At 70.5% G+C, this 225,097-nt stretch carries 221 protein-coding genes, 4 tRNA genes and 2 pseudogenes (2 of these 227 running past the window's edge); 128 read left to right on the top strand and 99 right to left on the bottom strand.

The annotated features are described in order from the left end of the window. The 11 genes from ACZ7OH_RS17575 to dnaB all read left to right on the top strand — a co-directional run. A protein-coding gene (locus ACZ7OH_RS17575) for a hypothetical protein (RefSeq protein WP_470281711.1) crosses the window boundary here: on the top strand, window positions 1-712 show its 3' portion. Its footprint begins 191 nt before the window's first position; 712 of the gene's 903 nt are visible here — the last part of the coding sequence; its start codon lies beyond the left edge, outside the window; it ends in the stop codon at window positions 710-712. A 114-nt stretch (window positions 713-826) separates the two neighbouring features. Next, complete coding sequence (locus ACZ7OH_RS17570; protein WP_470281864.1) at window positions 827-1,672, top strand: hypothetical protein; 846 nt, start codon at window positions 827-829, stop codon at window positions 1,670-1,672. A 102-nt stretch (window positions 1,673-1,774) separates the two neighbouring features. Then, window positions 1,775-2,101, top strand: a complete 327-nt coding sequence (gene rpsF / locus ACZ7OH_RS17565) for a 30S ribosomal protein S6 (protein WP_176173898.1) — start codon at window positions 1,775-1,777, stop codon at window positions 2,099-2,101. A 17-nt stretch (window positions 2,102-2,118) separates the two neighbouring features. After that, entirely contained in the window at window positions 2,119-2,631 is a 513-nt protein-coding gene (locus ACZ7OH_RS17560; protein WP_470281710.1) for a single-stranded DNA-binding protein, read from the top strand. 43 nt (window positions 2,632-2,674) lie between these two features. After that, the gene (rpsR, locus tag ACZ7OH_RS17555) at window positions 2,675-2,923 is read left to right on the top strand and encodes a 30S ribosomal protein S18 (RefSeq protein ID WP_003098744.1); all 249 of its coding nucleotides are present in this window, start codon (window positions 2,675-2,677) and stop codon (window positions 2,921-2,923) included. Window positions 2,924-2,937: 14 nt separating this feature from the next. After that, window positions 2,938-3,396 carry a 50S ribosomal protein L9 gene (gene rplI / locus ACZ7OH_RS17550; protein WP_257926071.1) on the top strand — a complete coding sequence of 153 codons (459 nt, stop codon included), beginning with the start codon at window positions 2,938-2,940 and terminating at the stop codon, window positions 3,394-3,396. Between the two features lie 128 nt (window positions 3,397-3,524). Continuing rightward, on the top strand, window positions 3,525-3,878 hold the full coding sequence (locus tag ACZ7OH_RS17545) for a hypothetical protein (RefSeq protein WP_400897252.1): 354 nt from the start codon (window positions 3,525-3,527) through the stop codon (window positions 3,876-3,878). Then, window positions 3,875-4,477, top strand: coding sequence for a DUF3558 domain-containing protein (locus tag ACZ7OH_RS17540; protein WP_470281709.1), 603 nt, complete (start codon window positions 3,875-3,877; stop codon window positions 4,475-4,477). The genes ACZ7OH_RS17545 and ACZ7OH_RS17540 overlap by 4 nt, the downstream gene beginning before the upstream one ends. A 1-nt stretch (window position 4,478) precedes the next feature. Then, window positions 4,479-5,840 (top strand): PPE domain-containing protein, encoded by a 1,362-nt coding sequence (locus ACZ7OH_RS17535; protein ID WP_470281708.1) that lies wholly within the window; start codon window positions 4,479-4,481, stop codon window positions 5,838-5,840. 86 nt (window positions 5,841-5,926) lie between these two features. Next, window positions 5,927-6,718, top strand: coding sequence for an ESX secretion-associated protein EspG (locus ACZ7OH_RS17530; protein WP_470281707.1), 792 nt, complete (start codon window positions 5,927-5,929; stop codon window positions 6,716-6,718). Window positions 6,719-7,220: 502 nt separating this feature from the next. After that, entirely contained in the window at window positions 7,221-8,636 is a 1,416-nt protein-coding gene (dnaB, locus tag ACZ7OH_RS17525) for a replicative DNA helicase (RefSeq protein ID WP_436385367.1), read from the top strand. Here dnaB and ACZ7OH_RS17520 read toward each other — a convergent pair. Then, entirely contained in the window at window positions 8,633-9,085 is a 453-nt protein-coding gene (locus ACZ7OH_RS17520; protein ID WP_470281706.1) for a MarR family winged helix-turn-helix transcriptional regulator, read from the bottom strand. The genes dnaB and ACZ7OH_RS17520 overlap by 4 nt on opposite strands. A gap of 67 nt (window positions 9,086-9,152) precedes the next feature. On the opposite strand from ACZ7OH_RS17520, the gene ACZ7OH_RS17515 reads away from it, so the two are divergent. Together ACZ7OH_RS17515 and ACZ7OH_RS17510 are read left to right on the top strand one after the other, a co-directional pair. Beyond that, window positions 9,153-9,533, top strand: coding sequence for a helix-turn-helix domain-containing protein (locus ACZ7OH_RS17515; RefSeq protein WP_470281705.1), 381 nt, complete (start codon window positions 9,153-9,155; stop codon window positions 9,531-9,533). A 68-nt stretch (window positions 9,534-9,601) separates the two neighbouring features. Continuing rightward, window positions 9,602-10,372: a dioxygenase family protein gene (locus ACZ7OH_RS17510; RefSeq protein ID WP_470281704.1), complete on the top strand. Its 771-nt coding sequence runs from the start codon at window positions 9,602-9,604 to the stop codon at window positions 10,370-10,372. Window positions 10,373-10,556: 184 nt separating this feature from the next. Here ACZ7OH_RS17510 and ACZ7OH_RS17505 read toward each other — a convergent pair whose 3' ends face one another. Next, window positions 10,557-13,820 (bottom strand): beta strand repeat-containing protein, encoded by a 3,264-nt coding sequence (locus ACZ7OH_RS17505; RefSeq protein ID WP_470281703.1) that lies wholly within the window; start codon window positions 13,818-13,820, stop codon window positions 10,557-10,559. A 206-nt stretch (window positions 13,821-14,026) separates the two neighbouring features. Next, entirely contained in the window at window positions 14,027-14,953 is a 927-nt protein-coding gene (locus tag ACZ7OH_RS17500) for a hypothetical protein (RefSeq protein ID WP_470281702.1), read from the bottom strand. Between the two features lie 232 nt (window positions 14,954-15,185). On the opposite strand from ACZ7OH_RS17500, the gene ACZ7OH_RS17495 reads away from it, so the two are divergent. The 3 genes from ACZ7OH_RS17495 to ACZ7OH_RS17485 are packed head-to-tail and all read left to right on the top strand — an operon-like array spanning window position 15,186 to window position 18,216. Next, window positions 15,186-16,427, top strand: a complete 1,242-nt coding sequence (locus ACZ7OH_RS17495) for an AI-2E family transporter (protein WP_470281701.1) — start codon at window positions 15,186-15,188, stop codon at window positions 16,425-16,427. After that, window positions 16,424-17,560, top strand: coding sequence for a MacS family sensor histidine kinase (gene macS, locus ACZ7OH_RS17490; protein ID WP_470281700.1), 1,137 nt, complete (start codon window positions 16,424-16,426; stop codon window positions 17,558-17,560). Before ACZ7OH_RS17495 ends, macS begins: the two co-directional genes overlap by 4 nt. Next, window positions 17,557-18,216, top strand: a complete 660-nt coding sequence (locus ACZ7OH_RS17485) for a response regulator (RefSeq protein WP_400897270.1) — start codon at window positions 17,557-17,559, stop codon at window positions 18,214-18,216. Before macS ends, ACZ7OH_RS17485 begins: the two co-directional genes overlap by 4 nt. On the opposite strand, the gene ACZ7OH_RS17480 is transcribed toward ACZ7OH_RS17485, so the two are convergent. After that, a complete protein-coding gene (locus ACZ7OH_RS17480; protein WP_470281699.1) occupies window positions 18,217-19,251 on the bottom strand; it encodes a hypothetical protein in 1,035 nt (344 codons plus the stop codon). A gap of 84 nt (window positions 19,252-19,335) precedes the next feature. Here ACZ7OH_RS17480 and ACZ7OH_RS17475 point away from each other — a divergent pair, with 84 nt between their 5' ends. Then, entirely contained in the window at window positions 19,336-19,998 is a 663-nt protein-coding gene (locus ACZ7OH_RS17475; protein WP_470281698.1) for a DUF1707 SHOCT-like domain-containing protein, read from the top strand. 73 nt (window positions 19,999-20,071) lie between these two features. Here the strand turns inward: ACZ7OH_RS17475 and ACZ7OH_RS17470 are convergent, their stop codons facing one another. From ACZ7OH_RS17470 to ACZ7OH_RS17420, 11 genes are all read right to left on the bottom strand, one after another. Next, entirely contained in the window at window positions 20,072-21,484 is a 1,413-nt protein-coding gene (locus tag ACZ7OH_RS17470) for an MFS transporter (RefSeq protein ID WP_470281697.1), read from the bottom strand. Window positions 21,485-21,748: 264 nt separating this feature from the next. Then, on the bottom strand, window positions 21,749-23,377 hold the full coding sequence (gene ptsP, locus ACZ7OH_RS17465) for a phosphoenolpyruvate--protein phosphotransferase (RefSeq protein WP_470281696.1): 1,629 nt from the start codon (window positions 23,375-23,377) through the stop codon (window positions 21,749-21,751). Further along, window positions 23,370-24,107: a hypothetical protein gene (locus ACZ7OH_RS17460; protein WP_470281695.1), complete on the bottom strand. Its 738-nt coding sequence runs from the start codon at window positions 24,105-24,107 to the stop codon at window positions 23,370-23,372. Before ACZ7OH_RS17460 ends, ptsP begins: the two co-directional genes overlap by 8 nt. A 28-nt stretch (window positions 24,108-24,135) precedes the next feature. After that, window positions 24,136-25,005: a ribokinase gene (locus ACZ7OH_RS17455; protein ID WP_470281694.1), complete on the bottom strand. Its 870-nt coding sequence runs from the start codon at window positions 25,003-25,005 to the stop codon at window positions 24,136-24,138. A 258-nt stretch (window positions 25,006-25,263) separates the two neighbouring features. Next, window positions 25,264-26,355: a hypothetical protein gene (locus tag ACZ7OH_RS17450; protein WP_470281693.1), complete on the bottom strand. Its 1,092-nt coding sequence runs from the start codon at window positions 26,353-26,355 to the stop codon at window positions 25,264-25,266. Continuing rightward, complete coding sequence (locus ACZ7OH_RS17445) at window positions 26,352-26,567, bottom strand: hypothetical protein (RefSeq protein WP_470281692.1); 216 nt, start codon at window positions 26,565-26,567, stop codon at window positions 26,352-26,354. Before ACZ7OH_RS17445 ends, ACZ7OH_RS17450 begins: the two co-directional genes overlap by 4 nt. A gap of 1 nt (window position 26,568) precedes the next feature. Then, on the bottom strand, window positions 26,569-27,630 hold the full coding sequence (locus ACZ7OH_RS17440) for a hypothetical protein (protein ID WP_470281691.1): 1,062 nt from the start codon (window positions 27,628-27,630) through the stop codon (window positions 26,569-26,571). Continuing rightward, on the bottom strand, window positions 27,627-27,812 hold the full coding sequence (locus tag ACZ7OH_RS17435; protein ID WP_470281690.1) for a hypothetical protein: 186 nt from the start codon (window positions 27,810-27,812) through the stop codon (window positions 27,627-27,629). The genes ACZ7OH_RS17440 and ACZ7OH_RS17435 overlap by 4 nt, the downstream gene beginning before the upstream one ends. 13 nt (window positions 27,813-27,825) lie before the next feature. Then, the gene (locus ACZ7OH_RS17430) at window positions 27,826-28,809 is read right to left on the bottom strand and encodes a WXG100 family type VII secretion target (protein WP_470281689.1); all 984 of its coding nucleotides are present in this window, start codon (window positions 28,807-28,809) and stop codon (window positions 27,826-27,828) included. Then, entirely contained in the window at window positions 28,802-29,125 is a 324-nt protein-coding gene (locus ACZ7OH_RS17425) for a hypothetical protein (protein WP_354908845.1), read from the bottom strand. Before ACZ7OH_RS17425 ends, ACZ7OH_RS17430 begins: the two co-directional genes overlap by 8 nt. Window positions 29,126-29,151: 26 nt before the next feature. Then, on the bottom strand, window positions 29,152-29,667 hold the full coding sequence (locus tag ACZ7OH_RS17420) for a YbaB/EbfC family nucleoid-associated protein (protein ID WP_470281688.1): 516 nt from the start codon (window positions 29,665-29,667) through the stop codon (window positions 29,152-29,154). A gap of 274 nt (window positions 29,668-29,941) precedes the next feature. On the opposite strand from ACZ7OH_RS17420, the gene ACZ7OH_RS17415 reads away from it, so the two are divergent. The 5 genes from ACZ7OH_RS17415 to ACZ7OH_RS17395 all read left to right on the top strand — a co-directional run bounded on the left by ACZ7OH_RS17415 (window position 29,942) and on the right by ACZ7OH_RS17395 (window position 33,907). Next, entirely contained in the window at window positions 29,942-31,342 is a 1,401-nt protein-coding gene (locus ACZ7OH_RS17415; protein ID WP_470281687.1) for a hypothetical protein, read from the top strand. Beyond that, the gene (locus tag ACZ7OH_RS17410) at window positions 31,339-32,082 is read left to right on the top strand and encodes an ESX secretion-associated protein EspG (RefSeq protein WP_470281686.1); all 744 of its coding nucleotides are present in this window, start codon (window positions 31,339-31,341) and stop codon (window positions 32,080-32,082) included. Before ACZ7OH_RS17415 ends, ACZ7OH_RS17410 begins: the two co-directional genes overlap by 4 nt. After that, a complete protein-coding gene (locus ACZ7OH_RS17405) occupies window positions 32,079-32,480 on the top strand; it encodes a hypothetical protein (protein ID WP_470281685.1) in 402 nt (133 codons plus the stop codon). The genes ACZ7OH_RS17410 and ACZ7OH_RS17405 overlap by 4 nt, the downstream gene beginning before the upstream one ends. Next, entirely contained in the window at window positions 32,477-33,097 is a 621-nt protein-coding gene (locus ACZ7OH_RS17400) for a DUF3558 domain-containing protein (protein WP_470281684.1), read from the top strand. Before ACZ7OH_RS17405 ends, ACZ7OH_RS17400 begins: the two co-directional genes overlap by 4 nt. Before the next feature lie 72 nt (window positions 33,098-33,169). Then, entirely contained in the window at window positions 33,170-33,907 is a 738-nt protein-coding gene (locus ACZ7OH_RS17395) for a TetR/AcrR family transcriptional regulator (protein WP_400897291.1), read from the top strand. Here ACZ7OH_RS17395 and ACZ7OH_RS17390 read toward each other — a convergent pair. From ACZ7OH_RS17390 to ACZ7OH_RS17375, 4 genes and pseudogenes are all read right to left on the bottom strand, one after another. Next, window positions 33,904-34,641 (bottom strand): SDR family oxidoreductase, encoded by a 738-nt coding sequence (locus ACZ7OH_RS17390; protein ID WP_470281683.1) that lies wholly within the window; start codon window positions 34,639-34,641, stop codon window positions 33,904-33,906. The genes ACZ7OH_RS17395 and ACZ7OH_RS17390 overlap by 4 nt on opposite strands. Window positions 34,642-34,765: 124 nt before the next feature. Beyond that, window positions 34,766-35,393: pseudogene (locus ACZ7OH_RS17385) on the bottom strand (leucine zipper domain-containing protein); the annotation flags it as partial. A gap of 74 nt (window positions 35,394-35,467) precedes the next feature. Continuing rightward, a complete protein-coding gene (gene leuS, locus ACZ7OH_RS17380; protein ID WP_470281682.1) occupies window positions 35,468-38,308 on the bottom strand; it encodes a leucine--tRNA ligase in 2,841 nt (946 codons plus the stop codon). A 193-nt stretch (window positions 38,309-38,501) separates the two neighbouring features. Beyond that, window positions 38,502-39,662 (bottom strand): esterase-like activity of phytase family protein, encoded by a 1,161-nt coding sequence (locus ACZ7OH_RS17375; protein ID WP_470281681.1) that lies wholly within the window; start codon window positions 39,660-39,662, stop codon window positions 38,502-38,504. A 65-nt stretch (window positions 39,663-39,727) separates the two neighbouring features. On the opposite strand from ACZ7OH_RS17375, the gene ACZ7OH_RS17370 reads away from it, so the two are divergent. Next, window positions 39,728-40,147 (top strand): SdpI family protein, encoded by a 420-nt coding sequence (locus tag ACZ7OH_RS17370; protein ID WP_470281680.1) that lies wholly within the window; start codon window positions 39,728-39,730, stop codon window positions 40,145-40,147. Here the strand turns inward: ACZ7OH_RS17370 and ACZ7OH_RS17365 are convergent. Beyond that, a complete protein-coding gene (locus ACZ7OH_RS17365; protein WP_470281679.1) occupies window positions 40,144-40,725 on the bottom strand; it encodes a YqgE/AlgH family protein in 582 nt (193 codons plus the stop codon). The two genes, ACZ7OH_RS17370 and ACZ7OH_RS17365, sit on opposite strands and share 4 nt — an antisense overlap. Before the next feature lie 203 nt (window positions 40,726-40,928). Between ACZ7OH_RS17365 and ACZ7OH_RS17360 the strand changes: the two genes are divergently transcribed. The 4 genes and pseudogenes from ACZ7OH_RS17360 to ACZ7OH_RS17345 all read left to right on the top strand — a co-directional run. Continuing rightward, window positions 40,929-42,221 carry an MFS transporter gene (locus ACZ7OH_RS17360; RefSeq protein ID WP_470281678.1) on the top strand — a complete coding sequence of 431 codons (1,293 nt, stop codon included), beginning with the start codon at window positions 40,929-40,931 and terminating at the stop codon, window positions 42,219-42,221. Window positions 42,222-42,363: 142 nt separating this feature from the next. Next, window positions 42,364-42,891, top strand: a complete 528-nt coding sequence (locus ACZ7OH_RS17355) for a YbaB/EbfC family nucleoid-associated protein (protein WP_470281677.1) — start codon at window positions 42,364-42,366, stop codon at window positions 42,889-42,891. Further along, window positions 42,891-43,214 carry a WXG100 family type VII secretion target gene (locus ACZ7OH_RS17350; protein WP_400866117.1) on the top strand — a complete coding sequence of 108 codons (324 nt, stop codon included), beginning with the start codon at window positions 42,891-42,893 and terminating at the stop codon, window positions 43,212-43,214. Before ACZ7OH_RS17355 ends, ACZ7OH_RS17350 begins: the two co-directional genes overlap by 1 nt. 9 nt (window positions 43,215-43,223) lie before the next feature. Further along, window positions 43,224-43,607: pseudogene (locus ACZ7OH_RS17345) on the top strand (WXG100 family type VII secretion target); the annotation flags it as partial. 1,425 nt (window positions 43,608-45,032) lie between these two features. On the opposite strand, the gene ACZ7OH_RS17340 reads toward ACZ7OH_RS17345, so the two are convergent. Further along, window positions 45,033-45,821, bottom strand: coding sequence for a hypothetical protein (locus ACZ7OH_RS17340; RefSeq protein WP_470281879.1), 789 nt, complete (start codon window positions 45,819-45,821; stop codon window positions 45,033-45,035). A gap of 504 nt (window positions 45,822-46,325) precedes the next feature. Beyond that, window positions 46,326-46,943, bottom strand: a complete 618-nt coding sequence (locus ACZ7OH_RS17335; RefSeq protein WP_470281878.1) for a hypothetical protein — start codon at window positions 46,941-46,943, stop codon at window positions 46,326-46,328. A gap of 30 nt (window positions 46,944-46,973) precedes the next feature. Between ACZ7OH_RS17335 and ACZ7OH_RS17330 the strand changes: the two genes are divergently transcribed. Genes ACZ7OH_RS17330 through ACZ7OH_RS17305 form a run of 6 tightly spaced genes read left to right on the top strand, consistent with a single transcriptional unit; the run spans window position 46,974 to window position 59,320 of the window. After that, window positions 46,974-50,435: a toxin glutamine deamidase domain-containing protein gene (locus ACZ7OH_RS17330; RefSeq protein WP_470281863.1), complete on the top strand. Its 3,462-nt coding sequence runs from the start codon at window positions 46,974-46,976 to the stop codon at window positions 50,433-50,435. Further along, on the top strand, window positions 50,435-50,869 hold the full coding sequence (locus ACZ7OH_RS17325; RefSeq protein ID WP_470281676.1) for a hypothetical protein: 435 nt from the start codon (window positions 50,435-50,437) through the stop codon (window positions 50,867-50,869). Before ACZ7OH_RS17330 ends, ACZ7OH_RS17325 begins: the two co-directional genes overlap by 1 nt. Then, window positions 50,866-52,281, top strand: a complete 1,416-nt coding sequence (locus tag ACZ7OH_RS17320; protein WP_470281675.1) for a TNT domain-containing protein — start codon at window positions 50,866-50,868, stop codon at window positions 52,279-52,281. Before ACZ7OH_RS17325 ends, ACZ7OH_RS17320 begins: the two co-directional genes overlap by 4 nt. Beyond that, window positions 52,282-54,525, top strand: a complete 2,244-nt coding sequence (locus ACZ7OH_RS17315) for an ADP-ribosylglycohydrolase family protein (RefSeq protein WP_470281674.1) — start codon at window positions 52,282-52,284, stop codon at window positions 54,523-54,525. Between the two features lie 16 nt (window positions 54,526-54,541). Then, complete coding sequence (locus ACZ7OH_RS17310; protein ID WP_470281673.1) at window positions 54,542-57,376, top strand: ADP-ribosylglycohydrolase family protein; 2,835 nt, start codon at window positions 54,542-54,544, stop codon at window positions 57,374-57,376. Window positions 57,377-57,430: 54 nt separating this feature from the next. Beyond that, entirely contained in the window at window positions 57,431-59,320 is a 1,890-nt protein-coding gene (locus tag ACZ7OH_RS17305) for a TNT domain-containing protein (protein WP_470281672.1), read from the top strand. Here ACZ7OH_RS17305 and ACZ7OH_RS17300 read toward each other — a convergent pair. From ACZ7OH_RS17300 to ACZ7OH_RS17290, 3 genes are all read right to left on the bottom strand, one after another. Beyond that, window positions 59,307-60,149 (bottom strand): class I SAM-dependent methyltransferase, encoded by an 843-nt coding sequence (locus ACZ7OH_RS17300; protein WP_470281671.1) that lies wholly within the window; start codon window positions 60,147-60,149, stop codon window positions 59,307-59,309. The genes ACZ7OH_RS17305 and ACZ7OH_RS17300 overlap by 14 nt on opposite strands. A 12-nt stretch (window positions 60,150-60,161) precedes the next feature. Next, a complete protein-coding gene (locus ACZ7OH_RS17295; protein WP_470281670.1) occupies window positions 60,162-61,490 on the bottom strand; it encodes a sensor histidine kinase in 1,329 nt (442 codons plus the stop codon). Between the two features lie 102 nt (window positions 61,491-61,592). Then, window positions 61,593-63,035, bottom strand: coding sequence for a CCA tRNA nucleotidyltransferase (locus ACZ7OH_RS17290; RefSeq protein WP_470281669.1), 1,443 nt, complete (start codon window positions 63,033-63,035; stop codon window positions 61,593-61,595). A 99-nt stretch (window positions 63,036-63,134) separates the two neighbouring features. Here ACZ7OH_RS17290 and ACZ7OH_RS17285 point away from each other — a divergent pair, with 99 nt between their 5' ends. Together ACZ7OH_RS17285 and ACZ7OH_RS17280 are read left to right on the top strand one after the other, a co-directional pair. Beyond that, a complete protein-coding gene (locus ACZ7OH_RS17285; protein ID WP_196425812.1) occupies window positions 63,135-63,689 on the top strand; it encodes an NUDIX hydrolase in 555 nt (184 codons plus the stop codon). After that, on the top strand, window positions 63,686-65,842 hold the full coding sequence (locus ACZ7OH_RS17280) for a DUF6049 family protein (protein ID WP_470281668.1): 2,157 nt from the start codon (window positions 63,686-63,688) through the stop codon (window positions 65,840-65,842). The genes ACZ7OH_RS17285 and ACZ7OH_RS17280 overlap by 4 nt, the downstream gene beginning before the upstream one ends. A 123-nt stretch (window positions 65,843-65,965) precedes the next feature. Here ACZ7OH_RS17280 and ACZ7OH_RS17275 read toward each other — a convergent pair whose 3' ends face one another. Next, window positions 65,966-66,397 carry a hypothetical protein gene (locus tag ACZ7OH_RS17275; RefSeq protein ID WP_470281667.1) on the bottom strand — a complete coding sequence of 144 codons (432 nt, stop codon included), beginning with the start codon at window positions 66,395-66,397 and terminating at the stop codon, window positions 65,966-65,968. Window positions 66,398-66,877: 480 nt separating this feature from the next. Here ACZ7OH_RS17275 and murJ point away from each other — a divergent pair, with 480 nt between their 5' ends. The 7 genes from murJ (at window position 66,878) to ACZ7OH_RS17240 (ending at window position 74,573) form a co-directional block, all read left to right on the top strand. Further along, complete coding sequence (gene murJ, locus ACZ7OH_RS17270; protein WP_470281862.1) at window positions 66,878-68,599, top strand: murein biosynthesis integral membrane protein MurJ; 1,722 nt, start codon at window positions 66,878-66,880, stop codon at window positions 68,597-68,599. A gap of 81 nt (window positions 68,600-68,680) precedes the next feature. Next, window positions 68,681-70,273, top strand: coding sequence for a protein kinase family protein (locus tag ACZ7OH_RS17265; RefSeq protein WP_470281666.1), 1,593 nt, complete (start codon window positions 68,681-68,683; stop codon window positions 70,271-70,273). Between the two features lie 31 nt (window positions 70,274-70,304). Next, on the top strand, window positions 70,305-70,928 hold the full coding sequence (sigM, locus tag ACZ7OH_RS17260) for an RNA polymerase sigma factor SigM (RefSeq protein ID WP_400897335.1): 624 nt from the start codon (window positions 70,305-70,307) through the stop codon (window positions 70,926-70,928). Further along, entirely contained in the window at window positions 70,925-71,719 is a 795-nt protein-coding gene (locus ACZ7OH_RS17255) for a hypothetical protein (RefSeq protein ID WP_470281665.1), read from the top strand. Before sigM ends, ACZ7OH_RS17255 begins: the two co-directional genes overlap by 4 nt. Window positions 71,720-71,797: 78 nt before the next feature. Further along, entirely contained in the window at window positions 71,798-72,790 is a 993-nt protein-coding gene (gene trxB, locus ACZ7OH_RS17250; RefSeq protein WP_470281664.1) for a thioredoxin-disulfide reductase, read from the top strand. A gap of 35 nt (window positions 72,791-72,825) precedes the next feature. After that, the gene (gene trxA / locus ACZ7OH_RS17245) at window positions 72,826-73,149 is read left to right on the top strand and encodes a thioredoxin (RefSeq protein ID WP_003082899.1); all 324 of its coding nucleotides are present in this window, start codon (window positions 72,826-72,828) and stop codon (window positions 73,147-73,149) included. A 275-nt stretch (window positions 73,150-73,424) separates the two neighbouring features. Beyond that, window positions 73,425-74,573: an N-acetylmuramoyl-L-alanine amidase gene (locus ACZ7OH_RS17240; protein WP_400866069.1), complete on the top strand. Its 1,149-nt coding sequence runs from the start codon at window positions 73,425-73,427 to the stop codon at window positions 74,571-74,573. 209 nt (window positions 74,574-74,782) lie between these two features. Here the strand turns inward: ACZ7OH_RS17240 and ACZ7OH_RS17235 are convergent, their stop codons facing one another. Next, a complete protein-coding gene (locus ACZ7OH_RS17235; RefSeq protein ID WP_284743442.1) occupies window positions 74,783-75,427 on the bottom strand; it encodes a GNAT family N-acetyltransferase in 645 nt (214 codons plus the stop codon). A 211-nt stretch (window positions 75,428-75,638) separates the two neighbouring features. On the opposite strand from ACZ7OH_RS17235, the gene ACZ7OH_RS17230 reads away from it, so the two are divergent. Then, the gene (locus tag ACZ7OH_RS17230) at window positions 75,639-76,958 is read left to right on the top strand and encodes an aminotransferase-like domain-containing protein (protein WP_470281663.1); all 1,320 of its coding nucleotides are present in this window, start codon (window positions 75,639-75,641) and stop codon (window positions 76,956-76,958) included. Between the two features lie 26 nt (window positions 76,959-76,984). Further along, window positions 76,985-77,929 (top strand): D-alanine--D-alanine ligase family protein, encoded by a 945-nt coding sequence (locus ACZ7OH_RS17225; RefSeq protein ID WP_400897344.1) that lies wholly within the window; start codon window positions 76,985-76,987, stop codon window positions 77,927-77,929. 133 nt (window positions 77,930-78,062) lie between these two features. Here the strand turns inward: ACZ7OH_RS17225 and ACZ7OH_RS17220 are convergent, their stop codons facing one another. From ACZ7OH_RS17220 to rpmH, 9 genes are all read right to left on the bottom strand, one after another. Next, window positions 78,063-79,061, bottom strand: a complete 999-nt coding sequence (locus ACZ7OH_RS17220) for a ParB/RepB/Spo0J family partition protein (RefSeq protein WP_470281662.1) — start codon at window positions 79,059-79,061, stop codon at window positions 78,063-78,065. Then, window positions 79,058-79,984: a ParA family protein gene (locus tag ACZ7OH_RS17215; protein ID WP_470281661.1), complete on the bottom strand. Its 927-nt coding sequence runs from the start codon at window positions 79,982-79,984 to the stop codon at window positions 79,058-79,060. Before ACZ7OH_RS17215 ends, ACZ7OH_RS17220 begins: the two co-directional genes overlap by 4 nt. A gap of 77 nt (window positions 79,985-80,061) precedes the next feature. Continuing rightward, complete coding sequence (gene rsmG / locus ACZ7OH_RS17210) at window positions 80,062-80,745, bottom strand: 16S rRNA (guanine(527)-N(7))-methyltransferase RsmG (protein WP_470281660.1); 684 nt, start codon at window positions 80,743-80,745, stop codon at window positions 80,062-80,064. A 25-nt stretch (window positions 80,746-80,770) separates the two neighbouring features. Beyond that, window positions 80,771-81,109 carry a hypothetical protein gene (locus tag ACZ7OH_RS17205; protein ID WP_470281861.1) on the bottom strand — a complete coding sequence of 113 codons (339 nt, stop codon included), beginning with the start codon at window positions 81,107-81,109 and terminating at the stop codon, window positions 80,771-80,773. Window positions 81,110-81,243: 134 nt separating this feature from the next. After that, entirely contained in the window at window positions 81,244-81,807 is a 564-nt protein-coding gene (locus ACZ7OH_RS17200) for a Jag family protein (RefSeq protein ID WP_400897354.1), read from the bottom strand. Window positions 81,808-81,834: 27 nt separating this feature from the next. Next, a complete protein-coding gene (gene yidC / locus ACZ7OH_RS17195; RefSeq protein WP_470281659.1) occupies window positions 81,835-82,959 on the bottom strand; it encodes a membrane protein insertase YidC in 1,125 nt (374 codons plus the stop codon). A gap of 5 nt (window positions 82,960-82,964) precedes the next feature. Beyond that, on the bottom strand, window positions 82,965-83,300 hold the full coding sequence (yidD, locus tag ACZ7OH_RS17190; protein WP_470281860.1) for a membrane protein insertion efficiency factor YidD: 336 nt from the start codon (window positions 83,298-83,300) through the stop codon (window positions 82,965-82,967). 5 nt (window positions 83,301-83,305) lie between these two features. After that, complete coding sequence (rnpA, locus tag ACZ7OH_RS17185) at window positions 83,306-83,740, bottom strand: ribonuclease P protein component (RefSeq protein WP_400897360.1); 435 nt, start codon at window positions 83,738-83,740, stop codon at window positions 83,306-83,308. Window positions 83,741-83,761: 21 nt separating this feature from the next. Next, window positions 83,762-83,905, bottom strand: a complete 144-nt coding sequence (gene rpmH, locus ACZ7OH_RS17180) for a 50S ribosomal protein L34 (RefSeq protein WP_003082934.1) — start codon at window positions 83,903-83,905, stop codon at window positions 83,762-83,764. Window positions 83,906-84,481: 576 nt separating this feature from the next. On the opposite strand from rpmH, the gene dnaA reads away from it, so the two are divergent. The 9 genes from dnaA (at window position 84,482) to ACZ7OH_RS17135 (ending at window position 96,513) form a co-directional block, all read left to right on the top strand. Continuing rightward, the gene (gene dnaA, locus ACZ7OH_RS17175; protein ID WP_470281658.1) at window positions 84,482-86,092 is read left to right on the top strand and encodes a chromosomal replication initiator protein DnaA; all 1,611 of its coding nucleotides are present in this window, start codon (window positions 84,482-84,484) and stop codon (window positions 86,090-86,092) included. Between the two features lie 846 nt (window positions 86,093-86,938). After that, entirely contained in the window at window positions 86,939-88,072 is a 1,134-nt protein-coding gene (gene dnaN, locus ACZ7OH_RS17170; protein ID WP_400897364.1) for a DNA polymerase III subunit beta, read from the top strand. A gap of 28 nt (window positions 88,073-88,100) precedes the next feature. Continuing rightward, window positions 88,101-88,997: a phosphogluconate dehydrogenase (NAD(+)-dependent, decarboxylating) gene (gnd, locus tag ACZ7OH_RS17165; protein WP_470281859.1), complete on the top strand. Its 897-nt coding sequence runs from the start codon at window positions 88,101-88,103 to the stop codon at window positions 88,995-88,997. Between the two features lie 10 nt (window positions 88,998-89,007). After that, window positions 89,008-90,162, top strand: a complete 1,155-nt coding sequence (gene recF / locus ACZ7OH_RS17160; RefSeq protein ID WP_470281657.1) for a DNA replication/repair protein RecF — start codon at window positions 89,008-89,010, stop codon at window positions 90,160-90,162. Window positions 90,163-90,292: 130 nt separating this feature from the next. Continuing rightward, window positions 90,293-90,910, top strand: coding sequence for a DciA family protein (locus tag ACZ7OH_RS17155; RefSeq protein WP_470281858.1), 618 nt, complete (start codon window positions 90,293-90,295; stop codon window positions 90,908-90,910). Between the two features lie 197 nt (window positions 90,911-91,107). Continuing rightward, window positions 91,108-93,075: a DNA topoisomerase (ATP-hydrolyzing) subunit B gene (gene gyrB / locus ACZ7OH_RS17150; RefSeq protein WP_470281656.1), complete on the top strand. Its 1,968-nt coding sequence runs from the start codon at window positions 91,108-91,110 to the stop codon at window positions 93,073-93,075. Window positions 93,076-93,125: 50 nt separating this feature from the next. After that, on the top strand, window positions 93,126-95,684 hold the full coding sequence (gene gyrA, locus ACZ7OH_RS17145) for a DNA gyrase subunit A (RefSeq protein ID WP_400897372.1): 2,559 nt from the start codon (window positions 93,126-93,128) through the stop codon (window positions 95,682-95,684). A 49-nt stretch (window positions 95,685-95,733) separates the two neighbouring features. Beyond that, window positions 95,734-96,390 carry a DUF3566 domain-containing protein gene (locus ACZ7OH_RS17140; protein ID WP_470281655.1) on the top strand — a complete coding sequence of 219 codons (657 nt, stop codon included), beginning with the start codon at window positions 95,734-95,736 and terminating at the stop codon, window positions 96,388-96,390. Window positions 96,391-96,439: 49 nt separating this feature from the next. After that, window positions 96,440-96,513, top strand: a tRNA-Ile gene (locus ACZ7OH_RS17135). A gap of 72 nt (window positions 96,514-96,585) precedes the next feature. On the opposite strand, the gene ACZ7OH_RS17130 is transcribed toward ACZ7OH_RS17135, so the two are convergent. The 9 genes from ACZ7OH_RS17130 to ACZ7OH_RS17090 all read right to left on the bottom strand — a co-directional run bounded on the left by ACZ7OH_RS17130 (window position 96,586) and on the right by ACZ7OH_RS17090 (window position 105,626). Next, on the bottom strand, window positions 96,586-98,184 hold the full coding sequence (locus tag ACZ7OH_RS17130; RefSeq protein WP_470281654.1) for a pentapeptide repeat-containing protein: 1,599 nt from the start codon (window positions 98,182-98,184) through the stop codon (window positions 96,586-96,588). Window positions 98,185-98,400: 216 nt separating this feature from the next. Then, entirely contained in the window at window positions 98,401-99,588 is a 1,188-nt protein-coding gene (locus ACZ7OH_RS17125) for a site-specific integrase (protein ID WP_470281653.1), read from the bottom strand. Further along, the gene (locus ACZ7OH_RS17120) at window positions 99,572-99,802 is read right to left on the bottom strand and encodes a helix-turn-helix domain-containing protein (protein WP_247059664.1); all 231 of its coding nucleotides are present in this window, start codon (window positions 99,800-99,802) and stop codon (window positions 99,572-99,574) included. The genes ACZ7OH_RS17125 and ACZ7OH_RS17120 overlap by 17 nt, the downstream gene beginning before the upstream one ends. Beyond that, entirely contained in the window at window positions 99,799-101,355 is a 1,557-nt protein-coding gene (locus tag ACZ7OH_RS17115) for a DUF3631 domain-containing protein (protein ID WP_470281652.1), read from the bottom strand. The genes ACZ7OH_RS17120 and ACZ7OH_RS17115 overlap by 4 nt, the downstream gene beginning before the upstream one ends. Beyond that, the gene (locus ACZ7OH_RS17110) at window positions 101,355-101,885 is read right to left on the bottom strand and encodes a hypothetical protein (protein ID WP_470281651.1); all 531 of its coding nucleotides are present in this window, start codon (window positions 101,883-101,885) and stop codon (window positions 101,355-101,357) included. Before ACZ7OH_RS17110 ends, ACZ7OH_RS17115 begins: the two co-directional genes overlap by 1 nt. Window positions 101,886-101,912: 27 nt before the next feature. Then, a complete protein-coding gene (locus tag ACZ7OH_RS17105; protein WP_470281650.1) occupies window positions 101,913-102,203 on the bottom strand; it encodes a hypothetical protein in 291 nt (96 codons plus the stop codon). Between the two features lie 138 nt (window positions 102,204-102,341). Then, complete coding sequence (locus ACZ7OH_RS17100) at window positions 102,342-104,513, bottom strand: P-loop NTPase family protein (RefSeq protein WP_470281649.1); 2,172 nt, start codon at window positions 104,511-104,513, stop codon at window positions 102,342-102,344. Then, on the bottom strand, window positions 104,513-105,301 hold the full coding sequence (locus tag ACZ7OH_RS17095) for an ABC transporter permease (RefSeq protein ID WP_470281648.1): 789 nt from the start codon (window positions 105,299-105,301) through the stop codon (window positions 104,513-104,515). Before ACZ7OH_RS17095 ends, ACZ7OH_RS17100 begins: the two co-directional genes overlap by 1 nt. Before the next feature lie 91 nt (window positions 105,302-105,392). Beyond that, the gene (locus ACZ7OH_RS17090) at window positions 105,393-105,626 is read right to left on the bottom strand and encodes a hypothetical protein (RefSeq protein WP_470281647.1); all 234 of its coding nucleotides are present in this window, start codon (window positions 105,624-105,626) and stop codon (window positions 105,393-105,395) included. Window positions 105,627-105,769: 143 nt separating this feature from the next. Between ACZ7OH_RS17090 and ACZ7OH_RS17085 the strand changes: the two genes are divergently transcribed. After that, complete coding sequence (locus tag ACZ7OH_RS17085; RefSeq protein ID WP_013230497.1) at window positions 105,770-106,123, top strand: GntR family transcriptional regulator; 354 nt, start codon at window positions 105,770-105,772, stop codon at window positions 106,121-106,123. On the opposite strand, the gene ACZ7OH_RS17080 is transcribed toward ACZ7OH_RS17085, so the two are convergent. After that, complete coding sequence (locus ACZ7OH_RS17080) at window positions 106,120-106,320, bottom strand: hypothetical protein (RefSeq protein ID WP_470281646.1); 201 nt, start codon at window positions 106,318-106,320, stop codon at window positions 106,120-106,122. The two genes, ACZ7OH_RS17085 and ACZ7OH_RS17080, sit on opposite strands and share 4 nt — an antisense overlap. Window positions 106,321-106,506: 186 nt before the next feature. On the opposite strand from ACZ7OH_RS17080, the gene ACZ7OH_RS17075 reads away from it, so the two are divergent. Continuing rightward, window positions 106,507-107,922, top strand: a complete 1,416-nt coding sequence (locus tag ACZ7OH_RS17075; protein WP_470281645.1) for a hypothetical protein — start codon at window positions 106,507-106,509, stop codon at window positions 107,920-107,922. Here the strand turns inward: ACZ7OH_RS17075 and ACZ7OH_RS17070 are convergent. The 5 genes from ACZ7OH_RS17070 to ACZ7OH_RS17050 form a co-directional block, all read right to left on the bottom strand. Then, window positions 107,881-108,777, bottom strand: coding sequence for a phosphotransferase family protein (locus ACZ7OH_RS17070; protein WP_470281644.1), 897 nt, complete (start codon window positions 108,775-108,777; stop codon window positions 107,881-107,883). The genes ACZ7OH_RS17075 and ACZ7OH_RS17070 overlap by 42 nt on opposite strands. Before the next feature lie 127 nt (window positions 108,778-108,904). Then, the gene (locus ACZ7OH_RS17065; RefSeq protein WP_470281643.1) at window positions 108,905-109,207 is read right to left on the bottom strand and encodes a helix-turn-helix domain-containing protein; all 303 of its coding nucleotides are present in this window, start codon (window positions 109,205-109,207) and stop codon (window positions 108,905-108,907) included. Continuing rightward, window positions 109,204-109,455: a hypothetical protein gene (locus tag ACZ7OH_RS17060; RefSeq protein ID WP_470281642.1), complete on the bottom strand. Its 252-nt coding sequence runs from the start codon at window positions 109,453-109,455 to the stop codon at window positions 109,204-109,206. The genes ACZ7OH_RS17065 and ACZ7OH_RS17060 overlap by 4 nt, the downstream gene beginning before the upstream one ends. Further along, window positions 109,442-109,867: a hypothetical protein gene (locus ACZ7OH_RS17055; RefSeq protein ID WP_470281641.1), complete on the bottom strand. Its 426-nt coding sequence runs from the start codon at window positions 109,865-109,867 to the stop codon at window positions 109,442-109,444. Before ACZ7OH_RS17055 ends, ACZ7OH_RS17060 begins: the two co-directional genes overlap by 14 nt. Beyond that, window positions 109,864-110,079, bottom strand: a complete 216-nt coding sequence (locus ACZ7OH_RS17050) for a hypothetical protein (protein WP_470281640.1) — start codon at window positions 110,077-110,079, stop codon at window positions 109,864-109,866. Before ACZ7OH_RS17050 ends, ACZ7OH_RS17055 begins: the two co-directional genes overlap by 4 nt. Window positions 110,080-110,212: 133 nt before the next feature. Between ACZ7OH_RS17050 and ACZ7OH_RS17045 the strand changes: the two genes are divergently transcribed. After that, a complete protein-coding gene (locus ACZ7OH_RS17045; protein WP_470281639.1) occupies window positions 110,213-110,701 on the top strand; it encodes an NUDIX domain-containing protein in 489 nt (162 codons plus the stop codon). Window positions 110,702-110,735: 34 nt separating this feature from the next. Continuing rightward, on the top strand, window positions 110,736-111,950 hold the full coding sequence (locus ACZ7OH_RS17040) for a helix-turn-helix domain-containing protein (protein ID WP_470281638.1): 1,215 nt from the start codon (window positions 110,736-110,738) through the stop codon (window positions 111,948-111,950). Between the two features lie 44 nt (window positions 111,951-111,994). On the opposite strand, the gene ACZ7OH_RS17035 is transcribed toward ACZ7OH_RS17040, so the two are convergent. After that, window positions 111,995-113,344, bottom strand: a complete 1,350-nt coding sequence (locus ACZ7OH_RS17035; RefSeq protein WP_470281637.1) for a pentapeptide repeat-containing protein — start codon at window positions 113,342-113,344, stop codon at window positions 111,995-111,997. A 526-nt stretch (window positions 113,345-113,870) separates the two neighbouring features. Here ACZ7OH_RS17035 and ACZ7OH_RS17030 point away from each other — a divergent pair. The 9 genes from ACZ7OH_RS17030 (at window position 113,871) to ACZ7OH_RS16990 (ending at window position 121,592) form a co-directional block, all read left to right on the top strand. After that, complete coding sequence (locus tag ACZ7OH_RS17030; RefSeq protein WP_470281636.1) at window positions 113,871-114,050, top strand: hypothetical protein; 180 nt, start codon at window positions 113,871-113,873, stop codon at window positions 114,048-114,050. Between the two features lie 328 nt (window positions 114,051-114,378). Beyond that, window positions 114,379-114,546, top strand: a complete 168-nt coding sequence (locus ACZ7OH_RS17025; protein WP_086679331.1) for a DLW-39 family protein — start codon at window positions 114,379-114,381, stop codon at window positions 114,544-114,546. A 27-nt stretch (window positions 114,547-114,573) separates the two neighbouring features. Then, window positions 114,574-114,646: transfer RNA gene (locus ACZ7OH_RS17020), tRNA-Ala, on the top strand. A gap of 50 nt (window positions 114,647-114,696) precedes the next feature. Then, window positions 114,697-115,455: a Crp/Fnr family transcriptional regulator gene (locus ACZ7OH_RS17015; RefSeq protein ID WP_470281635.1), complete on the top strand. Its 759-nt coding sequence runs from the start codon at window positions 114,697-114,699 to the stop codon at window positions 115,453-115,455. A gap of 148 nt (window positions 115,456-115,603) precedes the next feature. Further along, window positions 115,604-116,329, top strand: coding sequence for a Crp/Fnr family transcriptional regulator (locus ACZ7OH_RS17010; RefSeq protein WP_470281634.1), 726 nt, complete (start codon window positions 115,604-115,606; stop codon window positions 116,327-116,329). A 53-nt stretch (window positions 116,330-116,382) separates the two neighbouring features. After that, a complete protein-coding gene (locus tag ACZ7OH_RS17005; protein WP_470281633.1) occupies window positions 116,383-117,096 on the top strand; it encodes a hypothetical protein in 714 nt (237 codons plus the stop codon). 5 nt (window positions 117,097-117,101) lie between these two features. Then, window positions 117,102-119,261, top strand: a complete 2,160-nt coding sequence (locus ACZ7OH_RS17000) for a hypothetical protein (RefSeq protein WP_470281632.1) — start codon at window positions 117,102-117,104, stop codon at window positions 119,259-119,261. Beyond that, window positions 119,261-120,223, top strand: a complete 963-nt coding sequence (locus tag ACZ7OH_RS16995) for a hypothetical protein (protein ID WP_470281631.1) — start codon at window positions 119,261-119,263, stop codon at window positions 120,221-120,223. Before ACZ7OH_RS17000 ends, ACZ7OH_RS16995 begins: the two co-directional genes overlap by 1 nt. Further along, window positions 120,216-121,592, top strand: a complete 1,377-nt coding sequence (locus ACZ7OH_RS16990; protein ID WP_470281630.1) for a DUF4407 domain-containing protein — start codon at window positions 120,216-120,218, stop codon at window positions 121,590-121,592. The genes ACZ7OH_RS16995 and ACZ7OH_RS16990 overlap by 8 nt, the downstream gene beginning before the upstream one ends. A gap of 47 nt (window positions 121,593-121,639) precedes the next feature. Here ACZ7OH_RS16990 and ACZ7OH_RS16985 read toward each other — a convergent pair whose 3' ends face one another. From ACZ7OH_RS16985 to ACZ7OH_RS16975, 3 genes are read right to left on the bottom strand one after another with little or no spacing between them, the layout of a single operon-like run. Beyond that, window positions 121,640-123,028 (bottom strand): alpha/beta fold hydrolase, encoded by a 1,389-nt coding sequence (locus ACZ7OH_RS16985; RefSeq protein ID WP_470281629.1) that lies wholly within the window; start codon window positions 123,026-123,028, stop codon window positions 121,640-121,642. Window positions 123,029-123,071: 43 nt separating this feature from the next. Continuing rightward, a complete protein-coding gene (locus ACZ7OH_RS16980; RefSeq protein ID WP_470281628.1) occupies window positions 123,072-123,710 on the bottom strand; it encodes a pyridoxine/pyridoxamine 5'-phosphate oxidase in 639 nt (212 codons plus the stop codon). A gap of 1 nt (window position 123,711) precedes the next feature. Then, window positions 123,712-124,323, bottom strand: a complete 612-nt coding sequence (locus ACZ7OH_RS16975) for a hypothetical protein (protein ID WP_470281627.1) — start codon at window positions 124,321-124,323, stop codon at window positions 123,712-123,714. A gap of 82 nt (window positions 124,324-124,405) precedes the next feature. On the opposite strand from ACZ7OH_RS16975, the gene ACZ7OH_RS16970 reads away from it, so the two are divergent. Both ACZ7OH_RS16970 and ACZ7OH_RS16965 read left to right on the top strand, forming a co-directional pair. After that, window positions 124,406-124,939, top strand: coding sequence for a DUF2020 domain-containing protein (locus ACZ7OH_RS16970; protein WP_470281626.1), 534 nt, complete (start codon window positions 124,406-124,408; stop codon window positions 124,937-124,939). 146 nt (window positions 124,940-125,085) lie between these two features. Further along, window positions 125,086-125,538 carry a DUF6918 family protein gene (locus tag ACZ7OH_RS16965; RefSeq protein WP_400901857.1) on the top strand — a complete coding sequence of 151 codons (453 nt, stop codon included), beginning with the start codon at window positions 125,086-125,088 and terminating at the stop codon, window positions 125,536-125,538. 61 nt (window positions 125,539-125,599) lie between these two features. On the opposite strand, the gene ACZ7OH_RS16960 is transcribed toward ACZ7OH_RS16965, so the two are convergent. Next, entirely contained in the window at window positions 125,600-126,136 is a 537-nt protein-coding gene (locus ACZ7OH_RS16960; protein ID WP_400865955.1) for a hypothetical protein, read from the bottom strand. Window positions 126,137-126,234: 98 nt separating this feature from the next. On the opposite strand from ACZ7OH_RS16960, the gene ACZ7OH_RS16955 reads away from it, so the two are divergent. Both ACZ7OH_RS16955 and ACZ7OH_RS16950 read left to right on the top strand, forming a co-directional pair. Continuing rightward, on the top strand, window positions 126,235-126,744 hold the full coding sequence (locus ACZ7OH_RS16955; protein ID WP_372667583.1) for a peptidylprolyl isomerase: 510 nt from the start codon (window positions 126,235-126,237) through the stop codon (window positions 126,742-126,744). Between the two features lie 39 nt (window positions 126,745-126,783). Next, window positions 126,784-127,737 (top strand): rhomboid family intramembrane serine protease, encoded by a 954-nt coding sequence (locus tag ACZ7OH_RS16950; RefSeq protein ID WP_400901853.1) that lies wholly within the window; start codon window positions 126,784-126,786, stop codon window positions 127,735-127,737. Here the strand turns inward: ACZ7OH_RS16950 and ACZ7OH_RS16945 are convergent. Next, window positions 127,734-128,111: a PH domain-containing protein gene (locus ACZ7OH_RS16945; RefSeq protein ID WP_470281625.1), complete on the bottom strand. Its 378-nt coding sequence runs from the start codon at window positions 128,109-128,111 to the stop codon at window positions 127,734-127,736. The genes ACZ7OH_RS16950 and ACZ7OH_RS16945 overlap by 4 nt on opposite strands. 112 nt (window positions 128,112-128,223) lie before the next feature. After that, on the bottom strand, window positions 128,224-128,490 hold the full coding sequence (gene crgA / locus ACZ7OH_RS16940) for a cell division protein CrgA (RefSeq protein WP_033261030.1): 267 nt from the start codon (window positions 128,488-128,490) through the stop codon (window positions 128,224-128,226). Window positions 128,491-128,770: 280 nt separating this feature from the next. Here crgA and ACZ7OH_RS16935 point away from each other — a divergent pair, with 280 nt between their 5' ends. Beyond that, on the top strand, window positions 128,771-129,742 hold the full coding sequence (locus ACZ7OH_RS16935) for a class E sortase (protein WP_470281624.1): 972 nt from the start codon (window positions 128,771-128,773) through the stop codon (window positions 129,740-129,742). Beyond that, window positions 129,742-129,897: a hypothetical protein gene (locus ACZ7OH_RS16930; RefSeq protein WP_086675995.1), complete on the top strand. Its 156-nt coding sequence runs from the start codon at window positions 129,742-129,744 to the stop codon at window positions 129,895-129,897. Before ACZ7OH_RS16935 ends, ACZ7OH_RS16930 begins: the two co-directional genes overlap by 1 nt. A gap of 37 nt (window positions 129,898-129,934) precedes the next feature. Here the strand turns inward: ACZ7OH_RS16930 and ACZ7OH_RS16925 are convergent, their stop codons facing one another. From ACZ7OH_RS16925 to ACZ7OH_RS16915, 3 genes are all read right to left on the bottom strand, one after another. Continuing rightward, a complete protein-coding gene (locus tag ACZ7OH_RS16925; RefSeq protein WP_400901845.1) occupies window positions 129,935-130,327 on the bottom strand; it encodes an SCO5389 family protein in 393 nt (130 codons plus the stop codon). 92 nt (window positions 130,328-130,419) lie between these two features. Continuing rightward, on the bottom strand, window positions 130,420-131,154 hold the full coding sequence (locus ACZ7OH_RS16920; RefSeq protein ID WP_470281623.1) for an ABC transporter permease: 735 nt from the start codon (window positions 131,152-131,154) through the stop codon (window positions 130,420-130,422). Beyond that, a complete protein-coding gene (locus tag ACZ7OH_RS16915) occupies window positions 131,151-131,864 on the bottom strand; it encodes an ABC transporter ATP-binding protein (RefSeq protein WP_470281622.1) in 714 nt (237 codons plus the stop codon). The genes ACZ7OH_RS16920 and ACZ7OH_RS16915 overlap by 4 nt, the downstream gene beginning before the upstream one ends. 169 nt (window positions 131,865-132,033) lie before the next feature. Here ACZ7OH_RS16915 and ACZ7OH_RS16910 point away from each other — a divergent pair, with 169 nt between their 5' ends. Both ACZ7OH_RS16910 and ACZ7OH_RS16905 read left to right on the top strand, forming a co-directional pair. Next, window positions 132,034-133,854 carry a sensor histidine kinase gene (locus tag ACZ7OH_RS16910; protein ID WP_470281621.1) on the top strand — a complete coding sequence of 607 codons (1,821 nt, stop codon included), beginning with the start codon at window positions 132,034-132,036 and terminating at the stop codon, window positions 133,852-133,854. Further along, on the top strand, window positions 133,794-134,450 hold the full coding sequence (locus tag ACZ7OH_RS16905; RefSeq protein WP_470281620.1) for a response regulator: 657 nt from the start codon (window positions 133,794-133,796) through the stop codon (window positions 134,448-134,450). Before ACZ7OH_RS16910 ends, ACZ7OH_RS16905 begins: the two co-directional genes overlap by 61 nt. Here ACZ7OH_RS16905 and ACZ7OH_RS16900 read toward each other — a convergent pair. Continuing rightward, window positions 134,447-135,766 carry an FAD-dependent oxidoreductase gene (locus ACZ7OH_RS16900; protein ID WP_470281857.1) on the bottom strand — a complete coding sequence of 440 codons (1,320 nt, stop codon included), beginning with the start codon at window positions 135,764-135,766 and terminating at the stop codon, window positions 134,447-134,449. The genes ACZ7OH_RS16905 and ACZ7OH_RS16900 overlap by 4 nt on opposite strands. Before the next feature lie 112 nt (window positions 135,767-135,878). Here ACZ7OH_RS16900 and ACZ7OH_RS16895 point away from each other — a divergent pair, with 112 nt between their 5' ends. The 4 genes from ACZ7OH_RS16895 to ACZ7OH_RS16880 all read left to right on the top strand — a co-directional run bounded on the left by ACZ7OH_RS16895 (window position 135,879) and on the right by ACZ7OH_RS16880 (window position 138,358). Then, window positions 135,879-136,523 (top strand): aminodeoxychorismate/anthranilate synthase component II, encoded by a 645-nt coding sequence (locus ACZ7OH_RS16895; RefSeq protein ID WP_470281619.1) that lies wholly within the window; start codon window positions 135,879-135,881, stop codon window positions 136,521-136,523. Then, on the top strand, window positions 136,520-137,311 hold the full coding sequence (locus ACZ7OH_RS16890; RefSeq protein WP_470281618.1) for an ABC transporter ATP-binding protein: 792 nt from the start codon (window positions 136,520-136,522) through the stop codon (window positions 137,309-137,311). Before ACZ7OH_RS16895 ends, ACZ7OH_RS16890 begins: the two co-directional genes overlap by 4 nt. Further along, window positions 137,299-137,940 (top strand): hypothetical protein, encoded by a 642-nt coding sequence (locus ACZ7OH_RS16885; protein ID WP_470281617.1) that lies wholly within the window; start codon window positions 137,299-137,301, stop codon window positions 137,938-137,940. Before ACZ7OH_RS16890 ends, ACZ7OH_RS16885 begins: the two co-directional genes overlap by 13 nt. 100 nt (window positions 137,941-138,040) lie before the next feature. Beyond that, window positions 138,041-138,358: an effector-associated constant component EACC1 gene (locus tag ACZ7OH_RS16880; protein WP_470281616.1), complete on the top strand. Its 318-nt coding sequence runs from the start codon at window positions 138,041-138,043 to the stop codon at window positions 138,356-138,358. A 52-nt stretch (window positions 138,359-138,410) separates the two neighbouring features. Here the strand turns inward: ACZ7OH_RS16880 and pknB are convergent, their stop codons facing one another. From pknB to ACZ7OH_RS16845, 7 genes are all read right to left on the bottom strand, one after another. After that, window positions 138,411-140,378 carry a Stk1 family PASTA domain-containing Ser/Thr kinase gene (gene pknB / locus ACZ7OH_RS16875; protein WP_470281615.1) on the bottom strand — a complete coding sequence of 656 codons (1,968 nt, stop codon included), beginning with the start codon at window positions 140,376-140,378 and terminating at the stop codon, window positions 138,411-138,413. Beyond that, window positions 140,375-141,700, bottom strand: a complete 1,326-nt coding sequence (locus ACZ7OH_RS16870; RefSeq protein ID WP_470281614.1) for a serine/threonine-protein kinase — start codon at window positions 141,698-141,700, stop codon at window positions 140,375-140,377. The genes pknB and ACZ7OH_RS16870 overlap by 4 nt, the downstream gene beginning before the upstream one ends. Window positions 141,701-141,703: 3 nt before the next feature. Further along, the gene (locus tag ACZ7OH_RS16865; RefSeq protein ID WP_470281613.1) at window positions 141,704-143,173 is read right to left on the bottom strand and encodes a peptidoglycan D,D-transpeptidase FtsI family protein; all 1,470 of its coding nucleotides are present in this window, start codon (window positions 143,171-143,173) and stop codon (window positions 141,704-141,706) included. Then, a complete protein-coding gene (locus tag ACZ7OH_RS16860; RefSeq protein WP_470281612.1) occupies window positions 143,170-144,657 on the bottom strand; it encodes an FtsW/RodA/SpoVE family cell cycle protein in 1,488 nt (495 codons plus the stop codon). The genes ACZ7OH_RS16865 and ACZ7OH_RS16860 overlap by 4 nt, the downstream gene beginning before the upstream one ends. Then, window positions 144,657-146,054, bottom strand: coding sequence for a PP2C family protein-serine/threonine phosphatase (locus ACZ7OH_RS16855; protein ID WP_470281611.1), 1,398 nt, complete (start codon window positions 146,052-146,054; stop codon window positions 144,657-144,659). The genes ACZ7OH_RS16860 and ACZ7OH_RS16855 overlap by 1 nt, the downstream gene beginning before the upstream one ends. Beyond that, on the bottom strand, window positions 146,051-146,512 hold the full coding sequence (locus tag ACZ7OH_RS16850; protein ID WP_003079002.1) for an FHA domain-containing protein FhaB/FipA: 462 nt from the start codon (window positions 146,510-146,512) through the stop codon (window positions 146,051-146,053). The genes ACZ7OH_RS16855 and ACZ7OH_RS16850 overlap by 4 nt, the downstream gene beginning before the upstream one ends. A gap of 100 nt (window positions 146,513-146,612) precedes the next feature. Further along, window positions 146,613-147,857: a DUF3662 and FHA domain-containing protein gene (locus tag ACZ7OH_RS16845; protein ID WP_470281610.1), complete on the bottom strand. Its 1,245-nt coding sequence runs from the start codon at window positions 147,855-147,857 to the stop codon at window positions 146,613-146,615. A 130-nt stretch (window positions 147,858-147,987) separates the two neighbouring features. Between ACZ7OH_RS16845 and ACZ7OH_RS16840 the strand changes: the two genes are divergently transcribed. Next, window positions 147,988-148,070, top strand: a tRNA-Leu gene (locus ACZ7OH_RS16840). A 124-nt stretch (window positions 148,071-148,194) separates the two neighbouring features. Here the strand turns inward: ACZ7OH_RS16840 and ACZ7OH_RS16835 are convergent. The 3 genes from ACZ7OH_RS16835 to ACZ7OH_RS16825 all read right to left on the bottom strand — a co-directional run bounded on the left by ACZ7OH_RS16835 (window position 148,195) and on the right by ACZ7OH_RS16825 (window position 150,299). Further along, window positions 148,195-148,947 (bottom strand): S1 family peptidase, encoded by a 753-nt coding sequence (locus ACZ7OH_RS16835; protein WP_470281609.1) that lies wholly within the window; start codon window positions 148,945-148,947, stop codon window positions 148,195-148,197. 115 nt (window positions 148,948-149,062) lie between these two features. Then, a complete protein-coding gene (locus ACZ7OH_RS16830; RefSeq protein ID WP_470281608.1) occupies window positions 149,063-149,815 on the bottom strand; it encodes a S1 family peptidase in 753 nt (250 codons plus the stop codon). Window positions 149,816-149,924: 109 nt separating this feature from the next. Further along, window positions 149,925-150,299, bottom strand: a complete 375-nt coding sequence (locus ACZ7OH_RS16825) for an FKBP-type peptidyl-prolyl cis-trans isomerase (RefSeq protein WP_372667605.1) — start codon at window positions 150,297-150,299, stop codon at window positions 149,925-149,927. A gap of 139 nt (window positions 150,300-150,438) precedes the next feature. Between ACZ7OH_RS16825 and ACZ7OH_RS16820 the strand changes: the two genes are divergently transcribed. The 4 genes from ACZ7OH_RS16820 (at window position 150,439) to ACZ7OH_RS16805 (ending at window position 156,168) form a co-directional block, all read left to right on the top strand. Then, window positions 150,439-153,657 carry a penicillin acylase family protein gene (locus ACZ7OH_RS16820; protein WP_470281607.1) on the top strand — a complete coding sequence of 1,073 codons (3,219 nt, stop codon included), beginning with the start codon at window positions 150,439-150,441 and terminating at the stop codon, window positions 153,655-153,657. A 71-nt stretch (window positions 153,658-153,728) separates the two neighbouring features. Further along, on the top strand, window positions 153,729-154,769 hold the full coding sequence (locus tag ACZ7OH_RS16815; protein ID WP_470281606.1) for a trans-sulfuration enzyme family protein: 1,041 nt from the start codon (window positions 153,729-153,731) through the stop codon (window positions 154,767-154,769). 62 nt (window positions 154,770-154,831) lie between these two features. Beyond that, complete coding sequence (locus ACZ7OH_RS16810) at window positions 154,832-155,593, top strand: hypothetical protein (RefSeq protein WP_470281605.1); 762 nt, start codon at window positions 154,832-154,834, stop codon at window positions 155,591-155,593. Continuing rightward, window positions 155,590-156,168, top strand: coding sequence for a class F sortase (locus ACZ7OH_RS16805; protein ID WP_470281604.1), 579 nt, complete (start codon window positions 155,590-155,592; stop codon window positions 156,166-156,168). Before ACZ7OH_RS16810 ends, ACZ7OH_RS16805 begins: the two co-directional genes overlap by 4 nt. Here ACZ7OH_RS16805 and ACZ7OH_RS16800 read toward each other — a convergent pair. Continuing rightward, window positions 156,154-157,194 carry a patatin-like phospholipase family protein gene (locus ACZ7OH_RS16800; RefSeq protein WP_470281603.1) on the bottom strand — a complete coding sequence of 347 codons (1,041 nt, stop codon included), beginning with the start codon at window positions 157,192-157,194 and terminating at the stop codon, window positions 156,154-156,156. The two genes, ACZ7OH_RS16805 and ACZ7OH_RS16800, sit on opposite strands and share 15 nt — an antisense overlap. A gap of 10 nt (window positions 157,195-157,204) precedes the next feature. Next, window positions 157,205-157,951 (bottom strand): FadR/GntR family transcriptional regulator, encoded by a 747-nt coding sequence (locus tag ACZ7OH_RS16795; RefSeq protein WP_470281602.1) that lies wholly within the window; start codon window positions 157,949-157,951, stop codon window positions 157,205-157,207. A 65-nt stretch (window positions 157,952-158,016) separates the two neighbouring features. Here ACZ7OH_RS16795 and ACZ7OH_RS16790 point away from each other — a divergent pair, with 65 nt between their 5' ends. From ACZ7OH_RS16790 to ACZ7OH_RS16745, 10 genes are all read left to right on the top strand, one after another. Next, the gene (locus ACZ7OH_RS16790) at window positions 158,017-159,507 is read left to right on the top strand and encodes an ABC transporter substrate-binding protein (RefSeq protein WP_470281601.1); all 1,491 of its coding nucleotides are present in this window, start codon (window positions 158,017-158,019) and stop codon (window positions 159,505-159,507) included. Next, window positions 159,504-160,448 (top strand): ABC transporter permease, encoded by a 945-nt coding sequence (locus ACZ7OH_RS16785; RefSeq protein WP_470281600.1) that lies wholly within the window; start codon window positions 159,504-159,506, stop codon window positions 160,446-160,448. The genes ACZ7OH_RS16790 and ACZ7OH_RS16785 overlap by 4 nt, the downstream gene beginning before the upstream one ends. Next, complete coding sequence (locus ACZ7OH_RS16780; RefSeq protein ID WP_470281599.1) at window positions 160,448-161,254, top strand: ABC transporter permease; 807 nt, start codon at window positions 160,448-160,450, stop codon at window positions 161,252-161,254. Before ACZ7OH_RS16785 ends, ACZ7OH_RS16780 begins: the two co-directional genes overlap by 1 nt. Beyond that, window positions 161,251-161,982, top strand: a complete 732-nt coding sequence (locus tag ACZ7OH_RS16775; RefSeq protein ID WP_470281598.1) for an ATP-binding cassette domain-containing protein — start codon at window positions 161,251-161,253, stop codon at window positions 161,980-161,982. The genes ACZ7OH_RS16780 and ACZ7OH_RS16775 overlap by 4 nt, the downstream gene beginning before the upstream one ends. Next, complete coding sequence (locus tag ACZ7OH_RS16770) at window positions 161,979-162,749, top strand: ABC transporter ATP-binding protein (protein WP_470281597.1); 771 nt, start codon at window positions 161,979-161,981, stop codon at window positions 162,747-162,749. Before ACZ7OH_RS16775 ends, ACZ7OH_RS16770 begins: the two co-directional genes overlap by 4 nt. Further along, complete coding sequence (locus ACZ7OH_RS16765) at window positions 162,742-164,154, top strand: aldehyde dehydrogenase family protein (RefSeq protein ID WP_470281596.1); 1,413 nt, start codon at window positions 162,742-162,744, stop codon at window positions 164,152-164,154. The genes ACZ7OH_RS16770 and ACZ7OH_RS16765 overlap by 8 nt, the downstream gene beginning before the upstream one ends. Next, window positions 164,151-164,906, top strand: a complete 756-nt coding sequence (locus tag ACZ7OH_RS16760; RefSeq protein WP_470281595.1) for an SDR family NAD(P)-dependent oxidoreductase — start codon at window positions 164,151-164,153, stop codon at window positions 164,904-164,906. The genes ACZ7OH_RS16765 and ACZ7OH_RS16760 overlap by 4 nt, the downstream gene beginning before the upstream one ends. A gap of 9 nt (window positions 164,907-164,915) precedes the next feature. Beyond that, window positions 164,916-166,301: an amidase gene (locus ACZ7OH_RS16755; protein ID WP_470281594.1), complete on the top strand. Its 1,386-nt coding sequence runs from the start codon at window positions 164,916-164,918 to the stop codon at window positions 166,299-166,301. 62 nt (window positions 166,302-166,363) lie between these two features. Then, window positions 166,364-166,741 carry an RNA polymerase sigma factor gene (locus ACZ7OH_RS16750; RefSeq protein ID WP_470281593.1) on the top strand — a complete coding sequence of 126 codons (378 nt, stop codon included), beginning with the start codon at window positions 166,364-166,366 and terminating at the stop codon, window positions 166,739-166,741. Window positions 166,742-166,861: 120 nt separating this feature from the next. After that, on the top strand, window positions 166,862-167,692 hold the full coding sequence (locus tag ACZ7OH_RS16745) for a CU044_5270 family protein (RefSeq protein WP_470281856.1): 831 nt from the start codon (window positions 166,862-166,864) through the stop codon (window positions 167,690-167,692). 15 nt (window positions 167,693-167,707) lie between these two features. Here the strand turns inward: ACZ7OH_RS16745 and ACZ7OH_RS16740 are convergent, their stop codons facing one another. Together ACZ7OH_RS16740 and ACZ7OH_RS16735 are read right to left on the bottom strand one after the other, a co-directional pair. Further along, the gene (locus ACZ7OH_RS16740; RefSeq protein ID WP_470281592.1) at window positions 167,708-168,559 is read right to left on the bottom strand and encodes an HpcH/HpaI aldolase/citrate lyase family protein; all 852 of its coding nucleotides are present in this window, start codon (window positions 168,557-168,559) and stop codon (window positions 167,708-167,710) included. Then, complete coding sequence (locus ACZ7OH_RS16735; protein ID WP_400901779.1) at window positions 168,556-169,626, bottom strand: HpcH/HpaI aldolase/citrate lyase family protein; 1,071 nt, start codon at window positions 169,624-169,626, stop codon at window positions 168,556-168,558. Before ACZ7OH_RS16735 ends, ACZ7OH_RS16740 begins: the two co-directional genes overlap by 4 nt. A 422-nt stretch (window positions 169,627-170,048) precedes the next feature. Between ACZ7OH_RS16735 and ACZ7OH_RS16730 the strand changes: the two genes are divergently transcribed. From ACZ7OH_RS16730 to ACZ7OH_RS16720, 3 genes are read left to right on the top strand one after another with little or no spacing between them, the layout of a single operon-like run. Further along, on the top strand, window positions 170,049-170,699 hold the full coding sequence (locus tag ACZ7OH_RS16730) for a hypothetical protein (RefSeq protein WP_310968275.1): 651 nt from the start codon (window positions 170,049-170,051) through the stop codon (window positions 170,697-170,699). 9 nt (window positions 170,700-170,708) lie between these two features. Then, a complete protein-coding gene (locus ACZ7OH_RS16725) occupies window positions 170,709-171,359 on the top strand; it encodes an NAD(P)H-binding protein (RefSeq protein ID WP_470281591.1) in 651 nt (216 codons plus the stop codon). Continuing rightward, window positions 171,356-172,306: a ribose-phosphate diphosphokinase gene (locus ACZ7OH_RS16720; protein ID WP_470281590.1), complete on the top strand. Its 951-nt coding sequence runs from the start codon at window positions 171,356-171,358 to the stop codon at window positions 172,304-172,306. The genes ACZ7OH_RS16725 and ACZ7OH_RS16720 overlap by 4 nt, the downstream gene beginning before the upstream one ends. Here ACZ7OH_RS16720 and ACZ7OH_RS16715 read toward each other — a convergent pair. Continuing rightward, window positions 172,303-173,598: a D-arabinono-1,4-lactone oxidase gene (locus ACZ7OH_RS16715; protein WP_470281589.1), complete on the bottom strand. Its 1,296-nt coding sequence runs from the start codon at window positions 173,596-173,598 to the stop codon at window positions 172,303-172,305. The genes ACZ7OH_RS16720 and ACZ7OH_RS16715 overlap by 4 nt on opposite strands. Window positions 173,599-173,683: 85 nt before the next feature. Here ACZ7OH_RS16715 and ACZ7OH_RS16710 point away from each other — a divergent pair, with 85 nt between their 5' ends. After that, a complete protein-coding gene (locus ACZ7OH_RS16710) occupies window positions 173,684-174,868 on the top strand; it encodes an amino acid deaminase/aldolase (protein ID WP_470281588.1) in 1,185 nt (394 codons plus the stop codon). 179 nt (window positions 174,869-175,047) lie between these two features. Here the strand turns inward: ACZ7OH_RS16710 and ACZ7OH_RS16705 are convergent, their stop codons facing one another. Then, on the bottom strand, window positions 175,048-175,317 hold the full coding sequence (locus ACZ7OH_RS16705; protein ID WP_470281587.1) for a hypothetical protein: 270 nt from the start codon (window positions 175,315-175,317) through the stop codon (window positions 175,048-175,050). A 276-nt stretch (window positions 175,318-175,593) separates the two neighbouring features. Continuing rightward, window positions 175,594-176,241, bottom strand: a complete 648-nt coding sequence (locus ACZ7OH_RS16700; RefSeq protein WP_372667627.1) for a TetR/AcrR family transcriptional regulator — start codon at window positions 176,239-176,241, stop codon at window positions 175,594-175,596. Window positions 176,242-176,370: 129 nt separating this feature from the next. Between ACZ7OH_RS16700 and ACZ7OH_RS16695 the strand changes: the two genes are divergently transcribed. Together ACZ7OH_RS16695 and ACZ7OH_RS16690 are read left to right on the top strand one after the other, a co-directional pair. Beyond that, window positions 176,371-177,690, top strand: coding sequence for a GH1 family beta-glucosidase (locus ACZ7OH_RS16695; RefSeq protein WP_470281855.1), 1,320 nt, complete (start codon window positions 176,371-176,373; stop codon window positions 177,688-177,690). Further along, window positions 177,680-178,948, top strand: coding sequence for an MFS transporter (locus tag ACZ7OH_RS16690; protein WP_470281586.1), 1,269 nt, complete (start codon window positions 177,680-177,682; stop codon window positions 178,946-178,948). The genes ACZ7OH_RS16695 and ACZ7OH_RS16690 overlap by 11 nt, the downstream gene beginning before the upstream one ends. 423 nt (window positions 178,949-179,371) lie before the next feature. Here ACZ7OH_RS16690 and ACZ7OH_RS16685 read toward each other — a convergent pair whose 3' ends face one another. Together ACZ7OH_RS16685 and ACZ7OH_RS16680 are read right to left on the bottom strand one after the other, a co-directional pair. Then, a complete protein-coding gene (locus ACZ7OH_RS16685; protein ID WP_400901765.1) occupies window positions 179,372-179,794 on the bottom strand; it encodes a hypothetical protein in 423 nt (140 codons plus the stop codon). Window positions 179,795-179,806: 12 nt separating this feature from the next. Next, a complete protein-coding gene (locus ACZ7OH_RS16680) occupies window positions 179,807-180,142 on the bottom strand; it encodes a hypothetical protein (RefSeq protein WP_086675046.1) in 336 nt (111 codons plus the stop codon). A gap of 334 nt (window positions 180,143-180,476) precedes the next feature. Between ACZ7OH_RS16680 and ACZ7OH_RS16675 the strand changes: the two genes are divergently transcribed. After that, window positions 180,477-181,862, top strand: a complete 1,386-nt coding sequence (locus ACZ7OH_RS16675; protein WP_400901763.1) for a tetratricopeptide repeat protein — start codon at window positions 180,477-180,479, stop codon at window positions 181,860-181,862. Window positions 181,863-181,884: 22 nt separating this feature from the next. Then, window positions 181,885-182,772 carry a phosphotransferase family protein gene (locus tag ACZ7OH_RS16670; RefSeq protein WP_470281585.1) on the top strand — a complete coding sequence of 296 codons (888 nt, stop codon included), beginning with the start codon at window positions 181,885-181,887 and terminating at the stop codon, window positions 182,770-182,772. A 212-nt stretch (window positions 182,773-182,984) separates the two neighbouring features. Here ACZ7OH_RS16670 and ACZ7OH_RS16665 read toward each other — a convergent pair whose 3' ends face one another. The 4 genes from ACZ7OH_RS16665 to ACZ7OH_RS16650 form a co-directional block, all read right to left on the bottom strand. Then, entirely contained in the window at window positions 182,985-184,013 is a 1,029-nt protein-coding gene (locus tag ACZ7OH_RS16665; protein ID WP_470281584.1) for a copper resistance D family protein, read from the bottom strand. After that, entirely contained in the window at window positions 184,013-184,561 is a 549-nt protein-coding gene (locus ACZ7OH_RS16660) for a copper resistance CopC family protein (RefSeq protein WP_470281583.1), read from the bottom strand. The genes ACZ7OH_RS16665 and ACZ7OH_RS16660 overlap by 1 nt, the downstream gene beginning before the upstream one ends. Beyond that, window positions 184,562-185,329: a YcnI family copper-binding membrane protein gene (locus ACZ7OH_RS16655; protein WP_470281582.1), complete on the bottom strand. Its 768-nt coding sequence runs from the start codon at window positions 185,327-185,329 to the stop codon at window positions 184,562-184,564. Window positions 185,330-185,400: 71 nt separating this feature from the next. Continuing rightward, the gene (locus tag ACZ7OH_RS16650) at window positions 185,401-185,895 is read right to left on the bottom strand and encodes a hypothetical protein (RefSeq protein ID WP_470281854.1); all 495 of its coding nucleotides are present in this window, start codon (window positions 185,893-185,895) and stop codon (window positions 185,401-185,403) included. Between the two features lie 305 nt (window positions 185,896-186,200). Between ACZ7OH_RS16650 and ACZ7OH_RS16645 the strand changes: the two genes are divergently transcribed. The 4 genes from ACZ7OH_RS16645 to ACZ7OH_RS16630 are packed head-to-tail and all read left to right on the top strand — an operon-like array spanning window position 186,201 to window position 189,748. Continuing rightward, window positions 186,201-186,848 (top strand): ABC transporter permease, encoded by a 648-nt coding sequence (locus ACZ7OH_RS16645; protein WP_400901753.1) that lies wholly within the window; start codon window positions 186,201-186,203, stop codon window positions 186,846-186,848. Next, window positions 186,841-188,007, top strand: a complete 1,167-nt coding sequence (locus tag ACZ7OH_RS16640; protein ID WP_400901752.1) for an ATP-binding cassette domain-containing protein — start codon at window positions 186,841-186,843, stop codon at window positions 188,005-188,007. Before ACZ7OH_RS16645 ends, ACZ7OH_RS16640 begins: the two co-directional genes overlap by 8 nt. Continuing rightward, window positions 188,004-188,783 (top strand): ABC transporter permease, encoded by a 780-nt coding sequence (locus tag ACZ7OH_RS16635; protein ID WP_400901751.1) that lies wholly within the window; start codon window positions 188,004-188,006, stop codon window positions 188,781-188,783. The genes ACZ7OH_RS16640 and ACZ7OH_RS16635 overlap by 4 nt, the downstream gene beginning before the upstream one ends. After that, complete coding sequence (locus ACZ7OH_RS16630) at window positions 188,780-189,748, top strand: glycine betaine ABC transporter substrate-binding protein (protein ID WP_470281581.1); 969 nt, start codon at window positions 188,780-188,782, stop codon at window positions 189,746-189,748. The genes ACZ7OH_RS16635 and ACZ7OH_RS16630 overlap by 4 nt, the downstream gene beginning before the upstream one ends. A gap of 71 nt (window positions 189,749-189,819) precedes the next feature. Here ACZ7OH_RS16630 and ACZ7OH_RS16625 read toward each other — a convergent pair whose 3' ends face one another. Beyond that, entirely contained in the window at window positions 189,820-190,281 is a 462-nt protein-coding gene (locus ACZ7OH_RS16625; protein ID WP_400901747.1) for a DUF6474 family protein, read from the bottom strand. A gap of 90 nt (window positions 190,282-190,371) precedes the next feature. On the opposite strand from ACZ7OH_RS16625, the gene ACZ7OH_RS16620 reads away from it, so the two are divergent. The 3 genes from ACZ7OH_RS16620 to ACZ7OH_RS16610 all read left to right on the top strand — a co-directional run bounded on the left by ACZ7OH_RS16620 (window position 190,372) and on the right by ACZ7OH_RS16610 (window position 193,510). Then, on the top strand, window positions 190,372-192,012 hold the full coding sequence (locus ACZ7OH_RS16620) for a TM0106 family RecB-like putative nuclease (protein WP_470281580.1): 1,641 nt from the start codon (window positions 190,372-190,374) through the stop codon (window positions 192,010-192,012). Window positions 192,013-192,094: 82 nt separating this feature from the next. Next, window positions 192,095-192,724 carry a PadR family transcriptional regulator gene (locus tag ACZ7OH_RS16615; RefSeq protein ID WP_470281579.1) on the top strand — a complete coding sequence of 210 codons (630 nt, stop codon included), beginning with the start codon at window positions 192,095-192,097 and terminating at the stop codon, window positions 192,722-192,724. A 132-nt stretch (window positions 192,725-192,856) separates the two neighbouring features. Further along, the gene (locus ACZ7OH_RS16610) at window positions 192,857-193,510 is read left to right on the top strand and encodes a class I SAM-dependent methyltransferase (RefSeq protein WP_470281578.1); all 654 of its coding nucleotides are present in this window, start codon (window positions 192,857-192,859) and stop codon (window positions 193,508-193,510) included. Window positions 193,511-193,555: 45 nt separating this feature from the next. On the opposite strand, the gene ACZ7OH_RS16605 is transcribed toward ACZ7OH_RS16610, so the two are convergent. Next, window positions 193,556-194,314, bottom strand: a complete 759-nt coding sequence (locus tag ACZ7OH_RS16605) for an SDR family NAD(P)-dependent oxidoreductase (RefSeq protein ID WP_470281577.1) — start codon at window positions 194,312-194,314, stop codon at window positions 193,556-193,558. Between the two features lie 142 nt (window positions 194,315-194,456). Between ACZ7OH_RS16605 and ACZ7OH_RS16600 the strand changes: the two genes are divergently transcribed. The 3 genes from ACZ7OH_RS16600 to ACZ7OH_RS16590 are packed head-to-tail and all read left to right on the top strand — an operon-like array spanning window position 194,457 to window position 198,003. Beyond that, complete coding sequence (locus ACZ7OH_RS16600; RefSeq protein WP_470281576.1) at window positions 194,457-195,761, top strand: UDP-glucose dehydrogenase family protein; 1,305 nt, start codon at window positions 194,457-194,459, stop codon at window positions 195,759-195,761. 29 nt (window positions 195,762-195,790) lie between these two features. Beyond that, window positions 195,791-196,207 (top strand): VOC family protein, encoded by a 417-nt coding sequence (locus ACZ7OH_RS16595; protein ID WP_470281575.1) that lies wholly within the window; start codon window positions 195,791-195,793, stop codon window positions 196,205-196,207. A gap of 29 nt (window positions 196,208-196,236) precedes the next feature. Next, on the top strand, window positions 196,237-198,003 hold the full coding sequence (locus tag ACZ7OH_RS16590) for a gamma-glutamyltransferase family protein (protein ID WP_470281574.1): 1,767 nt from the start codon (window positions 196,237-196,239) through the stop codon (window positions 198,001-198,003). Here the strand turns inward: ACZ7OH_RS16590 and ACZ7OH_RS16585 are convergent. From ACZ7OH_RS16585 to ACZ7OH_RS16570, 4 genes are read right to left on the bottom strand one after another with little or no spacing between them, the layout of a single operon-like run. Beyond that, a complete protein-coding gene (locus ACZ7OH_RS16585) occupies window positions 198,000-198,395 on the bottom strand; it encodes a hypothetical protein (RefSeq protein WP_470281573.1) in 396 nt (131 codons plus the stop codon). The two genes, ACZ7OH_RS16590 and ACZ7OH_RS16585, sit on opposite strands and share 4 nt — an antisense overlap. Before the next feature lie 45 nt (window positions 198,396-198,440). Continuing rightward, on the bottom strand, window positions 198,441-199,334 hold the full coding sequence (locus tag ACZ7OH_RS16580) for a VOC family protein (RefSeq protein ID WP_470281572.1): 894 nt from the start codon (window positions 199,332-199,334) through the stop codon (window positions 198,441-198,443). Then, the gene (locus ACZ7OH_RS16575) at window positions 199,327-199,851 is read right to left on the bottom strand and encodes an RNA polymerase sigma factor (protein WP_086675029.1); all 525 of its coding nucleotides are present in this window, start codon (window positions 199,849-199,851) and stop codon (window positions 199,327-199,329) included. Before ACZ7OH_RS16575 ends, ACZ7OH_RS16580 begins: the two co-directional genes overlap by 8 nt. 4 nt (window positions 199,852-199,855) lie before the next feature. After that, complete coding sequence (locus tag ACZ7OH_RS16570; protein ID WP_470281571.1) at window positions 199,856-200,182, bottom strand: hypothetical protein; 327 nt, start codon at window positions 200,180-200,182, stop codon at window positions 199,856-199,858. A gap of 111 nt (window positions 200,183-200,293) precedes the next feature. Here ACZ7OH_RS16570 and ACZ7OH_RS16565 point away from each other — a divergent pair, with 111 nt between their 5' ends. Next, window positions 200,294-201,121: a helix-turn-helix domain-containing protein gene (locus tag ACZ7OH_RS16565; protein WP_470281570.1), complete on the top strand. Its 828-nt coding sequence runs from the start codon at window positions 200,294-200,296 to the stop codon at window positions 201,119-201,121. After that, window positions 201,118-201,336, top strand: coding sequence for a DUF397 domain-containing protein (locus ACZ7OH_RS16560; protein ID WP_470281569.1), 219 nt, complete (start codon window positions 201,118-201,120; stop codon window positions 201,334-201,336). The genes ACZ7OH_RS16565 and ACZ7OH_RS16560 overlap by 4 nt, the downstream gene beginning before the upstream one ends. Here the strand turns inward: ACZ7OH_RS16560 and ACZ7OH_RS16555 are convergent. Beyond that, a complete protein-coding gene (locus ACZ7OH_RS16555) occupies window positions 201,302-202,726 on the bottom strand; it encodes an MFS transporter (RefSeq protein ID WP_470281568.1) in 1,425 nt (474 codons plus the stop codon). The two genes, ACZ7OH_RS16560 and ACZ7OH_RS16555, sit on opposite strands and share 35 nt — an antisense overlap. Window positions 202,727-202,827: 101 nt before the next feature. Here ACZ7OH_RS16555 and ACZ7OH_RS16550 point away from each other — a divergent pair, with 101 nt between their 5' ends. From ACZ7OH_RS16550 to ACZ7OH_RS16525, 6 genes are all read left to right on the top strand, one after another. Beyond that, a complete protein-coding gene (locus ACZ7OH_RS16550; protein WP_470281567.1) occupies window positions 202,828-203,661 on the top strand; it encodes a helix-turn-helix transcriptional regulator in 834 nt (277 codons plus the stop codon). Between the two features lie 66 nt (window positions 203,662-203,727). Then, entirely contained in the window at window positions 203,728-204,834 is a 1,107-nt protein-coding gene (locus ACZ7OH_RS16545; RefSeq protein ID WP_470281566.1) for a sensor histidine kinase, read from the top strand. After that, window positions 204,831-205,499, top strand: a complete 669-nt coding sequence (locus tag ACZ7OH_RS16540) for a response regulator (protein WP_470281565.1) — start codon at window positions 204,831-204,833, stop codon at window positions 205,497-205,499. The genes ACZ7OH_RS16545 and ACZ7OH_RS16540 overlap by 4 nt, the downstream gene beginning before the upstream one ends. A gap of 299 nt (window positions 205,500-205,798) precedes the next feature. Beyond that, window positions 205,799-206,953 carry a hypothetical protein gene (locus ACZ7OH_RS16535; RefSeq protein ID WP_470281564.1) on the top strand — a complete coding sequence of 385 codons (1,155 nt, stop codon included), beginning with the start codon at window positions 205,799-205,801 and terminating at the stop codon, window positions 206,951-206,953. Window positions 206,954-207,102: 149 nt separating this feature from the next. Beyond that, window positions 207,103-208,326, top strand: a complete 1,224-nt coding sequence (locus ACZ7OH_RS16530; RefSeq protein ID WP_470281563.1) for a hypothetical protein — start codon at window positions 207,103-207,105, stop codon at window positions 208,324-208,326. Then, a complete protein-coding gene (locus ACZ7OH_RS16525) occupies window positions 208,323-209,942 on the top strand; it encodes an SAM-dependent methyltransferase (RefSeq protein ID WP_470281562.1) in 1,620 nt (539 codons plus the stop codon). Before ACZ7OH_RS16530 ends, ACZ7OH_RS16525 begins: the two co-directional genes overlap by 4 nt. Before the next feature lie 4 nt (window positions 209,943-209,946). On the opposite strand, the gene ACZ7OH_RS16520 is transcribed toward ACZ7OH_RS16525, so the two are convergent. Genes ACZ7OH_RS16520 through ACZ7OH_RS16500 form a run of 5 tightly spaced genes read right to left on the bottom strand, consistent with a single transcriptional unit; the run spans window position 209,947 to window position 216,899 of the window. Beyond that, entirely contained in the window at window positions 209,947-211,251 is a 1,305-nt protein-coding gene (locus tag ACZ7OH_RS16520) for an acyltransferase family protein (RefSeq protein WP_470281561.1), read from the bottom strand. A 3-nt stretch (window positions 211,252-211,254) separates the two neighbouring features. Further along, on the bottom strand, window positions 211,255-213,060 hold the full coding sequence (locus ACZ7OH_RS16515) for a glycosyltransferase family protein (protein ID WP_470281560.1): 1,806 nt from the start codon (window positions 213,058-213,060) through the stop codon (window positions 211,255-211,257). A gap of 2 nt (window positions 213,061-213,062) precedes the next feature. Next, complete coding sequence (locus ACZ7OH_RS16510) at window positions 213,063-213,605, bottom strand: hypothetical protein (protein WP_470281559.1); 543 nt, start codon at window positions 213,603-213,605, stop codon at window positions 213,063-213,065. Beyond that, on the bottom strand, window positions 213,602-215,542 hold the full coding sequence (locus ACZ7OH_RS16505; protein ID WP_470281558.1) for a glycosyltransferase family 4 protein: 1,941 nt from the start codon (window positions 215,540-215,542) through the stop codon (window positions 213,602-213,604). Before ACZ7OH_RS16505 ends, ACZ7OH_RS16510 begins: the two co-directional genes overlap by 4 nt. 31 nt (window positions 215,543-215,573) lie before the next feature. Beyond that, window positions 215,574-216,899: an alginate O-acetyltransferase AlgX-related protein gene (locus ACZ7OH_RS16500; protein ID WP_470281557.1), complete on the bottom strand. Its 1,326-nt coding sequence runs from the start codon at window positions 216,897-216,899 to the stop codon at window positions 215,574-215,576. A 147-nt stretch (window positions 216,900-217,046) separates the two neighbouring features. Between ACZ7OH_RS16500 and ACZ7OH_RS16495 the strand changes: the two genes are divergently transcribed. Beyond that, window positions 217,047-217,670 (top strand): hypothetical protein, encoded by a 624-nt coding sequence (locus ACZ7OH_RS16495; RefSeq protein WP_470281556.1) that lies wholly within the window; start codon window positions 217,047-217,049, stop codon window positions 217,668-217,670. A 69-nt stretch (window positions 217,671-217,739) separates the two neighbouring features. Continuing rightward, a complete protein-coding gene (locus ACZ7OH_RS16490; RefSeq protein ID WP_470281555.1) occupies window positions 217,740-219,215 on the top strand; it encodes a serine/threonine-protein kinase in 1,476 nt (491 codons plus the stop codon). Here the strand turns inward: ACZ7OH_RS16490 and ACZ7OH_RS16485 are convergent. Then, the gene (locus ACZ7OH_RS16485; protein ID WP_470281554.1) at window positions 219,200-219,874 is read right to left on the bottom strand and encodes an alpha/beta fold hydrolase; all 675 of its coding nucleotides are present in this window, start codon (window positions 219,872-219,874) and stop codon (window positions 219,200-219,202) included. The two genes, ACZ7OH_RS16490 and ACZ7OH_RS16485, sit on opposite strands and share 16 nt — an antisense overlap. Before the next feature lie 135 nt (window positions 219,875-220,009). On the opposite strand from ACZ7OH_RS16485, the gene ACZ7OH_RS16480 reads away from it, so the two are divergent. The 3 genes from ACZ7OH_RS16480 (at window position 220,010) to ACZ7OH_RS16470 (ending at window position 221,347) form a co-directional block, all read left to right on the top strand. Continuing rightward, entirely contained in the window at window positions 220,010-220,549 is a 540-nt protein-coding gene (locus ACZ7OH_RS16480; RefSeq protein WP_470281553.1) for a DUF2716 domain-containing protein, read from the top strand. Window positions 220,550-220,582: 33 nt separating this feature from the next. Beyond that, a complete protein-coding gene (locus ACZ7OH_RS16475; RefSeq protein ID WP_400901691.1) occupies window positions 220,583-220,984 on the top strand; it encodes an immunity 7 family protein in 402 nt (133 codons plus the stop codon). 69 nt (window positions 220,985-221,053) lie between these two features. Beyond that, window positions 221,054-221,347 carry a YiaA/YiaB family inner membrane protein gene (locus tag ACZ7OH_RS16470; protein ID WP_470281552.1) on the top strand — a complete coding sequence of 98 codons (294 nt, stop codon included), beginning with the start codon at window positions 221,054-221,056 and terminating at the stop codon, window positions 221,345-221,347. Between the two features lie 123 nt (window positions 221,348-221,470). Here ACZ7OH_RS16470 and ACZ7OH_RS16465 read toward each other — a convergent pair. Next, a tRNA-Gly gene (locus ACZ7OH_RS16465) sits at window positions 221,471-221,543 on the bottom strand. Window positions 221,544-221,730: 187 nt separating this feature from the next. On the opposite strand from ACZ7OH_RS16465, the gene ACZ7OH_RS16460 reads away from it, so the two are divergent. From ACZ7OH_RS16460 to ACZ7OH_RS16445, 4 genes are all read left to right on the top strand, one after another. After that, a complete protein-coding gene (locus tag ACZ7OH_RS16460) occupies window positions 221,731-223,257 on the top strand; it encodes a sigma-70 family RNA polymerase sigma factor (protein ID WP_470281551.1) in 1,527 nt (508 codons plus the stop codon). Window positions 223,258-223,375: 118 nt separating this feature from the next. Then, entirely contained in the window at window positions 223,376-223,816 is a 441-nt protein-coding gene (locus ACZ7OH_RS16455; RefSeq protein ID WP_400901687.1) for a DUF983 domain-containing protein, read from the top strand. 39 nt (window positions 223,817-223,855) lie between these two features. Further along, window positions 223,856-224,716, top strand: a complete 861-nt coding sequence (locus ACZ7OH_RS16450) for an Fpg/Nei family DNA glycosylase (protein ID WP_470281550.1) — start codon at window positions 223,856-223,858, stop codon at window positions 224,714-224,716. Window positions 224,717-225,006: 290 nt separating this feature from the next. Beyond that, on the top strand, window positions 225,007-225,097 hold the 5' portion of the coding sequence (locus ACZ7OH_RS16445) for a histidine kinase (protein ID WP_470281549.1). It continues 1,226 nt past the right edge of the window; 91 of the gene's 1,317 nt are visible here — the first part of the coding sequence; its start codon is at window positions 225,007-225,009; its stop codon lies off the right edge, out of view.

Below are 225,097 nucleotides of genomic sequence, written 5' to 3'. Positions count from 1 at the left end.
GGGCATCGTCGGGCAGGCGACCACCGTGCTCACGAGCACGGTCGGCGGCCTGCTCAACACGGTCTGCAAGGTCACCGTGAACGTCGTGAACACCGTCGTCTCGCCGGTCCCGGTGGTCGGCGCGCCCGCGGCGAGCGCGATCAACCAGGGCGTCGACGGCGTCAACTCGGCCGCGACCGGCGGCCTCAACACGATCAACGGCGGCGGCAAGCAGTCGTCGCCGCAGCCCGGTACCGGGGGCAACCCGCAGCAGCCGCCGCAGTCCGGCGGGACCGGCGGCGCGCCGCAGGGTGGCACCCCGCAGGGCACCACGCCGATCCCCGACGCCAACAGCCCGCTCCTGCCCGGCTTCTCGAGCACGCCGGTGTTCGGCGGCTTCCCGTTCACCGTGGGCACCGGGTACGCGCCGATGCGGGACTACAGCGGCATCCCGTTCGCGACCGCGGGGTTGTTCACGCCGTCGCCCGCCCTCCGGTACGGCAGCCAGATCCCGGGCTACGCGCCGCAGTACGGCCTCAACGGGCCGGACCAGAACGCCGCGGGCAACTCCGGCATCCAGACGGCTGGCCAGGCCGAAGCGCTACCGTCGGTGTCCAACGGTTTCACGGACGGGTCGAATCTGCCCCTGCTGATCGCGGTGCTGGCACTCTCCGGAGTCAGCGCGGGCCTCGTGCGGACTTGGGTGCTCCGCCGAATGGCCGCTGCGAATTGACCCGACTGCCGAGTATCTTTCGCGTATCGCCTTCGTTGATCCTGTTGCCTGGAACGACGCCCCCGTAAAGCTTTGGAGGACCTGCACGTGCGGAAGATCCTGACCGCCACCGCCATGGCCGCGTTCTTGGCCGGCGGCGCATTCCTTTCCACGGGCACCGCGTCGGCCACCCAGCAGGTGGTCAGCACCAGCTGCACGGGCACGGTCACCGGCCAGATGGGCGACCAGGTCGCGATCGACGGGGCTTCGGTCAAGACCCTCGTCACCAACGGGGCGAACAACGCCGGGACACTCGCGGTCGGCAGCTGGGCCGGCGACTCCATCGCCAAGAACCACGCGATCCCCGTGGGCCAGGTGCCGAACGCCGCCGGCGGTGAAGCGACCGGAGCCGCGATCGGCAAGGCCGTGCGCACCGCGCTGGCCAACTCCGGTACGTGGGGACTCGGCCTCGACTGGAACAAGACGTTGAACAGCGTGGAGAGCACAGTCGCGAACGCCTGCAATCTCACCCTGCTCGCCGGCAACTACGTCGCACCGAGCACTCCCGGCCAGCAGGGCACCGGCGGCACCGGCACCACGCCGGGCGGCACCGGGACCGGCCCCGGCGGCAGCACCGGCAACCTCTCGAACCTGAACCCCGGCACGGCGGGTGGCACGGGCGGCAGCGCCCCGATGCGCGACTACAGCGGCATCCCGACGGCGACCGCCGGGACGGCCGTCGCCCCGGGTGCGCGGTACCCCGCGAACGGGACGCTCCCCGGTGACGCTTCCGCCCCGCAGGCGGGTCAGGGCGACCAGAGCGGCCAGAGCGCCGGCATCCGGGACGCGGGCAACGCGCAGTCGCTCGCCTCGAACGGCGGGTCGAACGACGTCCAGCTGCCGATGCTGCTCGCGGTGATCGTGCTGGCCGGCGTCACGGCGGGGCTCGTCCGCACGTGGGTCCTGCGCCGCGCGAGCTGACCCCGGCGTCCGGCCCCCGGAGCACCCCCAGGTAGCCTTACCTGGACAAACCCTCCTGCCACGGACAGTCCGTGGCCGCGAGCCCATAGGAGGTGAGTGGTTGTGTCACGCCATTACGAGGTAATGGTCATCCTGGACCCCACGCTCGACGAGCGCACGGTCGCCCCCACGCTGGACAACTTCCTCAACGTGATCCGCACTTCGGGCGGTTCCGTGGAGAAGGTCGACGTCTGGGGCCGTCGTCGCCTCTCGTACGAGATCAAGAAGCACGCCGAGGGCATCTACGCGCTCCTCGACCTGAACTCGTCCTCGGACGCGGTGAAGGAGCTGGACCGCCAGCTGTCGCTGCAGGAGACCGTGCTCCGCACCAAGGTCATGCGTCGCGAGGTCAAGCGCGCCGCGGCCAAGCCCGCCGCCGCCAAGGCCTGAGCCGAAGGGGATTCCCGATGGCTGGAGACACCGTCATCACGGTGATCGGCAACCTGACGTCCGATCCGGAACTGCGCTTCACCCCGTCCGGTGCGGCGGTCGCGAACTTCACCGTCGCGTCCACGCCCCGCACGCTCGACAAGCAGTCGGGCGAGTGGAAGGACGGCGAGGCGCTGTTCCTGCGCTGCAACATCTGGCGCCAGGCGGCGGAGAACGTCGCCGAGTCCCTGACCCGCGGCGCCCGCGTCGTCGTGCAGGGCCGCCTCAAGCAGCGGTCGTTCGAGACGAAGGAAGGCGAGAAGCGCACCGTCGTCGAGCTCGAGGTCGACGAGATCGGGCCCTCGCTGCGCTACGCCACGGCCAAGGTCAACAAGGTCAGCCGCGGTGGCGGCGGCGGTGACTTCGGCGGCGGCGGTGGCGGTGGCAACCGCGGTGGCGGAGGCGGCGCGCCCGCCGACGACCCGTGGGGTTCGGCCCCGCCCGCCGGTGGCGGCGGGGGCGGCGGCTTCTCGGACGAGCCCCCCTTCTGATCTCGCACACATCCGCAAAGATTTGAATTACCAGGAGTAGACAGTGGCCAAGCCACCCATTCGCAAGCCCAAGAAGAAGGTCTGCGTGTTCTGCAAGGCCGAGAAGAAGGGCCGCCCGGAACTGATCGACTACAAGGACACCAACCTGCTGCGGAAGTACATCTCCGACCGCGGCAAGATCCGTGCCCGTCGCGTCACCGGCAACTGCAGCCAGCACCAGCGTGACATCGCCATCGCGGTCAAGAACTCCCGCGAGATGGCGCTGCTGCCCTACACCTCGACCGCGCGCTAAGGGAGGGCACAGACATGGCGAAGATCATCCTCACCACGGACGTGGCCAACCTCGGCGGCCCCGGCGACATCGTCGAGGTCAAGGACGGTTACGCGCGCAACTACCTGCTCCCGCGGGGCTACGCGATCGTGGCCTCCAAGGGCGCGGAGAAGAACGTCCGCACGATCCAGCGCGCGCAGGAGAGCCGTCGCATCCGCGACCTCGACCACGCCAAGGAGATCAAGGCGACGCTGGAGGGCCTCGGCGCCATCCAGCTCACCGGCAAGGCGGCCGAGGGCTCGAAGAAGCTCTTCGGTTCGATCACCGCCGGCGAGATCGTCGACGCGATCAAGGCGGCCGGTGGCCCGCTGCTCGACAAGCGCGTCATCGAGCTGCGCGACCACATCAAGACCGTCGGCAAGCACTCGGTCGGCGCCCGGCTGCACCCGGACGTCAAGGTCGACGTGCGCCTCGAGGTCAAGGCCTCGCAGTAAGGCAGTACGCGTGACGAAGGCGGGTCGCTCCCTGGTGGGCGGCCCGCCTTCACGCGTTTCGGGGGAACCCCGGACAGACGGCGGCCGTCGTAGGACAATGGAGCGGGACGCGAAGGGAGCGCACTCGGATGGGTAACGAGGTCAACATGTCCGCGCCGTCCGGCGGAGGGGGATTCACGTTCGACGCCGACAAGATCGACGGCGTGATCAAGAAGTGGCAGGACCTCCAGGCCGACCTCAAGCGCGACTACGACGACGCCAACCTGATGGCGAACGTCAAGGCGCCCGGCAAGGAGTTCGCCAGCGGCGACTGGGAGAAGCTCGCGAACCCGTCCGGCAAGGCGTTCCTCGAGCAGAACTCCAAGATGCAGGAGTACGTCAAGAACTACATCGAAGCCTTGACGGCCGCGAAGCAGAAGATCACCACCAAGGAGTCGGAGACCCGGGCCGACCTCTCGAAGACGGGGAACCAGGCCACGTGAACCGACGACTCCTCGCCGTTCCGGCACTGGTCTTCGCCGTGCTCGCCGTCGCGGGCTGTTCGGGCAAGACCCGCGGCACCGCCAGCCCCGCGGCGACCGCGGAGACGAGCAGCAGCGAGACCTCCCGGTCCGCCGCCGACTCCGCGCCGCGCGTGCCGGAGCCGTTGAACACCGCGAACATCACGTCGGACGCGTGCAACTCCATCAACGCGGCCGGCCGCGCCACGCTGGGCCTCGGCGACGGCTCCCCGCGCAGCACGGGCAACGGCCCGAGCTGCACGTACCAGGAAGCCGCCGACCCGGGCAACCAGATCGACGTGACCACGGTGACGGCGAACAAGAACGGGCTCCAGGACGTCTACGACACCAAGGCGAACGACGCCTACTTCGGCGAGTCGCAGGCCTACGGGTACCCGGCCGTCTACGCCGCCGCGCTGGACGACCGCAAGAACGGCAAGTGCGGCCTGTTCGTCGGGGTGACTAACGAGCTGGCGGTCAACATCCTGGTCCAGTACGACCACGGCGCCGGCGCGTCGGACCCGTGCTCGGTCGCGGGGAAGTTCGGCGAAGCGATGATCCAGACCTTGATGGGGGGCTGAGATGCTGGAACTGGTCCTGCTCGGCGGCTTCGCCGCGTACAACATGGCCACCACGCACTCGGACGACCACGCGTCGGTACAGGGCGACCGCAAGATCGACTGCTACGACATCTGGCACCAGATCACCACCGGCCCGGGCACCGGCTCGATCCAGAACGGGCAGGCGGCGGCGAGCCGGCTGAAGGGCGCGTACGCGGACCGGCTCACCACCATCGACACCCTGGCCAAGGAGATGGACGCGGCCTGGACCGGCAGCGGCTCGGACGCGGCGCAGAACGCCGGCGCGCACCCTCTGCGGGTGTGGATGGAGGACTCGGGGACCAAGCTCACCGACTCCGACAAGTACCTCGGCGAGCAGAACACCGCGTTCACCACGGTGCACGCGCAGGTGCAGGAGGTCCCGAAGGACCCGCCGAAGAACAACCTGCTCAACGCGGTGACGCCGTGGACGACCGACACCGACCGGGCGATCCGCGACTACAACACCAAGGGCCAGGCCAACGTCGACGCCTTCAACACCTACTACAAGGCGAGCAACGACAACGGCCAGAAGATGCCGACGTACTCCGCGCTCAAGGGGCAGCAGGAGAACGTCAACGTCGACAACGGCAAGGACGGCAAGGACGGCAAGAAGAAGCCGGGTGACGACGGCAACGGCAACGGCAACGGCGGAGGTGCTCCGGGCACCGGTCCCGGCGGCGTGAACATCCCGGGGCCGGGCGGGGTCCCGTCGTTCAACGGCCGGCCGCCGAACATCCCTGGTGGCGGTTTCGACCCGTCGAAGGTGCCGGGCGGTGGTTACGACCCGTCCAAGGTGCCGAGCTTCGACCCGGGGAAGGTGCCCGGCGGTGGCTACGACCCGTCGAAGCTTCCCGGTGGCGGTAACTACACCCCGCCGAACTTCAACGACGGCACGCACTCGTCGGGCTTCTCGCCGTCGGACGTGCCGGGGATGCCGGGCTTCGGCCCCGGCGGTAGCACGCCGAGCTTCTCCGGTGGCGGGGGCAGCGGGTTCGGCCCCGGCGGGTCGGGCGGGGTCGGCGACCCGACGGCGGGCTTCGGCCCGGGCGGCGGCGCGGGCTTCGGGCCCGGCGGCTCGAGCGGCGCGGCCCTGCCGGGTGGCGCGGGCGCGGCCGGCGCGGGCCGGGGCGGCATGGGGGCCGGCGGCGCGATGGGCGCGGGCGGCGCGGCGGCCGGGCGCGCGGGTTCCACCGGGATGGGTGGCATGGGCGGCATGGGCCACGGCGCCAAGGGCCAGGGCGGCGGCGACGAAGAACGCACTTCGAAGTACCTCGTCGGCGACGACCCGAACGACATCTTCGGGACCGACGAGCTGACGGCCCCGCCGGTCATCGGCGAGTAGCGCACGCGGGACGGCCGGGCGCGTGCCAAGATGGGCGCGCCCGGCGTTTTCGCTGCACCGGGTTCGGATTCCTACTGGGGGAAAGCGTGCTGGACAGGCAGGTCACCATTTCGACCGGCACCCTGATCAACCTGATCAGGCGCCGGGGCGGCGAGCCGCACACGGTGCTGTCCGAGACGCCGACCTGGTACAGCGACGAGGCCCAGCGCGCCGAGGACGAGCGGGTCAACGCCGAGCTCGCCAAGGCCGGTCTGTACGGCCCGCGCGGCATGCACCCCGGGTTCGTCGCGACGATCGAAGCGATCGCCCGGCCGCAGCTGGAGTACTACGGCTGGATCGACGGCGGGTTCCAGGGCAAGCCGGTCAGCTACCGGCTGCTGGCCGGCAGCGCCGGCGGCGAGGCGTTCGTGCTGGCCAAGCACGAAGAGCTGGACGTCGCCGTGCTGGAGTCATCGCGGCCGGGAGAGCTGCTCGACGACTTCCTGGGGCAGATCCCGAAGCTGGCGCCCGGGCGCGGGACGCCGCTCGCGGTGCCGAAGAGCCAGCTCGAGGGGACCGCCCGCGGTGATGACGGCGGTGCGTACGCGGTGCTCCGCAACGACCGCCCGGCCGAGGGCTCGCAGGAGGTCGAAGAGCTCCGGCGGATCCTTTCGCTACGCCGAATGGGGAGCGGCAGCCTGTACGTGGCGGCCCGCAGCCGCACCGGCGGCCGGCACCGGATCGAACGGCCGGTGAACTACATCGATACCTCGGAAGGCCGATGGCTGACCGAAGAGGTTCCGGGGCGCGGGGAGAACCGGATCGCCTTCACCCCGGCCGACCAGCGCGTTCTCGCTGACCGGTTACGCAGCGCACAGGGCAGGCTCACCGCGGCCTGACCCGTCGGCCGTTCAGCCCACCGGGTTACGGCTCTACCCTCCGTGATATTCATCCACAGGCCGCGTGGCCCAATGGTCTCCGGCTGGTCCACGACACGCCGAACAACGGGTTTCACGCGACACGCCGAACGAGTTTTCGGCAAGTTCTCCACACCTTGTTCACAGGCGTTGACCTGCGGGTTCACCGAAGCCGATCAACCTTGTCCCCAACTTGTCCACAGCTCTGGCGCCACCTGTGACTGGTTACCCCCATTCATCCCCAGGTTGTCCACAGAAGGGTCCCCATCCTGAATTGCCATCCGCCTTCCGGGGGATCTAGCGTGCCCGCTCGGGCCTGTACTCACGGTGGCGCTCCGCGTGTCTAAGACGACTGACGGACGTTGTCCCCGATCATCGGGGAGGGGCCCGGAGACGGGTGACGCGGATCGAGCCGCGTGCTTCGAGAGCGAAGATCCGGCATACTCGAACGAGTGTTCGACACGATGAGGAGGTGTCCGGGGCGGTGGCGCTGACCGACGATCGCAGTCCGATGTACGCGGAGTCCGACCCGGGGCCGAGCGACCCCGGTCCCGGGGGTGGCGGTGGCGGGTTCGACCGCCAGCCGCCGCAGGACATCGCGGCCGAGCAGTCCGTGCTCGGCGGCATGCTGCTGTCCAAGGACGCGGTCGCCGACGTCATCGAGGCGCTCGGCCCCGACGACTTCTACCGGCCCGCGCACCAGGCGATCTACGACTGCATCCTCGACCTCTACGGCCGCGGCGAGCCCGCCGACCCGATCACCATCTCGGCGGAGCTGGAGCGGCGCGGCGAGCTGGGCCGCGTCGGCGGCGCGCCGTACCTGCACACGCTGATCGCGACGGTGCCGACGGCGGCGAACGCGGGCTACTACGCGGAGATCGTCGCCGAGAAGGCGGTGCTGCGCCGGCTGGTCGAGGCGGGCACCCGGATCGTGCAGTACGGCTACGGCGCGGCCGCGGCCGACGGCGCGAACATCGACGAGGTCGTCGACCGGGCGCAGGCCGCGATCTACGACGTCACCGAGCGCCGGACCAGCGAGGACTACGTCGCGCTGGAAGAGCTGCTGCAGCCGACGATGGACGAGATCGACGCCATCGCCTCGCGCGGCGGCCAGTCCCAGGGCATCCCGACCGGGTTCACCGACTTCGACGAGCTGACCAACGGGCTGCACCCGGGTCAGATGATCATCGTCGCGGCCCGTCCCGGTGTCGGCAAGTCGACATTGGGGCTGGACTTCGCGCGCTCGGCGTCCATCCGGCACGGCCTGACCAGCGTCATCTTCTCGCTGGAAATGAGCCGGACCGAGATCGTCATGCGCATGCTCTCGGCCGAGGCCAAGATCCGCCTCGCCGACATGCGCGGCGGCAAGATGTCCGACGACGACTGGACGCGGCTGGCCCGCCGGATGAGCGAGGTCTCCGAGGCACCGCTGTTCGTCGACGACTCGCCGAACATGACGATGATGGAGATCCGCGCGAAGGCGCGGCGGCTGAAGCAGCGCAACGACCTCAAGCTCGTCGTCCTCGACTACCTCCAGCTGATGACGTCCGGCAAGCGCGTCGAGTCGCGGCAGCAGGAGGTCTCGGAGTTCTCGCGGCAGATGAAGCTGCTGGCGAAGGAGATCGAGGTCCCGGTGATCGCGATCAGCCAGCTGAACCGTGGTCCGGAGCAGCGGACGGACAAGCGCCCGATGCTGTCCGACCTGCGTGAGTCCGGCTCCCTGGAGCAGGACGCCGACCTCGTCATCCTGGTCAACCGGCCGGACGCGTGGGAGCGCGACGACCCGCGCGCGGGCGAAGCGGACCTGATCATCGCGAAGCACCGTGCCGGCCCGACGGCGACGATCACCGTCGCCCACCAGCTGCACTACAGCCGGTTCGTGGACCTCTCCCACGACTAACCGAGCGCGCTGTACCCGCGGACGAACGCCGTGAGGAGCCGGCCGAAGTTCTCGCGGTCCTCCTCCGGCCAGTCCGCCATCACCTCGGCGAACACCGAGCGCCGGAACGCGTGCAGCTCGTCGAGGTGCGCCTGGCCGGCCTCCGTCGGCACGAGCACGGCACGCCGTCCGTCGCGCTGATCGGCTTCGCGGCGGAGCAGGCCCTGCTCGACCGCGCGCGCCACCAGCCGGCTCGCGCGCGGCTGGTCGACGCCCATCTCCGCGCTCAACGCGGTCACCGTGCCGGCCTCACCGCGTTCGGTGAGCTCTTCGACGACGTCGAGCAGTTCGCGCACCGGGTCGTGCGCGCCCTGGCCGCGGGCCTTGCCGATCCGGCTCAGCGCCCGCCGCTGCTGGCTCCGGCGGATCGCGATCATGGCGCGCTCGACCTCGGCCACCGCGTCCGTCATGGTTGCTCCACCTCCAAACTGCATGTACTTTTACATGTAGTTGTTCACCGACATCATCGGAGTCCCCGTGAAACCCCTGGGATGGCACCTGCGCCACGTCCACGAGCTCCTCGAATCCTCCATGGCCCAGGCCATCGACGCGGAATCGCTGAGTCGCCGGCACTGGCAGGTACTCAACACGATCGCCCTCGGCGCCCGCACGCCGGAGCAGGTCGGCGCGGCACTGGCCCCGTTCGGCGAGACAGCCCGCCAGCTGGCCGACCTCCGGACCCGCGGGTGGGTCGCCGAAAACGGCGAGCTCACCGACGTCGGCCGCGCGGCCCACGCCCGGGTCGAGGCGCGCGTCCACGCGTTCCGCACCACGGTGACCGACGGCATCAGCGACGACGACTACCGCACGACGATCCGCACCTTGGAGCGCTGCGCGGCGAACCTCGAGAGCCGCTGAAGGAATATCCCGGACGGCGCCGGCGTCAGGTATCCTAGTAGTTGAACTTTCAAGCACTGGAGCCGTCGATGACCCGCACCCCGGTCCTCTACCTCAGCCACGGAGCGCCGCCGCTCGCCGACGACACCACGTGGACCCGCCAGCTCGCCGCCTGGTCGGCCGACCTGCCCAAGCCCCGCGCGATCCTCGTCGTGTCGGCGCACTGGGAGGAGGCCCCGCTGACCATCGCGGCCACGACGACCGTGCCGCTCGTGTACGACTTCTGGGGCTTCCCCGACCGCTACTACCAGGTGAAGTACGCGGCGCCGGGCGCGCCGGAGCTGGCCGAGAAGGTGCGGAAACTGCTCCGCTCGACGGACACACCAGTGCACGACGCGCCGGAGCGCGGCCTCGACCACGGCGCCTACGTGCCGCTGGTCGAGATGTACCCCGACGCCGACGTGCCGGTGCTGCAGGTGTCGATGCCCTCGCTCGACCCGCAGGAGCTGTTCGACCTCGGCCGCAAGCTCGCGCCGCTGCGCGACGAAGGTGTGCTGATCATCGGCAGCGGCTTCTTCACCCACAACCTGAGCGGCATGGCCCGCGCGACCGACGGGACGCCGCCCGCGTGGTCGGCCGAGTTCGACCACTGGGGCGACGAGGTCGTGCGCGGCGGAGACGTCGACGCGCTGCTCGACTTCCGGCACAAGGCGCCGGCGGCCACCCTCGCGCACCCGCGGATCGAGCACTTCGCGCCGCTGTTCGTCTCCCTCGGCGCGACCGCGGAGGAGAAGTCCGGCCGCACGGTGATCGACGGCTTCTGGCACGGCCTGGCGAAGCGGTCGCTGCAGTTCTCCTGACCTGCCCCGGAACACGAACGAGCCCCAGGAACCTGATCGGTTCCTGGGGCTCGCCGTCTCCAGGGAAGGAGCGTTCTCGCGATCGTCAGGCGCTCCGTGCGAGGAGACCTCGCGGCGCGGTGGAGCGCCTGCCGGGGGTTGGGGGCCGGGCGGGTTCTGGCTGAACCCGCCCGGCGTCACCGAACTACTTGCGCTTCACCAGGCCCAGCAGCTTCGCGAGGAAGCCGGTGGAGTCCAGGCCCGACATGGCCGGAACCTGCGCGGCCGGGGCGGCGCTGTCCAGCACCGGCAGCTTGGCGTTCACCGGCAGGGCCGGGGCGGCCGGCAGCGCCGGGGTCGCGGGCAGGGCCGGGGTCACCGGGATGGCGACCGGCAGCGTCGGGACGCCGCCACCCAGGGCGGGCAGCGCCGGCAGCGCGACGGGCAGCCCGCCGGTCGGCAGGTCCGCACGCTCGGAGCCGGGCAGCGCGCCCAGGGCGGGCACGGCCGGCAGGGCCGGGGCCGCGATCGGCAGGCCCGCGGTCGGCAGACCCGCGGTCGGCAGGTCCGCACGCTGCGTGTGGCCCGGCAGGGCACCACCCAGCGCCGACAGGCCGGTCACGGCGGGCAGCGCCGCGGTGTTGGGCAGGGTCGGCTTCGGCATCGCCGGGATGCCGCCCAGGTGCGCCAGCTGGGTCAGCCCGGCCAGCGGGTTGCCCCCGGTCGGCAGGTCGGCGCGCTGGGCACCGATCGGCGCGGCGGTCGGCAGCGCAGTCGGCAGCGAGGTCGGCAGCGAGGTCGGCAGCGAGGGCAGGCCCTGGGTGGGCAGCCCCGCCGTCGGCAGGCCGCTGGCGAGCCCGGTCAGCGAGGGCAGCTCGCCGGCACCCAGCTCCGAACCCTCGACCGGGTTCGCGATCGTCTCGGCCACGGCCGTGGGTTCGCCGTTGATGCTCGTCATGTCGGTCGCGTCCGCGGTGGCCACCCCGAGCAGCTCGAGGGGCACGCCGAAGATCTGCACCGGCGCCACGATGTCGTGGTAGAAGTTGTACCCCGACAGGCTCGACCCGTCACCCTCGGTGACCGGCTCGCCGCCGTTCTGCGTGGTCAGCGAGTTGTCGCCGACGGCGTGCGCGACGCCGCCCACGGTCACCGCGTCGCCGAACAGCTGCGCGATCGCCGTGGCCGGGATGTCGAGGATGTTGCCGGAGATGGCGCCCTCGACACCCGAGGTGGTGTCGTCGCCCGCGTTCTGCACGGACGTGGTGTTGATGCCGGTGCCGCTCGCGACACCCGCCGCGCTCACCGCGTCGCCGAAGACCTGCGCGACCGGCAGCGCGTCCGCGCCGATGATGTTGCCGGCCACGCTGCCGCGGTCACCGTTGGTGGTGGCGTCGCCGCCCGCCTGCGACTTGGTGTCGCTGGTGCCCAGGCCGTGGCCCAGGGCCGCACCCGCGACGCCGTCGCTGAACAGCTGCGCGACACCCCCGACCGGGGCCTTCACGATGTTGCCGGTCAGCGCACCGTCCTGGCCGTCGGTCAGCGCGTTGCCGCCCGCCTTGGAGTCGGTGATGTTGTCGTTCTCACCGGTGCCGATGCCCGCGAGGGCGGCACCGCTGCCGGCGGCCAGCACCGGGAGCGAGACCGGGGCCTCGACGATGTTGCCGGCGCCGGCGCCCGCGGGGCCGTTCGCCGTGACGTCGCCGCCCGCGTTGGACGTCGTGTCGGTCGAGCCCTTGCCGTGGCCCTGGCCGACGAACGCGCCACCGATGTTGGCGACCTGCACCGGCAGCGAGGCCGGCACGGTGCCCAGGTTCGAGCTCAGGAAGCCGTTGTCGTCGTGGGTGCTGCCCCCGCCGCCGCCGGAGACGACCTTGGTCTCGTCGGCCGAGCCGGAGCCCTGGCCGATGAAGGAGCCGCCCACGCCGAAGACCTCGGCGGGCAGGCCGACCGGCACCTGCACGACGTTGCCCGAGCCGGACGAGTTGTCGCCCTGGGTGCCGTCGTACGCCCCGGCGGTGACCGTCTTGTCCTCGGTCGCCGTGCCGGACGCGTTGCCGATGTGGCTGCCGCCGATACCGAAGACCTCGGGCGCGCCCGCGGTCTGGGTGTTGACGATGTTGCCGCCGAGGACGGAGTCGTTGCCCTTGGTGTAGCTGCCGTTGCCCGCGTTGGCGTCGGTCGTGTTGTCGTGCGCCGCGTTCGCCTGGCCGATGTACGTGCCACCGACGCCGAAGGCCTCGACCGGCAGCGCGACCGACGGGTTCAGGACGTTGCCCGAGCCGCTCGCGTTGTCACCGGCGGTCTTGACGAAGCCGCCCGAGTCGACCGTGCTGGAGGAGCTGCCGGCGTCGGGGATGCCCGCCGAGGCGTTGCCGATCCACGAGCCCGCGACACCCGCGACGTTCGCGATCGGGGACAGCGAGGCCGCCCCGCCGTTGCCGGACAGGAACGAGTCGTTGCCGCTCGTCTGGAGGTAGGTCGGGATCCCGAGGCTGCCCTCGCGGGTGTTCCCGGCCTTGGCGTCGGCGGAGGTGTTGCAGCCGTCGGAGTTCGACAGCGAGCCCCACACGGCGCCCGAGTTGCAGTTGAACTTGACCGGCAGGGCGATCGGCGCGCCGACCACGTTGCCCGAGCCGGAGCTGTTGTTGCCGGAGCTGAACAGCGAGCCGCCCGAGGTGGCGACCGTGTCGGCCGAGTAGCCGTGGCTCTGGCCGTTGCCGAGCAGGTACGACGCGGCGTTGCCGGTCACCTGCACGGGGGTGGCGAACTGGCCCGCGACCACGTTGCCGGAGAGGGCCGAGCCGTCGCCGTTCGTGTCGACGTTGCCGGTCTCGGTGGTGCTCTGGCTGGCCGACCCACCGGTCACGCGGCCGGTGCCGCCGGCGACGCCGCCGCCGTTCCCGGCGATCTGCACGGGGAGAGCCCAGTCGAGGGCGACCGCGTTGCCCGCGAGGCTGGAGTCCTGGCCCGTGGTCGCGATGTCCTGGTTGTGGTCCCAGGTCTGGGTGTGGTTGCCACCCTGGACGTTCGCGTCGCCGAGCACACCGACCGCGTTGTCCACGATCTGGATCGGGACGACGACGTCGCCGGTGACCTTGTTGCCCTTGAGGTTGTTGTGGCTCGGGGTGAAGGACCCGGCGCCGCTACCGGCAGCCCGGGTGACGTTGCCACCGAGGGTGCTCTGGCTGATCGGGCTCGCGTCGTCGAGCTGCTTCGCCGCTTCGTTCGCGGCGTTGGTGACCGGCTTGGTGCTCAGCTCCGTCTGCCCGGCGGGCAGGTCCAGCTGGCCGAAGGGGGTGCCGACCGCGTTGTTGGCTTCCTGGATGGGAGCCGTGACGTTCAGGTCGAGCGGGGAAGCCGGGGTGTCGGGGTTGACGTTCTCGTCAGCCGAGGCGATGCCGGTACCCAGCATCAGCAACCCACCCGTGACAAGTGCGGTCTGGAGTCCGCGCTTTGCCCACGTCTGCATGGGGTTTTTCTCCTTTATTTCGGGTTCCCTTGCGGGCTTATGGGGGTGCGCTCGTCGAATTCGAACGGAGTCCGAGCTGCACCGAGGGGAAGGAACTTCTTGCGGGCGCAACAAAGCGCACCGCCGTGTCACGGGTATCGCGCGGACGCAGGCGCCGTCAGATGAAGACGGACTTGGGCGCGTCAGCGACCCGTGAAGGGAGGTGTTCAGTCAGGAGTGACGCCGGGCTGCTCGCCCGGGGTGCGCATCGTGGTGCGCAGGCCGGCGCGGCTCATGGCCGCGACGGCGGAGTCGACGGCTTCGGTCGTCCAGAAGGGGACGCCGAAGTTGAGGCCGTCGAGGTGACCACCGGGGGCAGTGCTGCCACCCGGGGCGGTGGGGACGGACGGTGCGACCGGAAGCTGCACCGGGGCCAGCGGCGACGGCAGGTCACGGTGGGAATCGCGGGACTCGCCCGCGGCACCGGTGCCGTTGTCGTGCTGGAAACCCGTCGGCATCGCGAGCGCGGCTCGCAACGCGGCGGGGAGCTGGACGGTCGAGACGGCGACCGGGTCCGTGGCCTGGCCGATGCCCGTGGTCACCGGCGCCTGCTCGACCGGGGAGAGCCCCGGGAGCGACGGAACCAGGCCACCGTGGCCGGCCGGGTCGAGCAGCTGCAGGACGTCGTGGGCCGGCTCGGGGGTGAAGGTCTGCTCGAGGACCTGGCGGGTGTCCTGCGGCTGGCGGACGATGTGCTCGACCGCGCCGAGGGTGCGGTGCGCCGGGCTCACGACGGCGTCGTCGGCGAGGTCCGAAACCGAGTCGCCGACGCGGTCGGAGACCTCGTGCCCGAGGACGCGGGCGCACGGCGCGCTCCACGTCGTGACGCCCTGGTGGCAGCTCGTGCCGGCGACGTCGCCGGTCGCGTCCGAGGCGCCGTCGTTGACGTCCTTGACGCTGCCGGTCGCGGCCTCGGTGACCGGGGCGACGGAGGAGGTGCCCACCTCGACGGTGTCCGCGGAGGCGGTCGCACCGGAGACGAGCCACGCGGCGGCGGTACCGGCCACGGCACCGCCGAGCACCAGCAGCGCACGCGACACGAAGCGGCCGGCGCGCTTGGCGCCCTGCCCCTCGTTCGTCGCGTGGTCGGCCACTGGTGCGTCTCCTTCGAAACCGGGTGCTCGACGGCGATTGCCGTTGCGGAAGCGACCTAACCAAATCCGAGACACCGCTCGCACCCTCGACACGACTTGATGCCCCCATCGTGTGAAGAACACAGCGTGCGATCGGGTCTGACAGGGGGTGATCGTTCCTGGCAGCCGAGCGTGTCGGACTCGGCCCGCGGAAAGCGGCCGAATCGGGCGCTGTTGCCAGTACGGTGATCCGGTGAGCCACGCGCGACGCGAAGACCCGTTCCTGCCGGAGCACGAGGACATCACCGGGCTGATCCCCCGGGGCCTGCGCATCAGCGCCGCGCTGGCGTGGCGGTTCATCGTCGTGATCGCCGCGCTGTACGCGGTGGTCTGGGTGATCGGCTACCTGTCCGTCGTCATCATCCCGCTGTCCATCGCGCTGCTGCTGTCCGCGCTGCTCGCGCCCGCGGTGCAGAAGCTGGTGGCGGTGAAGTTCCCGCGCGGGCTGGCGACGGCGATCGTGCTGGTCGCCGGGCTGGCGGTGCTCGGCGGGCTGCTGACGTTCGTCATCACGCAGTTCTCCTCCGGCCTGCCGCAGCTGCAGAAGCAGCTCAACGACAGCCTCAACCAGATCAAGGAGTGGCTGCTCAACGGGCCGCCGCACCTGCGCCAGGAGCAGATCCAGGACTTCATCAACCAGGCGATCGGGTTCATCCAGAACAACCAGGCGTCGATCACGACGACCGCGCTGACGACGGCGAGCACCGTCGGCGAGATCCTCACCGGCTTCCTGCTGACGCTGTTCATCACGATCTTCTTCCTCAGCGGCGGCGACGGCATCTGGACGTTCCTGGTCCGCGCGGTGCCCCGGCGGGTCCGCAACCGCGTCGACGTCGCCGGGCGCCGCGGCTTCGCGTCGCTGGTCAGCTACGTGCGGGCGACGGCCGCGGTCGCGGTGGTCGACGCGGTCGGCATCGGCGTCGGCCTGTGGATCGTCGGCGTACCGCTGGTGATCCCGCTGGCGACGCTGGTCTTCATCGGCGCGTTCATCCCGATCATCGGCGCGGTCATCACCGGCGGCGTCGCGGTGCTGATCGCGCTGGTGACGAACGGCTTCATCGGCGCGGTGATCGTGCTGGCCATCGTGATCGGCGTAATGCAGCTGGAGAGCCACATCCTGCAGCCGCTGCTGCTCGGGCGGGCGGTCAAGCTGCACCCGCTGGCCGTCGTGCTGGCCATCACCGCCGGCCTGGTCGCGGGCGGGATCGCCGGCGCGCTGCTGGCCGTGCCGCTGCTGGCGGTGCTCAACGCCGGCGTCCGGTCGCTGCTGCACGAGACCAACCCGGACCCGGCCGAGGTGGACGTCTTGAACGACCAGGCCGCGCAGCCGAACGACGCCGAACCCGGGGGGCCGAAGGCCGAAATCGCGACGGTCGGCGAGGAGGAAGCCGGGTCGTCGACGGCCGAGCCGCCGAAGCGCAACGACAAGCCGTGACCACCCGGCGGTCACCGGACCCGATCACGCCCATGTGGCGTGGCGTGCTCGCGTTCCGCGTGCTCACCTGGGCGTTCGCCTGCGCCACCGTGATCGTCCAGAGCGGGCACTACAAACGCGAGTGGCTGGCCTGGACGATCCTCGGCGTGATGGCCGTGTGGTCGGTGGTGAGCAGCTTCCTCTACCTGCGCGAGCGGACGCGGCCGCCGGCGCTGGTCGTCTTCGACCTCGTGCTGACGACCGCGCTGCTGCTGACTTCGCCGTGGGTGCTGAGCGACGCGCAGTTCGTGCTGAACGTCCCGCTCATCACGACGGTGTGGGCGGCTGTGCCGCCGGTCGCCGCGGGCGCGCGCTTCGGCGCGGGCGGCGGGGTGCTGGCGGGGCTGGTCGTCGGCGTGGCGACCGGGCTGGCCCGGGACAAGTTCGACCTCGACGTCGCCCGCGACGGCGTCCTGCTCGCCGCGGCCGGGCTGCTGGTCGGCATGGCCGCGACGATGGGCCGCCGGTCCGCCGCGCGGCTGGAGCAGGCGCTGCGGAAGGAAGCGGCGACGGCCGAGCGGGAACGGCTGGCGCGGTCGATCCACGACAGCGTGCTGCAGGTGCTGGCCCGCGTCCGCAAGCGCGGCAACGAGGTCGGCGGCGAAGCGGCCGAGCTGGCGAAGCTGGCCGGCGAACAGGAGATCGCGCTGCGGTCGCTGGTGACGACCGAACCGCTGACGCCGAACGACCGCGGCACGGCGAGCCTGCGCACCGCGTTGCAGCTGCTCGCGACCTCGTCGGTGCAGGTCTCGACCCCGGCGGACGACGTCGAGCTGCCGGCCCACGTCACCGGCGAACTGGTGGCCATCACCCGCGAAGCGCTGTCGAACGTCGAGAAGCACGCGGGTCCCGACGCGCGGGCTTGGGTGTTGCTGGAGGATCTCGGCGGCGAGGTCGTGGTCAGCGTCCGCGACGACGGACCGGGCATTCCGGATGGCGTTCTCGAGCGAGCGGCCGCGGACGGGCACCTCGGCGTGGTGGAATCCATCCGGGGGAGGGTCCGCGACCTCGGCGGGAGCGCGACCCTCGACACCGGGCCCGGCCGGGGCACGGAGTGGGAGGTCAGGGTGCCGAGCACGAGGGGTACGAGATGAGCGACGAGCCGCGGATCTCCGTGATGGTGGTCGACGACCACCCGATCTGGCGCGACGGGGTGGCCCGCGACCTGACCGAGCACGGCTTCGACGTGAAGGCGACCGCGCCGGACGCCGACGCCGCGCTGCGCATCGCGCGGACGGTCCAGCCGGACGTCGTGCTGATGGACTTGAACCTGGGCAGCACGTCCGGGGTGGACGCGACCCGCGAGATCACCTCGGCGCTGCCGTCGACGAAGGTGCTGGTGCTGTCCGCGAGCGGCGAGCACAAGGACGTCCTGGAAGCGGTGAAGGCCGGCGCGTCCGGCTACCTGGTGAAGTCGGCTTCGGCGGCGGAGCTGGTGGACGCCGTGCACCGGACCGCGGCGGGTGACCCGGTGTTCACCGCGGGCCTGGCCGGGCTGGTGCTCGGCGAGTACCGGCGGATGGCCGACGCGCCGGCGGAAGGCGCCGAGCCGCCGCGGCTGACCGAGCGCGAGACCGACGTCCTGCGCTTGGTCGCGAAGGGGCTGACCGCGCGGCAGATCGCCGAGCGGCTCGTGCTGTCGCACCGGACGGTGGAGAACCACGTGCAGTCGACGCTGCGCAAGCTGCAGCTGCACAACCGCGTCGAGCTGGCCCGGTACGCGATCGAGCACGGCCTCGACGAGGAATAGCTAGGGCAAGACGGCGAAGCCGGACCAGGTGCTAGTCGGCAGCGCGGCCTTGCCGAGGCGCCACTGGGGCTCGCCCGGGTGCCAAGCGGCGAGGACGCCGTCGGCCAGCACGAGGTCGCCGGCGTCGGACCAGTCGAACCCGCCGCCGCGCTTGAGGTGCTCGGTGATGAACGGCATGGCCGCGACGTGTTCCCAGTTCGGCGTGTCCGGGTGCAGCAGCCAGAGGTCGCGGGTCTGCGTGCTGGTGCTGCGGTAGGCGGGGTCGGCGAAGTCGACGGCCCAGACGCCGCCGTCCCGGGACGGGACGACGGTGGGCGTCCGCGCGATCACCGGCCGGCTGAGCTGCTGGTGGCGGTTGTTCCGCAGGTCGACGAGGGTGAGCTCGGTCAGGCCGTCGAGGAGCATCCAATCGCCCGCGACGCCGAGGATGCGCGGCGCCTGCTGGACCGTGCGGCCGGTGTCGGGGTCGATCAGGGCGTCGGTCGAGGAGGCGTTGCCGGAGTCGATGGTGATCAGCAGGCCGTGCGGCGTCCCGGCGCGGACCTCGGTGCGGCAGCTGGCGGGCTGGCCGCGGCCGAGCTCGCCGCCGGAGAGCGAGACGCGCTGCAGCCGGCACGTGTCGGGCGCGTCCGGCCGGATGACCCACACGCTCTCGCCGTCGACGGCGGGCGCCACCGACCAGGCGTGGCCGAGCGACCGGGGTGGACTCGCGGGGCCGGTGTAGACGAAGGCCTCGAGCGGGTCGGTCGTGCCGGCCGGATGGGCGAGCAGGACGGCGGACTTCCCGACCCGCAGGACGCTCATCCCGACGTCGCCCCCGGGATAGCCGGGCGGGGTGGCGACGGGTCCGCGGTCGGCGTCGAACAGGGTCGGGCCGGTGGTGGGGAGCAGGGCCGTGACGCCGATGCCGCCGGTCGCCGGCCCGCCGGCGAGCCCCTCGGGCAGGGTCGGCGGGGCGGTCGGCGTCGTGCTCGTGGCCGGTGGCGGCGGTGACGGCGCTTCGGCGGTGCACCCGGACAGCAGGATCAGCGCCACGCCGAGGGCGGCGGCGCGGAATACGGGTCCGTTCAGGGTTTTCCCCCGATCTCCCTGGTGAAATCCGGTTCTACCATCATGGGCATGGGCGAGGAAGAGACCAGGGCGGCGGAACCGGTGACCGAAACCAAGCCGTTGAGCGAGCGCGATCTCCGGGTGTCCGACGACGAGCGCGAGCACGTCGTCGGGGTGCTGCAGAAGGCCATCGGCCGCGGGATGATCGACCTCGACGAGTTCACCGAGCGCACCGACCGCGCGCTGGCGTCCCGGACCCGCGGCGAGCTGAACGCCGTGCTGGCCGACCTCGCCGGGCTCTACCACCCGGCGGCGGCGATGGCGGCGGCGCCGTCGTACGCGGCGCCTTCTCCGGCGGCCGGGTTCTCGCCCGGCCGGCGGTTCGAGCTCAACGCGAAGTACTCGTCGCTGGTCCGCAGCGGGCCGTGGGTGGTGCCGCCGGAGATGGTCGTGCGGAACAAGTACGGCTCGACGAAGCTCGACTTCACCGAGGCCCAGGTCCAGTCGCCGGTGGTGCACATCGAGCTGGACGCCAAGTGGGGGTCGGTCGAGGTGATCATCCCGGAGCACGCGGCGGTCGACGTCAACTCGATCACCGACGTCAAGTTCGGCTCGCTCGAGGACAAGACGCGCAGCAACGGGCACCTGGGGAACCCGCGCTTCGTGCTGAGCGGCCGGGTCCACGGCGGCTCGCTGGTCATCCGGCACCCGCGGCGCGGGTTGTTCGGCTAGCCGGGGTCCCTCTGCCCCCGGCGTCAAGAAGGCCTCCCCACCCAGGCATCGGGTGGGGAGGCCTTCGCGCTGTTCAGGCGGTCCGCAGGTTCCGCGCGACGAACCAGACGAGGGCGGCGAACGCGACGGCGGCGAGCCCGGCGACGACGTGCAGGCCGGCGGGGAAGCCGTGCGCGCGGACGACGGCGTTGCCCAGCGTCCCGACGGTCGCGATGCCGAGGGCGTAGCCGAACTCGTTGACGGTCTGCGCCAGCGACGCGGCGGCGCCGGCCTTGCGCTCCGGAACCGAGCCGACGACGAGATCGGTCCCGAGCGCGACCATCGGCCCGACGCCCAGCGACGTCACGGCGAACCCGAGCGCGGGCCACGCCGGCCCGGCGGCGGCATCGGCGAGCGCGAGGATCGTCATGCCGGCCGCGGCGAGGGCGACCCCACCGGCGATGAGGACGTTCGGCTTCACGTGCCGGGCGAGGTGGGGCGCGGCCAGGAAGCTGACGGTGGAGGCGGCCATCCCGGGCAGCAGCCCGAGCGCGGCCCCGACCGGCGAGAGGTGCTGCGCGATCTGCAGGAACTGCGCGGTGAACAGCATCGTGGTGCCGCCGAGCATGCTGAACAGGAGCATCCCGCCGAGCGTGGTGCGGAAGGCCTTCGCGGCGAAGAGGCTGAAGTCGACGAGGGGGTCCTTCAGAGTCCGTTGCCGCTGGTAGAAGACGTACCCGACGGCCAGGCCGGCGATCAGCGCCGCGGCCGGAACCGGGTGGAAGCCGTCGCGTGCGAGCTCTTTGACGCCGTAGACGGCGGGCAGGATGGCGGCCAGCGACAGGGCGACGCTGGGGAGGTCGAGCCGGCCGGCCTGCGCGTCGCGGTATTCGGGCAGCAGCTTCGGGCCGATGACCAGGAGCACGACCATCGCGGGGACGCCGAGCAGGAAGACCGAGCCCCACCAGAAGTGCTCCAGCAGCAGGCCGCCGACCATCGGCCCGATGATCGCGCCGACGGTGAAGCAGCCGGCCCAGATCCCGATGGCCTGCGCGCGCTGCTGCGGGTTCTTGAAGAGGGTCCCGATGAGGGAGAGGGTCGAGGGGCCGAGGGTGGCGCCGGAGATCCCGAGCACGGCTCGCGCGGCGATGAGCATCCCGGCGCTGGTGGCGAAGGCGGCGCCGACGGAGGCGAGCCCGAAGGCGGCGGCCCCGATGAGCAGCAGCTTCCGCCGTCCGATCCGGTCGCCGAGGGTCCCCATGGTAACCATGAACCCGGCGACCATGAAGCCGTAGGTGTCCATGATCCACAGCTGCTGGGTCCCGTCGGCGTGCAGGTCGGCGGCGATCTTCGGCAGCGCGAGGACGAGGACGAAGACGTCGAGCGAGACGAGCAGGGTGGGCAGGGCCAGCACGGCCAGCCCGACCCACTCCCGGCGCCCGGCCCTCGCCGTCCCGGCCGGAGCTCCGCTCGGGGCTCCGGCCGGCGTTTCGGCGGTGATGGTCATGGCTGCGTCCTCTCGGCTCGGTGGTGCTTCCACCACTCCGTCGAGCGGGCCGGGCCGAAATCGACGGCGCCCCGGATTTTCTCCGGAAAGCCGTGAAGGCCACCTCGCGGTCGAGGCGGCCTTCACGGGGTTGTGTCAGGTTGTCCACACCCCTCGTGCATTGGGGACAACTCCGCGCATCCAGGTTCGCACAATCCAGCACTGTCGGTCACAGCCGATAGACTGAAAGTGGGGGGGGGCGCCCCCGGGGATAGGTCAGTTCGCTCAGGGGCGAGCCGCCGCGCGGGCCGCGGCCGGGTCCGACGTCGCCAGCGCCGCCTCCGCCAGTGACTCGCACTCCGCGAGCGTCGCCGACGCCAAGCTCGCGCCCACCGCACGGACCGCCGGGGCGTTCATCGACAGGCTCGTCAGGCCCAAGCCCGTCAGGACCAGGGCCAGCCGCGGGTCCGCCGCCGCTTCGCCGCACACGCCCGCCGGCTTGCCCGTCGACTTGGCCGCGTCGCCGATCAGCTTCAGCAGGCGCAGGAGTCCCGGCTGCCACGGGTCGTTGAGCTTCGCGACCGCGCCGAGCTGGCGGTCCGCCGCGAACGTGTACTGGGCCAGGTCGTTCGTGCCGACCGAGACGAAGTCGACGACGTCGAGGATCTCGCGCGCGCTCAACGCCGCCGCCGGGATCTCGATCATCACGCCCGCCCGGGCGATGCCCGCCGCGCGGACGCGCTCGGCGAACCAGGCGGCTTCCTCGACCGTCGCGACCATCGGCGCCATCACCGAAACCTCGGCGCCGGAGTCCTCCGCCGCGCCGGCGATCGCCTCGAGCTGGCGGTCCAGCACCTCGGGGCGGTCGAACGCCACGCGCAGCCCGCGGACGCCGAGCGCCGGGTTCGGCTCGGCTTCCGGCGAGAGGAAGGCCAGCGGCTTGTCGGCGCCCGCGTCCAGGGTCCGCACGATCACCGGCTTGCCGCGGAACGGCGAGAGCACCGCCGTGTACGCGGCGCGCTGCTCGGCGACCGACGGCTCGTCGGAGGCGTCCAGGTAGCAGAACTCGGTGCGGAAAAGACCCACACCCTCGGCACCCGCGTCGGCCGCGGCCTGCGCGTCGGCCGGGGAGCCGACGTTGCCGTAGACCTTCACGCGGTGGCCGTCGGACGTCGCGCCCGTGCCGTTCCAGTCGGCGAGCTGCGCGACCGTCGCGGTGACGACCGGCGCCGACGGGTCGGCGACCTCGACCGTCCCCGCGTCGCCGTCGACCGCAAGCGCTTGCGCGTCCAGGGCCAGCAGGCCACGCACCGCGACGACCGCCGGGATGCCCAGCGCTCGCGCCAGGATGGCGGTGTGGCTCGTCGGGCCGCCCTCTTCTGTGACCAGAGCGAGCACCTTCGCGGGGTCGAGGCCCGCGGTGTCGGCCGGGGCGAGGTCGCGCGCGACCAGCACGCTCGGCGACGCCAGCTCGGGCACCCCCGGCGGCGCGATGCCGAGCAGCTCGGCGATCAGCCGGTCGCGCACGTCGCGGACGTCGCGGACGCGCTCGGCCATGTACCCGCCCGCGGCGGCCAGCGCTTCGGCGAAGCCTTCCGCGGCCTGGTAGACGGCACGCGCGGCGGGCAGCCCCTGCGTCTGGACCAGCTGCTGCGCCTGCGACGCCAGCGCCGGGTCCGCGGCCATCGCGGCCGTGGTGATGAGGATCGTGGCCGCCTCGCCGGTGGCGGTCTCGGCCTGCTTTTCCAGCCGCCCGGCGACGACGGCGGCCGCGGGCGCGATCCGCGCGGCTTCGGCGGCGGGATCGGCGGGGGCCGGCGTGGCGGCGGGCTCGCCGAGCGGCTCCGCGACGCGGACGACGGGACCACTGGCACGGCCGGGGCTGACGGCGACCCCGGACAGAGTCTCAGACATGGTCTAGACCATAGCTCAAGTAGGTCTGGATATCTCGTGGTGGCGGGCACAAGCCTCGCTGACGCACCTGTTCGAGCACCGGCCGGACCTCCTCGTGCCACCAGGCTTCGGCCAGTTCGTCGCGGCTGGACACCGGCCGTCCGGCCAGCATACGGCGGAAACCCCAGGCCTCGGCCGAGTCGGCGAGCCGGAACCAGTCGGCCGGGTCGTCGAGCCAGAGCCCGAGCCGGACGTCGTCCGGCAGCGGGACGCGCTCGAGGAACATCCGCTCGGCGGTCTTCGACGGCAGGTCGGCGAGCGTCAGGCACCGCAGCGCGCAGGCGACCGTGCTGATCCAGCGGACCCGAGCGCGGATGGTCGTGGCGCCGCGGGCGCGGGCGATGGCGACGCGGTGGTGACCGTCGTCGACGAAGAACATGTCGGAGAGGCGCACGAGCCGGACCGGCGGGAGGTCGGCGGTCGTGCGCGTCAGCCGGTCCCAGCGGTCGCGCAGCGCGCGGTTGCGCGGCCGGAACTCGCGGTCGAAGTCGCCGGCGCGGGCGACTGTGCCGACGATGCCCTCCAGCGGGACGTCGTAGACGCCTTCGTCGACCTCGGTCTGCTTGCCCAGCGCCTGCAAGGTCTCCCCGAGCGGCATGATCGCGAGGTCGTCGGGTCGCCGCGCTTCCGCGATCGCCCTCAGCTGTGCGGCGTAGCCGCGCCACCAGGCCGAACCGAACGAATCGCCCATGTGTCGTACAACACGGGCCGCCGGGAGGTCATTCCGCCAGGTCGGCGGCGGTGGGGTAGGACGGCTGCGCGCCGGCCCGCGTGACGCTGAAGGCCGCGACGCGTGCCGCGCGCTTCGCTGCCGAGACGAGGTCCGCGCCGTCGGCGAGCGACGCGGCGAGCGCGCCCGCGAAGGCGTCCCCGGCGCCGGTGGTGTCGACGGCCTCGACTTCCGGCGACGCGACCTCGGTGGTGCCGTGGTCCTCGACGACGACCGCGCCGGCCGCCCCGAGCGTGACGACGGCAGCCCGCGGCCCGAGGCCGAGGAGCTTCCGAAAGTCCGCGCCGGGTCCGGTCAGCCAGGCGGCTTCGTGTTCGTTGACCAGCAGGACATCGAGCTTCGCGAGCGTCTCGGCGGAGAGCTCGGCCGCCGGCGACAGGTTCAGCAGGACTTTGACGCCCTTTTCGGCGGCCCGCGCGACGGCGTGTTCGACGGTCGGCAGCGGCACCTCGAGCGACGCGACCATGATCTCGACCCCGTCGAAGACGGCGTCGACGTCCGCGGGTTCCAGGCTCGAGTTGGCGCCGGGCGAGACGAGGATCGCGTTCTCGCCGTCCGGGGTGACGGTGATGTAGGCGATGCCGGTCGGCCGCTCACTGGTCCGGACCAGCCCGGTGTCGACGCCCGCGGCACGCAGCGAGTCGAGCAGCAGCCGGCCGTAGGGGTCGTCGCCGACGGCCCCGAGGAGCGCGACGTCCGCTCCGAGCCGCCCCGCGGCGACCGCCGTGTTGGCCCCCTTGCCGCCCGGCGAGAGGACGGTGTCGCCGCCCAGCACGGTCTCGCCACCCGCCGGCCGCCGCTCGACGGCGACGACGAGGTCGGCGTTGGCGGATCCCACAACGAGTACGTCCGAGTTCATACCGCACTGTCCCACGAAAGCCGTCCGACCAGGTCGGGAAGGGTGCCGAAGAGGAAAGTGAAGGTTTTTGTAACTTATCCGGCGTTGAGTGCGACAATCATGCGAGCAGCGGATGCCCGTCACTCGATCGGGGGATGTCCGTCCCCCGGCCGTCACTTCACGGACCGGTCCCGCTCTCCAGGTGCGTCATCACGCGAGACGTGGTGACGGTGCCCCGACCGGCGCGAGCCGGGCAGGGCCTCGAGTCGCCGGCGCCGATCACGTAGCCCCCCGAGTGATCGGCGTCGGCGGCGCCCCCGCCCCGCGCACGAGGGCCGCCGCGGCGCCCGGTGACAGCTTCGGAACCACCAGCCTCTCCTCGCCGTCCGGCGCGCTGACGTGCAGAGCGACGTATCGGCGAGTGGCTCGGCTCCCCGCCGGTGTGACGACCAGCCGAGCGACGTCCGCACGCCGGATGACGACCGGTTGACCGCTTCGGGGGCGCCACGTGATCGAGTCGCTCGTCAGCGAGAATTCGCCGTCCTCGCCCCGGTAGCGCGTCAGGTACAGCGATACCCAGACCACGACGGCGAGCGGCAGCGGAATCCCCGGCGGGATGTCGAACGCCGCCGGTGCCGTGAAGTCGATGACGACGAGCAGCCAGCCGGCCCGCAGGAAGAACCTCCGGCCGGCCGTCGACCGGCCCGCCCACACGACTTGCGTGGTCTGGGGCTTCTTGCGCGCACCCCACCGCAGGATCAGCCGTTTCGCCGGCCGGACCACGCCCAGGCCCCCGCGCCGGATCTCCCGGTCCGGCCACCGCACCAGCCCCGGCCGGACGGCGTCGATCGCGGCAGCGGCCTTCTCGGCATCGGCCTGCGGCAGAGCGGCCGTGAGTACGTACCCGTCCTTCGATTTGCTGCGGAACGCGTCCGCCAGGTATTTCACGGACTCGTCGTCGAGCAACGCGACCGAGACGAAAACCCGGTTGCCGGGCTGTCCTTCGTCGAAGACCACCGCACGCACGTCGTCCCACGGCAGGACGACCAGCCGGCCGTCGGCGAGCACTTGCCCGAAGCCGTCCGCGCTGAGGTGTGCGGTGACCGTGCTCAGTCCACCGTCCCGGCGAATCCGCGCGCTGAGGATCGGTCTCGCGAAGCACATGGCCACTCCCACGAGCGCGAGCGCCGGGGCGATCCACCAGGCGACCGGATCGTGACTCCGGTGCCACAACAGCAATCCGGCGAGCGCGATGACCACCGGCCCCAAGAGCATCACGCACCCGGCGAAGGCGCGCACCGCTTCGGGCGGGTTGTAGAGCGGGATCGCGATGCGGACGGCTGCGGGTGAAACACGCTGGTGGTCGGTCATGCGGTCCGGTCCGGCTGGTGGACGGCCATTGCCTCGCGCACCTGGCTCGCGGCCGCGTCGCTGAACGCCTCCGGCAGCCGGTACGCGCCCGGCACCATGATCGAACCAGCGAGACGCCAGTACCGCGGCCCCGACCATTCGGTGGGGGCGATCTTCCGGCTTCCCCGCCCGGTGCCCGCGGCCAGGACGCAGCTCGCGGCGGTCTTGATCAACTCATCCCGTCCAAGCGATGCCACCGGGCAACACCTCGCGGATGCGCGCCTCGAATTCCTTCGACGCCGTCGCGCTCAGCGTGGTCGGCAACCGGTACCAGCCGTCGGGCTGGCGGAGTTCGTGCAGTTCCGGGCGGCGGAGCGGGAAGTCGTCGCTCGCCGGACGGAACTCGAGGAGTCGCGTCGGCGTCCGCAGCTCGGCGATTTCCGGCCAGGAGACCGCGATCTGCCGGTAGCAGGACATCCAGCGGAGGCCGGTGGCCGACAGCTCCAGCATGATCCGGACCTTCCGGGACTGGTTCTGCCGCCAACCGATCTCCCGCCAGGACATGCCGACGAAGACCGCGGCGAACACCACTTCGCACGCGGTGCGGAACCCGTTGTGCGGCCCGAACTCGATCACGGCACCGAGGCCCAGCTCGATCGCGAGGACGAAGAACCGGAGCCACCACTGCGTTGCCCGATCCCAGCCGTTCAAGTGGATCTCGACGACCGAACCGGACGCTCGCGGCGGCGGCATCCACTCGGGCACCGCGGCCGTGACCGGTGGTGGCGCGAGAACCGGAGCGACGAGCTCTGCCCGGACTCCGACGTGCTTCGCCAGCACCTCGAGTACCCGCGGAACTTCTCGCTCGTACAGCCCGATCCCGGCCACCAGGAAGTCACCACCGTCGATGCGGACCAGGCTCCGGTGGTGGCTTTCGAAATCGTCCCGAGCCGGGCTGAGCACGACCTGGTGACGCTCGTGCTTCTGCCCGCTTTCGACGACCGCCGCGGCGGCGAGTTCATCCCACCGCAGGGCCCAGACGACGCCGCCGATCACCCGCGAAACGCCGGCCGCGTCGATGATCAGCTCGTTCCGGACCGGCTTGCGCACCGACCGCCGGACCATATTGAGCCCGAGCAGCCCGAAGGCGCCACCGAATACCCAGCCCGCGATGCCCGGGCTCCGCTGCGTCGACGCCAGCGCCAGCCACACGAACCCGCCGGCGATGAGGAGCAGCACCCCGGCGAGGATCCAGTGTCGGCCGTCCGTCCGCGAGACGACGATGCTCTCGTTCACGCGACCGCCAGCCGTTTGGCCGCGCCCGGCGAAACTGTCGCCGCCCGCCGATCCTCACCGCGACGGAGGATCACGTTGACCGAGACGTAGTGGCACGTGGCTTTCTTCGCCGAGGGCTCGGCGGTCAGCCGGGCGAGATCGGGGCGCCGCACCCCGGCCGTTTCCGGCTCGCCGGGAGTCATCGTCACCACAGCGTCAGATCGACCCGGAGATGCGCTGGCCACCTTGCTGCTGGAAGACCGGTTCGGCGGCCGCGGGCTTCTTCTCGTTGTAGTGGTTCTCCCGGTAGTTCTTGTAGGTCTCGTCGTACGCGCCCGCGGTCTTCTTGCCCGCTTCCTTGCCGGCTTCTTCACCGAGTGCCTTGGGCAGTTCCTTGAGCCCGTCCTTGAAGACGCCCGGCGCCGCGTGTGCCGCGTCCCGCAGTGCGGCGAGCAGCTTCTGGCCGACGGTTCGGAAGAGCCCGCTGAGGTGGTTGAACTGGCTGATGCCCTTCTGGAAGGCCCGCATGAGCTTCTGCAGCCACTCCGACATCCGCGTGCCGCAGCTGACGATCTCGGCCGTGCCTTCACCGGCCAGGCCCGCCGGCGCGGCGGGGCCCGGGTAACGCATGAGGATGCTGATCAGCTTGCCGATGCACTCGGTGAGCAGGTCACGCAGCACGCTGCGCACGACGTTCAGGATGCTCTTGCAGACGTCGATCAGGACCGAAACGGCTTTCGCGCCGCCCGCGACTCCGGAGTACATGTCGCCGAGCTCGGCGACGAACGCGCGATACGCGTCGGCGCCTTGCCCCTGCCACTCCGCGCTGTCGGCCTTCACGGTCTCCAGGAGCTCTTTGGCGATGGCGTCGATCTCGTCGCTGATCCCGCTCCACGTCTGCTGCATGACGTCGAGCTGTTCCTGGTTCCCGGTCACCCAGTCGAGCGGTGCGCGCAGGAACTCGACGTGCTCGATCAGCCAGCCGAGTCCCATGCTGGCCAGGCCGGCGATCGGGTCGCGAAGGAAGTCCATCACGCCCATGGCGCCGAAGCCGAGGTTGAGCAGGCCTTCGGTCCAATCGCCGTCGGCCGCCTTCGTCGCGGCGTCCCAGAAGTCCTGCGCCATCCCGGCGCCTTCGAGCGCCGAGGACCCTTCGTCGACCTTCTTCTTGGCTTCCGTCACCAGCGCGTTCTCAGTCAAGGTGGATGCCTTCCAAGCTCGCCTTGACGTCCTGCTCGCGCCAGTCGACGTGCTGGGACCAGGTGCGGACGCGGTCGATCTGCTCCTGGGCCACGTTCTTCGCGTGGCCGATGGAGTCGCTCCCCAGGGTCTGGGCGACGCCGCACAGCGCGCCGAGGCCGCAGGCCTGGCCGATCAGGCCGAACGCCATCGGGTCGACGACCTGGGCCGCCGCGTCCAGCGTCTTCGCGAACCGGTCGACGAACGGTTCGAGCTTCTTCGCGTGGGACAACAACTGCTCCGGTTTGATCCGGATGTCCGGCTGCGGGTTGTTCACGGTGTTCCCCTCCCTCGTTGCCCTGATCAGCGCAGGTAGTCGCCGTCGCTGAAGTAGTCGTCGTCGGCCCCGGCCCCGGGCGCGGGACGCGGCGGCGCCGGTTTCGGCTTCGGCGGTGACGGCGGCTCTTCCTCGGCGATGAAGCGGGACCCATCGTTCACGGGCGCCGCGAGGCCGCCGTCCGTGAAACCCTCTGGCTCCGGCTCCGGGAACTCGCGATGGAGCTGGTCGACCAGCTCGTTCATGGTGTCAGTGCCCGCGATCGACGGCATCCCCGCCTGCACGGCACCCGCGAGCCTGCTCTGCGCGCGCTGGACGGTCCGCAGGATCTCGTCGGCAAGGTTCGCCTTCTCCCGCACGGCGTGCCCGATCTCCAGCCCGACCAGGTTGCCGAGGTGGTTGACCTTGACCGCGATCTGGCCGTCCGGGCTGCGCTCCGCCACGGAGACGGCCGCCATCTCGGCTTGCATGCGGTCGCCACGCTGCTTGGCCTCGGCGATCTTGGCGTCGAAGCTCGCCAGCAGTTGCTCAGGGTTCGACACGCGAACCTCCCCTGTTCACGTCAGTAGCCGTACGGCGACCGAGTGTGGCACACCGGCACGACAGTTTCGGGGGAGTTCCGGTTTTCGCCACACTTCCGGGCGGCCAGACCGGTGTTAACGCTGGTCACAGGCCGACCCGAAAGCGCGGACGCGGCTCGCGCGGCAGTGGCAGGTGCGATGGCCTGAACTGGCCGATTCTTCGCACAGCCGGTAACCGGTGCGGTATCGTCCGTGACGCAAGAGGGGAGATCGAACGCGAGGGGAGCGCGGTTCGGTGGGGTTGTTCGGCGACATGCTCGACGCTGCCAAGCACGTCGGGTCGGAGATCGCGCACGCCGTGGAATCGGGCGGCGAGCGGCTTGGCAACGTCTTGACCGGCGCGGGCGTCGGCCTGCTCGCGGGCGGGCTTCCCGGCGCGGTCGCGGGTGCTTACGTCGGCTCGCAGACCGGTACCGGGGCAGCGAACCCGCAGGCTTCCGGGCTGTCACCGGGTCAGCTGGTCCAGGCCGTGATGACCGGTCCGGGGACCGAGTCACTGCAGAAGGTGCACCAGGCGGGCATCGACCAGTCGACCTACCAGCGCCAGCTCGAGAACGGCACGCGCGAACTGACGTCCGGTCTCGAGTCCGCGTGGACGGGCGGCGCGTCGGACGCGGCCCGGGAGCGGCTTCAGCCGTTGACGGCGTCGGCGACCTCGGCGTCCGCGACGCTGGACCGCAACTCGACGCTGGCCCAGGCGCAGATCGACCAGTTCCACCAGATGAAGAACTCGCTGCACCCGGACGTCACCGACCAGCCGCCGACACGCAGCGCCTGGGACGTCGTGACGCCGTGGGACACCGACACCGAAGACAAGATCAACCAGTACAACCAGAAGGCCCAGGAGAACGTCGAGCGGTACAACGCGTACTCGCAGCAGTCCAGCTCGAACACCGCGGCCCGGACGATCGACTACGGCCAGCTCGGCGCGTACAACGGCGGCGACTTCACGGTGAAGGACCCCAAGAAGCCGGTCGAGCCGCCAGCCAAGAAGCGGACCGGTGGCGACGACCGGTCGATCGGTGCCCAGGTCCAGCCGCCGCCGGCGGTCCACCCACCGGTCGTGCAGCCACCGCCGCCCGGCCAGGTGACCCCGCCGGGGCAGGTGACGCCGCCGGGGCACGTGACCCCGCCTGTGCAGGTCACGCCGCACCCGCCGAACGTGGACGACAGCGTCCGCGCGCAGAGTTACGTGCCGCCGTCGACGCAGTTCCCGCCGGGCTACCAGCCACCGGGGACGGGCCCGGGCGGCTTCGGCCCCGGTTCGGGTCCCGGAGGCGGGTTCGGTCCCGGCTTCGGACCGGGCTTCGGCCCCAGTGGCGGCGGCTTCGGGCCGGGCTCGTCGTCCGGCACAGGCAGCGGAACCGGCGCGGGATCGGGTGCGCGCGGTCCTGGCGCGGCGACCGGAGCCGGCGCCCCGGGCGAAGGACGTCCCGGCGCGGCCGGCGGGGTCCGCGGCGGCGCGGCGGGCAAGCCGGGCTCGCCGGGGATGGGCGGCATGGGCCACGGCGCCAAGGGCGGCAAAGGCGAGGAGGACGCGGAGCACCAGCGCGCGTCCTACCTGGTGGAGGCGGATCCGGAGAGCATCTTCGGCGGCTCCGACGAGCGGACCGTGCCCCCGGTGATCGGGCTGTGATCTTCCTGCCCAAGGCCGCCCTGCTCACCGCGTGGGAGTGGGAGCGCCACGGCCCACCGCCCGCGGTCCTCGGCGCCGACAACCTCTGGCTCGGCGACGAGACCCGCAAGCGGCTCGAAGAAAACGTCCTCGACGTCCTGGCCTCGCTCCGCCTCGCGGCGGGCGGCACGTTGACGCGCGAATTCCGCGACGTCCTGCGCGTCCTGGCGAAGGGCGCCCACCAGTTCACGGCGTGGCTGGGCGACATCGAAGCGAACGAGTCGGGCGCGGTGCTGGTGTCCGCCGCCGGCCCGGACGCGCTCCGGCTGATCCGCAAGGACGACACGGTCCGGATCGACGTGGTGGAACCGTCGCGGCTCGCGGAGTCCCTGGTGGACGTACTGCCGCCGGTGCCGCCCGCCCGGATTTCGGCGGTCTCGATCCCGGAGGCGCGGTTCTCGGGCCGCGCGGTCGAGGAGTCGTACGACCTCGACGACCCGACCGCCGACCGGGGGCGGGACCCGCTGCCGTGGGCGCGCCGGCTGATGGCTGCCCGGCGGACGGGGTTGCACCAGTGCTACGCCGTGAACCGAGGGATCCGCAGCGCGCCGATCACTGCGGTGGACGTGGCCGGGACCGGGCGGGTGCTGACGTACGTGTACCCGGGGCGCGAGCGGATGGTCAGCTTCCAGCCGGGGACCCGGGCTGCGCTGACCGATGCCCTGTACGCGACCCTGAACGGGTTAGGGGGAGGACGATGACAGGCTCGTTTTTCAGCGGGATCGGCTTCTGGGCGACGGACATGCCGAGCGCGGGGCCGCCGCCCGCCGGCGGGCAGGGCTTCGCGATGAGCTCCGACGAGATGCGGGCGATGCTCAAGAAGGCCGAGGACCAGCACAAAGAGCTCAGTAAGCAGATGCGAGCCGCCGAATCGCTGACCAGGGCGGTACCTCCGGCTGAAGAGCCAGTCAGTCAAGCAGCCGTACTCGGACCGAACGGGGTGAACGAGGCCGGCGCCTACTATCAAGGGCATTTGCAGTACCAGTACAACTACTACTCCGAACTGATCCGGCGATTGCGGCAGGCACTCGGTATCACCGAAGCCGCAGACCAGCAGGCAGCGGATTCGACCAAGACGATCAAGGGGTCGCTCGAATGAGGCATCGGATTCTCGTGCTCGCGGCGGTGGTCGCTGCAGGGACGACGCTGCTGACTGCTTGCAGCGGTAAAGAGGCGCTCTCCGGCACGCCGACGCCGGCGCCCGCCAGCACTCCTGAGCTTCCGAACAGCGGGGCACCTAAGGTCGAGAACCCGCTACCCGCCAAGGTGCTGGACGGCAATCCGTGCGATTCAGGACTTACTGCCGAACAGGTCCAGGGCTACCTCGGCCGAACAGATTCTCCCGATCCGAAGGACTCCGAACTGGGGCCGACGTGCGACTGGGCCAGCGACTCGGGGAGTTCGGCCGGAATCTTCCTCGTTTATGAGACAAAAAGCGGCCAGGGAATCAGTCTCACTTACAAGAACGAAAAGCCCAAGGCCAAGCGCTGGGTCGACAACCTCGCGGCAGTCCAGGGCTACCCCGTGGTCGGCTACGTGGACGTGGGGACGACTGACAACCGAACGTGTGTGGTCGTCGTCGGCATCTCCGATGAGCTGGCGTACTCCGTCTCGCTGAGCATCGGCGACTCCGCGGTCCAGGCCGGCAAGGACGCCTGCCAGCTCGGGCGGGGCGTCGCCGACACGGTGCTGACGAACCTCAAGGCGCGCGCCTGAGCTGCGCCTTTTCGTTACGGCCGAGATCGCGTTAATGCAAGACTTGTCGTAGTAAGCACCTAGACTGTTCGGATGAGCCACCCCACGCGGAGGGGTCGCGCGCGTGCGGCTACCGAACAGGACATCCGGCGGACCGCCCGGAAGCTGCTCGTCGAGCAGGGGCCGGAGGCGGTCACGCTGCGCGCCATAGCGCGGGAGCTGGGGATCACCGCGCCCGCGCTCTACCGGTACTACGAATCGCGGGATGACCTCGTCGAGAACCTGCGGCTGGACGTCTGCGCCGACCTGGCCGACGAGCTCGCCGAAGAGATCGCCGAGCTGCCCGACGACGGCATGCTGCAGCTGTTCGCCATCTGTAAGGGCTTCCGCCGCTGGGCCCTCACCCACACGAAGGAATTCACGCTCGTCTTCGCGTCCCCGACCGGGGGCGTGGGCTCCGCGGCCGGGAGCGCGCTGAGCCGGGTCGACGAGCCGTTCGGGCGGATCTTCCTCGCCGCCGCGGGGCGGGTGCTCGCGCGGACGGACATCGTGCTGCCGTCCGCCAGCGGGGTGCCCGACGAGCTGCGGGACGACTTCACGACGTTCCAGGAGTCGCTGAGCGCCGTGCTCGCCGAGTCCGACCACGACGTTCCGGTCGAGAAGCTCGACCTCGGCGTGACGTACCTGATGATCCAGTTCTGGGCCCGGCTCTACGGGCACGTCACGCTCGAGGTCTTCGGCAACTACCCGATCCCGATGTCCAAGCCGGACGTCCTGTTCGAGGCGATGCTCATCGACCTCGCCCGGGAGATCGGGCTCTACTCCGGCTAGGCCGCGTGGCCGCCGTCCACCGACAGCACCGCCGCCGTCACGTACTCAGCGCCGGGCGAAGCCAGGTAAGCGACCGCCGCGGCCACCTCCGACGGCATCCCGTAGCGGTCGAACGCCGTCAAAGCGCGCTGGTCAGCCGCGTACGGGCCGTCGGCCGGGTTCATGTCCGTATCCGTCGGGCCCGGGTGGACCAGGTTGACCGTGATGCGGCGCGGTCCCAGCTCGCGCGCCAAAGCCTTGGTCAGGCCCACCATCGCCGCCTTGCTCGTCGCGTACAGCGCCATGCCCGGGCCGGGCACGCGGTCCGTGACGCAGCTGCCGATCGTGATCACGCGGCCGCCGTCGCCCAGGACGCCGGCCGCGGCCTGCGTCGCCGCGAACACGCCGCGGACGTTCACCGCCAGCACGCGGTCGACGTCTTCCAGAGACGTCTCGTCGAAAGCGCCCACGAAGCCGACGCCCGCGTTGTTCACCAGCACGTCCAGCCGGCCGAACTCCGCGACGGTCGCGGAAACCGCGGCCGACACCGCGGCCGCGTCCGCCGAATCCGCCTGGATCGCCAGCGCGCGACGGCCGAGGCTCTTGATCTTGTCAACCACCTCGGCCGCCCGCGCGGCGTTGTTCACGTACGTCAGCGCGACGTCCGCGCCGTCCTCGGCGAGCCGCAGTGCCGTGGCCGCGCCGATGCCGCGGCTGCCGCCCGTCACCAGCGCCACCTTGCCGTCGAGGTTCATCCCCGGTTCTCCTTCGATCGAACGGATTTCCTTGACCGTTCAATCAAATAGAGAACGCGCGAACAACACCGGCGGCTTTCCGACAGCGCGCTAGATGTGATGTCAGGGAGGTTGGTCAGTAGGACCGGGTCCGTTTAGGGATGACGCCCAACTCGGTGCAGGTGTCGCGCCAGGCGTGGGACCGGTAGGCCGAGCCGTTGTCAGAGAGCACACGCTCGACGGTGACCCCGTGGCTGGTGAGCCAGGCGACCGCCCGGCGCAGGACCGCGATGGCGGTCACGGCGGTTTCGTCGGCGTGGATTTCGGCGTAGGCGAGGCGGGGCAGGCCAGGGGTGGCGCGTTTGTGGCGCTCGCCTTGCTGCCGGCCGACGTAGCGGTGCCCACCGCCGTCGGGGAGGTTGCCGAACTTGGTGACATCCACATGGATCAGCGAGCCTGGGTGGTCGTGTTCGTAGCGGCGCAGCGGTTCGCCGGTGACCCGGTCGATGCGGGTGAGCCGGCAGCGCACGAGTACCGCGTGCACGGTCGAGGCCGGCAGGTTGAGCCGGCCGGTGCGGGCGGCTGCCGCGATCGGCCATTCCGGCTGCGCCTTCGTCGCGGTGGCGCTGTGCCCACTTCGCGGCGGTGTTGGCGGCGACCATGAACATCTTCGCCGCTGCGGTGCAGGTCCAGCCCTCTTCGACGATCAGGCGTGCCAGTCGCAGCCGGGTGAGACACGAAGGCCTCCGGTCAGTGAAGCGGTCCCTCGACAGCTCCACTTCACATCCGGAGGCCTTCACCTGTCCGCACGACAGGCCGTCACCAGGTCACCTCGACTCGGGACAAGCTAGAGGACGATGTTGACCAGCCGTCCCGGCACCACGATCACCTTGCGCGGCGAGCCGCCGCCGACCAGCGCCGCGACCTTCTCGTCCGCCAGCGCCGCCGCCTGGACCTCGTCCTGCGACGCGGACGCCGCGACCGTCACCCGGGACCGGACCTTGCCGTTGACCTGGATCGGGTACTCGACGGAGTCCTCGACCAGGTACTTCTCGTCCACCACCGGGAACGGGCCCTGCACCAGCGAATCCACGTGGCCCAGCCGGTGCCACAGCTCCTCCGCCAGGTGCGGGGCCAGCGGCGCCAGCATCAGCACCAGCGGCTCGGCCAGCTCGCGCGGGGTCGACGCGGCCGCGCCGTACACCTTGGTGACGTGGTTGTTCAGCTCGATCAGCTTCGCGCCGGCCGTGTTGAACCGCATTTCCGCGTAGTCCTCGCGGACGCCCGCGATGGTCTTGTGCAGCACCTTGCGGTCCGCCTCGGAAGCGTCCTCAGTGGACACTCGCAGCTCGCCGGTCGTCTCGTCGACGACCAGGCGCCACAGCCGCTGCAGGAACCGGTGCGCGCCCACGACGTCCTTCGTCGCCCACGGGCGCGACATGGCCAGCGGGCCCATCGCCATCTCGTAGAACCGGAACGTGTCGGCGCCGTAGTTCTCGGCCATCTCGTCCGGCGTGACGACGTTCTTCAGGCTCTTGCCCATCTTGCCGTACTCCTGGGTGACCTCTTCGCCGTTGAAGAAGTACTTCCCGTCGCGCTCCTCGACCTGCTCGGCCGGGACGTAGACGCCGCGCGCGTCCGTGTACGCGTACGCCTCGATGTAGCCCTGGTTGAACAGCTTCCGGTACGGCTCCTTGGACGTCACGTGCCCCAGGTCGAACAGCACCTTGTGCCAGAACCGCGAGTACAGCAGGTGCAGCACCGCGTGCTCGACGCCGCCGACGTACAGGTCGACGCCGCCGGTGTCGTCGGCGCCGTACTCGCCCGGCCGCGGGCCCATCCAGTACTGCTCGTTTTCGGGCGCGCAGAACGTTTCGCTGTTCGTCGGGTCCACGTAGCGCAGCTGGTACCAGCAGGAACCCGCCCAGTTCGGCATCGTGTTGATGTCGCGGCGGTACTTCTTCGGGCCGTCACCCAGGTCCAGCTCGACCTCGACCCAGTCGGTCGCGCGCGCCAGCGGCGACGACGGCATCGAGTCGCGGTCCTCCGGGTCGAACGTCACCGGGGAGTAGTCGGCGACCTCGGGCAGCTCGATCGGCAGCATCGACTCGGGGACGGCGTGGACTTCGCCAGCCTCGTCGTAGACCACCGGGAACGGCTCGCCCCAGTAGCGCTGGCGCGAGAACAGCCAGTCGCGCAGCTTGTACTGGACGGTCCCGGTGCCGGCACCCTTTTCGGTCAGCCAGTCGATGATCGTCTTCTTGGCTTCGGCGACGTCCATGCCATCCAGGAAGCCGGAGTTGATCGCCGGGCCGTCCCCGGTGAACGCCTTGCCGTCGAAGCCTTCCGACGGCTGCACGGTCCGGATGATCTCCAGGCCGAACTTCTCGGCGAACTCCCAGTCGCGGACGTCCTGGCCGGGCACGGCCATGATCGCGCCGGTGCCGTAGCCCATCAGCACGTAGTCGGCGACGAAGATCGGGATCTGCTTGTCGTTGACCGGGTTCGTCGCGTACGCGCCGGTAAAGACGCCGGTCTTCTCCTTGTTCTCCTGCCGGTCCAGCTCGGACTTCCGCGACGCCGCGACGCGGTACTCCTTGATGGCCTCGGCGGACGTCGCCGCGCCGCCGGTCCAGCGAGAATCGACGTCCTCGGGCCAGGCCGAAGTGACCAGCTTGTCGACCAGCGGGTGCTCCGGCGCCAGCACCACGTAGGTGGCGCCGAACAGCGTGTCCGGCCGGGTCGTGAAGACCTCGATCGCGTCGTCACCGGACTTGAAGGTGACGCGGGCGCCGTGCGAGCGGCCGATCCAGTTCCGCTGCATGGACTTGACCTTCTCCGGCCAGTCCAGCAGGTCCAGGTCGTCGACCAGGCGATCGGCGTACGCGGTGATCCGCATCATCCACTGCCGCAGGTTGCGGCGGAAGACGGGGAAGTTGCCGCGCTCGCTGCGGCCGTCGGCGGTGACCTCTTCGTTCGACAGCACGGTGCCCAGGCCCGGGCACCAGTTGACCGGCGCTTCGGAGATGTACACCAGCCGGTGGTCGTCGATCACCTTCTTCCGCTCGGATTCGCTCAGCGACGCCCAGTCACGGCCGTCCGGCGTGGGACGCGAGCCGTCGGCGAACGCGGCCTCCAGCTCGGCGATCGGGCGCGCCTTGCCCGCCTCCGTGTCGTACCACGAGTTGAAGATCCGCAGGAAGATCCACTGCGTCCAGCGGTAGTACTCGGGGTCGATCGTGGAGATGCGCCGGCGTTCGTCGTGGCCCAGGCCCAGGCGCCGGATCTGGCGCAGGTAGGTCCGGATGTTCTCCTCGGTCGTCTTGCGCGGGTGTTGCCCGGTCTGGACCGCGTACTGCTCGGCCGGCAGGCCGAACGCGTCGAAGCCCATCGTGTGCAGCACGTTGCGCCCGATCATCCGGTGGTAGCGGGCGAAGACGTCGGTGCTGATGAAGCCCAGCGGGTGCCCGACGTGCAGGCCGGAGCCCGACGGGTACGGGAACATGTCCTGGACGAACAGCTTGTCGCTGGGCACCGGCTGCCCCTCGACGGCGAGCGGCCCGACGGGGTTGGGCGCGTGGAAGGTCCCCTGGTCGGCCCAGTGGTCCTGCCAGCGCTGCTCGATCTGACCCGCCAGCGCGGCCGTGTAGCGGTGCGCCGGGACGTCGGTCCCTGTCGCCTCAGTCATGACGTCTTCCTTCGTTTCAAGCTCGAGGCACTCTTTCCCGCCGAGAGCTCATCGATACAGCCGCTCCAGAAACAACTCGACCCCTCAGCCACCAGGGCATGAGGGGTCGCCGCACCGGCCGGGCCGGGCCCGGTCAGCGCGGCAGGCTAAGGAGCAGCCGAGCCGTGTTCATGTGCACATCGTAACTTGCTGGTCAAAGCCGTTCCGAGGGGACCGCCAGTGCGACGAACTGGGTGACCTGGGTCGCGGAGAAGTTGTTGTCGCTGACCAAGATCAAGCTGCGCTCGCCGTTGGGCAGCTGCGGCCCCCACGTCATGCCCTCCAGGTTGTCCACAGTGGACAAGCCGAGGTCGGCCGCGTCGAAGAGGAACCGCTTCTTCACCGGCTTGACGTTCTTGGCGTCGGCCAGGGACTTGACGTTCAGGACGTTCGTCGCGCCCTTCGTGTCGATCTCGTAGACGCGCACCTTGTTGCCGACGCCGGTGACGAACGAGCGCTCCATCATCAGGAACTTCGTCGGGTCGGCCTGGTCGACGGCCAGCATCGAGGAGACGCCGGTGGTCGCGAACGCGCCAGCGGGCACCGGTGACGCGAAAATCGGCTCCTGCGGGTAGGCGTACTGCGCCAGCACCGGGCCGTACCGGCCCTGCAGGGTGATCCGGGAGACGCCGCCGGTCGTACGCGTCGACTCGGGGCCGTCCTGCAGCAGCGGGCCCTCGACGTCGCTGGCGACCAGCGCGCCGAAGCCCGCGAACGTGAGGCCCTCGAGGACGAGGTTCTGCCGCGGGCCGGCCGTCGGCGTCATCTTCTCGTTGGCGGGGATCGGCAGGTCGCGGACGTATTCCCCGTCGCGGCGCGCCTCGCGGATCGACGGGTCGATCAGCGTCGTCGCCGTCCGCTCCCCCTCCTGCGACCAGTAGTAGTCGCCGGTCCACGGGTCGACGCGCAGCTCTTCGGGGTCGATCGTCTGCTCGTTCTGCGGCTTCGCCGGGTCGTTCTGCGCGAGCGGCGGGTACGGCGTGCCGTCCGGGCGCAGCAGCGGCTTCGTGCCGGTGAGGGTGACCGGGCCGACGCCGTTCGCGGACACCGGGAAGGTCGCGGTGTAGAAGCGGGCGGGGTTGATCGCCGACCGGTCGTCGCAGATCAGCGCGTAGCCGCCGGTCCGCGGGTCGTAGTCGATGCTGGAGAGGCCGCCGACCGTCGTGCCCTGGAACTGCAGGTTGAGGGGGACAATCTGCTCGCCGAGCAGCCGGATCGGCCGCTGGTGACTCTCGGTGGCACTCGCCGGTGTCACGGCGAGGATTCCCCCGATCAGGGCAGCGGTCAGGACGGTGGGCAGTACACGCGGTGACATGGCCTGTAGCACAGTCGATCAGGGTATCCGGCAGGTTGCCGGGGCGTCACGCTTATCCTTGACCCGTGTTCGCTATCGCGCTGGTTCCGGTCGTGCTGGGTTTGCTCGTCGGTTTTGGTGGGTTCCTCGGGTTCCGCGAGCGCTTGACGCGCCAAGGCGGCACCGGGGTGCGCACGGAAGCGGCGTTGCGCAGCGAAGAAGCCTTCAAGCTGGCCAACCGCGTCGCGGGGCTGCCGACCATGGCCGGGGGCGCGATCTCCGTGCTCACCGGGCTGGCCGGGCTCGCCATGCCGACGACCGGTGGTCTCATCTCGGCCGCGCTCGCGGGCGTGCTCGCGATGCTCGTGCTGGTCATGGGCGGCGGGGTGCTCGGCAACCGGGCCGCGCTGACCGTGCCCGCGCCGGCTCCGGCGGCGCCTGCCGGTTGCAGCGGCTGCGCGTGCGGCGCCGGCGGCTGCGGTGTTTTCAAGAAGGAAGAGGCTTAATTCCGCTGGAGGTCGCCCGGGTGAGTGGCCAGCAGCGCGAGCGGGATGCCCTGGCGGCGCAGCACCTGGCTCCACAGGTCGCCGCTCGGCGAGGCCAGGATGTCGCTCGGCAGCGCGGGCACGATGACCCAGTCGTCGCGTTCGATCTCGCCGGCCAGCTGACCGGAGTCCCAGCCCGCGTACCCGGCGAAGACGCGCACGCCGCGGACCTTCGGCACCAGCACCGCGGGGTCGGTGTCCAGGTCGACCAGCGCGACCGGCCCGCGGACCGCGATGACGCCCGGCACGCTCGCCGCCGTCTCGCCGGTGCGCAGCGCGGCCAGGCACAGCGCCGTCTTCTTCTCCACCGGACCGCCGACGAACACCGCCTGCGGCTCGGCGACGTGCCCGCCCCAGTTGGGCAGGACGTCGTGCACGGCGACGTCGCTCGGGCGGTTCAGGACGACACCGAGGGTGCCCTCGTCGCGGTGATCGATGACGAACACGACGGTCCGCTTGAAGTTGGGGTCGACCATCGTGGGGGCGGCGACCAGGAGCGTTCCCGGTTCAACCTCGGCGTCCGCTGGCACGCGACCCATGATCCCACCCCCGACCCGGCGAATTACTTCGGCTCGGGAACAATCGCCTCAGCAGCCTCGTTTGAAACATGTGGCCGGCGCACTGCGTGTCCCCCGGGCTCACTGAAGAACCGCCTTTGTGGAATACCGTCCGGCTGGAGCCACACTGCGCATAGCCGCCGAGAGGCGACCTTAGTGCGTCGGCCACCCTTTACTCTGGCTTCGTGACGATCAGCGCTCGGACGGCGACAACGCGAAGAGGGCCGCGCGAGCTGCTCAAGGATCCCGACTTCCGCCGGCTGCTCTTCACCCGCTTCGCGGCCAGCTGGGGCGACGGCGTCTTCCGCGCCGGGCTCGCCGGAGCCGTGCTGTTCAACCCCGAACGCGCCGCCGACCCGCTGGCCATCGCGGGTGGGTTCGCCGCGCTGCTGCTGCCGTATTCCGTCGTCGGGCCGTTCGCCGGTGCTTTGCTGGACCGCTGGGACCGCCGTCGCGTCCTGATCTTCGCGAACCTCCTGCGCGGGCTGGCGATCGTCGCCGCGGCGGCCGCCGTCGGCTTCGGGCTGGGCGGGGTCGGCCTGTTCACGCTGGCCCTGGCCGCGGAAGGGATCTCCCGCTTCATCGGCTCCGGGCTTTCGGCGTCGCTGCCGCACGTCGTCGAAGAAGAGAGCGTCGTGACGGCGAACGCGTTCGCGACGACGCTCGGCTCGTTCATGGCGGTCATCGGCGGCGGGTGCGCGATCGGTCTGCGAGCACTGTTCGGCAGCAACGACATCGGATCGGCCGAGGCCACGGCGTTCGCGGTGCTCGGCACCCTCGTCTCGGCCTTCATCGCCCGCGGTTTCGCGCGCGGGGTGCTCGGGCCGTCGGTGGTCGACGAGCCGACGAACCCCGTGCTGGCCGTCGCGCGCGGGCTGGCCGACGGCGCCCGGCACGCGTGGCGAGCCCCCAGCGTGACCGCCGGGTTCCTGGCGCTGTTCGCGCACCGGGCGTCGTTCGGGGTATCGCTGCTGGTCACCGTGCTGATGATGCGGAACTACTTCACCGACCACGGCGTCTTCCGCGCCGGGCTCCCTGGGCTCGGGCAGATGGCCGCGCTCGCCGGCGCCGGCATCCTGATCGCCGGGCTGCTGACCGCGCGACTGATCCGGAAGTTCGGCCGGCTGCGCGCAGTGCTCGGCTCATTGCTGCTCGCCGCGATCGCGCAGTCGGCGCTGGGCCTGCCGATGGTGCTGCCGCTGGCGCTGCTCGCGTCGTTCGTCATCACGGGCGCGGGTCAGGTGCTGAAGCTCTGCGTCGATTCGTCGATCCAGCTCGACGTCGCCGACGAAGCCCGCGGCCGCGTCTTCGCGCTGTACGACACGCTGTTCAACATCACCCAAGTGGCGGCGGTATCCCTGGCCGCGCTCGTCGTGCCGGACGACGGCCGTTCGCCGGGCCTGTTGATCGCGGCGACCGTCTGCTACCTGGTCGGCGGCGCCGGGTACGTGCTCGCGCGACGCCGCGCGATTCGCTGAGGCAAACACCCGAACCGGTCACGGTCACTGCTCCATTGGCATTAGGGTGACGGCAAGTCATTAGTAGGTTCGAGGGACACCGGGGGCACCTGTGACCACCGCGGGCGACGACCGTGCACGGCTCGAAGCACGCAATGCCGCGATGAAGGACCAGGTGGACACCCTCCTGGAGAACTTCGAGCGGCAGACGGCGCAACTGCGGGACGCCCAGTCCGCGGCGGCCCAGACCACCGCGCAGGTCAGTTCCCCCGACGGCCTGGTCCGCGCCACGATCGACGCCGGCGGCAACCTCGCGAAGCTCGAGATCGCGCCGAACGCGTTCGAGCGCACGACGCCCGCGCAGCTCGCGAACACCGTCCAGACCGTGGTGCGCCAGGGAACCCTGCAGGTCAAGCAGAAGATCGCCGACCTGATGGCGCCGATCACCGAAGGCCTGCCCGACCTCGCGGACCTCGTCGAAGGCGCGCCGTCGCTGGCCGGGCTCGTGCCGCCGATCCCCGACTTCGTCGAGGCGCCTGCGCCTGCGCATTTCGAAGAGGGTGGCTCGATCCTGCGCAACGAGGCCGTGCCGCCGCCCGTGCCCGCGCCCAAGCCCGCTCCGAAGCGCGTCCGCCCGCCGCGTGACGAGGACGAGGAGCCGCCGTCGTCCTGGATGACGAGGGGCGACTGATGCCCGATGGGGGCTCCGGGTTCACCGCGGAACCCGACGCCGTCCTGCGCGCCTCGAACGGCTTCACGACGGCGGCGGACGCGCTGGAGAGCGCGCTGAAGACGTTGCAGGGCGCCCTGGACGCGCAGGGCGAATGCTGGGGCGGCGACGACTCGGGCAAGGAGTTCGCGAAGGACTACGTGCCCGGTTCGCAGGGGGCTGTCGAGGGCTTCACCAACCTCGTGCAGGGGTTGCGGGGCGTGCAGCAAAATGTCGCCAAGTCGATGAAGGCGCTGTCGGGCGCCGACGAAGACGTGACTTCGCAGCTCGGCAAGGGGCAATGACCCGTGGGTATGGAGATGCCCGACGCGGTCAAGTGGCTGCTGCCCATCGTCGTCGGCGAGAGCTGGCCAGAGGGCGACGAGACCAAGCTTCGTGCGTTGCGCGACGCGTGGCACGCGGCGTCGTCGGCGATCGGGCCGGTCTCGGAGACGGGTAACCAGGCGGCATCGGGCGTCCGCGACAACTGGACGGGCGACGGCGCGGACGCGTTCGTCGAGCAGTGGAAGAAGTTCATCGAGGGCGACGAGGCGTACTTCAAGCAGCTGTCCGACGCGTCGAAGGCGTTGGGCGATTCGTGCGACCAGACGGCGCTCGACGTCGAGTACACGAAGTACATGATCATCATTTCGCTGATCGTGCTGGCAGCCCAGATAGCGGCGATGATCGCGGCGGCGGCGGTGACGTTCGGCGGCTCGACGGCGGGCATCGCACCGGCCCAGATCGCGACGCGGATGACCGTGCAGATGCTGTTCCGGCAGCTGCTCGAGAAGCTGGCGCAGCAGGGGTTCAAGCAGGTCGCGAAGGAGCTGCTGGAAAAGCTGCTCAAGCAGGGTCTCAAGAAGATCGGCATGGAGGTCCTCAAGAACGAGGCCATCAACCTGGGGATGGACGCGGGCATCCAGGGTCTGCAGATGGCGAAGGGGGATCGCTCCAGCTGGGACTGGTCGAAGACTTCGGACGCGGCAATTTCCGGCGCGGTCGGTGGGGTGGTCGGGGGGGCCTCGGGGTCGATCGGGCGAGGGGCTACCGAGGGGCTTTCGCATTCGGCCGGCGGGCAGGTCGCGGACGCGGCGTTGCGTGCCGGGGGTCGGGGAGCGGTCGAGGGGGTCGCACAGACTGTCGGGCAGGCGGCGGTTACCGGGAATTTGGGGTCTTTGACGCCGGAGCAGTTGCTGACTGGGGCTTCCAGTGGGGCTGTGGGTGGGGCTGTCGGGGGCGCCAAGGAGCAGCTGCACGCGGTTCATGAGGCGAACATTCCGCGGGACGCCGGGGGGTCGGGGTCTTCCGGGTCTGATGGGGGTTCGTCTTCGGAGCCGGGGTCGCAGGGGGAGGGTTCTTCGGAGTCTGATGAGCGGTCGTCTTCCCAGCCGGAGTCGCGGAGCGAGGGTTCGTCCGAGTCTGACGGGCGTTCGCCTTCCGAGCCGGAGTCGCGAAGGGAGTCCTCCCCGGAGCCGGAGCCGCGGCGGGAGTCGTCCGCAGAGCCGGAATCGCGCTCGGAGTCATCTTCCGAGCCCGAGTCACGCGGGGAGGAATCCCGGCGAGAGCCTTCCTCGGAATCGCGGGGGGAGGAGCCGTCGGCTGAGCCCGAGTCGCGTGGTGAAGAGCCCAAGCGAGAGCCGTCGTCGGAACCGGAGTCCCCGACCCGGGAGCGCCGAACTGTCGAGCCGCGGGCCACTCCAGAGGTGTCCGACGGGCCGCGGCCGAGCGCCGAGCACATCCAGCAGCAACCCGAGGTGCGAGCGGAGGCGAGGACTGCCGAAGCTCCGGCCCCTCAGCAACAGGCGCCGGCCCAGGGACCGGCACCGAGCCAGCCGATGGTCGGCTTGCCAAGCAGCGGACCGTCGCCGGCGTCCTCGAACGGCGGCTACGGAATGGCCCCGCAGGGCTTCGGCGCGGAACGCCAGACGGTCGGACGCCCCGCGGACAACGTCGGAGCGGCGGGCTTCACCGGAGGCGCGAGCCAGCCGTTCGCGGCAGATGGGGGACCGGCGCCGTTCCAGAGTGGACCGTCGGCTCAGCAGGCCCCACCTGGCGGATTCGCCCCACCCCCGCAGGCAGGAATGCCCGCCGGCGGCGGCCCAGGCCCACGCGCAGGCGGATCAGTTCCTCAGGGCCCGACACCGCCGCGTGGCGGCCAGCCACTGTTCGAAGCGACGCCCCCTCAAGACCCGCGCCGGATGCGGCCGGGTCAGCAAGTGGGCGGCCAGCCACCTGCCGGGCGGCACCCATCGCACACCGCACAACCGCAGCCGGGCGGCCCACCGCAAGCTGGACAGCCACGTGGTGGTCAGGCGCAAGGTAGCCAGACGCACCAGAGCGGGCAACCGCCCCACGGCGGACAACCGCACGGCGGTCAGGCACACCAGGGCGGCCAACCATTCCGCGGCGAGCAGTCGCCCAGCGGTCTGGCACCGCAGCTGCACGGCGGTCAGGTACAAGGCGGCCAGCCAAACCTGGGCGGACAACCGCTTCGCGGCGGACAGCCGCCCAGCGGTCTGGCGCCGCAAGGTGGGCAAGCGCAGGTCGGTCAGCCGCCACACGGTCGGCCGCCGCAGAGCGGGCTGCTGCAGGGTGGCCAGGCACCGTACGCCACGCAGCCGCAGGGCGGCCGAGCACCGCACGACGGAACGCCCCGAGGTGCGCCGGCGCAGGGTGGCCAGCCGCCGAACAATGGCCTGTCGCACGGCGGGCAAGCGCAGAGTGGACTCCCCCAGGGCGGCCACCCACTGGCCGGCGGCCAGTCGCAAGGTGGTCAGCCACGCGGTGGGCAGCCGCCGCACGCTGGACAGCCATCGCCAGGTGGGCAACCGCCGCACGTCGGACAGCCGTCGCACGGTGGGCGACCGATGCAGGGTGGACAGCCGTCGCCAGGTGGGCAGCCACCGCACGGCGGGCAGCCGTTGCAGGGTGGTCAGCGGCCGTCGGCCGGGCCGCCTGTGCCTGGCTGGTATTCCGCGCACGGGGGGCCGCCGGCGCAAGGTGGGGGGTTTCCGTCGCAGCGGCCGCCGGTCGGTGGGCCGCAGCATCCGGGAATGTCCGGTGGGCAACGGCCGGGCGGGTATCCGAACCAGACTCGGGGGCCGCAGGGTCCGGGTCCGCATCCAGGTGGGCGGCCGCCTGTGCCGCCGCCGCCGGGTGGGCGGCCGTCGGTTGATCCGAGGTTGGGGCTGGCGCGGCCGCCTCAGGTTCCGCCGCCGCGGTTTGGGCCGCCGCCGGAGCATCTGGGCCGTGGGCCGCGGGGTCCCTTTGAGCAGCGGCCCGGGCCTGCTCAAGAACGGCCGATGGAACCGACTGCCGGGCAGACATCCGCGCATCAGACGCCCACCCCTGAGCGACCGAATGAGCAGGCTGCACCTGCGGCTGGACACCAGCCGCGGACAGGTGCGGCTGACCTAGCGACCGAGCAGGCTGGCGAACACAGCGGCCCGTCTGAGCAACCGGGCGCTGAACAAACCGCTGAGCACCACTCCGACGAGCAACACGCGGTCGAGCACGAAGCCGCGGCCGAGCACGGCGACGACCAGTACGGGCAGCCCGGCCAAGTCCCCGACGAGCCCTACCTCGACGATCCCCGCTTCCACACCGATGACCCCGCCGGGGTACGGCGGATCGAGGACACCTTCATGGACTCCGGGCGGCAAAGCCCGAAAACCGGCGAGTGGCGGCACGAACAGGTCCGCCGCGAGGCGCTCGCCCTCCGGGACGAGTTCCATCCCGGTATGTCCGATGACGGCGCCTTTGCCGTGCACGCCTATACGCGTCACGAGATGGTTGGGCCGCTCAATCGGGCTCTTCGCCTTGGTGGCCCTGAACTTCTCGACCTCGCTCCTCAGGCCGGCGCGCTCGTTTCCGGGCTCAACGAGCTGCCTCCGCACGTCGGGACCGTCTCGCGGCGCGTCGACTTCCACCAGGATCCCTCGCGGCTTCAAGCCTTCCTCGGGCGCTTCCACGAAGGCGCGCACATCACCGAGCCCTCCTTCCTCAGCTCCTCGAAGGTTGACGCTGAACACCCCCGCAGCACCTTCGCCGGTGAGGTCGAGATGCGGATCGAGTCCAAGACCGGCCGGGACGTCGAGTCCATGGCCAGCATCGGACGCGAGCGCGAGGTCCTCTTCAAGGCCGGGTCGCAGTTCGAGGTCACCCGCGTCGAGATGGGGCCGGGACATCCCGAGCACCCGCACTTCGAGAACCGGCCCGGGGCCCGGGACCAGCCGCAATGGATCGTGCACGCCGAAGAGGTCGCGCCCGGTGATCCGCGGTACCGCGAAAACTCGCACGAGGCGATCGAGGAGCGGCGAGCCCAGGAACGCGCCGACGAGGAACGGTTCCAGCGCGAAGCCGACGCCGAGCTCGAGCAGTTCTACGCCGAGCACCCCCATCTCAAGCCGGCCAACGACCTGTTCAGGCTGCTCGGCGGGGACGAAGACGCGCCGCCGCCCGCCGTCAGACCCGCGCCCGCCACGAACGCGCCCGACGGCGGCTGGTCTCAGCTCGCCGAACCGCTCACGCCCGGTGGGACGCCCGTGCTGCACGCCGGGTCCGTCGAGACGCCGCAGCAGCACGCACGCCTGATCCGCGACGCCGTTCCCGAACTCGCCGCCGTCAACACCCGCAACCACTACAGCCCGGGTGCCCACGCCTTCCGGACCAACGCCGCCGAGTCGATGACAGCCTTCGACCGGCGGATGAACGGTGAGGACGTCGTCGCCGGGCCGGCTCGCGGTGAGACGCTCGACGGGCCGTGGAGCAGCCGAAACAGCTTCGACGACGTCGCGAGCGACCTCGGCGGACGTCCCGTCGGCGCGCGGGCCGCCGTCGCCTTCGAACACGGTGGCCACGAACAGCTGGTCGCCGCCGTGCACACCGAGCACGGGGTCCTCTTCGCCGATCCCGTCACCGGACGGCTCGCCGAGCTGCCGCACGACGCCACCGCGATCCGCGAACTGCCCCTCGGCCACCAGGAAGCGCCGACAATCACCGATCGTCTCAACCCGACGCCCGAGCGGCCGCCGCACGACGAGGGTTACCTCTTCGACGACGAGCACCGCGCGACCCCGGCCGACCACGAGAGCATCCGCCGCGCGGTCGGCGACGAGGGCGTCTACCAGGACATCCACGACCGCGCGCTGGCCCGCCGGGACGCCGCCGGGCTGCCGCTGACCGACGAAGCCGCCGTCGCGGTCCACGGCTACACCCGCGGCGAGTACGCCTACGACGTCAACGAGGCTCTCCGCCGTGGCCCCGGCCACCCCGGGTTCGACCTCGCGCAGGAGAACGCGCGCGCCATCACCGACGGCCTCAACCAGGTCCCGCGCACGTCCGGCGAGACCATCCGCGCCTTCGACGTCGGTGGTGACCCGCGGCTGGCCGAGCTCGTCGCCGGGCCGTACAACCCGGGTGACGTGGTCGTCGAGCCCGCGTTCTCCAGCGCGTCGATCAAGACCGACGAGTTCTCGACCAGCAAGTTCGGGGACGACGTCGAGCTGCACGTCCGGTCGGACAACCTCCGCGACATCTCGAAGCTCGCCGAAAACCCGTCCGAGCGCGAAGCGCTGTCGCCGCCCGGGACGCAGCTGCTGGTGCACGAACGGCGGCTCGAGGTCACGCCCGAAGGCCGCCGCAAGTGGGTCATCGAGGCCGAGGAGATCGGCCCCGGCCACCCGCGCTACCTCGACCCCGAGGCCGCGCAGCGGAAGATGGCCGAGCGCCGCGCCGAGAACGACCACAACGCGGCCGAGTTCGAACGGCGCCGGCAGGCCGCGCTGATGGAACGCCTCGGCGGCCTGACCGAGCCCGACCACGTCGCTCCGCCACCCGAGCACCCGACGGTCCACGACGCCGTCGACACCCCGGCCGAACCGCTGCCCGTCCCCGAGCCGGGGCCGGACTACTCGCGGCTGGCGCGCTCGACGAACCCGCCCGCCGAACCGGCCATCCACGCCGTCGGGACGACGCCGAGCGAGCGCGCGGCCTACGTCCAGGACCGGCACCCGCACCTGCGCGAGGTCAACCCGGGCTTCCACGAGCCACGCGCGCTCGAGAACGGCTACCTGTCCAACTGCACCCGCGGGCCCGGCGCGTACTGGGACCGGCTGCACGGCGGCACCGCGACGGCCGAGCCGATCCCCTTCCACGAGATGGGCACGCGCGGCACGCTCGAGCACATCGAGGGCCGCTTCGGCGAGACGTTCTCCGCGCGCGGCAGCTACGACGACGTCATCCGCGAGATGCGGGACAGGCCGCTCGACCACCACGCCGTGGTCGCGGTGAAGTACGACGGCCCGAACGGCGCCGAGTACGGGCACGTCGCGATGGTCGTGCACACCCGCGACGGCGTCGCGTTCCTCGACCCGCAGTCCGGCGACCTCATGCACCTGCCGCAGCCGCCGAAGGACATCAAGCTGCTGCACGTCGGCACGCCCGGCACCGAGCACGTCGAGACCGAGCACTTCCAAGGCGAACACGGCGGCTACGGCCACACCCCGCAGTCCCGCCTCGACGAGCTCCTGGCCCAGCCACGGGTCGCCGAAGCGCTCGCCGGCGCCACAAATGACCTCGTCGTCAAGGACCACGAGGGGAACCCGCAGAACCTCGGACCGGTCGGCGAGTTCGTCCGGACGCGGCTGGCCGAGCACCCGGAGCTGGTCGAACTCCTCCACGACCCGGCCAACGAGTTCCTGACGCGGTCGCTGCTGCGCAAGCCGGAGACGATCGCGAGCCTGCTGGTGCACGACGAGGCCATCCCGATCCTGGCCGACGCGGCGCACGAGGTGCACCACCCGGACCCGGACGCGGAACCGGTGGGCCCGGACGCGGAGCCGACCCCGCTCACGCCGGACCAGGCCGAGACGTCCCGCGAGGTGATCGACCAGGCGGAGGGGCACCCCCAGCAGCACCGCCGGCAGGCGGGGTTCGACTTGGGCAAGGCCGGGGACGAGGCTTACACGCGGGAGTACCTCGCCGAGCGCTACGCGGAAGCGGCGCGTGCCGACGCGAAGCTGAAGGAGATCCTGCCGCCGCTGGCGGAGGAGACCGGCGGCCACGCCGGGTTCCGGCCCGGGCCGAAGTCCGAAGGCCGGGCGATGGACAAGATCAACACCAACTACGACGGTGACGCGTCGCGGCTGGTCGACCTCGCGGGCGCGATGATCCAGTTCGAACGCGTGCAGGACGCCTACGCCGCGTTGGCGCAGATCGCGGACCACCCCGAACTCGAGATCGTCGACTTCGACGACCGCTTCGCGAACCCCGCTCCGGCGGGTTACCGCGACCTGCAGATGAGCGTGCGCATCGACGGGCACGTCGCCGAGCTGCGCCTGCACCTCAAGGCGCTGGACGACGTTTCGGCGTACGAACACTCGCTCTACGAGGTCCGACGCGATCTCAAGGCGCTCGCCAAGGGCGAGGGCCGGACTTACACCGCCGACGAACGAGCCCTGATCGACGGGCTGATCAAGCGCGAACGAGAGCTGTTCTGGAACGCGCTGCAGGGGAGTCTCTGATGGTCCGGACGCCGTCCTACTTCGAGTACTACGACCACACCTACGTGGTCGACAGCACGCCCGACGGCGGGCTCACCGGCCGGATCCTCAACTGGAAGACCGGCCGGTTCGACGAAGACAACGAGCACGTCACCGACGTGCTGTTCGACCACGGACCGGACATCCGGAGCCTCGACCGCGACCGGTTCGTGCGCCGGACCGAGGAAGCGCGGCACAACTACCTCCGCGGCGACGGGCCGATCTTCGCGCTCTACCAGACCATCGACGCGATCCGGGCCGGCGTGGAAGAGGAGAACCGCAAGATCACCAAGGAGGAACGCGCCTTGATCGAATCGCTGTACCGGCGCACCTTCAAGATGTGGGAGGACGAGTTCGCCCGCCGCGACGCCGGCGAAGCCCCGACCTTCACCTTCACCTCGGTGCTCGAGCGATGATTCACGTGGAACATCGACTTTCGCCCGAAGACCAGCGCACCCTCTTGGTGCAGCTGGGAAAGCTCGTCCGCGAGCTCCGGACCGACGCCGCGGGTCCGGCCGCCGTCGACTTCCGGCAGGTCGGTACGCACCGCGAACTCCAGGGCCACAACGCGACGACGTCCGACGCCGTCGCCGAGCTGTTCTCCGAGCTGCGCAAGGGGATGGCCGCCGAGGGCCGCGGCACCTGGCTGCAGGCGCGCTTCACACTCAACCCGGATGGCACCTTCGACTTCGACTTCGCGCTCGACGACGATCCGGTGTGGACGGACCCGCCGCCCGCGGCCGCCTACCCGGACGAGCTCGCCGCGTTCCCGCGCGCCGACGAGCACATCCCGGACTGGTGGCGGCTGCGGGCGCAGCTGCCGCTGGGTGTGGTGTTCCGGCACGCGGACGCGGGCAGCCGGGACGTCGAACGCCCGCCGTTGACCGACACCGAGGTGCCGCTCGTGCTGCAGTACCTCGAGCGCGAAGCCGTCGTGCACGAAGACGGCGACGTGCGCTTCCACACCGACGGCACCTGGATCTGGCCGTCGTCGGTGGCCGACCAGCTGGCCGATCAGAGCATTCCGCCCGAGCCGGACCTCGTCGCGCACATCCGGCGCCACCACTTCCAGCCGCCGTACGTCGAGCCGCTGGTGCGCCGGACCGCCGCGGCCGACCTGCGAGGCGAGCCGCGGCCGAAGCCGAGCCGCGCCGACGTCAAGAAGACGAGCGGGGACGTCGCCGCGGAGCTGGAGACCACGCCGGATCCGCGGCTCGCCGACGAAGAGCTGCTGATCGTCCTGGTGCAGCGCCTCGGCGAGCACGGCGTCTGGCCGGAGGCGTACCGCGTCGGCGACCGGGCCGACGGGACGTGGTGCCTCAACTTCACCCCCGACGGCTGGGAAGTCGCCGCGTACGCCGGCGGGAAGCCGCGCGAGCCCAAGTACTTCGACCGGCTCGAAGACGCCGCCCAGCAGCTGCTCGGCGCGTTGCTGCTGCACCCCGCCCGGATGACCGCCGGCCACGAAACCCCGCTGGAGACGGCCCGGGAGCTCGACGACTGGCCGGTCCACCCGGCGCCGGGTGAGCCTCCCCTCACCCTGCTCCGCAACAAGCGCATCACCCGGCTGGTGGCGGGTACGGTCGTCCTGCGCTTCGGCGAGGAACCCGGCAACCTGGTCCACCACGGGGAGGTACGGTTCGCCACGACGTCGCTGCCACTCGAACGTGAGCGGCTGCGGCGGAGCTACCGGCTGAGACGCCCTCTGCACGTGATCACCGGCATCACGGTTCCGTGGGCCAACCTGCCGGGTGGCGCGGTGGCCTTCGTGCTGCCGAAGACGATCGCCGAGCACGAGTCCGACGGAAGCCTGGAGAGGATCGAGTAGGTGGAAGCGGCGGAAGCGATTGCCAAGGTCGGCCAGTGGCTGCGCGCGGTGCACGGCCCGGACGTCTCCGGTCCCGCGGGCTTGCGGGTGGACACCGAGAAGGTGCTGCGCATCCCCGAGGGCTGGTCGGTGCCCTACAACACCATCGCGTTCCTCGACGAGGGCCGGCCGGAGAAGGAGATCTTCCCGCCGCCGTCGGTCGTCGTCCGCGAGCCGGACGGCGAGCTGCGCCAGGCGCACCCGCACCCCGGCGGCCTGTCGGTACCGGTGGCGTTCCCCGGCCAGGAGAGCTGGCGCGAGGTCGTCGACCCCGAGTACGTGAAGGCCGGGCTCGGTGAGCTGGGCGTGCCGCTGCAGGCGGTCGCGGGCTGGGTGAAGGTCGACGCCGAGGGCAACCAGACCGGCGAAGAGCGCGAGAACCCCGAGTACAAGGCCGGGCCGATCCGCCGCGGCTACCCGAAGCCGGAGAACACCCTGGAGACGCTGCTTTCGTTCGGCAGCGTCGGCTGGCTGACCCGGGAGCTGCTGCTCATCGGGCTGATCCGGTGCGAGGTGTACGTCCCGCTCGACCTGGAGACCGGCAAGACCGACCGGTTCTACTTCGCCGAAGAGCGCAACGAGCTCAAGGTGTTCAGCTCGACCCGCCACCTGCCCTCGCGTGAGCACGGCTGGTGGAAGGTCGACGTCGCGACGCTCGCCGAGTTCGAGCACCCGCCGAACCTGGTGATCAACGGCGGCCCGACGACCATCGAGGACGTCTCCAGCGGCGAGCTCGCCGAGATCGTCCAGCGCTTCCCGCGGCACGAGCCGCGCATCGACGTGCACGGCCGCTGCCCGGAGGCCGAGGAGGACCTGATCCGCGTCGCCGCCGACACCGCGGCGCGGATGGGCCTGCCGGACCCGGTCAAGCCGCCGCTCGCCGCGGCCGAGAAGGCCCGGCGGCGCGGCTTCGAGCTGACCGCCGAGGAGTGCGCGAAGACCGTGCTCGGCGAGTCGTGGCTGAAGCGGCTGCAGATGCCGGAGCCGCCGCGCAGCAAGCCGAACGACCTGCGCGCGAACGGCCTGGCCCCGGCCTACGACAACGCCGGCCGGACGACCCCGCGGCTGGACACGTTCGGCAAGTACTTCGAGCGGAACCTCGACGGCTTCCGCTACGGCTGGCAGCGCGTCACCGGCGCGTACGTCGGCTTCGCGCTCGGGGAAGCCCTCGGCGCGGCCGTCGACCGGATGATGCTGCACGACATCCACGCGAAGTACGGCATCGAAGGCGTCACCGACATGGTGCCGGCGTTCGACCAGCCGGGCCGGATCGGCTCGCTGACGCAGCGGCTGCTGTTCTACACCGAGGCCGCCATCCGCAGCCCGCACCGCGAGCGGCCGGAGTCGCGCGAGGCCGAGCAGCTCTTCCCCGGCGTCGTCCGCGGCGCGCTGCAGCGTTGGCTGCGCACGCAGGGCGCGCCGATGGAGAACGCGGACGGCTGGCTCGTCCAGGTCGCCGACCTGCACGCCCGCCGCGACGCCGACGACGCCGAGCTCAACGCCTACCACCAGCTCGCGACCGAAGCCGGCGGCGCGCCGCCGATGACCGGCCCGGCCGCGCTGATCCCGGCGTTGCCCGCCGCGCTGACCATGGCCGGGCCCGGCAGCGGCCTCTCCGGGGGCGCGCGCCAGGCCGTGCGCGACCTCGCCGGCGTCACGCACCCGACCGAGCCGGACCTGGCCGCCGCGACCTACCTGACCTGGCTGTTCGAGCACGCGCTGACCAAGGACGCGTTCAGCTTCCCGATCTGGAACACCAGCCGCGAAGTGCTCAACCCGGACAACCAGTACCAGCAAGGCCCGGAGTGGACGGCGATCGCGGAGATGGTCGCCGAGTCGGTGCCGTTCTTCGGCGAGCACGGGCTGCCCGACCTGCGAATGCCCGAGCTGATCGGCGACGGCAAGACGACGCTCTCGGTCCTCGGCCGCGCCTTCGCCGCGTTGTCGGGCTTCGAGAACTACCCGGAGCAGGCGCTGCTTCGCGCCGTCAACCACTCCGGCCGTAGCGCGCTCACCGGCGCGATCGCCGGTGCCCTGCTCGGTGCGCGCACCGGGATCCCGGGGCTGCCGCAGAAGTGGGTCGACCAGCTGGAGCTGCGGTACCTGGTGGAGAACGTCGCTTCGGACGCCTACTGGCACTTCGACCGCCACTCGGCGCTGAGCGCGCTCGGCGACCAGTGGATCGAGCGGTACCCGCGGCGTTAGCCCGAGGATGGGGAGCATGACTGAAAGCGGCGACGGCTTCGTCGAGTGGAAGCCCGACGTCGACCCGGAGTTCGACGAAAAGGCGTTTCCCGACCTGGGCCTGCCGGTGCGCGCCATCCGGGGCTGGGCGCAGTACACGGTGTTCGGGGAGCCGACCGGCCCGCGCCGCGCCAACGAGCAGTACACGCCCGGCCCGGTCTGGCGCGGCTTCCCGGTGCCGTCGACCGACGTCGAGAAGCTCCTGAACTACCTCGGCGCGAACTGGATCAGCCGCGCCGAGTTCGTCCGCGCGCTGCTGGACTGCGAAGTCCTGGTGCCCACGCCCGGCGGCGAGCCGCTGGTCCGCTCGGTGCCGGACGGCCGGGAGGTCATCGCCTACAGCTCGTCGGCGAAGGTGCCGGGCCGGTACCCGCACCGGTGGCGGGTGACCGTCCGCGACCTGCTGGCGGACCTGCCCTCGACCGGCCTGACGCTCGACCCCGGTACCGGCCTGGTCCGCAGCCTCACCGCGGCCGAGCTGGCCGACGCCGGCCCCGCCGAACGGCGGCCCAAGGTCGACGAGCCCGCGCCGGAAGCCGGGCCGGAGGTCGGCGAGGCGCTGCCCGCGCTGGTCGCGGAGTTCGGCGTCGAGCCACCGGACCTGCTGGAACGGCACCTGCGCTACGCCGTCGACCACGCCCGCGACTACCACTTCGAGCTGACGCCGGAGGAGTGCGTCCGGTACCTGAGCGGGTTCGCCTGGCAGTACCGCAACGGCGTCCGGCGACGGGCCGGCCAGGACCCGGAATGGCCCGCCGACCTGGGCGCGAACGGCCTGATCGCGCACGTCGGCGAGGACGCGCGACCGCGGCCGGTGCCGTGGACGTTCGGCAAGTTCTCCGCCTTCGGCACGTTGGCCGCGCGCTTCGCGTGGCACCGAATCGTCGGCGCGTACGCCGGCTTCGCCATCGGAGACGCGCTGGGCGGCGGCGCCACCGGTCCGCTGCCGATGGGCGGGCTGACCCGGCACCTGCTGTTCCACACCGACAGCGTGCTGCGCGGCCTGCCGCCGGTACCGACCGGCGAGGTGCCTTCGCCGCTGCCCGATCCGGACCCCGTCGGCTGGCTGGCGGTCGCGACGCGGCACGCCGGGTTCGCCCCCGACGACGCTTCGGCGTTGCTCGCCACGGCGTTGGCCGCGACCCCGGCGGGCGCGGTGGCCATCGACGGTGTCGACGGCGAGCGGTACGCGAAGGACGTCGCCCGCGAGCTGGCCGGTGGTGAAGACACCGAGGGCGTCGACCTGCTGATCGCGCTCTTCCAAGCCCTGCTGACCCGGGACGCGTTCGCGCCGCCGGTCCACCTGCGGCTGCGGGAAATCGGCGGTGACCTCGCGGCCCAGACGCTGGCGTTGCGCGAAGACCGCGACGCCGACGACGTCACGCAGCTGGAGAGCATCGGCGACGGCCGGAGCGTCCGGTCGGTGCTCGGCCGGGCGCTGTTCGCCGCGGCCAAGCGCGGCCACGACCCCGAAGCGGCCATCACGCTCGCCGCGCGGTCCGGCCCGGTCGCCGGAGCCATCGCGGGCGCGCTCGTCGGCGCCCGGCTCGGCTTGCCCGGCCTGCCCGCCGCGTGGGTCGCGGCCCTGCCCGACCTCGGACTCCTCGAAGACGTCGCCAGCGACGTCTTCTGGTACTTCAACCGCAACGGCCTCCAGACGGAGACCGCGGAGCACGCACGCTGGGAGCGCCGGTACCCGAGCGGCTGGTTCACCCCGAAACCGAAGGGACCGGACTTGCGATCGCGACTGCGGGGGAGCCTGCTGGCCGGGGCGATCGGCGACGCGCTGGGCGCCAAGACGGAGTTCGACTCGATCGACCGGATCCGCGAGATCGCCGGGCCGGCCGGGATCACCGGCTTCATCCCCGCGTACGGCGGCGTCGGCCGGATCACCGACGACACGCAGATGACGCTCTTCACGCTCGAAGCGCTGGTCAGGGCCCACGCCCAGCAGCGGAAGACCGGGTCGGCGGACGTCGTCCACTCGCTGCAGATGGCCTACCAGCGCTGGCTGCACACGCAGGGCGTCGCGTGGGACCGGGCGCGCGGGCCGCAATCGGCCGTCGAGGCGCCGGACGGCTGGCTGATCACCCACCAGGAGCTGTTCAGCCGCCGCGCGCCGGGGCTGACCTGCTTCGGCGAGCTGGAGGGGTACGGCCGCGCGGGCGTGCGGGGCAGCGTCGAACGGCCGGTGAACAACTCGAAGGGCTGCGGCGGCGTGATGCGCGCGGCCCCGGTCGCGTTGTGGTCGGCCGACCTCGCCGAGGTGTTCCGGCTCGGGGCCGAAAGCGCAGCGCTGACCCACGGTCACCCGAGCGGGTATTTGTCCTCGGGCTGCTTCGCGGTGCTCGTCCGCGGGCTGCTGCACGGGAAACCGCTGCTCGACGCCCTGACGGCCGCGCGCGACGAGCTCGTCAAGCACCCGGGGCACGAGGAGCAGAGCGCGGCGCTCGACGCGGCCCTGGCGCTGGCGGAGCAGGGCCCGCCGACGCCGGAGAAGCTCGAGACGCTCGGGCAGGGCAACGTCGGCGAGACCGCGCTGTCGATGTCCGTGTACGTCGCGCTGACCACCACCGACGCCGACACGGCGTTGCTCGCGGCGGTCAACCACAGCGGGGACAGCGACTCGACCGGCTCGGTCTGCGGCAACCTCGTCGGCGCGATGTACGGCGAGGAAAGCCTGCGGGACAGCTGGCTGGAGCAGCTGGAACTCCGCGACGTCATCGTCGGCCTGGCGGACGACGCGCTCACCGAGTTCGGACCGGACGCCCCGGGTGACGACCGGTGGTTCGCGCGGTACCCGGTCGACTAGGTTTCGGGTGTCACTGGGGTCAGGGGAGGACGAAACGTGCGTTACCGGGTAGAGGTGGCTGAACGCCCGGACGGCCTGTACGCGACGTGGGGCGAGGGGACGTTCCGCGCGCAGCGTTCGACGACCGACGGCACCGTGCTGCTGTCGGTGCTGCCGGACGAGGAGGCGCCGGAGGACTTCGACAAGGAGTTCGAGGACCGGCCGGCCAAGGTCGTCCCGGCGAGCGAGGTGCCGTCGACGTTCACGCTGCGCACCTTCGCCGCGTACGACGACGAGGTCTTCGAGGTCGCGCCGGGCGCGCGGCCGGAGCTGACCTTGCGCTGGGTCCGCGACGACGCCGCCCGCGCGGCGCAGCTGGGCCTGACCGACTTCTCGGTCACGGTGCCGGCCAAGCAGGTCACCGCGTTGTGGCAGACGCGGCAGGACTTCACCGAGACGCCGGAGGCGCGGCCGCAGCCGGGCACCGGCGACCAGAACGCGCTGCTGCGCGCCATCGGCCGCACGCTGCTGCACACCGTGCCGGGCGGCTGGGCCCGCGTCGGCGCGCAGTTCCGCCAGGTCGGGGACTACTCCGAGATCGAGGTCCGCGCGGTCGGCGACGAGGACGGCCCGGTGTCGGTCTCGCTGCCCGCGGCCCCGAAGCTCGGCGGGCTGTTCGCCCGGCTGCGCGCGGCGATGTTCCAGCCCGAGACCGGCACCTGGTTCCAGGGCACCTTCACGCTCGACGCCGAGTCGCAGTTCGACTTCGACTTCGACGCCGACCGCGAGCCGGACTGGCGGGTGCCGCCCAACGACGGCGGCCGCCCGTCGACCGCGGCCTACGAGCTGGAGCTGGCGACGTTCCCGCGGGCGCCGAAGCACGTGCCGGCGTGGCTGACGGCGAAGGCCGGGCTGCCGCTGGACGTCACGTTCCGGCTGGCCCGGACCGCCGACTCGCACGCCGAGGGCGAGCGGCCGGTGGTCAACCGGCCGCCGGTGCCGCCGGACCAGGTCCGCGGCCTGCTCGACTACCTGTTCCGGGCGCCGGTCGCGCTGCACCGGCCCGCGCCGCTGCCGGACATCTTCGGCGCGCCGGGCGCGAAGCCGGACGTGCCGAACGCGTTCCACACCGACGGCACCTGGATCTGGCCCGCCGCCGTGCCGCACTACCTGCGCAAGTACGGGGTGCCGCCGGAGCCGGAGCTGGTCGAGCACGCGCGCGCGATGAGCTTCCGGCCGCCGTTCGTCGGCGAGCTCGTCCGCGCGACGGCGGAGGCGGAGGTCCTCGGCCAGCCGCGGCCGCAGCAGACGGCCGCCGACCTGCCGGACGAGCGCGCGCTCACTCGCGTCGCGCGCGGCGAGCAGGTGCGGACGCTGAAGGGCGCGGAGACGCTGGAACTGCTCCAGCAGCGGCTCGCCGAGCACGGCGTGCCGTCATCGGCCTACCGGATCGGCGCCACCGAGGTCCCCGTCGACGACGTCTGGACGCTGCGGCGCGCGGAGAACGGCTGGGAGGTCTCGCGGCCGCCGGCCGACGAGCCGGTGGCGTTCGGCTCGCTCGCCGACGCGGCCCGCTTCCTGCTCGGCGTGCTGCTGATGCAGCCGCCGCGGCCGGCGGAGGAGTCCGACCAGCCCGCCGACTGGCCGATCCTGCCGATGCGCGGCGAACCGCCGTTGAACTTCTACCGCGGCAAGCGCCTGATCGTGCTCACGCCGGGCACGACGGTCGTCCGGTTCGGCAACGAGACCGGCAACCTGGTGCACGCCGACGGCTCGCGGTTCGTCGAGACGGCGCTGGCGTTCGAACGCGAACGCGAGAAGCGGCTCTACCGCGTCCAGCGCTCGCTGCGGGTGCTGACCGGCGTGGCGGCGCCGTGGAGCGGGATGCCGGGCGGCGCGGTCGCCTACCTCCTGCCGCGGCCGCTCGCCCAGCACCTCGAGACGGGCGCGCTCAGCAGGCAGTGATCAGGACGGCGGGCGACCACCAGTAGCCGGCGAGCGGTTCGACGTCGACGTCGGCGAAGCCCGCCGTCCTCAGCTGCTCGGCCCAGACCGCGGCCGGGAGCTCCCAGTTCGTCCGCTCGTGCCCGGCGACGATCCCGAGCAGGACGGGCAGCAGGAACCCCTGCGCGACCAGCGACGCGTCCGCGCCGTACTCGGCGACGCCGCGCTCGTAGCGTTCGACGAGCGAGCGAAGGTGGTCCATCGACCCTTCGACGTACTCGGGGACGTCGAACTCGGCGAGCACCAGCGTCCCGGTGCGCGGCTGCAGCGCCCGCAGGACGTCCGCGCGCTGCTCCGGCTCGATGGACTGCAAGGCGAACGTCGACTGCGTGAAGTCCCAGCCGAGGTCGTCGCGGGCCAGGAACTCCTGCGCGGTGGCCTGCCAGCAGGTCGCCGCCGGCAGCCGCTCGCGGACGCCGTCGAGCAGCGCGGCCGACGGCTCGACGAGGTCGATCCGGCTCGGCACGTGCGTGGCCTGCTCCAGCGCGGGCACGACCGCCAGGCCGTCCCCGCAGCCCAGGTCGAGCAGCGATTCCGGCTTGGCACTGTCGTAACGCGCGGCCAGTTCCTCGCTCAGCCGCCGGTAAAGCTCGACGTTGCCACCGCCGCGGATGAACGCCGTGAACGCTTCGGGCTGGTCGTACACCGCCGCCGCGCCGTCGCCGGCCAGGTGGATCCGCAGTTCGCCGGCCAGCGGGGAACCGGCCCGGCGGGCGAGTTCGGCGGCGCGGTCGCGGTCACCGGAGCGGTAGGCGGCGAGGGCGTCGGCGAGCAGCTCGATCGAGGTCATGGTCCGGGGATATCAGAACGGGACCCACAACGTCACCCGAGTGCCGCCCCCGGCGAGTCCCGACTCGACGCGCGAGGTCCCGCCGACCTCCGCCAGCCGCGCGGTGATCGACTCGCTGATGCCGAACCCGGCCGGGTGGTCGGCCGCGCTGAAGCCGCTGCCGTGGTCGCGGGTGATCACCGCGATGCCGCCGTCGCGCTCCTCGACGCGCACCACGACCCGGTCGGTGCCGGAGTGCTTCATCGTGTTCCGCATCGCCTCGCGCACGGCGTCGCGGATGGCGATCTGCCGGACCTCCGACAGCGTGTCGTCGTCCAGTTCGGCCACCACGAGCTGGGCGCGCAGGCCGTCCCGCGCCATCTCGGCGGCGAGCGCGGCGAGCTTCTCGCCCAGCGGCCGGGCGCCGGCCTCGGCCTGCTCCGACTTCGCCGTCTCGATCATGTGCCGGATTTCCATCGCCTGGGCGCGGGCGAGCCGCTGGATCTCGACCAGCCGCTCTTCGGCGTTCGACGTGTCGGACAGCGCCATGGCTTCGAGGGTCTGCAGCACGGTGTCGTGCAGCATCCGGTGCTGCTGGGCACGCTCGGCGAGCCGCCCGTTGCGGGTGCCGTAGGCCAGCGCCAGCCGGGTGCCGAGCCCGGTCAGCACCAGCGCGGCGGTGGCCAGGAACAGCTCGGCGAGCAGCGCGGAGTACGTCGACAACGCGGCGCCGACGTGGAATTGGCCGCTGTTGAGCCAGTTGGCCAGCATCCGCAGCGGGAAGCTGAGCAGCCCGAACACCAGCCCGCTGGGGACGCCGAGGGCGAGCGTCAGTAGCCCGGCCTCGCCGAAGAGGTGGAGGCTGCTGACCGCCAGTGCGTCGAAGTACGCCTCAGGCGGCACGGTCAGCGCGAGGACCAGCGGCGAGAGCACGGTGAAGACGAGGTCGACGGCCAACAGCTTCCCCGCGTCCCGGCCGCGGTAGGGCGCCGAGCGGAACATCCAGCGGAAGCCGATCACGTTCACCGCGACCGAGAGCAGGGTGAACAGGCCGACCGGCAGCAGCCCGGTCGCGCCGTGGCGGAAGACGTAGACGCCGAACTGGCCGGGCACGGCGAGCAGCCGGAAGGCGAGCGGGATGAGCACGACGTACCGGGTGGCACGCAGCAGCAGGCCGTCACGGCGGGTCGGGTCGATCGGGCCGCCGATCTTCGAGATCCGCTTCAGCGCGTGGATCGGGGTGGGGTCGCCGATCTCTTCCGAGAGCTCGCTGGTGGCCGTCGCGATCGCGGGCGCCCCCTGCCGCAGGAGCGCAACGAAGAAGCTGCCCGGTTTGGGCGGTCCGGGCGCTTCCGTGGACATCGGACGGACAACCCCCTGGTCACGTCGGTGAACCGAGGTTAGGGAGTATCACCGATCCGCGGGGGTGTGGTCCAGCGATCCACGGAATTGACAGAAATCCGGTCAGCAATTTCCGATTCCCTGCTCGGCCGCCCACTTCTTCAGCTCCGCCACGGCGTCGTCGTGCTCCAGCGGCCCGCGGTCGAGGCGCAGCTCCTTGAGGAACTTCCACGCCTTGCCGACGTCCGGCCCCGGCTTGATGCCCAGCAGCTCCATGATCTGCTCGCCGTTGAGGTCCGGCCGCACGCGGTCGAGGTCCTCCTTGGCCTTGAGCGCGGCGATGCGGGCCTCGAGGTCGTCGTAGGTCGCCTGCAGCGCGGCCGCCTTGCGGCGGTTGCGCGTGGTGCAGTCGGCGCGGACCAGCTTGTGCAGCCGGGTCAGCAGGGGACCGGCGTCGGTGACGTACCGGCGGACCGCCGAGTCCGTCCACTCGCCCTTGCCGTAGCCGTGGAACCGCAGGTGGAGGAACACGAGCTGGGAGACGTCGTCGATGATCTCCTTGGAGAACTTCAGCGCCCGCAAACGTTTGCGGGCCATCCGCGCGCCGACCACCTCGTGGTGGTGGAAGCTCACCCCGCCGCCCGGCTGGAACTCCCGCGTCGCCGGCTTCCCGGCGTCGTGCAGCAGCGCCGCGAGCCGCAGGATCAGGTCCGGCTCCGACGGCGGCTCGTGCGTCTTCTCCAGCTCGATCGCCTGGGCGAGCACGGTCAGCGAGTGCTCGTAGACGTCCTTGTGCTGGTGGTGCTCGTCGATCGCCAGCCGCATCCCGGGCACCTCGGGCAGCACCCGGTCGGCCAGCCCGGTGTCCACGAGCAGCTCCAGCCCCGGCCGCGGGTCGTCCGCGAGCAGCAGCTTCGACAGCTCGGCCTGGACGCGCTCGGCGGTGATCCGGTCGATCTCGCCCGCCATCGACGTCATCGCGTCGACCACCCGCGGCGCGGCGGTGAAGCCGAGCTGGGCGGCGAACCGGGCGGCCCGCAGCATGCGCAGCGGGTCGTCGGCGAACGACTCCTGCGGCGTCGCCGGCGTGTCGAGCACCTTCTCCCTTAGCGCGCTCAGCCCGTCGTGCGGGTCGATGAACGTCTTGGACGCCAGCTCGACGGCCATCGCGTTGACCGTGAAGTCGCGCCGGAGCAGGTCGCCCTCGATGCTGTCGCCGAAGGTGACCTCGGGGTTGCGGCCGACGCGGTCGTAGCTGTCCGCGCGGAACGTCGTGATCTCGAGCTGCATGCCCTTCTTGGTCACGCCGACCGTGCCGAACGCGATCCCGACGTCCCAGACCGCGTCGCCCCAGTCGCTGACGATCTTCAGCACCCGGTCCGGCCGCGCGTCCGTCGTGAAGTCGAGGTCACCGGAGCGCCGGCCGAGCAGCGCGTCGCGCACGCTCCCGCCGACGAGGTACAGGCGGTGCCCGGCCCGGGCGAACCTTTCGGCCAGCTCGTCCGCCAGGGGGGAGAGCCGCATCAGCTCCACCACCGCGTTCTCCTTGGCGACCACGTCGTTCACGAAAATCCCACTGGGTTCGGGTGCGATTACTACAGGCACCACCGGACAGGACACGGAGAGCCAGCCTACCGGGGCAACCGTTTGCTCTAGCATCGCAGCATGTCTGGATCAGCCGGCCGCCCCGGCGCCTCGAAGCCGCGGAGGCGGCGCAGGCGTCAGCGCGGCAGGCGCCTGACCACGGTCGACGAGACGTCGGCCGGCGGTCTCGTGGTGGACGCCGAGCGCGAACAGGCGGTGCTGATCGGCCGGCTCGACCGGCACGGCAGACTGCTGTGGTCGCTGCCGAAGGGCCACATCGAGGACGGTGAAACGGTGGAACAGACGGCCGTGCGCGAGGTCAAGGAGGAAACCGGCATCTCCGCGCGCGTGCTGCGTCCACTCGGCACCATCGACTACTGGTTCGTGGCGGAGCGGCGGCGCATCCACAAGACCGTCCACCACTTCCTGCTCGAAGCGCTCGGCGGCGAGCTGTCCGACGAGGACGTCGAGGTCACCGAGGTGGCCTGGGTCCCGCTGGCCGAGCTCGAGACCAAACTCGCCTACTCCGACGAACGCAAGCTCGTCCGGAAGGCCAGCCAGATGCTCAAGGAACTTTTCGCGCGCCCGGACGTCCACGGACGAGACGAGCACGCCCCTGAGGGAGCCCCCGAGTGAAGCGGTTCGCCGCAGCCTTCCTTTCCGTCCTCTTCCTGGCCGTCCCCGCTCTCACCGGAGCCACGGTGGCCCAGGCGGAGGAAGGCGCCCGCCTGCGCGTCGACCTGACCCAGCTGAACCCGCGCGTGATCACGAGCTCGTCGACGACGCTGACCGTCGCCGGCACGGTGACCAACACCGGCGACCGCAAGGTCACCCGGCCGCAGGTCCGGCTGCAGGTCGGCGAGCGCCAGACGACCTCGCGCGGGATCAACGACGTCCTGGCCGGCGCCGTCATCAAGGACACCCCGCTGACCGAGTTCACCTCCCTCGCGGACGTCCTGGAGCCGGGGCAGAGCGCGCCGCTGAACATCACGGTGAACCTGACCGGCACCAAGGCCGCGCAGTTCGGCAGCCCCGGCGTCTACCCGCTGCTGGTGAACGTCAACGGCACCCCGGAGTTCGGCGGCCCGGCCCGGCTGGGCGCGGTCAGCATGCTGATGCCGGTGCTGGCCCGGCCGGGCAAGGCCACGGGCCACTCGTCGGCGGGCGCGCCGAGCATGACCCTGCTCTGGCCGCTGACCAGCACCGTCCCGCAGGTCTACACGGCGGCGTACGGCCAGCCGCTGGTGCTGCGCGACGACCGGCTGGCCGACGAGATCGGCCCCGACGGCCGGCTGAACGCGCTGGTCACCACCGCGTCGACGGTCGTGCACAGCGACACGCGCCTCGCCAGTTCGATGTGCTTCGCGCTCGACCCGGACCTGCTGACGACGGTCGACCTGATGAGCCGCGGCTACCAGGTCCACACCGACGCCGGGAACGTCGACGGCAAGGGCGCGCAGACCGCGAAGACGTGGCTCGCCTCCCTACGCACCATGCTGACCGGCCGGTGCGTGGTGGCGCTGCCCTACGCCGACGCCGACCTGAACACCCTTTCCCGGATCCGCCCCGGCGATCCGATCCTGGTCGCGCAGGCGGCCGCGTCGGCGGCGACCATCCAGCAGCTGGTCGGCGTCACGCCGCAGACCGGCGTGCTCTGGCCGGACGGCACGCTCAACGAGGCCGTGCTCACCGCGCTGACCCAGGCCGGCGTCAAGACCGTGCTGACCGACGCGGCGAAACTGGCCCCGGCCGGTGCCGGCGGCGGCGTCACCGTGCAAGGCGGCGCCGTGCGGGCCCAGCCGACCGACTCGCTGATCTCCGCGGCCATGTCCGGCGTGCCCAGCGTGCCCGACTCGGTCACCGTGGCCGCGAGCACCGAGCGCGCGATCTCGAGCCAGAACGGGCTCGGCGCGCTCGCCTTCCGCGCGGGCCTCGGCCTCCCGGCCGGCCAGGAGCGCCCGGACCACCTGCTGGTCGCCCCGCCGCGGCGGTGGGACGCCCCGGCCGCCGAGCTCACGGCGTACCTGCAGCAGGTCGGCGACTTCCTCAACGCGGGCGTCGTCACGGCCTCTTCGCTCCCGTCGCTGCTGGAAGCCGATCCGAAGACCACCGGCGCGGTCGGCGACGGCGGCCAGAACCCCGGCTCGGTCCCCGACCCCGCGCTCGTCTCGACGCTGTCGAAGCTCGACGACCAGGCCACCGGGATGGCGTCGGCGATGCAGCTGGACCCCACCAAACGGGTGAAACCGGACGACGTCGTCGCACCGGTCCGGCTGGCCGAGCTGCGCGGCGCCGCCACCGGCTGGCGGGGCCTGCCCGCCGACGCGGCGACCGCGAACGCGCAAGCCGAGATCGCGGCCATCAGCGACCGGGTGAGCGTCCAGCAGCCGCGGCAGACGATCGCGCTCGCGTCCGGCAACTCGCCGCTCCCGGTGTACGTCGTGAACGACCTGCCGGTCGGGATCAACGCGCGGTTCACCCTGAACAACAACATCGGCCTGCGCGCGGACGACACGAAGGAGCGGTCCTTCCCCGCGGGCGGCGGGCGGAACTACTTCCTCCCGGTCGAGGCGCTGCGGGCCGGCCGGTTCAGCGTCGATGTGTCGTTGAGCACGCCGACCGGTACCCCGCTCGGGTCATCCGCGCGCTTCGAGCTGACGTCCACGGAGTACGGCGCGATCACCATCATCGCGACCGTCACCGCAGGTGTGGCCCTGCTTCTGCTCGCCTCGCGGCGCATCTACCGGCGGGTGAAGGACGCCCGGGCGGGTCGCGACGTCGTGGACTGATGCCTCGGCCTTCGAGTGTTCCGGGCGGTTCCCGATTACCCTTGGTCCGCACATGCGCGGCACCGGGCCGCGGGCACCGGACGAGCACCGAGGATTGGGCACGCGTTGGAGAGAGAGCCGGGCTTACCACCCGAGCGTGCGAGTCGTCCTCGACGCGAAGGCGCTCAGCCCCCGCAACGGGGTGACGGCCCCCCGCGCCCGGTCCGCCGCCAGCAGCCGCCTCCGCCACCGCCGGAGCGCGGCCGCAGGCAGCCGCCCCGCAACGGCCAGCCGCGCCCGGTGCCGCCGCCGCCGGACGACGCGACGGTCCGTGACCGCCGCCCGCTCCGCGAGGACGGCCCGCCCCGCCCGGCCCGCGACGAGGCACCGCCCCGACGCCCGGCTCGTGAAGACGCCGTCCCACCGCGGCGTCCGGCCCGGGACGACGCGCCTCCGCGCGACGGCCGCCCCGACGGCCCGCCTCGCGACGGCCGTCCCGTGCGCGACGACGGGGTGCTCCGCGAGCAGCGGCCCGCCCGCGACGACGCGCCTCTCCGCGACGGTCGTCCCGTCCACGACGACGGGGTGCTCCGCGACCAGCGGCCCGCCCGCGACGGCGCGCCCCCGCGCGACGCCTGGCCCACCCACGACGAAGCGCCGCCCCGCGAGCCGCGCCCGCCCCGGCGGGTCCCGCCCCCGGGTGCCCCTCCGCAGCAGCCGCCACCCGGCAACCCGCCCCGTGGCGGCCAGCCACCTCGCGCGGCCGCCGGCCCGGCACCCACCCGCGTCCAGCCGATCCCGCCCCCGCAGAACCCGCCGGGACCCCCGCCGCAGCAGGGGCCGCCATCGGCCCAAGGGCGGCTGCCGCAGCCCGCCCCGCCGGTGACCCCGCCGCCGGGCAGCCCGGCCCCCGGCACGCCGCCGCCCGGCATCCCCGTGCCCCCGCGCGGCCGCGGCTCCCGGCGGCCCGCGCCGGTCCGGCCGTGGCAGGAGGACGCCCAGCGGCCGCCCGACCCGGAGGCGACGCGGTTCATCCCGCGCACCGCCGGCGTCCCGATGAACTCGCGCTGGCCGGTCGCCGACCCGGACGTCATGCGCCCGTACGACGCGCTGGCCACCCAGGTCATGCCGGCGCTCAAGGGCCCGCTGGTCAAGCCGAGGCCGGGCGAAGAGGTCGAAGCGCCGGCCAAGGCGCCGTCGCTGGCGAAGGCGTCCGGCCGGATGGCGATCGCGTCGCTGATCAGCCGGATCACCGGCTTCCTGTGGAAGCTGCTGCTGGTCGGCGCGATCGGCCAGGGCATCGCGAACGACTCGTTCAACGTCGCCAACACGATGCCGAACATCATCTTCGAGCTGCTGATGGGTGGCGTGCTCGCGAGCGTGGTGGTGCCGCTGCTCGTCCGCTCGCAGGACGATCCCGACGGCGGCGCCGCCTACACCCAGCGGCTGATCACGGTGGCGTTCTCACTGCTGCTGGTCGGCACGGCCGTCGCGGTGCTCGCGGCACCGGCGTTCACCGGCCTCTACGTCGACGGCTCCGGCAAGGCCAGCTCCGGCCTGACCACGGCGTTCGCCTACCTGCTGCTGCCGGAGATCTTCTTCTACGGCGTGTTCGCCCTGCTCTCGGCCGTCCTGAACGCCAAGCAGATCTTCGGGCCGACGGCCTGGGCCCCGGTGATCAACAACCTGGTGGTCATCTTCACGATCCTGGTCGTCTGGATCATGCCGGGCGACATCGACACCGCGCACCCGTCGATCACCGACCCGAAGGTGCTGACGCTCGGCATCGGCGTCACCGGCGGCATCGTCGCCCAGGCCCTGCTGCTGGTGCCGCCGCTGCTGCGGTCCGGCTTCCGGTTCAAGTGGCGCTGGGGCATCGACAAGCAGATGAAGGAGTTCGGCGGCCTCGCGCTCTGGATCCTCGGCTACGTCGCCGTCAGCCAGATCGGTTACACGATCAACACCCGCGTGCTGACCAGCGGTTCACCCGGTGGTGTGACGGCCTACAGCAACGCCTGGCTGCTCTTCCAGCTGCCGTACGGCGTCATCGGCGTCTCGCTGCTGACCGCGATCATGCCGCGGATGAGCCGCGCGGCCGCCGACGGCGACCACAAGAAGCTGATCGGCGACCTCTCCTACGCGTCCCGGATGTCGACGGTGATGCTCGTCCCGATCTCCGCGGTGATGACCGTGGTCGGCGGCTCGATCGGCATCGCGCTGTTCACCTTCGGCAAGGGCACGGTCGACACCGCCGAGCGCCTCGGCGACGCCCTCGCGATCTCGGCGTTCGCGCTGCTGCCGTACGCGCTGGTCATGCTCCAGATGCGCGTCTTCTACGCCATGAAGGACGCCCGCACGCCGACGTTGATCATGATCGTGATGACGCTGGTCAAGGTGCCCCTGCTGTACCTGTGCCCGGTGCTGCTGTCGCCGGACAACGTCGTGCTCGGCGTCATGATGGTGAACGCGCTGACGTTCGTGGTCGGCGCGATCCTCGGCCAGGTCTGGCTCTGGGTGACCCTGGGCAACCTGCGGAGCAAGCGGGTGATCGGCGTGATCCTCTTCACGGTCGTCGCGAGCGCGCTCGGCGTCGGCGCGGCCTGGGTGGCCGGTCACATCGTGCCGGACTCGTTCGGGCCCCGGCTGGGTGCTTGGGTCAAACTCTTCCTGCAGGGCATCGTGGGCATCGTCGTCTCGTTCGGCGTGCTGATGGCGCTGAAGGTGGAGGAGCTGAAGCCGGCCACTTCGAGGTTCACCCGGTTGATCAAGCGGGGGTAACGATTCCGGTACGGAAGGCGACGACTCGTGCGTCGTATTCTGGGTACCCTCGACAACGGGATCGAGCGGGAGCGAGTGAGGGTGGACACGAGGCGGAGCGAACAGGCGGGGGGTGCGAACCACGTGGGCAAGGCCCAGGTCGGATCGCTGGCCCCCGGGCGTGTGGTCGGCGACGGCCGTTACCGCCTCCTCGCGCAGTTCGGCGTGGACGAGCGGGCCGACGCGCACCTCTGGCGCGCCCGGGACGGGCAGCTGAAGCGGGACGTCGCGCTGACCCTGCTGGTCGGTGACCCGGCCGACCCCGAAGCCGCCCGGCTGGCCCGGCGGACCCTCGAACGCGCCACGCACGCGTCCAAGTTCGGTCACGGCGGCGTCGCCCGCGTGCTCGACGTGCTCGCGCTCGGCAGCGGCATCACCTCCAGCGAAGGCTTGCTCGGCGTCGTCGTCGCGGAGTGGACCAAGGGCAGCGACCTGGTCGACCTCGTCGCGCAGCGGCCGGTGGCCCCCGCCGCGGCCGCGCGGATGGTGCAGGCGCTGGCCGAAGCCGTCGAGCAGGCTCACCAGAACGGGCTCGTCCTCGGGCTCGACCACCCCCAGCGGCTGCGGCTGACGCCGAACGGCGCGCTGAAGCTCGCCTTCCCCGGCCCGCTGCCGGAAGCGACGCTGCGCGACGACGTCAAGGCGCTCGGCGCGGTCCTGTACCTGCTGCTGACCGGCCGCTGGGCGCTGCCAGGCGGCCCGCCCGCGATCCAGCCGGCCCCGCTGTCGCCGCAGGGGCGGATCGTCCCGCCGCGCCAGCTAGTGCCGACGGTCCCGGCCGACCTGTCGTCGCTCGCCGTCCGCACGATCGAGGACGGCGGCAACGGCGGCATCCGCACCAGCGCGGCCATCCTCCGCATGCTCGACCAGGTGGCCGAGGAGGAAGAGCGCACCCAGCTGATCAAGGCCGTCGGCGGCGACCCGGCCGAGGGCGAAGGCACCGTCTGGACCACGAAGAAGCCGGTCAAGGACGTCGCCCGGCGGCGCAAGCTCGCGCTCGGCGTCACCGTGCTGGTGGTCGCGACGGTCGTCATCCTCGCCTGGGGCGGGCTGATGCTGATCAACGTCTTCCAGGGCGACTCGAAGGTGAGCGGGCCGACGATCAACGTCGCCGCGCCGCCGGCGTCGAGCCAGTCGGCCGCGCCGCCGCCCGCGTCGTCGTCGCCGGCCCCGCCGCCGGCGTCGCCCGCGCTGGGCGACCCGGTGCCGCCGAAGAGCGTGGCGGTCTACAACCCCGAAGGCAAGGGCGACAACCCGGGCCGGGCGAAGAACGCGATCGACGGCGACCCCGGCACGGTGTGGAAGACCGAGCAGTACAAGCAGCAGTTCCCGACGATCAAATCGGGCGTCGGGCTGGTCGCTTCCTTCCAGGACCCGATCAACCTGAGCCAGGTCAAGATCAGCGGCGGCACCGCCGGCACGCACGTCGAGATCCGCTCGGCGAACGACCGGAACCCCGACCTGACCGACACGAAGGTGGTCGGCAACGGCGACCTGAACGACGGCGACACGACGATCCCGCTGGCCCAGCCGACCCAGGGTCAGTACTTCATCATCTGGATCACGAAGCTGGGCGGCGAGGACGGCGCGTACCTCACCCAGATCGGTGACCTGAGCTTCCTGCCTGCGGGGTGACGCACCCGACAGGGTCAGTAGGCTCTGCCGGGTGACAGCTGCAGCTCCCACGGATGCGGATCTGATAGCGGCTCACGCCGCGGGGGACCCCCATGCGTTCAGCGAACTCGTCCAGCGACATCGCGACCGCATGTGGGCGGTCGCCCTGCGCACGGTCCGCGACCCGGAAGAGGCCGCCGACGCACTGCAGGACGCGTTCATTTCGGCGTTCCGGGCCGCCGACAAGTTCCGCGCGGAGTCGCAGGTCACGACGTGGCTGCACCGGATCGTGGTGAACGCCTGCCTCGACCGGATCCGCCGCCGCCAGGCCCGCCCGACCGTGCCGCTGCCGGAAACCGGCTTCAACGAGCCGGCCACCCCACGCGACTCGATGGCCGAGCGCGAGACGAGCCTGCTCGTGCGCCAGGCGCTCGACCAGCTGCCGGAGGAGCAGCGCGCGCCGATTGTGCTCGTCGACGTCGAGGGCTACTCCGTCGCGGAGACGGCGAAGATGCTGGGTATCGCCGAAGGCACCGTGAAGAGCCGGTGCGCGCGGGGCCGCGGAAAACTCGCGAAGGTTCTCGGACACCTGCGGAACCCCGATGCGATTGCGAACGTCCCAACTCACGAAAGCAAACGGGCCGGGCGCCAGCCGGGTAGCGGGGAGGGACGATGACGGACGAAAGCCGGGGGATCGGGGGGACCGTCGGTCCGCCCTGGTCTGTCGACGTGCTCGCCGATCTCCACGCCGGTGTCCTGGACGACGACCGCGCGGCCGAGCTGTGGCCGCTGGTGACCGCCGACCCGGAGGCGCGGGAGATCCTGGCCGCCCTCGACGCGACGCAGGCCGACCTGGCCTCGCTCGCCGACGCGCCCGCCCCGCCGATGCCCGCCGAGTTCGCGGCCCGGCTGGACGCGGCGCTGGCCGCCGAAGCAGCGGCCCGCTTTCCTGAAAAGACCCAGCCCAGTGCCCGGCCGGCAGCACCGGCACCGCGGGGTGCCCAGGTGGTGGACCTCGCGGCGGCCCGGAGGCGGCGGAACAAGCGGCTCGGCTGGGCCGCCGGCGTCCTGACCGCGGCCGCGGCGGCGGTCGTCGCCGTGACCGTCGCGCTGCCCTCGACGTCGCAGCAGAGCGGCACCCCGAACGTCGCGGCGCCGGCCCCCACGGGCCCGTCGGTCGGCAGCGACGGCAGCGGCGCGCAGGCCCTGGTCGGCAAGGCGGTCGGCGTCCGCGACTTCGGCCCGCTGCAGAACGAAGACCGGCTGGACGCGTGCATCGCGGCCGCCGGGCTCGACCCGAAGGTGCGGCCGGAGGGCATCCGCCCGGTGAACGTCGGCGGCAAGGCCGGAGTCATGATCATCCTGACCACCGGCAAGCTCGCACAGTTCCGGCTCGTGGCCTTCGGCGCGGACTGCGGCCCCGGCAACCCGGCCGTCCTGTTCGACAAGGTCGTCGGGGAGAAGTAGCGCCTGTCACGCCGGGAACACCGCCACCTACGATCGTGTTGAGCCTGGTACACGGGTCACTACGAGCGGAGGTCACCGGTGGCTGCCGAGGAAATCAGGAACCTGATCGTCGTCGGGTCGGGTCCTGCCGGATACACCGCTGCTGTCTATGCGGCACGGGCCCAGCTGGAACCGCTGGTGTTCGAGGGCACGCAGTTCGGCGGCGCACTGATGACGACGACCGAGGTCGAGAACTTCCCCGGGTTCCGCGACGGCATCATGGGTCCGGACCTGATGGAGGAGATGCGCAAGCAGGCCGAGCGCTTCGGCGCCGAGCTGCGCGCGGAGGACGTCGAATCGCTGGAGCTGACCGGGGACGTCAAGTACGTCGTCGCGAACGGCAAGCGCTACGCCGCCCGGGCGGTCATCCTCGCCATGGGCGCGGCGGCGCGGTACCTGAACGTGCCGGGTGAGCAGGAGCTGCTCGGCCGCGGTGTCTCGGCCTGTGCGACCTGTGACGGCTTCTTCTTCCGCGACCACGACATCGTGGTCGCCGGTGGTGGCGACTCCGCGATGGAGGAAGCGACCTTCCTGACGAAGTTCGCGAAGTCCGTTACGGTCGTCCACCGGCGCGACGAGTTCCGCGCGTCCAAGATCATGCTCGAGCGCGCCCGCGCGAACGAGAAGATCAAGTGGAAGCTGAACTCGCAGATCACCGGCGTGGTCGGCGACGGCAAGGTCGAAGGCCTGAAGCTCAAGGACACCAAGGACGGCTCGGAGTCGACGCTGGACGTGTCGGGCTTCTTCGTCGCGATCGGCCACGACCCCCGCAGCGAGCTCGTGCGCGGGCAGGTCGAGGTGGACGAGGACGGCTACGTCATCACCCAGGGCCGGACGTCCTACACCAACCTCGACGGCGTGTTCGCGGCCGGCGACCTGGTGGACCGCACCTACCGGCAGGCGATCACCGCCGCCGGCTCCGGGTGCAGTGCCGCGATCGACGCGGAACGATGGCTGGCGGAGCACGGCGAAGCGGACGCGCACGAGGCGCCCGAGCTCGTCGGCGGCGGCTACGGCGCGGGCACCAACTGACTTTCCGGCGTTCAACCACCTTTGGAGGAGAAACCATGGCCAACACCGTCAAGGTGACCGACGCGACGTTCGTCGACGAGGTCCTGACCAGCGAGAAGCCTGTGCTGGTCGACTTCTGGGCCACCTGGTGCGGCCCCTGCAAGATGGTCGCCCCGGTGCTCGAGGAGATCGCGGCCGAGAACGGCGAGAAGCTGACCATCGCCAAGATCGACATCGATGAGAACCCGAACACGCCGCGTGACTACCAGGTGATGTCGATCCCGACGCTGATCCTGTTCCAGGGTGGCAAGCCGGTGAAGCAGATCGTCGGCGCCAAGCCGAAGGCCGCGCTGCTCTCGGACCTCGCCGACGTCCTCTGAGCCCGAACACTCCCGGCGGACCCGGGGCCTGCGAGAACCCTCTCGCGGACCTCGGGTCCTTCGCCGTTCGGGGTAATGCCACCGGTGTGGGTGAATCGAGCGTGACGAGGGCCACCGGGGGTACTCCACGATCGGGCCCTTGACGCACCTACCGGGCCTGCGCTGTCACCGAGAGTTGGCAAGGCACAATAGAGGACCTGGGCCCGTCCCAGCGAAGGTTTTCTTGCCACGCACCGAGCCCCCGAGTCGGTGCCCTAGGAAAGAGCGAGGAGTGCATGCGGGTACTCCGCCGCGGTGACGCCGGTCCGGACGTCGCCGAGATCAGGTCCATCCTGGCCGGGATGGACCTGCTCCCGCCGGTCACCGGTACCGACGACTACGGCACGTTCGACGTCGCCGTCGAGCACGCCGTCCGTGCCTTCCAGCAGCGCCGTGGGCTGATGACCGACGGCATCGTGGGTCCGGCGACCTTCCAGGCGCTCAAGGGCGCCAGCTACCACCTGGGCAGCCGCCCGCTGTCGTACATGATCGCGTCCCCGGTGCACGGCGACGACGTCTTCACGCTCCAGGAGCGGCTGACCGAGCTGGGCTTCGACGCCGGCCGACCCGACGGCTACTTCGGCCCGGCGACCGAGCGCGCGCTCAAGACGTTCCAGCGCGACATGCGCCTGACGCCGGACGGCATGTGCGGCCCGGCGACCATCCGCGAGCTGCACCGCCTGTCCTCGCCGCGGGCCAGGGGCGGCCGCCCCGTGTTCCTGCGCGAGCAGGAGCAGGTGCGCCAGGCCGGTCCGCGCCTGCGCGGCAAGCGCATCGTGATCGACCCGGGCCATGGCGGCGACGACCTCGGCGTGGTCGCCGGCGGCCTGCGCGAAGCCGACATCGCCTGGGACCTCGCGCGCCGCCTCGAAGGCCGGATGAAGGCCACGGGCATGGAGGCGCTGATCTCCCGCGGCCCGAACCACAGCCCGACCGAGCTGGAGCGCGCCAAGTTCGCCAACGACGCGGGCGCGGACCTGTTCCTCTCGCTGCACAGCGACAAGAACCCGTCGCCGCGCGCGCAGGGTGTCGCGAGCTTCCACTTCGGCAACGGCAACGGCACGACGTCCACGGTGGGCGAGCTGCTGGCCGGCTTCATCCAGCGTGAGGTCGCGGCCCGCACGGGCCTGCAGGACAACCGCACGCACTACAAGTCGTGGGACATCTTCACCCGCACCCGCTGCCCGGCGGTCCGGATCGAAATCGGCTACCTGACGAACCCGGACGACGCCCGCAAGCTCGGCGACCCGGCGTTCCGCGACATCGTCGCGGAGGGCATCCTGATCGCCGTCAAGCGCCTGTACTTGCTCGGCGAAGGCGACCAGCCGACGGGAACGTTCACGTTCGCCGACGTCCTGGCGCACGAGCTGGCCAAAGCCGAATAGGGCTGACCACAACCCCTAGCGGCTCACCTTCACCTGCCCCACCACCCCTGGGGAGGCAGCTGCTGCGTCCCCAGGTTTCCGGGCAGTCATCCACAGCTTTTCCACCGCGCCTAGCAGCGCTCTGTGGATAACTCGGCACTTCTTCCACAGTCGTGCACAGGCGTGTTCCGGCCCTGCTCGAGCACGGGCGCAAACGTTTGCGGGGTGGGTCAGGCGCGGCCGAGACTGGGCTCGGCCGTCGTGATCGTCACCTGGCCGAGCAGCCGCTCCAGCGCCGCCTCGACGTCTTCCTTCCAGGTGATCGCCGAACGCAGCTCCAGGCGCAGCCGCGGCCACTTCTGGTGCGGGCGGACCGTCTTGAAGCCGACGCTCTGCAGGAACGCCGCCGGCAGCACGCAGCTGTGGCCGCCGTCCGGGTCCGACTCCTCGGGGCGGGCGTCGCCGAACGCTTCGATCGCGCGGACACCGCGTTTGGTGAGGTCCTTGGCGACCGCCTGGACCAGCATCCGGCCGAGGCCACCGCCGCGGAACTCCGGCAGGACCTGGAACGCCGTCAGCAGGACCGCGTCCGCGCTCGGCGGGGACGTCGGGAAGGCCAGCGACCGCGGGACGGCGTTCGGCGGGGCGTACAGCACGAACCCGACCGGCAGCGTGTCGCTGTAGACGATGCGGCCGCAGGAACCCCACTCGAGCAGGACGCTGGAGACCCAGGCTTCCTTCTCGACCTCGGTGGCGCCGAACTCCTCGGCCTGGTTCTTGAGGTGCGGGGCCAGCTCCCAGTACACGCACCTGCGGCAGCTCTTCGGCAGGTGCTCCAGGTTGTCCAGTGTGACGCCCACGACGCGACGCGACACTCGCGACCTCCCCTGACCTGCGCTCCCGACCGGCTGCCCGGTCGTCAAGCCGCGTGAGAGCGCGGCACGGCACGGGAGCCAAGGACGAGGATAGGCCGATGTGACGAGCGCCGAAAGGCCAGGGGGTCCGGATGGGTGCCCGGTTACACTCGACGGGATCTGCTGCGCTCCGCACAGGCAGCCCATCCACCGAGCCCCGGGTGAATCGTCGATGACCGAGAACCGCCCCAGCAAGCCGCACAGCGGCCGCCAGAACCTCGACCCGCACCTCGAGCGGTACGCCGCGCGCACCGCCGGGATGACCGCCTCCGAGATCCGGGCGCTGTTCGCGGTCGCCAGCCGGCCCGAGGTGGTTTCACTGGCCGGCGGCATGCCGAACCTGGCGGCGCTCCCGCTCGACACGCTGTCGGCGCAGGTGGCGGAGATCATCGCCGAGGACGGCCTCGTCGCGCTGCAGTACGGCTCGGCGCACGGCGTCCCGGTCCTGCGCGAGCAGATCTGCGAAATCATGGCCCTGGAGGGCATCGAGGCGCACCCGGACGACGTCGTGGTGACCGTCGGCTCCCAGATGGGCCTGGACATGGTCACGCGGCTGTTCTGCGACCCGGGTGACGTCGTGATCGCGGAAGGGCCGTCGTACGTCGGCGCGCTCGGCTCGTTCGCCGCCTACCAGGCGCAGGTCGTGCACGTCGCGATGGACGACAACGGCCTGGTGCCGGAGCTGCTGCGCGAGGCGCTCGCCCAGGCGGAGAAGGCCGGCCGCCGCGTCAAGTTCCTCTACACGATCCCGAACTTCCACAACCCCGCCGGCGTCACGCTGGCCGTCGAGCGCCGCGCGGAGATCCTGGAGATCTGCCGCGAGCACAACGTCCTGGTCGTCGAAGACAACCCATACGGGTTGCTCGGGTTCGACGGCCAGACGTACCCGGCGCTGCGCTCGACGGACCCCGACAACGTCGTGTACCTCGGATCGTTCTCCAAGACGTTCGCCTCCGGCCTGCGCGTCGGCTGGGTGCTCGCGCCGCACGCCGTGCGCGAGAAGCTCGTGCTGGCCGCGGAGTCGGCGACGCTGTGCCCGCCGACGTTCAACCAGATGATCGTGTCGCGCTACCTGGCCACGCACGACTGGAAGGGCCAGATCAAGAAGTTCCGCGAGAACTACCGTGAGCGGCGGGACGCGATCCTGTCCGCGCTCGACCAGTACCTGCCCCCGGGCTGCTCGTGGACCAAGCCGGACGGCGGCTTCTACGTCTGGGTGACGGTGCCGGAGGGCGTCGACACGAAGGCGATGCTGCCGCGCGCGGTGACCGCGCGGGTGGCGTACGCGTCCGGAACAGGCTTCTACGCCGACGGGTTCGGCAGCCGCCAGATGCGGCTCTCGTACTGCTACCCGACGCCGGAGCGGATCCGCGAGGGCGTGCGGCGGCTGGCCGCGGTGCTCGAGTCCGAAATGGACCTCGCGCGCACCTTCGGTAACGTGAGCGCGCGCCAGATTCAGGGACCTCAGAACCCGTCCCCGGACACGGTCTAGTTCTTCCCAGCTAAGGAGTTCCTACGGTGGTCGACCGTACCGTTGCCGTGCTCGCCGGCGGGCTTTCGCACGAACGCGACGTTTCGCTGAGGTCCGGGCGGCGGCTCTCCGCGGCGCTCAAGTCCGAGGGCCTCGGCATCGAGGAGTGGGACACCGACGCCGGCCTGCTGGAGCGCCTGCGCGCCCAGCGGCCGGACGCGGTCGTCGTCGCCCTGCACGGCGGCGAGGGTGAGAACGGCTCGGTGCAGACGGTGCTGGAGATGCTGGACGTGCCGTTCGTCGGCACCGGCTCCCAGGGCTGCCGTCGCGCGTGGGACAAGCCGACGGCGAAGGCGCTCATCGAGAACGCCGGGTTCACGACGCCGGGCTGGGTGGTGCTGCCGCACAGCACGTTCCGCGAGCTCGGCGCGCAGGCGGTGCTCGACGCGATGGTCGAGACGCTCGGCCTGCCGCTGATCCTCAAGCCCGACCAGGGCGGCTCGGCGCTCGGCACGCAGGTGGTCCGCGAGGCGGCGGAACTGCCGGCGGCGATGGTCGGCTGCTTCGCCTACGGCGACACGGTGCTCGCCGAGCGGTTCGTGGACGGCGTCGAGGTGGCCGTGACGGTCATCGAGGGCGAGAACGGGCCCGAGGCCCTGCCCGCGGTCGAGATCGTGCCGGAGAGCGGCGTGTACGACTACACGGCCCGCTACACGGCCGGCCTGACGGACTTCTTCACCCCGGCCCGCCTCGACGACGCCGCGGCCAAGGCGGTGGCCGAACTGGCCGTCGCCGCGCACCGCGTGCTCGGGCTGCGTGACATCTCCCGGACCGACGCGGTTGTCGCGTCGGACGGCGCGGTGCACTTCCTCGAAGTGAACCCGTCGCCGGGTCTCACCGAGACGTCGACCGTGCCGATGGCGATCGAGGCCGCGGGCAAGTCGCTCGGCACCGTGTTCGGCGAACTCATCGGGCGCGCGATTTCTCGCTGACTCCAGACACGCGAAAGGCCACTGCGGAAGCTCCGCGGTGGCCTTTTTCGTGTCGCGGTTGATCATCACCCGGTGTGGTTACCGCGACTGCGTCGAGCAATCATCACCGTGACGAAACACCCCGGGGTGATCCCTAATCGGTTTTCGGTGTCTGATTCATCCCGTTCGCATCGATGATCGCGACGATCCGCTCGAGGTCGTCGACGGACCCGAACTCGAGCGTGATCCGGCCCTTGCGGCGGCCGAGGTCGACCTTCACGCGGGTGTCGAACCGGTCCGAAAGCCGGTTCGCGAGCTCCTGCAACCCCGGCGCCTGGATCGGCTTGCGCGGCGCGGGCTTCGGCTTGGCCGGCTTCTCGCTCTTCTTGAGCGTGACGGCTTCCTCGGTCGCCCGGACCGACATGCCCTCTGCGATGATGCGCGCCGCGAGCTCTTCCTGGCTGTCGGCGTCCTCCAGCGAGAGCAGCGCGCGGGCGTGGCCGGCGGACAGGACGCCCGCGGCCACCCGGCGCTGCACCGGCAGGGGGAGCTTGAGGAGCCGGATCGTGTTGGTGATGACCGGCCGGCTGCGGCCGATCCGGCTCGCCAGCTCCTCGTGCGTCACCGCGAACTCGTCGAGCAGCTGCTGGTACGCCGCCGCCTCTTCGAGCGGGTTCAGCTGGACGCGGTGGATGTTCTCCAGGAGCGCGTCGCGCAGCATCGACTCGTCGGCGGTCTGCCGGACGATCGCCGGGATCGCCTCGAGGTCCGCCTGTTGCGACGCGCGCAGCCGGCGCTCGCCCATGACGAGCTCGTACTCGTCGTTCCCGAGCTCGCGGACGACGATGGGCTGCATGAGCCCGAACTCGCGGATCGAGTGCTCGAGTTCGGCGAGCGCGTCTTCGTCGAAGACCTGCCGCGGCTGCTTCGGGTTCGGCTTGATCGAGCTGACCGGGATCTCGCGGTAGACCGCGCCGGCGACCTCGCCGCCGTGGGTCTTCGCTTGACCGTTCGCCGCGAACCAGCCCTTGTCTTCGGCCGTCTTCTTGTCCGCCGCCGCGTCCGTGGGCGCGGGCAGGGCACCGCCGGTGGCGGGTCCGGTGGGGATCAGGGCGGCGAGGCCGCGCCCCAGCCCTCCTCGGCGCTCGGTCATGTCGAACTACCCTTCTCCATCTGTGCGCCGCGCTCGGCGATCTCCTTGGCCGCGTCGACGTAGCTCATCGCACCACGCGAACCGGGATCGTAAGCGAGGACGGTCTGGCCGTACCCGGGCGCCTCCGAGACCTTCACGCTGCGGGGGATGACGGTCTTGAGGACCGTGTCGCCGAAGTGGTTGCGCACCTCGTTCGTCACCTGGTCGGCCAGCTTGGTGCGGCCGTCGTACATGGTGAGGAGGATCGTCGAGACGCGCAGCTCGCGGTTGAGGTGCTGCTGCACGAGTTCGATGTTGCTCAGCAGCTGCCCGAGTCCTTCGAGTGCGTAGTACTCGCACTGGATCGGGATGAGCACCTCCTGCGCGGCGACCATCGCGTTGACCGTCAGCAGGCCGAGCGAGGGCGGGCAGTCGATGAAGACGTAGTCGACGCCGATCTCGTTGAGGATCTCCGAGGAGATGGCCTCCTTGAGCCGGGACTCGCGGGACGCCATCGAGACGAGCTCGATCTCGGCACCGGCGAGGTCGATCGTCGCGGGGACGCAGAAGAGGTTGGGGGACTGCTCGGTGGGCTGCGCGGCGTCCGCGAGCGTCACCTCGCCGATGAGCACCTCGTAGATCGACGGCGTCCCGGAGCGGTGGTCGACGTCGAGCGCGGTGCTCGCGTTGCCCTGCGGGTCGAGGTCGACGACGAGCGTCTTGAGCCCGTGGACGGCGAGCGCGGCGGCGAGGTTGACCGTGCTCGTGGTCTTGCCGACGCCGCCCTTCTGGTTGGCGACGGTCAGCACACGACGGCGGCCGGGACGCGGGAGCATCCCCTCCTCCGGGTGCAGCAGACGCGCGGCGCGGGCGGCTTCTTCGGCGATCGGGGTCCAGCCCACGTCGGGGGTGGTCTCCGTGGAGTCGGACGGCGGGGGATTCACCGGTCTCGACACCTCCTCCATCTAGACGTTTGGTCGGTGGTCGAGTCGCGTCGTTTCACGTGGAACATCGCGGCCCGTTAACGCTTCTTGCTCCGTGCCTTTGGCTTGCTGGCTGCTGGGAGGCGACGGATCTTCACGACCGTGCTGGGGACCTCTAGTACTGCGGCACCGCATTCGATGATCAGTGGGTCGGCCCCGCCGGCCTTGCGGATGGCGGCGCCGTCCCGGTCGATCTCGTCCGCCGCGCTGGCACCCTTGAGGGCAACCAGGAAGCCATCGGGACGAACGAGCGGCAAGCACCAGTCCGCGAGCCGGGCGAGCGGGGCGACCGCGCGAGCGGTGACGATGTCGGCGCCACCGAGCTGCTCACGCACAGGCCGCTCCTCCGCGCGTCCACGGACGACGGTGATCGGGAGTTCCAGCTTCTCGGCCACCTCGGCCAGCCAGTCCACCCGGCGGGCCATCGGTTCGAGCAAGACGATATCGAGGTCCGGTCGCGCGATCGCGAGCGGTACTCCCGGAAGCCCGGCACCCGACCCGACATCGACGACGCGGGCGCCCTCGGGCATCTGCTCACCGATGACGGCCGAGTTGAGGACGTGCCGCTCCCACAGCCGCTCGACCTCCCGCGGCCCGATCAACCCACGCTCGACCCCGTGACGCTCGAGGAGTTCGACATACCCAGCGGCTTGGTCCACCCGCGCACCGAACACCCGCTCCGCCGCGGCCCGCACCGCCACCGCGGCTTGCTCCAAGCTCACTCCGTCTACTCCTCGTCCGCCGGTTTCACGTGAAACCGCGCTCTGTCGATTGTCCCCGATGTCGAGTCGAAAACGAGCCGACGAGCCGCAGATGTGGACAACTCCACTCGCCCAGCGGCATCGAAGTCGCGGTTCCACGTGAAACACGCGCGCTACGAGCGCCGGCGTGCGCGAGTTCCACGTGAAACATCACCGCTGTAATTCGCGCGGCCGCGGCTTCGCGTTCCGCAGCCGGATCCCGCTGAAGCCGAGCGAGCTCGCCGTCGCCGCGTCCACGAACCGCCACAGGTTCGGCAGCGTGCTCGCCGAACGAGCGGAACGACGAAGCCGCGAACCGGTACGCGTACAACCGGACCGTCCGCATCTCCGCGAGCCACCCGTACTCGATCGCGTGCACCCGATCCGACCCGAGCCATCGCCGGGTGCCGGGCGCATGCCCACAAAAGAAGCGGCCCCACCTGACCAAGTCAAGTGGGGCCGCTTCAGTGGAGCCGAGTCTCAGGACTCCGGGAAGATCACCACACGGCGCTTCGGGTCTTCGCCCTCGCTCTCGCTCGTGACGCCGGAGACCGCCGCCACCGCGTCGTGGACGACCTTGCGCTCGAACGGGCTCATCGGCTGCAGGCGGACCCGCTCGCCGCTCTGGAGGACCGACTCCGCCGTCGAGCGGCCGAGCTCGCGCAGCTCCTCGCGGCGGTCCGCGCGCCAGCCCGCGATGTCCAGCATGAGGCGGCTGCGCGAGCCCGTCTCCTGCTGGACCGCCAGGCGGGTCAGCTCCTGCAGCGCCTCGAGCACCGTGCCGCGCGGGCCGACGAGCTTCTCGAGGTCCTCGCCGCCGTCGATGCTCACGATCGCGCGGCCGGCCTCCACGTCCAGATCGATGTCGCCGTCGTAGTCGAGCAGGTCGAGCAGGCGCTCGAGGTAGTCGCCCGCGATGTCGCCCTCCTGGACGAGGATGTCGTCACCGCCCGCCTTCTGCTCGGCCCCCTCGTCCGCGGAAGCGGCCTCCGGGGTCACGTCGTCCTTATCGGCTTCGATCGTGTCGATCGTCTCCGACATCATTCGTCTCCTCTCCGAACCGGTCGCGCCTCAGCGGCGCTTCCGGCCCGACTTCCTGGTCGAGTCTTTGAGAAGGCCCGGCACGCCCGTGCCGTTGTCCTTCGAGCCGTTCTGGCCGTTCGTGTCGGCGGGCGCCGGGTCAGCGGTCTCCGCGGCCTTGGCAGCGGCCTCCGCCGGCGTGGTCTGGGCGAAGCCGTGGGCCGAGCCGGCCTTCGTGACCTTCTTGGCCGAGCCGGTCTGGGCGGGCTGGTTCTTCTTCTGCTGGACCGGCTTCTGGCCGACCTTCGGCGCGGTCGGCTTCTGACCCGGCTTCGGGCCGAGCGACGCGCGCTTCTCCGCGGCCTCCGCCTTGCGGGCCGCCTCTTCCTTGTCGATCTTCGTGTAGACGAGGCGCTGCTGCATCAGGGTCCAGCCGTTGTTCGCCAGCCAGTAGAAGAGGAGGCCGAGCGGGAACAGCGCACCGAAGACGAGCACACCGAGCGGGAAGATGTACATCGTCAGCTTGTTCATGATCGCGGTCTGCGGGGTGGCCGACGCGGCGTTCTGCCGGGCCACCGAGTGCCGCGCGGTGAGGTGGGTGGCGATCGACGCGACGATCATCAGGGGCAGCGCGACCGGGAGCACGTTCCAGTGCCAACCGGCCCCGCCGGAGCCGCCGATCGCGGTGACGCCGTTGTGGATCGCTTCACCGAGGTTGACGCCGAACAGCTTCGCGTTGGTGTACGACTGGACGTCGTGCTGGCTGAAGAAGTAGTTCTCGGTCTTCGGCTTGCCGTCCTTCGGCTGGATGCTGAACGCGCGCAGGACCCAGTTCAGGCCGATGAACACCGGGATCTGCAGCAGCATCGGCAGGCAGCTGCCGAGCGGGTTGACGCCGTGCTCCTTCTGGAGCTTCTGCATCTCCGCGGCCTGGCGCTGCCGGTCGTTCGCGTACTTCTTCTGGAGCTTCTTCATCTCCGGCGCGAAGTCCTGCATCTTCTTCATCGACCGGACCTGGTTCACGAACGGCTTGAACATGATGCCGCGGACGGTGAACGTCAGGAAGATGATGCCGAGGATCCAGGAGATCGCCGTGGCTTCCCCGAAGACGAAGCCGAACACCTTGTGCCAACACCAGAGGATGAAGGACACGGGGTAGTAGATGAAATCGAGCACTGCTGCTACTCCTCGATCGGTGTATCAGGTCGTCGGTGGCGCCACGAGAACTCCTCGGGCACGGGGTCGCGGCCGGGTGGGGTCCACGGGCCGCAGCGCAACAGCCGGCGCAGCGCGAGGTAGGAGCCGCGGCCGGCACCGTGCCGGGTGAGGGCTTCGACTGCGTACGCGCTGCAGCTCGGGTAGAACCGGCAAGCCGGCGGGAGGAAGGGCGAGATCGCCTTGCGGTAGAGCTTGATGGGGAGCAACAGGACCCAGGCGACGGGGCCGGGCCTCGGGGGCGCGGGCTCCACAGCGTCACGCTCGGAGTGCTCGTGGTCGTGCTCGGGGGTGGCTCGCATGCCGGTCACACCGCTGATCCGTGGTCGGGGGCCGCGTCGGCGGGACGCGCCGGGCGGGGGGCATCCCCGGCCGGACGACGCGACGGTGAAAGACCCAGCCGACGCAGCGCGGCGTCGAGATCGGCTCCGAGCTCGGCGCTGGACGCGGTCGCGGACGGCGGCAATGCCCTCACTACCAACGCACTGCCCGGCGGCAGGGTTCCGAGCCGGGCCGAAACGAGGTGACGCAGCCGCCGGGTGACGCGGTGGCGGACCACCGAGTTGCCGACGGCCTTGCTCACCACAAAACCCGCCCGGGCCGCCGACGGTGGGTCGGCGGCCCCGGACGGGTCCGTGGTCAACGCGTGGACGACGAGGCGGCGCTTGCCTGCCCGGGACCCGCGACGGAGAACCACGCGGAAATCCTCACTCCGCCGCAAGCGTGCGGCAGCCGGCAGCACGGCGCGCCCCGACGTGCCGGATCAGGCGGACAGCGCGGCGCGGCCCTTGCGACGGCGGCCCGCCAGGATGGCCCGGCCGGCACGCGTCCGCATGCGCAGGCGGAAGCCGTGCGTCTTCGCGCGGCGGCGGTTGTTCGGCTGGAAGGTGCGCTTACCCTTGCTCACTGCTTCTCCTGTGTGTCGCGTCGGACGCGGGGATTCCTCCCCGTCGCCTGGCGTGTCGTGCGGGCGCACGGCAGTCTCTGGTGTCTCCTACCAACGTGTGGCCTCGTCACGACGAGCGACGACAACGTGGGCACGCGAATAGCACCCGTCGCATACGGGAGACCTTACGAGGGTACGCACCCCCGTCGGGCGGCCGGTAAGCACCCCCTCGGCCACGGTCCGCGACCGGCCGCGGACGCCGGGACCGTCGACGCCGTGGCACCGAATGGCAACACGCCGTACACCGTGAAATGCTTGCGACCCAGGATGCCTTGTGGCAGCGGGCGGGGCTTGTTAGCGTGCCTCTCTCGGGTCACCGGTCGAGGTGCACGAGTATCCGGGTGGTGGAGTGCCCACCGGCGTACGACGAGCCCGCAGGTGGCGTCGCCGCGGGTCGCCGTACATTAGTGCACAGCTGTGGACAACTATGTGGATATTCGCTGTGCCGGTGCACACGCGGGTCCGCTGTTGCGTACCGGGCCGCGTGACCAGGGGCGTTCGGCCGTCCACGCCGACGAGGGGAGGGGAGCCAGACCGGTGTCGGAGCACCAGCACAATCTGGGCGTCATCTGGGAACAGGTGGTACGCGAACTGTCCGACGGGACCCTGTCCCCCCAGCAGCGCGCCTGGATGCGCGTGACCCGCCCGATCGGTCTGCTCGACGGCACCGCCCTGCTGGCGGCCCCCAGCGATTTCGCGAAGGAAGCGATCGAACGCGGTTTGCGCGGCGCGATCACCGACGCGCTCTCCCGGCGGCTCGGCCGCGCCATCTCGCTCGCGGTGAAGGTGGACAGCGCCGAGACCGTCGCGCCGTCGGCCGCGCCCCGGTACGTGCCGTCACCCGGCCGGGTGGAAAACGGTGCGAGCCCCGAGCCCGCTGCCGCACTGCCGGGCAACGGCTCGCCGATGATGCCGCCGTCGCGTCCCGAACCCGCGCCGCCGATGCCGCCGCACCCCTCCGTCGCGGCGAAGCCGGACGACGGGGACGACACCGACGAAGAGGTGGACGAAGAAGGCGAGGCGCTCGCCGCCGTCCACGAGATCTGGCCGACGTTCTCCGGGCAGCCGATCGCCGGCCAGCCCTACACCGCGCCGGCGCAGCCGCAGACGTCCAAGACGAAGCTGAACGAGAAGTACACCTTCGACACGTTCGTCATCGGCGCGTCCAACCGCTTCGCGCACGCGGCCGCGGTCGCCGTCGCCGAAGCGCCGGCCCGCGCGTACAACCCGCTCTTCATCTGGGGTGAGTCCGGGCTCGGCAAGACGCACCTGCTGCACGCGGTCGGCCACTACGCGCAACGGCTGTTCCCCGGCATGCGCGTCCGGTACGTCTCGACCGAAGAGTTCACGAACGACTTCATCAACTCGCTGCGCGACGACCGCAAGGTCGCGTTCCAGCGGCGCTACCGCGACATCGACATCCTGCTCGTCGACGACATCCAGTTCCTGGAAGGCAAAGAAGGTACGCAGGAAGAGTTCTTCCACACCTTCAACACCCTCCACAACGCGAACAAGCAGATCGTCGTCAGCTCCGACCGCCCGCCGAAGCGCCTCGAGACGCTGGAAGACCGGCTGCGGACGCGGTTCGAGTGGGGCCTGATCACCGACATCCAGCCGCCCGAACTGGAGACGCGCATCGCGATCCTCCGGAAGAAGGCCGCGCAGGACAGGCTGGCGGTGCCGGGCGAGGTCCTCGAGTTCATCGCCTCGCGCGTCGAGGCGAACATCCGGGAGCTCGAAGGCGCGCTCATCCGCGTCACGGCGTTCGCGTCGCTGAACCAGCAGCCGGTCGACAGCGCGCTCGCGGAGATCGTGCTCCGCGACCTGATCCCGGACTCGCACGCGCCGGAGATCACCGCGCCGACCATCATGGGCGTCACGTCGGAGTTCTTCGACGTGACGCTCGACGACCTGTGCGGCCCCGGCAAGACGAAGGCGCTCGCCACGGCCCGCCAGATCGCGATGTACCTCTGCCGCGAGCTGACCGACATGTCGCTGCCGAAGATCGGGCAGACGTTCGGCGGCCGCGACCACACGACCGTCATGCACGCGGACAAGAAGATCCGCAAGGAGATGGCCGAGCGCCGGCGCATCTACGACCAGGTGCAGGAGCTGACGTCGCGCATCAAGCAGCGCGCCCGCCAGTAGCACATCCCCTTACCTCCCAACGACTTCGGGGCGTCCGCTCAATGTGGACGCCCCTTAGTCGTCTTTGGAGTGTCCGAAGCAAGCCTACGCGCGCGAAGCAGCGAAGGTGCGTACGCGTGCTTCGCCAAACTCGTCGAAATTGTTTGTACACAAGGAAGTTTCCCCATGGTGTGGGCGGATTGCCCACAGTGCCAACGGATCTCCCATCAGCGACGACGCCGAATCCACCCACACTCCGCCCACAGGTGATCCACAGCCCATCCACACCCTTGTCCACGCTGATTCCACAGGTTGCCCACATTCTGTGCACAGCCCGTGCCGGTCACTCGGTAGGGCGATTCGGACCCCGCCGCGCACCCCCAGAACCTGGGGACGGACCACCCCACACCTGGGGACAACCGTGGGGACAACCGGGCCCGGCTGTGGACGAATCGGGGGTCGGCCGAAACCATCCACGGACGCCCCGAGTTGCCCACAGAACTGCCACCACGGTTCTCCACATGCCCGCGAGCCCTCCCACCTGCACGAACGAGCTCAATCCACACAATCCACACCGCTTACTACTGCTACTGCCTTTAGATCTCTTCTAAGAGAGAACAAAACAAAAACAGGCGATGGACGAAGTTGGGGACAGCCGCGAGAACGTGTCGGCAAGTCGACAAAGTCAAGGGGAGGCCGAGGTGACGGCGGGCCCCGCGACGGCCTAACGTGGACGCCTGCACCTGGTCCGCGCTCCGGCCGCTCAAGCGGGAGGGCGGACCGGCCGGAGGGGGCAGCCGGTCACTGTCCCGCGAGAACCAGGCCTGGCCCGAGCCACGAGCGCTCGGTCGTCGAAAGGATGCGCGCATGAAGATCCGCGTCGAGCGTGACGGGCTCGCCGACGCCGTCGCGTGGGTGGCCAGAAGCCTCCCCTCCCGGCCTCCCGTGCCGGTTCTCGGCGGTGTCCTGCTCGACGCCGGTTCGGACGGCGACTCCGACGCCCTGACCGTCTCGGGCTTCGACTACGAGGTCTCCGCCACGGTCGGCGTCCCGGCGACGATCGCCGACGGCGGCCGCCTGCTGGTCTCCGGGCGCCTCCTCGCCGACATCACCAAGGCGCTGCCCGCGCAGCCGGTCGAGATCTCGGTCGACGGCGCGCGCGCCACCATCACCTGCGGCAGCGCGCGGTTCTCCCTGCCGACCATGCCGGTCGAGGACTACCCGCAGCTGCCGTCCCAGCCCGCCTTCGCGGGCGAGCTCGCGGGCGACGCGTTCGGCCAGGCCGTCACCCAGGTCGTCGTCGCCGCGGGCAAGGACGACACGCTGCCGATGCTGACCGGCATGCGGCTCGAGATCTCCGGCAGCTCGCTCACCCTCGTCGCGACCGACCGCTTCCGGCTCGCCATGCGCGAGTTCACCTGGCAGCCGGCCGAGGGCCTGGCCGACGCCGCGGTGCTCGTCCCGGCGCGCACGCTCGCCGAGGCCGCCAAGACGCTCGGCGCGAGCGGCGCCACGATCCGCCTCGCGCTCGCCAGCGGCGAGGGCCTGCTCGGTCTGTCCGGTTCCGGGCGCTACACGACGACCCGCCTGCTCGACGCCGAGTTCCCGCCGTACCGCCAGCTGCTGCCCGCGTCGCACACCTCACGCGCGGTCATCGACGTGTCCGCTCTCACCGAGTCCATCAAGCGCGTTTCGCTGGTGGCGGAGCGGGGGACTCAGGTACGACTGGAGTTCGGGGACAACTCGCTGCGGTTGTCCGCGGGCGGCGACGACGAGGGAAGCGCCGAAGAAGAGCTTCAGGTCGAGTACGAAGGTGAGCCGGTGACCATCGCGTTCAACCCGGGTTACCTCGTCGACGGCCTCGGGGCGCTCCACAGCGACCGGGCGGAGCTCACGTTCACCACGCCGAACCGGCCCGCGCTCATCAAGCCCGCCGACGCCGAGGGCAACGTCGTCCCCGGTTACCTCTACCTCCTGATGCCGGTCCGCCTCCCGGGCTGACCCGCACGATTCGTTAGCACGTAAGGGGATCTCGATGGTTCAGCTCGGTCTGATCGGCCTGGGCAAGATGGGCTTCAACATGCGTGAGCGGCTGCGCGCGGCCGGTCACGAGGTGGTCGGCTACGACCGCAACCCGGACGTCTCGGACACGACGTCGCTCGAAGACCTGGTGTCCAAACTGGACGCCCCGCGGATCGTCTGGATCATGGTCCCGGCCGGCGACCCGACGCGCCAGACCGTCACCGAGCTGAGCAACCTGCTCTCCGCCGGCGACATGGTGATCGACGGCGGCAACTCGAAGTACACCGACGACAAGCTGAACGCCGACCTGCTGGCGGCGAAGAACATCGGCTACGTCGACTGCGGTGTCTCCGGTGGCGTGTGGGGCAAGGAGAACGGCTACGGCCTGATGGTCGGGGGTACCGCGGCCGACGTCGAGAAGGCCATGCCGATCTTCGACGCGCTGCGCCCGGAAGGCCCGCGCGAAGAAGGCTTCTCGCACGCCGGCGATGTCGGCGCGGGTCACTACGCGAAGATGATCCACAACGGCATCGAGTACGGCATGATGCAGGCGTTCGCGGAGGGCTTCGAGCTGCTCGAAGCCGCGAAGGTCGTCAAGGACGTGCCCGCGGTGATCAAGGGCTGGCAGCGCGGCACGGTCGTCCGGTCCTGGCTGCTCGACCTGCTCGTGCGCGCGCTCGACGAGGACCCGGAGCTGGACGACCTCGAGGGGTACGTCGAGGATTCCGGCGAAGGCCGTTGGACGCTGGAAGAGGCGATCAACAACGCGGTGCCGGCGCCGGTCATCTCGGCCGCGCTGTTCGCGCGGTTCGCTTCGCGGCAGGAGCACTCGGCCGCGATGCGCGCGGTGGCCGCGCTGCGCAACCAGTTCGGCGGGCACGCCGTGAAGAAGGTCGGCGGGTAAGGAGCAGCTGGTGTATCTGCGTCACCTGCAGGTCACCGACTTCCGCTCCTGGCCCCAGGCCGATCTCGCGCTCGAACCGGGGCCGACCGTGCTGGTCGGCCAGAACGGTCGCGGCAAGACCAACCTGCTCGAAGCGATCGGGTACGTCGCGACGCTGGGCTCGCACCGCGTCGCGACGGACGCGCCGCTCATCCGGCACGGCTGCGAGCGCGCGCTCGTGCGGGTCGCGGTGGTCAACGACGACCGCGAGCTGACCGTCGAGCTCGAGATCACCGCCGGCCGCGCGAACCGCGCCCGGGTCAACCGCGGCGCGGTCGGCCGGCCGCGCGACGTGCTCGGGATCCTGCGCACGGTGTTGTTCTCGCCGGAGGACCTGGCGCTGGTCCGGGGCGACCCGAGCGAGCGAAGACGGTTCCTCGACGAGCTCTTGGTGCTGCGCGCGCCGCGGTACGCGGGGGTTCGGGCCGACTACGAGAAGGTGCTGAAGCAGCGCAACGCCCTGCTCAAGACGGCGGGCAAACGGCGTACGGGCCGCGAAGACCCGTACGCGCTGTCGACGCTGGAAGTCTGGGACGACCACCTCTCGGTGGCGGGCGCGGAGCTGCTGGCCGCGCGCCTGAACCTCGTCGCGGACCTCGGGCCGCACGCGGCCGCGGCGTACATGGGGGTCGCGCCGGACTCCCGGCCCGCGAAGATCTCGTACAAGTCGTCGCTGGGTGACGCCCTGCCGGAGACGTACGGCGTACCGGATGGCGAACGGGCGCAACCCGAAGTCCTCAAAGACGTCTTGCTCAAGGCGCTCGGCGAGGCTCGCAAGGCCGAGCTCGAGCGCGGGATCAGCCTGGTCGGCCCGCACCGGGACGAGCTGGAGCTGATCCTGGGCGAGGCGCCGGCCAAGGGGTACGCGAGCCACGGCGAGTCGTGGTCGTTCGCGCTCGCTCTCCGGCTCGGCAGCTACGAGCTGCTGCGCGCGGAGGCGGGCGAGCCGGTGCTGCTGCTCGACGACGTGTTCGCCGAGCTGGACCGCAAGCGCCGGGCCCGGCTGGCCGAGGTGGCCGCGAGCGCCGAACAGGTGCTGGTGACCGCCGCGGTCGACGAAGACGTGCCCGGGGAGCTGGCCGGCGGCCGGTTCGTGGTGGCGGATGGTGAGATCACGCGTGGCTGAGCAGGGCGAACCGGGGGCGGCAAGATCGACTCGCACACCCCGTGTGACCGTCGACACAGCAGTTACCCACCGATCTGGGGACAAACCTGTGGACAGTGTGGATAAACCCGTGCCCGAGTTATCGCCGCGCGTGACCAAAACGCCGGAACAGCGGCTTGACGCCCCCCGCACGGGGGTTAACCCACGCGGGCAGGTCACTTCGGGTACGCAGAGTGAGGGCGGCACTGCTCCGAATGGGCAGACCGGCCGGGACCTCGCCCACGCCGCGCTCGAAGCGGCGAAGGCCAAGGCCAAGGAACGCGGGACGTCGCCGGGCTACCGGCGCCGCGCGGTCGGCGGTGGCGGGGGCCAGAACCCCCGGCGTCGCCGCTGGTCGGGGCCGGGTGCGGACCCGCGCGACCCGCAGCCGCTCGGCCGGCTCGTCTCGCGGCTGGTCTCCGACCGCGGCTGGAACGAGAGCGTCACGACCGCCCGCGTCTTCGCGCAGTGGGCCCGGCTGGTCGGCGAGGACGTCGCCGAACACGCCCAGCCGGTCGCGCTGAAAGACGGCGAACTCACCGTCCGCGCCAGCTCCACGGCGTGGGCCACGCAGCTGCGGTTGCTGCAGGGAAAGCTGCTGCACAAGATCGCCGCGGGGGTCGGCAACGGCGTCGTCAAGCGCATGCGGATCCAGGGGCCGACCGCTCCGAGCTGGCGGAAAGGGCCCCGGCACGTGCCGGGTCGCGGCCCGCGTGACACGTACGGCTGACCCGGGTTGCGCGATGCTCGGTTGAATGCCCCGAGAACGCATCCAGACCTCCCGAAATACGTCAAGACTCGGCTCGGACCGATTTCGTCCGTCTGTGACGCGCTCAGGGGTGTCCTTGCCGCATGCCAGCGGACGCGGCCAAGTACACTGGGAGGGAGCGAGCGTCCGCTCGGGCGAGACGAGGAGAAACAACGCCGGTGACCGAGAACAAGAGCGAGTACAACGCGTCGTCGATCACGGTGCTCGAAGGCCTCGAGGCGGTCCGCAAGCGCCCTGGCATGTACATCGGTTCCACCGGTGAACGCGGCCTGCACCACCTCGTCCAGGAGGTCGTGGACAACTCCGTCGACGAGGCGATGGCGGGTTACGCCACCAAGGTCGAGGTTACCCTGCTCGCCGACGGTGGGGTGCGCGTCGTCGACGACGGCCGCGGCATCCCCGTCGACATGCACCCCAAGGAGAAGAAGCCGACCCTCGAGGTCGTGCTCACCGTGCTGCACGCGGGCGGCAAGTTCGACAGCGACTCCTACGCGGTGTCCGGCGGCCTGCACGGTGTCGGCGTGTCCGTGGTGAACGCGCTGTCGACGAAGCTGCTCGCCGAGGTCAAGTACGGCGGCCGCAGCTGGCGCCAGGAGTACACCGACCAGGTCCCCGGCCCGCTCGAGGACCTCGGCCCGGCGTCGGAGACCGGCACCACGATCACCTTCTGGGCCGACAGCAACATCTTCGAGACCACGACGTACAACTTTGAGACCATCTCGCGCCGGCTGCAGGAGATGGCGTTCCTCAACAAGGGGCTGACGCTGTCCCTGCGCGACGAGCGCGTCGCCGACGAGGAGACCGAAGCCGACGCCGAGGGCAAGGTCGCGCGGGTCAAGGAGAAGACCTACTGCTACCCGGGCGGGCTCGAGGACTTCGTCAAGCACATCAACGGCAGCAAGGACCCGATCCACTCCAGCGTGATCTCCTTCGACGCGAAGGGCACCGGCCTCGAGGTCGAGGTCGCGATGCAGTGGAACACCGGCTTCACGCCGTCGGTCTACACGTTCGCCAACACGATCAACACGCACGAGGGCGGCACCCACGAAGAGGGCTTCCGCGCCGCGCTGACCCGCGTCGTCAACTCCTACGCGCGCGACAAGAAGCTGCTCAAGGAGAAGGACGCCAACCTGACCGGTGACGACGTGCGCGAGGGCCTCGCCGCGATCGTCTCGATCAAGCTGGCCGAGCCGCAGTTCGAGGGCCAGACCAAGACCAAGCTGGGCAACAGCGAGGCCAAGACGTTCGTGCAGCAGACGTCGAACGAGTGGCTGGCGGACTGGTTCGAGCGCAACCCCACCGAGGCGAAGACGATCATCAACAAGTCGATCTCCTCGGCGCAGGCCCGGATGGCCGCGCGCAAGGCGCGTGACCTCGTCCGCCGCAAGGGCGCGCTGGAGATCGGCGGCCTGCCCGGCAAGCTCAAGGACTGCCGCTCGACCAACCCGGCGGAGTGCGAGCTCTACATCGTCGAGGGTGACTCGGCCGGCGGCTCGGCCAAGGAGGGCCGGGACTCGATGTACCAGGCGATCCTGCCGATCCGCGGCAAGATCATCAACGTCGAGAAGGCCCGCATCGACCGCGTCCTCAAGAACACCGAGGTCCAGTCGCTGATCACCGCGCTGGGCACCGGCATCCACGACGAGTTCGACCTCCAGAAGCTGCGCTACCACAAGATCGTGCTGATGGCCGACGCCGACGTCGACGGCCAGCACATCACCACGCTGCTGCTCACCCTGCTGTTCCGGTTCATGGCGCCGCTGATCGAGCACGGCCACGTGTTCCTCTCGCGGCCGCCGCTGTACAAGATCAAGTGGCCGCGGGCCGAGCCGGAGTACGCGTACTCCGACCGCGAACGCGACGCCGTCATCCAGGCGGGTGTCGAGGCCGGCAAGCGGCTGCCGAAGGACGACGCGATCCAGCGCTACAAGGGTCTCGGCGAGATGAACGCCGAGGAGCTGTGGGAGACCACGATGGACCCGGCCAACCGGCTGCTGGGCCAGGTCACGATGGACGACGCCGCCCAGGCGGACGAGCTGTTCTCGGTCCTGATGGGCGAGGACGTCGAGGCCCGCCGGTCGTTCATCACGCGCAACGCCAAGGACGTGCGCTTCCTGGACGTCTAGGCGTTCCCCGCTCTTCGCCCCGCTAGGACTCTCCACTCGAGAAGGACTCCATGACGGAAACTCTGCCGCCGGCTCCGGACCACGACCGGATCGAACCGGTCGACATCCAGCAGGAGATGCAGCGCTCCTACATCGACTACGCGATGAGCGTCATCGTGTCGCGGGCGCTGCCGGACGTGCGGGACGGCCTCAAGCCGGTCGCCCGCCGCATCCTGTACTCGATGTTCGACTCCGGCTTCCGGCCGGACCGCGGGTACAACAAGTGCTCCCGCGTCGTCGGCGACGTCATGGGCAACTACCACCCGCACGGCGACTCGGCGATCTACGACGCCCTCGTGCGGCTCGCCCAGCCGTGGTCGCTGCGCTACCCGCTGATCGACGGCCAGGGCAACTTCGGCTCGTCGGGCAACGACCCCGCGGCCGCCATGCGGTACACGGAGTCCCGGCTCGCGCCGCTGGCCATGCAGATGCTGGCCGACATCGAAGAAGACACCGTCGACTTCTCCGACAACTACGACGGCCGCACGCAGGAGCCCGACGTCCTGCCGTCGCGGTTCCCGAACCTGCTGGTCAACGGCGGTTCCGGGATCGCGGTCGGGATGGCGACCAACATCCCGCCGCACAACCTGCGCGAGGTCTCCGAGGGCGTCGTCTGGGCGCTGGAGAACCCCGAGGCGACCGACGACGAGCTGCTGGCCGCGCTGCTGGTCCGCGTCAAGGGCCCGGACTTCCCGACCAAGGCGATGATCCTCGGCACGTCCGGCATCGAGGACGCCTACCGCACCGGCCGCGGCTCGATCCGGATGCGCGCGGTCGTCGAGGTCGAAGAGGACGCGAAGGGCCGCACGATCCTGGTCGTGTCCGAGCTGCCGTACCAGGTCAACCCGGACAACCTGGTCGAGAACATCGCGAACCTGGTCCGCGACGGCAAGCTCACCGGCATCGCCGACATCGCCGACGAGTCCAACAGCCGCTCCGGCATGCGGATCGTCGTCACGATCAAGCGGGACGCGGTCGCGAAGGTCGTGCTGAACAACCTGTTCAAGCACACCCAGCTGCAGCAGAACTTCGGCGTCAACATGCTGGCGCTGGTCGACGGCGTGCCCCGCACGCTGCGGCTCGACCAGATCATCCGGCACTACGTGAAGCACCAGGTCGAGGTCATCGTCCGGCGGACCAAGTTCCGCCTGAAGAAGGCCGAAGAGCGGGCCCACATCCTGCGTGGGTACGTCAAGGCGCTGGACATGCTCGACGAGGTCATCGCGCTGATCCGGCGGTCGCCGTCCGCGGACGAGGCCCGGCCGGCCCTGATGGAGCTGCTGGACGTCGACGAGATCCAGGCGACCGCGATCCTCGACATGCAGCTGCGGCGCTTGGCCGCCCTCGAGCGCCAGCGGATCATCGACCAGCTGGCCGAGATCGAGCTCGAGATCGCCGACCTGAAGGACATCCTCGACAAGCCGGAGCGGCAGCGCGCGCTGATCCGCGACGAGCTGATGGCGATCGTCGAGAAGTACGGCGACGACCGGCGCACGAAGATCATCGGCTTCAGCGGCGACGTCACCGACGAAGAGCTCATCGCCGTCGAGGACGTCGTCGTCACCATCACCCGCACGGGGTACGCCAAGCGGACGAAAACCGACCTGTACCGCTCGCAGAAGCGCGGCGGCAAGGGCGTGCAGGGCGCGACGCTGAAGCAGGACGACATCGTCCAGCACTTCTTCGTCTGCTCCACGCACGACTGGATCCTGTTCTTCACGAACAAGGGCCGCGTCTACCGGACGAAGACGTACGAGCTGCCCGAGGCCAACCGGAACGCGCGCGGCCAGCACGTGGCGAACCTGATGGCGTTCCAGCCGGACGAGCAGATCGCCCAGGTCATCCAGATCAAGAACTACGAGGTCGCGCCGTACCTGGTGCTCGCGACCAAGCGCGGCCTGGTCAAGAAGACCAAGCTCACCGACTTCGACTCCAACCGCTCCGGTGGCCTCATCGCCATCAACCTGCGCGAAGGCGACGAGCTGGTCGGCGCGGTGCTCGCGGCGGCCGAGGACGACCTGCTGCTGGTGTCGGCCGAGGGCCAGTCGATCCGCTTCCACGCGACCGACGAGGCGCTGCGCCCGATGGGCCGCCCGACGTCCGGCGTGATGGGGATGCGCTTCAACGACGGCGACGAGCTGCTCGGCATCAGCGTCGTCAAGGAGGGCAAGTTCCTGCTGGTCGCGACGGACGGCGGGTACTCCAAGCGCACGCCGATCGAGGACTACCCGGTCCAAGGGCGCGGCGGCAAGGGCGTGCTCACCATTCAGCACGACCGCAAACGTGGCAGGCTGGTGGGTGCGCTCATCGTCGACGCCGAGGACGAGCTCTACGCGATCACCTCGAGCGGCGGCGTGATCCGCACGCCGGCGGGCGACGTGCGCAAGGCAGGACGGCAGACGAAGGGGGTCCGGCTGATGAACCTCGGCGAAGGAACCACTCTTCTCGCCGTCGCACGCAACGCGGACGAGCCCTCGGACGTCGCCAATGGCGACACCCCCGAGGACGCGCCGGCGGCTCCGGAAGCACCTGACGCGGGTGAGGAAACGACGGCCACGCCGGAGCAGTAAGTTTGCTCTCCGACGGCGGCCCCACGGCACGGGTAAGGACTGAAGCTTCGTGACACCATCCGAGAATCCCGAGGCACCGGGTTCGAACGGGACTCCGGCGAGCCCACCCTGGCAGCGGGTCGGCAAGGACGGCGACGTCGAAGCGACGGTCGGGATTGCCACGGACGAAGCGCTGCCGGCCGGGGAGACCCAACCGGTCTCCCCGGACCAGCGCCCGGTCGTAACGGGCAGCGCGGCCCCCAAGCTGTTCGGCGACACCCCGCCGTCCGGCGAGCAGGCGGTCCCGTCGGCCTCGTCCCAGCGAGCCCGCCCGAGCGCACTACGACGTCCAGGCCGCGGCCCGCGTCGAGCATCGCTGCAGGTCAAGCGGTTCGACCCGTGGTCGGTGCTGAAGCTGTCCCTGGTACTGGGCGTGGCGATGTTCTTCGTCTGGCTGGTGGCGGTCGGCGTCCTGTACACGGTGCTCGACGGCATGGGCGTCTGGGACAAGCTGAACGGAACGTACTCGTCCCTGGTGGGCGGCGAAGGGGCGAATGCGTCCTCGGAACCCCTGATCAGCGCGGGCCGCGTGTTCGGCATCGCGGCCATCCTCGGCGCGATCAACATCGTCCTGGTGTCGGCCCTCGCCACGGTGAGCGCGTTCATCTACAACGTGTCGGCCGACCTCGCCGGAGGCCTGGAAGTCACGCTGTCGGAGCGGGAGTAACCCGGTTGCAGGGCCCCTCCGGGGGTCCTGTAAAGTTCTCCTCGTTCAAGGGCCTATAGCTCAGGCGGTTAGAGCGCTTCGCTGATAACGAAGAGGTCCCAGGTTCAAGTCCTGGTAGGCCCACGCATGTCAAAGCCCGGTTCGCGCGTTGCGGACCGGGCTTTTGCGTGACCTGGGTGACAAATCGAGTGACTGTCAACCCATGGAAGACCCGACCTCGCTGGCAGTCGGCCCCACTTCATGCACATCCACGACGATGCCCGCAGCATTCATACGGTCTGGCGAGAAGCTGGTAAGTATGACGTCAGCGAATACAGCTTTCTCAGCGAGTCGCCGGTCGATCGTCGGCAGAGCGCCGGTGAACGTTGCGCCACTGAAGAAGACTTGGCGCGCGAAGGTGGCGCCGTTGAATGAGGCTTCCCGGGAGAAGCTCGCGTTGTCGAACGTGGCTTCGCGGGCGAAGGTGGCGACATCGAACCACGCTACGCGGGTGAAGATCGCGCCGTCGAACCATGCTCCGTCAGTGAAGGTGGTGCCGTTGAACATCGCTACGCCGGTGAAGATGGCGTCGGCGAACATCGCTACGCCGCTGAAGGTGGCGTCGTTGAACGAGGCTTCGCGGGCGAAGGTCGCGTCGCCGAACAAGGCTTCGCTAGTAAAGGTGGCGTCGTTGAACGTCGCTACGCCGCTGAAGGCGGCGTCGGCGAACCAGACGTCGCCGCCGAAGGTCACGCCTCCGAACGAAGCGCCGCGGGTGAACGTCGCGTCACCGAATGCGGCTTCGCGGGTGAAGGTGGCGGCGTTGAACCAGGCGTCGCCGCTGAAGGTCGCGCCGCCGAATAAGGCGTCGCTGCTGAAGGTCGCGCCGTCGAACGAGGCGCCGCTGCTGAAGGTCACGCCGACGAACGAGGCTTCGTGGGTGAAAGTTGCGCCGCTGAACCAGACGTCGCCGGTGAAGGTCGCGCCGTCGAACTCGGCGTCACCGCTGAAGGTCGCGCCGTCAAACGAAGCGATACTGGAGAATGTCGCGCCGCGGAACCGGCCATTCCGTGGTCGGCAGTACCGCAAGGTGAAGTCGATGAGGTGCGCGTTGGTGAGGTCGAGGTCTATGTCGTCCCAGAACCGCCAGCGGTTCAGCGGGGCAAGGTGATCGACAAGAATACGCTCGCCAGCGAGGCGGACCTCGCGTTCCTGGATCCGTTCCTGATGTGCCGCGCTGTCCGTCGCCGGTGCAGGGCTGGGTAGCGTGTAGGGCATGCGCAGGTAGGCGCAGATGACGTTGACGATGCTCTGTCGCTGTCCGGGATTGTTGTGGGCGAGCCGTTCGAGAGCGTAGAGGCCAGCTAGGCGCACTGGGGCTTCAGCCGAGCCGAGCTGGTCGGCGGCCTTGGTGTACAGCTCGGTGACGTTTTTCTCGGTCGCGTCGCTCTCGTTGTGCCACTGTCGCCGCACCGCGAGCAGGAGCGCGAAGATGCCCGTGGTGCCGGCACCAATGCCAAGCCCGGTCTTGATCGCGTCGACCCGCGCGGCACCGGGATCCTTTGCCGCGGTGGCCTCACCCAGTAGCCAGGTGGTCGCGACCCAGGCCACGAGGACCACCACGATCGCGGCAGCAGCGACGACCCACCAGCTCATTCCTGAGACTCGTGCCCGCGGCGCATGCTGCCCGCGCAGCCGCCAAACGGTGGCGGCCAGGCTTATCCCGGCAGCAGCGAACAGGGCCAGGGGTACGGCGTGCGGGCGTGCCCACCGGCCCAACTCCGGCCAGTCGACCCACCCGAACAGCACCGTCATCCCAGCCAGCAACGCCGTCCCGCTAAGCGCCAGCGTTCCGCGTGCTGGTGCCCAGTCCAGCTCGGGCAGCCGAGGCAGCGCTACCTTCCACTTCGTCACGCACGATCAGTCGCCGTCGAGCGACCAGGTGATACACCAAAGGCGGCGGTAGGCCGGAGTCAGGCAGGTCAGGGGCCGGTTCGCGAACCGGCCCCTGACCTATCTATCAACAGGTGGCTACGCTGCCGAATCGGGGAAAATCGAGTCCATAGCTTTCGCTCCGTCTTGGATCACCGGCCGCAGCTGGTGGCGGTAGACCAGCTCGGTCACCTTCGTGTCTGAGTGCCCCACCAAGCGGGAGATCTCCTCGATGGTGAGCCCGCTGTCGGACAGAAGTGACACGAAGCTGTGGCGCAGCTCACGTGGCGTCCACTCCTTCGGTTCGAGGCTGGCGAGCTTCAAGATGCGCCGGAAGCCGCGCCGGACGTTGGCCGCGTCGAGCTGGGTTCCGACGTCCGACGCGAACACGATCCCGAGTTCTTGCCACCGGTCGCCGGCCGACTCGCGCTGACGCATCTGACGGAGCTTCTGGCGCTCCAGGGCGTCGACCGCCCGACCGGGAAGCGCGAGCGAACGCCGTGACTTCTTGGTCTTCGTGTCCCCACCCGCCCGTACCGACCGCCACACGTTGACATGCGGAGGAATCGGCGGCTCCGCGTCCAGCTTCCCGATTACGTCGACCTCCGGCCACGCCAGCGGGCGCGCCTCCTCGGTCCGCGCGCCGGTCAGCAGCGAAACCACTGTGTAGTCGCCGTAGGTGGAGTCCTCCGCCTCCGCGGCGGCGAGCACCGCTACCGCCTGCGCGAAGGTCAGCGACTTCGACGGCCGTCCATCGCGGCCAACCGGCAGCTCGTCACACAGCAGCACCACGTTCCGGATGCCCTTGATCCGCTTCGCTGCTCGGTTGATCGCGCGCCGGAGAATCGAACGGAGGTCCTGGAGCGTGCGTGTGGCGAGAACCTCTGCCTTCTCCTCCAGCCAGGCGTCGACGTCATCAGCGGTCAGTTCCTTCGACTGCTTCGGGTCCAGCAGCAGACGCGCGCCGAGCGAGGGGACGATATGGGTCTCGGCCAGAATGGTCAGCTTCTCGACGGTCGCAGCAGTGCGACCGTTGAGACCGTGCCGCAGCCAGTCACGAACTGCCTTCTCGACCGTGAGCCCGCGGGCCGCAGTGGCGGTGCCTTCCTTCTTGCGCTCGACGAGCCGGTCGAGGGCAGCCTTCGCCTCCGTCTTCGTCTTGCCGCTGGCCTTGCGCGTGATGCGCTTCCCGTTCGGCCGGTATCCGATCGTCAGTTCCGCGATCCAGCGCTGTCGGTCCTCGGACCAGTACAGGCCGCCGTCTCCGCGACTACGCCGACTCGCCATAGCTGACCTCCGCCTCCTTCATGAGCAACTCGACGTACTGCTGGATGGCGACGGCCGGCACGAGCCGGGCGCGTCCTTGCTTGACCGAGCGCAGGCGCCCGGAGCGGAGCTGTTCGTAGATGACCGAGCGGCTCATCGAGAGCAGTCGCATGGCTTCGGTGATCCGGTAGAGGTGCCGTTCGGGCACGGCGACCGGCATGGGTACGGCGTTCATCGATCCCCCTCGTCGTCGTGATCCGGCTTGGTAGGCGCGACGTCCGCGACCTCCGCGACCGGGCTGGTCAACGTGGGTGCGAGCGGCTGTCGGGTGCCGCGACCGTCCGCGACTCGGGTTGCGGAGGTCGCGGCCGAGCCCGGCGGCCCCGCGCCCTCCGATGTGTTCTTGACCTGCGGGGTTGCCCTGGTCGCGGAGGTCGCGCCGGATTCGGGCGGTGGGAGGTAGCGGCTCCAGGCGTCGGCCAGGCCGCCGTCGCCGTCGACGCGGTAGCCCTTGAGCGTCTTGCCGCTGACTTTGAGGTCCTTCGGCCGGACTAGGTACCGGTCGAGTTCCTTCGCCAGGCGGCGGCTGTCGAGCGGCTTGCCCTGGACGTCAGTCCACGGGCCGTCCTCAATGGCGTGTAGCTCGCGGATCAGCTCGGCGGTGACCATGCGGTCGGTGTTCTCCGCGGCGAAGATCTGCCGGACGTCAGCGAGCAGACGAACGCCGATCGAGGCCGGTTGAGCGGTCGCTTCGAGCACGAAGTGACGGCACGCCCTGCGTGCGGTCTCCGGCCAGTGCCCGCCGGCTGCGTCGGCGATCGCCAGCAGCGGCCGCCAGATCTCAGCAGCACGGTCGCGGACGCCGTCCGGGCGCTCCGGCCGCCCGCGGCTCACCTCGTCCCCGACCCGGCCGACCCACTCCGCCAGCTCGGCGCGCACCGGCGCCGACTCGCGCTCGACGTCCTCTTCGATGAACTCCTCGACCACTTCGTCGAACCGACGCTTGCGCATGTGCACGGTGATCGCCCGGGTCGTGATCGTGTCCGGCATCCCGCCGGCGATCCCGGCGAGCGCAACCGGTGCGTACACCGGGAACCGGGTCACGTTCATGCTCTTGGCGTCGCCGACGCACCGCGTCACCGTCGCCGAGCGCTTGTAGCCCGCGTTCAGCAGCGCGCGGAGGTCCTCGTTGTTCCCGCCGGTCTTCGGGTTGAAGACCGCGTCGATCTCGTCGAACAGCAGTGTCATCGGGCCGTCGGCGAGCATCCGGAAGATCGCGGCCGGCGTGATGCTGATCGTCATCTCCGGCTTGGCGACGAGGTACTGCGCGACCTCCAGCACGCGCGTCTTGCCGCTCCCCGGCTCCGCCGAGTCGAGAATGAGCCTCGGCGTGACATACAGCCGGTCGGCCACGTGTGTGTGGGCGTACCAGAGCGCCAGCGTCGGCGCGGCGTGCTCATTGGCGAAGGCGGAGAACCGCGACACGAACGTCACGACCGCGTCGAGGACTTCGTGACCCGGCTTCACGAAGGCACCGGCCGGTGCAGGGCCGAGCCAGGTGAGCGGCGTGACCGGCGCGGCTTCTGGCAGCTCACTCGGGTGGGCGCCGCCGTCCTCGGCTGGCGTGGCCGCGATGTCGCGGCCGCGCCAGACGCGCTGGCAGTTCTCCGAGCAGAAGTCGCCGGACGGCGAGTCACCGCGCGGCCGGCCGCACTGCTGGCAGCCGGGTGCCGGCTCTTCGGAGATCACGAAGTCGATCACGGACAAGGTGTCGTCGAATCCGGACATCAGGCGGCCACCTCCAGGCGCGCGGTCGGTTCGTCGTCGCCTCCGGCCTCGCGGTAGCGCTGCCACAGGTCGTCGAGCCGCTCGGTGTCGTCGAGCTGGTGGCGGAGGACATCTGTTGGCGAGTCGTCTTCGACGGCCTGCACCAGGCGGGCCGCGTGCTCCCGGACGGCGCGGCGGTAGGCGTTCTTGAGCACGACGGTTTTCAGCCAGGCGCCGTAGTACGGCGGCGGCAGGATCGGGCCGTCGGTATAGGTCTCGACGATCCAGAGGCCGAGGCTGTGCAGGCGGTGCGCGCCGCCGGACCGCGGTTCGGTCGCTGTCCGCTCGCGGGCGTGGTCCATCACGGCCATCGGGGTCGGTGCGTGGCCCGCGCCGGTCAGCTCGATGACCAGCTGGAGGACGCGGGCGGCGATCGGCGAGCCGAAGTCGTCGGCGCGCATGCCGGCGAGCAGTCGACGGGCCCCGGTCAGCCGGACCTGCATCACGCAGCCGAGGAACTGACGCTCGGGGTCGAGCAATGTGGTCTTCATGGGGTGGCCTTTCGGTTGGGCTGCGCGTCAGCGGCTGTTGTCGCGGCGGTCGCGGTCGCGGTCGCGGAGATCGCGGTACGACCGGCGAGCGCGGAGGCAGGAGTTGAAGGCGCGGCGGCCGGCGCGGAGCGTGCGGCCGGTGCCGTTGCACCGGCGGCAGAGCCGGATCGCGCGGAGCCACGGCGAGCGGAAAGCGCCGAAGCCCCGGCAGGAACGGCACGGCTTGTACGGGTAAACCGCGCACGACCAGGAGTAACCAAGGGTGACGATCACGAGAACGAGCAGAAGCAGGATGGGCGGGTTGCTGAGGGGGTTCATCGGAGCCTCCGAGGCTGTTTTTGGCCGCACTCGGCCCGCGCCTCTAGGTGCTAGGGCGCTGATCAGCGGTGTTGTCGTGGTCTAGGGAGGGCTCTAGGTCTAGAGGGGCGAGGCTCTAGACCTAGAGCCCTGCGGGAGCTATCCGCTCTTGCGGTTCCGATCACGTTCGGTCAGCGCGTCGGCGATCCATTCGCGCTTGACGCCCATCCGGTTGGCGCCCTTGCCGGTGTCGGCGTCGGTGCCCCACACCTGCTTGGTGGTGATCCCGAGCGGCTTCAGCACGGTGGAGAGCTGGGTTGCCTTCGCCGCGCCGGTGGGCAGTTCGGCCCACGGGCCATAGACCGCCGGCCGCAGCTCGGCGAGCCGGTCCACGATCCGCTCCGACCACGCCTTCTCGGCGTCGCCGATCGCGGTCAGCACGTCGGCGAGCAAGGTGCTCGTGTCCTCGTCCTCCTCGGGCGTGAGGTCGATGCCTGCGGCGTAGCCGGTCAGCCGTCCGGCCGCCAGCCGTGCGGTTCGTGCGCGGGCGGCGATCTTCTCGGCGTCCGGGCCGTCGATGTACACGCCGCGGGTGATGCGCGGCTCGTCGCCTTCGCCGGCCAGGTACCCGATGCCCTTGTCCCGAAAGGACAGCGTGGTAGCTCGGATGCCGTTCCGGTACGACGAGGTGCCGAGCACCATGTCGTTGGCCTGCTGCCCGGTGACCTTGAGGCAGAACCGCATCACCGCGTTGTCGCTGATCGCAGTCGGGATGCTCTTCGCGTCCGGCCGCTGTGTCGCCAGGATGATCACGATCCCGAGCGCCGGACCGCGCTTCACGAGGTCAGTGCATACCTCCTCGATCTCTGCGCCGTACTCCGGGTGCTCGAACCACTTCTGGCACTCGTCGACACCGATCACAATTGGGTGCAGGCCGAGGGACTTCTTGCCGGCTAGCTCCGGTGTGACCTTGTTCTCCGGGCACAGGTCCTTCGGCAGCTCCCGGATCACCTTCGCGCGCCGCCGCAACTCGTCGGCGAGCGCCCGCAGGTCGGCGACGGCGTAAGCGATGTCCTCCGGTTCGTCGCCGGCGCGGTACCGGTGCGACACCGGTGCCAGCGGCGAGAGGTCGCCGGTTCCCTTGAGATCGAACGAGTGCAGCTCGGCCCGCGGGTCTAGCGCGGCGATCAGCAGCAGCTCTCGCAGCGTGAACGTCTTGCCCATCCGCGGGATCGCGCCGATGACCATCGAGATGAACATCAGGGTGATGTCCACCCATCGGCCGCGCTGGTCGGTGCCGAACGGTTGCGGCTTGAACAGGTCCACGGTGCCGGGCTTCCGCAGCGGCCAGGCGGCCTGTCGCGACTTGGACAGGTCCTGGTCGCCGACCCACAGGACCATCCGCCCGGGGTGAACCTCGGCGTTGCCCTCCGGCCAGACGCAGCCGAGGGGACGACCGAGACCGGACGCGAGCTTCGCGCGCCGCTCGACCACTTCGGATACCGTGACGCCCGGCGGAAGGTCGACGTCGGCACGCCAGCCGGGGCCGTCGCGGGTAATCGGCGCCGTGAACCCGATCGCGTTCGGGTTCTTGGTGAGGGCCTGGTTGATGCCCGCGATGCCGAGCACCGACAGCGCCTGAACGACGTTGTCACTCGTGAGCTTCTGGACCTGCGTGGACAGAACGGCGCGAGACGACACCACCGGGTTGTCCCGGGTGGACCCGAGCTTTCCGAGCAGTCCAACCGCGACGGCGCCGCAAGCCCAGATCACCCACTCCGGCAGGACGTTCGGCAGCGTGAACACCAGAACCAGGCCGACCGTCGACACGAGACCGAGCTGAATTAGGCGGAGGACGACTCGCCGGTCTCGCTGCTGCGACAGCTTCAGGTAGAGGTCGGCCTTGTCGGCCGTGGCCGTCTCCGAGCGGGCCGGACGCCCCTCGGCGTCGGTCACGTATCGGCCGGTTGCCGCCAGCAGAAGGAGAAGGCCACGAGGGGAGCGCACTGCGAGTCGCAGCGCGTAGAGCGGTGACCGGGCCGCGTGATAGCCGGCCTTATGCGCGTAGTGCTTCCCCACCCACTTCGCGGCGTCCTTCGCGTCGGCCGTCGACTTGAGGTAGCTGGGGATGATCGCCTGGCGGTTCTGCGAGCGGAGGCGGTCCAGCCACGACGAGCCATCCGTGACCGGGCGGTCCACAGGGACAGCCGGCGACCGCTCCGCGGCCTCGTCGCCGAGCTCGGCGTCGATGACGAACGGGTCGGCCTCCCCGGAAGCCGTGCCGGGGAACGCGATCACGCGGCCGCTCTGCGGTTCGTTGGTGGTGCTCATCAGTCGTTCACCTCCTGGTCGGTGGTGTCGCGTACGAGGTGTGCGAGGGCAGCGCCGCAGCCGAGGACGACCACCGGCAGGCAGGAGACGAGCGTGGTCACCGGCCAGGGAGCACGTTCGACGTCTGCAGCGGACATCAGGTGGTAAGCGACCTGGCCGACCATCCCGAGGACGAGCGAGCCCAGGGCCGACCACTTCGCGAAGCTGCGGACTCGGTGGGTCCGGGTCGCCGGGGACAGCCAGACCCGCAGGGCGAACGCCGCGTAGGTCTCGACCCCGATCGGGAGCGTGATCGCCGAGTTGATCGTCAGGTGGTCCCAGATCCCCGGCAGGAGCTGGATCGGGCCGAAACCCGTCAGCCTGCCGAGGCCGACCCAGCCGCTCCAGACGGCGACGAACGCCGGCAGAGCCAGCAGCAGCACCGGCCACAGCTTGATCCGCCGCACCTTCTCCGGCGTCGCGCCCGGGTCTGCGGTGGCGTTGACCTGCGGCTCTGTGTCATCCGAGGCCGGTTCTTCCGGAATCTCGGACTCCTGATCCGGTTCCTCGACATCGGCGGGTTCCGTCACCGCGTGCAGCTTCCGCACGGCCTTGGTGTCAGCCTCCTCGTTCAGCGCGGCGAGGATGGCGCGGGCCTTCGGCGCACCCACCCTGAACTCGGTCATGATCCGGTTCCGAGAGGGACACTCGCCCAGGTCCGCGGCGAACTCCCGGACGCGGGGCAGCAGGTCGGTGACCGAAGGCGGGTAAGCGCTTCGGGTGTTCGTGGGCGTGTCGAGCCCTACCATGGGTGTACTCCTGACTGGCTTGGAAGTGGTTGGGAGAAGCCCGGTCCGGCGGGTGGTTCTTGGCGGTTCCGTGCGCCGGGCCGGGGCGGCTTCAAGCGGCCGCGCCGGGGCTGTCCGACCGGCCCCGGAGAGCCGAGCTGACGTTCTGGCGGCTGATGCGCCGGACGTGTCGATGCGTCGCGGCCCGGTCCGTGCTCGGCGCCGGGCTGACGCTCACCGTTTCCTGGTCGAGTGCCATCACGAAGTACTCGGCGATCATCGCGTCGATGTCCGACTCGGTCAGTCCGTCCGGCGCGTAGCTGGGCAAAGGGACGAGGTCATCCATTGGTGTGAACTCCAACGACTTGTAGGTCTCCCGCTCGGGAGCGGCCGGTGTCGGCCGGAACCCAACGTAAGTCCTGTCTATTAACTCTGTCAACTGACATGGGAGAACTGACTTAGCCAACTGACTTGGCCTACGCTGGTGGCATGGCATCCCTGAACCCGGACGACCCGCGTGCGCCGTTCTTGCAAGTAGCCGGCGGTCTCCGGGCCGCGATCCTCTCGGGGGAGTACGCCCCCGGGGCGCAGCTGCCGACCTACCAGGAACTGGCCGATTCCTGGGGGGTGGCGGTGAACACGGCCAAGAGCGCCGTTGCCCACCTCAGGGAAGAGGGCCTGGTGGTGATCCGGCACGGCAAGGGCTCGTTCGTCCGTACCCAGCCGGCCGAAGGTGACTCCGCAATTCGTCCTGAGGCCTCAGGTGACGAGCGGGTCTGGCAGGCCATTGCCGAGATCAGGAAGCGTCTCGGCGAGATCGAGCGGAAGCTGGGGGAGAACTAGCCGAACAGGGCGCGGAGGAACTGCACGACGCCGTCGATCACCGCGCCGACGCCGTGGGCGGCTCCGCTGGCCCACGTCGCCGAGTCGGCCGGGTACTTGACGATCAGCACGACGATCGCGAGCCCGACGACCAGGCCGATCGCCTTGCCGACCAGGCCGCCCCCGCTCTTCATAACCGGGAAGTTGTTCTTCGCCATCACGGTCTCCTCTTGTTCTGCGACAGGCCGGGAGGCCGATCCGGATCGGGGGTTTTCGATCCGGCGTTGTCGCTGATGAGTTCAGGAAACCGCGCATGGGCGGGGGTGCAGCAGTGTGCACGCGGGGGTGCATTTCTGCACGTGGGGGGTGCACGGGGGGTGCTTTAATGACCTTCGGAGGTACCGGTGGTCGACAAGGGGAAGCAGCCGAACGCACTTCTAGCTGCGGTTATGCGACAGGCGGGGGCGACTAACAAGGGCTTCGCTCGCCGTGTGCGCGAGCGCAGCCTGAGAGACGGCGGCGAGCTTGTCAGCGCGGACCACGTGTCGGTCAAGCGCTGGCTCGACGGCACGAAGCCGCACTCGCGCACCTGCCAGCTGATCGCTGGCGTTCTCGGCGAGCTGCTCGGTCGGCCTGTGGGTCTGGAAGAGATCGGCTTTGGCGGAGCGGCCGAGACCACCTCGGACGACGTCGGTCTGGAGTACCCAGAGGAGATCGCACACAGCCTGGTCGCGTTGGGCGCGATCACCGAACTCGAGTTGCGGACGCCGAAGCGGGTCGGTCCGCTGGCCGTCGTACCGGAGGCATGGAGCGGACTGCTCGTCCGATGGCTGACCGACTCCGACGACGAAGGATCGCGGCCGCCATCCGAGCCGCGTTCGATCACCGTTGTGGACGTCGAGGCGGTTCGCGAGGCAACCGCGATGTTCAGCAGCTTCGACTACAAGTACGGCGGGGGCCGGCCGAAGTCGCTCGTCGCCTCGTTCCTCGACCAGGAGATCTTGCCGAACATCAAGCACGTGTCCCCGCAAGACCCAGTCGGCCGGGAGTACTTCCGGGAGGTCGCTGCCTTGACGCGGCTCGCCGGCTGGACGGCCTACGACACGGGCGCGCACGGACTCGCGCAGCGGTACCTCACGCAGGCGTTTCGTCTGGCGAAGGCGGCCGGCGACAAAGCGCTGTGCGGCCGAATTCTCGCGGGCATGTCGCACCAGGCGAACTTCCTCGGGCACTTCCAGCGGGCGGTCGACCTGGCACGAGCGGCGTACAAGGGCGCGAACGGCTACGCCACTCCGACCACGATGGCGCTGTTCCACGCGATGGAAGCGAGGGCGCTTGCGTCGCTCGGCAGGGCGGAGGACGTCACGGCCGCGCTGCTCACCGCTGAGCGGTGGCACTGCCAGGGCATCCGGGAGAACGACCCCGAGTGGATCCACTACTTCGACGAGGCCGAGCTACACGCCGAGTTCGCGCACTGCTTTCGCGACATCGGGAATGCCGAGCTGGCGAACCACCACGCGGCCGCGTCGATCGCGGCCTCCGAGTCGACCTATGTCCGCAGCCTCTCGTTCTGCCGGACCGTGCTGGCCACGTCGCACCTGCAAGGCGGGAACCTCGAAGAGGCGTTGGATGTGGCCAGGTCGGTCGTCGAGACCGCGGCGAAGCTGAAGTCGTTCCGGGTGATCTCGTACCTCGACGACTTCCGCGGACGGCTGGGCGGACACGCCGGCGACCCGTTAGTGAAGGAGTTCCTCGACTTCGCCAACATCCACTTGCCGTCAGAAAACCTTCCAGTGTCGGGGCGCCTGGTCGTCGCGTAGGTCGCTGATTCGCTTCTCGACCTCGGCTTTGACCTCGGCGGACTCGTCGACGGTCTGCGAGAGCCACATGGTCATGTTCAACTCTCGGGTCGCCCTGAGCACGGGGAACCCGTCCCAGCTGATCGGATCGAATCCGTACGCCTCGGTGTACGAGTCGTACTCGGCCTCGGAAGCCCACCCAAACGCCTGGTGACGGACCGAAAGCACGGCCGCGTCCCACTCGCGCGGCCCGTAGGCGAAGTCCTCGAAGTCGATCAGGTTCAGCGTCCCGTCCGGGGCGCGCATGACGTTCCCAGGGTGCGCGTCGCCATGCACTGGGCCGGCGGGAAGCGGGAACTCAAGGGCTTGGAACTTCTCGGAGAGTTCCTCGTACCGCTCGCGCAGGAAATCGAGGTCAGCCTCGGGGAGCTTGCCCTTCAGGGCTTGCAGCCGCGGTTCAACCTTCGGCATCGGGGAGAACGCCGGCAGGCGGAAGTCCTTCGGATGGGGGAGAGCGTGGAGGTCGTGAAGCAGCTTCCCGAACTCCGCCGGCGTGATCGGGGTGTCGTCCTCTTCGAGGCAGTTCCAGAAGGTGACGGGTAACCCGTCCTCGATGAACGGCTGTTCGGCGCCAGGTAGGGACGTGGCAGCGGGGAAGGCGTTCTCTGCGAGCCAGCCGGCGACGAGCACTTCCTTCGTCGCCGCGGGGATCGAGCGTCCGACGCGGACGACGGCCGAGCTGTCGGCCAGGCGGAAGATGGCGTTCTCCCCGAATCGGACCCGTTCCGCGTCGGCCGCGTCGAGTCCGGCGAAGGCACAGGCTGCCTCGAAGACGGCTTGTGTCCGCTCTGACGTGAAGGCCTTCGTCGTGGTCATCAGACTCCTCTATCGGGGTGCCTCAGCCAGGCTAGAGCTTCGGCAGGATCGTGTGCTTGGCGAACGGAGAGCGTGGGTTCCGACCGGCGCGCCGTCTGGAGGGAGGACAGGACGCGCCGGCCGGGGGTCATCGCATGCGGCCGCGTGGGCGTAGCGTCACGCCGGTCTGGAGCAGCATGTTGCGGGTCTGGTTGAAGCTGTGCCCATATCGGTCGGCCAGCTGGCGGATCGACGCACCTTGTTCGTACGTCGCGACCATGCCGGGCGGGCATGGCGGAACGACGATTCGCGGCGGTCGCAGGGTTACGCCGCACGAGATCAGTGCGTCACGCACACGCCGGTAGCTGTATCCCGACGACTCGACCAAGGCTTCGATCGTGGCACCGGCTTCGTACTGGCGGCATACGTCGGTCACTTCCTCCGGCGTCACGTCGGCTCCACAGCATCGGCAGACAGCCCGCCAAGCAGGTGCGCAGCGTCCAGCTCGCGGCCGTCCAACTCACCGGCGCGAGCGGCCAGCTGAGCCCCGATGCGCACGAGATCGCTACCAAGCTTCCGGAGTCCGGCCGCGTAGCCAGCGTCATCGGGTTGCAAGGTCAGCAGCTCGACGGTCACCCGCCCGATCTCGGTATTCACCTTGGCGAGCCCGGCGAGCAGCTGGCGGTCACGCGCATGCATAGCCGTCCACCTTCGCCCTCACCAGCTCGTCGGCTGCCTCTCGGTAGACCTCGCCGTCATGTCGGGCATTGCAGGTCACCACCTCGGCCAGAGCGCCGACGAACCGGCCGATGACGAGCGTGTCGTGTCGGGGATGCGGGATGGTCGCCCACTCGTGAGCTGCGCACGCCGGACAGATGCGACCACGCCGACGGTTCAGCACGGGCCGAAGGCTGATGCTTGCCCGGTCGTGCTCAAGCGGGAACCGCTGGCCGATGAGACACCACGGACGCAGAAGCTCAAGCCGCGAGTTGCGCAGTTCAGCGACCCGGTACAGGTGCGCCCAGCCGTCAGCTTCGAACTGGTGCCACTCCCAGCGTTCGGCCCGCGATGCTTCGCGTCGAACCGTCGGACGGTCGTCGAGCGCGGTCATCGGATGCCTCGCTCACGCTCGAACGTCAGCAGCGCTGCCCTGGCGGTCTCCCAGTCTTCGTCGGTCATCTCGGCGTGCGTCTGCGGAAGCTGGCGATTTTCGATGTCGATCTCGTTCAGCCGCTGGCCTCCACTGTTGAAAAGGGAGCCGCCGCACCAGAACGTCGACCGGTCTCCGCTCCCGGTCGCGCCCCCAACGTCGTGTGCCTTCACATCGACAACTCTGGTTAAGCGGGAGGACGCAAAACACAGCCAGTGACCATGATTTCACCAGGTCAACGGGCGCGAGCTAGGCGTGAAAGGCATAGATCAGCCGGGCTGGGTGCGTCGCCGGTAGCCTCGGCTCGTGGACTTGCTCCCGTTCGACGAGTACGTGCGTTCGCTCAACCGCAAGCGGATGTCCGCCGGTGTCCTATTCCGTGACGAGGCCGACCGCGTGCTGTTCGTCGAGCCGTCGTACAAGTCGCACTGGGACATCCCGGGAGGCGCGTGTGAGGAAGGCGAGCCGCCTTGGCGCACCGCGGTCCGGGAGATCGCTGAGGAGGTCGGCATCGATCGTCCGCTCGGCGACCTGCTGGTGATCGACTACATCCCGGACGATTCGCGAATGCCGGAGGGGATGGCGTACGTCTTCGACGGTGGTCACGTCACCGAAGCCGAGGTCAAGGCCCTGACGACCACAGATCCCGAGATCCTGTCGGTGGCACTGCTGTCGCTCGATGCCGCAGCACCGCGACTCAAGCCGATCCTCGCCCGGCGGATCGCGACCGCGCTCGACGCTGCGCGTGCTGGCGAGTTTGTGATCTGCGAAGACGGTAGGCGCGTAGCGCGATAGGCTGGTTACCCCGTGCACACAGCCCGGAGGACGGATGACCGCTCACAACCCGCTCGCCGAGAACCTGACGCGTATCCGCAAGGCTCGTGACCTCTCGCAGGAACGGCTCGCCGAGGCGGCCTCGGTTGGCGTCGACACTGTGGCTCGCATCGAGCAGGGCACCCGGACGACCAGCCGGCCGGCCACCCTCCGCAAGCTCGCAACCGCGCTCGGCGTCTCTGTCGATGCCCTGCTCGGCACGATGCCGGCGCCCCACTCCCGCAACGTCGACGTCGCCCCGCTCCGCCGCGCGATCACCGCAGACGCGTCCATCCCCGGTCTTGAGGATCTGGCAGACAGCCGCGAACTGCTGTCGCTTCCGGAACTCACGGCCAGCGCACACGCAGCTTGGCGCGCATACGTCGACGGCCGACACGCCGAACTGCTGCACGCGCTGCCGGTCGTCCTGGCCGACGCCCGACGAGGTGTCCGTGACACCCGCGACGAGGAACGCGCCGGCGCGCACCGCGTCCTGTCGACCGCGTACCGGCTAGGCGCTGGCATCGCGGGCCGGCTTGGCTTCGACGACCTGGCGTACACCTCGGCCGCGCGGGCGATCGAGGCTGCGGCAGAGTCGGATGCTCCGGAGGTCGAGGCCGCCATCTCGCTTCGCTACCTGGCGTGGGCGCTGGTCCGCCAGGGGCGTGCTGAGGACGCCGAACGCGTCGCCACGCAGGCGGCTGCCGCGATCGAACCGCGGATGCTGGATCGCGACCCGGTGCGCGCCGGCGTGTTCGGCAACCTGCTGTTCAACGCCGCAACCGCTGCCCTGCGAACTGGTAGCGCCGGCCGTGCCGAAGATCTCCTTGCCGCTGCTCACGCTGCTGCGATCCGGTCCCGAGGTGACACGGCTTCGGAGGCCGCGATCTTCGGGCCGCGCGTCGCGGCGCTCCAGAACGTCGAGCTTGCGGCGCGGGCCGGCGACCCCGAACAGGCGCTCCGCCTGGCGGCCGCCGTGCCGGACACGACCGGCGACGTTCCCGCGTTCTGGGAGGCCGGCCATCGGCTACTCCTCGCAGCAGCGGCCGCGGACCTCCGTCACGACCGAGATGCGCTGGCCTGGCTCGCCGAGGCACGCGACCTCGCGCCGGACTGGGTGCGGTATCAGCCGCTCGGCAAGACCACGATGCGACGTCTTGTCGATCGAGCTACTCGACGCCGAGGCAAGCAGTTCGCCGCGCTCGCCACGCACTATGGCGTAGTCGACTAGGTCGCTGAACCGTAGCTGCGCGAGGACGAGATGTGATTTGATGCTTACTGTTCTGCATCTTGAATGAGTATTCCCCAAATTTGGTCATCATTGGGCTTATTCTTTCTCCAGCTAGGCCAAGCGTCTACTTTCCATTTGGCGGGCCATGGATCTTCCAGCTTGACTACGCTTGAACCCTGCTTGTACTCAGTCATTGTGATAGAGTTTCGAAGATCTGGGGTCTCGTGGAATTTCGCCCCCGCCCACTTAGCGCCGTGTCGAAAAGTCGAGGACCAAAGACTAATCTTGTCATGGAAGTGTACTTCCTCGAAGAAAGCCGCCGCTCCAACATCTAAGCAGTCAAGCTGTACCTTTTCTAAAAATTCCGAGCCCCTGAACCATATGGGACCGCTTACTTTAACGTTGGACATATCGAGTTTCTTTTTGAAGACGCATCTGGCGAACTCTGTTGGGCCTGACCAGCTGGTGGCACTGAAGCTTGCTTCCCCCTCAAACGTAGACTGGTTAAAGCTCGCAACAAACGGACCACTGAAGGACGACTCTCTGAACGAGACCTCCTCGGTGAAAGTTGATCCGAAGAAGTATGCTCGTCCGGTGAAGCTCGAACGTTGAAATCGTGTTTCGCCGACGAAGGTGCAGTCACGAAAGTCGACGTTGCGGGCGGCGCAGAACATAAAGTTGGTGTCTATCAGAGTCGCACCGCTGAGATCTAAGTCTAAGTTTGGGCCCCAGTGCAGGGGGTTATCGATCAGGTCAACGCTATTTATATCAAATTCACTCGCCCGCAATCGTGATTGTATGATGCGTTGCGCAGTCCTCCTTACCTGGATTTCTTGTTTGGTGATATTGTCTACGTCTGCGTTTGGAAAATTGAAAGGCATTCGAAGGTATGCTGCAAGGACATTAATTACAGTTTGTCTCTGCTCAGTGTTTTCGTTTGCCAATCTCTCCAGGGCGTACATTGCACCTAGGCGAACAGGTGCGTGGGTCGAACCAAGTTGCTCGACTGATTTCGTGTAAAGCTCTGTGACTTGCCTCTGTAGATACTCTTTCTCGCTTGCCGTTGCGAGTCGCTCCTGATGGCTCCTATTGTCGAGCGCTACTTGCTCGTTGTGAGTTTGAGTACGATCCCGCAGTCGTAGATCGGCCTCGGTCGTGCGCTGCCGCCTTACGGCTAGATACAGTGCAAGAATCCCGCCGCCGGAGACAATTATGCCAGACGAAATTTTGACGGCGTCAAAAGTTGCCGCGATCAACTGATTATTGTCTATCGAAATGCTGTGTATCGTAAGCAGAAGAACTAGTAATACGACTCCGGCAAGAAGCGTGACGCCTCCTATTGTGGCGCCGATCAGCCACCTTGGCAACTCCTTCGGCAACGACGTGGCGCTCATTCTGACTTCCTCATTGGGCGCCTGCCGAGGCTCAGGAGATGACGCAGAATTCGGGGCCATACCTTCTAGTCGCTCGTTACGTGCAATCTGCTACAGCAGGTGGTAGCTCTGGCCGACCATCAAGCGGCTCGGTCGCTCGGTGGTAGCGCCGCGCTGAGGGGTGCCACGCGTCGGAAGACTGCCTGGAAGAGAGCACGGCGAGTGCAGGGTCGGTGGTTGGCTCGTCGCGTTGGCTGCGTGTGAGTGACAAGTTGGGTGACGATCGCCGAGATCGACGGTGGTCGCGGGGGGACTTCCACGGACACCGCACTCCCAGGTCGCCGGGCGTCGGGCGAGACCAGAACTCCACGATCTTGACCTGATAACGAAGAGGTCCCAGGTTCAAGTCCTGGTAGGCCCACTCGAACAAACCCGGTTCGCATCCCGCGAACCGGGTTTTGTCGTTTCAGCGCCCTAATTCTCGATCAAGTCCGAGCGCACCTCGTGGCCTGCGGCGTTACCGTCGGAAGCGACGAAGGGGGTCGACATGGGGTGGATCATCGCGGGAAGCGTGCTCGTGGTGCTGCTGGCGATCGCGGCGGTCGTCGATCTGCGGGACCGTCGTCGCGGGGGCACGCGGATCGCCGGCGGGTTGCGCCAGTCGCGGCAGGACGACGTCGTGCGGGATCCGCAGGTGGGCGACCAAGGCAACTACCTGGGGCTCTGAGATACAGGTCAGCCCTGCCGGGAAGAGAATGAACCGGCAGGGCTGAGCGGTCACGGTCGGCGCGCGCCACGGTCGCCTCTCGGCGAAGTGGCTCAACGCGGCTCCAGCCGTACGGAACTCCGCGAAGGCAGTGGTTGAGGCCCGGGGGACACGGTGGGCGCACCGACCAATGGGTACAACAGGACACCCCGCCCCCGTATTTCCGCCGCGGTGTGACGTGCGTTACCTGCATGATCGTGGTTCCACGTGGAACCACCGCCCCGAAGGCGGCCGGCACCGGTGCAGTAACATCACGGGGTAAGGGAAGCAAGCTGAGAAGGGGGCTTCGGTGAAGAAGCTGCTGGCACTCGCGGTCATCGCGGGCGGCGTCCTGTTCGTCGTGAAGCGCAACAAGGCGGCCAAGGCGGAAGCCGACCTCTGGCGCGAGGCGACCGCCCCGGTCCCCTCGAACAACGGCACCACCCCGGCCAAGCCGGCGGGTGCGTCCCACAACTGAGTTTCCCGCGGGCGCCAGCCCGCACCCGGGGCTGTAGCTCAATTGGTAGAGCACCGCCTTTGCAAGGCGGGGGTCAGGGGTTCGATTCCCCTCAGCTCCACAGTTCTTCCCCATCGCAGGCCATCGGGAAATCCCGTGCCGAGGTGCGAGATGCCGGACCCGCCGAACCTCGCGGATGTCGTCGCCGATGCGTCCGCGAGCTGGCTGCCGGGCAGCTTCCTCGGCGCGGTGGACGATGAGGTACGAGCAAAGCTGTTGTCCGCCGGCCGGTTGGTGAGCTTCCCGGCCGGCAGCAAGCTCATCACCGAACGTCAGACCGACGACTGGATCTTCCTGCTCCTGCGTTCCTTCGCCAAGGTGACGGCCGAGCTCGACGAAGGTGGCGAAGCACTTCTCGCCGTTCGTGTGGGTGGCGACCTCGTCGGCGAGCTCGCGGCCGTCGACGGTAGCCCTCGGTCGGCGACCGTGACCGCTTGTGGCCGGGCGCCGGTCGACGCGGTCCAGCTCGAAGCCGCGCAGTTCCGCGAGATCCTGTCCCAGGACGGTCCGGCGTCGATGCGGCTCAGTGCCAGCATCAGCACGAAACTGCGGGCCGCGACCCGGCGACGGGTCGACTACACCGGACTGGCGCCGGTGCAGCGGCTGGCCAGGGCGTTGCTCGAACTGGTCGGCGCCTGCGGTCGCGAGACCGGCAGTGGTGGCCTGATCATCCAAGCCAGCCTGACGCAGATCGAACTCGGGACGCTGATCGGCGTGAAGCGCGCGACGGCCGAACGCGCCGTCGCGCGCCTTCGAGGTCGTGGCTTGATCGACACGTCCGGGCGTCATCCCATCGTCCGTGACGTCGACGCCCTCCGGCGCTTCGCCGAGCGGCCGCGGATGCCCTCAGATGATGGATTGGTGGACTGAGCCGACGCGCCGCTCACATACTCGGCCGTGCTCGCTTTTCCGGTACGCCGCCCGGGCGAGTGCCGGACTGGGTAAAGTTCCGCCGAATCGCGCTCCCTCCTGAGGGTGGAGAAGCTCCGAAGAGTGTTTACCTGGGGAGGGAAACACTGTGTCTTCGCAACCGTGGATCAATTTCTCCTGGCCGCGAACCACCGTGCTCGGTCGGCTCGATCACCGGGTGCGGGCGAGCGTGTTCGCGGCGGGGGCGGAACCGAGAACCACGGAAGATCGCTATCTCGTCCGCCAGAACGAACCCGGCGTGCACGCATTTGTGCTGCTTAGCGGGATGGTCAAGGTGGTCGTCCATTCCGCTTCCGGTGTTTCGGGGCTCCTGGGCATCCGCGTGGCGGGAGACGTGGTCGGTGAGATGAGCGTGCTCGACGAGATCGAACGGTCAGCCAGCCTGATGACGTGCGGGCCTGTTTCGTTCATCGCGATCGAAGGCGCCCGCTTCCGCAAGCTGCTGGCGGAGCAACCGCAGTTTTCGCTCGAAGTGACCCGCATGATCAGCCGGCGGTTGCGGTGGGCCAACCGGCGCCGGATCGACGCCGGTGCGTACGACCCGCTGGTGCGGATCGCGCGGCTGCTCTACGAAGTCGCCACCGCGTACGGAAATCAGCAGCAGGACGGCTGGGACTTGGGCATCTCCGTGACGCAAGCGGAGATCGCTTCCTTGACGGGCGTCGCGCAACGCACGGCCGAACGAGATCTCTTCGAACTCGAACGGAGGAAGGTGATCACCCGTCACTACCGGCGGCTGAAGATCATCGACGCCGATCAGCTCAAGGAGATCGCGGATTGGTCGGAGAATCCGCCTCCGTGCGTATTCCTGTGACTGCGCGTGGCCAATGATGACGGCGCGGATTTTGCATACGAAAGGTTCTTGAAATGGCGCAGATGGGCGAGGTCTGCCGTCGGCTCTGCTTGGCGGCGGACGCTCGTGGCTACGGCCGGGGGAATGATCTTCACCAGATATGGATCCAGCGGCACTTGCTCGAAGTGCTGACCGACGCCGCCGAGGTCGTCGGGTTCGATCGAATGGAATGGCACCGGCAGCAGGGCGGGGATTCCGAATTCGCGGTGTTGCCGGCCGACGTGTCGGAGAAGACCGTGGTCGACGGGTTCGTGCGTGAGCTTTCAGCATGCCTGGCCCGGCACAACTCCAGGCTGAGGGACGATCTGCGGCTGCGCTTGCGGCTCGCCGTGCACTTCGGCCGCGTTGTGCCCGCCGAAAACGGGCACGCCGGCCCGGCGCCGGTCGAGCTTGCGCGGATCCTCGATTCGCCGGAGCTGCACGCCGCGCTCGACGATCGCCCGGCGAGCGACCTGGCGGTCGCGCTGTCGAACCAGGTGTACGAGGACACCGTGCTCCAGGGGCACACGACCCACCGGCCGGCGGACTTCCGCCGCGTGACGATCACCAAGAAGGAGTTCACAGGGACGGCCTGGATCTGGGAACCCCACGCGGGCGCACCGTCCGAGCGGGCGAAAAGCCAGGAGCGGCCGGAAGAACAGCCCACGACGTCACCGGGCACGGTTCAGACGACCGTCAACGGATCCGTCCACGGCGAGAACGTCGTCTTCGGCATCAGGAACGGGTGACGGCCATGACCACTCCCACCACGACGGACGAAGAGCACGAAGCGCCGGAGCCCGAACCGCAACCGGCCGCGGAACCGGAGTACGGCGAAAGCGACCGGGTCGCCATCACGGCGAAGCAGGTCGTCTACAACGCGATCTCGGGGGACATCCACGCCGACAACGCCGTGTTCGGCTTCGGCGCCCGAGTCCGGCGGGCAACGGGCACCATCACTCCGGAAGCGCTCGAAGCCGCGTTGCGCGACTTCGTGCGACCGGAAGGACTGTCCCGCGCCGGCCGGATCCTGCGTCGCAACCACCTCGTCGTGCTCCACGGCAACGAGGGCGACGGCAAGTACACGGCGGCTTTGAAGCTGCTTTCGGAGGTGTGCGGCGGCCTTGCCGACGGACCCGCGCCGACGTTGACGAGCATTTCCCCGGCGAGCACACTCGCGCAGCTCGGCACCGGGATGACCTACCGCGAGGGGCACGGGTACCTGATCGCCGACCTCGTCGGGGACGGCGCCCCGGCGCAGGTTCGCGAGCACGACTTCCGATCGCTGTCGACGGTGCTCGAACGGGCGGGGGCGTACCTCGTCATCACCAGCACCGAGGCCGGTTTGCGAGAGCAGTCGCTGCCGGAGTTCGTCGCCGAAGTGCCCGCGCCGGATCCGCGCGAGCTCCTCCTGAGCCTCCCCGGGATGGCCGCGCTCGAGGCAGGCGTGCGGACGGCGGCTTTGGTGCAGGTCGTCCACCTCCGCCCGCGCGAGATCGTGGCCCTGGCCGCGCATCTTCGCGACGACCCGGACAACGCCCTGCAGGCCTTCCGGTCCGAGGCGAGGCAGCAGGTCACCGACTGGGTCCAGAACACCTCGCTGCGGCGGGACATCTTCGAGGTCACCGTGGTCGCTCTCTTCGGCGTCCTCCCGGAGCCGGTGTTCGACGACCTCCTCGCAGGCCTTCTGCTCACGAGTGATCCGGCGCCTCCCGTCGCGCCAACCGGCGATCGGGAGCTGCCTCGGCGGAACCGGGAGCACCCGTTGCTGGTGGCCAGCGGGCGCGAACGCGCCGGTGGGGTCGGCAGGCAGATCGCCTTCCGCCTCCGCGAACACCGGGCCCTCGCTCTGGAGGCGCTCTACGACGAGTTCGGGCACCAGCTTTGGGATCCGGTGCGCCGGTGGCTGTTCGACGTCCGCGAGCTGGGGCTCACCGAACGTGGTGAGGGCCAGCTGGCGATCGGGCTGGCGATGCTCGCCCGCAACGACTTCGCCGACGTGTGCGCGTCGTTTCTCGAGCCGTGGGCGGCGGGCGGCGTGGTCGAGCGCAGCCAGGCCGCTCTGGTCCTTTGGTTCATGAGCGACGACGACGGCCTGGCCCCGCTGGCGCTCAGCATCGCGTTGGCCTGGGGAGATCGGCAAGGCACCGCCAAGGCACTCACCTCGGCTATGGCGCTCGGTGGTCCCCTCGGCTTGCGCTACCCGGCGGAAGCGATGCAGCGCCTTTGCTTCCTGGCGTTGCGTTCCAAGCGGATCGGCGACGCGGCCGGCGGCTCGCTCGCATTCTTGCTGGCCACCGCGGCCGACGCCGGAGCGACCGCTACCGGCGACGTTCTCGCCACCGTCGCACGTGAGCTGGTGACGGCGACGAACGGTCGGGTCCTCGATGGGATTTCCTTGCCGGATGTCGCCGTGACAGTGGCCGATCCGCTGGCCGATGCACCGGACGAAGCCGACGGCGACGCCTACGAGAAGGGAGTCAGCGTCCGCGTGCTGCGGGCGGCCCGGCGGCTCGTCGTGACCCTGCTCGGGGCGCGTCGAGTGGGCGTCGCGGAGCCGGTGGCGGCCCTTGTCCTGCGCGAGCAGTCGGAGAACATCGCCCTGCTCGGTGCGCTGTGGGCCGATGTGCTGTGCAGCGCCCCGCACCGGGCGGACGCGATCGACGCGCTGCGGGACACGTTCGCGGCACTGGACAAGGCGGACGACGTCCAGGGCGCGGTCGCCGCCCTGGGAGAGGCGATCCGCGAAGCCATGCCACCGGCTCACCAGCGGTTCCGCAACGAAGAACTCAAGCGGCTGCTGCCCGGCGGATCACGGTCGGCCGAAGCCAACCTCACCACCCTGCTGCACACCCTCGGCGGGATGCAACCCGCTCCGCTGCCCCGTTCCCGCCGACCCCGAGGAGATTTCTGATGAGCGTCGACGCACGTCCCTTTCCCGTCCTGGCCGAGCGTTCGCTCGCTCGTGCCCCGCGGAAGTTCTTGTTCCGCAGCCGGCAGATCGCGGAACTGCCGACGTCGGAACCGGGCGCGGTCTTCGTCTTCGAGCGGGGATCCACCTACGTCGCCCTGACCGATCGCCAGCACCTGGCGGGCAACGAAGACCTGGTCGTGAACGCGGTCTCGGTGAGCCTAGTGAGTATGCGCGCATACCAGATCCCGGTGTCGTTCCGGCTGCCGTCGTCGAGCGCGGCCGACGACTTCACCGTCGTCGTGGACTTCACCTGCCAGGTCGTCGATCCGGAACTGGTGGCGGAGCACGGGTGGACCGACCTGCGGGCACCGCTGCGCACCCACCTGAAGCAGAACGGGGCACTGGCCGGTGTGTCCGGTGTGTACTCGGTCGCACAGATCACCAAAGTGCGCCAGGAAGTGGGCGCGCTCGTCGAGGCCTACTGCCGGCTCCGCCCGCCCGCACTGCCGGGAATACGCACGGAACTGGCCGGGGTGTCGGTGCAGACGCCGACGGCGCTGGCCGACCACGAACGTGACCTGCGTGACCAGGGATGGCGGCACAAGCTCGACGAGCGCGAGCAGGCGGCCGAAGACCGGACGGCCGCCCGGTTGAGCGAGTACTTCGACCGCGGCCCCGAGGCCCTGTCGTCCATCGCCGCGGCGAAGAACCAGCTGAACCTGGCCGAAGCCGCGGAGCGAGCCCACACCGAACGCGCGCAGAAGGAGCAGAACCTCATCAAGCTGCTCGAAGTCCTCCCCGACGGGGCGTTGGACACCATCGCCGTCGACGCGGAGAGGTTGTTCGCGTCGGTCATCGACAGCGCGATGCCCCACCGCCAGGCCCGCGGCGACCTCGCTTCGAGGCAGCCCGCGGCTCAGCTCGACGAAGGCCAAGGCCCGCGGGAGAACTCAGGTGACTGAACCGAAGATCCGTCCGCCGGACCTCCCGACGCTCGCTCGCAGGCTCCGCATCCTCACCGGGGTCGACGAGAAGCTGCTCGACGAGATCCCGAGCGACCGGCCCCGGTACACGGCGATGGGCGGGGTCGTTCTCGGCACCGCGACCATCGCCACGTTCTCGATGCTCGTCGGGCTCAGCGAAGCGCTCGGCGGGTTCAACGTCCTGCTGTTCGTGCCGGCCCTGATCTGGGGCGTCTTCATCCTCAACCTCGACCGCTGGCTCATCGCCAGTTCGACCACGACGGCTTGGACCAAGCGCGCGTCCTTGCTCGTCCCGCGCCTGCTCGTCGCCGCCTGCTTCGGAGTCGTGATCGCGGAACCGCTCGTCCTGCGGGTCTTCCAGCCCGCGATCGAACAGCACATCCGCGACGAGCGTGACCAGTCGCTGCGCGACCTGACCAGCGTCCTCCTGCGGTGCAACCCGGAACCCGATGCCGACGAGGGGGCGCGCAAGGCCGCGGAACAGCCGGAGTGCGCCGGGCACCGGATGAACCTGCTGGCGAACCACGCGACGGTGGCACGTCAGCTGGACGACCTGCGTAACGAAGCCGGCGGCCTCCGGAAGAGCATCAAGGACGACACGGACGAGCAAGCCCGCCGCGACAGCGTCGCGAGCGGGGAGTGCGTCGGTACCGCTGGGCCGGGCTTGAGCGGCAAGGCGGGCCGCGGACCGGAGTGCCTCGCCCGGGAACGGGAAGCCGCGGACTTCCGGCAAACCCACCCGATCACCGACCGGGCGACCCGGCTGGCCGGGCTGGAAACCAAGATCACCGAGCTCACTGCGACCCTCGGCGACGCCCAGCGCAACTACCGCCAGGACCGTGACGCGGAAGTCCAGCGCCAAGTGGCCGCGGAGGCGTCCCACCAGGGCGCGATCGGTCTCCTCGAGCGGCTGCGAGCTCTGGACGACCTCACGACCGAAAACGGGTTCCTGGTCGCGGCCACCTGGTTCATCCGCGGCTTCTTGATCCTCGTTGATTGCCTTCCCGTGCTGGTCAAGCTGCTGAGCGGGACCACCCGCTACGAGCAGCTGCTGGAGATGCGCGTGAACAGCGTGTGCAAGGTGTTCCAGCAGCGGGTCCGCACCGATGAAGCTCGCGAGGTCTTCCGGCTGGAGAACGAGCAGCACGAACTCCGGAACCAGGCCGACACCCGCCGGGCGAAGTCCGACGCGCTGCGGCGGTCCGAGGAAGCGCGGCTCCAGGCCGATCTGGACGACGAGGTCGTCCGGCTCGCGGCGCGGCTGAAGCAGACCGACGTCTTCGGTGAAGCGCCAACGGAAAGACCGCGGGACGAGGTCAACGGAAGGAAACCGCACGTCATGACGTGAGCGGCTTCGACGGCCCGGGCGCCGGAAACGCACCCGGGCCGTCCGCCTCAGCGAAGGAAGCTGAGCACCGCGTCCCGGCCCGCGTGGCCGCGCTCGCGGTTCTGGATCGAATGGGACTCGCCCGGGACGATCACCAACTGGCCACGAGGGGCCTGGGCCGCTTCCTCGCGCGCCCACTCCAGCGGTGTCGACAAGTCGCGGTCGCCGTTCAGCAGCAGGACCGGGACGTTCGGCAGCCGGGACGCCGGGTTCGAGCCGGGGCGCTCCGCGGGCCACGGCAGGCACGTCTGGATGAAGCCCTGCTGCGTCGCCACTTCCGTCGTGTATGGCCAGGTCGCCGACGGTGGCAGCGCGCGTGCTGTCAACGACAACAGCGGCTGCCGCAAAGCCATGGGCGTCGCCGATGAGCCCCATGGGAAGCGCTGGTCCGCGCACAGCGTCGCCGCGTGCAATCCCGAGCTGAACGATGCCGGGTCGTCGCCGCCCGACTTGTACGTCTCCAGGAGCCCATCCAGCTGCTCCGGCGATCCGCCGCGGGCCGCGTGGAGGGCTCCGATGACGTCGCCCGCGGACGGGTTGCGGTACGTCGGGTCGACGAACTCGTATGTCACGATCAAGTCGAAGATCTTCACGCCGTCCGCCGTGCCGCGGTGGCGGACCACCCACGCCAGGTCGTCCGCCGGGTCGAAGCCGCAGGCCGGGGCCACCGCGCACGCCGCGCGCAGCACACGCGCCTCGGCCGTCAACCCCGTCAGGTAGAGGGACGCCGATGCGGACGCGTGGTGCGGCAGCACCGAATCCAGGACGACCTTGCTGACGTTGCCCGGGTGCGCGATCGCGTACCGCGCCGCCGTGAACGAGCCGTACGAGACGCCGTCGACCACCATCTTCGACACGCCCAGCGCCTGGCGGAGCTGGTCGAAGTCCGCGACGGTCTGGTCGGTCGAGTACAGCGGCGCTGTGTTGCCGAGGATGCGCGCGCACTCGGTGACCGCGTCACGCGTTGGCGTCGCGATGTCCGAGCTGCCCATCTGCGCCTGCAAACCCGGGCAGTGCAACGCGTTCGCGCCGGTGCCGCGCTGGTCCAGCATGACGAACCGGTAGTCCTTCGCGACTTCCGGCAGCCGCTGGGTCGCGATCCGCGTGATGCTGCGGACGCCGCCCTGGCCGGGCCCGCCGGTCAAGAACAGCAGCACGCCCTTGGGGGCGGTCACGTTGTCGGCCGTCGCGACCGGCAGGTCGAGCGTGCCCGGCACGCGGCCGGACCGGTCGAGCGGCACGGTCAACGTCGAGCAGGTGAAGCCCGGTTGGCCCGGGCACGGGTGCGGGTCCCTCAGCGTCGGTCGTCCCCCAGGACGCGCGTCGGCCGAGGCCACACCCCCGAGTGCGGCAGTCAACGCCAGGACCAGCCCGGCGGTCAGCAGTTTCGAGCGCATGATCCATCATCGCCACAAAGACCCGGGCGCGGTATACCTCCGATCAGGGCCAGAGGCGCTCGCGGACCCAGCCGCCGTCGGACTTCCGGTACCGCAGCCGCACGTGCCGGCGGTCGTGACTGGCTTGCCAGAACTCGACTTCGTCCGGGTCGACGAGGTAGCGCGTCCACGTTTCCGGGGCCACGTCCGGGTTTTCCGCGACCCAGCGCTCTGCCTCCGCGGCCGCCGCGTCGAGGTCGGCCGGGTCGTGCAGGACCTGCGACTGGTGCCCGATGAACGCCTCGACGCGCGACGCCGGTGGCCGCGCCAAGAAGTCCGCCGCGGATACCTCGGGCGCCGCGGGGGAGACCGGGCCGCGCAGCCGGACCTGACGGCCGCGGCCGGGCCAGAAGAACGTCAGCGCGGCGCGTGGATCCTTGTGCAGCTGCAGGCCTTTCGGGCTCTCCGAGCTGGTCGCGACCGCCCAGCCCGCCGGGCCGACGTCCTTGAGGATGACCACCCGCGCGTCCGGCGCGCCATCGGCGTCCACTGTGGACAGTGTGACGGCGTGCGGCGCCAGCACGTGTTCACCGGCTTCGGTCAGCCATTCGACGAAGAGCGTCTGCGGGTCGGCGGCCGCCGTTTCCGGCTTGAACACAGGGAGTTCTTCAGGGAACGAGGGCCATCCGCGCAACGCGACCATGTCAGTAACCGTACGGCTGCTGTCCCGGCGGCGGGTAGCCGGGCGCGGGCGGACCGGCGGCCGGCGGGGGCGGTACCGGCGGCTGCTGCGGCTGGACCTGCGCCTGCTGCCACTGCACCTGCTGGTAGGCCTCGGCGGGCGGCGGGAAGCAGAACGTCAGCTTGGCGCGGATCGCGCCGTGCATCGCGGCGCCCCAGACCTTCCCGCCGGTGAACGCGTACGTCTGGCCCGCGGTGAGGTCGACCGCCACCATGCGCGTCTCGCCGCCGAACTGGTTGCTCGTCTTCGCCGACGCGGCTTGCGCGGCGTCCGGGTGCACGTGGTGGCCGACCAGCCCGGCGATCACGACCGAGGCCGCGGTCCAGCCCATGGTGCCGACCAGGTTGGCGCGCGCGTACTGCGTGGCGCGGCCGGTGAAGTCGTACAGCGCGGCCGCGCTGATCTCGGGGACGGCCGCCGCGATGACGCAGTAGTTCATCGTCGACAGCATCACCGACTCGGCGAACAACCCGACGGGGCAGAGCGCGGGCCCGATCTGCACGGTCCCGAAGTTGCCGCCGGACCGCTGGATGCGCTCGGCCACCACGCCGAGGTACTGCTCGGGGGTAAGCACGACGCCATCGTCGCACGCCTCGCGGTCACGTCGACTTCAGCCAGCAGTTTTCACACACGCTTCATGGTTGACTGTGCGCGCTATGCGACGACTCGTACTTCTCGCGCCCGCCGTGGTGCTGCTGGCCGGCTGCGGCCCCTCCCTCGTGTCCGGCACCGCGACCCCCAGCCCGCCGTCGACGTCCGTCGGCACGGCCGGGGGTGCGGACCTGCCACCGGACCCCCAGCCTGGCGCGACCGGGGACTGCCCGTACCTCGACAGCCAGTTCGTGGCCGACTCGAACGGCCAGCACGTTTCGAAGGTGCGGATCTCGGCTGACAAGCCTCACCCTGCGTGCTTCTTCTACCGCCCGGACGGGAAGATCCAGCTCACCGTCCGTGTCTACGTCGGGGACGCGAAGACGGCGACCGCGCTGGTCAACAAGGCGGCGCCGGTCGACTCGTCCAACCCGGCCAGCGACCCTTCCGGCTGGAAGGGCGGCTACGAATCGACCGACGACGGCGCCGTCTACGCGGTCGCGAAGGGGTCCGCGGCGGTCATCGCGACCACCAACCAGAAACAGAGCGTAAAGGCACGCACAGTGGTCAAGAAGGCTATCGCTGCCCTGAAGCTCTAGGTAGCGGGCTCCACACGGGTGAGTGATGTTGATCTTGTATTACCCTGTGCGTCACGCGCAGGCTTCGTGGACTCGCGCACCGCAGCCATCGGGGGATCCCCACCCCGGGGCCGGGCACAAAATCTGCAACGCAAAGGACAAGATTCGTGGCTGACACCCTCAAGGACATCCTGCTCGACTCCAGCCGTCGTCCGGCTGTCGTGACGGACTTCGAGACCCTCGTCGACGCCGAGGTCTCGGACAAGGGCGGCGTTTCGGGTGCCGTCGTCAAGACCGGCTTCGCCGCGGTCAAGAAGATCAAGCCGGGCATCATCCCCTCGGCCGTCGACACGCTGCTGCCCGACTTCGCCACCGCGCTCGAGCCGTTCTACGGCGACTACCGCGCCAAGGGCGGCAACGACTTCGGCGCCTACCTGACCAGCCGCTCGGACGAGGCCTCCGACGCGCTGCTGAGCGTCACCGACACGCGCGCCGAGCGCAGCAGCCGGGACAGCATCAAGAAGGTCTACTCGAAGCTGCGCCCGAACGGCAAGAAGAACGTCGAAGAGGCGCTGCCCCGCCTGGGCCAGCTGATCGACAAGCACGCCGCGAACGCCTGATCGCACGCACGACTGAAGAGGCCCCTCGGGTGCACGCCCGAGGGGCCTCTTCGCGTCGGCTTCAGTTCTTCTTCTCGGCGGGCGCCGGGGACGGCGCCTTGCCGTTCGCCTGCGGGCTCGGCTTCGCCGCTTCGGCGGGCTTCGGCGCGGGCGGGGTGGCCTTCGGCGGCGCGGGCGCGACCGGCGGCTCCTGCTTCGACCGGAGCGCGTAGGCGGCACCGGCGCCGACCACGACCAGGCCGAGCAGCCACGGCCACTTGCGACGGCTGCGCGTGCCCTTCGCCGCGGCCTTGGCCTCGACGACTGCGGCGTAGAAGTCCTTCTTCGCCGCCTTGAAGTCCTTCTTGCCGCGGCGCTTCGAGTCGCCGGCCGCCTTCGCGGCCTTGATGGCGGCCTTCTTGGCCTTGCGGCCCGGCTTGCGCAGCTCGGACAGGCGGGAGAGGGCCTCCTGGCGGGCGGCCTTCGAGCTCTTCTTGAGCTCCTTGCGGGTGAGCTCGGTCTTCTTCGCGAGCTGCTTCTGCGCGCGCCGGCCGTGCTTGACGCCCTCGGAGACGAGTTTGTCGGCGGTCTCGGCGGCCTGGGCTGTCGCCCGGGACATGGACTTCACCTCATCATTCGTTTTGACACTGCTCTGTTACCCGTAACCTATCGTGCCCCTTTTCGCCGCCGCCCGCCGCAGATGGCACGATTGGGCCTGTGAAAGCAACGCTGCACACCAACCAGGGTGACATCAACCTGAACCTCCTCCCCGACCACGCGCCGAAGACGGTCGCGAACTTCGTCGGGCTCGCGGAAGGCACCAAGGAGTACACCCAGCCGAACGCGGCGGGCACGAACTCCGGCCCCTTCTACGACGGTTCGATCTTCCACCGGGTCATCGACGGCTTCATGCTGCAGGGCGGCGACCCGACCGGAACCGGCCGCGGCGGCCCCGGCTACAAGTTCGGCGACGAGTTCCACCCGGAGCTGCAGTTCAGCAAGCCGTACCTGCTGGCCATGGCCAACGCGGGGCCCGGCACGAACGGCTCGCAGTTCTTCATCACGGTCGCGCCGACCACCCACCTGAACTTCCGGCACACGATCTTCGGCGAGGTGGCCGACCAGGAGTCGCGCAACGTCGTCGACGCGATCGCGCGCACGGCGACCGGCCCGGCGGACCGTCCGCTGACCGACGTCGTCATCGAGAAGGTCACCATCGAGCACTGACGGCTTCCCCGACGGGAGTTTCGGTAGGTTGGTGACATCGTGAACCAACCGCCGAACCCCGCCGCCGAGCAAGCCGCGCTCCCCGGGTGCTGGTGGCACCCGAACCGCCCGACCGGGCTGAGCTGTTCCCGGTGCGGGCGTCCGGCGTGCCCGGATTGTCTCCGCGAAGCCCCCGTCGGCTTCCAGTGCACCGACTGCGTCCACAGCGGCACCCAGCAGCAGCGCCGCCAGCACCGCGGCTACCAGGAAGCCGGCCTCGGCGTGCGCACCATCGCCGGTGCGCGGCCATCCGGGTCGTTCCTGGCCACGCAGGCCATCCTCGCGGTCAACGTGCTGGTCTTCCTCGTCACGGTCGTCCAGGCGCGCAGCCTCAACGACAACCAGGTGTCGAACGTCTTCCAGCTGGGCGTGCTCTGGGGCCAGGCGACCTTCGGCGCCGACGAGTGGTGGCGCGTGTTCACCTCGGGCTTCCTGCACTACGGCCCGATCCACATCGCGGTCAACATGTTCTCGTTGTGGATGATGGGCCGCGCGCTCGAGCCGGTCTTCGGCAAGGTCCGGTACCTGGCGCTCTACTTCGTCTCGATGCTCGGCGCGTCCACGGCCGTGCTGCTCTTCGACAACCTCGACGGGGGCACCGCCGGCGCGTCCGGCGCGCTGTTCGGCCTGATGGGCGCCTACGCGGTCATCGTGCTGAAGCTGCGCCTCAACCCGACCGGGCTGATCATCACGCTCGCGCTGAACGCGTTCATCACCTTCGGCGTCGCGAACATCTCGATCCTCGGCCACGTCGGCGGCCTGGTCACCGGCGCGCTGGTCACCGTGGCGATGCTCTACGCGCCGCAGGCGCGCCAGGCGACCTGGCAGGCGGCCGGGGTCGCCATCCTCGTCGTCGCGATGATCGGGCTGCTGATCTACAAGGACACCGAGGTCGCGGCCCAGACCTGCCAGTTCGTCCAGTACCGCGGCCAGGAGCTCTACAGCTGCGGCTAGCTGCGCGCGCGGAGCGTGCTGAGGACGTCCAGGACGTCCCGGGGGTCTTCGCCGAGGTCGAGCCACCCGAAGACGTACAGGTCGTCTTCGTGCTCGATCTCGAGCGTGACGCCGTCGCGGCCCAGCCGGCGGGTGGTGCGCAGCCGCGTGCGGGTCTGCGCCCACGGCAGCCGGTGGGTGCCGCCGAGCGTCCGGGCGGCCAGCCCGTCCGGGCCGGCCGCCAGGCGGGGCCGGACGAGCGTCGAGTGCGCGGCGAACGCGCCGACGGCCAGCGTGGCCAGCGCGAACAGCACCAGACCGCCGCGGTCGCCGGTCAGCACGTCGGCTACCACGCCGGCCAGCAGCAACGCGGTGACCGCCCACGCAGATACCACAAGGGCCCGCCGCGGCGCCCACGAGGTGGGGTAGTTATCCACAGGGGTTATCCACACTGGGGATGAGTCACACCGGTGTAATTCGGCGTCAAGCCGCCATTCGGAGTAATAATCAGCGCCAACGCATAGTCATGAGCAGACCCGCGATCATCAGCGCGAACCCGCCGGCGAAGTTCCAGTTGCCCAGGTCGGCCATCCAGGAGATCTTGTCCCCGGCGATGTAGTTCACCAGCAGCCAGACCAGGCCCACGAGCATCAGCCCGAACATGGGGATCTTCCAGGCGAGACCAGTGGGACCGGCCGCCCGCACCTTCACCGGCGTACGCCGGTCGGCAGGCGGGGTGTAAGCCGTCTTCTTGCGGACCTTGGACTTGGGCATCGTGTTCCTCGCGGTGCTGTTTGGGCTCGTCTGGTGGCGATGACCCGCCTGGGGTGCGCAACCAGCGCCACGTGCACACGTTAACGTAAATGACCGCAGGAAAGCAGCGGCCGGGAGTGGTTGGATTTCCCGTACCGTGACGTCGGGGTCACCAAGTGTTGGACGCGGCTTGAGAGGAGCTTGCGTGACTACGCGCGAAGGACCGGATGACGACCGGCGCAGAACCCCCGGGCAGCGGCCCGCGCCCCAGCGCCGCCCGGTCCCGCCTCCACGTGGGCAAATGCCGCCACGCCAGGCTTCCGGTCAGCCGCCGCGGCGTCCGCAGGGCCCGCCGCCCCGCCGCTACACCAGCCCGCCCCCGGCCCCCGGCGCGAACGAGGAGACCATCGTCTTCGCCCCGGTCGGGAAGGGTGGCACCGCGACCAAGGAGAAGCCCGCCCCGCCTCCGTTGGGCAAGGGCGGCGTCGCGATCCGGACGGCCGGCGAAATCCTCATCACGCTGGGCCTGGTCGTGCTGCTGTTCATGGTCTACGAGCTGTACGTGACCGACCTGTTCTCGGCGGGCAAGCAGTCCGAGGCGAGCGACCAGCTCGACGGCGAGTGGGCGCACGACCGCACGCTGCACCCCGAACTCATCGACGGCAAGGCGTTCGCCCGGATCCACATCCCGACGTTCGGCGTCGACTACAACTTCACGATCCAGGAAGGCACCGACGACGCCTCCCTCGAAGTCGGCCCCGGCCACTACAAGGGCACGTCGCTGCCCGGCGAGCCCGGCAACTTCGCCGTCGCCGGCCACCGCGTCGGCAAGGGCGCCCCGTTCAACGACCTGGACAACCTCTCCTCCTGTGACCAGATCGTGATCGAGACCTCGACCGACTTCTACATCTACAAGGTCCTGCCCTACGACGACGAGATCGAGAACTGGGCGGGCGGCAAGGGCGCCGACCCGAAGTGCAAGGGCGTCTCGACCCTGCGCGACCCGAACGCCGAAGAGGGCGGTGCGTACAGCAAGACGTTCGGCCGCAAGGTCGTGCTGCCCAGCGAGGGCACGGCGGTGAACCCGGTCCCGTACAAGGACGCCGAGGCGCTGCCGAAGGCCCAGCAGGCCGCGCTGCTCACGCTCACGACGTGCCACCCGCAGTTCTCCGCCCGCGAGCGGCTCATCATCACGTCGGTGCTGACCCAGCAGGTGCCGAAGAACCAGGTCAAGGACTACGGCGACCTGCTCTCGAAGATCGGGGAGGCCTGATGTACGCCTGGCTCTGGCGGAAGTTCCCCGGCCCGTTCGCGGTGAAGCTGACGATCGCGGTGGTCCTCGCCCTCGGCGTCGTGGCGCTGCTGATGTTCGTGGTGTTCCCGTGGCTGGAGCCGCGGCTGTGGTTCAACGAGGTCGCGGTCAACTGAGCCTCCGGCGCACCGGGCGGTGCGCCGGAGGGCCGGGCTAGCAGTCCCGCAGCTCCGGGCTCTGGTTGAGCAGCTGGCCGCGCGGCGAGACGAACGCTCGGTAGCGGTCACCGTCCACTTCGGACTTCCGGAACACCGCGACCCGGTGGCAGTTCTGGAAGGCCAGCTTGACGCCGAAGTGGCGCTCCAGCCCGCCCCGGATCGCGTCCGAGGCCAGGGCTCGCAGCAGCTGGCCGCGGGCGGCCTCGCTCGGCGGTGGCGTCTCGTTGTCGGCGAACCCGTCCGCCGCGCCCTCGGCGTCGGCGATGACGCCGGTGATGACCTCCCAGGCGTACGGCAGGGACTCCTTGACGCAGGTGACGAACTCGGCGTCGGTGACCTCCCCGCGCTCGGCCTTCTCCAGCAGCGCGGGTGACACGTCCAGGGACATCGAACCTCCAGTTTGAGCAGGGCCGTCTTCCTGGCTACCGGCCGCGTGGCCCGGCCACAAGAGAAAACGATGATCATCACCAATATGGCGGATCACTCCCAGCGGAAGAGCTTCGCCGCCGAGGCCGTTCCGATGACCGCGAAGCCGGCGAGGACGACCAGCTGCAGCGGCTGCACGCCGGTGCCGACCCAGGCGTCCTGCAGCGGCTGCGTGCCCGGCGGCAGGTAGTCGCCGATCCGCTGCAGGACCACCGGCAGCAGCGCCCGTGGCAGGTACACGCCGCCGAAGAACATCGTCGGGATGAACGCGACCAGCGCGAACCCGCCCGCCGCCTTGGCCGTCCGGGCGATCGCGGCGGCCAGCAGGCCGAACGAGAACATCGAGACCGTGCCGAGCAGCAGCGTCAGCAGGAACAGCAGCGGGTGCTTCGGCATCGGGACGTCGTAGGCCGCGTGGGCCGCCGCGAGCACCAGGCCGATGCCCGCCAGCGCGACCACGACGTGGATCAGCAGCTGCGCTCCCAGCAGGTTGACCGGGTGCACCGGGGTGGTGGCCAGCCGGCGCAGCACGCCCTGCTCGCGGTAGGTCGCGACCGCGGCCGGGATCGACTGCAGGGCGAGCATCGCGAGGCTGATGACGACCAGCGACGGGACCCAGGCGTCGATGAAGCGGTATCCGCCGGCCGCCGGGCTGGGTTCCGTCATGCCCGGGATCGCGCCCACCGCGAGCAGCACGGCGGTCGGCAGCAGGAGCCCCGCGATCGCCATGAGCGGCGTGCGGAGGAAGAGCTTGGTCTCGGTGGCGGTGATCTTGGCGAAGGTGTTCACAGCGTGCTCCTCGTGAGCGAGACGAACGCGTCGTCCAAAGTGGAGGCTCCGGCCGTCGCGCGGAGCTCGGCGGGCGTGCCGGTCGCGACCACGCGGCCGGCGTCGAAGATCGCGACGCGGTCGCAGAGCCGCTCGGCCTCGTCCATGAAGTGCGTGACCAGCAGGACGGTGACGCCGGCGGCGCGCACGCCTTCGACCAGCCGCCACGTCTCGCGGCGGGCGTGCGGGTCGAGCCCGGTCGTCAGCTCGTCGAGGATGGCCAGCTCGGGGTTGCCCACCAGCGCGAGCGCGATCGACACGCGCTGCTTCTGGCCGCCGGACAGCTTCCCGAAGTAGCCGCGCGCGTGATCGCGCAGTTCGAGCTGATCGAGCAGGACGTCGACGTCGGCCGGATCCGGGTAGAAGGAGGCGAACAGTTCCAGCGCCTCGCGCACCCGCAGCTTCGGCGGCAGCCGGCTTTCCTGCAGCTGCACGCCGACGCGGCGGGTCAGCGCGGCGCGGTCGGTCGCGGGGTCGAGGCCGAGCACGGAGATCTCCCCGGCGTCCGCACGGCGGAGGCCCTGCAGGCACTCGACCGTGGTGGTCTTCCCGGCGCCGTTCGTGCCGAGGATGCCGAAGATTTCGCCGCGCTCGACGGTGAACGAAACGCCGTCGACCGCGACCCGGGAGCCGTAGCGCTTGCGGAGGTCGGTGACTTCGATGAGGGGCATGACGACAAAGCTACGAATCTTCGCGGTCGCGCAGAATGACGCTGAATCCCCAGCTCAAGTAGGGTTTTGCTGACGCGGGGGTGGGTCTGGCCCAACCCCGGCCGGGGAGCTTCGGCCAGTGCGCGGACGCGGGCGGTCCGGCGATGATCGCGGGGGAAGGAGGTGCCGGATGGCGTACCTGCGGGCGCTCGGGCGGGCGTGCGCGCTGGCCGCGTTCGCGTTCCTCGGCTGGGTCGACGTGCTCGTCGAGCTGGTCGCGTTCGCGCTGCTGTGCGTCGGCCTGGTCTTCTTCCTCGGCCCCGCGGTCGAATGGGCGCGTGGCCGGTCGACGCTCGCGCGGACGCTGGCCGCGCGCTGGTGCGACGTCGACATCGCCCCGCCGTACCGGCCCGAGCCGCCTGAGCCGGTGCGCGAGCGCGACGGCTGGTACCGCGACGGCAACCAGCTCTACAAGCGCGCGTTCTGGATCCGCTGGCAGCACCGCCTCACGTGGGCGCTGGAGGACCCGGCGGCGGGCCGCGAGCTCACCTGGCAGCTGGTGAACCCGCTGGTCACGCTGCTGCTGCCGGTGGCCGTCCTGATCGGCGGGCCCGCGGTGCTGCGCGGTTACGGCCGGTGGACCCGCTGGTGGCTCGGCCCCGGCCCGCCCGCCGAGTCGCGCGGGAATTGGCTGCACCGGCACACCGAAGCGCTGGGCCACCAGGCCGGCATCTTCGCGCTTTCCGTGGTGCAGCTGATCTTTTCGGTGCCGCAGCTGGTCCTGATGGTCGGCTTCTCGCCGTTGGCGGTCCCGGTCGTGCTGTGGTGCCGGACGATCACCGACACGCTGCGCCGCGAGGCCGGGAACTGGACGGGGGTGCGGATCGCGCGGCCGTACCTGCCGCCGCCGGGGTTGCCGGTGCCCCGGCCCGACGGGCTCTACCAGGTCGGCAAGCAGTTGCACGAAGAGCCGTTCTGGCCGGTCCAGCACGCTCGCACGCGCTGGGTCCTGCGCGACCGCGCCACCTGGCGCGACCTCGCCGGCGCTGTGCTCGTCACCCTGGTTTCGCTGGTCTTGCTCCTGCCGACGGTCGCGCTGGTCGGCCGGGGACTCGCCGGCCTCGCCGCACTCTGGGTGTGGCGGCCGTTCGTCTCGTCGCCGGTCGAGTGGTTCCCGCTGCCCGAAGTGTCGACGCACCTGGGCGCACTCGCGCAGACCCCGGCCATGCTGGCGATGGTCGTCGTCGGCCTGATGCCGACGACCTGGCTCGCCCGGCAGCAGGCCCGTTTCGCCCGCGTCTGGTTCGGCCCGACGGAGGCGACCCGGCTCGCCGCGCGCGTCGAACGGCTGAAGCAGACCCGCAGCGACGTCACGGTCACGCAGGCGGCGGAGCTGCGGCGGATCGAACGCGACCTGCACGACGGCATCCAGTCGCGGCTGGTCGCGATGGGGATGAAGCTGGGCGCGGTAGAGGCGTTGGTGGACAGCGACCCGGCGGCGGCCAAACGGCTCGCGGCCGAGCTGCGCGCGTCGTCGTCGGAGGCGCTCACCGAGCTGCGCGTGCTGATCCGCGGCATCCACCCGCCGGTGCTGTCCGAGCGCGGACTGCTGGACGCCGTTCGCGCGCTGGCCCTCGACAGCCCGCTGAAGGCGGAGGTCACCGGCTCGCTGCCGGGACGCGTCGAGGAGCCGGTCGAGGCGTGCACGTACTTCGCGGTGTCGGAGCTGCTGGGCAACGCCGCCAAGCACGGCTCGAAGCGCGCGACGATCGAGGTGGCGTTCGCCGACGACCAGCTGACGGTGGTGGTGACCGACGACGGGCCGGGCGGCGCCGTTCCGGCCCGCGGCTCGGGACTGCGCGGGATCGAGCGCCGGCTGGGCGGCTTCGACGGTAGGTTGACCTTGACCAGCCCGATCGGCGGGCCGACCAGGGCGATGGTGGAGATCCCATGTCAGCTCGACCTCGGGTCGTCGTCGCCGAAGACCAATACCTCCTCCGAGACGGCCTGACGCACTTGCTGGCGGCGCACGGCTTCGACGTCGTCGCGGCGGTCGGCAGCGGTCCGGAACTGGCTTCGGCGTTGCGCCGCGAGAAACCCGATGTGTCCATTGTGGACGTAAGGATGCCGCCGACGAACACCGACGAAGGCCTGCAGGTCGCCTTGGCGGCGCGTCGTGAAATCCCGGGCTTGCCGATCTTGGTGCTGTCCCAGCACGTCGAGCAGCTCTACGCGCGCGAACTGCTCGCCGACGGCACCGGCGCGATCGGCTACCTGCTTAAGGACCGCGTGTTCAACGCGGACCAGTTCATCGACGCGGTCCGCCGGGTCGCGGCCGGCGGCACGGTGATGGACCCCGAGGTGATCGCGAAACTCCTGTCCGGCAAGGCGTCCGACCCCCTGGCCGCCCTGACCCCGCGCGAGCGCGAGGTCCTCGGCCTGATGGCGGAGGGCTGCTCGAACGCGGCGATCGCGTCCCGGCTGCACTTCAGCGAAGGCGCGGTCGGCAAGCACACGGCGAACATCTTCGCGAAGCTCGGGATCTCGGCTTCGGACGACACGAACCGCCGCGTGCTCGCCGTGCTGGCCTACCTCGGCGCCGCTTAGCCGCGCGAAACCCGCGTCATCTCCTCGCGCTCCACGACCTTGATCCGCTCGCGGCCCGCCGCCAGGCCCAGCGCCTTCTCGTGCGCGTCGAGCTTGCCCCAGCCTTCCCAGGTGGTGAACGGGATCCCGCGCGCGGCCAGGAAGTCGAGGATCGCGTCGGGGGAGTCGTACTTCGGGGCGGTCAGCGTGTCCGCGTCCGAGAGCAGGCTCGCGATCGTCTCCGCCGCGTCGCCCTTCGTGTGGCCGATCAGGCCGATCGGGCCGCGCTTGATCCAGCCCGTCACGTACACGCCCGGCAGCTGGTTCTCGTCCAGGTCCAGCACGCGGCCGGCCTGGTTCGGCACGACGCCGTTGACGTGGTCGAACGGGACCTCCGGCAGGTGCGACGACAGGTAGCCCACCGCGCGGTACACGGCCTGGACGTCCCAGTCGTGGAACTCGCCGGTGCCGCGGACGTTCCCGTCGCCGGTCAGCTCGGTGCGTTCGGTGCGCAGGCCCGTCACGCGGCCGTCCTCGCCGAGGACTTCGGCCGGCGAGTGGAAGAAGTGCAGGTGCAGCCGCCTCTGCCGGCTGCCCGGCTCGCGGATCGCCCACTCCTGCAGCGTCTTCACGACCATGTCGATCTGCTTCGACGCGCGCAGCGCCGCGATGCTGCCGTCGTCGAACTCGATGTCCTCGGGGGACACGATGACCTCGACGTTCGGCGAGTGGTCCAGCTCGCGCAGCTCCAGCGGCGTGAACTTCGCCTGCGCCGGCCCGCGGCGGCCGAACACGTGCACGTCGGTGACCGGGCTCGTGCGGAGTCCCTGGTAGACGTTGTCCGGGATATCCGTGGTCAGCAGCTCGTCGGCCGTCTTCGCGAGGATGCGTGCGACGTCGAGAGCCACGTTGCCGACGCCGAGGACCGCGACCGAGGACGCGGTCAGCGGCCAGGTGCGCGGGACATCCGGGTGGCCGTCGTACCAGGAGACGAAGTCCGCGGCGCCGTAGCTGCCGTCGAGGTCGATGCCCGGGATGTCGAGTTCGCGGTCGGCCGACGCGCCGGTCGAGAAGATCACCGCGTCGTAGAACTCGCGCAGCTCGTCGAGCTTGATGTCGGCGCCGTAGTCGATGTTGCCCAGCAGGCGGATGTTCGGCTTGTCGAGCACCTTGTGCAGCGCCGTCACGATGCCCTTGATGCGCGGGTGGTCGGGCGCGACGCCGTAGCGGATCAACCCGAAGGGCGCCGGCATGCGCTCAAAGAGGTCGATCGTCACGTCGGCGTCGGACTTGTCCAGGATGTCGGCGGCGTAGATCCCGGCGGGACCAGCGCCCACCACGGCTACGCGAAGAGATCGGCTCACACCCTCCACGGTAAGTTAGGGTCACCTAACTAGAAATGTGGTTTACCGTACGGTCCACCAGTTGGGAGCCGGTAGGCTCGGCGTCATGCGAGTTCTCGTCGTCGACAACTACGACAGCTTCGTCTACAACCTGGTCCAGTACCTGGCCCAGCTCGGCGCCGACTGCACGGTCTGGCGCAACGACGTCGTGGACCTCGACCGCGTGCCCGAGTTCGACGCCGTGCTCGTCTCGCCCGGCCCGGGAACCCCCGAACGCGCTGGTCAGAGCATGGATGTCGTCCGCAAGTGCGCCGAGACGCGCACGCCGATGCTCGGCGTCTGCCTCGGCCACCAGGCGCTCGGCGTCGTCTACGGCGCGACCGTCGACCGCGCGCCCGAGCTGCTCCACGGCAAGACCAGCCAGGTCCACCACGACGGCGCCGGCGTCCTCAAGGACCTGCCGGCGGAGTTCACGGCCACCCGGTACCACTCCTTGACCGTGGTGCCCGACACGATCCCGGCCGACGTCTTCGAGGTCACCGGCCGCACCGAGACCGGCATCGTGATGGGCATGCGCCACCGCGAGCTGCCGCTTGAAGGCGTCCAGTTCCACCCGGAGTCCGTGCTCACCGAGGGCGGCCACCGGATGCTGGCGAACTGGCTGGCCGCGGCCGGCCACCCCGTCGACCCGGCTCGCGTCGACGAGCTCGAGCGCGCGACCAAGGCGCTCCAGAAGGCCGCTGTTGCGTGATCCGGCTCGCGGGGGTCGGCAAGCGGTACGGGCGCGGTGACTTCGTCCTCCGCGACGTCGACCTGAGCGTCGAGCCCGGGCACGTCGTCGGCGTCCTCGGCAGCAACGGCTCCGGCAAGTCGACGCTGCTGCGGATCATGGCCGGCGTCTCGCACGCGACCACCGGCGTGGTGACGGGAAGCCCGCGGATCGGCTACCTGCCGGACCGCTTCCCGGCCGGCCAGCGCATGGGCGCGCGGGCCTACCTGCGGCACATGGCGCGCATCCGCGGTCTGACCGACCTTTCGGTGATCGACCCGCTGCTCGAACGGCTCGCGCTGGTCGGCGGCCCGGCCGCGCCGCTGCGGACGCTGTCGAAGGGCAACGCGCAGAAGGTCGGGCTCGCGCAGGCCGTCATGGTGCGCCCCGACCTGCTGATCCTCGACGAGCCGTGGTCCGGCCTCGACGTCGGGACGCACGCGATCCTCGGCGAGCTCGTCGCCGAGACGCGGTCGCGCGGCGCGAGCGTCGTGTTCACCGACCACCGGCCGCAGGTGGTGCACGACCACGCCGACGTCGTCCACCTCATGAACGAGGGACGGCTCACGGCCGAGAGCGCCGAGCCGACAACGCGGATCGTGCTGCGCGGCGACGGCGCCGCCTGGGCGGACGAGCCCGGCGTGCGGCACGCGGTCGTCGAAGGCCCGCGGGTGGTGCTCACCGTCGAGGTCGCTTCGGTGGACGCGGTTTTGTTGCGGGCGTTGAAGGACGGCTGGTCGGTGCGGGAGGTGGCGCCGTGTTCGCCCTGACGCGGTATTACCTGGCGCTGCTCGGCCATTCGCAGCGTTACCTGCCGGCGCTGCTGGCCTACCTCGCGCTGTGCGTGATCCTCTACGCCGACCCGCATTCACCGCCGTTGCCGCTGTTCGGCGTGAGCGCCGCCGGTCTGCTCGTCGTGTCGTGCTGGCTGACGATCGCGCTGCTCGACATCGAGGACCCGGTGCAGCGCCTGGTGACCTTGAGCCACGCGCGCCAGTGGCGCCGGATGATCACGGGCGCGATCTTCACCGTGCTGGCGTTTTCGTTGGTGCTGACGGTGATCACCGAGGTCTGGTCGGCGATCAAGTCGTTCAAGGTCCAGCCGGCGGCGCTGGGCATCGGGCTGCTCGCCCACCTCGCGTGCGCGCTGCTGGGCATCGCGATCGCGCTGCCGTGCTCGCGGCTGCTCGTCCAGCGGATCGGCTGGACGGTGCTCGCCGCGGTCGTCACGCTGATCGTGGTGCTGCTGGCGAAGATCCCACTGGTCCACCCGCTGCTGCACGCCCTCACCGACGACGAACCGGTCGGCGGCCCCCTCGTCTTGGCGCTCGTGACGTCGGTGGTGGTGCTGACCGCCAGTTTCATCGTGGTCTCAAGGCTTGTGCAGCGTCGTTCCTGAGTGCAATTTGCAATCTTCAATTTCCGAGTCGGGCTTTCGGCGGGTGGTCGGCGCCGACTAGTGTTCGGGGCCTCTCCGATTCCGGGTGAAGGGAGAACGGGTGACGGCGGGGATCGTTGCGATCACCGGGCCAGACTCCGAAGGCGAGCTCCGGGAGCTCGCCGCCTGGTTGCGCGGTGAGGATGAGCTTCGCGGCCGCGTTCAGCTTTTCGACGCCGTTGTCGTCGGCGTGACCAGCAACTCCGCCGGGGTCTTCTGCCGGTCGCTGATCGCCTGGCTGCGGCGTTGCCGCGAAGCCCGCGTTTCCCTGAAGGTCAAACGCTCCGGCGCGGCCGAGGAGCTCGAGCTCGACTGCGATCCCGGGAGTGACGCCGAACAGGTGCTTGGCGCCGTCCGGGGATTCCTCGACAAAGCCTGAAAACGCGGAAGGCCCGCACGGCGAACCGTGCGGGCCTTCCGCGTGGACTTGATCAGCCGCTAGGGGTAGTCGTCGGGCCCGTCGGGAACAACGGACCGTTCGAGACGGCCACCGTGATGTTCGTGTTCTTGTCGATCTGCGTGCCCGGCGTCACGCTCTGCTTGGTGATCGTGCCTTCGGGCTTGTTGCTGGTCCGGTCGGACTGCTGCCGGAGCTGCTGGGTCCAGCCCATGCTCTCCAGCTTCGCCTGGGCGTCGTCGACCGTCATGCCGACCAGGAGCGGCATCTCGATCTTCGAGTTGTCCTGCTGGTGACCGGTCGAGACCGTCAAGGTGATCGTCTCGCCGACCGGCACCGAACCACCGTTCGGGTCCTGGGTGATGACCGTGTCCTTCGGCACCGTGTCCGAAGGCTGGTCGACCCGCTTCGTCTTGAAGCCGGCGGCCCGCAACTGCTGGTCGGCCGTCGAGTACGGCTTGCCGGTGAAGTTGGTGACCTGCTTGAGCGTCTTGGACTTGGCCACGGTGATCTTCACGGCCGTGCCCTGGTCGACCTGGGTGGACGCGGTGGGGGTCTGCGACTGCACCAGGCCGGCCTGGTTCTGGTCGTCCACCTCGACCTCGTCGGTGTTCGGGTCGAGGGTCAGCTTCGCGTCGGTCAGCAACTTCTCGGCCTGGTCACGCGTCTTGCCCTTCAGGTCCGGCACGGTGGCCTTGCCCGGCGGGACCCCCTTGTACAGCGTGATCTTCGCGTCCGTGGCGACCGGCGTGCCGACGTTCGGGTCGATCTTGACGACCTTGTTGATGTCGTCCGGCGTGCACGTCGGACCGCCGTCGGTCGGTGCGACCCCGCCGCAGGTGACGTCCTTGGTCTCGATCGACTGGAACCCCTTGGAGCGCAGCTGTTCCTGCGCCTGCGGGATGGACTGGTGCAGGACGTCGGGGATGGCGACCGTCTCCGACTGGCTCTTGAACGAGCCCGACAGCCACATGATCAGCAGCACCGCGCCCAGCACGAAGACCGCGGCCAGCGCGGCCAGCAGCGTCCGGCGGCGGCGCTTGGCCTTCGGGTCCTCGTCGTCCGCGGCGTCGTACTCCTCGTAGCGCTGCGGCTGCCGCCGGTCGGCGTTCATCACCTGCGTGCGCTCGTCCTCGGACATCACCATCGGCGCCGCCGGGCGCTGGCCCGACAGGGTGCGCACCAGGTCCGAGCGCATCTCCGCCGCCGACTGGTAGCGGTTCGCCGGGCCCTTGGCCAGCGCCTTCAGCACGACGGCGTCCAGCTCCGGGGCCACCGCCGGGTTCACCGACGACGGCGGGTTCGGGTCCTCCCGGACGTGCTGGTAGGCCACCGCGACCGGGGAGTCGCCGGTGAACGGCGGCTCGCCGGTGATCAGCTCGTACAGCACGCAGCCGGCGGCGTAGACGTCGGACCGGGCGTCGACCGACTCACCGCGGGCCTGCTCCGGCGACAGGTACTGCGCCGTGCCGATCACCGCGGCGGTCTGGGTCATGGCGGACTGGCCGTCGTGCATCGCGCGCGCGATGCCGAAGTCCATCACCTTGACCGCGCCGTTCTTCGTGATCATCACGTTGGCCGGCTTGACGTCGCGGTGCACGATGCCGTGGCGGTGGGAGAAGTCGAGCGCCGCGCAGACGTCGGCCATGACCTCCATCGCCCGCTTCTGCGACATCGGGCCTTCGGTCTTCACGATGTCGCGAAGCGTCCGGCCTTCGACGTACTCCATGACGATGTACGGCAGCGGGCCGAACTCGGTGTTGGCCTCACCGGTGTCGTAGACCGCCACGATCGCCGGGTGGTTCAGCGCGGCGGCGTTCTGCGCTTCCCGGCGGAAGCGCTCCTGGAACTGCGGGTCCCTGGCGAGGTCGGCACGGAGGATCTTGATCGCGACTTCCCGGCCGAGGCGCACGTCGTGGCCGTGATGGACCTCGGACATGCCTCCGTAGCCGAGCGTTTCGCCCAGCTCGTACCGGTTGGAGAGCAGTCTGGGTGTGCTCATCTCTGGATGCCGTTCCATTCCGTCCAAGGTGCGGTCATGATGCCTTGCTGGCCATCGTCGGTCGTTCCGGGAGTGTCCGCCGGGTAGGCGCTCGAAGCGGGCGGTTCCTCCGCGGGCGGCTGTCTGCCCGGGACCACCTGGCTCTGCGTCTGGCCGGTGTGCGGTGGCGAGCCCGAGCTGCCGATCATCTTCGCCACGAGGACGATGGCCGCCACCAGGACAACGAGCAGGATGGCCGCGAGGAGCGCCCACCAGCCCCACTGGGACTTCTTCCGGGTCACCGGCACCATGGCCGGCCGCAGGACCGGCCGCGACGGCGGTCCGATCGCGACCATCGGGTTGCCCGTCGGGGACTGCGGGCCCACCGGCATGTGCTGCTGCTGCGGCGGGACCGGCTGCGGCGGCACCGGCTGTTGTTGCGGTTGCTGCACCACCGGCTGCTGGCCCGTCGCGTACGTGGCGTTGACCAGCCCGCGCGGTGTCGGCAGCGGCAGCCCGGCGCGGACCGCGGCGACGGCGGCCGCGAACTCGCCGCCGCTGTTGTAGCGCTGCCGCGGGTCCTTCACCAGCGTCGCCTCGATCACCGCGCGCGCGGCGGGCGGGACGTCCGGCGGCAGCGGCGGCGCGATGTCGCGGATGTGCATCATCGCGACCGTCACGGCGTTTTCCGACAGGAACGGCCGGTGCCCGGCGAGGCATTCGTAGCCGCACACCGCGAGCGAGTAGACGTCGGACGCCGGCTCGGCCGGGTGCCCGAGCGCCTGCTCCGGCGCGATGTAGTGCGCGGTGCCCATGACCATGCCGGAGCGGGTGACCGGCGCGGCGTCGGCCGCCTTGGCGACGCCGAAGTCGGTGATCTTCACCTGCCCGGCCGAGGTCACCAGGATGTTGCCCGGCTTGACGTCGCGGTGGACCAGGCCCTGCTCGTGCGCGGCCTGCAGCGCGTTGCCCGCCTGCTCCAGCATGTCGAGCGTGAACTCCGCCGACAGCCGCCCGTGCTTGGCCAGCAACCCGGCCAGCGGGTCGCCGTCGACGAGCTCCATCACCAGGTACGCGATGGAGAGGTCACCGTCGAAGATGGTTTCGCCGTAGTCGTGCACCGCGGCGATGCCGGGGTGGTTCAGGGACGCCGTCATCCGCGCTTCGGTGCGGAAGCGGTGGAGGAACTCGGCGTCACCGGAGAGTTCGGCCTTGAGGATCTTGACAGCCACGGTCCGGTCCAGCCGGGTGTCGCTGGCCTGCCAGACCTCGCCCATCCCGCCGACGGCGATCCGGCTCGTCAGCTTGTACCTCTCGGCCAGCAGCTGGCCCGAGGACAGCATCCGCTATCCACCCCCGAGCTTGGCGTTGATCGCGGCGCGGCCGATCTCCGCGGCGACCGTGCCGCCGGTGGCCGCGAGCCCGCGGTTGCCGCCGTCTTCGACGATGACGGCGACCGCGATCTGCGGGTCGTTCGCCGGCGCGAAGGCGGTGTACCAGGCGTGCGGTGCCGTGTTCTTGGAGTCCGTGCCGTGCTCGGCGGTGCCGGTCTTCGACGCGATCTGGATGTCCGCGCGCTTGCCGCCACCCTTGGTGAAGCCCTCGGAAGCGATCATCATGTCCTTGAGGATCGCGGCGTTCGACGACGAGAGTGCCGCCGTGCCGGTGAGCTCGGTGGGACTGTAGTCCTCGATGGTCGACAGGTCCGGCGCCAGTACCGACTGCACCAGCTGCGGCTTCATCGCCATCCCGCCGTTGGCCACGGTGGCCGCGAGCAGGCAGTCCTGCAGCGGGGTCAGCCGGACGTCGCGCTGGCCGATGCCGCTCTGGTAGAGCGCGCCCTGCGAGTCGAGCGGGCCGACCGTGGAGGGCGCGACCTTCATCGGCACGGTCAGGTCGGTCTGCCCGATGCCGAAGTTCGCCGCCGTCTTCTTCAGCTTGTCCGCGCCCAGCTGGCCGGCGAACTCCGCGAACGGGACGTTGCAGGAGTGCGCGAGCGCGTCCTTGAACGTCGTCCCCGGGCAGCCCTCGCCGGCGTAGTTCTCCAGCGTCACGTTGGTGCCGGGGAGCTTCGTGTTCGGCGCGGGGTTGACCGGGGTGTCCGGGCCCTTGCCGTCCTCGAGCACGGCCGACGCGGTGACCAGCTTGAACGTCGACCCCGGCGGGTAGGTCTCCGAGATCGCCCGGTTCAGCATCGGGTTCTTCGGGTCCTTGACGTAGGAGTTCCACGCGTCGGTCTGCGCCTTCGACGTGTGCGACGCCAGCTTGTTCGGGTCGTACGACGGCGTCGAGACCATCGCCAGGATCCGGCCGGTCTTCGGCTCCATCGCGACGACGGCGCCGGTGTAGCCGCGCTGCGTCATCAGGTCGTACGTCGCCTTCTGGACGGCCGGGTCGATGGTCAGCCGGACGTTGCCGCCGCTCGGGTCGCGGCCGGTGACCATGTCCGACAGCCGGCGCACGAACAGGCGCGGGTCCGAGCCGTTCAGGACGTCGTCCTCGGAGCGCTCGAGGCCGCCGGAGCCGTAGTTGATCGAGTAGTAGCCGGTGACCGGCGCGTACATCGGGCCGTCGACGTACGACCGCGTGTACTTGTACTTGTCGTTCGACGGGTCGACCTTCGCCAGGACCTCACCGTTCGCCTGCGACACGATCTGGCCGCGGCGGCGGGCGAACTCGTCGTAGAGGACGCGCGCGTTGCGGGAGTCGGTGCGGTAGGCGTCGGCCTTCACGACCTGGATGTAGGTCGCGTTGGCGAGCAGCAGGACGACCATGACGAGCATCGCCATGCCGACCTTGCGCAGCGGGGTGTTCATGCCTGCTGGCCCCCGTCCGCCGGCGGACGCTGGACGAGCACGGTGTGCGCTTCGGCGATCGGCGCCTGCTGCTGGGGCTGCGGCTTCGGCCGGGCGGTGGGCCGCCGGGCCGCGTCCGAGACCCGGAGCAGCAGGGCGACCAGGATGTAGTTCGCCAGCAGCGACGAACCACCCTTGGACAGGAACGGGGCGGTGATACCGGTCTCCGGGATGAGCTTCGTGACCCCGCCGACGACGACGAAGATCTGCATGACCATGGTGAACGCCAGCCCGCCGCCGAGCAGCTTGCCGAACGTGTCGCGCACCGCGAGCGCGCTGCGCATGCCGCGCATCGCGACCAGCAAGTACAGCATCAGCACGGCGGCCAGGCCGATGAAGCCGAGCTCCTCGCCGATCGCCGCGGTGATGAAGTCGGTGTTGGCCTCCGGGACCATGTCCGGGCGGCCGGCGCCGAGCCCGGTGCCGCCGATCCCGCCGGTCCCGAGCCCGAACAGGCCCTGCGCGATCTGGTACCCGCCGCCGAGCTTGTCGTACGTGGCCAGGGGGTCGAGCCAGTTGGCGACGCGCTGCTGGACGTGCGTGAAGAGGTTGTAGGCGATCACGCAGCCGCCGACGAAGAACCCCAAGCCCAGGACGACCCAGATGATCCGCTCGGTCGCCACGTACAGCATCATCAGGATGACGCTGAAGAACAGCAGCGACGTGCCGAGGTCCTTCTCGAACACCAGGATGCCGATGCAGGCGACCGCGGCGATGAGGATCGGGCCCAGGTCACGCGCCCGCGGCAGCTCGACGCCGAGGAACTTCTTGCCCGCCACCATGAACAGGTCGCGCTTCGACACCAGGAACGACGCGAAGAAGACCATCAGCAGGATCTTCGCGAACTCGCCCGGCTGGATCGAGAAGCCCGGCAGCTTCAGCCACACCTTGGCGCCGTTGACCTCGGACAGGCTCGACGGCAGCAACGCGGGCAGCGCCAGCGCGACGATCCCGACCAGGCCCGCGGTGTAGCCGTAGCGGGTCAGCGTGCGGTGGTCGTTCACCACGACCAGCACGGCGACGAAGAAGCCCAGCGAGATGACGGTGAACAGCACCTGCGCCGTGACGGCGGGGGTGTAGTCCTTCCCGTTCTGCACGGCCTTTTCGGCCAGGGCCAGGTCGATCCGGTGGATCATCACCAGCCCGATGCCGTTCAGCAGCGCGACGCAGGGGAGCAGCACCGGGTCCGCGTACGGCGCCCACCGGCGCACGGCCAGGTGCGCCGCGGCGAAGATCGCGAGGTAGGCGAGGCCGAGCCAGACGATCGACCAGGTGAGCTCCTGCTCCTGGTTCGCCTCGACCAGCACCAGGGCGATGGTGACGATGAACGCGGCGAACCCCAGCAGCACCAGTTCGGTGTTGCGGCGGGTCGGGACGTCTCGTGGCGGGTTCGTCTGGAACTGCGCGGCGAGCGGTTCGGCGGTGCGCGCGACGGGCTGGCTCATCAGTTACCGCCTCCCGTCGTCGGTGCCGTCGAACTCGGCGTCGAGCAGTCCCTCCCCGCTGGCTGGTTCGCCGACGACGGAGCAGTGGAGCCGGCCGGAGCCGACGGGGTGGACGTCGGCGTGACCGTGGGGGTCGGCGTCGAGGACGGCTGGCCGCCCGCCGGCGCGCAGTTGTTCAGGCGCTTGTGCAGCTGCAGGAAGTCGTCGATGTACTTCCGGGCGTCGTCCAGGCTGTCCTTCTTGACGCCGTTCTGCACCGCCAGCCGCGCGTCTTCCTGGAGCTGGTCGACGCGCAGCTTGTCCGTGCACACCTGGTTGGGCGGGCACGAGCCCTGCTCGTAGGTGTGCAGGTCGATGCCGAGGATGCTGCCGGGGACGCCGCGGTAGATCACGACTTCCTGGTCCGCACCTTCGCCGACATAGTACTGACTCAGGACGAAGTACCGGGTGGCGATGGCGGCCGCGGCGAGCACGACGAGGACGACCAGCGCGCTGGCGAGCCAGCGGAACCGCTTCCGGCGCTTGGCCTTCGGGTCCACGCTCGGCTGCGGCAGCTCCGGACGCGGCTGCGGCGGTGGCTGGGTCAGCGCCCGCGCGCGGGCCGCGGGCGAGTCGCCCTGGTGCCGTTCGTCGCTGCCGTCCCCGGCGGCGCCGCCCACGATGGGCGCGTCCTCGCCGAAGTCGACGTCGACGACGTCGGCGATGATCACCGTGACGTTGTCCGTGCCGCCGCCCTTGAGCGCGAGCTCGATCATCCGGTCCGCGCACTGCTGCGGGTCCGGGATCTGCACGGCCTCGGCCAGCGTCTCGTCGCTGACCATGCCGGACAGGCCGTCCGAGCAGATCAGGTAGCGGTCGCCGGAGCGGGCTTCGCGCACGGTCAGGCTCGGCTCGACCTCGTGGCCGGTCAGCGCCTTCAGCAGCAGCGACCGCTGCGGGTGCACCGCCGCCTCTTCGGGCGTGATCCGGCCCTGTTCGAGCAGCTCGTTGACGAAGCTGTCGTCGCGGGTGATCTGCGCGAACTGGCCGCCGCGCAGCAGGTACGCGCGCGAGTCGCCGACGTGCACCAGCCCGAGCCGGTTGCCGGCGAACAGGACGGCGGTGAGCGTGGTGCCCATGCCGTCGAGGTCGGGGTCTTGCGAGACGAGTTCGGCGATGGCGGCGTTGCCGTTCGCCACGGCCTCCCGGAGCTGCGCGAGGAGGTCGTCGCCCGGCTCGTCGTCGTCGAGCGGGGCGAGCGAGGCGATGACGACCTTGCTGGCCACCTCACCCGCCGCATGGCCACCCATACCGTCGGCGAGCGCGAGCAGGCGAGGGCCGGCGTACACGGAGTCCTGGTTGCTCGAACGCACCAGGCCCCGGTCGCTGCGGGCTGCGTAGCGGAGGACGAGAGTCATGGGCGAAGCTCGATCACCGTCTTGCCGATCCGGATGGGGACTCCGAGCGGGACCCGGAGGGGTGCAGTGACCTTAGCCCGGTCCAGGTACGTCCCGTTCGTCGAGCCCAGATCTTCCACGTACCAGTCCTCACCGCGCTGGGCGATCCGCGCGTGCCGGGTCGACGCGTAGTCGTCGTCGAGCACCAACGTGGAGTCGTCGGCGCGGCCGATCAGGATCGGCCGGCCGTCCAGCGCGATGCGCGTCCCCGCCAGCGCGCCGTGGGTCACGAGCAGCTGCTGCGGGGACTTGCTGTTGCGCGGCTTCTTCTCTTTCTTGCGCCCGAAGGTCGGTACCTGGACGCGCATGCCCGACGCCGCGTAGAGGTCCGAGCGGACGACTCTGAGCGCGGCGAACACGAAGAGCCAGAGCAGCACGAGGAAGCCCACCCTGGTGAGTTGTACGACCAGCTCTGGCACTTGGTGTGTCCGCTCCCGACTCGTCCGTGCAGCCGCGACGCGGGTACGCCGCGGTCCCCCCGCACGTCAATTCTGCGGGAACAGTATTCCGTGCCCCCAGTCAGCCCTGTGTACGGAACACGAGCGAGGAGTGCCCCACCCGGATGACGTCGCCGTCCGCGAGCTGCCAGGTCTGGACCGGAGTGCCGTTCACGGTCGTGCCGTTGGTCGACCCGATGTCGGCGAGCGTCGCGCTCTGGCCGTCCCAGGTGATCTCCAGGTGCCGGCGCGAGACGCCGGTGTCCGGGAGGCGGAAGTCCGCGTCCTGGCCGCGGCCCACGACGTTCCCGCCCTGCTTCAGCGAGTACGTGCGGTTCGAACCGTCGTCCAGCTGCAGGCTCGCGGCGAGCTGGCGGCCCGGCGCCGGCGGGGCGTAGCCACCCTGCTGGCCGTACGGGTCCGCGGCCGGGGCGCCGTACGCCTGCTGCTGGCCGTACTGGTCGTAGCCGGCCTGCTGCTGACCGCCGTACTGGTCGTAGCCGCCTTGCTGGGGCTGGGCGTAGCCGCCCTGGTCGTAGCCACCGCCCTGGGGCTGGCCGTAACCCTGGTCGTACCCGCCCTGCTGGGGCTGGGCGTAGCCACCCTGGTCGTAGCCACCGCCCTGCGGCTGGCCGTAACCCTGGTCGTAGCCACCCTGCTGGGGCTGGGCGTACCCGCCCTGGTCGTAGCCGCCCTGCTGCTGGCCGTACTGGTCGTAGCCGCCACCCGGCTGCTGCTGGCCGTACTGGTCGTAGCCACCACCCTGCGGCTGGCCGTAACCCTGGTCGTACCCGGGCTGCTGGCCACCCTGCTGTCCGTAGCCGTACTGGCCATGCTGCTGGCCGTACGGGTCACCCTGGTCGTATTGGCCGTAGCCGGGGGGCTGGCTCATTGCTGGGTCTCCTGCGTTGCTGGGTCGTGCCGACCGCGGTGAACCGGCGCCTGAGGGGCGGGCGTCGGGATCGACGGACGAACGGGTCTTGAACTGTCCAGTATGCAGCGCCTCGTTGCGCTCGAGTGATACGACGACGTCACCATAGGTGTCCAGGCCCTCGGCGGCGAGGTGTTCCGCGACCGCCTTCGCCAGCACCTGAGTGACGCGTTGCTCGTCTCCGGCCATGCGTTCGTGGTCAGCCGCCCCCAAGGACACGATGTAGTGATTCGGGGCGAGCTGCCGACCGCCTGCCAGCTCACGAACGTTCTCCTCACTCTCCCGCTCCAGGGCGATCGCCACTTCCTGCGTGACGACGTTGCCACCGAACATGCGCGCGAAAGTGTTCCCCACCAGGTTCTCGAGTCGCCTGTCGAATCGCTCAGCGCGGCCCACCGGGGAAAACCTCCTCACACGTGTGCTTCCGCATCGATCCTATCCGGGTGAGCGAGCCTCTACACGGCCCCCGGTGAAACCCGTTCAAACGACCTGCTAGTCTTCTCTTCGCTGTCAGAGACAAGCACTCGGGCGAGTGGCGGAATGGCAGACGCGCACGGTTCAGGTCCGTGTGTCCGAAAGGACGTGAGGGTTCAACTCCCTCCTCGCCCACTCGAAAAGGGCCCCGGCATCACGCCGGGGCCCTTTTTCGTGTCCGCTGGGCGTTCGGCTCAGGTGGGGAATATCACCCGTTTGGCTCTGCGTGGTGTTCGCTCACGGCGGACTTTCGGGTGTATCAAGCTGTCGATTTGGCGACCCAGGCCGCCAGGACGTCGGCCCGGCCGGCCGTCTCGATGCCCGCGTGGGGGCAGCCCGGGCCCGTCGCCTCGACCGCCACCAGTTCGCCGCCGGTGAAGTACGGCGCTCCCGAGTCGTACGTGCAGGCGCTCGTCGTGATCTCCGGGGCCGCGCCGCGGACGCCCAGGGTCGTCGGCTCGACCTTGGCGACCGCCACCGTGCCCTGCTGCATGTGGCTCGCCGGGGTCGGGTTGGTGCTGGTCGTGCTGCCCCAGCCGGCCAGCGTCAGCTGCTGGCCCACTGTCGGGACCGCGCGGCCGACCTTCAGCGGCGGCACCGCCGTCACCGGGCTGTCCAGGCGGGCCAGGGCCACGTCGTTCTCGTTGGCCTGGACCACCTCGGTCACCTTGCGGGCGATGCCCGACTCCGTCGCCTCGTCGACCAGGCCCAAGGTCACGGTGGTCGGGTAGGGGACCTTGCCGGAGACGCGGTTGCGGTTCGCGTCGTGGAAGCAGTGGCCCGTGGTCAGCACCCAGCCCGGGGCGATCAGGGAGCCGGTGCAGTAGCTGCTGTAGGTCGAGCCGTCCGGGCGGGGGATCTTCGTCATCGCGAGCTTCGCGACGAACCCGAACTGCCCGGGCGGTACGTCGGTTCCGTGGGCGATCCCCGGCGCGGCCAAGGCGGCGGGGGCGGTGGCGGTGGCGGTGGCGGTGGTCAGGACAGCAGCGGCGAGCAGGGCGCGCAGGCGCATTCTTCCCCTTCGTCGAGTCGGTGGACGACGTTCGACGTTAGGGCCGCCGGAGGCTCGGCGGAATTCCCTGGCCGGGCGTCACCCGTCGGCGCGAGCGGGTGACGCCCGGACGGGGTCAGCCGAGGTGCGAAGCGATCCAGTCCGCGACGACGTCCACGCGGGAGGTGGTCTCGAGCTGGTTGTGGGGGCAGTCGGGCCCGGTCGACTCGACGGACACGAGCTGCCCACCCGACCCGCCCGCGACGAAGTAGGGCGCACCGGAGTCGTACACGCATGCGCTGGTGGTCGACGTCGGGGCGACACCCTGGACGCCGAGCGTCGAGGCGGCGACCTGGCCGACCTTCACGGTGCCCTGCTGCAGCTTCGTCGACGGCGTGGGGTTGGTGGCGGTGAGGCTGCCCCAGCCGGCGAGTGTCAGCAGCTGCCCGACCGACGGCGTGACCCGGTTGACCGTGAGCGGCATGATGCCGGTGACGTCCGCGTCGAGCGTCGCGATCGCGATGTCGTTGGCGCTCGCCTGGTAGACCGTGACGACGTTGCGCGTCACGCCCGGCGTGCTCTGGTTGACCGTGCCCAGCAGCACCGACGTCGGGTACGGCACCGGTCCGGACACGCGGTTGCGGTTGGCGTCGTGGAAGCAGTGGCCCGCGGTGATGATCCACTTCGCGGCGATCAGCGCGCCGGAGCACGCGCTGTTGTACTTCGTGCCGTCGGGCTTCGGGATGTTCGTCATGGTGAGCTTCGCGGCGAACTTGAACGTCCCGGCCGGGACGTCGGAGCCGTTGGCCACGGCCGCCGCCGGTCCCGCGGTGGCGAGACCGGCGGCCAGCGTCAGCAGAGCAGCGGAAAGCACAGCGCGAACGCGCATCGGTGAATCCCCCTTTTCGTGCACCGGCTTCGAAGGCCGGTGATCACTTTCGAGGGTAGTGATGGCGCTCCGCGGGAAAAGACGCCGTTCAGCCCAAGTGGAGCAGAACCTAGTTCACGCCGACGAGGTCGACCACGAAGATCAGGGTCTCGCCCGGCTTGATGACGCCGCCCGCGCCGCGGTCGCCGTAGGCCAGGTGCGGCGGGATGACGAGCTTGCGGCGGCCACCGATCTTCATGCCCGCGACACCCTGGTCCCAGCCGGAGATGACCTGGCCGGCACCCAGGCCGAAGCGCAGCGGCTCGCCGCGGTTCCAGGACGCGTCGAACTCCTCGCCGGTCGAGTGCGAGACACCGACGTAGTGCACGGTGACGGTCTTGCCCGACGTGGCTTCCGTGCCGTCACCGACCGTGATGTCGGTGATCTCGAGGTCGGCCGGAGGGTTGCCCTCGGGGCGGTCGATCTGGGGCTTTTCCAAGGTCATGGCACTCACCGTACCCACGCGCGCGAGGCTGCGCCGTTCGGACTACGTCCAAGGGCTGAAAAACGCGAAAAGTCTTCACACTTCAGCTACTGCTCGGTAGCGTGCGCTTCGTCACTCTTCTGACTGAGGGGAGCCCGGCATGCGACGTGGCATCCGCGCCCTGACCTTGACGGCTTTGGGGGCCCTCGTGGCCGGACTCACCCAGGTCGCCGTCACCGCTCCGGCCGCGCAGGCGGCCGCGTCTCCCGACGACTACTGCGGCGGGCAGTGCGGCGACATCCTGCCGCCCGGCGAGAACGGCAACGCCACCCTCGCCGACATCCTGGCGCACAAGGTCCTCGGCACCCGTCCGGCGCACGCTTCCGACCAGCTCGGGAAGTACTCGTCGCTGGCCAACGGCTACCAGACGCTGACCACCGGCACCATCAACCAGTACTTCAACGACTCGTCGTTCGGCGTCGCCGCCGACCAGGTCGCGAGCACGACCAAGCCGCGCTCGGACGTGACGATCGTGCGGGACAAGGCCCTCGGCGTCCCACACATCACCGGGACCACCCGGTCCGGCACCGAGTTCGGCGCCGGCTACGCGGCCGCGCAGGACCGGCTGTGGCTGATGGACGTCCTGCGCCACGCCGCGCGCGGCCAGGTCACCCCGTTCGCCGGCGGCGCGGAGGCCAACCGCGAGCTGGAGCAGCAGTTCTTCTCGAACGCGCCGTACACCGAAGCCGAGCTGCAGCAGCAGATCGACCACGTCGCGAGCAGCGGCCCGCGCGGCGCGCAGGGTCTCGCCGACGCGCAGGCCTACGTCGACGGCATCAACAAGTACATCAGCGACTCCTACAACGGCCGGTACTTCCCGGGCGAGTACGTGCTGACCGGGCACGTCGACTCGATCACCAACGCCGGGTCGATCGACCCGTTCAAGCTGACCGACCTCGTCGCGCTCGCCTCGCTGGTCGGCGCCGAGTTCGGCGCGGGCGGCGGCGGCGAGGTGCAGAACGCCATCGCGAAGCTCGCGATGCAGGAGAAGTACGGCGTCGTCCAGGGCGAGAAGGTGTGGCAGAGCCTCCGCTCGGAGGACGACCCCGAAGCCGTCAAGACGCTGCACGACGGCCAGACCTTCCCGTACGGCAAGACGCCGGCCAACCCCGTCGGGCAGGCCCTGCCGGACAAGGGCTCGGTGACCGGGCAGCAGCTGGTGTTCGACAAGACCGGCTCGGCTTCGACCGCGGCTCCGTCCACTGTGGACGTCGCCGCGCCGGCCGAGCAGGAGCCCGCCCGCGGGATGTTCGACAACGGCGTGCTGCCGGGGAACATGCTGAGCGAGAAGCACGGCATGTCGAACGCGCTGGTCGTGTCCGGCTCGAAGACCGCCAGCGGCCACCCGGTCGCGGTGTTCGGCCCGCAGACCGGCTACTTCGCCCCGCAGCTGCTCCTGCTGCAGGAGCTGCAGGGCCCGGGCATCAGCGCGCGTGGCGCCGCCTTCGCCGGGCTGAGCATGTACGTGCTCCTCGGCCGCGGCCAGGACTACTCGTGGAGCGCGACGACGTCGGCGCAGGACATCATCGACACCTACGCGCTGACGCTGTGCGACCCGAGCGGCAAGGCGCCGACGAAGGACTCGAACTACTACACCTGGCAAGGCCAGTGCATCCCGATGGAGACCGTCGAGGTCAAGAACGCCTGGAAGCCGACCGTGGCCGACGGGACCGCGGCGGGTTCGTACACCTTGCGCAGCTACCGCAGCAAGTACGGGCCGGTGCAGAGCCGGGCGACCGTCGGCGGCAAACCGGTGGCGTACGCGGCGCTGCGCTCGTCCTACTTCCACGAGGTCGACTCGCTGATCGGCTTCCAGGAGCTGAACGACCCGGGCTTCGTGAAGTCCGCCGCCGACTTCCAGAAGGCCGCGGCCGACATCAACTACACGTTCAACTGGTTCTACGCCGACTCGAAGGACATCGCCTACTTCAACTCGGGCAGCAACCCGTCGCGGCAGTCCGATGTGGACCCGAACATGCCGGTCTGGGGCGACCAGGGCCACGACTGGATCGGCTGGAACCCCAGCGGGAACCAGGCGACCTACACGCCGGCGTCGCAGCACCCGCAGTCGGTCAACCAGGACTACTACGTCAGCTGGAACAACGCGCAGGCCAACGGCTACGCGGCCGCCGGCGCGGACAAGTCCGCCGTGCACCGAGTCGACCTGCTCGACTCGCGCGTCAAGCAGCTGATCTCCAGCGGTACCAAGGTCACCCGGGTCAACCTGACCCAGGCCATGGAGTCCGCGGCGCTGGCCGACCTGCGTGCCGAGCGCGTCCTGCCGCTGCTGCTGCAGGTGCTCGACAAGACGCCGACCACCGGCGCGGCCGCCGATGCCGAGGCGAAGCTCAAGACGTGGCTTGCGAACGGCCAGCAGCGCAAGGAGACGTCGCCGGGCAGCAAGGCGTACTCCGACGCCGACGCGATCCGCATCTTCGATGCCTGGTGGCCGCTGCTCGTCCAGGCCGAGTTCAAGCCGGGCCTTGGCGACGACGCCTACAACGCGATGACCGGCGTGCTGGGCATCAACGAAAGCCCGTCCGGGTGGCAGAACGGCAACGGCCAGCACACCGGCCAGCCCCACAAGGGTTCGTCGTTCCAGTTCGGCTGGTGGGGCTACGTCAGCAAGGACATCCGGCAGGTGCTCGGCCAGCCGGTGGCCGGCCCGCTCGGCCAGACGTTATGCGGCGGCGGGAACGTCACGACGTGCCGCCAGGCGCTCGTCGACTCGCTGACCACGGCTGCCGGCCAGGCCGCCAACACCGTGTACCCCGGAGACGGCAGCTGCTCCGCGGGTGACCAGTGGTGCGCCGACACGATCGTCCACAACCCGCTGGGCGGCATCACGCAGGACAAGATCAGCTGGCAGAACCGCCCGACGTTCCAGCAGGTCGTCGAGTACACCGCGCACCGCGGCGACAACATCGCGAACCTCGCGCCGGGGAAGACGGTCAGCGCCACGAGCGCCGAGACCGGCTTCTACAACTCCCCGGCGTCGAACGCGATCGACGGGAACGCCTCGACCCGCTGGGCCAGCGACTGGAGCGACGACCAGGCGATCACCGTCGACCTCGGTTCGGTGCAGCAGGTCTCGCGGGTGCTGCTGAGCTGGGAAGCCGCGTACGGGAAGGGCTACAAGATCCAGACCTCGCCCGACGCGGTGCACTGGACGGACTCGGCCGTGGTCACCGACGGCGACGGCGGGCAGGACAACGTCTCGTTCGCTCCGACGTCGGCGAGGTTCGTGAAGATGCAGGGCGTCCAGCGCGGCACGAAGTACGGCTACTCGCTGTACGAGTTCGAGGTGTACGCCCACTGAGCAGGCCGGGCCGCCCGTGGACGCGCGGGCGGTCCGGCCACCCCACCGGGTGCGCGGTTACCGTGAGGCGCATGGACGACTGGACGCCCCGCACCAAGGCGATCGCCGCCGGCCGGCCGCATGGCCCGGGCGAGCCGCTGAACACCCCGCTCGTCGCCACCAGCACGTACCGGGCCGGTGGCGACTCCGTGTACGCGCGCGGTGACGGGACGCCGACCTGGCACGCCCTCGAAGAGGCCGTCGGCGCGCTGGAGGGCGGGCACGCGACGGCGTTCGCGTCCGGCGTCGCCACGCTGTCCGCCGTGCTGGACCTGCTGCCGGTCGGGTCGCGGGTGGTCGTGCCGACGTTCAGCTACGCCGTGACGCGCGGGGTGCTCGCCCACGCGCAGAAGCTCGGCAAGCTCGCCGTCACCGAGCTCGACCCGACCGACACCGCCGCCTGGGTCGCCGAGGCCGCGACGTCCGACCTGGTCTGGCTCGAGTCGCCGACCAACCCGACCCTCGACGTGATGGACATCGAGACCATCGCCGCCGCCGCGCGCGGCCGGGTCGTCGTCGACAACACTTTCGCGACGCCGTTGCAGCAGCGGCCCCTCGAGCTCGGTGCCGACGTCGTCGTGCACAGCGCGACCAAGCTGATCGGCGGCCACAGCGACCTGCTGCTGGGCATCACCGTGGCGAAGGACTCGGCGGTCGCCGAAGAGCTGCAGGGTGCGCGGACCCGCGTCGGCTCGACGCCGGGCGCGCTCGAGGCGTGGCTCGCGTTGCGCGGGCTGCGGACCATGCCGGTCCGGCTGGCCGAGCAGTCCCGCACCGCCGCGCTGCTGGCTTCGCGGCTTGGCGAGCACCCCGCGGTGCAGCGTGTGCGCTACCCGGGCTTCGGGATGATGGTGTCCTTCGACCTGGCCGACGCCGAGACGGCCGACCGGTTCTGCGCGGCGGTCCGGCTGATCGTCCCGGCGACCAGCCTCGGCGGCGTCGAAAGCCTGGTCGAACGGCGGGCCTGGCTGCCGGGCGAGGAGCGCGTCCCGGCGGGGCTCATCCGGTTCAGCGTCGGCCTCGAAGACCCGGACGACCTGTGGCGGGACCTGAACAGCGCGTTACCGCGGTAACGCCGGTCGGCGGATCTTCGATAGTCGCGGCATCGCAGATCAACCGCCGTTGGGAGTCTCTCGTGGGTAGAAAGCTGCACCGGGTCGCAGGCGTCGTTTCCGCGGCGGCCCTCGCCACCTTCGTCGCGACTCCGGCCGCGCTGGCGGAGGAGACGGGCACCACCGCCCCCGAGACGACCACCACGACGTCCAGCTCGGAGACCACGACCACCACGGCTCCGACCACGACGGAGACCACGACTCCGGTCACGACCACCGGGACCACGTCGATCGCCCCGACCACCGACGTCACGAAGACCTCGACGCCGGAGACCACCTCCACGACCTCGGCGACCACGCCGCCGCCGGGCGACGGCTACCAGGACAACACCGGCGCGGGCGTCGTCGGCGTCGGCGGCGAAGGCAGCCTGACCATCAACTGCGCGGCCGGAGCGCCGGGCGCCGTGGCGACCCAGTACCTGAACGTCACCGGCGGCCCGGACCAGGACGGGGCCGACGGCCGGATCTGGCACTACTCCGTGCGCGTCGACCAGCTGCCGCCGGGCACGACCACCGGCAAGTTCAGCTGGACCTGCGCGGGCGTCGAGGGCGACGGCACCGTCGTGTTCGAGCAGGCGCCGCCGCCCGAGACCGGCACCACGAACCCGCCGACCGGCGACACCACGACCAGCGTGCCGTCGAGCACCGCGCCCGTCACCACGGCGACGTCGACGACGGCCGCCTCGACCACGGCCGCCGCTCCCGGCAACGCCGCGCCGGAGGCCCAGGTCAAGGTCGCGCCCAAGGGCGGGATCGAGACGGGCTTCGGCGGCACGGCCTGGTGACCGCCCGTCGGGTGGCCGTTGCGGTCGCCCTCGCGCTGACGCTGGCCGGCTGTAGCACGCCTGAGCAGCCGAAAGCCGCGGCGCCGGTGCCGTCGTCGGTCCCGGTGACCGCGCCGTTCAAGGGCCTGCGGCCGACCTCGGTGCGGATCCCCAAGATCGGCGCCGACTCCAGCCTGATCTCGGTGGGCCTCAAGACCGACGGCTCGATTTCCGTGCCGTCGGTCCACCAGCCCCTGCAGGCCGCCTGGTACCAGCTCTCGCCGGTGCCCGGTGACGTCGGCCCGGCGGTCGTGCTCGGCCACGTCGACGGCGACAAGAAGCCCGGCATCTTCTACAAGCTCAAGGACCTCGCGCCCGGCGACGAGGTCGACGTCGACCGCAGCGACGGCAAGAAGCTGAAGTTTGTCGTCGACCGCGTCACGCAGGTCCCGAAGGACACGTTCCCGCGCGACGCCGTCTACGGCAACAGCGACAAGCCGGAGTTGCGCCTGATCACCTGTGGTGGCGTGTTCGACCACGCCGCGCACAGCTACAAGGACAACATCGTGGTCTACGCGAACCTAGCCAACGCCTGAGCCCGGGTACGGGTATTCGGGCTTGAGATCGGTTCCCGGGCACACCCAGCGGCGCATGCCCGCGTCGCAGACGGCGTACCCCCAGTTGATCAGGTTGTCCTGCACCTGTTCGGACATCCGGCTCAGCCGGGTCTTCGTCTCGGCCAGCGCGCGGGTCCGCTCGACCGGCGCGGGCAGCGCGTCGGGCAGCTCGAAGTGGGTGATGTCGCTGTAGGTCGCCCAGTACGTTCCGGCGAACTGCTTGTCCTCATAGGACTTCAGCAGCGAGCCGGTGCGCAGCTCGCGGACCTGGTTGTCCATCACGGTCAGCACGCGGAACAGCTGCATCGGCCAGTTGTGGTGCGGCTTTTCCTCGTGCTTCATCTTCTTGCCCGCGTCGCTGACCAGGACGGTCGCGCGCTGGTTCTCGATCGGGTCGAGGCCGAGGTTGTCGTACACGCCCGCGTCGCTGAGCACGATCTTGCGGTCCGGCCGGCGCGGGTCCGGGATCACCACCGGGGAAAGCAGCGGCGGGAAGGCCGAGGACGCGGCGACCGCCGTCGCCAGCGGGACCTGGCCGTGCGGGCCGGGCTGGCGGAAGAACCACCAGAGCGAGCCGTCCTGCAGGCTGGTCGCGGTGAACACGAAGTTCGGCCCGGCCGGGTCGAGGTCCGCGAGGCGGCAGTCGCCGAAGAGGTGCTTCGCGTACCGGCGCGCCAGTTCCTCGCCCGCGCTGCGCCACGGCATGAACATCGTCTTCAGCGTCACCGGGACGTCGAGGTTGGTGCGCGCGAGTTTCCGCAGCGGCTGCACGACTTCCTTGCCGAAGTTCTCCGCGACGCCGTCGTCGCCGAAGTACAGCTTGTGCCACGCGTGCGCGAGCACCCCGGCCGCGATCGACCCGCCCGACACGCTGGAGACGGTGGTCAGCTTCGGCAGCCAGCCGAGTTCGTTGAGCCGCCAGAGCGCCCCCGCGTGGAAGAGCATCGCCCGATAGCCACCGCCGGACAGCGCGAGCCCGACCCCGTCCCGTTTCGCCGCGTCCACGCCGCCGAGTCTAGGACCGCAGCAGCGGCGCGAGCAGCGGGCGCTGTTCGGCGGGGACGTATTCGGCGTAGTTGTCGTACAACGCCTGCTTGGCCAGGTGCGCCGCGCCGGCGCCATCGGCCGACCGGATCGCGGCGAGCACTTCGGCGTGGTGCGACAGCCACGCGCGCATCAGCGACGTCCGGTTGCTGGCGTGCTCAAGCTTGTCCTCGATGAGTTCCAGCACGACCCCGCGCACGACCTCTTCGCTGATGACGAGCAGGGGGTTGCGCGAGATGCGGGCGATGACTTCGTGGAACGCGACATCCGCGCGGCTGAACTCCGCGTAGCCGTGCGAGACGCCTTCGCGCATCGCCTCCAGCGCCGCGTCGAGGCCGGTCAGGTCGTCGTCGGTGCGCAGCTCGGCGGCGAGCAGGTGGGCCGAGCCGTCGAGGATCATCCGGAACTGCAGGAGCTCGGCGAGCCCGACGTGGTCGGCGCGCGCCAGCCGGTGCATCGACCGGTGCAACGCGGCGGGGGATGCGGCCAGCACCTCGGGCCCACGCGGGTCGCCGGGACGCGACCGGACCATTTCGGCGGCCTGCAAAACCCTCAGCGCTTCGCGGACCGTCGACCGGCCGACGCCGAACTGCGTCATCAGCTCGCGCTCGCTGGGCAGGCGTTCGCCCGGCTTGAGCGCGCCGCTGATCACGGCCTGCTCGATCTGCTCGACGACCCGCTCGTACGCGCGGACCGGAGCCACCGGTTCGAACCGCATCCTTGACCTCGACGTCCGTCGCGTGCAGGCTACTGGTCAGACCAGTGTACCGACCTGGAGGCCAGATGAAAGCCCGGATTCCCGTGCTGGCAGCGGCGCTGCTGCTCGTGGTGTCCGGCTGCTCGGCGGGCTCGTCGGCGAGCGTTTCCGCTGGTCCGGACACGCTTTCCGTCGGCTTCACGGCGGAGCCGGCGAACTTCGACTTCACCCGCACGGACGGCGCCGCGATCCCGCAGGCGCTGCTCTACAACGTCTACGAAGGCCTGGTGAAGCTCGACTCGCAGGGCAAGGTCGTGCCGCTGCTCGCGAAGTCGTGGACGATCAGCCCGGACCGGAAGACCTACGACTTCCAGCTGCAGCCCGGCGTGAAGTTCAGCAACGGCTCGCCGTTCACCGCCGAGGACGTCAAGTTCTCGCTGCTGCGCGTGAAGACCGACTGGACGATCTCGATCAAGTCCACGATGGACGTCGTCGACCACGTCGACGTCGTGGCGCCGGACCACGCGCGGGTCGTGCTCTCGAAGCCGTCCAACGGCTGGCTGTTCAGCCTCACCAGCCGGCTCGGCGCGATGTTCAGCCCGACCGGCGTCGCCGACCTCGCGAACAAACCGGTCGGCACCGGGCCGTACGTCGTGGCGGCGCGCAAGCGCGGCGACTCCGTGGTGCTGAAGGCGAATCCCGCGTACTGGGGCCGGAAACCGGCGTACCAGACGGTCGTCCTCAAGTACATCAAGGACCCGACCGCGCTGAACAACGCGCTCTACAGCAACGGCATCGACGTCATCTCCGCGATCACCGCGCCCGACTCGATCCCGCAGTTCCAGGCCGACGACCGGTTCCAGGTCGTCCAGGGCACGTCGAACAGCGAGGTCACGCTCGCCATGAACAACCAGCGGGCGCCGCTGAACGACGTCCGGGTGCGCCAGGCGCTGACGTACGCGATCGACCGGAAGGCGTTGCTGGACACGGCGTGGGCGGGCCGCGGCACGCTGATCGGCAGCATGGTCCCGCCGACCGACCCCTGGTACGAGGACCTCTCGAACGTCTACCCGTTCGAGCCAGCGAAGGCGAAAGCGCTGCTCACGGAAGCGCACGCGACGAACCTGAACCTGCGCCTGCGGATCCCGAACCTGCCGTACGCGGTGTCGGCCGCGCAGGTCGTGCAGTCGCAGCTGGCCGACGTCGGCGTGCGGACCACGATCGAGCCGCTCGACTTCCCGGCGGTCTGGCTGAAGCAGGTGTTCACCGACCACGACTACGACCTGTCGATCATCCAGCACGTCGAAGCCCGCGACATCACGACGTTCGGGAAGCCGAAGTACTACTGGGGCTACGACAGCAAGCGCGTCCAGCAGCTGCTCGCCGAAGCCGACAGCGGGACGCCGGAGCAGCAGGTCGCGGACATGAAGCAGGTGGCGCGGCAGATCAACACCGACGCGGCCGCGGACTGGCTGTTCCTGTTCCCCAACGTGATCGTCGCGAAGGCGAAGGTCGGCGGGTTCGTGCAGAACCAGGTCAGCGAGTCGTTCGACGTCACCGGATTGGCGCCGCGATGACGGCCAGGGTGCTGCGCCGGGTGGCGATCTTCGTGGTCAGCGTGCTGGTCGCGTCGATCGTGGTGTTCCTCTTCATGGCCGTGCTGCCGGGCGATCCGGCGCAGGTCGCGCTCGGCGTCAACGCGACACCGGAGCTGCTCGCCAAGACGCGCGCGGAGTTCGGCATCGACCGCCCGCTCGTCGCGCAGTACTTCGACTGGATCTCCCGTGTGCTGCACGGCGACTTCGGCCGTTCGTACGTCACGCGCGACTCGATCGGCCCGCAGCTGCTCGACCGCCTCGGCGTCACGCTCTGGCTGGTCGGCGCGGGGATGCTGGTGGCGCTGGTGATCGCGGTTCCCGCGGGCACGTTCGCCGCGGTGAAGCACCGGAAGGCGGCCGGCGCGGGCGTTTCCGGGCTCTCGCAGATCGGCGTCGCGATCCCCGCGTTCCTCGCCGGGATCATCCTGGTGCAGATCTTCGCCGTGCAGCTGCGCTGGCTGCCGTCCGGTGGGTGGACGCCACCGGACCAGGACTTCGGTGAGTTCATCCGCGGGCTGATTCTTCCGGCGCTGTCGCTCGGTTTGGTGCAGGGCGCGGTGCTCACCCGCTATGTCCGCTCGGCGGTCCTGGACACGCTGGGCCAGGACTACCTGCGCACCGCGCGGTCCAAGGGCTTGCGGCCGGGACAGGCGCTGGTGCGCCACGGGCTCCGCAACGCCTCGGTCCCCGTGGTGACGGTCTTGGGGCTGCAGCTGGCGACCCTGCTGATCGGCGCGGTCGTCGTCGAGCGCGTGTTCGTGCTGCCGGGCCTGGGCTCGATGCTGCTCGACGCCGTCGCCTCCCGCGACCTGCTGACCGTGCAGGGAATCGTGCTGGTGCTGGTCGTCGGCGTGCTGCTGGTCAACTTCGTCGTCGACGTCCTCTACACCGTGCTCGACCCGCGATTGCGAGGTTCGTGATGCGCAATCTCCTGCTGGGCGCGGTGCTCGTCGGCCTGGTCGTGCTGGCCGCGCTGCTGTCGTTCTTCTGGACGCCGTTCGACCCGGTGAAGGTCGACGCCACCCACCGGCTGCTCGACGCCGGCGCGGTGCACTGGTTCGGCACCGACAAGTTCGGCCGCGACCTGCTGAGCCAGATCATGGTCGGCGCGCGGACGACGTTGTACGTCGGCGTCGTCGCGGTCGGGATCGCCGCGGTGATCGGCACGCCGCTGGGCATCCTCGCCGGGATGTCGCCGCGGTGGCTCGGCGAGTTCGTCATGCGGGTCAACGACCTCGTGCTCGCGTTCCCCGCGCTGCTGCTGGCCATCATGTTCGGCGCGGTGTTCGGGGCCGACACGCTGACCGCGATGGTCGCGATCGGCATCGCGACGATCCCGTCGTTCGCGCGGATCGCCCGGTCCGGGACGCTGCAGGTGATGAGCACCGAGTTCGTGCTCGCCGCCCGCGCCGGCGGCCGGTCTCGCCTGACGATCGCGGTGCGGCACGTGCTGCCGAACATCTCGGGACTGCTGATCGTGCAGGCGTCGGTGTCGTTCGCCATCGCCGTGCTGGCCGAGGCGGCGCTGTCGTTCCTCGGTTTCGGGACGCGGCCGCCGACGCCGTCGTGGGGCCGGATGCTGCAGGAGTCCCAGGAGCTGCTGACCGTCCACCCGCGGCTGGCGCTGGTGCCGGGCATCGCGATCGGCGTGGCCGTCCTCGGGTTCAACCTCCTCGGCGACGGCCTGCGCGACCGCCTGGACCCCCGATTGGCGGCGAAGGTATGACGCTTTCGGTTTCCGGGCTGCGGGTTCGTGAGCTGGTCAAGGACGTCTCCTTCGAGATCGGCGCGGGTGAGCGCGTCGGCCTGATCGGCGAGTCCGGGTCCGGGAAGTCGTTGACGGCGTTGTCGATCATGGGCCTGCTGCCCGAGGAGCTCCGCGCGTCCGGGTCGGTGCGCCTCGGCGACCGCGAGCTGCTCGGAATGTCCGAAAAGGACTTGTCGCGGCTGCGCGGGAACGAACTGGCCATGGTGTTCCAGGAGCCGATGACGGCGTTGAACCCGGCCATGCGCGTCGGCCGCCAGGTCACCGAACCCGGCCGCGTCCACGGCCGCCGGCACCGCGCCGAAGACCTGCTGTCCGCGGTGGGCCTGGCGGGCACGGCCCGCGCTTACCCGCACCAGCTGTCCGGCGGGCAGCGGCAGCGGGTCGTGCTGGCGATGGCGCTGGCCAACGAGCCGTCGCTGCTGATCTGCGACGAGCCGACGACCGCGCTCGACGTCACCGTGCAGGCCCAGATCCTGTCGCTCATCAAGACGTCGTTGCCCGCCGAGAGCGCGTTGCTGTTCATCACGCACGACCTCGCGGTGGTCGCGTCGGTGTGCGAACGCGTACTGGTCATGCTGGACGGCGAGATCGTCGAAGCGGGCTCGACGCGCGAAGTCCTGACGTCGCCGAAGCACGAGTACACGCGCAAGCTCTTGGCCGCCTCGGACCTGGAGGCCCGCCGATGATCATCGAAGTCCGCGACCTCGAACGCCGGTACGCCCGGCGGGACGTTCACGCGCTGCGTGGCGTCAGCTTCGACGTCGAGGCGGGACAGCGGTTCGGCATCGTCGGTGAGTCCGGCTCGGGCAAGTCGACGCTGGTCCGGCTGCTGGCCGCGCTCGACAAGCCGACCGCCGGCACGGTCTCGTTCCAGGGCCGGCGCATCGACAACCTGCCGGAACGCAAGCTCGGCTTCCTGCGGTCCGAGCTGCAGATCGTCTTCCAGGATCCGATGGGCTCGCTCGATCCGCGCATGCGCGTGCGGGACATCATTTCCGAGCCGCTCGGCCACCGCGAGCCCGATCGCGTCGCCGAGATGCTGGCCGCGGTCGGCCTGCCCGCCGACGCCGCGCAGCGGTACCCGCACCAGTTCTCCGGCGGCCAGCGGCAGCGGATCTCGATCGCCCGCGCGCTGGCGCCGAACCCGAGCGTGCTGATCGCCGACGAGCCCGTCAGCGCCCTCGACGTGTCGGTGCGCGGCCAGATCCTCGATCTGCTCGCGTCGTTGGTGGACCAGTTCGCGCTGACGCTCGTCTTCGTGTCGCACGACCTCGGCGTCGTCCGGCACGTCTGCGACCGGGTCGCGGTGATGCGCCGCGGCGAGATCGTCGAGCTCGGCGACGTGGCGCAGGTCTACGACGCGCCGCGGCACGAATACACGCGGGAACTCCTCGAAGCCGCGCCGAACCTGCGCGCGGAGCTGGCCCGGTTGAGCGGAGGTGACGATGCCTGACCACCCCGAAGGACTTCCGGTCGGCACCGGCTGGGTGTCCACTGTGGACGTCGAAGAAATCGTTTTCCCCTACGACGGGAGCGTCGTCGGCACCGCGCCGGTCGGGACTCCGGAGCTGGCTGCTCGCGCCGTCGACGAAGCTGTCGCCGTCGCGCGCGAAGTGGCTTCGCTGCCTTCGCGGACTCGCCGCACCCTGCTCAACGACGTCGCCGCCGCGGTGCGGTCTCGCCGTGAGGAGTTCGAGGACCTGCTCGTGCTGGAGACCGGCAAGCCGCTGGTCGACTGCCGCGTCGAGGTCGCGCGCACGATCGTCACCTGGGAAGCCGCGGCCGAAGAGGTGTCCCGGCTGCACGGCGAGACCGTGCCGCTGGACCTGCTGCCGTCGGGTGACGGCCTGGTCGGGTTCTGGAAGCGCAAGCCAATCGGCGTGGTCGTCGGCATCGCGGGCTTCAACTACCCGCTGCTGCTGGCGTCGCACAAGATCGCCCCCGCGATCGCCGCCGGCTGCCCGGTGATCGTCAAGCCCGCACCGCAGACCCCGCTGGCCACGCTCTGGCTGGTGCACCTGGTCCGGCAGCTCGCCCCGTTGCCGGCGATGGTCCAGCTGGTCACCGGTGACGCGGCCGTCGGTGCGGCACTGACGACCGACCGCCGGATCGGCGCGGTGTCGTTCACCGGCTCGGCCGCGGTCGGCCACCGCATCGCCCGCGACGCGGCTCCCACGAAGACGTTGCTGGAGCTGGGTTCGAACGCGGCGCTCGTCGTCGCTGAGGACGCCGACCTCGACGCCGCCGTCGACGCCGTGCTGCGCGGCGGCTTCTACGCCTCGGGCCAGGCGTGCATCTCGGTGCAGCGGGTCCTGGTCGTCGCGCCGGTCGCCGAGGAGTTCACCGAACGGCTGCTGGCCCGGCTCGACGAGGTCGTCGTCGGCGACCCGCGGGACGAGAAGACGCGGGTGTCGGCGCTGATCGACCCGGCATCCACCGCCCGCGTCGCCGCGTGGATCGAGCAGTCCGGCGCTCGCCGGGTCGGCGGTGGGGTCGACGGCACCGTGCTGCGGCCGACCGTCCTGCTCGACGTCCCGGACGGCGTCGAGGCCTGGGACGAGGAGATCTTCGGTCCGGTCGTCTGCGTGCGCACGGTGTCCGATGTGGACGAAGCTTTCGCGGCGGTGAACGCGTCCCGCTACGGCCTCCACGCCAGCGTCTACAGCAGGTCGTTGCACACGGCGTTCCGCGCGCTCGACGAGCTGGAAGTCGGTGGCGTCGTCGTCAACGAGGTCCCCGGCTTCCGCTCGGACACCATGCCGTACGGCGGGGTGAAGGACTCCGGGATCGGCCGCGAAGGGCCGCGGTTCGCCGTCGAAGAGCTGACCGTGACGAGGATGGCGGTGCTGCGCCCGTGAACTTCGAAAACCTGTTCCGGCTGGACGGCCGCCGGGCCGTGGTCCTCGGCGCGGGTGGCATCGGCCGCGAAGCCGCGCGAGCCCTGGCCGCGCACGGCGCGGACGTGGTCTGCGCCGATCGCGACCTCGAAGCCGCGCGGGAGGCCGGCGTCGGCGAGGCGTACGAGATCGACCTGCTCGCACCGGGCGCGGTCGACCGGGCCGCGAGCGACCTCGGGCCGCTCGACGTCGTCGTGCTGACCGCCGCGATGAACGTCCGCAAGCGGTTGCTGGACTACACGCGGGAGGAGTTCGACCGCGTCATCGCGCTGAACCTCGGCGTGGCGTTCGAAGTCGTCCGCGTGTTCGGCGCCGGCATGGTCGCGCGCGGGCGGGGGAGCATCATCGGCTTCTCGTCGATCCGCGGGACGACCGTCGAACCGGGCCAGGGACCGTACGCGGCGACGAAAGCCGGGCTGGTCCAGCTGTTCCGCACGGCCGCGGCGGAGTTCGGCCCGGCCGGCGTGCGGGTCAACGCGATCGCGCCCGGCGTCGTCGAGACCCCGCTGACCGCGCAGATCAAGGCGAACCCCGAGTGGTACGACGCGTACGCGACGAAGGGCGCGTTGGGCCGCTGGGCGCGTCCGGACGAGCTGGCCGGCGCCGTCGTGTACCTCGCTTCGGACGCTTCGTCGTTCGTGACCGGCTCCGTGCTGGCGGTCGACGGTGGCTGGACCGCCGTCGACGGCCGCTTCGAACCGCCTGCTTCCTGAGGAGCGTTCATGACCGAGCTGCCCGACCTGACCGCCGTCGAACTCATCGCGCAGTACCGCGCGAAGACGCTCTCGCCGGTCGAGGTGACCGAAGCGGTTCTCGCGCGCATCGAGGCGCGAGAGCCGGAGCTGCACGCGTTGTACGCGTACGACCCTTCGGCGGCCCGCGACGACGCGAAGGCGTCCGAAGCGCGCTGGGCGTCCGACGAGCCGCTGGGTCCGATCGACGGCGTCCCGCTGACGCTCAAGGAGAACATCGCGACCCGCGGCACGCCGGTCCCGCTGGGCACGGCCGCGACGGCGTTGACCCCGGCCGCCGAAGACGCCCCGGCGGCCGCGCGCGTCCGCGAGTCCGGCGGTGTCCTGCTGGCCAAGACGACCATGCCGGACTACGGGATGCTGACGTCCGGCCTCTCGAGCTTCCACGAGACCGCGCGGAACCCGTGGCTGACCTCGGCGTCGCCGGGCGGCTCGAGCGCGGGTGCGGGCGCGGCGGCCGCGGCGGGCTACGGCCCGCTGCACGTCGGCACGGACATCGGCGGCTCGATCCGGCTGCCCGCGGGCTGGTGCGGCCTGGCCGGGCTGAAGCCGAGCTTCGGCCGCGTGCCGGTCGACCCGCCGTTCCTCGGCCGGGTGGCGGGCCCGATGACCCGCACGGTCGCCGACACGGCGTTGCTGATGAGCGTCCTTTCGGCGCCCGACGCGCGTGACCACCTGAGCCTGCCGCCGGCGGAGCTGGACTGGGCTTCCCTGGACTCGTCGTTGACCGGCCTGCGCGTCGGGCTGCACCTCGACCCCGGCGTCGGGCTCCCGGTCGACCCGGTCACGCTCGACGCGGTCACCGCGGCGGCGCGCGCCTTCGAGGCGGCGGGCGCGATCGTCGAGCCGGTCGAGCCGTTCCTCACCCGCGAAATGCTCGCCGGCCTGGACGTCTTCTGGCGCACCCGGGCCTGGTCGGACATGACGGCGTTGCCGGCGGACCGCCGCGCGAAGGTCCTGCCGTACATCGCGGACTGGGCCGCGGGCGGCGCGGAGGTGTCCGGAGTGGACGCCTACCGCGGCTTCGCCCAGATCGACGCGATCAGCGTCGCAACCCTGCGCGCGACTGCCGCTTACGACGTCGTGCTCTCGCCGACGTGCCCGGTGGCGGCCCCGCCGGCGGAGTGGGCGTCGCCGACGAACGACCCGGCGCGGCCGTTCGAGCACATCGCGTTCACGGTCCCGTACAACATGTCCGGCCAGCCGGCGGTCTCGCTGAACTGCGGCTACACCGACGACTGCCGCCCGATCGGACTGCAGATCAGCGGCCGCCGCTTCGACGACCTCGGCGTCCTGCGCGCGGCCGCGGCGTACGAGCGGCTCCGCGGCCCGCAACGGCCCTGGCCGATCGGATAGGGAAGAAGTTCGGGTCCCGCGGCGAAGAGGTGGTGAAGCTGTCGCCGACGGGAAGGAAGCCCATGACCGAGGCAGCCCCGGTGACCGGCATCGACCGGTTCACCGAGGTGCACGACCGCTACTTCGCCGAGATCTACCGCTACGTCGCCGGCCGGCTCGGCGCGCAGGTCGCGGAGGACGTCGCCGCCGAGACGTTCCTGGTGGCGTTCGACCGCCGCCGGACGTTCGACCCCGCCCGTGGCGAGCTGCGCGCCTGGCTGTTCGGCATCGCGACGAACCTGGTGTCGAGACACCGGCGGAAGGAAGCCCGCCACTACCGCGTATCTCGGGCCCCGACACCCCGCGGCGGCCGAAGCCCGGCAATCCACAGGCACCGCCAGATGTGGACAACTCGGCCGCCGGAGCGGCATTCCGCCGGTCCTGTCGGCCCACGCCGATAGACTGGACTCGGGGACGCCCCCCAGGGAAGGGCGGGGGACCCCGTGGCCGCCTCCGGGCCCGGCAGGCAGTAGCCGCGCAGCCGATTTTCGCGCCCGGCTTGCCCCGAAGCCCTCAACGGCCTGCGTACGCTGTGCGTCGCCCTGCTCCCCGACGAGCCCGCCCAGGACGTCGTCGACCGCAGCCGCCACCGCCTTCAGAACCGGATGCTCGGCCGCCGCCGGCGGATTCGCCCGCTCGCGATCGGCGCCGGTCTCGTCGCCACCGCGGCGGTCGTCGCCGGGGTCGTGGTGGTGACCCGGCCCGCCGCCCCCGTCGAGACTCCGCCCCAGGCCGTGGCACCGGTCGACACCCGCCCGGCGGTCCTGCTGGCCGCCGCGAAGGTCGCCGAGCGCGCCCAGGTCGGCACCGGCAAGTACTGGCACTCGACGACGAAGGTCGGCAAGGAGACCTGGGAGTACTGGACCACCACCGACGGGCAGGAGTGGTACCGCGGCGAAAACACCCACGGTAAGGCCGTGCTCATGCCTCGCCCGAGGCCCATCCGGATCAACGGCGACGACGACGTCACCCTCAGCACGATCTTGACGCTGCCCCCGGACCCCGCGGCCCTGCGGAACTGGCTCGCGGACGGGCTGACGCGGCACGGCGTTCCCGCGAACCAGCGGGACACGATGGTGCTCCAGTCGTTGATCGACCTGGTCTCCGTCGTGCCGTCGCCCCCGGCAGTCCGGGCGGCGGCGTTCCGCGCGATCGCCGCTGACCCGGGCGTGCACGCGCTGGACGCCCGGAGCGTGCGGCTGCCCGGCGGCGGCCGCCTGGTCGTCGACCCGGCGACCGGCCAGGTCGACGGCTCGTCGGTGTTCCTGGACGCGAACGGCAAACCGGTCCACGACGCGAACGGGGACAAGTACGCCGTCAGTGGCGAATGGACGGACGAGCTGCCGAAGTGAGCCTGGCCGGGGCCGTCAGCGCTGGACGGCCTCGGCCAGCGCGAGCACCCGCCGCGCGTTGTCGACGTGCAGGTTCTCGATCATCCGGCCGTCCACGGTCACCACGCCGCGTCCCGCCGCGCGCGCCTCTTCGAAGGCCTCGATGATCCGCCGCGAGCGGTCGATCTCCTCCTCGGACGGGGCGAAGATCCGGTTGCACGGCTCGACCTGCGCCGGGTGGATGAGCGTCTTGCCGTCGAAGCCGTACTGCCGGCCCTGCTCGCACTCGGCTTCGAAGCCCTCGAGGTCCTTCACGTCGTTGTAGACGCCGTCGAGGATCACCTTGCCGGTGGCGCGCGCGGCCAGCAAGCACAGCGACAGCCCTCCGAGCAGCGGCCCGCGGCCCGGGACGAACTCCGCGTGCAGCTCCTTGGCCAGGTCGTTCGTGCCCATCACCAGCACGGTCAGCCGCTCGGAGGCCGCCGCGATCTCCTCGGCGTGCAGCATCGCGACCGGCGTCTCGACCATCGCCCAGATCTTCGTGCGCTCCGGCGCCCCGCCGAGCTCCAGCGCTCGCTCGATGTTGTGCACTTCGGCCGCCGAGTTCACCTTCGGGACGACGACCGCGGCCGGTCCCGCCGACGCGGCCGCGCGCAGGTCCGCGTCGTGCCACTCGGTGTCCAGGCCGTTGACCCGGATGGTCACTTCCCGCAAACCGTAGTTGCCCACGGCCGCGCAGACGCGTTCGCGCGCGGCTTCCTTGGCGTCAGGGGAGACGGCGTCCTCGAGGTCGAGGATCAGCGCGTCCGCCGGGATCGTCTTGGCCTTCTCCAGCGCTCTTTCGTTCGCGCCGGGCATGTAGAGGACAGAGCGTCGGGGCGTGGTCATCCGAGGATCTCCTTGGTGGCGGCGTCGTAGGCGGCCGCGAGTTCGGGGTCGTCGGCCGCGAGGGCGTCGGCCAGTTCGGCGACCACGCGGCACTGCTTCACCGACGCGTCGTCCTGCATCTTCCCGTCGATCATCACCGCGCCGGTGCCGTCGCCCATCTCGGCGATCACCCGGCGCGCCCAGGCCACATCGGACGGCGAAGGCGAGAAAACCTTCTTCGCGATGTCGATCTGCACGGGGTGCAGGCTCCACGCGCCGACGCAGCCGAGCAGGAACGCGTTGCGGAACTGGTCCTCGCACGCGACGACGTCGCGGATGTCCCCGAACGGCCCGTAGTACGGCAGGATCCCGTGCATCGCGCAGGCGTCCACCATCCGCGCGACCGTGTAGTGCCAGAGGTCCTGCTGGTAGGTCGTCCGGCCTTCGTTCAGGTCGTCGCCGGTCGGGTCGGTGCGCACGAGGTAGCCGGGGTGCCCGCCGCCGACGCGGGTCGTCTTCATCCGGCGGCTCGCGGCGAGGTCGGCGGGGCCGAGCGAGATGCCCTGCATGCGCGGGCTCGCGCCGGCGATCTCCTCCACGTTGGCCACTCCGCTGGCCGTCTCGAGGATCGCGTGCACCAGCAACGGCTTCGTCAGGCCGGCGCGCGCCTCGAGCTGGGCCAGCAGCCGGTCGACGTAGTGGATGTCCTGCGCGCCCTCGACCTTCGGCACCATGATCACGTCGAGCTTGTCGCCGATCTCGGTGACCAGCGTGACCAGGTCGTCGAGCACCCACGGCGAGTCGAGGCTGTTGACGCGCGTCCACAGCTGCGTCTTCCCGAAGTCGTTCGCCTTCGCGATCGAGACGAGCCCGGCGCGCGCGGCCTCCTTGCGGTCGGCGCGGACGGCGTCCTCGAGGTTCCCGAGCAGGACGTCGACCTTCTTCGCGATGTCCGGCACCTTGGCCGCCATCTTCTCGTTGCCCGGGTCGAAGAAGTGGATCATCCGGGACGGCGTCACCGGGATCTCCCGCACGGGAGCGGGCGCGCCCAGGGCGAGCGGGGCGAAGAAGTCCTTCGGGGAGCGCATCGGTCCTCCACGGCGACGACTAAGTGACTGATCGGTAACTTTAGTCGCGGGGCCGCGTCACCGCTGCGGCGCAAGTCACCGCCATGTGGGTGACGGCGGACAACCGCAGCTCAGCGGCCCGCGTCCACTGTGGATTTTCCCGGTATTGCGCCGAACGGGCTAGTCGGACCGGGTTTGCCGATTTCTGCCCCGGGTAGTCGGTTGGCACCGTTCCGTAGTGCCACTCACCCCGCGATCACTCGGTTGGCCGCACCGTTCGACCGAAGTCGGATGACCGCCTACCGACCGGTCATCGACCGCTGGGCGCCGCCGATCGCAGCCACTCGCACTACCCGGCGACGCCGCGCCGCCGCGCTGTTAGACAGGTTGGGTGCCGGTTTCCCCCGGTCACGAAGCGGTGCAGGTTAGAAGGAGGCGGACTCGTGGCGGCTACACCTCAGAACACCGAGCGCTCGACGGTCGCCGGTGGCGCGAAGCGCAGCCGGTCGATGCCGAGCCGCGTGGTGCCGCCGATCGAGCTCCCCGCGAGCGTCGACGAGCTCGCCCGCGCCGCCGCGGCCCAGCTGGGCTGGAACGGCGTCGTCCTCCCCGAGATCACGATCCTGGGCCGCAAGGTCTGCGTGGTCGCCAAGCTCCGCACCGACGTGCACGCCGAACGCATCGCGATGGGTGCCGGTCCGGTGGCCGACCGCGCCACCGTCGACACCTGGACCTGGCCGGAGCTGGCCGGAACCGCCCCCGCCCCGGCCGCCGAGATCGTCGGCGTCCTGGCCGTCGCGCGCCACTGGCGCACCGCGATGGCCTCCGCGGTTCCGTTCGCCCGCTACGGCGAGGCCGCGATGGTGCTCCCGTCGCCGGCCGTCCTCACCGAGGACTACGTCGGCAACTGCCTCCCGCGGGCCCGCGCGTACGGCCTCGCGGTCGTGACGGCCGACCCGAACGCGGTCGTCGACCTCGACCTCGAGGGCCGCACCGAGCGCGTCGTGCTCGCCGAGGACCCGGTCTCCCGCCTGGTGAACGAGCTGGTCTACGACCACCTGCTCCGGACCGCGGAGGCGCCCGCTTCGCACTAGGGTCGACTCATGCGAGTCGTCATTGCAGGTGGACACGGTAAGATCGCGCTGCGGCTCGAGCGGTTGCTCGCCGCGCGCGGTGACGAAGCGATCGGGATCATCCGGAAACCCGCTCACGCGGGGGATCTCGAGGCCGCCGGCGCCCAGGGCGTCGTGCTGGACCTGGAGAACTCCGATGTGGACGCCGTCGCCGAAGTCCTGAAGGGGGCCGACGCCGCGATCTTCGCGGCCGGCGCCGGGCCGGGCAGCGGCCCCGCCCGCAAGGACACTGTGGACCGGGGCGCCGCGGTGCTGCTCGCCGAAGCGGCCGAGCGGGCCGGGGTCCGGCGGCACATCCAGGTCAGTTCAATGGGGACCGACAACCCGGACAACCCCGACGTCAGCGAGGAGTTCCGCTACTACCTGCGTGCCAAGCGCGCGGCGGAAGACGACCTCAAGGCACGCGACCTCGACTGGACGATCCTCCGGCCCGGCCAGCTCACCGACGACCCCGGCACCGGCCTGGTCCTGCTGGCCGAGAAGACCGGCCGCGGTCAGGTGCCGCGCGACGACGTCGCGGCCGTGCTCGCCGGCCTGCTCGACGCGCCCGCGTCCGCGCGGCGCACCCTGGAACTGATTTCCGGCGAAACCGCGATCGACGAGGCGATTTCGGCACTGTGATCACCCAGGCATCGAGAGAAATCGCCGTCTTCAGCGGCAGCGCGCACCCCGAGCTGGCCGAGGAGATCTGCAAACACCTGGGCGTGCCGTTGCGCCCGGTCGAGATCCGGCGGTTCGCGAACGACTGCCTCGAGGTCCAGCTGCAGGCGAACTGCCGCGAGCGGGACGTCTTCATCATCCAGCCGCTGGTCAAGCCGGTGCAGGAGCACCTGGTCGAGCTGCTGCTGATGCTCGACGCGGCGCGCGGCGCGTCGGCGTCCCGCATCACCGCGGTCATGCCGCACTACTCGTACGCGCGCTCGGACAAGAAGGACGCGCCGCGCATCTCCATCGGCGGCCGCCTGGTCGCCGACCTGCTGACCACGGCGGGCGCGAACCGCGTCCTCGCGATGACGCTGCACTCGCCCCAGGTCCACGGCTTCTTCAGCGTCCCGGTCGACCACCTGCACGCGCTGCAGGAGCTGGCCAAGCACTTCCGCGAGTACGACCTTTCGCGCACCACGGTCGTCTCGCCCGACCTGGGCAACGCGAAGGAGGCGTCGCACTTCGCGCGGCTCCTCGGCGCCCAGGTCGCAGCCGGCGCGAAGGAGCGCTTCCCCGACGACCGCGTCCAGATCACGTCGGTCATCGGCGAGATCACCGGCCGCGACGTGATCGTGCTGGACGACGAGATCGCCAAGGGCAGCACGGTGCTCGAACTGCTCGACCGGCTGGCCGAGCTGAAGCCCCGCTCGATCCGGGTGGCGTGCACGCACGGCCTGTTCGCGGCGAACGCCATCGAGCGCATCGGCAGCCGCCCGGAGGTGCTGGAGATCGTCTGCACCAACACGGTCCCGGTCCCCGAAGAAGAGCGCACGGAGAAGCTGAAGATCCTCTCGATCGCCCCGGCGATGGCCGAAGCGATCCGCCGCATCCACAACGGCGAATCGGTGTCGGCGTTGTTCTAGGCCGGGCCGAGCACGCGGTCCAGGTAGGTGTTCGTGAAGACGCCGTTCGGGTCGGTTTCCTTGCGCACGCGCAGGAAGTCGTCGAAGTGCGGGTAGCGCGAGCGGAGGACACCGGCGTCGAGGTCGTGCATCTTGCCCCAGTGCGGGCGGCCGCCGACCGCGCCGGCGATCTTCTCGAACGCGCTGAAGTACTCGCGGTACGGCATGCCGACGAACTGGTGGATGGCGATGTAGGCGGAGTCGCGGCCCTGCGCGGTCGACAGCCAGATGTCGTCGGCCGCGGCGACGCGCACCTCGACCGGGAACATCACCGGGTCCTTCAGCGTCGGCACTACCGCGCGTAGTTCGGCGAGCACGTCGAGCACTGATTCACGTGGAACAGCGTATTCCGTTTCGGTGAAACGGACATTGCGCGCCGTGACGAAGACGCGGTGGGAGACGTCGCTGTACTCGCGCGCGGAGAGGACGTTCGACGCGAAGCTGCCGAGCGACGGCACGAGCCGCGGCATCAGCCGGCCGGTGCGGCAGAGTCCGCCGAACGCGACGTTCTCCATGATCCGGTAGTCCACGAACTCGCGGACCTTGCTCAGCGGCTCGGCCGTCTCGCACCGGTTGTTGCGCTTGACCAGCGCGTTCTTGCCGTAGGGGAACCAGTAGAACTCGAAGTGCTCGTTCTGGTCGGCGAAGTCGTGGAAGCCCTCGAGGACCTGCTCCAGCGGCTCCGGCCGTTCCTGCGCGCGCAAGTAGAAGGACTTTTCACAGCGCAGGGTCACGGTGGTGATCACGCCGAGCGCGCCGAGGCCGACGCGGGCGGCGGAGAAGAGGTCGGGCTTTTCGTCGGCCGAGCAGGTGACGACCGAGCCGTCCGCGAGGACCAGCTCCAGTGCGACGATCTGCGTGGCGATGCCGCCGAGGCGCGCGCCGGTGCCGTGCGTGCCGGTGGAAATCGCGCCGGCGATGGTCTGCGCGTCGATGTCGCCGAGGTTGGTCATGGCCAGCCCGAGCGCGTCGAGCTCGGCGTTGAGCTGCTTGAGCGTGGTGCCCGAGCGGACGGTGACGTGCCCGGCTTCCAGGTCGACGCGCTCGATGCCGGTCCAGTGGCGCAGGTCGAGCGCGTCGGAGTCGGCGACCGCGATCGCGGTGAACGAGTGCCCGCTGCCCCAGGGCCGCACGGTCCGGCCGGCCGCGGCGACGCCTTCGACGGCCGCCGCGATCTCGGCCGCGCTGCGCGGCTGGTGAACGTGCTGCGGCGACGCGGACGCCGTGCCCGCCCAGTTGGTCCACCGGGTCATGCGCGCACCCTCCATCGGTCGAGTGCCCGAAACAGTATGTGAACGGTATTCGCGTTTCAAGCCTTCGTGTCGTACTTTAGACCTCGTGACCAGTGCGACGGTGTACGACTTGGCGACCAAGGACCTCGATCCACCCTTGGCCGTGGTCGACTTGGCGGCGTTCGACGCGAACGCCGACGACCTCCGCCGCCGCGCGGCGGGCAAGCCGATCCGGGTGGTCAGCAAGTCGGTCCGCTGCCGGGCGTTGCTGGAGCGCGTGCTCGCGATGCCGGGCTTCGAAGGCCTGATGTGCTACTCGCTGGCGGAAGCGATCTGGCACGCGGAGCTGGGCACGACGGATGACATCGTCGTCGCCTACCCGACGGCCGACCACGAGGCCCTGCGCCGCCTGGCCGCATCCGAAAAAGCCCGCGCGGCGATCACGATCATGGTCGATTCGCCGGCGCACCTGGACCTGGTCGACGCGGCCCTCGGCCACGGCCACCCGGAGATCCGCGTCTGCCTGGAGCTGGACGCGTCGTGGCGCCCCCTGCCGGGAGTCCACGTCGGCACGCGGCGTTCCCCGATCTTCACACCGAAGCAGGCCGCGACGTTCGCCCAGCAAGTCTTGGCCCGCCCGGGTTTCCGCCTGGTGGGCGTGATGGCGTACGAGGGCCAGATAGCGGGCCTCGGCGACGCGGCGGGCGCGCGCCTGAACCAGCTGGTGATCGGCTGGATGCAGCGTCGTTCGGCGGCGGAGCTGAACCGCCGCCGCGGCGAGGCGGTCCGCGCGGTCCAGGCGGTGACGCCGCTGGAGTTCGTCAACGGCGGAGGCACCGGAAGCATCGAGTCAACGGGCGCGGACGCGGTGGTCACGGAGATCGCGGCGGGCTCGGGCTTGATCGGCCCGACGCTGTTCGACGGCTACACGAAGTTCAGCCCCCGCCCGGCAGCGTTGTTCGCGCTACCGGTGGTCCGCCGCCCGACGCGCAAGATCGCCACGCTGTTTTCGGGCGGCTACATCGCTTCGGGTCCAGCGGGGGATTCGCGAGTCCCGAAGCCGTACTTGCCGACAGGCTTGAAGCTGCTGGGCTTCGAAGGTGCGGGCGAAGTCCAGACGCCGGTAACAGGCCGAGCGGCGCGAACCTTGCAGCTGGGCGACCGGGTGTGGTTGCGGCACGCGAAGGCGGGGGAGCTGGCGGAGCGGTTCACGCAGTACCACTTGGTGATGGGCGACCGGGTGGAGCGAACGGTCCCGACGTACCGAGGCGAGCACCAGAACTTCGGCTAGCGAACGAACTCGCCCTTCGCCGGAAGCCCGACACCGAGCCGCCGCTCGACAGCCGCCCAGCCGACGGCCGGAGGCCGAGCACCTGCGCCAACTCGGTGACCGCTGCCCCCACTTGATCCTCGTCCCGCACCATGGCGCGCCGCACCGCATCGGCGGGCATCCAAGGCAGGCCGGCTGACTCAGGCGTCGAACTCCGCCTTGCGCCGAGCGAGGTAGGCAGGCCAGTCGGCTCGCGCGGCGATCACGTCGTCGATGGAGAGCTTGATGACCGCACAGCCACTGAGCGAGCACGCCCGCGGCGAGGTGGCGTCGATCAGCGAGATGCCACCGATCTCATCACCGTCGTCGATGTACGTGCACAGCACCGGGTGGAACGAGCAGTCTTCGTAGATGTCGCCGGGCCGGATCTCCCCGGGCTGATCCCGGCCGGCGCCGGAAGATTCCTCCACGGCGGCCACCTTCCGTTCGTCAAGGCTCGCGGTCTGCAGCGGCCCCGTCCTTAAGCCCCAGGTTCGCCACAAGCCATGGTCGCCGTCTCGCGGTCCGGCAGTCAATCGCCGCCTCCAAGACCATGCCCATCCGACCCCCGCCGGCCAGGCCCACACGCAGCCCACCCTCCCCGGGGGAACCCCCACATCCAGTCTATCGGCGCCCACCGACAGCCCGGCCCAAAACACCCGGGTTGTCCACAGCTGTGCATACCTGTGGACAACTTCTGTGGACAGCTACGAACGCTCTCCGAACCGCGCCGCCAAATACCCCTTCACCACGTACTTCGCCTCGGCGACGATCTTCTCGTCCCCCCGAGGCTCCTTCCGGAACGCCAGCTTCAGCAGCGCGTCGGCCACTTCGTTGGCGATGCCGATCGCGAACCTCAGGTCCTCCACCGGCCGGTCCACCTGGGTGGCGACCAGGTCCGTCAGCGAATCCACGATCACCGCGTTGTTGTCGCGCGTCTCGTCCAGCAGCTGGCGGTCGATGATGTCGCCGAAGTGGACCTTCGAAAAGCCCGGTACTGACCGGTGCATCTCCAGGTAGATGTCGAGGATCGAGTCCACGACGTCCCACCAGTGCTCCGGCCCCAGCTGCTTCAGGCGCTCGTTCACCGCGCCTACGAACCGCTCGAGGTTCCGGGCCGTAAGCGCTTGCACGACCGCTCGCTTGTCCGGGAAGAACTGGTACAGCGAACCGACCGCCACGCCCGCTCGTTTGGCGATCAGGGTTGTCGTCAGTGCGTCGTAACCGAGTTCGTCGATCAGCGCCGCGCTCGCGTCGAGCATCTGCTCGACTCGCTTCGCGCTGCGCTGCTGGACCGGCTGACGGCGCAAGGGGGTGGCTTCTGCCGGCACCTTCGCGGCCTGGATGTCGGACACGGCACTCCTCCTCGTCTGATCTGGGACTTTATCGTGCCGACGGGCTTCCCCACGGACGAGTGAAGACCTAGTATATGAGAACTTTTCATGTTCACCCGTACGGGTGGCCTGACGAAGGGGTCAGCACCGGTGCAGAACCCGATCTTCCCGCCCGATTTCCTCTGGGGTGTCTCCACTTCGGCGTTCCAGATCGAAGGCGCCACCAGCGAAGGCGGGCGCGGACCGTCCATCTGGGACACATTCTCCGCGACCGAGGGCAAGATCGCCCGCGGGGAAAAAGCGAACGTAGCCGCCGATCACTACCACCGCTACCCCGAAGACATCGCGCTGATGGCGGAACTCGGCGTCGGCGCCTATCGGATGTCCATCGCCTGGCCGCGGATCCAGCCCACCGGCACCGGTGCGCCCAACCCCGACGGCCTCGGCTTCTACGACAAGCTCATCGACGCCGTCTGCGAGGCCGGCATCGCTCCCGTCGTCACGCTCTACCACTGGGACACCCCGCAGGCGGTCGAAGACGACGGCGGCTGGCTCTCCCGCACGACCGCTGAGCGCTTTGCCGAGTACGCCCACATCCTCGGAGAGCGCTTCGCCGACCGGGTGAAACTGTGGATTCCGCTCAACGAGCCCATGGTCATGTCCATCTTCGGCTACGGCATCGGCGAGTACGCGCCGGGCCAGACGCTCCTGCTCGACGCCATCCCGACCGCGCACCACCAGAACCTCGCGCACGGCCTCGCCGTCCAAGCCCTCCGCGCGGCCGGCGCGACGAGCGTCGGCACCGCCAACAACCACTCGCCGATCTGGCCGGCTGACGAAAGTGACCACGACGCCGCCGAATGGCTCGACGCCCTGCTCAACCGCCTCTTCGCCGACCCCGTGCTGCTCGGCAGCTACCCCGAGCAGCTCCACGCGCACCTCCCCGCCGGGTTCGCCGACGACCTGCCCACCATCGCGCAGCCGCTCGACTTCTACGGCGTCAACTACTACGAGCCCCAAGGCGTCGCGAAGCCCGGGCCGGGCAACCCGCTGCCCTTCGAACTCCGCCCGATCGAGGGCTACCCGATGACGACGAACGACTCGCCGATCGTCCCGCACGCCCTGCGCGAGCTGCTGCTCGACTTCCACCGGCGCTACCGCGACAAGCTGCCGCCCATCCAGATCACCGAAAACGGCTGCAGCTTCGCCGACGTCGTCGCCGAGGACGGCGGCGTGCACGACCCCGAGCGGATCGACTTCCTGCACAGCCACCTCGTCGCCGTGCGCGAGGCGATGGACGCCGGTGTCGATGTCCGGGGTTACTTCTGCTGGTCCCTGATGGACAATTTCGAGTGGTCCAAGGGGTACGCGCCGCGCTTCGGCCTGGTGCACGTCGATTACGAAACCCTCCGGCGCACGCCGAAGGACTCGTTCCACTGGTACCGGAAGCTGGTGCGCGATGAGCAGTGAGACGACCGAGGCGACCGGTGTGCCGGAAGCCCTCGCCGAGCCCGTGGTGCGGGTGCGGCCCGGCTGGATGAGCCTGCTGTTCTTCGCGAACATCGCGCTATGGCTGGGCATCTACGCGCCGATCCAGGTGCTGCTGCCCCAGCAGGCCGAACTGCTCGACCAGGCGAACAAGGAGTTCGTCCTGGGCCTGGTGATGGGCGTCGGCGCGGTCGTCGCGCTGATCGTCAACCCGGCCGTCGGGCTGCTGTCCGACCGGACGTGCTCGCGCTTCGGCCGCCGCCACCCGTGGACGGTGATCGGCGCCGCCGTCGCGGCCGTCGGACTGCTGGTGCTGGCGTTCGCGCCGAACGTCGCGATCCTGATCGTCGGCTGGTGCCTGGTGCAGGCGGGGCTCAACGGCATGCTCGCCACGCTGATGTCCGCCATCGCCGACCGCGTCCCGGTCGGGCAGCGCGCGCAGGTCGGCGGGCTCGTCGGGATCGCGCAGATGCTCGGCACGGTGCTCGGCGCGATCGTGGTCGTCGTGATGCTCGGCATCGCCGGGATCCCGCTGGCCTACGCGGTTTGCGCGGTCATCGTCGTCGCCGGCGCCGCGTTCTTCGTCCTCCGGACGCCGGACGCGCGCCTGCCGGTCGAGTTCCGGCCGTCGTCCCAGGTGGGCGAGGTCCTGCGCAACCTCTGGGTCTCGCCGCGGCGGCACCCGGACTTCGCGTGGGCCTGGTCGTGCCACTTCATGATCAACCTCGGCAACGCGTTCGGGACGCTCTACTTGCTCTTCTTCCTCAAGGACGCGGTGCACTACGCCGACCCGGACACGGGCCTGCTCATCATGATGGGGCTCTACGGCGTCGCGCTCGTCATCGGCGCCGTGCTCGCCGGGCACTTCTCCGACAAGTCCGGACGGCGTAAGCCGTACGTCCTTGCGGCCTCCGGTGTGATGGCATTGGCCGCTTTGCTGCTGGTCGTCTGGCAGAGCTGGCCGGTCGCCCTCGCCGCGTCGCCGCTGCTGGGCGTCGGCTTCGGTGCGTACATGGCGGTCGCGCTCGCGATGCTGACGCAGGTGCTCCCGACGGCGCAGGACCGCGCGAAGGACCTGGGCGTCATCAACATCGCCAACTCGCTGCCGCAGGTGGTCGCTCCGCTGCTGACGCCGCTGGTGCTGGCCTACCTGGGTGGGTATCCCGGCCTCTTCGCGGCTTCGGCCGTCGCGACGCTGCTGGCCGCGGTGCTCGTGCTGCGGGTGAAGGCGGTCCGTTAGAACTTCAAGTGGAACCGCGGGCCGGTGCCGGTCGGGGGAGGGGAGTGCAACGGCACCGGCCCGCGGAATTCGAGGGCCGCACAGCTTCGGATCAACAGTGCGGCGGATCGTGTCGAGGCGAACCAGTGGTCCAGGCCTCTCGATGATCAATCTAGCGGGGGATTACGGCGTGGGCTAGGCCTAACGCGTATTTTTTTCGATTAATCGCGGTGGGGACCGGGTGGTGCGGCCGAGGACTGGTTCGCGCTGCTCGGGGGTGCGGGCGAAACAGTCCCCGGCCCGGGCGAGAGCCGGCGCGGGTCCGATGGGGCGATCGGCCGGCCGCACTCGCCGGATCAGGGGCGGATCGGGTCAGAGCGGGAACGCGGGGTGCCGGATCGGCCTCGGGTCGTCATCGCGGGAGGTGGCGACGACCCGGGTGGATCAGGCGGTGACCGCTCGGCGCGGGTTCACCAGCGCGTGGCGCCCGGTGGTCTCGGCCGCGCTCGGCGCCGGGACACCGCGGTCCTGCGTCGGCACCGGGCTCTTGCGACGCCCGTGGAGCCGGCTCGCCGGAGCCTGCTGCTGCGGGGCCAGACCGCCCGCCACCAGGTGTTCGTGCGCGACCTGCCAGACCGAGCACGGCGCCTTGCAGCGGTGCCACCGGGTCGAGCAGGTGGGGCAGTCGCCGCGCTCGTCGGGCTCGTGCATCTTCAGCATCGCGCGCCACGCCTCCGTCAAGCGGGGCAGTTCGGAACGCGCGACCGAGACGAGCGACTGGGCGTCGGCGCGGTTCGCCAGGTCGGTCAGCATGTCGAGGCGCTCCCAGACCGCGTTGCGGAGGACCTGCCCGAGTACCTGATCCATGTCAGCTCACCGTTACCTTTCCGCCATCTTGGCGGCTTCGTTGAGCGCGGCGCGCAGCTGTCCGAGCTGGCCGGACGTCAACCGCGCGGTCTCACCGGGGGGCGAGACCAGTACCACCTGGTTGTCCTCGACGAACACCGTCACCGCGCGCTCGCGGCTGATGAGGTCGCCGCACTGCACGCGCCACACCAGCTGACCGCCTTCGTAGTGGCGGACGCTCGCGGTGCGGGGGTCCACCGCCGCGGCGGGGGTGACCGGTCGGACAGCGGAGATCGGAGAGACCGCCGGCCGCACGGCGCGGGTCGCCGTACCGGCATGTCCCCCTGCGAACGAGTCCACGAACTCCACGCCCTTCTCCGCTCTGTCGTCCGTCTTCGGATCCGTCGGGCTCCGAAGATGCCTTCTGCAACATCTCTTTGTCACAACACTGCGGTTTTCGTAGCTCTCCGTGATCGCTGCCGGTGTCCGGGCGGTGACGGAGATCTGACAACTACAGTGAGGTGAAACCGGGTGCGATAGAAGGTCGAAATGGCGTCATAGCGGTGACCGGACCGGGTTCCACGGTAAGCGGTCAACGGACTTCGCCCGGACCGATCAGGGCACCAGTTCGGCTGTTCACACGGTTCCGCAGGTTTGCCTACGCTGTTTCACAGACGCCCGACCGGACAGTGGAGGGGGCGCGATGGACGCCAGTAACGGTGGCAGTGCCGACGCCCGGCAGAGCCACGCAGTTCCCGCTGACGCGTGGGAGCAGCCGGAGATGAGAGCGGCTCTCGCCTCCCGCGAGATCAGCGCCGTCTACCGCCTCTTGCGCAAGCACGGTGTCTCGCAGCGCCAGATCGCCGCGATGACCGGCCAGTCCCAGTCCGAGGTGTCGGAGATCCTCAAGGGTCGCCAGGTCATGGCCTACGACGTCCTCACGCGGATCGCCGACGGCCTGGGTGTCCCACGTGGATACATGGGCCTCGCCTACGACGAGGCCACGGCGATACGCGTCGTCGGCTCCGCCGACGGCCAGCAGGCTGAGGAGGACGAGTCCGTGAAGCGACGGAGGTTCCTCGCGCACGCCGCCCAGGTCACGATGGGTGCGGCGGTGTTCGGTCCGGAATCGGGCACCTGGTCGGCCGGGCCGGCGAGGACGCCCGCGCCCGGGCGAATCGGCATGACCGACGTGCGCCAGGTGGAGGCCGCGACGCGCGCGCTCCGCGCGCTGGACTACCAGTACGGCGGCGGGTTCTGCCGCGACGCCGTCGTGGCGCAGCTGTCCTGGGGACAGCAGATGCTCGAGGCGCACGGCACCGACATCGTCAAGAACCGCCTGTACGTGGCGCTCGCCGACCTGCACTCGCTGGCCGGCTGGACGTCCTTCGACACCGGCCTGATGGACTCCGCCCGCGGCCACTTCGCGAACGCGCTGGACCTGGCCAAGCAGGGCGAGAACCACCCGCTCGTCGCCAACGTCCTCTACCGGATGGGCCGCGTCTACCTGCACCAGGACGCCCCGAACGACGCGCTGAAGCTGTTCCAGCTGGGCCAGATCGCCGCCCAGGAAAGCGGTTCCGAGCTGGCCGTCTCCGTGCTCTGCGCGAACGAGGCCTGGGCCTACGCGATGATGGGCAACGAAGAGCAGGCGGTGAAGCTGCTCGGCCGGAGCAAGGACGAGTTCGAGCGCGCCAACCTGGCCGAGGCCGAGTCCTGGGTGAAGTTCTTCACCGAGACCGACGTCTACGCCATGGTCGGCACCGTCCACACGGTCCTCGCGCAGCAGAACGCCGAGCACACGAAGTACGCCATCCCGGCGCTGACCAGGGCCGTCGAGTCCTACGACGACGAAATGGCCCGCTCCAAGACCTTCATGCTCAGCGCGCTGGCCACCAACCACCTGCTCGACGGCGACCTCGACCACGGCGCGAAGGTCGGCGGCAAGGCCATCGACTGCGCCGAGGGCATCAAGTCCGAGCGGGTCAAGGACCGCATGCGGCCCCTGCAGGACGAGGCCGAGCGCCGCCGCAACAACGCCGACGCGCGTGACCTCGCCGACCGCCTCAACGCTTTCTACGCCGCCTGACGCCGAAGGGGCCGAGACCGTCTTGGACGGCCGGTTCACCTCCGGCAAGCTGCGTGGCGTGCTCGCCGCGACCTGCGCGCAACTGGGCCTCGACCCGGCCGGCGCGCGGCTCCTGCGGTTCACCAACAACGCCGTGTACGCGCTGGTCACGGCGCCGTTCGTGATCCGGATCGTCGGCTCGACCCAGCTGCGGCACCGCGTCGGCACGGTGGTCCGGGTGGCTCGGCACTTCGAACGCCACGGCGTCCCCGCGATCCGGCTGCTCGACACCGTCGAGCAGCCGATGGCGGTCGACGGGCACCTCGTGACCGTGTGGCACCAGGTGCCGAGCATCGGCCGGCCCGCGACGTCGGCCGACCTGGCCCGGCTGCTGTGCCAGGTGCACGCGCTGCCGGCGCCCGACGGCCTCGCCGAGTGGGCGCCGTTCGCCGCGGTGCGGGCCCGGGTGTCCGACGCCGAGGAGCTCGGCGCCACCGATCGCGCGTTCCTGCTCGACCGCTGCGCCGAGCTCGAAGCCGCGCTGGCCGAGCTGGAGTTCCCGCTGCCCAGGGGCTTGGTCCACGGCGACGCGTACCCCGGCAACGTCATCCCCGGCCCCGACGGGCCGGTGCTTTGCGACTTCGATTCCTCGTGCGTCGGCCCGCCGGAGTGGGACCTGACGCCGCTGGCGGTCGGCCGCGAGCGGTTCGGTGACCCGCCGGTGCACTACCGGACGTTCGCCGCGGCGTACGGCTTCGACGTGACTTCGTGGTCCGGGTTCGCCGTGCTCCGGGGGATCCGCGAGCTGAAGCTGACGACGAGCGTGCTGCCGATCCTGCGCAGCCGTCCGCAGGTGCGGCCCGAGCTGTTCCGCCGTCTGGACGACCTCCGCAACGGCCGGACGGACGCACGCTGGACGCGTTACCGCTGAGCCACGTCTGTCACTTCATGTGACCGGGGCCACAGATTGCACGTGCATTCGCCGACTGCAGATGACCGTTCGTCGCTTGCGAAATGCGGTCAGCTCTGGGTAGAAAGTTCGGCCCGACCGGTCGCCTCCAATGGTCTACTCGTCATCCCAATGCGCAAGTTGCAGCTACGCGGCGTGACCTGACACCGGGTTTTACCTGCGGGGAAGGGCTTTCAGGACGCGACGACCGGCGCCCGCGTCAGCACCACCGCGAAACCGAACGCCAAACCCATCACGGTCAGCTCGAGTGTCGCCCACGCGGCGAGCGCCGTCCGGTTGTGCCGGACGATCTGCGGCATCAGCCGGAAGCGGGTGTACGCGCCGAGCAGCGCGATGACGCCGGTGCAGAGGAACTTCAGGACGAACAGCTGCCCGTACGGCGTCGTGAAGATCGCCGCCCAGAAGCCGATGGTCGGGTTGAGCGAGATCTCGACGAGCCCGTTGAACAGCCCGGTCGCCGCGGAGAGGATCAGGCAGAGCGTCGCAAGCTTCGAGAACCGGGGCAGCGCATGCGCCAGCAGCGTCCGGTTCGCGACGAGGAGCACGGTCATCGCGCCGAGGCCGCCCGTCCAGGCCACCGCGCTCATGACGTGCAGCTCCATCGAGATCATCGTGTAGTCGTGGTAGTTCCAGTTCGACGCGTGCCCGGTGACCGGCAGCGGCAGCAGCGCGAACAGGCCGAGCCCGACGCGGACCTCGGCGGGCACCTTCTCGCCGAAGCGCAGCGCCAGCGCGCCGATCCCGGCGTGCCCGAGCGCGAGCACGGCGACGATGACGAGCGCCTTGCCCGCGCCGACGTCGGCGATGTACTTGCCGATGTCCCCGGCGGTGAGCGTCGACGAGCCGGGCTTGTACTCCGCGGTCTGCAGGATCAGCGCGACGACCGCGGCCGTCGCCCAGACCAGCGCGGCCGCGACGCCGGCCGGGCGGGCCAGCCGCAGGATCGGCTCGGTCAGCTTCGGCCGGTCGTAGCCGACGAGCACCGACAGCAGCGCGAGGCCGATGGTCGTGACCGCGGCGAGGTCGAGCAGGACCCGCACGACCGGGATGCCGGCCGAGACCACCGCGCTCGGCTCCACGACACCGGGGACCGGGGTGGTGGACATGAGCGCGACGCCGATCAGGGCGCCGAGCAAGCCCGCCGTCACGACGCAGAGCAGCGTCGAATAGCGGGGTTTCGCGGTGGTCTCGGCCTGGGTCATCAGTTCTTCTCTTCCACCGACCGGCCCGAGCGCAGGGCCACGGTCAGCCCGATCGCCAGCAGCACGACGGCGCCGGCGATCCAGACCCAGATCGGCACCCCGGTCGAGCCGGACTGCGGTGCCGCCTGCGACGAGCTGCCCGGCGACTTCGCCGCGTCGACGGTCGCCGGCGTGCCGGTGCCCGCCGCGGTCAGGGTGAAGGAGAGCTCACCGGTCACCGGGTGGCCGTCCGCGGACAGCACCCGGTAGCCGACGGTGTACTTGCCCGCCGGGCCGAGCGGCCGCAGTGGCGCGCTGATGACGTTGTTCACCACGCTGATCGGGCCCTCGGCCCACTGGCCGCCGCCGGGTCCGGTCACCGCGATCTGGTTGACGTCCGCGCCCTGCACGTACTGGTCGAACGTCAGGCTGATCTTCTGCGGGCCGGCGGGGACGGACGAGCCGTTCGCCGGGTCCGAGGAGATCAGCACGTTGTGCGCCAGCGCCGGGGTGGCCGTGCCGAGCACGGCCACCACCGTCAACGCCAGCGCGACGAGCACACCGCGCATTTAGCTGTTGCCTCCCGACTTGGCCGTGGCCTTGCGGGCCCGGATGGTCGCGCCGGCCCCGACGCCGAGGCCGATGGCGCCCACGAGCAGGCCGGCCCCGCCGAGCCAGCGGGCCGTGCTGTCCGACGTCGCCGCCGCGGCTTCAGTGTGCTCCCCGGTGGTGGACGCCGTGTTCGCGCCCATCGCGGCCTGGTCGCCGTCACCGTCGCCCGCGACCTTGGCGGCCAGCTTGACGGTCGGTGCCGGGTGCTCCGGCTCCTGGCCACCGGCCGGGGTCGGCTGGTTCCAGTCGACGACCTTGCCGTCGCTGTAGGTCTGGTGCGCCGGGAACTCGACCTCGTCCACGTTGGTCGGCAGCGGGCCGAAGCTCACCGAGAACTCCTGGTAGTCGGTGGCCTTCAGCTCGTTGCCCGGCTGCGCGGTCCAGGTCACCGCCGTGACGGCTTCGGTGATCTTCGTGCCGTCGTCCTTGGTGACCGGGGTGGGCAGCTTGGACTTGGTCACCTCGGCGGTCCAGCCGGGCAGCGGCTTGGTCCGCACGCTGCCGATGCCGTAGTCGGCCTTGAAGTCGACGGCGACCTTGGTGGTCATCGTGGTCGGCTCTTCGCTCGGCACGCGGAACACGATCGCGGCGTAGCCGCCCTTCGTCGGCTGCGAGCCGTAGACGTTGGCGGTGACGTGCGCGGAGGCGACGCCCGCGCCGAGGAGACCGGCGACACCGACCGTGGCGGCGAGGAAACCGGCGCGCTTGAAGACGTGCTGGGACATGGGTTCACTCCTGATGAACTCAAGGAAAGGCAGCGGACTCGGGGTCCGCTGTAAGGGGGATGAGCTGGGTTTCAGGAGTGGACGGGCGGGCCGCGCCGCCCGCGGATCCGGCGCAGGTCGACGCCGACGAGGTGCCCCGGCGCCGCGGTGCGGGCGGGGACGAGGGCGGGGGCCGCGGCCGGCACCGGCAGCGGGGTCAGCAGACGCGGCAGGATCGCGCGCAGCACGGCCAGGACCGTCAGCAGCGTCGCGTCCGCGCGGGCGAGCAGGAGCGCGGTGACGAGGGTGGCGACCGAGTGCGCGGCCACCATGCCGAGCCCGGAGCTGCCGGGCATCGCGTACATGTCGTGGTGGCCGGTGAGCGTGGTGAGCAGCAGGTGCATCACGAGCTGGGCGGCGCCGAGCAGCGTGATCGTGGCGACCGGGCCGCGCGCCTTGCGGGCCAGCGCGGTCGCAGTCCAGCCGAAGAGGCCGCTGAGCAGCACGGTCATCGCCGGGTCGGGCAGGCCGCCGTCGGCGAGCCGGTGCGCGGTCACGGACAGCGCCGCGGCGGACACGGCGAGCAATGCACCCCGGGTAGCACCGAGCACGGCGGGACGCCGTGCCGGAACGCTCATGAGGAGCAGCCTAAGGGACCTTTCCCCGGGTGAGCGTGTGATCCCGTGAAGTGAGCACACACCGAGTTCACGGACCACGCCACGCCGTGGTTCAGGTCATTTGTTGCCGATCACGCCCGTCAAGGCCAAGGTGGGCGGAACCGGTGGGCCGAAACGGGGGTTTGGACCGGCCAGGAGCTGGGTACTGAGCCGTCGGTCAGGAACTAGCCCGTTCGGGTGAAGACCCTGCACAAGGGGCGGGAGAGCGGACACGGATGAACCTCTTCGACTACATCTCCGACCGGGCGAGCAAGCTCTGGCTGGAGGCCTACCTGCACACCAGCATGGTGGTGCAGTGCACGATCCTCGCCGCGGTCCTCGGCGTGCTGATCGGGGTCGCGGTCTACCGCAGCCCGGTCGGCTCGGCGGTGGCCACGGCGCTGGCGAGCACGATCTTGACGGTCCCGTCGTTCGCCCTCCTGGGCCTGCTGATCCCGATTTCGGGGCTCGGTCCGACGACGGCCGTGATCGCGCTGGTGCTCTACGGCCTGCTGCCGATCGTCCGGAACACGATCGTCGGGCTCGACGGCGTCGACCCGGCGATCACCGACGCCGCGCGCGGCATCGGGATGAGCCGCTTCGGCGTGCTGACCCGGGTCGAGCTGCGGCTGGCGTGGCCCGCGATCCTCACCGGCATGCGCGTGGCCACGCAGATGCTGATGGGCATCGCGGTGATCGCCGCCTACGCGAAGGGCCCCGGCTTCGGCGCCGAGGTTTTTTCCGGGCTCACGAACGCGGGGAGCACGAACTCCCTGAACCAAGCCGTCACCGGCACGGTCGGGGTCGTCATCCTCGCCCTGCTGCTCGACGGCGTCTACGTCCTGATCAAGCGCTTCACCATTTCTAGGGGTGTCCGTGGCTGAGAACGAGGAAGTCTCCGGCGTCGAGATCGAGCTGGAGCACGTGACCAAGCGGTACCCCGGCACCCGCGAAGCGGCCGTCGACGACTTCTCGATGGTCGTGCCCGCGGGCAAGATCGTCGTCTTCGTCGGCCCGTCCGGCTGCGGCAAGACCACGACCATGCGGATGATCAACCGGCTGGTCCAGCCGACCTCCGGCAAGATCACCATCGGCGGCGAGGACGCGCTCAAGCTCGACGTCGACACCCTGCGCCGCCGGACCGGCTACGCCATCCAGCAGGCCGGGCTGTTCCCGCACTTCACCGTGGCGCAGAACATCGCGGTCGTGCCCGGCCTGCTCGGCTGGGACAAGAAGAAGGTCAACGACCGGGTCGAAGAGATGATGGACCTGGTCGGGCTCGACCCGGCCGACTTCCGCGACCGCTTCCCGCGCCAGCTCTCCGGCGGGCAGCAGCAGCGCGTCGGCGTCGCGCGGGCGCTCGCCGCGGACCCGCCGGTGTTGCTGATGGACGAGCCGTTCGGCGCGGTCGACCCGATCACCCGCGGCAACCTGCAGGACGAGCTGCTGCGCCTGCAGGGCGAGCTGAAGAAGACGATCGTGTTCGTCACGCACGACTTCGACGAGGCCGTGAAGCTCGGCGACAAGATCGCGGTGCTCGGCAACCAGTCGTCGATCATGCAGTACGACACGCCCGAGGCGATCCTGGCCAACCCGGCCAACGACACGGTCGCCGGCTTCGTCGGCGCGGGCGCGTCGCTGAAGCAGCTGACGCTGCTGCGGGTCCGGGACGTCGAGCTGGCGCAGGACGCGCTGACCGCGACGGTCGACGACGACCCGGCCGAGATCCGCAAGAAGCTCGAAGACCAGCGCAAGCACTTCGCGCTGGTCCTGGACGCGCGCCGCCGCCCGACGCGCTGGGTGCACGTCCGCGACCTGACGCCCGGGGCGTCGCTGGCCACCGCCGGCAAGCCGCTGCGGGACATCGTCAGCCTGCAGTCGACGCTGCAGGACGCGCTCGAGGCGATGCTCGCCGAAGGCGGCTCGGTGCCGGTGACCGGCGCGCGCGGCGAGTACGCGGGCACCATCCAGCTGGACACCGTGATCGCGACCATCCAGCAGCTGCGCGAGGAGCACACGAACGGCGAAGAGGTGTCCGCATGACGGCTGCCGTCGATACCGGTTTCAGCACCGAGTCCGGCTCCAAGCGCGCGGAACGCGTCCGGCTGTTCGCCCAGCCCATCGTGGTGCTGGTGATCGTCGCGGTGACGCTGATCTGGGTGTTCTCCAGCGGGCTGAACGCGACGGAGAAGGAGACGCTCAACGCGTCGTCGCTGCTGACCGCGCTGTGGGACCACGTGCTGATGACGCTCGTGGTGACGGCGATCGTCGTGCTGGTCGCCGTGCCGCTCGGCGTGATCGTGACGCGGCCGTGGGCGCGCTTCCTCGCGCCGGTCTTCCTGGCGATCGCCAACATCGGCCAGGCCGCGCCCGCGCTCGGCGTGCTGGTGCTGTGGTTCATCGTCACCGGCGCGGTCGGCGGGCTGTGGGTGGCGGCGCTGCCGCTGGCCTTCTACTCGCTGCTGCCGGTGCTGCGGAACACGATGGTCGGTATCCAGCAGGTCGACCCGGCCCTGATCGACGCGGGCCGCGGCATCGGGATGTCGGCGTCCGCGGTGCTGTGGCGGGTCGAGCTGCCGCTCGCCGTCCCGCTGATCCTGGCCGGCCTGCGCACGTCGCTCGTCCTGGCGGTCGGCACGGCGACGTTCGGCATGTTCGTCAACGCCGGCGGGTTCGGGCTGCTGATCGACACCGGCTACAAGCTGAACCTGACCTCGGTGCTGGTGACCGGCTCGGTGCTGGCCGTCGCGCTGGCGCTGCTGGTGGACTGGCTGGGCGCGGTCGCCGAACAGTACTTCGGACCGAAGGGGCTGCGATGAAACTCCGGCGACTGACTGCCGCTTTCGGGGTGGCCGTGCTGGGCGCGACGCTCTCGGCGTGCGGCCTGACGGTCAACCAGGCGGTGCCCTACGACATCCAGCCGGGCACGATCCAGCCGATCCCGTCGCTGCAGGGCCTGAAGATCACGGTGGGGTCGAAGGACTTCACCGAGAACATCATCCTGGCCTACATGTCCGAGATGGCGCTGTCCGCGGCGGGCGCGGACGTCGTCGACCTGTCGGACATCAAGGGGTCCAACTCGTCGCGGCAGGCGCTGCTGTCCGGCCAGACCGACGTCACGTGGGAGTACACGGGCACGGGCTGGATCAACTACCAGGGCAACGAGCTCCCAGTACCCGGCGGCGAGAAGGCCCAGTACGAGGCGACGGCCAAGGCGGACGAGGAGAAGTTCGGCGTCACGTGGCTGAACTACTCGCCGCTGAACGACCAGTACGCGTTCGCCGTGACCGAGGAGTACGGCGCGAAGAACAACCTGAAGACGACGTCGGACCTCGCGGCGTTCCTCAAGCAGAAGCCGGACCAGAACGTGTTCTGCCTGGAGACGGAGTTCACCAGCCGGCAGGACGGCTTCCCGGCCGCGGTGAAGGCCTACGGCTTCCAGAACCCGAAGATCGAGAACTTCGGCATCGGCACGATCTACTCGGCGGTGGCCGGCGGCACCTGCCCGGTCGGCGAGGTGTTCACCACCGACGGCCGGATCTCCGGGCTGAACCTGCGGGTGCTCGAGGACGACAAGAAGGCGTTCCCGCAGTACAACGCGGCCCCGACGCTGCGCACGGAGTGGCTGAAGCAGCACCCGGACGTCCGCGGGCCGCTGGAGAAGATCGCCGCGGCGCTCGACAACCAGCAGATGGTCGAGCTGTGCAAGCAGGTCGACGTCGACGGCCAGGACGCGGGCAAGGTCGCCCACGACTGGATGGTCAAGAAGGGCTTCGTGAAGTAGCCCGCGGGGGCGCCCCCCGTTTTCTACGCTACCGGCCGGCACCGACAGTCTCGCGGTGCCGGCCGGTGCCGTCAGATCCCGAGCCGGTGCAGCAGCTGGCCTTCCAGCCGCTCCAGTTCGCCGGCCACCGCGCGGTGCACGGCCTTGCGCCGCGCCGCCGGCATCCGCTCCGCCGCGCGCACCGACGCCGACAGCTGCTCCAGCGTGCTCAGCGAGTCCGTCACGAACTCCTGGTCCGCCTTCGACGCCTTCTCCGACTTCTGCAGGTCGCGGCAGCCGTCGGCGAGCCCCGCGATCCGGGCGTGCAGAGCCGCGCCGCGGCCGGTGTACTCGCCCAGCCGGTCGACCGAGACCCCCAGCTTGCGCGCCTGGTAGCGGTCGTACGCGTCCCGCGCGGCGCCCGCCGCGCGCACCGCGAACGGCGCGACCACCGGGATCACCGCCGGCCCGAGCACCTTCGCCACCGCGATCGCGTTCTTCGCCTTCTTGGGGGTGAACCTGGCTTCACCCTCGACCTTGGCCTTGCGCGCCATGGCACCTCCTGCGACGTGTCGACGTCGAACTTACTGGTAGCCAGGGTGGCGGGCATGTCGGCTCGGCGGTGGGAATCTAGAGTGATCTCCATGCAGGGTGAGGTGGTACTCGACGCGGGCGCGGTCAGCCGCTGCCGTCGTCGCGTGCACCTGGAGCACGACCCGACGATGCGCGAGGTACCGCTTTCCCCGCCGGACCCCACGGCGCAGCAGCGGATCGCCGACGCCACCGCCCACCGCGAGGACATCGTCAGCAGGCTGATGGCGGCCAATCCCGGCCACTGGGTGAAGATCGACCGCGACCTGCCCGCCCACGAACGCGTCGAGCTGACCGAGCAGGCCTTCGCCGCTGAAGCGCAGTACGTCTGGGGTGCGCTGTTCCCGGTCGACGCGGCCGGGCACCGGCGCGGCGGCGTCGACCTGCTCGTGCGCACCGGCCGCGGGTACGTCCCGGTGCTCGTCGTGCGCCACCGGATCTCCGACCGCGGTGCCGGAGCCATCGTCACGGAGCTGACCGACCTCGACCCGGCGCACCGCAAGGCCGACGACGGCCGCAAGGTCCGGTCGCAGCCGCGCGACCAGCTCCGGCTCGTGCACACCCGCCGCATGCTGCAGACGCTCGGCCAGGCCGACGAGAGCCTCGCCCTCGGCGGCGTCATCGGCCTCGACGCCGACGTCGTCGTCTGGCACGACCTCACCGCGGGCACCTGGCCGGGCGGGCGCAGCGCGCTCACCGAGTACCAGGTCCGGTTCGCCGACCGGCTCGCCATCGCGACGGCGGCCGCGAACGGCGAGGAGCCGCTGGCCGAGCCGTCGCGCGTGCTGGAGTGCCGCCGCTGCCCGTGGTGGCCGACGTGCGAGGTGGTGCTCACCGAGACCCGCGACGTCAGCCTCGTCGTCCGCGGCGAGGACGCGGTGGAGCTGCGCCGCGCCGGCGTGTCCACTGTGGACAAGCTGGCCGCGCTCGATCCGACGGGCGAGCCGCCGGCGGTGAACTGGACGGGCGTGACGTTCCCGGACGCGGTAGTCCTCGCCCGCGCCTGGCTGGCCGACCTGACGCTGGTGCGCCGCGTCGACCGCGTCGAGGTCCCGCGCGCCGACGTCGAGGTCGACGTCGACATGGAGAGCTTCGGCGACGCCGGCGCGTACCTCTGGGGCTGCCTGCTCACGGGCGCCGACATCGGTGTCGCGCCGGGCTACCGCGCTTTCGCGACGTGGGATCCGCTGCCGACCGACGACGAGGCTCGGTCCTTCGCCGAGTTCTGGGCGTGGCTCACCGACGTCCGCGAGCGCACCGAAGCGGCCGGCCTGACCTTCCGCGCGTACTGCTACAACGCGCTGGCCGAGAACCGCTGGCTCTTCGGCTCGGTCGAGCGCTTCGGCGACCACCCGGGCATTCCCACGAAGAAGGAAATCCAGTCCTTTGTGGACTCGGATGAGTGGGTCGACCTCTTCCGCAGCGTCACCGACCAGTTCCTGTGCTCCCAGGGCAAGGGCTTGAAGGTGATCGCCCCGGTGGCGGGCTTCTCGTGGCGCGACCCGGAGGCGGGCGGCGAGGCATCGATGCGCTGGTACCGCGACGCGGTCGGCATGGACGGCGAGACCCCGGACGCAACGCAGCGCGAGCGGCTGCTGCGCTACAACGAGGACGACGTCCTGGCGACCCACGCGCTGCGCGAGTGGATCGACGCCCGGGCGCAGGCCGAAGTGCCGTACATGTTCGATCTCTGAGTAGTTCATCAACTAAGACACTTGCCTGCTGGCACGTCTTGCGTATACTCGTCTGCGAGTACTCGTGAACGAGGAGTTCGGGATGAAGCGGCGGAAGGTCGGCAACCTGCTGGGTCTGGCCGTGCTGTCCGCCGTGGTCGAGCGGCCCATGCACCCGTACGAGATGGCCGCGGTGCTCAAGCAGCGCGGCAAGGACGCGGATCTGCCGATCAAGTGGGGTTCGCTCTACACGGTCGTCGCGAACCTCGAGAAGCACGGGTTCCTGGAGGCGGTCGAAAGCGTGCGTGACGGCGGACGGCCCGAGCGGACCGTCTACCGGATCACGCCTGCCGGGCACGCGGAGATGGAGGACTGGGTCGGCGAGCTCGTCGGCACGCTCGACCGTGAGCCGCCGCGCTTCAAGGCCGGACTGTCGCTGATGGGCGTGCTCGGCCCGGACCAGACGGTGAGCCTGCTGCGGCAACGAGCCCAGGACCTCGAAGAACGCGCCGCGGGGCAGCGCGCGAGCCTCGAGCAGCTGCGCGCGGTGCTGCCACGGGTCTTCCTCGTCGAGGTCGAATACGACCTCGCGATGACGGAGGCGGAGGCGCGCTGGGTCCGCGGCTTCCTCGAAGAACTGACCAGCGGCACCCTGCCGGGCGTTGAACCCTGGCGCCGCTGGTACGAGACTGGCGAATTCCCCGACGACCTGGGGGAGTTCGTGGAGAAATAGCACGGACCCCGGGAGGTGCTGGCACACCGCCCGGGGTCCTCGACCCCGAACCGAGCACGCCCGGCCCCGAGGTGGCACCACGAGGATAACCGGGCGGCTCTCCGGTTCGGTTCACCCGAAGAGGAGAGACTCATGGAGACCACCCGCAAGCACAAGGTTCCCGAGATGGAGGGCTTCCAGGCCCGCTGGTACGCCAAGAACCGCGGCACGGAGGCCCAGCTCGCGCAGTACCGGCGCCAAGCGGCCGAGCTCACGGCGGGGTGGCCGGACGGTGCCGAGGTCCTGGAGGTCGCTCCCGGGCCCGGCTTCTTCGCCGTCGAGCTGGCGAAGCGCGGCTTCCGCGTCATCGGGCTGGACATCAGCCACACGATGGTCGAGATCGCCCGGGAAAACGGCGCGGGCCTGGAGGTCGACTTCCGGCAGGGCGACATCACGCACGCGCCCTTCGACGCGGAGTCGTTCGACTTCCTCGTCTGCCAGGCCGCGTTCAAGAACTTCCGGCAGCCGGTCGCGGCGCTGAACGAGATGCACCGGGTGCTGCGCCCGGGCGGGTTCGCCGTGATCCACGACCTGAACCACGAGGCCACCGCCGCGGACATCGGGCGCGAGGTCGCCGGGATGAACGTCGGCGCGGTCGCCGGGTTCACCACTCGGCAGGCGCTGGGGTGGCTGCGGCGCAGGGCGTTCACCCGGGAGCAGTTCGAGGCGTTGGCCGCCGAAAGCGCTTTCGGCGGCTGCTCGGTGACGACCGACGGCATCGGCCTGGAGGTCCGCCTGACCCGCTGACCCGACGGGGCGGCACTTTCCTGGGGGAAGTGCCGCCCTCCGGCGTCAGCGCGGGGCCATCCGGAGCGAACCGTCCATGCGGACGACCTCGCCGTTCAGGTAGTCGTGGTCGATGAGCGACAGCGCGAGCTGCGCGTACTCGTCCGGCCGCGCGAGGCGCTTCGGGAACGGGATGCCGGCGGCGAGCGTCGCGCGGAACTCCTCGCTGACCGTGGCCAGCATCGGGGTGTCGACGATGCCCGGCGCGATGGTCAGCACGCGGATGCCGTGCGAGGCCAGGTCGCGGGCCGCGGGGAGCGTCATGCCGACGACGCCGCCCTTGGACGACGAGTAGGCGACCTGCCCGATCTGGCCGTCGAACGCGGCGATGGACGCGGTGTTGATGATGACGCCCCGGGCGTCGTCCTCGAGCGGCTCGGTCTTCGCGATCGCTTCGGCCGCGACGGTCAGCACGTTGAACGTCCCGACCAGGTTGATCTGGATGACCTTCGCGTACAGCGCGAGGTCGTGGCGGCCCTTCTTGGACAGGATCCGCGCGGACGGCCCGATGCCGGCGCAGTTCACCACGGTCCGCAGCGGCACCCCGGAGCCGGACGCGGTCGCGACGGCGGCCTCGACCTGCTCGACGTCGGTGACGTCAGCCTCGACGTAGGTGATGCCGTCGACCTGCTCGGCCTTCTCGATGGACGGCGCCAGGTCGAGCGCGAACACCCGCGCGCCCTTGGCCGCGAGGGCCTTCGCCGTCGCCCCGCCGAGGCCGGACGCGCCCCCGGTGACGAGCGCCGCGGTGTCGGTGATCTGCATCTGTGCCGTTCCCTTCGTGGTCCGATTCGCCGACTCAGGTTAACGCTCGTTCGCACGCGGGGTTCGTGTCTTCGCTCACCGCTCCCGGGTACGACCGGTTCCGTTAGCGTCGTGGTCAACTCCGGCTGTCACCTTCAGCACCATGACGCCAGCTCGGATCGTGGTGGTAGGGACCGGTTACGTCGGCTTGACCACGGGGGCCTGCCTGGCCAGTCTCGGGCATTCCGTCACCTGCGTGGACGTCGACCGCGCGAAGGTGTCGCGCCTCGCCGCCGGGCGCGTGGACATCCTCGAGCCGGGGCTGGCCGACCTGGTCACCCGCGGGCTCGCGGCCGGCCGTCTCCAGTTCGTCGTCGGCGCCCGGGACGCGGTCCGCGACGCCCAGGCGGTGTTCCTCTGCGTCCCGACGCCGATGGGTGCGGGTGGCTCGGCGGACCTGCGCGCGGTCGAAGCCGTGGCCGCCGAGATCGGGGACGTCCTGCCCGCCGGGTGCGCCCTGGTCACCAAGTCGACCGTGCCGGTCGGCACGTCGAAGCGGATCCAGGCGATGCTCGGCCGGACCGACGTGCCGGTGGTGTCGAACCCCGAGTTCCTCCGCGAGGGCACCGCGGTCGCCGACTTCCTGGGCCCGGACCGGATCGTCGTCGGCTCGGACGACCGCGCGGCCGCGCACTGGGTCGGCGAGCTGTACGCCGAGCTCGACGCGCCGGTCGTCGTCGCCGACGCGGCCAGCGCCGAACTGGTCAAGTACGCCGCGAACTGCTACCTCGCGCTGAAGCTCTCCTACGTCAACTCGATCGCCGAGCTGTGCGAACGGCTCGGCGCGGACATCAACCTCGTCACCGAGGGCATGGGCTACGACCGCCGGATCGGCCGGACGTTCCTCAAGCCCGGCCCCGGCTGGGGCGGTTCGTGCCTGCCGAAGGACACGAGCGCGCTGGTCAAGGTGGCCGAGTCGGTCAACTACGACTTCAAGATGCTGACGTCAGCGATCGACGAGAACATCGCCCAGCGCGACCGGATCGTCGCGAAGATCGCCGGCGCGGTCGGCGGCACGCTGGCCGGCGCGCGGATCGGCGTGCTGGGCCTGGCGTTCAAGGCGGGCACGAACGACCTGCGCGACTCGCCCGCCCTCGCCGTGGCCTCGGTGCTGTGCGCGCTGGGCGCCGACCTGGTCGCCTACGACCCGGCCGTCGACGGCGAGATCGCCGGGATGACCGTCGTCGACGACGCCTACCAGGTCGCGAAGGACGCGGACGCCGTCGTCGTGCTGACCGAGTGGGCCGAGTTCAAGCACCTCGACTGGGCCGCGATGGCCGAGCTGATGGAGGGCATCGACGTCGTCGACACGCGGAACCTGCTCGACCCGCGGGTGATCGTCGACGCGGGCCTGTCCTGGCAGGGCGTCGGGCGGCCACGGGCGGCGGCGAAAATCAAGGTGTCTTGACCGGGTAGCGCTGGCTACGATCCGAAATCGTGCCAGTATCCGTATCCGTCGAACTCAACCATCTGATCGTCCCGTCCCGGAACAACCGGGAATCCGCCGAATTCCTGGCGACCCTGCTCGGCCTCGAAGTCGGGGAAGAGTGGGGTCCGTTCATCCCCGTCGAGACGCGCAACGGCGTCCGGCTGGACTTCGCGAGCGTCCCCGAAGCGGACCTTCGCCTGCAGCACTACTGCTTCCTGGTCCCCGAAGACGACTTCGACGCCGTCTTCGCGCGGCTCGTCGAATCGGGCGTGACCTATTTCGCCGACCCGCGGATGCAGCAGGTCGGCGAAATCAACCACAACCACGGCGGCCGTGGCGTCTACTTCCTCGATCCCGGCGGCAACGGGATGGAGATCATCACGCAGCCGTACGAGCCGGACCGGCGGCGTCCGGCACGCTGGTAAATTCGTTAGCTTTGCGTACTATCGGGGGCATGTTCACGACGAGGCCGGAGCTCGCCGGCACCTTCGGGATGGTGGCATCGACGCACTGGCTGGCCTCGGCCACCGGGATGGCGGTGCTGGAGGACGGCGGCAACGCGTTCGACGCGGCGGTCGCCGCCGGGTTCGTCCTGCAGGTCGCCGAGCCGCACCTGTGCGGGCCGGCGGGCCAGGTGCCCGGCCTCTTCGTGACGGCGGACGACCCGACCCCGCGGGCGCTGGCCGGCCAAGGCCCGTCGCCCGCGGGGGCCACCGTCGCGCACTTCGCGTCGCTGGGGCTCGAGCTGATCCCGGGCAGCGGCCTGCTCCCGGCGACCGTCCCCGGCGCGTGGGACGCGTGGCTCCTGCTGCTGCGCGACTACGGGACGAAGCCGCTGCGCGCGGTGCTGTCGTACGCGATCGGCTACGCGCGCAACGGCGTCCCGCTGGTGTCGCGGGTCAGCGACACGATCAGCGCGGTGTCCGGGTTGTTCACCGAGCACTGGCCGACGTCGGCGGCCCTGTGGATGCCGGACGGCAAGCCGGCTTCGGGCCTGCACCGCAACCCGGTCCTGGCGGACACGTGGGAGCGGCTCCTGCGCGAAGCGGAGTCCGTCTCGGGGCGTGAAGCGCAGCTCGACGCCGGACGTCGTGCCTGGTCACAGGGGTTCGTCGCCGAAGAGATCGAGAAGTTCAGCCGTCAGGCGTTCCGCGACGACTCGGGCCGCGACCACGCGGGCCTGCTGACCGGAGACGACCTGGCGTCGTGGTCGGCGACGTACGAGGAACCGGCGTTCGTCGACGTCGACGACTGGCGCCTGGTCAAGATGGGTGGCTGGACGCAGGGCCCGGCGCTGCTGCAGCAGGCGCTGCTGCTGCACGGCTTCCGCGACGAGCTGTCCTATGTGGACGGAATCCCGTCGGAGCGCACGGTGCACCTGGCGACCGAAGCGGCGAAGCTGGCCTTCGCGGACCGCGAGGCCTGGTACGGCGACACGGACGTGCCGCTGGACGTGCTGCTCTCGGCGTCCTACACGGACTCCCGCCGCGCGCTGATCGACGACACGGCGTCTCCTTCGCTCCGGCCAGGCGACGCCCGCGGCCCGGCGCGTCTCCCGGCGATCCTGGACTCGCTGCAGGGAGTCCAGTCGGCGGGCGGCGCGACGGGCGAGCCGACGGTGGGTCCCCAAGGCCAGACGCGCGGCGACACGGTCCACCTGGACGTCGTCGACGCGGCGGGCAACCTGGTGTCGCTGACGCCGTCGGGTGGCTGGCTGCAGTCGAGCCCGACGATCCCGTCGCTGGGCTTCTGCCTGGATTCGCGCGGCCAGATGTTCTGGCTGGAGGAGGGGCTGCCGAACTCCCTGGCGCCGCGCAAGCGCCCCCGGATCACGCTGTCGCCGTCGCTGGCCCTGCGTGTCGGGGTCCCGACGCTGGCGTTCGGCACCCCGGGCGGCGACCAGCAGGACCAGTGGCAGCTGTGCTTCTGGCTGGCCCACGTGTACGGCGGCCTGAACCTGCAGGAGTCGATCGACGCGCCGGCCTGGCACACGACGGCCTTCCCGAGTTCCTTTTATCCGCGCTCGTGGAACCCGCGCGAGCTGGTGGTGGAGTCGCGGCTGGGTGAGTCCACATTGGACGCCCTGCGCGAGCGCGGCCACTCGCTGATCGACGCGGGCGACTGGGCCCTGGGCCGGTTGTCGGCGGTGTCCCGCTCGGAAGGCCTCCTCCGAGCAGCGGCGAACGCCCGAGGAATGCAGGGCTACGCAGCCGGCCGTTAGAGCGCGAGCGAGGCCCAACCCCCACCCTCGGCGAGCAGGGTCCGCACGCCCTGGGCGTGGTCGGCGAACCCGGCGATATCCCGGTGCAGCAGCTCGGCCCGTTCGTCGTCGAGCGGCAGGAGGTCGTCCTTCCACAGCTTCCAGGTCCAGCTCGCGGCGAGGTACATCGACCGCAGCAACGCGGCGACCTCGGCACCCTGCGATCCACCCGCGGCGAGGTAGCCGGCGAGGATTTCCTCGCACATGCCCATCAGCTCCCGCAATCCCCGCACCGCCTCGGCGGGGGTGCCGTTCCACCCCGGCCGCGGCCAAGCCGAAGAGCCGAGCTCGAGCCACAACCGCCATCCGGCAGTCAGCTCGTCGTGGTCACGCGGCACCCATTGCCCGGCCATGCTTCGAGTGTGCGCCCGAACGCATGGCCCGGCGGATGGGATTGCTCACTGCGCCGGCTGCTGCCAGAGGTAGAACTCGATGCCCTGGTTGTCCGTGCAGTCGGCCGTCAGCCCGTACGGGTGGTTCTCCACCTCGCCCGCCTGGCCACCCTGCTCCCGCACCCGCGCGAGCGCCGCGGACAAATCGTCGACCGCGTACATCAGCTTCCAGCCGACCTGACGGCCCGGGCCGCCCCAGAGGCCGCCCTGCAGGCCGTGGCCCTGGATGTTCCACGCCGTCTCCTGCGAGCCCGGCGTGAACTCCCAGCCCAGGACCGCGCCGTAGAACGTCTTCGCCGGCGCGTCGTCCGGGACCTGGAACGTGAAGTACATGGCCTCGCCCTGCTTCGGCGAGGCAGAGGCAGAGGCAGGCGTCGGTGCCGCCTGCGAGACCAGCCAGCGCTGGCCGAACGGGTCGCGGAACGAGCCGCCTCGCCCGTACGGCGAATCGCTCACCGCGCGGATCAGCGTCGCGCCCAGCTCCAGGGCGCGGTTCACCGAAACGTCCGCGTCCGGCACCTCCACCCGGACCGACGCGCCGCCTTCCCGCGGGGCGACGTGCCCGATCTCCGGGTACTCCTCGGCGAGCATCAGCACCGCGTCGCCGATGGCCAGTTCGGCGTGCCCGATGCGGCCGTCGTCCATCAGGATCGGCTCGCCCCGGCGCACCGCGTCGAACACCTCGACGTAGAAGTCGAGCGCGGCCCGCGCGTCGGACACCGCGAGGTACGGCGTCAGCGAGCGCAGTTCGGCGTTGGTGGCCGGTGCCTCGGTAGTGGTCGTCATATCGGCTCCGTTCAAGATGACGCGACGCAGGTTGTCGCGCAGTTCGGCGGCGAAGTCCGGGTCGGGCTCGACCCGCGCGGAGGGCCGGCGAAGCGCGTCGAAAGGCTCAGGCATCGCGACCCTCCTTCTCCTCGTAGGCGCGCCGGAACGCGGCACGGGCCCGCACGAGCAACGCCTCCGTGGCGTGCACACTGCGCCCCAGGTGGCCGGCGACTTCGGGTACGCCGAGGCCGTCGACGTACCGCAGGGTCAAGGCCGCGCGGTGGTGCGACCCGAGGGATTCGAGCACCTGTCTCGCGCGCAGGGCGTCGAGCCGCTCGTCCCACGGGTCGTCGACGTCCGGCTCGCTGTCGTGCACCAGCCGCAGGCCGCGTTCCTCACGTTCTTTGCGCCGCCAGTGGTCGGCGAGCTTGTGCCGGGCGACGCCGATCAGCCACCCGGTGCTCACTGGAGGTGCGTACTCCTTGCGACAGGCGGCGACCGCCCCGAGGAACGTCTCGGACGTCAGTTCCTCGGCGAGCGTGCGGTCACCGCACCGGGACAGCAGGTACCCGTAGACCTCCGGCAGCGCGGTCTCGTAGAGCCCGAGCAGCGCGAAGGCCGGGTCCGGTCGTACCCGAGGTTCCGTCACACCCTCATAGTCGTCCGGCGCGCGGCTTTTCCGACGGGTGAACTTTCGCTTTTTTCGGCGGCCAAGTCACCCGGATGGTGACGACGTGGTCCCGCCGCCCCGGGAAGAGCCGGTAGACGCTGACGACGAACGTCCCCGGCCGGGCGCGCTTGCGGGACAGGTAGTCGTGCGCGCAGGCGGTCCCGTACCGGACGGTCCAGCCCTGGTACCGCTCGCTGCGGTGCTCCAGGACGAACCCCATGTCGTCGACGAGTTCGGTGTATTCGTGCACCCGCGAGCCGTCGGCCTCGCGCCGGTACTCGAGCTCGTGGGGGTAGCCGTACCTGTCCATGACCTGCAGGTTCTCGACGCAAGTCAGCGCGACACGGCCCGCACTCGGGAATCCCACATCGGCACACCCGGCCTACGATTCGTGGTTGATCGACAGCGAGGGGTGACCACCATGGACCGGCCGACCAAGCCGAACTACCGGCGACGCCAGCTCGGTCGCACCCTGCGCAAGCTACGCGAGGCGGCCGGGCTGAGCCAAGAGGACGCGGGCCGCCCGCTGCGGTTCTCGACGTCGAAGATGAGCCGGATCGAGCAGGGGTTCATCCCGGGCTACAACGATTTTCTGGCGCTGCTCGACCGCTACGGCATCATCAGCTCGGACTACGGCGAGTACGTGCGGATGTTCGACTACGCCAAGGAAAAGGGCTGGTGGCACGCGTTCGGGCTGAGCGATCGCGGTTTCGTGAGTGTGGAAGCCGAAGCCTCCTGGATCCGGAACTACCAGCTCGGCTTCATCCCCGGCTTGCTCCAGACCGAGGAGTACATGCGCGCAACCTTCGCCGGTGCCCGCGACCCCGTGGAAGGTGAGCTGCTCGAGAACCAGGTGCGGGTCCGGCTGCGCCGCCAGAATCGCCTGACCGAGGCGCCCGTGCTGAACCTGCACACGGTGGTTGACGAGTTCGCCCTCCGCCGCGAGCCATGCGACGCAGCGCAGCTGCGTCGCATGCTCGCGGCGGGCGAGCTGCCGAACGTCGAGATCCAAGTGCTGCCGCAGGCCGTCGGCTCGCACGATGGCCTCTACAGCAACTTCATCCTCGCGGGCTTTCCCGACCGGGCGGAGCCCGACTTGGCTTATCTCTCTTACGGTTTCGGCTCGCTTCAGATCGAGAAGGAGGCGGAAGTTCGCGCTGCTAGGCTGACTTTCGACCATCTCGCCGATCGCGCCCTGGATCACGAGGACTCGCGCAAGCTCATCGCGAGGATGATCGCCGAGGTGTGATCCGAGCGGAGGCAATCATCGTGAACTGGCGTAAGAGCAGCTACAGCGGCGGCGGTGTCAACGATGACTGCGTGGAGGTGGCGTTCATCGGCAAAGCCGTAGCCGCCCGGGACTCGAAAGCCCCCACGGCCGGGGCACTCGAAGTGCCGCCGGCCGCGTGGTCCGCCTTCCTCTCCACCGTCACACCCGGGGGTCCGGCAACCGCCGCGCGGTGATCGCGACCACCGCCGCCAGCAGCGCCACCACCCCGATCACCCACGCGAACGCGTCCCGGCTGCCCAGCGAGCCCGACAGCTCCGCGTACAAGCTCCCCAGCACCGCCACTCCCAGCGCCAGCGACGTCTGCTGGTTCGTCGTCATCACCCCGGAACCCACGCCGGCCAGGTCCGTCGGCACGTGGGACAGCACGATCCGGAACAACGTCGTCGACGCCAGGCCGTTGCCCACGCCGATCGCCACCATCGCCGGGGCCAAGTCGAGAATGGTCACGTTCGGCCAGGCCGCCAGCGTCGTGCACAGCAGCGCCACCATGCCGAGCACCACGATGGCTCCGCCGACCGGCACGACCTTCTGCCCGTAGCGCGCCACCAGGCGGCTGCTCAGCATCGACACCGTGAAGTACGCGACCGCCGTCGGGGTCAGCGCGCCGCCCGCACCGAGCGGGCCGAAGTGCAGACCCTCCTGCAACGTCATCGCGAACACGAACATGAACGAGCCGAACGCGACGAAGAACGGCACCGCCACCATCAGCCCGCGCCGCACGCTCGGCAGCCGCATCACCGACGGCGGCAGCAGCGGCGTGCCACCCCTGCGCTCCAGACGTCGTTCGGCGTGCACCAGAGCCGCGGCCGAAAACGGCGACAGCGCCAGCAGCACGATCGACCACACCGGCCAGCCCAGCGCGCGGCCCTCCATCAGGGGGACCAGCAACGACAGCAGAGTGGTCGCCAGCAACAGCGTCCCCAGCCGGTCGATGCCCAGCGGGTTGTGCGCGCGGCTCTCCGGCAGCCGGCGGGCCATCAGCAGCACGACCAGCCCGATCGGCACGTTGACCAGGAAGATCGGCCGCCAGCCGGTACCGAAGACGTCCGCCGCCACCAGGGCGCCGCCCAGCAGCTGGCCGACGACCGTCGAGAGACCGCCCGTCGCGCCGAACAGCCCGAGCGCCCGGGAACGCTCTTCGCCGGACGTCGTCGCCTGGATGATCGAGAGCACCTGCGGCAGCAGCAACGCCGACGCCGCCCCCTGCGCGGCGCGGGCGATCACCAGGGTGGTCGCCGTCGGGGCGATTCCGCAGGCCAGGGACGTCAGGGTGAACAGCCACAGGCCGATGAAGAACAGCCGGCGCCGGCCGAACGAGTCGCCGAGACGGCCGCCGACCACCAGCAGGACCGCGTACACGATGCCGTACGCCGCCACCACCAGTTCCAGGGTGGCCGTGGACGCGTGGAGGTCGGCATCGATCGTCGGGAGCGCGACGTTGACGATGAAGAAGTCGATGATGGGCAGTGCCGCCCCCAGCAGCACCGTGACCAGGCCGGCGGGGGTCAGTCCCGGCCGGGCCGGGGCGCCGGAGGTACTCGGCGCGAATTCTGTCGTGGTCATGGGTACTACGATCGGCCCGAACTCAAACTAGTACCAGTTGCCGTTTATCCAGGTATTGCGACTACCTGGTACCAGGTTCGGAGACGTGCGATCCTGGCACCATGACCACCGCCGTCGAATCCGACCTCCGCCGGCAGGAGCTCGCGAGGTTCCTGCGCAGCCGTCGCGAGCGGATCACGCCCGAGCAGGTCGGGCTCCCGCTGCACGGCCGTCGGCGCACGCCGGGGCTCCGTCGCGAAGAGGTCGCGCAGCTCGCCGGCGTCGGGGTCACCTGGTACACGTGGCTGGAGCAGGGCCGCGACATCAACGCGTCCGAGCAGGTGCTGCAGGCGATCGCGCGCACGCTGCGCCTCGACCCGCACGAGCACACCCACCTCTTCCGCCTGGCCGGCGCGCCCGAGCCGGAAAGCGAGAAGGACTGCCAGGTCATCACGCCGTCGATGGAGCTGATGCTCAAGAAGCTGGAGCCGTACCCCGTCGCCGTGCGCAACGCCCGCTGCGACCTGCTGGCCTACAACCGCGGCTACACCTGGCTGATGGGCGAGGTCGACCAGATCCCGTTCGAAGACCGCAACACCCTGGTCCAGTGCCTGCTCAACCCGGAGTGGCGCAGGCGGATGCTCGACTGGGACACGAACATCCCGCGCGTGATCGCGTCCTTCCGCGCGGCGATGGCCGAGCACGTCGCCGAGCCGGCGTGGAAGAGCCTGGTCAAGCGCCTGAAGGCCGAGTCGCCGCTGTTCGCCGAGCTCTGGCCGCACCACGACGTCAACTCCGAGCCCATCCGCACCAAGCGCTACCTGCACCCGGACGTCGGCCTGCTGCGGTTCAACTTCACGTACCTCTACTACGGCCGCCGCTCGGAGATCACGATGTCGACCTACACCCCGGCCGACGAGGAGACGGCGGCGAAGCTGCCCCTCATGTTCGACTGACGACGTACGCCGCGAGCGCGCTCCGAGACGGACGCGCCGCCGCGCCGCGACCGGTAGTTTCGCGACATGAGAAGGCCGCCGTGGGCAGGACGCTTGGCGCGCACCATCGTCGTCCTGGTTTTCGTGCTCGGGGCGACCAGTGCGTCGTCGCGGTGGCAGCCCGGGGCGTCGCCGTTGCCGCCGGCCGGGTTCGCCTGGCTCGCGGCGACCGTCCTCACGCTGCTCTTCGTCCACCGCTTCCCACTGACGCTCTTCCTGGTCGGGGCCGCGTCCGCGTTCGGCTACTACTCGTCGGGCTTGCCCGGCGGGCCGGTCATCCTGGTACCGACCATCGCGTTGTTCGTGCTGACCCGGCAACGCGGGCCGCTCACCGCGGGCATCACCGGCAGCTGCGCGCTCGCCGCCGCGTACGTCTGGCACGTCGTCGTGACGAGGTCGTTCACGCTGGAAGCGGGGGCCGCTTTCCTCGTCGTCTGGCTGACCGCCGTCATCGGGGTCGGGACCGCCGTCCGGTACCAGCTCGACGCGCTCGCCGCCCGGCGCGAGCAGGCCGACGAGCACCGGCACCGGCTCGCCGAGCAGGAACGGCTGCGGATCGCCCGCGAGGTCCACGACGTCGTCGCGCACAGCCTCGCCATGATCAACGTGCAGGCGGGCGTCGCCGCGCACGTCGCCGACCGGCGGCCCGAGCAGGCGAAAGAGGCGCTGCTGAACATCAAGGCGGCCAGCGCGTCCGCGCTCAAGGACCTGCGCGCGACCCTGGCCGTGCTGCGCTCGGGTGAGGACAAGGCGCCCGCGCCGAGCCTCGCGCAGGCCGCCGAGCTGCTGGACCACGCGCGTGACGCCGGGCTCACGGTCGACGTCGACGGCGAGGCCGGGGACCTCCCGGCGCCGGTCGACGCGGCCGCGTACCGGATCCTGCAAGAGTCGTTGACGAACGTCGTCCGGCACGCTGAGCAGCCAAAACACGTGAACGTCCGGTTCGAACGCCAAAATGGGGTCTTCTCGGTCAAGGTCCGCGACGACGGCCGCGGCACCGCCCAGCCGACGCCGGGCCACGGCCTGCGGGGCATGTCCGAACGCGCCGCCGCGCTCGGCGGGCGGTGCACCGCCGGGCCGGTCGACGGCGGTTTCGAAGTGTGCGTCGAACTACCGATCGAGGGGGAAGCATGATCCGCGTCCTGTTGGCCGACGACCAGGTCCTGGTCCGCGCCGGGTTCCGCGTGCTGCTGGAGACCGAAGACGGCTTCGAGGTCGTCGGCGAGGCCGGCGACGGCGAGCAGGCGGTCGCCGGCGCCGTCGAGCACAAGCCGGACATCGTGGTGATGGACGTCCGGATGCCCGGCGTCGACGGCCTCGAAGCGACCCGCCGGATCACCGCGAACCCCGACCTCGCGGGGACGAAGGTGCTGGTCTTGACCACTTTCGACGTCGACGAGTACGTCTACGAGGCCTTGCGCGCGGGCGCGAGCGGGTTCCTGCTCAAGGACACCGAGCCGGTCGAGCTGCTGCGCGCGCTGCGGGTCGTGTCGAGCGGGGAAGCGCTGCTGGCGCCGACAGTCACGCGCCGGCTGATCCAGGAGTTCGTCGGCCGCCCGGAGAACCGGCGCATCGACACGAGCGCCGTCCGCGAGATCACCGACCGCGAGCGCGAGGTGCTGGGCCTGGTCGCGGGCGGCATGTCGAACGACGAGATCGCGGCCCACCTGGTGATTTCGACGGCGACGGCCCGCACCCACGTCAGCCGCATCATGACGAAGATCGGCGCCCGCGACCGGGCGCAGCTGGTGGTGCTGGCCTACGAGTCGGGGCTGGTCACCCCACGTCACTCCGCCTGACCCGGCGCACCACGCGGAACGTCCGCACCAGGAACACGACGGCGAGGACACCGACCAGGCAAATCCAGATCATGGTGCCTCCTTCCCGGCCCGATGCTCTGCTCAGAAGGCGCGCGACAGTGGGACGGCGTTCATCGACACGGCCGAAGTCACACCTTCGGGCTAAGTAACCGGGCACTCACGGAAGGCTCCCCAAAGCCCCCTTCTTCCGCTACGTTGCGGATCAACCGCAAACCGCAACCTCGCAGGTCGGCCCTTCGTGCCAGACTGATGCCCCGAACGGTGGATGGGGGTCGAACATGAGCTGGCAGGAAGATCTGCGCCGACTCGACGCAGACCTGGCAGCCGGGCGAATCGAGCCCGCGACGCACCGCAAACAACGGGACGAACTCCTCGCCGCCGCCTCCGGTTCCACCGTGCCGTCGCCGGTGCCTTCGCCGCTGCGCCGGCCGGGTGGGCAGCGCTCGTGGCAGAGCACGAACCCCGCGTCCGCCCCGCCGGCCGAGCCGGTTCCCGCGCCGCGGCCCGTGCCGAAGCCGGTCACTCCGCAGGAACGCCCCTGGATGCGGACACCGCAGGCGGCGAAGACGCCGGCGCCGAGCGGGATCCCCGTCCTGCCGGACCACATGACCACCGCGCCGAGCCCGGCCGACATCGTCCCGACCCGGTACCTGCGCGTCGACGGGCACGTGCCGCTGCCGTCGCCGCTGAGCCGGTTCCCGCCGGTCGCGGGGGACGCCGGTGCGCCGACGGGCCCGGAAGCGGAGCCCGGCCGGCACCGGTTCCCCGGCCGCGAAGACGGGCAGGGCCGTCCCGTCTGGCTGTTCCTCACCCTCGGGGTGGTGGTGGTCCTCGTGCTGGTCGTCGGCGGCACCTACTGGCTCGGCACCCGGACCGACAACCACTCCGACGCCGCGCTGCCGCTGGTGCCGACCACCGCGGCGCCGACGAACGGCGCCATCGATCCGCAGATCCCGCTCGACCAACGACTGCCGGCGCTGCCGGGCAAGCCGAACGACGCCGATTCGACGATGTCGATCGACAAGGCGCTCGAGGCGAAGGTGATCACCGAGGCCGACGCCAAGCAGCTCCAGTCCCACAAAGCCAAGGAGATCATCTTCCGCGCGTCGTCCGACTTGGCGAAGCCGCGCAACGGCAACCTGCTGATGGCGATCCCGACGCTGTCCGTCTTCGACGCGAAGCACCTCGCGGCGGGACTGCGGAACAACCTCTCCGGGGCGCACCTGGCGGCCACCCAGATCGGCCCCACCGACAACGACCTGATGTACACGCAGCGGGGGACCGACGGCTGGGTCGCCATTCTCTGGTACTCCTCGGGCGCCGTCGTGGTGGGAGTCGGCGTTTCCCAGCGGGAAACCGGGGATTCCGCCGAGCTGCAAGCTCGGCTCAAGGCGATTCGCGACACCGTCGCGACCGTCCTGCCACCCGGCTGAACAGGCGGTCGCGGAAGCCCGGATAACAAATCGACCCGCAGGTCGGCCGGGGCGGCCTGAAGTGCACAATGTGCATGGCATTCGACAGGCGAAGTCGGGTCGGCCCGTGGCCGGCCGATCGGACCGGAACCGGAATAAGGGGGCTCCTGGTGTCCTGGCAGGAGGAGCTGCGTCGGCTTGACGAGGAGCTCGCGGCGGGGAAGCTTTCCGCGGACGATTACCGCCTCCGGCGCGACCAGGTACTTTCCTCGGCCGTCGGCGTGGAGAACAGGCAGCCGCCGCCGCAGACGCCGTCCAGCGCGGACGAGACCCAGGTGATCAGCCCGGTCAGCCCGCCCGGCGGCGTCCCGCAGCCGAACCAGGGGGGCGACGCCGAGCGCACGCAGGCGGTGTCGTGGCACCCGCAGCAGGCCCAGCCCGGCGCCCCCGGGGCGACCGCCTACGTGCCGCAGTCGCAGCCGTTCTCGCCGTCCGGCGGGTTCCCGGCGGCGCAGCCGACCGGCGACGACAGCCCCGAGCGGACCCAGGTGGTCCGCAACACCGGCGAGTACCAGCCGAACTACGGCGAATACACGCAGCAGCAGCCGCCCGCGCAGCCGGGCTGGAACCAGGTGCCGCCGGGAGCGGCCGCACCGCCGTGGGGCGGCGCCGATCCCGCCGGACCGCACGGTTCGAACGACCTGAACTGGATGCGCCAGGGCCCCGAGTCCTACTTCGAGACGAAGAGCGGGTCCGGCAAGAAGAAGGGCATCGTCATCGTCGCGGCGGTGCTGGTCGTCCTGCTCGCCGGCTTCGCCATCTGGTGGTTCGGCCTGCGCAGCGACTCGAACTCCGTCGCGAACCCGACCACGTCGAACAACCCGACGTCCGCGCCGTCGACCAGCGCCCCGCCGCCGAGCATCGCGCCGACCCGCGTGCCGCCGATGCCGGGCAAGGCCAGTGAGAAGAACGGCACGATGAGCGTCGACGACGCCGTCGACAAGGAGTTCCTCACCGCGGCCGACGCGACCGCGATCAAGTCCGCGGGCTCGGCGTACGTCACCTGCCAGGCGTCGACCAACACGCCGTTCGACTACACCGTCGTGCTGGTGAACACCAAGAGCGTCGACGACGCGAACCGCCTCGCGGAGTCCATGCAGAAGCCGGCGCCGAGCACGAGCCTCAAGCCGGTCGCCGACCACGCCGGGCTCCCGCAGTCGGTCTCGGTCTTCAAGGCGGTCCTGTCCGACCACACGACCTACCGCGCGGTCTACGTCTCCGGCGCCGCCGTGCTGCGCGTGGACGTCAACCAGGCTCCCGCCACGGACACCGCCGTGACCAAGGAGTTCCAGGGCGTCATGAAGGCGATGCTGGAGAACGTTCCGAACTCGTGACCGGTGTCCAGGTGACCACGCCGCTGCGGTCCCTCGTCGACCACGACGAGCACGGCTGCACGGTGCTCTCCGACGGCGTCTCGGACTACGCCGACGGGGCCGAGGACATCGTCACGGCGTTGCTGGAGAACGCGCAGGACCGCGGGTCGCTCAGCGACGAGCTGACCCTCGCCGCGCGCACCTGGCCCGAGCGCTACCACCTCGACCACGGCCGGGCGAACGTCCTGCGCGGCTTGCGGTTGCCGGCGGGGGCCACGGTGCTCGAGATCGGCTGCGGCACCGGCGCGGTGACCCGCTACCTCGCCGAGAGCTGCGGGTCCGTGGACGCCGTCGAGCCGGTGCTGAGCCGCGCGCGGGGTGCCCGGGCCCGGACCCGCGGCTTCGGTGACGTCGAGGTTTTCGTCGGTGGCATCGAAGACGTTCCCGCGGTCGAAGCCTACGACGTCGTGGTCGTCGTCGGCGTGCTCGAGTACGTGGGTGCGGGCGGTGCCGCCGACGACCCCTACGTCAGCTTCTTGCGCGCGGCGCAGGCGCGGCTGCGCCCGGGCGGGACGCTGGTGCTCGCGATCGAGAACCAGCTGGGCGTCAAATACCTGTGCGGGGCCGCCGAAGACCACACCGGCATCCCGTGGGACGGCGTCGCCGGGTACCCGGCGGGCGGTGTCGCGCGGACCTTTTCCCGCAAGCGGCTCCTGGATCTGGTGGGCCGCGCCGGGTTCGCCGGATCGACCGTGCTCGGGGCGTTCCCGGACTACAAGCTGACGCGGGCCCTGCTCTCCGACGAGCTGCTCACGACCCAGCCGCGGCTGGCCACGCAGCTGCCCGGGTTCCCCAGCCCGGACTGGGCCGGCGGCGGCAACCGCGTGGTGGACGAGCAGCGCGTGTGGCGTGAGCTCGTCGACGCCGGATTGGCCACGCACCACAGCAATTCGTTCCTCGTGCTGGCCGCGAAGGACGGTGCCGAGGGGCTCTGGCCGGCCGGCGCGCTGGCCGTCTTCTTCAGCACGGACCGGGCCGCCGACTTCTGCACCCGGTCGGTCGTCGAGCGCGACGGCGACGTCCTGCGCGTGCGCCGGACGCCACTGGCCGCGCACCCCGCCGCCGCGCACGGCGTCCGCATAGTGTCCACAGTGGACGAAGTGTTCGACGCGCCGACCGTGCTCGACCTCGCGGCCGCGGATCCCGCGCGGTGGACCGAACTGTTCGCCCGCTGGCGCGACCTCGTCCTCACTCGGGCAGCGGAGCTCGGCCCGCGGCTGTGGGACCTGACACCGCAGAACCTGCTCGTGACCCCGTCCGGGCTCGTGCCGATCGACCTCGAATGGTCGGTCGACGGGTGCACGGCGGCCGACGTCCTCGCCCGCGGCGTCCTGATCACCGCCGACGAGCTGGCCCGCGGCGGCCACGCGCCGGGGCCGACCGTCGGGGACGTCGTGCGCGACCTGTGCCGCCGGCTCGAGCTCGACGAAGCCGCGGTCCTGGAAGCCACGGCCGTGGAGGCCCGCTTCCAGGTGGTCCGCCAGGCCGGCCGCTGCGACGCCGGTTACCTGGCCGAGCGGACCACCGAGCTGCGCCAGGCCTGGACCGACCGGCTCGCCGAGCCGGTCGCCGGCTGAACCCTCAGGCGCGCATCGACTCCGGCAGCATCCGGCGCATCGCCCGGCGGGTCGGTTCCTCGAAGTACCGGTGCAGCACGTGCGCGATCAGGATCGTCAGCCCGATGAAGCCGAGCACGATCAGCCGGTACTCCCAGCTGGTCGGCATGTCGGTCAGCTTCAGCTTGGTCTGGATGACGTGCCGCATCACGTCGATGACCAGCCAGTGGACCAGGTAGAGCGCGAACGAGATCTTGCCGCCCCAGATCAGGAGCTTCGTGCGCAGCAGCCACGCCAGCGGTTCGCGCTCACTGATCGCCAACGAGCCGATCAGCAGCAGGAACAGGGGCACCACGATCACCGTCTCGGCCGAGCCCCACATCAGGTGGCCGTTGATCCGCCAGTCGAGGCCCATGTTGTAGCGGCGGAACGGGTCGAAGTGCTGCACCAGGAAGATGATCGCGACGATGACCACGAACACCGCCGACGGCCGCAGGTACCACGGCAACCGCGCGGACCGGCCGTACCGCAGCACGATCAGCGCGGTGAACGCCCCGCCGAAGAACTCCGTGAGGACGCGCAACGGGATCATCCCGGGCACCAGCGCGTTGTGGAACAGCAGCAGGTCGCTGCCGTCCTCCATGGTCACCCCGATCGCGACGATCGGGAACACCGAGACCAGCGCGCACAGCACGAGCGAGCGGATGCGGACCGTCCGGAGCATCTTCGCCAGCACCGCGACCGCGACGCTGAACACCAGGTACGCGAGCCATTCCGCGCTCAGCGACCAGTCCACCGGGTTCCACTGGTCCGGTTCGATGAACCACCCCTGGATCAGCAGGACGTGTTCGAGGAACCGAGCCGGGCTGGCCGCCGCCTGGATGCTCGCGTCGGCGTTCACCTGCAGCGAGTACGCGCGGTAGAGCGCCCAGCCGAGCAGCACCAGGAACATCACCGGCCAGATCCGGCTCAGCCGCAGCCAGAGGAAGCCGAGCGCCTTGCGCGGCGTCCACGGCTCGGTCATCCGCTCGAGGTGGGTGTAGGTCATGATGAAGCCGCTGAGCACGAAGAACAGGTCGACGCCGAGGTGCCCGGCGTCGAACAGCGGCGCCAGCCTGCCGAGGAACGGGAACGACGAGACCAGCTCCGGGCGGAAGTGGAACGTCAGCACCCAGAGCGCCGCCAGTGCGCGGACCCCGGTCAGCTGCGGGAGGAACGACGGCAGCGGCCCGCGGTCGGCGGACTCCGCCGGTTCCGGGCGTGACTCCGGCGGAGCGGGGGTCTCGGCCGTGATCGCCGGGAGCACATCCGTGGTCTCGGTGCTGTCCATGTCCTACCGTTTCGCGTTGGCTGCGGCCCAGGCGCGCTGGGGATCGAGGTCGAGCGGCCGGGCAGGCGGGTCCGGCACCGTGCGGGACAGCAGGACCTGCTGCACCAGCTCCGCGCGAGCGTCCCGGCCGGCGACCCCGAGCCAGAAGCCGTGGTGCTCCAGGCCTTCCGCCCACGGGTCTTCCGGCCAGCCGCCCAGCTTCTCGAGCACGGTCCGCCGGACCAGGTAGCCGCTGCCCAGGTAGGGCAGCCGCGCCAGCCGCCGTGCTTCCGGCGGGAGCGCGCCGACCAGGCCCCGCGCGGCGTCCGCGACCGGGCAGTGGGCCACGTCCGCGCCCGCCCGCACCGCGGCGAGCAACCGGGTGACCAGGTGGGGCGAGCATCGCACACCCGCGTCGAGCACCAGCAGCAGGTCGGCTTCGGACTCGGCCAGGAGCCGGTTGTACGCGTGGCCGGTGCCGCGGGGGACCGGGTGGTGGAGCACGTCGTAGGGCTTCGGCCCGGGCGGCTCCGCGGTGCCGTCCTGGCAGACGAGGACCCGCGCCGGAACCGTCGTTCCGCGCGCGAGGTCATCGACGAGCGCGGCGACCCCCGGGTCCGCGATCCGCCGGACGACGAGCACGTCGAGGTCGTCCGCGCGCGGCGCGGCCCCCGGCGAGAGCGGCAGCGCGGCCGGGGCGAGAACCCCGCCGTCCGTCCGCCGGGCGGTTTCCGCGCGCTCCACGAACAGCCGGGCCGCGAGCCGCCGGTCCGGTCCGGGGTCGCCGCCGAGGGAGGCCTCGCCGAGGAACCGCGGGTCCCAGCTCGGGGTGTCCACGGCCAGCGGCCCGTCGGCGGGCACGACGACCGCCGCCGCCTTGCGGAGCGGGCGCTCCGGCCGGGCCGGCGCCGGGTGCCGCTCCGCCAGGTCCGCGGCCAGCTCCAGCAGCGTCCGGGCCGACGGGCCCATGTCCAGCTCTTCCTTGACGAAGCGGTAGGCCTCGGCGCGGATCGACCGCTCCAGTTCGCCGTCGCGCAGCATCGCCGCGGTGGCCGCGCCCACGACGGTTTCCCGGGCCACGAGCAGGTGCTGCCCGGCGGTGAACGGCGCGAGATCACGGCTCGGTTCGGTGACGACGACGCAGCCGTTGCAGGCCGCCTCCAGCACCCGCACCCACTCCAGGGCCCGGGACGCCTCGCGGTGCAGGTTCAGCAGCACCCGGCTGCGGGCCAGGTGCTCGTGCTTCGCCCGGCCCATCAGGAAGTCCGGTCGCGGCTTGACCATCGGCTCGTGCGGTGGCGTCAGCAGCCGGACCGCGAAGCGGTCCAGGTCGCGGGCGGCCCGGGCCAGGAGCGCGGACCGCCGGTGCTCGGCGGTGCCGAGGTAGGTGACGTCGATGTCGCGCGGCGCGTCCGGGTTGCCACCCCACCGGTCCCACAGCGGGGTGTAGCCGAGCTGGAACCGGCGGACGTCGTGGCCGCGCCGCACCAGCTCGTCGGTGGAGTCGGCGTTGATGTCCACCGCGCCGCCGAACTCGGGCAGCAGCGCGGCGCTGGTGTCGAAGGTCCGCGTGCCGGGGTGCTCGACGCAGAACGCGATCGTGCGGCGCAGCTGGTCCGGCCGCGGCCGCTGCCGCTCGGGCAGCACCACGAGGTACTCGTGCGGGACGACGACGAAGACCGTGTCGTCGTCCTCGTCGGGCAGCGGCCCGACGTGCGTCTCGGCCCGTCCGCCGGCCCGGCGCACCGCATCGGCGACGACCTCGAAAAGCTCTTCCATGAAGGCGCTGCCGCCCGGCGCGGACGCCAGCACCAGTCGGGGATCGGCCACCGTCAGCGGGTCTTCCGGCGCACCGTGCGCAGCGGCGCGGTGACCCGCCAGCTGATCGTCTGCCGGTGCGCTTCGAGCTCTTGCGCGAGCTCGGCGACCTGGCGGCGCAGCTGCTCGGTGTCCCGGTCGTCCGTCGGCACGAGTTCGGGCAGGTCGGCGCCGTGCAGGGTGAGCTCGGCCTGCAGCAGGTCCATCCGGAGCTGGTCGCGCTCCAGCCGGGTGCGCTCCAGCTCCTGCCGCGCGAGATCGCGGTCGCGGCGCAGGGCGTCCAGCTCCACGCGGGCCTCCGAGGCCTCGTCGACCTGGCGACGCAGCTCGTCGTTCGCGCGGGCGTCCTCGACCAGCCGTTCCTGCACGCGCAGGGCCTCGCGCAGCTCGGCGTCGGCGCCGCGGAGCCGGCCGAGCAGCCGCTCCCGCTCGGCCATCAGCACCGAACGCTCGGCGCGCAGCTGCAGCAGCTCGGCCCGCACCGACGCCGGCACGGCGTACTCGACCGGCGCGTCCTCGTCTTCGCGGCTGACCGCGCGGTCTTCTTCGGCGCTCATGCGTCCCGTTCCTCGGTACCGGTGCCTCGGGCGAGGCTCTTCAGGATGGTGGAGAACTCCTGCCCGTAGTGCGCGGAGTCCAGGAAGGCGCCGACGCCGGCCCGGGCCCGCTCGGCGATCCGCGCGCGGGTCTCCGGCGGGGTGTCCAGTGCCCGCAGCAGGCCGACCGTCAGCGCGCTGAGGTCGTTGGGCAGGAACAGCCAGCCGCTTTCGCTGTCGCTGACGATTTCCCGGGTGCCGAAGACGTCGGCGGCCACCACGGGCACGCCGAACGCCATCGCCTCGAGGATCGAGCGGGGCAGCGACTCGATGTCGGAGCTGTTGACGAACAGGTCCGCCGCGCGCAGCCACTGCCGCGGGTCGCGGCAGATCGGCACGAGGCTGACCGAGCCGCCCAGCCCGGCCGACTCGACGTAGTCCCGCAGCGCGTCGCAGTACGGCGACTCGTGGGTCCCGACGATCACCAGGTGGGCGTCCGGGTGCGTCACCCGGACCTGCTCGAAGGCCAGCAGCAGCGGCGCCTGGCCCTTGCGCGGCTCGCTGACGCCGATGTTGAGCAGCACGGTCGCCGACTCCGGCAGGCCGAGCTCGCGCCGGACCTCTTCCTTGGTGGCGTACTGCGCCTGCTGGACCGGGACGAGGTCGATGCCGTACCGGACGGTGACGCACCGCCGCGGCCGCGACCAGGGCAGGAACATCTCGCGCGTGGCGTCGGCGACGAACAGGAGCGTGTCGGCGTCGGCCAGGCAATGCTCCCAGCGTTCGCGCACCAGCGGGTCGAGCCCGTCCATGCCCCAGTTCAGGTAGGCGAAGTCCTCCAGGCTGAAGCTTTCGTGGATCACCCACGCCACCGGCAGCCCGGCGCGCTTCGCCGCCTCCACCCCGGCGAACATGCCGAGGGTGTTCACCAGCACGACCCCCGCGCCGGACGCGGTGGCCAGCATGGCCAGTTCACCGACGTAGGCGGCGTACTGGGTCGCGTCCTGGACGCGGTGGTGGCCCGTGACGTGCACGGTGACGCCGAGGTCCTCCAGCTCCGCGCGCAGCGGCCCGTCTTCGGGGGACACGAGCGTGACCTTGTGCCCGTGCGAGCCGGCCAGGTGGCGCAGCAGCTCGCTGAGCCAGAACTGGCCGCCGCCGACGCGCAGGCTGTGCGTGACGACCAGGACGTGGTCGGTGTCCACGGCGGCCTTGACGCGCCCGAGCAGCTCTTCGGTGAACGCCGTCGCGCGCGCCGCGGCTTCGGCGTCGCGCCGGTCCACCGCTCGGCGGCGCAAGGTCGCGTACCGGACCGGCGACGTCCACTCCCGCCCGTCCCGGGTCCAGGCCCGGACCCGCAGGCTCACCTTCCGCCGGTCGCCGGGGGCCAGGGGCAGCGGCACCCGGGCCTCGTACCCGCTCAGCCCGGCCTGCCGGACCTGGCCCGGCAGGTTCCGGGTGACGTCCGGCCGGGGCAGCATCAGCCGGGCGCGCTGCGGGGCGGCGCCGTCGACCTCGACCTCGATCCGGCTGGGCAACCTGCCGTCGAGCAGCAGCCACCCCGAGACGACGACCAGGTCACCGACGAGCTCGGCGTCCGCCGCCGGGTGGTCGATCTCCCCCAGGGAAGCGGGGATCCGGTAGGTGCTCTCCGGCCAGACCGCGACCCGGCTGAGCTCGGTGCCGTCGGGCGCGGTGACCGTCGCCTCGACGCCGACCGGCTGGTCCACGTCGACCTCGGCGCGCCAGACCCAGCTCGGCCAGTCCGCGGGGACGCCCGGTACGGCGCTCGTCCCGCGCTCCCAGTGCACCCGGGCGATCTGCCCGCCGAGCCGGACGGTGCTGCCGTCCGGTCCGCTCGGCGAGACCAGCCAGCCGCCGACCGCGACCCGGCCGGCGGTGATCGAGGCACTGCCGGCGTCCACACCGGCGAGCCACGGCAGCTCCCGCACGATCATCAGATTCCTTCGTCCATGCGCTGGCGCGCGGTCACTGCCGGGGGTGTTTCGCGAGCTGCTCGCTCAGCGTCTTCACCACGGCCGGGGCCAGGATAGGGCTTTGCCCGCCGATGAGGTTGCGTTCCGCGATTTCGACGACGACGACATCGCTGTCGGCGAGCTTCGCGGCGGCCGCCGCGGTGTCCTGCACGACGTAGTCGGAGTGCATGATCGTCATGTCCGTGAACGCGGCCGCGAAGTACATGTTGGCGAACCCGGTGAACGAGTCCCCGATCATCGCGACCTTGTCCGGGACGGTGCCGGGCACGGCCGGGCCGTGCAGCTCGATGGGCACGGTGTTCGGCTGGCCGAAGAAGGTGCGCGTCCGGTCGGCGCCGCCGTCCGGGGCCAGGCTTTCCAGCTCCGCCGGTTCGCTGCCGGTGCGGCCGATCAGCGGCGGCAGGTCGGTCTGCTTGTCGAACGTCTCCTTGGACGCGGTCCGCCAGGTGCGGGTCACGCCGGGACGCAGGTCCTCGGCCACGGCCCGGACCATCGTGAGCCCGCCGTGGAACTGCCAGTGGGTGTCCTGCTTGAAGTAGATCGGGGCACCCCGGCGCTGCGACTCGGCGAGCAGGGGCCCGCGCATGTCCAGGTAGCCGACGTCGTTGTTGAGCCGCTGCCACATCGTCCGGGCCGCGACCGGGGCGCAGTCCTTGCCCGGGTACTGGTCCGGCAGGAACTGCGGGAAGATGTCCGACTTGTCCGGCGGCACGACCAGCACCAGGCGCCGTCCGGACGCCTCGACCGCCCGGCGGAACCCGATCAGCTCGTCCATCACCGTGGCGGTCGGGATCATCGGGTTGCACTTGGCGTAGAGGTCGTTGCCGAGGAACAGCCAGCCGTCCCGGCCTTCGACGACCGCCGGGTAGTTGCTGTTGGTCTGGCCCGGCAGCTGGCCGGTGTCCGGGCGCGCGGGCGGCTGGGCCGGCACCGGGCCGACCCCGGGGGCCGGTGGCTTCGCGCCGAGCGCGGGCGGCTCGCCGAACACCGATCGGCTGATCCCGTCTTCGGCCTGGACGGCGGCTTGGCGGCCGGGCAGCCAGTCGGTGGCCCACGCGCCGAGCCCGCTGAAGAAGCCCCAGCCGTCGGACAGGCTCGGGAAGTCGTGGAGCTTGCGGTTTTCGAACGCCGCGGGTGGTCCGAACAGGCCGAGCGAAACCACCGGAGTCAGGAAGAAGATCACCGCGCAGACGAGGGCGACCTGCTGCCGGCCGTGCCGCGGGCGGTACATCGAGTGGCCCTTCGGCAGCCAGGCCTCGTGGACCGGAAGGGGCTGGATCCGCTTCTCCGGCTCCCCGCCCCTCAAGTGCACCGACACCCGTTCACCATAGCCGACCCGCGGTTCGCCGGATTCCGACGTCCGAGTTCGCCGCCGTCACCTCGTCGGCGGCCGAAAACTGTCGTACATATGTTCTAAAATGGGCGTTGTCCAGGGGAGATGCCGCCCGTGTCCGCGGGTGGTGTGATGGAGGAAGGCAGGGCCATGGCCTACATCACCCTGCCCACGTTCGTGGGCTACAGCGCTAGTACCGGTCCGTCGCGGTCGTCGTTCGTCCGGCGGCAGCGCCGGCTCTACGAGGACCCGGCGCGAGCCGCGTTCAACTACTACCGGCGGGCGGCCAACGCCGTGCGGTCCGGGCGGGCGGCGGGGCAGGACGCGACCGCGTTGCGCGCGCTCGTCAACGCCGCCGACGACCGGACGAAACCGCACTACGCGGCGATCGCCGAGGGCTGGCTGCGCTACCTCGGCCGGAAGTCGCCGCGGCTGGTCGAGGTCGGGCGCGGGCGCTGCCGGATCGGGGACCTCGAGATCGGCGTCAGCCCGCAGCTCGGGCTGCGCAAGAGCGACGGCCGCCGGTACGCGACCTGGCTCTACTTCAAGGAGGAGCCGCTCACGAAGGACTCCGCGCAGCTCGCGCTGTGGGTGCTGGAGCAGGCGATGCCGGACGTCCTGCCGGGCGGGCACGCCCTGGTGATCGACGTCCGGCGGAGCAAGGAGTTCCAGCTCTCGGCGCGCGACCGCGAACGGCTGCGGCCCTGGGCCCGCAGCGAGGCGTCGGCGTTCCTCACCCTCTGGGACGCCGCCTGAGCCGGGGAGGCGCCGGGCCCGCCCGGCGCCTCCCCTAGCATCGCCCCCACGGCGTTCAGGGGGGCGACGATGAGACTGGTCGCGGGGCGGTACGCGATCTCGGCCGAGCTGGGCCGGGGCGGCATGGGCGTCGTCTGGCGCGCCGAAGACACGGTGCTCGGGCGGCCGGTCGCGCTCAAGGAGCTGGCGACGCCGCCGGGCACGAGCCTCGAGCGGGTCATGCGGGAAGCCCGCACGGCCGGGCGGCTCAACGACCCCGCCGTCGTCACGGTGTACGACGTCGTCAGCGAGCAGGGCGCGACTTTCATCGTCATGGAGCTGGTCGTCGCGCCGACGCTGGCGGACGTCATCGGGCGCGAAGGACCGCTGGACAACAGCCGCGTCGCCGCGCTCGGGCTGCAGGTGCTCGGCGCGCTGGAGAGCGCGCACGCGGCGGGCATCGTGCACCGGGACGTCAAGCCCAGCAACATCATGGTGCTCCCCGGCGACCGCGTGAAGCTCGCCGACTTCGGCATCGCGCGGGCGCTGGACGACCCGTCGCTGACGCAGACCGGCGGCGTCATGGGCTCGCCCGGGTACATGGCGCCCGAGCTGTTCGCCGGGGCCGGGCCGTCGCCGGCGGCGGACCTCTGGTCGCTCGGCGCGACGCTCTTCCACGCCGCCGAAGGCCGCGCGCCCTTCCAGCGCACCACGACGGCCGCGACCCTGCACGCGATCATGTACGACCAGCCCGTGCTGGAGCGCTGCCGCGGCCCGCTCGCCGACGCCGTCCGCGGGCTGCTCACCCAGTCCACTTCGGACCGGTTGACGCCGGCCGGCCTGCGGCGGCTGCTGGAAACCGCGCGTACCGGCGCGCCGGCAGCGCCGTCGCGGACCGCGTGGCTCGCCACGCCGCCACCGGCCACAGTGGACGGTCGGCCGGAGAAGAAGCGCCGCCTGCCGCTGATCCTGACCGGAGTGGCGGTCGCGGTGGTCGCGGCGCTCGGCGCGATCTTCTTCCTCAAGCCGGACCGCACCACGCCCGCGCCCGTCGCCGATCCCGCGTCGACGTCATCGTCCGCGACCTCGACGACAACGACGAAACACAGCACCAAGAAGCCCACGCCGACGACGTCCGCGAGTTCCACCCCACCGTCGCCGACCGCCGGGGACCGGCCGCCGAAGCTCGACGAGGTGCCGCTGATCCGCTTCCACCAGGCCGACGGCGGTCACTTCAGCGGGACGAAGAAGGTCGGCCCGCCGGCCGGGTTCACCAAGGAAGGCGTCTTCGGTTCGCTCGTCGCCAACGCCGAGCCCGGGACGCGGAAGCTGTTCGCCTGCAAGGTGAAGGACCAGAAGGACTGGTTCACCTCGCCCGACCAGAGCGGCAAGTGCGAGGGCCAGCAGTCGCTCGGCCTGCTCGGCCACATCTACGCGAACCCGCCGTCCTGGGGGAGCGCCCGCGCGCTCTACCGCTGCAACGCGGGCGCGAGCCACTTCGACTCGCTCGACGCCGGCTGCGAGGGCAAGACCAAAGAGTTCCTGATGGGCTACCTCATCGTCTGAAGCACCCCGGCCACCAGCTCCGGCCGCGTGACGAACGGGTGGTGCGCCACCGGCAGCTCGACGACGTCGGTCGCGCGCGCGGCCTGCCTCCGCTGGGTCTCCGGCAGCGTCGCGCGGTCGTCGGCGCAGACGACGAAGGTGGACGGGACCTCCCGCCAAGCGGCGGTCGTCACGGGCTGGCCGAAGACAGCTTCGTTCTGGGGCGTGAGCCGGGCGGCGGCCCCGGCGTAGGTGGTGTCGTCGAAGTCCTGGGCGAACAGCGGCCGCACCAGCTCCTCGCGGACGCTCGCGGTGCCGTCGCCGTGGCTCACGTGCCGCGGCGGTGCCTCGCTGCCGCCGAAGGCCGCGAGCGCCTCGCCGGCGTCCGGCAGGAACGACGTCACGTAGACGAGCCGGTGGACCGCGGGGTGGTTGCCGGCTTGTGTGATCACCATCCCGCCGTAGGAATGTCCGACGAGCACTGCGGGCTCGTCGGAGGCGTCGAGCAGCGCGCGGACGGCCGCCGCGTCGTCGTGGAGATCGCCGCGCGGCTCGCTCTCGCAGCTCGGCAGCACCGCCGCTGAGCTGCGCAGACCCCGGCCGGCGAGGACGTCCGCCGTCGGGCGCCACCACCAGGCGCCGTCGCGGACGAAGGCACCGTGGACGAAGACGATCCGCATGGTGACAATCTGGCAGGACCCACCCGGTCGAGTGACACAGTTCGCGGCGAGCGGACGAGGACTGGACAAACCGGAGGGCGAACACGAAGCTTTCGCGTGTTCTTTCGTGCGTGGCCGAAGTCAGAGGTCGTAACAGTGAATGCTGCCTGGGAAGCCGTCTCCCGCGTTGCCGACGAGCCCGCCTGGTACTGGGTGTACGACAAGCTGGCGTTCTGGCCGAGCACCTACGCCCACGCCTGGCCGGGCTTCCGCGAGCCGGCGCCGTCGCGGACCTGGGACCTCTCGCCGGGCGACCTGGACCGCGCGTCGGCCGAGTTCCGCCTCGGCCCGTACGCGGTCGAAGAGCACCAGGTCGCGGCCATCGCGCTCGCCGCGTTCCGCGAGGTCTGCGGCCCGGACGACTGGATGTGGGCGCTGCACTGGCAGCACCAGTCCTTCCGCGTCCGCCCGCACCTGATGACCGAGGGCGCTCGCTGGCCGGTGCCGGTGTTCCCGCGCGCGGACTACCACCTGTTCCTGGCTTCGGACTTCTCGTTCGGCACGCTCGGCCACCCGTGGGAGCGCACGCTCTGCGTGTTCGGCGACAAGCTCGTCCCGGCGTTCGAGAAGCACGGCGAAGGCGTCCTGGCGAACCTGCTGCGCCGCGACGGGAAGCCGTCCGCACTGGCCCGCTGAGCTCGCCGTTGATCTCTTGCTACCGTTCTGCGGGTGTTCGAGTATCACGGCTGGGTGACCATCCAGGCGACCGCGAGCGGCGATGACGACGCGGCGCTCCTGGAGCGCCTGGTCGACCGCGTGCACCGCGCGATCCGCGACGCGGGTGACTTCGACCTGGTCGACCTCCGCTGGAGCGCGGGCATGCCGATGCTGCACTTCGGCGGCTTCGACAAGCACGGCGGCCGCCTGGGCCCGGAGCTGCTCGAGGTGTTCACGAGGGTCGGCGAGCTCGCGGCGGGCTCCTACGGGCTCCTGCACGTGTGGGACGACCAGGACCCCGAGCACGACAACGAGTTCCGCGTGTACCGCATGGCCCGCGGCCAGGTGACGGAGCGCGAAGACCCGCACCTGACCCCGGTGGCCCCGACGGTCCTGGACGTCTACGAGCTGTAGCCCGATCGCAACCGGGCCTGAGTAGTACTGCTCAAGACACCCGCCCGCACCCGGCGAGACCCTCGTCACATGACCAAATCCGGAACCACGTCCCCCACCACGACGGCCTTCTACATCCAGGCGGCGATCTCGTTCGGCCTGGCGCTGGCGGCCGTCACCGGCGGCATCGCGTACCTGCCGGTCGACGGCTGGATCCGCGGTTTCCTCGCTCTCGGCGCGCTGTACCTGGTCACCTCCACCTTCACGCTCGCCAAGTGCGTCCGCGACAGACAGGAGGAGACCTCGGTGGTCTCCCGCGTCGACCAAGCCCGGCTCGACAAGCTCCTCGCCGAGCACGACCCGTTCAAAGCGCCCGCTGTGTAGGTCACCCGAAGAGGTGGTATCGAGGAGCAACGAAAGTCGTGTGACGGCGCTCACCGGTGAACCGCGCCGAGACAGCGAAAAGCCCCCCGCTCGATGTCCTGAGCGGGGGGCTTTTCGATCTTGAGCGGATGACGGGATTCGAACCCGCGACCCTCACCTTGGCAAGGTGATGCGCTACCAGCTGCGCTACATCCGCACTGCGTTGCTGTTGAGAGAACTCTATACCAACCGAAAACTGCTCCGATGAGCGGGTCCCCCGGTGCCCTGACCCGGTGCTTCGGTGTCACAGCTGGCGTACAAGGGGTGACGACGGCTGAATCCCTCCGTATGGTGTCCCCATTCGACCGAATGGGGAGACCTTCGGGGAGGAGGTGCCGGGCCGGATGACCGAGCTGGGCACGGTGCCGCCACCAGCGGCCTCGGAATCCGACGAGCAGGCACTGCTGCAACGACTTCGAAACGGCGAGGACGCCGCGTTCGGGGAGCTGTTCGAGCTGCACGCCGCCGCCGTCCGGAGACTGGCGCAGAGCCTGGCTTCCGACCGGTCCGAGGCCGAGGACATCACCGCGGAGACGTTCTTCCGCGTGCTCCAGGCCCTTCGCCGCGGCGCCGGCCCCCGGGACTACGTCCGCGCCTACCTCCTCACCGTCGCCCGCCGCGTCTCCTGGGAGTGGCACGGCGCCCGCCGCGACGTCCCGGTGTCCGACGACGAGCTGACCTTCCGCGCCGGCGCGGGGGCCGACACGCACGCCCGCACCGCCGAGCACACGCTGATCACGACGGCGTTCACCAGCCTGCCCGAGCGCTGGCGGACCGTCCTGTGGCAGACCGAGGTCGAGGGCGAGCAGCCCGCCATGGTCGCCACCCACTTCGGGCTGAGCGCGAACGCGACCGCCGCGCTGGCCCGCCGGGCCCGTCAGGGCCTCCGCGCGGCGTACTTGCAGGCCCACCTGTCGGTGAACCGCGGGCCGGACTCCTGCCGCTCGGTCGTCGAGAAGCTCGGCGGGTTCACCGCGGGCAGCGTGACCGGCGCCGAGGCGGAGCGCATCAAGGCGCACCTGCACGGCTGCCCGTCGTGCCGGGCGACCCAGGACGAGCTGCGCGACGTCTGCTCGTCGCTGCGCGCGCACGCCGGGGTGCTGGTGCTGCTGGTGCCCGCCGCGGGTGCCGCCGCGGGCGGCAGCGGCGTGCTGGCCGGGCTCGGCGCGACGATCAAGGGCGTGCTGGTCGGCTCCAAGGTCAAGATCGGGCTCGCGCTGGCGTCGACCGCGGCCGTGGGTGCCGTGGGCGTCGCGGCCGGTCCCGTGCTGTTCGGGTCGTCGCCGGTGCAAGACGTCGGGCTGACCGGCGGGGCGCCCGAGCTCGTCGTGGTGCCGCCCGCCGAGTCGCACCAGCAGCCGCCCCCGCAGCCGCAGCAGGACCCCCGGATCGGCATCGGCGTGCTCAACGGCCGGGGCACCGGGATCGCCGTCCCGGCGCGGCAGCGCAGTGGCGGTTCCAAGCAGCTGGCGGCGAACGAGGTGCCGTCCGTGCCCGCGGGCGACGTCCCGGTGGGCGACGCCGGTTCGCTGCCGCAGCCGGGTACGAACGGCGGCACCCCGCGCGACGACGTCACGACGTCCTCGACGTTCAGCACGCCCGACCACTCGTCGACGTCGCCGCGGCTCGACTCCACGGCCACGGAGATGACGAAGTCGAGCGACGAGACCGCGCCGGAGCTGTCGCCGTCCGGCCGCCCGGGGAGCACGACGACGACCGCCCCCGCCAAGCCGGCGCCGACCGACGGGGAAACCGAGCCGTCGACGACCGTGACGCCGACTTCGGGAAAACCGTGCCCGAGCAGCGCGTCCGAAGTCACTGGTTCGAGCGACCCGGCGGACCCGGCCTCGACCACCCCTGAGCAGCGTTGATCAACTTCGCCGGGTGGGATGTCCGATTCCTCCCTCGCGCGGGCGAGCCCGGGCACGGTACCGTTTTCTTGCTTGGTTTTGTCGTGCTCACCCTGCGGGCGCCCCGGGAGGCAACTGAATGAACCGGCTGGTACGCGGCGAAGACGGCCGCGACTGGGTGGTCCGTGCCCAGATGGAATGGCGCGCGCCGGCGACGGCCGACGACTTCGAGCACGACGTCGCCGGCAGCTACGGCCCCGGTATCGCGATGATCGTGGTGACCGCGCTGCTGGCCGTGATCCTGGTGGTGTGGACGCCGAACGAGGTCAACATCCCCGCGTGGGTGCTGCTGGCGTTGCTGCTCATAGTGCTGTTCTTCCCGCTGCGGTGGATCCTGCGCCGGCCGTGGACGGTGGTCGCGGAGACCGAGGGTGACGTGACCGGCGACCGGCCGTCCGAACGCTGGGTCGGCACGATCCGCGGCATGTTCACCGTGCAGGGCGAGGTCAAGAAGATCTCAAAGACGATCCAGCGGCATTCGCTGCCGGACTTCGACGGGCCGCTGCACCCCGTCGAATAGCGAGTACCGGAATTCGGCCGAAGGGGTGAAACTGGGAGCATGCCCGAACTGCCCGAGGTCGAAGCGCTGGCGCACCACCTGCGTGAGAACGCGGTCGGCCAGACGATCTTCCGCATCGATGTCGCATCCCTGAGCGTCCTGAAGACGGCGACCCCACCGTGGACCGAGATGCACGGCCGCGAGATCACCGGCGCGACCCGATACGGCAAGCACCTCGACGTCGTCGCGGGTGACCTGCACCTGGTCGTCCACCTGGCCCGCGCGGGCTGGCTGCGCTGGTCCGACGGCCTGGCCGCGGCGCCGCTCAAGCCGGGCAAGGGCCCGATCTCGCTGCGCGTGCACCTCGAGTCCGCCACCGGACCCGGGTTCGACCTCACCGAAGCGGGCACGAAGAAGGGCCTCGCGGTGTGGATCGTGAAGGACCCGCAGGAGATCGCGAGCGTCGCGCGCCTCGGCCCGGACGCGCTTTCGGTGGACGCGGCCCAGCTGCGCGACCTGTTCGCCGGGAAGAACACGCGGCTGAAGTGGGCGCTCACCGACCAGTCGCTGATCGCCGGCATCGGCAACGCGTACTCCGACGAGATCATGCACCGCGCGAAGCTCTCCCCGTACGCGACGATCGGCAAGCTCGACGACGGCGCGCTGGAGACCCTCGCGGAGGCGATCGTCGAGATCGAGTCCGACGCCGTCCAGCGCTCGGTGGGGCAGAAGGCCGCGCGCTTGAAGGGCGAGAAGCGCTCGGGCCTGCGCGTCCACGCGCGCACGGGCCTGCCGTGCCCGGTCTGCGGCGACACGATCCGCGAGATCTCGTTCGCGGACAAGTCGTTCCAGTACTGCCCGACCTGCCAGACGGGCGGCAAGCCGCTGGCCGACCGCCGGATGTCCCGGCTGCTGAAGTAGCCGTGACACCTGTGGTCGCCACGTCACGCACCGGGATTCCCCCGTTCGGCCGCAGGTGCTGTGCCGCCGGCGGCCGGAGCGCCGGCAAGCCGGGTGCCGCCGGTCGCCGAACCGCCCTCTTCCAGCCGCTTTCCCCGGATCCGGTGGAACAGACCGCCCCGCCCGCGTGTTGCGGACAGTGACCGTGACGGGCCTCGTCGGACTCTGAGTAGGGTCACTCCCACCCTCGGTCATCACAGTTGGACAGAAAGTGGGATCAGGCCTTGCACCCGGTTGGTCGAGCGCAGAGCATGGACGCCGTGTCCGGGTTTCCGCTTGCGCAGATCATTCCGTGGGGTCTGGCGGTGCTGCTCGGCATCGCGGTGATCGTGCTGCTCGTGA

The sequence above is a fragment of the Amycolatopsis sp. NPDC114478 genome, from assembly GCF_055633805.1.
This window is presented reverse-complemented; position numbering and strand designations above follow the sequence as displayed.

Coding starts and splice junctions, on each gene's coding strand:
- ACZ7OH_RS16610 (WP_470281578.1), top strand. CDS start 192,857: ATGGAGACCACCCGCAAGCACAAGGTTCCCGAGATGGAGGGCTTCCAG.
- ACZ7OH_RS16620 (WP_470281580.1), top strand. CDS start 190,372: ATGCAGGGTGAGGTGGTACTCGACGCGGGCGCGGTCAGCCGCTGCCGT.
- ACZ7OH_RS16555 (WP_470281568.1), bottom strand. CDS start 202,726: ATGACCACGACAGAATTCGCGCCGAGTACCTCCGGCGCCCCGGCCCGG.
- ACZ7OH_RS16855 (WP_470281611.1), bottom strand. CDS start 146,054: ATGACTCTCGTCCTCCGCTACGCAGCCCGCAGCGACCGGGGCCTGGTG.
- ACZ7OH_RS16785 (WP_470281600.1), top strand. CDS start 159,504: ATGACGGCCAGGGTGCTGCGCCGGGTGGCGATCTTCGTGGTCAGCGTG.
- ACZ7OH_RS17320 (WP_470281675.1), top strand. CDS start 50,866: ATGATTCACGTGGAACATCGACTTTCGCCCGAAGACCAGCGCACCCTC.
- ACZ7OH_RS16635 (WP_400901751.1), top strand. CDS start 188,004: ATGACGGCTGCCGTCGATACCGGTTTCAGCACCGAGTCCGGCTCCAAG.
- gyrA (WP_400897372.1), top strand. CDS start 93,126: ATGACGGAAACTCTGCCGCCGGCTCCGGACCACGACCGGATCGAACCG.
- ACZ7OH_RS16865 (WP_470281613.1), bottom strand. CDS start 143,173: ATGAACACCCCGCTGCGCAAGGTCGGCATGGCGATGCTCGTCATGGTC.
- ACZ7OH_RS16455 (WP_400901687.1), top strand. CDS start 223,376: ATGAACCGGCTGGTACGCGGCGAAGACGGCCGCGACTGGGTGGTCCGT.
- ACZ7OH_RS16820 (WP_470281607.1), top strand. CDS start 150,439: ATGCGACGTGGCATCCGCGCCCTGACCTTGACGGCTTTGGGGGCCCTC.
- ACZ7OH_RS17015 (WP_470281635.1), top strand. CDS start 114,697: ATGCCGGACCCGCCGAACCTCGCGGATGTCGTCGCCGATGCGTCCGCG.
- ACZ7OH_RS17395 (WP_400897291.1), top strand. CDS start 33,170: ATGAGCCACCCCACGCGGAGGGGTCGCGCGCGTGCGGCTACCGAACAG.
- ACZ7OH_RS16795 (WP_470281602.1), bottom strand. CDS start 157,951: ATGCGGTTCGAACCGGTGGCTCCGGTCCGCGCGTACGAGCGGGTCGTC.
- ACZ7OH_RS16590 (WP_470281574.1), top strand. CDS start 196,237: ATGTTCACGACGAGGCCGGAGCTCGCCGGCACCTTCGGGATGGTGGCA.
- ACZ7OH_RS17510 (WP_470281704.1), top strand. CDS start 9,602: ATGACCCGCACCCCGGTCCTCTACCTCAGCCACGGAGCGCCGCCGCTC.
- ACZ7OH_RS16580 (WP_470281572.1), bottom strand. CDS start 199,334: ATGCCTGAGCCTTTCGACGCGCTTCGCCGGCCCTCCGCGCGGGTCGAG.
- ACZ7OH_RS16970 (WP_470281626.1), top strand. CDS start 124,406: ATGCGACGACTCGTACTTCTCGCGCCCGCCGTGGTGCTGCTGGCCGGC.
- ACZ7OH_RS17545 (WP_400897252.1), top strand. CDS start 3,525: ATGGGTAACGAGGTCAACATGTCCGCGCCGTCCGGCGGAGGGGGATTC.
- yidD (WP_470281860.1), bottom strand. CDS start 83,300: ATGCGAGCCACCCCCGAGCACGACCACGAGCACTCCGAGCGTGACGCT.
- ACZ7OH_RS16685 (WP_400901765.1), bottom strand. CDS start 179,794: ATGGATCAGGTACTCGGGCAGGTCCTCCGCAACGCGGTCTGGGAGCGC.
- ACZ7OH_RS17095 (WP_470281648.1), bottom strand. CDS start 105,301: ATGGTAGGGCTCGACACGCCCACGAACACCCGAAGCGCTTACCCGCCT.
- ACZ7OH_RS17040 (WP_470281638.1), top strand. CDS start 110,736: ATGACCGCTCACAACCCGCTCGCCGAGAACCTGACGCGTATCCGCAAG.
- ACZ7OH_RS17505 (WP_470281703.1), bottom strand. CDS start 13,820: ATGCAGACGTGGGCAAAGCGCGGACTCCAGACCGCACTTGTCACGGGT.
- ACZ7OH_RS17570 (WP_470281864.1), top strand. CDS start 827: ATGGCCGCGTTCTTGGCCGGCGGCGCATTCCTTTCCACGGGCACCGCG.
- ACZ7OH_RS17400 (WP_470281684.1), top strand. CDS start 32,477: ATGAGGCATCGGATTCTCGTGCTCGCGGCGGTGGTCGCTGCAGGGACG.
- murJ (WP_470281862.1), top strand. CDS start 66,878: ATGAACTCGCGCTGGCCGGTCGCCGACCCGGACGTCATGCGCCCGTAC.
- ACZ7OH_RS16450 (WP_470281550.1), top strand. CDS start 223,856: ATGCCCGAACTGCCCGAGGTCGAAGCGCTGGCGCACCACCTGCGTGAG.
- ACZ7OH_RS16750 (WP_470281593.1), top strand. CDS start 166,364: ATGACCGAGGCAGCCCCGGTGACCGGCATCGACCGGTTCACCGAGGTG.
- ACZ7OH_RS16825 (WP_372667605.1), bottom strand. CDS start 150,299: ATGACCTTGGAAAAGCCCCAGATCGACCGCCCCGAGGGCAACCCTCCG.
- ACZ7OH_RS16605 (WP_470281577.1), bottom strand. CDS start 194,314: ATGCAGATCACCGACACCGCGGCGCTCGTCACCGGGGGCGCGTCCGGC.
- ACZ7OH_RS17470 (WP_470281697.1), bottom strand. CDS start 21,484: ATGACCATCACCGCCGAAACGCCGGCCGGAGCCCCGAGCGGAGCTCCG.
- ACZ7OH_RS17085 (WP_013230497.1), top strand. CDS start 105,770: ATGGCATCCCTGAACCCGGACGACCCGCGTGCGCCGTTCTTGCAAGTA.
- ACZ7OH_RS16930 (WP_086675995.1), top strand. CDS start 129,742: ATGTACGCCTGGCTCTGGCGGAAGTTCCCCGGCCCGTTCGCGGTGAAG.
- ACZ7OH_RS16505 (WP_470281558.1), bottom strand. CDS start 215,542: ATGATCGTGCGGGAGCTGCCGTGGCTCGCCGGTGTGGACGCCGGCAGT.
- ACZ7OH_RS17120 (WP_247059664.1), bottom strand. CDS start 99,802: ATGAACGCCGTACCCATGCCGGTCGCCGTGCCCGAACGGCACCTCTAC.
- ACZ7OH_RS17035 (WP_470281637.1), bottom strand. CDS start 113,344: ATGAGCGCCACGTCGTTGCCGAAGGAGTTGCCAAGGTGGCTGATCGGC.
- ACZ7OH_RS17255 (WP_470281665.1), top strand. CDS start 70,925: ATGACGGACGAAAGCCGGGGGATCGGGGGGACCGTCGGTCCGCCCTGG.
- ACZ7OH_RS17130 (WP_470281654.1), bottom strand. CDS start 98,184: ATGACGGTGCTGTTCGGGTGGGTCGACTGGCCGGAGTTGGGCCGGTGG.
- ACZ7OH_RS16690 (WP_470281586.1), top strand. CDS start 177,680: ATGAGCAGTGAGACGACCGAGGCGACCGGTGTGCCGGAAGCCCTCGCC.
- ACZ7OH_RS17230 (WP_470281663.1), top strand. CDS start 75,639: ATGACCGAGAACCGCCCCAGCAAGCCGCACAGCGGCCGCCAGAACCTC.
- ACZ7OH_RS16645 (WP_400901753.1), top strand. CDS start 186,201: ATGAACCTCTTCGACTACATCTCCGACCGGGCGAGCAAGCTCTGGCTG.
- ACZ7OH_RS16740 (WP_470281592.1), bottom strand. CDS start 168,559: ATGACCACGCCCCGACGCTCTGTCCTCTACATGCCCGGCGCGAACGAA.
- ACZ7OH_RS17375 (WP_470281681.1), bottom strand. CDS start 39,662: ATGTCACCGCGTGTACTGCCCACCGTCCTGACCGCTGCCCTGATCGGG.
- ACZ7OH_RS17310 (WP_470281673.1), top strand. CDS start 54,542: ATGACTGAAAGCGGCGACGGCTTCGTCGAGTGGAAGCCCGACGTCGAC.
- ACZ7OH_RS16755 (WP_470281594.1), top strand. CDS start 164,916: ATGACCGAGCTGCCCGACCTGACCGCCGTCGAACTCATCGCGCAGTAC.
- ACZ7OH_RS17055 (WP_470281641.1), bottom strand. CDS start 109,867: ATGACCGCGCTCGACGACCGTCCGACGGTTCGACGCGAAGCATCGCGG.
- ACZ7OH_RS17080 (WP_470281646.1), bottom strand. CDS start 106,320: ATGGCGAAGAACAACTTCCCGGTTATGAAGAGCGGGGGCGGCCTGGTC.
- ACZ7OH_RS16490 (WP_470281555.1), top strand. CDS start 217,740: ATGAGACTGGTCGCGGGGCGGTACGCGATCTCGGCCGAGCTGGGCCGG.
- ACZ7OH_RS17200 (WP_400897354.1), bottom strand. CDS start 81,807: ATGATGTCGGAGACGATCGACACGATCGAAGCCGATAAGGACGACGTG.
- ACZ7OH_RS17405 (WP_470281685.1), top strand. CDS start 32,079: ATGACAGGCTCGTTTTTCAGCGGGATCGGCTTCTGGGCGACGGACATG.
- leuS (WP_470281682.1), bottom strand. CDS start 38,308: ATGACTGAGGCGACAGGGACCGACGTCCCGGCGCACCGCTACACGGCC.
- ACZ7OH_RS17450 (WP_470281693.1), bottom strand. CDS start 26,355: ATGACCGACCACCAGCGTGTTTCACCCGCAGCCGTCCGCATCGCGATC.
- ACZ7OH_RS17070 (WP_470281644.1), bottom strand. CDS start 108,777: ATGACCACGACGAAGGCCTTCACGTCAGAGCGGACACAAGCCGTCTTC.
- ACZ7OH_RS16655 (WP_470281582.1), bottom strand. CDS start 185,329: ATGTCCCAGCACGTCTTCAAGCGCGCCGGTTTCCTCGCCGCCACGGTC.
- ACZ7OH_RS16535 (WP_470281564.1), top strand. CDS start 205,799: ATGAGCTGGCAGGAAGATCTGCGCCGACTCGACGCAGACCTGGCAGCC.
- ACZ7OH_RS16985 (WP_470281629.1), bottom strand. CDS start 123,028: ATGCGCTCGAAACTGCTGACCGCCGGGCTGGTCCTGGCGTTGACTGCC.
- ACZ7OH_RS17295 (WP_470281670.1), bottom strand. CDS start 61,490: ATGTCCACGGAAGCGCCCGGACCGCCCAAACCGGGCAGCTTCTTCGTT.
- ACZ7OH_RS17365 (WP_470281679.1), bottom strand. CDS start 40,725: ATGGGTCGCGTGCCAGCGGACGCCGAGGTTGAACCGGGAACGCTCCTG.
- ACZ7OH_RS17455 (WP_470281694.1), bottom strand. CDS start 25,005: ATGAACTCGGACGTACTCGTTGTGGGATCCGCCAACGCCGACCTCGTC.
- ACZ7OH_RS16925 (WP_400901845.1), bottom strand. CDS start 130,327: ATGTCCCTGGACGTGTCACCCGCGCTGCTGGAGAAGGCCGAGCGCGGG.
- ACZ7OH_RS16960 (WP_400865955.1), bottom strand. CDS start 126,136: ATGTCCCGGGCGACAGCCCAGGCCGCCGAGACCGCCGACAAACTCGTC.
- ACZ7OH_RS17090 (WP_470281647.1), bottom strand. CDS start 105,626: ATGGATGACCTCGTCCCTTTGCCCAGCTACGCGCCGGACGGACTGACC.
- ACZ7OH_RS16630 (WP_470281581.1), top strand. CDS start 188,780: ATGAAACTCCGGCGACTGACTGCCGCTTTCGGGGTGGCCGTGCTGGGC.
- ACZ7OH_RS17300 (WP_470281671.1), bottom strand. CDS start 60,149: ATGACCTCGATCGAGCTGCTCGCCGACGCCCTCGCCGCCTACCGCTCC.
- ACZ7OH_RS17390 (WP_470281683.1), bottom strand. CDS start 34,641: ATGAACCTCGACGGCAAGGTGGCGCTGGTGACGGGCGGCAGCCGCGGC.
- ACZ7OH_RS17105 (WP_470281650.1), bottom strand. CDS start 102,203: ATGAACCCCCTCAGCAACCCGCCCATCCTGCTTCTGCTCGTTCTCGTG.
- ACZ7OH_RS17435 (WP_470281690.1), bottom strand. CDS start 27,812: ATGACTCCCGGCGAGCCGGAAACGGCCGGGGTGCGGCGCCCCGATCTC.
- ACZ7OH_RS16765 (WP_470281596.1), top strand. CDS start 162,742: ATGCCTGACCACCCCGAAGGACTTCCGGTCGGCACCGGCTGGGTGTCC.
- ACZ7OH_RS16520 (WP_470281561.1), bottom strand. CDS start 211,251: ATGGACAGCACCGAGACCACGGATGTGCTCCCGGCGATCACGGCCGAG.
- ACZ7OH_RS16770 (WP_470281597.1), top strand. CDS start 161,979: ATGATCATCGAAGTCCGCGACCTCGAACGCCGGTACGCCCGGCGGGAC.
- ACZ7OH_RS16915 (WP_470281622.1), bottom strand. CDS start 131,864: ATGCCCCTCATCGAAGTCACCGACCTCCGCAAGCGCTACGGCTCCCGG.
- ACZ7OH_RS17220 (WP_470281662.1), bottom strand. CDS start 79,061: ATGACCGAGCGCCGAGGAGGGCTGGGGCGCGGCCTCGCCGCCCTGATC.
- ACZ7OH_RS16485 (WP_470281554.1), bottom strand. CDS start 219,874: ATGCGGATCGTCTTCGTCCACGGTGCCTTCGTCCGCGACGGCGCCTGG.
- ACZ7OH_RS16830 (WP_470281608.1), bottom strand. CDS start 149,815: ATGCGCGTTCGCGCTGTGCTTTCCGCTGCTCTGCTGACGCTGGCCGCC.
- ACZ7OH_RS16815 (WP_470281606.1), top strand. CDS start 153,729: ATGGACGACTGGACGCCCCGCACCAAGGCGATCGCCGCCGGCCGGCCG.
- ACZ7OH_RS17240 (WP_400866069.1), top strand. CDS start 73,425: ATGCGGGTACTCCGCCGCGGTGACGCCGGTCCGGACGTCGCCGAGATC.
- ACZ7OH_RS16995 (WP_470281631.1), top strand. CDS start 119,261: ATGAGCGTCGACGCACGTCCCTTTCCCGTCCTGGCCGAGCGTTCGCTC.
- ACZ7OH_RS16835 (WP_470281609.1), bottom strand. CDS start 148,947: ATGCGCCTGCGCGCCCTGCTCGCCGCTGCTGTCCTGACCACCGCCACC.
- ACZ7OH_RS16545 (WP_470281566.1), top strand. CDS start 203,728: ATGAGAAGGCCGCCGTGGGCAGGACGCTTGGCGCGCACCATCGTCGTC.
- pknB (WP_470281615.1), bottom strand. CDS start 140,378: ATGAGCACACCCAGACTGCTCTCCAACCGGTACGAGCTGGGCGAAACG.
- ACZ7OH_RS17000 (WP_470281632.1), top strand. CDS start 117,102: ATGACCACTCCCACCACGACGGACGAAGAGCACGAAGCGCCGGAGCCC.
- ACZ7OH_RS17325 (WP_470281676.1), top strand. CDS start 50,435: ATGGTCCGGACGCCGTCCTACTTCGAGTACTACGACCACACCTACGTG.
- ACZ7OH_RS16935 (WP_470281624.1), top strand. CDS start 128,771: ATGCCGCCACGCCAGGCTTCCGGTCAGCCGCCGCGGCGTCCGCAGGGC.
- ACZ7OH_RS16470 (WP_470281552.1), top strand. CDS start 221,054: ATGACCAAATCCGGAACCACGTCCCCCACCACGACGGCCTTCTACATC.
- ACZ7OH_RS16510 (WP_470281559.1), bottom strand. CDS start 213,605: ATGAGCGCCGAAGAAGACCGCGCGGTCAGCCGCGAAGACGAGGACGCG.
- ACZ7OH_RS17475 (WP_470281698.1), top strand. CDS start 19,336: ATGGGCGAGGAAGAGACCAGGGCGGCGGAACCGGTGACCGAAACCAAG.
- ACZ7OH_RS16790 (WP_470281601.1), top strand. CDS start 158,017: ATGAAAGCCCGGATTCCCGTGCTGGCAGCGGCGCTGCTGCTCGTGGTG.
- ACZ7OH_RS16715 (WP_470281589.1), bottom strand. CDS start 173,598: ATGACCCGGTGGACCAACTGGGCGGGCACGGCGTCCGCGTCGCCGCAG.
- ACZ7OH_RS16910 (WP_470281621.1), top strand. CDS start 132,034: ATGGCGTACCTGCGGGCGCTCGGGCGGGCGTGCGCGCTGGCCGCGTTC.
- ACZ7OH_RS16675 (WP_400901763.1), top strand. CDS start 180,477: ATGGACGCCAGTAACGGTGGCAGTGCCGACGCCCGGCAGAGCCACGCA.
- ACZ7OH_RS16495 (WP_470281556.1), top strand. CDS start 217,047: ATGGAGGAAGGCAGGGCCATGGCCTACATCACCCTGCCCACGTTCGTG.
- ACZ7OH_RS16565 (WP_470281570.1), top strand. CDS start 200,294: ATGGACCGGCCGACCAAGCCGAACTACCGGCGACGCCAGCTCGGTCGC.
- ACZ7OH_RS16600 (WP_470281576.1), top strand. CDS start 194,457: ATGACGCCAGCTCGGATCGTGGTGGTAGGGACCGGTTACGTCGGCTTG.
- ACZ7OH_RS16895 (WP_470281619.1), top strand. CDS start 135,879: ATGCGAGTTCTCGTCGTCGACAACTACGACAGCTTCGTCTACAACCTG.
- ACZ7OH_RS16460 (WP_470281551.1), top strand. CDS start 221,731: ATGACCGAGCTGGGCACGGTGCCGCCACCAGCGGCCTCGGAATCCGAC.
- ACZ7OH_RS17060 (WP_470281642.1), bottom strand. CDS start 109,455: ATGCATGCGCGTGACCGCCAGCTGCTCGCCGGGCTCGCCAAGGTGAAT.
- ACZ7OH_RS17125 (WP_470281653.1), bottom strand. CDS start 99,588: ATGGCGAGTCGGCGTAGTCGCGGAGACGGCGGCCTGTACTGGTCCGAG.
- ACZ7OH_RS16615 (WP_470281579.1), top strand. CDS start 192,095: ATGAAGCGGCGGAAGGTCGGCAACCTGCTGGGTCTGGCCGTGCTGTCC.
- ACZ7OH_RS17350 (WP_400866117.1), top strand. CDS start 42,891: ATGCCCGATGGGGGCTCCGGGTTCACCGCGGAACCCGACGCCGTCCTG.
- ACZ7OH_RS17460 (WP_470281695.1), bottom strand. CDS start 24,107: ATGGGCGATTCGTTCGGTTCGGCCTGGTGGCGCGGCTACGCCGCACAG.
- ACZ7OH_RS17205 (WP_470281861.1), bottom strand. CDS start 81,109: ATGCGGACGGTCCGGTTGTACGCGTACCGGTTCGCGGCTTCGTCGTTC.
- ACZ7OH_RS17330 (WP_470281863.1), top strand. CDS start 46,974: ATGCGGATCGAGTCCAAGACCGGCCGGGACGTCGAGTCCATGGCCAGC.
- ACZ7OH_RS16725 (WP_470281591.1), top strand. CDS start 170,709: ATGCGAGTCGTCATTGCAGGTGGACACGGTAAGATCGCGCTGCGGCTC.
- ACZ7OH_RS16585 (WP_470281573.1), bottom strand. CDS start 198,395: ATGGCCGGGCAATGGGTGCCGCGTGACCACGACGAGCTGACTGCCGGA.
- ACZ7OH_RS17005 (WP_470281633.1), top strand. CDS start 116,383: ATGGCGCAGATGGGCGAGGTCTGCCGTCGGCTCTGCTTGGCGGCGGAC.
- ACZ7OH_RS17285 (WP_196425812.1), top strand. CDS start 63,135: ATGTCTGGATCAGCCGGCCGCCCCGGCGCCTCGAAGCCGCGGAGGCGG.
- ptsP (WP_470281696.1), bottom strand. CDS start 23,377: ATGTCTGAGACTCTGTCCGGGGTCGCCGTCAGCCCCGGCCGTGCCAGT.
- ACZ7OH_RS17030 (WP_470281636.1), top strand. CDS start 113,871: ATGGGGTGGATCATCGCGGGAAGCGTGCTCGTGGTGCTGCTGGCGATC.
- ACZ7OH_RS17355 (WP_470281677.1), top strand. CDS start 42,364: ATGAAGGACCAGGTGGACACCCTCCTGGAGAACTTCGAGCGGCAGACG.
- ACZ7OH_RS17110 (WP_470281651.1), bottom strand. CDS start 101,885: ATGAAGACCACATTGCTCGACCCCGAGCGTCAGTTCCTCGGCTGCGTG.
- ACZ7OH_RS16980 (WP_470281628.1), bottom strand. CDS start 123,710: ATGGTCGCGTTGCGCGGATGGCCCTCGTTCCCTGAAGAACTCCCTGTG.
- crgA (WP_033261030.1), bottom strand. CDS start 128,490: ATGCCCAAGTCCAAGGTCCGCAAGAAGACGGCTTACACCCCGCCTGCC.
- ACZ7OH_RS16905 (WP_470281620.1), top strand. CDS start 133,794: ATGTCAGCTCGACCTCGGGTCGTCGTCGCCGAAGACCAATACCTCCTC.
- ACZ7OH_RS16550 (WP_470281567.1), top strand. CDS start 202,828: ATGACCACCGCCGTCGAATCCGACCTCCGCCGGCAGGAGCTCGCGAGG.
- ACZ7OH_RS16870 (WP_470281614.1), bottom strand. CDS start 141,700: ATGCTGTCCTCGGGCCAGCTGCTGGCCGAGAGGTACAAGCTGACGAGC.
- ACZ7OH_RS16780 (WP_470281599.1), top strand. CDS start 160,448: ATGCGCAATCTCCTGCTGGGCGCGGTGCTCGTCGGCCTGGTCGTGCTG.
- ACZ7OH_RS16625 (WP_400901747.1), bottom strand. CDS start 190,281: ATGGCGCGCAAGGCCAAGGTCGAGGGTGAAGCCAGGTTCACCCCCAAG.
- ACZ7OH_RS16665 (WP_470281584.1), bottom strand. CDS start 184,013: ATGACCCAGGCCGAGACCACCGCGAAACCCCGCTATTCGACGCTGCTC.
- ACZ7OH_RS17115 (WP_470281652.1), bottom strand. CDS start 101,355: ATGTCCGGATTCGACGACACCTTGTCCGTGATCGACTTCGTGATCTCC.
- ACZ7OH_RS16860 (WP_470281612.1), bottom strand. CDS start 144,657: ATGAGCCAGCCCGTCGCGCGCACCGCCGAACCGCTCGCCGCGCAGTTC.
- dnaN (WP_400897364.1), top strand. CDS start 86,939: ATGAAGATCCGCGTCGAGCGTGACGGGCTCGCCGACGCCGTCGCGTGG.
- ACZ7OH_RS16660 (WP_470281583.1), bottom strand. CDS start 184,561: ATGCGCGGTGTGCTCGTCGCGCTGGCGTTGACGGTGGTGGCCGTGCTC.
- ACZ7OH_RS16775 (WP_470281598.1), top strand. CDS start 161,251: ATGACGCTTTCGGTTTCCGGGCTGCGGGTTCGTGAGCTGGTCAAGGAC.
- rplI (WP_257926071.1), top strand. CDS start 2,938: ATGGCGAAGATCATCCTCACCACGGACGTGGCCAACCTCGGCGGCCCC.
- trxA (WP_003082899.1), top strand. CDS start 72,826: ATGGCCAACACCGTCAAGGTGACCGACGCGACGTTCGTCGACGAGGTC.
- ACZ7OH_RS16570 (WP_470281571.1), bottom strand. CDS start 200,182: ATGGACAGGTACGGCTACCCCCACGAGCTCGAGTACCGGCGCGAGGCC.
- ACZ7OH_RS17100 (WP_470281649.1), bottom strand. CDS start 104,513: ATGAGCACCACCAACGAACCGCAGAGCGGCCGCGTGATCGCGTTCCCC.
- ACZ7OH_RS17520 (WP_470281706.1), bottom strand. CDS start 9,085: ATGACGGACGCGGTGGCCGAGGTCGAGCGCGCCATGATCGCGATCCGC.
- ACZ7OH_RS16540 (WP_470281565.1), top strand. CDS start 204,831: ATGATCCGCGTCCTGTTGGCCGACGACCAGGTCCTGGTCCGCGCCGGG.
- ACZ7OH_RS17560 (WP_470281710.1), top strand. CDS start 2,119: ATGGCTGGAGACACCGTCATCACGGTGATCGGCAACCTGACGTCCGAT.
- ACZ7OH_RS17535 (WP_470281708.1), top strand. CDS start 4,479: ATGCTGGAACTGGTCCTGCTCGGCGGCTTCGCCGCGTACAACATGGCC.
- ACZ7OH_RS16735 (WP_400901779.1), bottom strand. CDS start 169,626: ATGCGCTCCCCGAAGGACTTCTTCGCCCCGCTCGCCCTGGGCGCGCCC.
- ACZ7OH_RS17485 (WP_400897270.1), top strand. CDS start 17,557: ATGAGCGACGAGCCGCGGATCTCCGTGATGGTGGTCGACGACCACCCG.